At 60.5% G+C, this 230,686-nt stretch carries 186 protein-coding genes and 6 tRNA genes (1 of these 192 cut by a window edge); 62 read left to right on the forward strand and 130 right to left on the reverse strand.

Annotation, left to right across the window (positions count from 1 at the left end; translation table 11 throughout):
• The 3 genes from DWW73_RS00015 to DWW73_RS00025 form a co-directional block, all read right to left on the reverse strand.
• On the reverse strand, positions 1-1,103 hold a 1,103-nt coding region (locus DWW73_RS00015), incomplete at its 3' end, for a glycoside hydrolase family 25 protein (protein ID WP_304650773.1).
• A 263-nt stretch (positions 1,104-1,366) separates the two neighbouring features.
• Entirely contained in the window at positions 1,367-3,598 is a 2,232-nt protein-coding gene (locus DWW73_RS00020) for an N-acetylmuramoyl-L-alanine amidase family protein (RefSeq protein ID WP_147343532.1), read from the reverse strand.
• Between the two features lie 59 nt (positions 3,599-3,657).
• On the reverse strand, positions 3,658-4,914 hold the full coding sequence (locus DWW73_RS00025) for a hypothetical protein (protein WP_117778411.1): 1,257 nt from the start codon (positions 4,912-4,914) through the stop codon (positions 3,658-3,660).
• A 307-nt stretch (positions 4,915-5,221) separates the two neighbouring features.
• Here DWW73_RS00025 and DWW73_RS00030 point away from each other — a divergent pair, with 307 nt between their 5' ends.
• Positions 5,222-5,671 (forward strand): DUF4869 domain-containing protein, encoded by a 450-nt coding sequence (locus DWW73_RS00030; RefSeq protein ID WP_117778412.1) that lies wholly within the window; start codon positions 5,222-5,224, stop codon positions 5,669-5,671.
• Positions 5,672-5,775: 104 nt separating this feature from the next.
• Here the strand turns inward: DWW73_RS00030 and DWW73_RS00035 are convergent, their stop codons facing one another.
• The 7 genes from DWW73_RS00035 to DWW73_RS00065 form a co-directional block, all read right to left on the reverse strand.
• A complete protein-coding gene (locus DWW73_RS00035) occupies positions 5,776-5,964 on the reverse strand; it encodes a hypothetical protein (protein ID WP_117778413.1) in 189 nt (62 codons plus the stop codon).
• A gap of 243 nt (positions 5,965-6,207) precedes the next feature.
• The gene (locus tag DWW73_RS00040) at positions 6,208-7,221 is read right to left on the reverse strand and encodes an Abi family protein (RefSeq protein WP_117778414.1); all 1,014 of its coding nucleotides are present in this window, start codon (positions 7,219-7,221) and stop codon (positions 6,208-6,210) included.
• Positions 7,222-7,283: 62 nt separating this feature from the next.
• Positions 7,284-9,299, reverse strand: a complete 2,016-nt coding sequence (locus DWW73_RS00045) for a glycosyltransferase family 2 protein (protein ID WP_147343533.1) — start codon at positions 9,297-9,299, stop codon at positions 7,284-7,286.
• 373 nt (positions 9,300-9,672) lie between these two features.
• The gene (locus tag DWW73_RS00050; RefSeq protein WP_117778416.1) at positions 9,673-10,740 is read right to left on the reverse strand and encodes a glycosyltransferase; all 1,068 of its coding nucleotides are present in this window, start codon (positions 10,738-10,740) and stop codon (positions 9,673-9,675) included.
• Between the two features lie 12 nt (positions 10,741-10,752).
• Positions 10,753-11,871, reverse strand: a complete 1,119-nt coding sequence (locus DWW73_RS00055) for a glycosyltransferase family 2 protein (RefSeq protein WP_158563749.1) — start codon at positions 11,869-11,871, stop codon at positions 10,753-10,755.
• A 74-nt stretch (positions 11,872-11,945) separates the two neighbouring features.
• Positions 11,946-12,986, reverse strand: a complete 1,041-nt coding sequence (locus DWW73_RS00060; protein ID WP_117778418.1) for a glycosyltransferase — start codon at positions 12,984-12,986, stop codon at positions 11,946-11,948.
• A 6-nt stretch (positions 12,987-12,992) separates the two neighbouring features.
• A complete protein-coding gene (locus tag DWW73_RS00065; RefSeq protein ID WP_117778419.1) occupies positions 12,993-14,096 on the reverse strand; it encodes a glycosyltransferase in 1,104 nt (367 codons plus the stop codon).
• A 256-nt stretch (positions 14,097-14,352) separates the two neighbouring features.
• Here DWW73_RS00065 and DWW73_RS00070 point away from each other — a divergent pair, with 256 nt between their 5' ends.
• The gene (locus DWW73_RS00070; RefSeq protein WP_089571997.1) at positions 14,353-15,372 is read left to right on the forward strand and encodes a glycosyltransferase; all 1,020 of its coding nucleotides are present in this window, start codon (positions 14,353-14,355) and stop codon (positions 15,370-15,372) included.
• A 20-nt stretch (positions 15,373-15,392) separates the two neighbouring features.
• Here DWW73_RS00070 and DWW73_RS00075 read toward each other — a convergent pair whose 3' ends face one another.
• The 5 genes from DWW73_RS00075 to DWW73_RS00095 form a co-directional block, all read right to left on the reverse strand.
• Entirely contained in the window at positions 15,393-17,192 is a 1,800-nt protein-coding gene (locus tag DWW73_RS00075) for an AAA family ATPase (protein ID WP_117778420.1), read from the reverse strand.
• A 202-nt stretch (positions 17,193-17,394) separates the two neighbouring features.
• Complete coding sequence (locus DWW73_RS10090) at positions 17,395-19,209, reverse strand: hypothetical protein (RefSeq protein ID WP_158563750.1); 1,815 nt, start codon at positions 19,207-19,209, stop codon at positions 17,395-17,397.
• Between the two features lie 128 nt (positions 19,210-19,337).
• Positions 19,338-19,757: an HI0074 family nucleotidyltransferase substrate-binding subunit gene (locus DWW73_RS00085; protein WP_089572004.1), complete on the reverse strand. Its 420-nt coding sequence runs from the start codon at positions 19,755-19,757 to the stop codon at positions 19,338-19,340.
• Positions 19,744-20,031 (reverse strand): nucleotidyltransferase family protein, encoded by a 288-nt coding sequence (locus DWW73_RS00090; protein WP_117778421.1) that lies wholly within the window; start codon positions 20,029-20,031, stop codon positions 19,744-19,746. Before DWW73_RS00090 ends, DWW73_RS00085 begins: the two co-directional genes overlap by 14 nt.
• A gap of 8 nt (positions 20,032-20,039) precedes the next feature.
• Positions 20,040-20,471: an Rrf2 family transcriptional regulator gene (locus tag DWW73_RS00095; protein WP_117778422.1), complete on the reverse strand. Its 432-nt coding sequence runs from the start codon at positions 20,469-20,471 to the stop codon at positions 20,040-20,042.
• A 224-nt stretch (positions 20,472-20,695) separates the two neighbouring features.
• On the opposite strand from DWW73_RS00095, the gene sufC reads away from it, so the two are divergent.
• Genes sufC through sufU form a run of 5 tightly spaced genes read left to right on the forward strand, consistent with a single transcriptional unit; the run spans position 20,696 to position 25,941 of the window.
• Positions 20,696-21,496 (forward strand): Fe-S cluster assembly ATPase SufC, encoded by an 801-nt coding sequence (sufC, locus tag DWW73_RS00100; protein WP_006235561.1) that lies wholly within the window; start codon positions 20,696-20,698, stop codon positions 21,494-21,496.
• 12 nt (positions 21,497-21,508) lie between these two features.
• Positions 21,509-22,921, forward strand: coding sequence for a Fe-S cluster assembly protein SufB (gene sufB / locus DWW73_RS00105; RefSeq protein WP_022094821.1), 1,413 nt, complete (start codon positions 21,509-21,511; stop codon positions 22,919-22,921).
• Positions 22,921-24,192, forward strand: coding sequence for a SufD family Fe-S cluster assembly protein (locus DWW73_RS00110; RefSeq protein ID WP_117778423.1), 1,272 nt, complete (start codon positions 22,921-22,923; stop codon positions 24,190-24,192). Before sufB ends, DWW73_RS00110 begins: the two co-directional genes overlap by 1 nt.
• Entirely contained in the window at positions 24,189-25,514 is a 1,326-nt protein-coding gene (locus DWW73_RS00115; RefSeq protein WP_199413441.1) for an aminotransferase class V-fold PLP-dependent enzyme, read from the forward strand. Before DWW73_RS00110 ends, DWW73_RS00115 begins: the two co-directional genes overlap by 4 nt.
• Entirely contained in the window at positions 25,507-25,941 is a 435-nt protein-coding gene (gene sufU, locus DWW73_RS00120; RefSeq protein ID WP_117583738.1) for a Fe-S cluster assembly sulfur transfer protein SufU, read from the forward strand. Before DWW73_RS00115 ends, sufU begins: the two co-directional genes overlap by 8 nt.
• A gap of 65 nt (positions 25,942-26,006) precedes the next feature.
• On the opposite strand, the gene DWW73_RS00125 is transcribed toward sufU, so the two are convergent.
• Entirely contained in the window at positions 26,007-26,807 is an 801-nt protein-coding gene (locus tag DWW73_RS00125; RefSeq protein ID WP_117778424.1) for a transposase, read from the reverse strand.
• A 403-nt stretch (positions 26,808-27,210) separates the two neighbouring features.
• Here DWW73_RS00125 and DWW73_RS00130 point away from each other — a divergent pair, with 403 nt between their 5' ends.
• From DWW73_RS00130 to dinD, 4 genes are all read left to right on the forward strand, one after another.
• A complete protein-coding gene (locus tag DWW73_RS00130) occupies positions 27,211-27,945 on the forward strand; it encodes an iron-sulfur cluster assembly scaffold protein (protein WP_022094816.1) in 735 nt (244 codons plus the stop codon).
• 18 nt (positions 27,946-27,963) lie between these two features.
• Positions 27,964-28,968 (forward strand): GGGtGRT protein, encoded by a 1,005-nt coding sequence (locus DWW73_RS00135; RefSeq protein WP_117640944.1) that lies wholly within the window; start codon positions 27,964-27,966, stop codon positions 28,966-28,968.
• Positions 28,969-29,264: 296 nt separating this feature from the next.
• The gene (locus DWW73_RS00140) at positions 29,265-30,791 is read left to right on the forward strand and encodes an FAD-dependent oxidoreductase (RefSeq protein WP_117778425.1); all 1,527 of its coding nucleotides are present in this window, start codon (positions 29,265-29,267) and stop codon (positions 30,789-30,791) included.
• 161 nt (positions 30,792-30,952) lie between these two features.
• Complete coding sequence (dinD, locus tag DWW73_RS00145) at positions 30,953-31,813, forward strand: DNA damage-inducible protein D (protein ID WP_117778426.1); 861 nt, start codon at positions 30,953-30,955, stop codon at positions 31,811-31,813.
• A gap of 197 nt (positions 31,814-32,010) precedes the next feature.
• On the opposite strand, the gene DWW73_RS00150 is transcribed toward dinD, so the two are convergent.
• From DWW73_RS00150 to DWW73_RS00160, 3 genes are all read right to left on the reverse strand, one after another.
• Positions 32,011-32,086: transfer RNA gene (locus DWW73_RS00150), tRNA-Lys, on the reverse strand.
• Positions 32,087-32,129: 43 nt separating this feature from the next.
• Positions 32,130-32,205 (reverse strand) — tRNA-Lys (locus tag DWW73_RS00155).
• A gap of 22 nt (positions 32,206-32,227) precedes the next feature.
• A tRNA-His gene (locus DWW73_RS00160) sits at positions 32,228-32,304 on the reverse strand.
• 164 nt (positions 32,305-32,468) lie between these two features.
• Here DWW73_RS00160 and DWW73_RS00165 point away from each other — a divergent pair.
• Together DWW73_RS00165 and DWW73_RS00170 are read left to right on the forward strand one after the other, a co-directional pair.
• Complete coding sequence (locus DWW73_RS00165; protein WP_117778427.1) at positions 32,469-33,650, forward strand: pyridoxal phosphate-dependent aminotransferase; 1,182 nt, start codon at positions 32,469-32,471, stop codon at positions 33,648-33,650.
• A gap of 137 nt (positions 33,651-33,787) precedes the next feature.
• A complete protein-coding gene (locus tag DWW73_RS00170) occupies positions 33,788-34,675 on the forward strand; it encodes an ROK family protein (RefSeq protein WP_117757951.1) in 888 nt (295 codons plus the stop codon).
• Positions 34,676-34,790: 115 nt separating this feature from the next.
• On the opposite strand, the gene DWW73_RS00175 is transcribed toward DWW73_RS00170, so the two are convergent.
• The 4 genes from DWW73_RS00175 to argS all read right to left on the reverse strand — a co-directional run bounded on the left by DWW73_RS00175 (position 34,791) and on the right by argS (position 41,892).
• Positions 34,791-35,240, reverse strand: a complete 450-nt coding sequence (locus DWW73_RS00175; protein ID WP_117583742.1) for a VanZ family protein — start codon at positions 35,238-35,240, stop codon at positions 34,791-34,793.
• A gap of 7 nt (positions 35,241-35,247) precedes the next feature.
• Positions 35,248-36,648 (reverse strand): hypothetical protein, encoded by a 1,401-nt coding sequence (locus tag DWW73_RS00180; RefSeq protein ID WP_055252331.1) that lies wholly within the window; start codon positions 36,646-36,648, stop codon positions 35,248-35,250.
• Positions 36,649-36,961: 313 nt separating this feature from the next.
• On the reverse strand, positions 36,962-39,508 hold the full coding sequence (rho, locus tag DWW73_RS00185) for a transcription termination factor Rho (protein ID WP_233509073.1): 2,547 nt from the start codon (positions 39,506-39,508) through the stop codon (positions 36,962-36,964).
• Between the two features lie 530 nt (positions 39,509-40,038).
• The gene (gene argS, locus DWW73_RS00190; RefSeq protein ID WP_117757736.1) at positions 40,039-41,892 is read right to left on the reverse strand and encodes an arginine--tRNA ligase; all 1,854 of its coding nucleotides are present in this window, start codon (positions 41,890-41,892) and stop codon (positions 40,039-40,041) included.
• Positions 41,893-42,234: 342 nt separating this feature from the next.
• Between argS and DWW73_RS00195 the strand changes: the two genes are divergently transcribed.
• Positions 42,235-42,720 carry a CarD family transcriptional regulator gene (locus tag DWW73_RS00195; protein ID WP_089572030.1) on the forward strand — a complete coding sequence of 162 codons (486 nt, stop codon included), beginning with the start codon at positions 42,235-42,237 and terminating at the stop codon, positions 42,718-42,720.
• A gap of 117 nt (positions 42,721-42,837) precedes the next feature.
• The gene (locus DWW73_RS00200) at positions 42,838-43,437 is read left to right on the forward strand and encodes an HD domain-containing protein (protein ID WP_055252329.1); all 600 of its coding nucleotides are present in this window, start codon (positions 42,838-42,840) and stop codon (positions 43,435-43,437) included.
• 59 nt (positions 43,438-43,496) lie between these two features.
• Here DWW73_RS00200 and DWW73_RS00205 read toward each other — a convergent pair whose 3' ends face one another.
• Positions 43,497-44,783 (reverse strand): glutamate-5-semialdehyde dehydrogenase, encoded by a 1,287-nt coding sequence (locus DWW73_RS00205; RefSeq protein WP_117778428.1) that lies wholly within the window; start codon positions 44,781-44,783, stop codon positions 43,497-43,499.
• 112 nt (positions 44,784-44,895) lie between these two features.
• Here DWW73_RS00205 and DWW73_RS00210 point away from each other — a divergent pair, with 112 nt between their 5' ends.
• Positions 44,896-46,314 (forward strand): alpha/beta fold hydrolase, encoded by a 1,419-nt coding sequence (locus tag DWW73_RS00210; RefSeq protein WP_117778429.1) that lies wholly within the window; start codon positions 44,896-44,898, stop codon positions 46,312-46,314.
• Positions 46,315-46,415: 101 nt separating this feature from the next.
• Here the strand turns inward: DWW73_RS00210 and proB are convergent, their stop codons facing one another.
• The 5 genes from proB to DWW73_RS00235 all read right to left on the reverse strand — a co-directional run bounded on the left by proB (position 46,416) and on the right by DWW73_RS00235 (position 50,877).
• The gene (gene proB, locus DWW73_RS00215; protein WP_117778430.1) at positions 46,416-47,543 is read right to left on the reverse strand and encodes a glutamate 5-kinase; all 1,128 of its coding nucleotides are present in this window, start codon (positions 47,541-47,543) and stop codon (positions 46,416-46,418) included.
• A gap of 79 nt (positions 47,544-47,622) precedes the next feature.
• Complete coding sequence (locus DWW73_RS00220) at positions 47,623-49,128, reverse strand: nicotinate phosphoribosyltransferase (protein ID WP_117778431.1); 1,506 nt, start codon at positions 49,126-49,128, stop codon at positions 47,623-47,625.
• An 81-nt stretch (positions 49,129-49,209) separates the two neighbouring features.
• Entirely contained in the window at positions 49,210-49,650 is a 441-nt protein-coding gene (locus tag DWW73_RS00225; RefSeq protein ID WP_117778432.1) for a hypothetical protein, read from the reverse strand.
• A 64-nt stretch (positions 49,651-49,714) separates the two neighbouring features.
• Positions 49,715-49,787 (reverse strand) — tRNA-Ala (locus tag DWW73_RS00230).
• Between the two features lie 151 nt (positions 49,788-49,938).
• Positions 49,939-50,877: a radical SAM protein gene (locus DWW73_RS00235; RefSeq protein ID WP_117778433.1), complete on the reverse strand. Its 939-nt coding sequence runs from the start codon at positions 50,875-50,877 to the stop codon at positions 49,939-49,941.
• A 524-nt stretch (positions 50,878-51,401) separates the two neighbouring features.
• On the opposite strand from DWW73_RS00235, the gene DWW73_RS00240 reads away from it, so the two are divergent.
• Both DWW73_RS00240 and trpS read left to right on the forward strand, forming a co-directional pair.
• A complete protein-coding gene (locus tag DWW73_RS00240) occupies positions 51,402-52,601 on the forward strand; it encodes an MraY family glycosyltransferase (protein ID WP_117778434.1) in 1,200 nt (399 codons plus the stop codon).
• Between the two features lie 161 nt (positions 52,602-52,762).
• Entirely contained in the window at positions 52,763-53,812 is a 1,050-nt protein-coding gene (gene trpS, locus DWW73_RS00245) for a tryptophan--tRNA ligase (RefSeq protein ID WP_117757745.1), read from the forward strand.
• 385 nt (positions 53,813-54,197) lie between these two features.
• Here the strand turns inward: trpS and DWW73_RS00250 are convergent, their stop codons facing one another.
• The 5 genes from DWW73_RS00250 to pckA form a co-directional block, all read right to left on the reverse strand.
• On the reverse strand, positions 54,198-54,518 hold the full coding sequence (locus DWW73_RS00250) for an MGMT family protein (protein ID WP_089572047.1): 321 nt from the start codon (positions 54,516-54,518) through the stop codon (positions 54,198-54,200).
• 79 nt (positions 54,519-54,597) lie between these two features.
• Positions 54,598-55,452, reverse strand: a complete 855-nt coding sequence (locus tag DWW73_RS00255) for a DegV family protein (protein ID WP_117778435.1) — start codon at positions 55,450-55,452, stop codon at positions 54,598-54,600.
• A gap of 119 nt (positions 55,453-55,571) precedes the next feature.
• Positions 55,572-56,021, reverse strand: coding sequence for a MarR family winged helix-turn-helix transcriptional regulator (locus DWW73_RS00260; RefSeq protein ID WP_022093866.1), 450 nt, complete (start codon positions 56,019-56,021; stop codon positions 55,572-55,574).
• A gap of 172 nt (positions 56,022-56,193) precedes the next feature.
• Entirely contained in the window at positions 56,194-56,913 is a 720-nt protein-coding gene (locus DWW73_RS00265) for a B3/4 domain-containing protein (RefSeq protein ID WP_117641034.1), read from the reverse strand.
• Positions 56,914-57,140: 227 nt separating this feature from the next.
• Entirely contained in the window at positions 57,141-58,811 is a 1,671-nt protein-coding gene (gene pckA / locus DWW73_RS00270; RefSeq protein WP_199413443.1) for a phosphoenolpyruvate carboxykinase (ATP), read from the reverse strand.
• Between the two features lie 379 nt (positions 58,812-59,190).
• Between pckA and DWW73_RS00275 the strand changes: the two genes are divergently transcribed.
• On the forward strand, positions 59,191-60,774 hold the full coding sequence (locus tag DWW73_RS00275) for a lipopolysaccharide biosynthesis protein (RefSeq protein ID WP_369833027.1): 1,584 nt from the start codon (positions 59,191-59,193) through the stop codon (positions 60,772-60,774).
• Between the two features lie 195 nt (positions 60,775-60,969).
• Here the strand turns inward: DWW73_RS00275 and DWW73_RS00280 are convergent, their stop codons facing one another.
• Positions 60,970-61,809 (reverse strand): metallophosphoesterase, encoded by an 840-nt coding sequence (locus DWW73_RS00280; RefSeq protein WP_117778436.1) that lies wholly within the window; start codon positions 61,807-61,809, stop codon positions 60,970-60,972.
• A 253-nt stretch (positions 61,810-62,062) separates the two neighbouring features.
• On the opposite strand from DWW73_RS00280, the gene DWW73_RS00290 reads away from it, so the two are divergent.
• The 3 genes from DWW73_RS00290 (at position 62,063) to DWW73_RS00300 (ending at position 66,251) form a co-directional block, all read left to right on the forward strand.
• The gene (locus DWW73_RS00290) at positions 62,063-63,664 is read left to right on the forward strand and encodes a potassium/proton antiporter (protein ID WP_117778437.1); all 1,602 of its coding nucleotides are present in this window, start codon (positions 62,063-62,065) and stop codon (positions 63,662-63,664) included.
• 226 nt (positions 63,665-63,890) lie between these two features.
• Positions 63,891-65,015, forward strand: a complete 1,125-nt coding sequence (gene serC / locus DWW73_RS00295; RefSeq protein WP_117778438.1) for a 3-phosphoserine/phosphohydroxythreonine transaminase — start codon at positions 63,891-63,893, stop codon at positions 65,013-65,015.
• Between the two features lie 72 nt (positions 65,016-65,087).
• Positions 65,088-66,251, forward strand: coding sequence for a phosphoglycerate dehydrogenase (locus tag DWW73_RS00300; protein ID WP_117778439.1), 1,164 nt, complete (start codon positions 65,088-65,090; stop codon positions 66,249-66,251).
• A gap of 347 nt (positions 66,252-66,598) precedes the next feature.
• On the opposite strand, the gene DWW73_RS00305 is transcribed toward DWW73_RS00300, so the two are convergent.
• Positions 66,599-67,405, reverse strand: coding sequence for a hypothetical protein (locus DWW73_RS00305; protein ID WP_147334487.1), 807 nt, complete (start codon positions 67,403-67,405; stop codon positions 66,599-66,601).
• A gap of 397 nt (positions 67,406-67,802) precedes the next feature.
• Here DWW73_RS00305 and DWW73_RS00310 point away from each other — a divergent pair, with 397 nt between their 5' ends.
• Both DWW73_RS00310 and DWW73_RS00315 read left to right on the forward strand, forming a co-directional pair.
• Positions 67,803-69,023, forward strand: coding sequence for a M20 family metallopeptidase (locus tag DWW73_RS00310; protein WP_117772996.1), 1,221 nt, complete (start codon positions 67,803-67,805; stop codon positions 69,021-69,023).
• A gap of 39 nt (positions 69,024-69,062) precedes the next feature.
• On the forward strand, positions 69,063-69,752 hold the full coding sequence (locus DWW73_RS00315) for a DUF1015 family protein (RefSeq protein WP_117778441.1): 690 nt from the start codon (positions 69,063-69,065) through the stop codon (positions 69,750-69,752).
• A 129-nt stretch (positions 69,753-69,881) separates the two neighbouring features.
• On the opposite strand, the gene DWW73_RS00320 is transcribed toward DWW73_RS00315, so the two are convergent.
• The 3 genes from DWW73_RS00320 to DWW73_RS00330 form a co-directional block, all read right to left on the reverse strand.
• Positions 69,882-70,517, reverse strand: a complete 636-nt coding sequence (locus DWW73_RS00320) for a histidine phosphatase family protein (RefSeq protein WP_117778442.1) — start codon at positions 70,515-70,517, stop codon at positions 69,882-69,884.
• 17 nt (positions 70,518-70,534) lie between these two features.
• A complete protein-coding gene (locus DWW73_RS00325) occupies positions 70,535-71,077 on the reverse strand; it encodes a histidine phosphatase family protein (protein ID WP_055252053.1) in 543 nt (180 codons plus the stop codon).
• Positions 71,078-71,159: 82 nt separating this feature from the next.
• Positions 71,160-71,831 (reverse strand): nitroreductase family protein, encoded by a 672-nt coding sequence (locus tag DWW73_RS00330; RefSeq protein WP_158563751.1) that lies wholly within the window; start codon positions 71,829-71,831, stop codon positions 71,160-71,162.
• Between the two features lie 234 nt (positions 71,832-72,065).
• Between DWW73_RS00330 and DWW73_RS00335 the strand changes: the two genes are divergently transcribed.
• A complete protein-coding gene (locus DWW73_RS00335; RefSeq protein WP_117773002.1) occupies positions 72,066-72,668 on the forward strand; it encodes an HdeD family acid-resistance protein in 603 nt (200 codons plus the stop codon).
• The gene (locus tag DWW73_RS00340) at positions 72,669-73,151 is read left to right on the forward strand and encodes a DUF188 domain-containing protein (protein WP_117563982.1); all 483 of its coding nucleotides are present in this window, start codon (positions 72,669-72,671) and stop codon (positions 73,149-73,151) included. It begins immediately after the preceding gene.
• A 164-nt stretch (positions 73,152-73,315) separates the two neighbouring features.
• On the opposite strand, the gene DWW73_RS00345 is transcribed toward DWW73_RS00340, so the two are convergent.
• Entirely contained in the window at positions 73,316-74,404 is a 1,089-nt protein-coding gene (locus DWW73_RS00345) for a putative manganese transporter (RefSeq protein WP_117778444.1), read from the reverse strand.
• Between the two features lie 171 nt (positions 74,405-74,575).
• Between DWW73_RS00345 and DWW73_RS00350 the strand changes: the two genes are divergently transcribed.
• From DWW73_RS00350 to DWW73_RS00370, 5 genes are all read left to right on the forward strand, one after another.
• The gene (locus DWW73_RS00350) at positions 74,576-75,544 is read left to right on the forward strand and encodes a hypothetical protein (protein WP_055252061.1); all 969 of its coding nucleotides are present in this window, start codon (positions 74,576-74,578) and stop codon (positions 75,542-75,544) included.
• Between the two features lie 639 nt (positions 75,545-76,183).
• The gene (locus DWW73_RS00355; protein ID WP_147343535.1) at positions 76,184-77,305 is read left to right on the forward strand and encodes a hypothetical protein; all 1,122 of its coding nucleotides are present in this window, start codon (positions 76,184-76,186) and stop codon (positions 77,303-77,305) included.
• 389 nt (positions 77,306-77,694) lie between these two features.
• Positions 77,695-78,060 carry a helix-turn-helix transcriptional regulator gene (locus DWW73_RS00360; RefSeq protein WP_055252065.1) on the forward strand — a complete coding sequence of 122 codons (366 nt, stop codon included), beginning with the start codon at positions 77,695-77,697 and terminating at the stop codon, positions 78,058-78,060.
• A gap of 63 nt (positions 78,061-78,123) precedes the next feature.
• The gene (locus DWW73_RS00365) at positions 78,124-78,342 is read left to right on the forward strand and encodes a cation transporter (protein WP_055252067.1); all 219 of its coding nucleotides are present in this window, start codon (positions 78,124-78,126) and stop codon (positions 78,340-78,342) included.
• 99 nt (positions 78,343-78,441) lie between these two features.
• A complete protein-coding gene (locus tag DWW73_RS00370) occupies positions 78,442-80,394 on the forward strand; it encodes a heavy metal translocating P-type ATPase (RefSeq protein ID WP_055252068.1) in 1,953 nt (650 codons plus the stop codon).
• A 279-nt stretch (positions 80,395-80,673) separates the two neighbouring features.
• Here the strand turns inward: DWW73_RS00370 and DWW73_RS00375 are convergent, their stop codons facing one another.
• The 9 genes from DWW73_RS00375 to DWW73_RS00415 form a co-directional block, all read right to left on the reverse strand.
• Positions 80,674-81,063: a metal-dependent transcriptional regulator gene (locus DWW73_RS00375; protein ID WP_055252669.1), complete on the reverse strand. Its 390-nt coding sequence runs from the start codon at positions 81,061-81,063 to the stop codon at positions 80,674-80,676.
• 207 nt (positions 81,064-81,270) lie between these two features.
• Complete coding sequence (locus DWW73_RS00380) at positions 81,271-82,041, reverse strand: Cof-type HAD-IIB family hydrolase (protein ID WP_055252667.1); 771 nt, start codon at positions 82,039-82,041, stop codon at positions 81,271-81,273.
• Between the two features lie 6 nt (positions 82,042-82,047).
• Complete coding sequence (locus tag DWW73_RS00385) at positions 82,048-83,907, reverse strand: ABC-F family ATP-binding cassette domain-containing protein (RefSeq protein WP_117655831.1); 1,860 nt, start codon at positions 83,905-83,907, stop codon at positions 82,048-82,050.
• 203 nt (positions 83,908-84,110) lie between these two features.
• On the reverse strand, positions 84,111-84,986 hold the full coding sequence (gene pstB / locus DWW73_RS00390) for a phosphate ABC transporter ATP-binding protein PstB (protein WP_117564461.1): 876 nt from the start codon (positions 84,984-84,986) through the stop codon (positions 84,111-84,113).
• Positions 84,983-85,909, reverse strand: coding sequence for a phosphate ABC transporter permease PstA (pstA, locus tag DWW73_RS00395; RefSeq protein ID WP_117564462.1), 927 nt, complete (start codon positions 85,907-85,909; stop codon positions 84,983-84,985). Before pstA ends, pstB begins: the two co-directional genes overlap by 4 nt.
• Positions 85,902-86,810: a phosphate ABC transporter permease subunit PstC gene (gene pstC, locus DWW73_RS00400; protein WP_117629066.1), complete on the reverse strand. Its 909-nt coding sequence runs from the start codon at positions 86,808-86,810 to the stop codon at positions 85,902-85,904. The genes pstA and pstC overlap by 8 nt, the downstream gene beginning before the upstream one ends.
• Before the next feature lie 25 nt (positions 86,811-86,835).
• Positions 86,836-87,774, reverse strand: a complete 939-nt coding sequence (locus tag DWW73_RS00405) for a phosphate ABC transporter substrate-binding protein (protein ID WP_117778446.1) — start codon at positions 87,772-87,774, stop codon at positions 86,836-86,838.
• Positions 87,775-88,093: 319 nt separating this feature from the next.
• Complete coding sequence (locus DWW73_RS00410; RefSeq protein WP_117778447.1) at positions 88,094-89,530, reverse strand: M20 family metallopeptidase; 1,437 nt, start codon at positions 89,528-89,530, stop codon at positions 88,094-88,096.
• Positions 89,531-89,584: 54 nt separating this feature from the next.
• Positions 89,585-90,247, reverse strand: coding sequence for an HAD hydrolase-like protein (locus DWW73_RS00415; protein WP_117778448.1), 663 nt, complete (start codon positions 90,245-90,247; stop codon positions 89,585-89,587).
• 156 nt (positions 90,248-90,403) lie between these two features.
• Between DWW73_RS00415 and DWW73_RS00420 the strand changes: the two genes are divergently transcribed.
• A complete protein-coding gene (locus DWW73_RS00420) occupies positions 90,404-91,264 on the forward strand; it encodes a DegV family protein (RefSeq protein ID WP_117778449.1) in 861 nt (286 codons plus the stop codon).
• Between the two features lie 93 nt (positions 91,265-91,357).
• On the opposite strand, the gene DWW73_RS00425 is transcribed toward DWW73_RS00420, so the two are convergent.
• The 5 genes from DWW73_RS00425 to DWW73_RS00445 all read right to left on the reverse strand — a co-directional run bounded on the left by DWW73_RS00425 (position 91,358) and on the right by DWW73_RS00445 (position 95,431).
• Positions 91,358-91,666 carry a type II toxin-antitoxin system YafQ family toxin gene (locus tag DWW73_RS00425; RefSeq protein WP_055250871.1) on the reverse strand — a complete coding sequence of 103 codons (309 nt, stop codon included), beginning with the start codon at positions 91,664-91,666 and terminating at the stop codon, positions 91,358-91,360.
• Between the two features lie 2 nt (positions 91,667-91,668).
• Positions 91,669-91,968 (reverse strand): type II toxin-antitoxin system RelB/DinJ family antitoxin, encoded by a 300-nt coding sequence (locus tag DWW73_RS00430; protein WP_117773020.1) that lies wholly within the window; start codon positions 91,966-91,968, stop codon positions 91,669-91,671.
• Positions 91,969-92,081: 113 nt separating this feature from the next.
• The gene (locus DWW73_RS00435) at positions 92,082-92,840 is read right to left on the reverse strand and encodes a TIGR00730 family Rossman fold protein (RefSeq protein WP_117778450.1); all 759 of its coding nucleotides are present in this window, start codon (positions 92,838-92,840) and stop codon (positions 92,082-92,084) included.
• 214 nt (positions 92,841-93,054) lie between these two features.
• A complete protein-coding gene (tgt, locus tag DWW73_RS00440) occupies positions 93,055-94,194 on the reverse strand; it encodes a tRNA guanosine(34) transglycosylase Tgt (protein WP_022093813.1) in 1,140 nt (379 codons plus the stop codon).
• A 436-nt stretch (positions 94,195-94,630) separates the two neighbouring features.
• Positions 94,631-95,431 carry an SDR family NAD(P)-dependent oxidoreductase gene (locus DWW73_RS00445; protein ID WP_006235414.1) on the reverse strand — a complete coding sequence of 267 codons (801 nt, stop codon included), beginning with the start codon at positions 95,429-95,431 and terminating at the stop codon, positions 94,631-94,633.
• A 294-nt stretch (positions 95,432-95,725) separates the two neighbouring features.
• Between DWW73_RS00445 and DWW73_RS00450 the strand changes: the two genes are divergently transcribed.
• Positions 95,726-97,489 (forward strand): hypothetical protein, encoded by a 1,764-nt coding sequence (locus tag DWW73_RS00450; RefSeq protein ID WP_117778451.1) that lies wholly within the window; start codon positions 95,726-95,728, stop codon positions 97,487-97,489.
• 341 nt (positions 97,490-97,830) lie between these two features.
• Here the strand turns inward: DWW73_RS00450 and queA are convergent, their stop codons facing one another.
• The 3 genes from queA to DWW73_RS00465 form a co-directional block, all read right to left on the reverse strand.
• Positions 97,831-99,042, reverse strand: coding sequence for a tRNA preQ1(34) S-adenosylmethionine ribosyltransferase-isomerase QueA (gene queA, locus DWW73_RS00455; RefSeq protein ID WP_117778452.1), 1,212 nt, complete (start codon positions 99,040-99,042; stop codon positions 97,831-97,833).
• A gap of 70 nt (positions 99,043-99,112) precedes the next feature.
• Positions 99,113-99,688 carry an epoxyqueuosine reductase QueH gene (locus DWW73_RS00460; RefSeq protein ID WP_117778453.1) on the reverse strand — a complete coding sequence of 192 codons (576 nt, stop codon included), beginning with the start codon at positions 99,686-99,688 and terminating at the stop codon, positions 99,113-99,115.
• A gap of 67 nt (positions 99,689-99,755) precedes the next feature.
• Positions 99,756-100,325, reverse strand: a complete 570-nt coding sequence (locus DWW73_RS00465; protein ID WP_117778454.1) for a DUF3267 domain-containing protein — start codon at positions 100,323-100,325, stop codon at positions 99,756-99,758.
• A 132-nt stretch (positions 100,326-100,457) separates the two neighbouring features.
• Here DWW73_RS00465 and DWW73_RS00470 point away from each other — a divergent pair, with 132 nt between their 5' ends.
• Complete coding sequence (locus tag DWW73_RS00470) at positions 100,458-102,608, forward strand: methionine--tRNA ligase (protein WP_117778455.1); 2,151 nt, start codon at positions 100,458-100,460, stop codon at positions 102,606-102,608.
• A gap of 36 nt (positions 102,609-102,644) precedes the next feature.
• Entirely contained in the window at positions 102,645-103,748 is a 1,104-nt protein-coding gene (locus DWW73_RS00475) for an RsmB/NOP family class I SAM-dependent RNA methyltransferase (RefSeq protein WP_117757771.1), read from the forward strand.
• A 24-nt stretch (positions 103,749-103,772) separates the two neighbouring features.
• On the opposite strand, the gene DWW73_RS10095 is transcribed toward DWW73_RS00475, so the two are convergent.
• Positions 103,773-103,943 (reverse strand): hypothetical protein, encoded by a 171-nt coding sequence (locus DWW73_RS10095; protein ID WP_158563752.1) that lies wholly within the window; start codon positions 103,941-103,943, stop codon positions 103,773-103,775.
• Between the two features lie 191 nt (positions 103,944-104,134).
• Here DWW73_RS10095 and DWW73_RS00480 point away from each other — a divergent pair, with 191 nt between their 5' ends.
• Positions 104,135-105,226 (forward strand): hypothetical protein, encoded by a 1,092-nt coding sequence (locus tag DWW73_RS00480; RefSeq protein WP_117778456.1) that lies wholly within the window; start codon positions 104,135-104,137, stop codon positions 105,224-105,226.
• Positions 105,227-105,306: 80 nt separating this feature from the next.
• On the opposite strand, the gene DWW73_RS00485 is transcribed toward DWW73_RS00480, so the two are convergent.
• Positions 105,307-106,197, reverse strand: coding sequence for a DegV family protein (locus DWW73_RS00485; protein WP_117634925.1), 891 nt, complete (start codon positions 106,195-106,197; stop codon positions 105,307-105,309).
• 320 nt (positions 106,198-106,517) lie between these two features.
• Between DWW73_RS00485 and DWW73_RS00490 the strand changes: the two genes are divergently transcribed.
• The 3 genes from DWW73_RS00490 (at position 106,518) to DWW73_RS00500 (ending at position 109,535) form a co-directional block, all read left to right on the forward strand.
• Positions 106,518-108,434 carry a fructose-1,6-bisphosphatase gene (locus DWW73_RS00490; protein WP_117655838.1) on the forward strand — a complete coding sequence of 639 codons (1,917 nt, stop codon included), beginning with the start codon at positions 106,518-106,520 and terminating at the stop codon, positions 108,432-108,434.
• A 78-nt stretch (positions 108,435-108,512) separates the two neighbouring features.
• Complete coding sequence (locus tag DWW73_RS00495; protein WP_117778457.1) at positions 108,513-108,908, forward strand: GtrA family protein; 396 nt, start codon at positions 108,513-108,515, stop codon at positions 108,906-108,908.
• A 219-nt stretch (positions 108,909-109,127) separates the two neighbouring features.
• Positions 109,128-109,535 (forward strand): GtrA family protein, encoded by a 408-nt coding sequence (locus DWW73_RS00500; protein WP_022095123.1) that lies wholly within the window; start codon positions 109,128-109,130, stop codon positions 109,533-109,535.
• Between the two features lie 159 nt (positions 109,536-109,694).
• Here DWW73_RS00500 and DWW73_RS00505 read toward each other — a convergent pair whose 3' ends face one another.
• The 7 genes from DWW73_RS00505 to DWW73_RS00535 all read right to left on the reverse strand — a co-directional run bounded on the left by DWW73_RS00505 (position 109,695) and on the right by DWW73_RS00535 (position 120,107).
• Positions 109,695-110,585: a DUF4430 domain-containing protein gene (locus tag DWW73_RS00505; RefSeq protein WP_233509074.1), complete on the reverse strand. Its 891-nt coding sequence runs from the start codon at positions 110,583-110,585 to the stop codon at positions 109,695-109,697.
• 9 nt (positions 110,586-110,594) lie between these two features.
• On the reverse strand, positions 110,595-114,020 hold the full coding sequence (locus tag DWW73_RS00510) for a DUF4430 domain-containing protein (protein WP_158563753.1): 3,426 nt from the start codon (positions 114,018-114,020) through the stop codon (positions 110,595-110,597).
• Between the two features lie 431 nt (positions 114,021-114,451).
• Entirely contained in the window at positions 114,452-116,215 is a 1,764-nt protein-coding gene (locus DWW73_RS00515) for an AarF/ABC1/UbiB kinase family protein (protein WP_117778459.1), read from the reverse strand.
• 8 nt (positions 116,216-116,223) lie between these two features.
• A complete protein-coding gene (locus DWW73_RS00520) occupies positions 116,224-116,640 on the reverse strand; it encodes a hypothetical protein (protein WP_055250902.1) in 417 nt (138 codons plus the stop codon).
• Between the two features lie 99 nt (positions 116,641-116,739).
• The gene (locus DWW73_RS00525; protein ID WP_117778460.1) at positions 116,740-118,263 is read right to left on the reverse strand and encodes a C69 family dipeptidase; all 1,524 of its coding nucleotides are present in this window, start codon (positions 118,261-118,263) and stop codon (positions 116,740-116,742) included.
• 354 nt (positions 118,264-118,617) lie between these two features.
• Positions 118,618-119,472 carry a bifunctional 5,10-methylenetetrahydrofolate dehydrogenase/5,10-methenyltetrahydrofolate cyclohydrolase gene (locus DWW73_RS00530; RefSeq protein WP_117564484.1) on the reverse strand — a complete coding sequence of 285 codons (855 nt, stop codon included), beginning with the start codon at positions 119,470-119,472 and terminating at the stop codon, positions 118,618-118,620.
• Between the two features lie 2 nt (positions 119,473-119,474).
• Complete coding sequence (locus DWW73_RS00535) at positions 119,475-120,107, reverse strand: cyclodeaminase/cyclohydrolase family protein (protein WP_157757990.1); 633 nt, start codon at positions 120,105-120,107, stop codon at positions 119,475-119,477.
• 377 nt (positions 120,108-120,484) lie between these two features.
• Between DWW73_RS00535 and DWW73_RS00540 the strand changes: the two genes are divergently transcribed.
• The 4 genes from DWW73_RS00540 (at position 120,485) to DWW73_RS00555 (ending at position 124,726) form a co-directional block, all read left to right on the forward strand.
• Positions 120,485-121,087: a hypothetical protein gene (locus DWW73_RS00540; RefSeq protein WP_147343536.1), complete on the forward strand. Its 603-nt coding sequence runs from the start codon at positions 120,485-120,487 to the stop codon at positions 121,085-121,087.
• Positions 121,088-121,330: 243 nt separating this feature from the next.
• The gene (locus DWW73_RS00545; protein ID WP_117778462.1) at positions 121,331-121,924 is read left to right on the forward strand and encodes a hypothetical protein; all 594 of its coding nucleotides are present in this window, start codon (positions 121,331-121,333) and stop codon (positions 121,922-121,924) included.
• A 304-nt stretch (positions 121,925-122,228) separates the two neighbouring features.
• The gene (locus tag DWW73_RS10050; protein ID WP_147343537.1) at positions 122,229-122,783 is read left to right on the forward strand and encodes a hypothetical protein; all 555 of its coding nucleotides are present in this window, start codon (positions 122,229-122,231) and stop codon (positions 122,781-122,783) included.
• A gap of 86 nt (positions 122,784-122,869) precedes the next feature.
• A complete protein-coding gene (locus DWW73_RS00555) occupies positions 122,870-124,726 on the forward strand; it encodes a phosphatidylinositol-specific phospholipase C (RefSeq protein WP_117778464.1) in 1,857 nt (618 codons plus the stop codon).
• A gap of 94 nt (positions 124,727-124,820) precedes the next feature.
• On the opposite strand, the gene DWW73_RS00560 is transcribed toward DWW73_RS00555, so the two are convergent.
• Positions 124,821-125,090, reverse strand: a complete 270-nt coding sequence (locus DWW73_RS00560) for a hypothetical protein (RefSeq protein ID WP_117564488.1) — start codon at positions 125,088-125,090, stop codon at positions 124,821-124,823.
• 168 nt (positions 125,091-125,258) lie between these two features.
• On the opposite strand from DWW73_RS00560, the gene DWW73_RS00565 reads away from it, so the two are divergent.
• Positions 125,259-126,308, forward strand: a complete 1,050-nt coding sequence (locus DWW73_RS00565) for a YhcG family protein (RefSeq protein ID WP_117778465.1) — start codon at positions 125,259-125,261, stop codon at positions 126,306-126,308.
• A gap of 57 nt (positions 126,309-126,365) precedes the next feature.
• Here the strand turns inward: DWW73_RS00565 and DWW73_RS00570 are convergent, their stop codons facing one another.
• A complete protein-coding gene (locus DWW73_RS00570; RefSeq protein WP_117778466.1) occupies positions 126,366-127,703 on the reverse strand; it encodes a hypothetical protein in 1,338 nt (445 codons plus the stop codon).
• A gap of 218 nt (positions 127,704-127,921) precedes the next feature.
• On the opposite strand from DWW73_RS00570, the gene DWW73_RS00575 reads away from it, so the two are divergent.
• Complete coding sequence (locus DWW73_RS00575; RefSeq protein ID WP_117778467.1) at positions 127,922-129,103, forward strand: cation diffusion facilitator family transporter; 1,182 nt, start codon at positions 127,922-127,924, stop codon at positions 129,101-129,103.
• A 12-nt stretch (positions 129,104-129,115) separates the two neighbouring features.
• On the opposite strand, the gene DWW73_RS00580 is transcribed toward DWW73_RS00575, so the two are convergent.
• The 14 genes from DWW73_RS00580 to DWW73_RS00645 all read right to left on the reverse strand — a co-directional run bounded on the left by DWW73_RS00580 (position 129,116) and on the right by DWW73_RS00645 (position 153,512).
• A complete protein-coding gene (locus DWW73_RS00580) occupies positions 129,116-130,105 on the reverse strand; it encodes a hypothetical protein (protein ID WP_117778468.1) in 990 nt (329 codons plus the stop codon).
• Between the two features lie 179 nt (positions 130,106-130,284).
• A complete protein-coding gene (locus tag DWW73_RS00585) occupies positions 130,285-131,952 on the reverse strand; it encodes a formate--tetrahydrofolate ligase (RefSeq protein WP_117778469.1) in 1,668 nt (555 codons plus the stop codon).
• A gap of 144 nt (positions 131,953-132,096) precedes the next feature.
• Positions 132,097-133,164 (reverse strand): Holliday junction branch migration DNA helicase RuvB, encoded by a 1,068-nt coding sequence (gene ruvB, locus DWW73_RS00590; RefSeq protein ID WP_117776913.1) that lies wholly within the window; start codon positions 133,162-133,164, stop codon positions 132,097-132,099.
• Complete coding sequence (ruvA, locus tag DWW73_RS00595; protein WP_055310211.1) at positions 133,164-133,784, reverse strand: Holliday junction branch migration protein RuvA; 621 nt, start codon at positions 133,782-133,784, stop codon at positions 133,164-133,166. Before ruvA ends, ruvB begins: the two co-directional genes overlap by 1 nt.
• A complete protein-coding gene (gene ruvC, locus DWW73_RS00600) occupies positions 133,784-134,305 on the reverse strand; it encodes a crossover junction endodeoxyribonuclease RuvC (RefSeq protein ID WP_035137351.1) in 522 nt (173 codons plus the stop codon). The genes ruvA and ruvC overlap by 1 nt, the downstream gene beginning before the upstream one ends.
• Positions 134,306-134,442: 137 nt before the next feature.
• Complete coding sequence (locus tag DWW73_RS00605; RefSeq protein ID WP_117778470.1) at positions 134,443-136,428, reverse strand: hypothetical protein; 1,986 nt, start codon at positions 136,426-136,428, stop codon at positions 134,443-134,445.
• Positions 136,429-136,545: 117 nt separating this feature from the next.
• Positions 136,546-136,908, reverse strand: coding sequence for a desulfoferrodoxin family protein (locus DWW73_RS00610; protein WP_117629580.1), 363 nt, complete (start codon positions 136,906-136,908; stop codon positions 136,546-136,548).
• 165 nt (positions 136,909-137,073) lie between these two features.
• A complete protein-coding gene (locus DWW73_RS00615; protein ID WP_117778471.1) occupies positions 137,074-140,538 on the reverse strand; it encodes an SNF2-related protein in 3,465 nt (1,154 codons plus the stop codon).
• Positions 140,539-140,566: 28 nt separating this feature from the next.
• A complete protein-coding gene (gene dnaE / locus DWW73_RS00620) occupies positions 140,567-144,370 on the reverse strand; it encodes a DNA polymerase III subunit alpha (protein WP_117716861.1) in 3,804 nt (1,267 codons plus the stop codon).
• Between the two features lie 240 nt (positions 144,371-144,610).
• On the reverse strand, positions 144,611-145,810 hold the full coding sequence (locus DWW73_RS00625) for an MFS transporter (protein ID WP_117778472.1): 1,200 nt from the start codon (positions 145,808-145,810) through the stop codon (positions 144,611-144,613).
• An 86-nt stretch (positions 145,811-145,896) separates the two neighbouring features.
• Positions 145,897-146,055, reverse strand: coding sequence for a DUF3284 domain-containing protein (locus DWW73_RS00630; protein WP_117778473.1), 159 nt, complete (start codon positions 146,053-146,055; stop codon positions 145,897-145,899).
• A 135-nt stretch (positions 146,056-146,190) separates the two neighbouring features.
• Positions 146,191-149,817 (reverse strand): UvrD-helicase domain-containing protein, encoded by a 3,627-nt coding sequence (locus DWW73_RS00635; RefSeq protein ID WP_117778474.1) that lies wholly within the window; start codon positions 149,815-149,817, stop codon positions 146,191-146,193.
• Between the two features lie 3 nt (positions 149,818-149,820).
• The gene (locus tag DWW73_RS00640; RefSeq protein ID WP_117778475.1) at positions 149,821-152,991 is read right to left on the reverse strand and encodes a PD-(D/E)XK nuclease family protein; all 3,171 of its coding nucleotides are present in this window, start codon (positions 152,989-152,991) and stop codon (positions 149,821-149,823) included.
• 221 nt (positions 152,992-153,212) lie between these two features.
• A complete protein-coding gene (locus tag DWW73_RS00645; protein ID WP_022094855.1) occupies positions 153,213-153,512 on the reverse strand; it encodes a YerC/YecD family TrpR-related protein in 300 nt (99 codons plus the stop codon).
• A gap of 324 nt (positions 153,513-153,836) precedes the next feature.
• On the opposite strand from DWW73_RS00645, the gene DWW73_RS00650 reads away from it, so the two are divergent.
• The gene (locus tag DWW73_RS00650) at positions 153,837-154,202 is read left to right on the forward strand and encodes a phage holin family protein (RefSeq protein WP_055250947.1); all 366 of its coding nucleotides are present in this window, start codon (positions 153,837-153,839) and stop codon (positions 154,200-154,202) included.
• Positions 154,203-154,344: 142 nt separating this feature from the next.
• On the opposite strand, the gene DWW73_RS00655 is transcribed toward DWW73_RS00650, so the two are convergent.
• On the reverse strand, positions 154,345-154,773 hold the full coding sequence (locus DWW73_RS00655; RefSeq protein ID WP_117564502.1) for an Rrf2 family transcriptional regulator: 429 nt from the start codon (positions 154,771-154,773) through the stop codon (positions 154,345-154,347).
• A gap of 253 nt (positions 154,774-155,026) precedes the next feature.
• Between DWW73_RS00655 and cysK the strand changes: the two genes are divergently transcribed.
• On the forward strand, positions 155,027-155,965 hold the full coding sequence (gene cysK / locus DWW73_RS00660; protein ID WP_055250951.1) for a cysteine synthase A: 939 nt from the start codon (positions 155,027-155,029) through the stop codon (positions 155,963-155,965).
• 181 nt (positions 155,966-156,146) lie between these two features.
• Positions 156,147-157,247 carry a tRNA 2-thiouridine(34) synthase MnmA gene (mnmA, locus tag DWW73_RS00665; RefSeq protein WP_117778476.1) on the forward strand — a complete coding sequence of 367 codons (1,101 nt, stop codon included), beginning with the start codon at positions 156,147-156,149 and terminating at the stop codon, positions 157,245-157,247.
• An 8-nt stretch (positions 157,248-157,255) separates the two neighbouring features.
• Here the strand turns inward: mnmA and DWW73_RS00670 are convergent, their stop codons facing one another.
• From DWW73_RS00670 to fucO, 3 genes are all read right to left on the reverse strand, one after another.
• Positions 157,256-158,629 (reverse strand): DNA-binding protein, encoded by a 1,374-nt coding sequence (locus tag DWW73_RS00670; protein ID WP_117778477.1) that lies wholly within the window; start codon positions 158,627-158,629, stop codon positions 157,256-157,258.
• Positions 158,630-158,767: 138 nt separating this feature from the next.
• Positions 158,768-159,787: a M42 family metallopeptidase gene (locus DWW73_RS00675; RefSeq protein WP_117757905.1), complete on the reverse strand. Its 1,020-nt coding sequence runs from the start codon at positions 159,785-159,787 to the stop codon at positions 158,768-158,770.
• 274 nt (positions 159,788-160,061) lie between these two features.
• Positions 160,062-161,228, reverse strand: a complete 1,167-nt coding sequence (fucO, locus tag DWW73_RS00680; RefSeq protein WP_022094861.1) for a lactaldehyde reductase — start codon at positions 161,226-161,228, stop codon at positions 160,062-160,064.
• 415 nt (positions 161,229-161,643) lie between these two features.
• Between fucO and DWW73_RS00685 the strand changes: the two genes are divergently transcribed.
• The gene (locus DWW73_RS00685; protein ID WP_117778478.1) at positions 161,644-162,180 is read left to right on the forward strand and encodes a hypothetical protein; all 537 of its coding nucleotides are present in this window, start codon (positions 161,644-161,646) and stop codon (positions 162,178-162,180) included.
• 79 nt (positions 162,181-162,259) lie between these two features.
• Here the strand turns inward: DWW73_RS00685 and DWW73_RS00690 are convergent, their stop codons facing one another.
• The gene (locus tag DWW73_RS00690) at positions 162,260-162,979 is read right to left on the reverse strand and encodes a YoaK family protein (RefSeq protein WP_117757907.1); all 720 of its coding nucleotides are present in this window, start codon (positions 162,977-162,979) and stop codon (positions 162,260-162,262) included.
• Positions 162,980-163,232: 253 nt separating this feature from the next.
• Between DWW73_RS00690 and DWW73_RS00695 the strand changes: the two genes are divergently transcribed.
• Entirely contained in the window at positions 163,233-165,371 is a 2,139-nt protein-coding gene (locus DWW73_RS00695; protein WP_233509075.1) for a YgiQ family radical SAM protein, read from the forward strand.
• On the opposite strand, the gene DWW73_RS00700 is transcribed toward DWW73_RS00695, so the two are convergent.
• The 11 genes from DWW73_RS00700 to DWW73_RS00750 all read right to left on the reverse strand — a co-directional run bounded on the left by DWW73_RS00700 (position 165,368) and on the right by DWW73_RS00750 (position 180,211).
• Entirely contained in the window at positions 165,368-166,279 is a 912-nt protein-coding gene (locus DWW73_RS00700; protein WP_158563754.1) for a CPBP family intramembrane glutamic endopeptidase, read from the reverse strand. The two genes, DWW73_RS00695 and DWW73_RS00700, sit on opposite strands and share 4 nt — an antisense overlap.
• Before the next feature lie 50 nt (positions 166,280-166,329).
• Positions 166,330-166,551, reverse strand: coding sequence for a hypothetical protein (locus DWW73_RS00705; RefSeq protein ID WP_117778481.1), 222 nt, complete (start codon positions 166,549-166,551; stop codon positions 166,330-166,332).
• Positions 166,552-166,766: 215 nt separating this feature from the next.
• Positions 166,767-168,143, reverse strand: coding sequence for an ATP-binding cassette domain-containing protein (locus DWW73_RS00710; RefSeq protein WP_147343538.1), 1,377 nt, complete (start codon positions 168,141-168,143; stop codon positions 166,767-166,769).
• Positions 168,144-168,146: 3 nt separating this feature from the next.
• A complete protein-coding gene (locus DWW73_RS00715; RefSeq protein ID WP_117778483.1) occupies positions 168,147-169,202 on the reverse strand; it encodes an ABC transporter substrate-binding protein in 1,056 nt (351 codons plus the stop codon).
• Between the two features lie 2 nt (positions 169,203-169,204).
• A complete protein-coding gene (locus DWW73_RS00720; RefSeq protein WP_117778636.1) occupies positions 169,205-170,959 on the reverse strand; it encodes a [FeFe] hydrogenase, group A in 1,755 nt (584 codons plus the stop codon).
• 50 nt (positions 170,960-171,009) lie between these two features.
• Entirely contained in the window at positions 171,010-172,842 is a 1,833-nt protein-coding gene (locus tag DWW73_RS00725; RefSeq protein WP_117778484.1) for an NAD(P)-binding protein, read from the reverse strand.
• A 255-nt stretch (positions 172,843-173,097) separates the two neighbouring features.
• A complete protein-coding gene (locus DWW73_RS00730) occupies positions 173,098-174,480 on the reverse strand; it encodes a 6-phospho-alpha-glucosidase (protein WP_117583957.1) in 1,383 nt (460 codons plus the stop codon).
• Positions 174,481-174,483: 3 nt separating this feature from the next.
• Positions 174,484-176,100 (reverse strand): PTS transporter subunit EIIC, encoded by a 1,617-nt coding sequence (locus DWW73_RS00735; RefSeq protein WP_117778485.1) that lies wholly within the window; start codon positions 176,098-176,100, stop codon positions 174,484-174,486.
• Between the two features lie 99 nt (positions 176,101-176,199).
• Entirely contained in the window at positions 176,200-177,054 is an 855-nt protein-coding gene (locus tag DWW73_RS00740) for a PRD domain-containing protein (protein WP_117778637.1), read from the reverse strand.
• A gap of 18 nt (positions 177,055-177,072) precedes the next feature.
• Positions 177,073-177,585 (reverse strand): PTS glucose transporter subunit IIA, encoded by a 513-nt coding sequence (locus DWW73_RS00745; RefSeq protein WP_158563755.1) that lies wholly within the window; start codon positions 177,583-177,585, stop codon positions 177,073-177,075.
• 376 nt (positions 177,586-177,961) lie between these two features.
• Positions 177,962-180,211: a DEAD/DEAH box helicase gene (locus tag DWW73_RS00750; RefSeq protein WP_117778487.1), complete on the reverse strand. Its 2,250-nt coding sequence runs from the start codon at positions 180,209-180,211 to the stop codon at positions 177,962-177,964.
• Between the two features lie 550 nt (positions 180,212-180,761).
• Between DWW73_RS00750 and DWW73_RS00755 the strand changes: the two genes are divergently transcribed.
• The 4 genes from DWW73_RS00755 to DWW73_RS00770 all read left to right on the forward strand — a co-directional run bounded on the left by DWW73_RS00755 (position 180,762) and on the right by DWW73_RS00770 (position 184,385).
• Complete coding sequence (locus tag DWW73_RS00755; protein WP_117778488.1) at positions 180,762-183,104, forward strand: cation-translocating P-type ATPase; 2,343 nt, start codon at positions 180,762-180,764, stop codon at positions 183,102-183,104.
• A 152-nt stretch (positions 183,105-183,256) separates the two neighbouring features.
• On the forward strand, positions 183,257-183,478 hold the full coding sequence (locus DWW73_RS00760) for a heavy-metal-associated domain-containing protein (protein ID WP_117778489.1): 222 nt from the start codon (positions 183,257-183,259) through the stop codon (positions 183,476-183,478).
• 48 nt (positions 183,479-183,526) lie between these two features.
• Positions 183,527-183,799, forward strand: coding sequence for a metal-sensing transcriptional repressor (locus tag DWW73_RS00765; RefSeq protein WP_117778490.1), 273 nt, complete (start codon positions 183,527-183,529; stop codon positions 183,797-183,799).
• A 112-nt stretch (positions 183,800-183,911) separates the two neighbouring features.
• Positions 183,912-184,385: a hypothetical protein gene (locus DWW73_RS00770; protein WP_117778491.1), complete on the forward strand. Its 474-nt coding sequence runs from the start codon at positions 183,912-183,914 to the stop codon at positions 184,383-184,385.
• A 133-nt stretch (positions 184,386-184,518) separates the two neighbouring features.
• On the opposite strand, the gene DWW73_RS00775 is transcribed toward DWW73_RS00770, so the two are convergent.
• The 5 genes from DWW73_RS00775 to gltB all read right to left on the reverse strand — a co-directional run bounded on the left by DWW73_RS00775 (position 184,519) and on the right by gltB (position 194,843).
• Positions 184,519-185,889 carry an amidohydrolase family protein gene (locus DWW73_RS00775; RefSeq protein WP_233509078.1) on the reverse strand — a complete coding sequence of 457 codons (1,371 nt, stop codon included), beginning with the start codon at positions 185,887-185,889 and terminating at the stop codon, positions 184,519-184,521.
• 295 nt (positions 185,890-186,184) lie between these two features.
• The gene (locus DWW73_RS00780) at positions 186,185-187,261 is read right to left on the reverse strand and encodes a hypothetical protein (RefSeq protein WP_117778493.1); all 1,077 of its coding nucleotides are present in this window, start codon (positions 187,259-187,261) and stop codon (positions 186,185-186,187) included.
• A gap of 277 nt (positions 187,262-187,538) precedes the next feature.
• Positions 187,539-188,246: a hypothetical protein gene (locus DWW73_RS00785; protein WP_117778494.1), complete on the reverse strand. Its 708-nt coding sequence runs from the start codon at positions 188,244-188,246 to the stop codon at positions 187,539-187,541.
• A 424-nt stretch (positions 188,247-188,670) separates the two neighbouring features.
• Positions 188,671-190,152: a glutamate synthase subunit beta gene (locus DWW73_RS00790; protein WP_117778495.1), complete on the reverse strand. Its 1,482-nt coding sequence runs from the start codon at positions 190,150-190,152 to the stop codon at positions 188,671-188,673.
• A 5-nt stretch (positions 190,153-190,157) separates the two neighbouring features.
• The gene (gltB, locus tag DWW73_RS00795) at positions 190,158-194,843 is read right to left on the reverse strand and encodes a glutamate synthase large subunit (RefSeq protein ID WP_117778496.1); all 4,686 of its coding nucleotides are present in this window, start codon (positions 194,841-194,843) and stop codon (positions 190,158-190,160) included.
• Positions 194,844-195,285: 442 nt separating this feature from the next.
• On the opposite strand from gltB, the gene DWW73_RS00800 reads away from it, so the two are divergent.
• Positions 195,286-196,542 (forward strand): Nramp family divalent metal transporter, encoded by a 1,257-nt coding sequence (locus tag DWW73_RS00800; protein ID WP_117778497.1) that lies wholly within the window; start codon positions 195,286-195,288, stop codon positions 196,540-196,542.
• A gap of 309 nt (positions 196,543-196,851) precedes the next feature.
• Here DWW73_RS00800 and DWW73_RS00805 read toward each other — a convergent pair whose 3' ends face one another.
• The 6 genes from DWW73_RS00805 to DWW73_RS00830 all read right to left on the reverse strand — a co-directional run bounded on the left by DWW73_RS00805 (position 196,852) and on the right by DWW73_RS00830 (position 199,384).
• Positions 196,852-196,995 carry a rubredoxin-like domain-containing protein gene (locus tag DWW73_RS00805; protein ID WP_117638060.1) on the reverse strand — a complete coding sequence of 48 codons (144 nt, stop codon included), beginning with the start codon at positions 196,993-196,995 and terminating at the stop codon, positions 196,852-196,854.
• 89 nt (positions 196,996-197,084) lie between these two features.
• Positions 197,085-197,588 (reverse strand): flavin reductase family protein, encoded by a 504-nt coding sequence (locus DWW73_RS00810; protein ID WP_117778498.1) that lies wholly within the window; start codon positions 197,586-197,588, stop codon positions 197,085-197,087.
• 153 nt (positions 197,589-197,741) lie between these two features.
• Positions 197,742-198,212, reverse strand: a complete 471-nt coding sequence (gene smpB, locus DWW73_RS00815) for an SsrA-binding protein SmpB (RefSeq protein WP_006235325.1) — start codon at positions 198,210-198,212, stop codon at positions 197,742-197,744.
• Positions 198,202-199,119, reverse strand: coding sequence for a hypothetical protein (locus DWW73_RS00820; RefSeq protein ID WP_117778499.1), 918 nt, complete (start codon positions 199,117-199,119; stop codon positions 198,202-198,204). The genes smpB and DWW73_RS00820 overlap by 11 nt, the downstream gene beginning before the upstream one ends.
• A 97-nt stretch (positions 199,120-199,216) precedes the next feature.
• Positions 199,217-199,293 (reverse strand) — tRNA-Glu (locus DWW73_RS00825).
• Between the two features lie 17 nt (positions 199,294-199,310).
• Positions 199,311-199,384 (reverse strand) — tRNA-Gln (locus tag DWW73_RS00830).
• Positions 199,385-199,650: 266 nt separating this feature from the next.
• Between DWW73_RS00830 and DWW73_RS00835 the strand changes: the two genes are divergently transcribed.
• Positions 199,651-200,061, forward strand: coding sequence for a hypothetical protein (locus DWW73_RS00835; RefSeq protein WP_117778500.1), 411 nt, complete (start codon positions 199,651-199,653; stop codon positions 200,059-200,061).
• Between the two features lie 72 nt (positions 200,062-200,133).
• Here DWW73_RS00835 and DWW73_RS00840 read toward each other — a convergent pair whose 3' ends face one another.
• The 19 genes from DWW73_RS00840 to DWW73_RS00935 form a co-directional block, all read right to left on the reverse strand.
• The gene (locus tag DWW73_RS00840) at positions 200,134-200,493 is read right to left on the reverse strand and encodes an arsenate reductase family protein (protein WP_117778501.1); all 360 of its coding nucleotides are present in this window, start codon (positions 200,491-200,493) and stop codon (positions 200,134-200,136) included.
• A gap of 92 nt (positions 200,494-200,585) precedes the next feature.
• Complete coding sequence (locus DWW73_RS00845) at positions 200,586-201,638, reverse strand: MupG family TIM beta-alpha barrel fold protein (protein WP_117778502.1); 1,053 nt, start codon at positions 201,636-201,638, stop codon at positions 200,586-200,588.
• A gap of 117 nt (positions 201,639-201,755) precedes the next feature.
• Positions 201,756-203,186 (reverse strand): PTS transporter subunit EIIC, encoded by a 1,431-nt coding sequence (locus DWW73_RS00850; protein WP_117778503.1) that lies wholly within the window; start codon positions 203,184-203,186, stop codon positions 201,756-201,758.
• 57 nt (positions 203,187-203,243) lie between these two features.
• Complete coding sequence (gene murQ / locus DWW73_RS00855) at positions 203,244-204,167, reverse strand: N-acetylmuramic acid 6-phosphate etherase (protein WP_117778638.1); 924 nt, start codon at positions 204,165-204,167, stop codon at positions 203,244-203,246.
• 10 nt (positions 204,168-204,177) lie between these two features.
• The gene (locus DWW73_RS00860) at positions 204,178-205,029 is read right to left on the reverse strand and encodes a MurR/RpiR family transcriptional regulator (protein WP_117778504.1); all 852 of its coding nucleotides are present in this window, start codon (positions 205,027-205,029) and stop codon (positions 204,178-204,180) included.
• A gap of 204 nt (positions 205,030-205,233) precedes the next feature.
• Positions 205,234-205,815 (reverse strand): VanZ family protein, encoded by a 582-nt coding sequence (locus DWW73_RS00865; RefSeq protein ID WP_117778505.1) that lies wholly within the window; start codon positions 205,813-205,815, stop codon positions 205,234-205,236.
• Between the two features lie 104 nt (positions 205,816-205,919).
• Positions 205,920-206,525 (reverse strand): recombinase family protein, encoded by a 606-nt coding sequence (locus DWW73_RS00870; protein WP_117638065.1) that lies wholly within the window; start codon positions 206,523-206,525, stop codon positions 205,920-205,922.
• 177 nt (positions 206,526-206,702) lie between these two features.
• Positions 206,703-208,838 (reverse strand): ribonuclease R family protein, encoded by a 2,136-nt coding sequence (locus DWW73_RS00875; protein ID WP_117778506.1) that lies wholly within the window; start codon positions 208,836-208,838, stop codon positions 206,703-206,705.
• Between the two features lie 135 nt (positions 208,839-208,973).
• Positions 208,974-209,894 carry a permease-like cell division protein FtsX gene (ftsX, locus tag DWW73_RS00880; protein WP_117778507.1) on the reverse strand — a complete coding sequence of 307 codons (921 nt, stop codon included), beginning with the start codon at positions 209,892-209,894 and terminating at the stop codon, positions 208,974-208,976.
• Complete coding sequence (gene ftsE / locus DWW73_RS00885; protein ID WP_117759469.1) at positions 209,881-211,101, reverse strand: cell division ATP-binding protein FtsE; 1,221 nt, start codon at positions 211,099-211,101, stop codon at positions 209,881-209,883. The genes ftsX and ftsE overlap by 14 nt, the downstream gene beginning before the upstream one ends.
• A gap of 451 nt (positions 211,102-211,552) precedes the next feature.
• The gene (locus DWW73_RS00890; protein ID WP_117778508.1) at positions 211,553-212,494 is read right to left on the reverse strand and encodes a transketolase family protein; all 942 of its coding nucleotides are present in this window, start codon (positions 212,492-212,494) and stop codon (positions 211,553-211,555) included.
• A 1-nt stretch (position 212,495) separates the two neighbouring features.
• On the reverse strand, positions 212,496-213,326 hold the full coding sequence (locus DWW73_RS00895) for a transketolase (RefSeq protein WP_117778509.1): 831 nt from the start codon (positions 213,324-213,326) through the stop codon (positions 212,496-212,498).
• A gap of 207 nt (positions 213,327-213,533) precedes the next feature.
• Positions 213,534-214,424: a YitT family protein gene (locus tag DWW73_RS00900; RefSeq protein WP_117778510.1), complete on the reverse strand. Its 891-nt coding sequence runs from the start codon at positions 214,422-214,424 to the stop codon at positions 213,534-213,536.
• Between the two features lie 130 nt (positions 214,425-214,554).
• Entirely contained in the window at positions 214,555-215,703 is a 1,149-nt protein-coding gene (gene prfB, locus DWW73_RS00905; protein WP_117778511.1) for a peptide chain release factor 2, read from the reverse strand.
• Positions 215,703-218,510 carry a preprotein translocase subunit SecA gene (secA, locus tag DWW73_RS00910; protein ID WP_117778512.1) on the reverse strand — a complete coding sequence of 936 codons (2,808 nt, stop codon included), beginning with the start codon at positions 218,508-218,510 and terminating at the stop codon, positions 215,703-215,705. Before secA ends, prfB begins: the two co-directional genes overlap by 1 nt.
• Before the next feature lie 347 nt (positions 218,511-218,857).
• Positions 218,858-219,283: a 50S ribosomal protein L31 gene (gene rpmE / locus DWW73_RS00915; RefSeq protein WP_006235303.1), complete on the reverse strand. Its 426-nt coding sequence runs from the start codon at positions 219,281-219,283 to the stop codon at positions 218,858-218,860.
• A 186-nt stretch (positions 219,284-219,469) separates the two neighbouring features.
• Positions 219,470-220,972, reverse strand: coding sequence for an ABC transporter ATP-binding protein (locus DWW73_RS00920; RefSeq protein WP_117778513.1), 1,503 nt, complete (start codon positions 220,970-220,972; stop codon positions 219,470-219,472).
• 459 nt (positions 220,973-221,431) lie between these two features.
• Entirely contained in the window at positions 221,432-222,172 is a 741-nt protein-coding gene (locus DWW73_RS00930; RefSeq protein WP_158563756.1) for an ATP-binding cassette domain-containing protein, read from the reverse strand.
• 5 nt (positions 222,173-222,177) lie between these two features.
• Positions 222,178-224,400 (reverse strand): hypothetical protein, encoded by a 2,223-nt coding sequence (locus DWW73_RS00935; RefSeq protein ID WP_147343539.1) that lies wholly within the window; start codon positions 224,398-224,400, stop codon positions 222,178-222,180.
• A 135-nt stretch (positions 224,401-224,535) separates the two neighbouring features.
• Here DWW73_RS00935 and DWW73_RS10055 point away from each other — a divergent pair, with 135 nt between their 5' ends.
• The 6 genes from DWW73_RS10055 to DWW73_RS00970 all read left to right on the forward strand — a co-directional run bounded on the left by DWW73_RS10055 (position 224,536) and on the right by DWW73_RS00970 (position 229,144).
• Positions 224,536-225,048, forward strand: coding sequence for a hypothetical protein (locus DWW73_RS10055; protein ID WP_147343540.1), 513 nt, complete (start codon positions 224,536-224,538; stop codon positions 225,046-225,048).
• A 9-nt stretch (positions 225,049-225,057) separates the two neighbouring features.
• Complete coding sequence (locus DWW73_RS00950; RefSeq protein ID WP_006235292.1) at positions 225,058-225,309, forward strand: helix-turn-helix transcriptional regulator; 252 nt, start codon at positions 225,058-225,060, stop codon at positions 225,307-225,309.
• Between the two features lie 18 nt (positions 225,310-225,327).
• Complete coding sequence (locus tag DWW73_RS00955; protein ID WP_255413113.1) at positions 225,328-226,035, forward strand: site-specific integrase; 708 nt, start codon at positions 225,328-225,330, stop codon at positions 226,033-226,035.
• Positions 226,036-226,431: 396 nt separating this feature from the next.
• Positions 226,432-226,719, forward strand: a complete 288-nt coding sequence (locus DWW73_RS00960; protein ID WP_006235289.1) for an ACT domain-containing protein — start codon at positions 226,432-226,434, stop codon at positions 226,717-226,719.
• A 77-nt stretch (positions 226,720-226,796) separates the two neighbouring features.
• Positions 226,797-228,215: a citrate synthase gene (locus DWW73_RS00965; protein ID WP_117778518.1), complete on the forward strand. Its 1,419-nt coding sequence runs from the start codon at positions 226,797-226,799 to the stop codon at positions 228,213-228,215.
• An 86-nt stretch (positions 228,216-228,301) separates the two neighbouring features.
• Positions 228,302-229,144: a Cof-type HAD-IIB family hydrolase gene (locus DWW73_RS00970; RefSeq protein ID WP_117778519.1), complete on the forward strand. Its 843-nt coding sequence runs from the start codon at positions 228,302-228,304 to the stop codon at positions 229,142-229,144.
• Between the two features lie 77 nt (positions 229,145-229,221).
• Here the strand turns inward: DWW73_RS00970 and DWW73_RS00975 are convergent, their stop codons facing one another.
• Positions 229,222-230,016, reverse strand: a complete 795-nt coding sequence (locus tag DWW73_RS00975; RefSeq protein ID WP_055310360.1) for a Cof-type HAD-IIB family hydrolase — start codon at positions 230,014-230,016, stop codon at positions 229,222-229,224.
• 206 nt (positions 230,017-230,222) lie between these two features.
• A protein-coding gene (locus DWW73_RS00980; RefSeq protein WP_117778520.1) for an adenine deaminase crosses the window boundary here: on the reverse strand, positions 230,223-230,686 show its 3' portion. It continues 1,357 nt past the right edge of the window; only the last 464 of its 1,821 coding nucleotides appear in the window; the start codon falls outside the window, past its right edge — the gene reads right to left on this strand; it ends in the stop codon at positions 230,223-230,225.

Consider the following 230,686-nt stretch of genomic DNA (forward strand, 5'->3'; position numbering starts at 1 on the left):
CGGGCGTCGAAGCAGTAGGGCACGCCGCCGACGGATACGGGGCCGCGCGCCAGCGCGCCGGAGCCAGTCGCGTAGTACCAGGTCCCGCCGTCGAGGACCCACCCGGTCGCCATAGCGCCGGACGAATTAAACCAGTACAGGGAGCCGTTGCACTCGTGAAGGCCGGTAGCCATGGCACCGCCCGCGTCGGGCTCGAGCCAGTACCAGGCGCCGCCGAGGTACAACCATCCGGTATATGCCTTACCGTCAGAGTTTGCGTAATACCAGGCATTATCTTTTAACTGCCAATAATAGAGAGAAACATCTACATACGCATAATTCATATCAACGTTGCCGTTGATTCCAGGGACTTTTCCGTTGCTCTTATACTGCCAAAAACTGTAATTGCCGGTATAGTCACATTGCGAGTTATATTGAGCAATCCAATGATCCCAAGAGCTACTCTTAAATACAGAGTCAGTCAAAATGTTGTTAAACCAATTTAAATTTGCATAAATACCAGGCTCATATCCTGCGGCAGAAATCCTATTACAAAAAACCTGCGCCCTCGATGCAATTCCGGTTTGACGTCCATTTGCAATTATCGAGTTATCCTCAAGATCGTAATACACCGGCAATCTTGGATTATGCCCAGAAAGGCAATTGATCACCATTGATGCCTCATCAGCTGCCTGCTGATTATCAAAAGCATATGAATAGATATAGACGCCGTAGGGAATTCCGAGTCGCTCGCACTCAGAAATATTTCGATTAAATTGATAGTCAACTCGACCGCCCCAAGATGGAGCGCCAAATCCAACACGCAGAATAGCGAAATCGATACCAGAAGCCTTAACAGCATTCCAGTCAATACGTCCTTGATGCTCACTGACATCGATGCCCTGCGCCGTAGCCCCATCGGGAAGAATGTCCATGGACAATAAGGCTATTCCATCTTCTTCGGAAGAAGCATCCTCTGCGACCAATTGCCCATCCTCATAACGCCAGGAATTCTCAACTAGGGACCGCGCAGCTTCCGCGTTCGAGGGGAAAACAAACACAGAAATGGGCGCAAGGACCATCAGCACCAACAATGCCGAAAATAACTTAAGATGTTTGCTCATGTAAACCTCGTCATTCGTTCTTGTTTGCGTTTAGCTTACAGCATGGCTGTGAAAGATTTCCGAACATCCAACTGGACAAGATGCCATCTGGGACGACAAATAACTGCACGCAATACCACAATGTAAACAAGAACTTCCCAGCAGGGTCAAACCAAGGACTCTTAGTCCCTACTCTTAGACCCAAAGAATGCCGACATCAGTTAGCTTTCAAACCAGATGTCAAAAAGGTAGGGGGCCCAGAGAGTCCCCTACAACTCGGAATTCTAACGAATCAATATTACTTTCGATGGACTCAAAGCAGTCAAACCAGAAATACGGTTTCCATAACCGTCACTATGCCAAAACAAGTTTTCACTAGGCGTATTGCCCCAGAAAAAGCCAATGTGGCTATCGTCCGCATATGGGTTGTAAGGATTGAAGAACACAATGTCCCCCTTACGAGCCAAACCGCTACGTAACAACTCATCAATAGAGTTGAAATAAGTCACGTTTGCGCACGTATCGATAGCGTAGCCGTACCAACGATAAGCGTTAACGCAGCCGCCCCTTCCGGGACCTCCACTCCAAGGGGAATGGCTCTGCTCGGCGGCAATGGGAGCTAAATTACCGCCCGCTTTCATATATGCATGCGATACAAATCCGCCGCAGTTCATACCGGTATACCCGTCCCAACGAGGATCACCCTTTGGATACATGCATGTTTCTTGGCTAAGATGCGTATCGTAGCGTGTTCCACGGTAATAGCCGTCGTTTTCGTGGCTCATAAGCCAATTGACCAGACTGGACCTATTAACCCCCAAAACAGAGCCAGACGTATTCAACCATGCACCACTTGCATTGAAGTAATAGTCAACGCCATCGATTTTCAGCCACCCGTTAGCAAACATGGCACCCGAAGGCTGAAGCCAGTACCACGTACCGCCGTCATTAAGCCATCCAGTTTTCATCTTGAACGTGGAAGGGTCCATCCAATACCACGCACCGTTGACATATTGCCACCCAGACTTAAGGACACCATTGGAAGATGCGTAGTACCAAGTATTGTCGCTTTCGCCAGAAGCTCCATTCGACATAATCCATCCAGATGTCACATTGACGGCACCGCTTGCATCCACATAGAAAACCGCATCTCCAATATGAATCGTACCTGGCAATGAAGACAAGTCGGCTCGATCAGCGACTACGGGAGATCCATCAGATGAAGTAGGCAACGGCTCGCTCAGTGCTCCAGACGAATTCGCCCATGCCATACCGTCGCTCAAGTTGATCCAACACGAAGAAGCCATCGCACCGGAGTCAAAAGAATAATAGCGCGTGTCGCCTACCGTATATTCACCAGTGCGCATTGCGCCGGATACATCATCAAGGTAATACCAGGCGTTTCCGGACTTTATCCATCGCCCTCGTTGAATAGCTCCGTTTGATGCGGCGTAATACCAAGTACCATCAGCAAGTGCCCAGCCTGTTGCCATGGCACCTGAACTCGTAAGGATATAGGAGGATGTACCCACTTGCATAAAGCCCGTGAGCATAATATGGCTTCCTGGATCCAAGTAATACCAAGAATTCCCCAGAAGTAACCAGCCTCCATGCAGCAAGCCGTTGGAGTCAGCGTAATACCAGTTGTTGTCAATAAGCGCCCACTGGGAGGAGAGCATGGCCCCTGAACTGTTAAAGATATAAGGGGTGTCATTACATTCTTTTAGCCCGGTGGCCATAGAACCGTCTGCAGGATCAAGCCAGTACCAACGACCCCCATCCGAGAGCCAGCCCTTTACCAGGGCGCCAGAGCCTGAGAAATAGTGCCAAACGGAAGCATCAAGGTGCCATCCGATAAGCATTGCGCCAGAAGAGGAGAATCCATACGTGGCTTCCCCGATCTGCAGCATTGTATCGTGGACCATCTTGCCCTCATCATCCAGCCAATACCAGTTGCTGCCGTCTGAAAGCCAGCCTTTTACCATGGCGCCAGAACCGGAGAAATAACGCCAAGCAGAAGTGGGGCCTGTAGAATCTAGGTACCAGCCGACACGCATTGCACCCGAAGAGGAGAATCCATAAGTTGCACCCCCGACTTGAACCAATCCATCCTGAGCCATTCGACCTTCGTCGTCGAACCAGTACCAGCTACCGTTTATGTGTCTCCAAGAAGAAACAGCGATTGTTCCGTCGGACAAGCCCCAACGCCAATAACCAGCCCCTTCTTCGGGTGATATCCACCCCTGATGCCAAACAATTTGATTCGAAACCTCAGAAGGGGTCTCATTATCAACCTGAGAGTTCTGCTCGACAGCGAAGGTCGATTCGCGCTGAGCATCAACGCCTGACTCGACAGAAGCAATAGCAACGTTAGATGCGGGACCTTCGTCAGTGTTATTCGAATCAAGGGCGTATAACATCGAGGGCGAACCCAAAAGGAGTCCCAAAGAAACAAGGCCCGAAAAGACCAACACCCCGAATGAGCATTTCTTCATAGCAGCACGGTATCCAATCACGCAGCGACCCCGTCACCTCAGGGCAACGGGGCCTCAATCAAAACTAGCTCAATAATGCGTTAGCCAATTTGTTGGCAGTTCTTGCACTCTCGTAAAGCACCGCGCTTCCGGGCCTCCTGGATAGAGATCTGCGAATAGCCCTTTGCGTCCTTGCCAACGGTACGACACTTATGCGTATGGTAAACATCGCTACCGCTCTTATACCAAACTAAACCGTAGTCCGGAATCCACTTGCCGTCCTCGCCGACATAGTAGGAGCCAACCCAGGCATTCGTAGCCATGGCGCCGGAAGACTGGAGGTAGTAGTCGCCGACCCAGGCGTCGTGGGCCATAGCGCCGGAACCGCTAAAGTAGTACCAGGCGCCGCCGACCTGACGCCAGCCGGTGGCCATGGCACCGGCGCTGTCGAACCAGTACCAGACTCCGCCAATGTTGACCCAAGAGTTAGAGGCCATAGCGCCCGAACCTCCGAGCCAATACCACGTGCCGCCATTGCTGAGCCAGCCGGTTGCCATGGCGCCCGAACCACTCGCATAGTACCAAGAGCCACCTGCCAAGAACCAGCCGGTAGCCATCGCGCCGGAATCGCCGAACCAGTACCAGGAGCCGCCCAAGCTGCGCCAGCCGTTAGTAACCATGGCGCCCGAGCCATCGAGGTAGAACCACGCACCGCCGATATTAAGCCAGCCAGTGACCATCGCACCGGAAGCGTTGGCGTAGTACCACGTCCCCGAAACGTTGATCCAGCCGGTCAGCATGACACCATACTCGTCGAAATAATACCAAGTTCCACCGATATTATGCCAACCGGTCAGCAGTTCGCCACTGGAGGTCGCATAGAACCACTTTCCATAGATGGAGTCATAGGACCAGCCGCTATGCTGCATGCGGCCATCGGCGTTGGCACCAGGGGTGTTCAGGAAGTAGTTCTTGCCGTCAATCTGAACTCGGCCGTATGCCATATCATGGCTTTCGGGATAGAAGTAATACTTGTCCCCACCGATAGACTGCCAGCCCGATACCGCGGTCCCGTCAGCGCCAAAATAGTACCAGACAGCTTCGTATTCGTTATGCCACTGGTTCGTGACCATGGCGCCAGTTTCGGGATCGAAATAGCGAAGGTTGCCGTCCTCGCACCGAACGAGTCCAGTCTTCGGACGTCCGTCGGAACACCATTCCGTAATCGGTCCACCGCCTCCGCCACCGCCAGCAATATCAGCAAATGAGGGCGCCGGGGCAACCGTCATGCAGGCAGCGGCAAATGCAACAACTCCCAGCACTGTTAGTCCGCGCCATCTTTCTCGAAGGTTTTTCATACGACATCCTTTCTCCGAGATTTAAGGCTCTCTTAAGTTATTTTTAAACTATCAATTCAGTATTTCAACGGGAAATCGATAAAAGGTGTCTTTGTGACTGCAATTTAAATATAAGCCTTCACACCTTTACCGTTTCGTCAATAAGCTTCTAAGACAAACTGAGCGCATGAACGAACTGATTAATAAAATCACAAATTACAAACCTTGGTCATCAATCACATCTACCGCGGGCCGATAGCGCCCGCCTTATGTGCTGCGATACAATCAATCTCACTAAATGCCAAATCAGCAAGCCGAAGGAGCCAACGTGTTAACAATTCACTATGGTGATATGGAAAACGTTATCTACAACACGTCGGTTTACTTCGATAACGTCTATTCGCCCGAATGGTTTCAAGATGCTTTTGCGCAGAGAATTATTAAATCCATTGATAAGGGCAGCGTGGTTGGACCCGGCGCAATAAACACCAAGATCCTAGGCATTATCCCACCGGAAAGGCCATCGGGCGGAACTAAGACGCTGCTGCTCATGTACTTCATGCCTCAGAACATATACAACGCCACAACCTGTAGCGACAATTGCGCTTACTGGATTCTAAGAATCGCCGCACAGCATGATCTGACGATCAACCTCTACCATCTGATGGATTTTGGAAACGGCAAGTTCACGGCAACCATTGCAAACACGGGTGATGTCGTTCACACGATGTTCGACCTTGTCCCTATAGCCGCAAAATGTCTAAGGGAAAACTCCTGACACGCGCTTTCGATATGACAAGGGCCGCTTGAACGAGGAGTACTTGAACCCCACCGCTCTTGCAGCTCTTGAGGGCACTTTTGCGATCTCGAAATTACTTCGCGCTAAAGCGAGGAGTACTCGCTCTCGGCAGATAGGTTCGGTCCCAAACACGGATCACCGTTGAGGAAGAACTCCGGCGAGCGCTGCATGAACAGTGCCCGCTCGCGCTTCCAGCGGCGCAGTTTTTCCTCATTGGCCTCTTCCCTGCCGCGCGAGGTGAACTCGTAGTGGCACAGCTCGGCATAGAGCATTTGCCCTCCTCCAACAAAACACTGTCACTAACTTAGTCCACCAACCTCGCCATTTGTTAAGCAACAAGTGCGAGCGGTAGGTATTGATCTACAACCGTTGGGGATTGAAAAAATGCAGTAGCCGAAAACGTAATATCTTCCGATTGGCGCGTCATAAAAAATAGAGGGCGTCCCATAAAGAGAAGCCCCCTTGCAAAACGGCCGAACCGCTTTTCGAATTGAGAAATATTTTGCACCAGATGCCTAGGAATCGCAAGAAGGCACATCTTCAGCGTCACACAAATACCATGCGCCAATCATTTTCGACAAAAACGAGAAGGAGGAAGTTATGACCTCCGCACCTTTATAGTAGTTGATGTTGCGATTTGCCCTAGAAATAAACTTGGAAAGCCATTGTGCTTTGTGCTTAATAACGCCTTTAGACGACACCTCTTTGTGCAGATATAGCGTTGTGACAATCTGGCGTATTCGCTCATTGCTCATCCTTGCCTTACGCTGATAAGAGCCAATCCCATCTATTTTGCTCAATGCCTTCATAACACCGTTATTTGCCCTTCGGGCATTCTCACCCGAAGCAAGACCATTAAGAATGCAACTATTGTGAGCACACGCGTTGCGGAGATCTTTTGCCGCGCGAAGCAAATAAAACCTATCGCGAAGCTCATCATCGTCAAACCGTTTGGCGCAAAACAAAATGAATGAATTAAAGGCGCCAAAGGTAATAACTTCCAGAAAGGCCCAGACAGGCATATTAAAACCACTGTATTTTGCAAGAATGCCTGCAGAATAGGCACTCGACTCACAACGTGAAATCTCTTTTTTGACCCAGTTGGTCACATTCCCCTTGCTATCAAATGTATCCTGCTCGCTTAAATAGTCTTGAACGATTTCGTAACCGTCCTCGGCATGCTGCTCTATCCTGCCCAGCAAGTCAACTTTGCAGAAGTGCTCAATATCAAGAGCGAGCGAAATCATCTCGTTTCGAAGCAACATATCAATAATCGAAAGGTCAACAAGCATCTTGAAATCTAAGTTGACATATTCACCCTTGCGTTTTCCATCAGAAACCTTTGGAAATCCGGTGCGGTACGAGCGCAAGCGAAAGTAATTGTTGTTCTTCGTCAGATACTCGACCGCCTCTGCCTCGCTCATATAGCGGAAACGGACACCCTTGCTCTTAAGATGGGAGACTTGTTCCCAAGGAGTAAGCCAAGGCTTTTGATCGCACATATCTTGTTGACGAATAGGACTATTCATTGCGCTCTCCAGCGTATTTGATGAAATAACAGATCTAATTTTATCCTAACTGTAAATACCTATTAAACAGCCGGACGCTCATGCAAAAACATCATGGCACGCCGCCGCCCATCTCGCCTTGAGCTCGTGACAGCGATAGCCCTCGCGCTTTGCGAATGGTATCTTTGTTGCTGCAAATTAAAACACGCAATGCTATAGATAGACGGATCGTAGTGGTACAGCTCGACATAGGGCGTAAAGATGGTGCGGTAGCCCGCCTCCCACACGCGCAGGCAAAAGTCCGCGTCGTTAAAACCGACGGCGAATTCCTCGTTATAGCCTCCGACCTGCTCAAATACGTCGCGTCGGACCATCTGACAGGTGCCCGTTACGGCGCTAAAGTTGCCCGGGCGCACAGCGCGGGCAAGATAGCCCTCGCGCTTTGCCGAGAAGTCCTGGTTGGCATGGGCAAGTGCGCCACGCACGCCAACTAAAATGCCGGCATGTTGCACCAGATGATCGGCAAAGTAGAGTTTGGCGCCCACCACGCCTGCATCGGGACGCTGCAGATACCCCATCATCTCTTCGATGAAGTCCGGGCTTATGACCTCGGTATCGTTGTTGAGCAGCAGCAGGTAGTCGCCCTTGGCGTGCTCCACACCAAAGTTAATGATTTTGGAGTAATTGAACTCGCCCGGCCAGTACATAACGCGCGCGATGCCCTTGCCTTCGGATGTTGCAGCCACGCGCTCTGGCAGGGTTTCGTAATACGCAAACGTCTCCGGGGCTTCGCTGTTGTTCTCCATCAAGACAATCTCGTAGTTGGCATACGTGGCCTTCTGGGCGATCGACATTACACAGGCATCGAGCGTCTCAACGTGATCCTTGGTGGGAATCACAATGCTCACCAGCGGCGCAGGCTCCGGCAGCGCATAGCGCATGCAGTAGACAAACGGCGTCTCGGTCTCCTCGACCGTTCCGCAAATGCCCAGCGCGTTAAAGTGGCGCTGAAGCGCAAGGCGCCCGGCTTCAATAGCATACGGCTTGCTATCGGCAGAACCGTCGGCGGTCGATCCCGGATGCACGCGCCAGTGATACTGCACATGCGCAACGTGCTCAAAGCGCGCGCCGGCTGCAAGACAGCGAAGCGTCAGGTCGTAATCCTGGGCACCCGCGACGTCTTCTGGCGACATGCCAATGCAATCGATGAGCGCCTTCTCCACCATCAGAAAATGCGTCACACAGTTATGGCTATAGAGCAGGTCGACGTTGAGCTTGGTCTTAAAGACTGGCCGGCCCCACTCCCCCGTTTTCTGGAACATGTCTTCGTCGCAGAAAAGGACCCGGAGATGATCGTCCTCGGCCGCCTTATTCAGCGCGGCAACATAGTGGAACAGCGTGTCCGGCTTCAGAATGTCACCATCGTCCAAGAACGCGATGTGGTCGCCAGTCGCTTGCTGAATACTAGCGTTGGTGTTGACTACAATGCCGCCGTTGCCGGGCAGCTCAATGCGATAAACGCCCTCGTTGTGGGCGCCTGCCGCAAGGGTGGCCACCACATCCCATTCGGTCGAGGCGTCCATAAGGAGCAGTTCCCAATTGTCATAGCTCTGGACCAGCACCGAGCCCAACAGTTCGCTCAGGTAGACCCGATCGGTCTTGTAGCACGGAACTACAGTGCTCACGAGCGGCTTATACGCAAATGCCGCCGAAGCGACACGTTGGCACGCCAAACCACCTGGCTTTGCGCGATGTTGCTCAAAACAACGGCGATAGACAGCGTCGTCCGCGCGCGCATCCTTCATGCGGTTCCAGCTGCCATCGACCATACCGTTGTACAGGAGGCCATCCATGGCGCAAACACCATTCTGGATCTGCCCCGTGGGATCGATCGCAGTCGCGACAAAATCTCGTATATCCTGAGGCATCTCTACACTTAGATACGTTTTTTTGACGCAGCATCCGTTCTGCTGGAGAACGTCGACCCGCGACTCAAACACATGCACGGTGGCATCGATGGCGTTCATATACGTATCGAAGATCTGGAACTCAGGGGCGCACCTGGGGTCTCCCGTCCACGTGACCTCATAGCGCCACACCACGCCGCGTCGGCTGGCAAATAGCGAACGGCATCGATTTCGCAGCAGCCGCAGTACTCACCACGCTGTGCATCGCGGATAAGCGCGCATAATGCAGGTTTTGCCTTGTAATTAACCTTGAATTCCAGCTTTGCCATGCGGCTATCAAAGCGAATGGAGCCCCACTTTTGGCCACCGGACGCAAATGCGACATCAATCGATGGGCTATCCAAAAACGGAAGCACCAAGACGGCGAGCTCGCGCTCGTCATCGCACGGGCGAAGGCCCGGGAGCCTTCTTACTCAATAAGCGCGGCGACATCCTCGCCGACAAAATGAAGCAGCACAAACAGGCGGCCTTGGCTGCGGCAAAGCGCCAAACGCTTGACACTCATCTACACTTCTCGCTTTCCAAGGGCATTCGCGGCCATGCGTTTGCACGCGCCCAGACGTCCAAACCTCAAGACGTCGTAATCGAACATGAGCTTTTTGCACGCACGGACATTGGGAGCATTGCCGGCGAGCGCCGCACGCACCATAGCGGCAACCGAGAACGCGCATTGCGTGAGTGCAGCATCGCTGCCCACAGCAGAGTCGGCAAGCGCCACGGAAACGGCAGCAAACACCTTGCCGCAGTCCGAACCCAGCAACCTGAGCGCATCGTACAGCACCAGATCGCAAAGGAAGTACGCGAGGTCATCGGCATGCCGGACATCGAGACCGTCGCGCTGCCAGTCAGCCAGCACGGCGGAGTAAATCTTCACGTGCTCCAGCAGACGTGTCTCGTCGTCGTAGCGCATGGTGTCCATGAGCGAACCCTTGCGCGCCACGCGGTAGTCGTACAGCTTGTTCGAAATAAGCGCGGTCTTGCGCGAGCGACCGTACACGGCAAAATCGAAGACCTGGTCCTCGCCATACTTGACGGTTTCGTCGAACACAATCCCGTTGCCCAGCAAGAAGTCACGCTTGCAGGCGGTGCGCCATGCAAAGGGGCGAGACGCCTCCTTAAACAGTAAGTCGGAACTAAAGCCCTCAAACGACGCATCGCGCGGGCTCAATACATAGTTGAGCCACGGATACCCCGCCTCGAGCGGATACGGATTCGCGCCAAAGGTCAAAACGTCGCAGTCCTCGCGCTCAAAGGCATCGACGATCACGCGGCATGCATCGAGCGTAAACCGGTCGTCGGAATCCAAAAACGCAACGATAGGCGCCGTGGACGCAGCAATGCCCGCATTACGCGCGCTCGACAGGCCGCCGTTCTCCTTATCGACCAGCGTAAAGCGCGCGTCCTTTTCGCAATAGGCAGCCGCAATATCGCGCGAACCATCCGGCGAGCCATCGTTAACCAGTACGCCTTCCCAATCGGGCATGTCCTGCGCAAGCAGGGAGTCCAGGCACCAGGCCAGGCACTCCTCCACTTTATAGATGGGAACGACAACAGAAATCTTGGAAGTAGCCATAGTCAAGTGCTCCTACTGTGCGGCCGGAACGTCATCGGGGTGCGGATTGTCGCCGTAGACGTGCTGATACGTCAGCACGCGCCAGACCAGCGGCAGGCCGCCGATCTTAAAGTAGTGCTTAAACGTATTGAGCTTGCCCGGTTTCTTAAAGTCAAAGCGCGAATCGATATAGACACGGGGCGATTTGACCATCAGGCGCAAGTCGGTCTCGCCACGCGGATCGAACAGCGACAGGTCAAAGCGACCGGCATCCCAATCGGCCTTGAGCTCGGGCGAGGCTTTCTTCCAAAACTGCTCACGCAGCTCATCGACCAGGCGTTCATCATTCCAACGGTACGCATCGACCTTCATGCGCATTAAAATGCCCTGGAGCTGAGCCTTGAGCTCGGGACGCTCGTCCAAAAAACGTTGCATCTCGGCATATTCGTCGCACACGCAAAACACCTTGTTGGGCGAATTAACGGAGCTCTTCTCGTTGTCTTGGCGATAGCACAAAATGGGGTCCGCAATAAACGCGGCACGCTCGGCGCATGCCCAGACCTTAAAGTTAAAACCCGCATCCTGATACGAAGCACCCGGCGTGGGAAGGAACCGAATCTGATTGTCGTTGAGGAACTCGCGCCGATAGATAGCCGACCAAATGGAAGGTTTGCGGTAGAAAATGCCCGGGCGATCGACGGGGCGATAAGCGGCGCCCGTCATATGCTCGTCGATGATCCCAAACAGCTCACGGCGTTCGCTGGGCGTGGACCAATACAGGTAAAAGTCGCCCTTTACCACATCGGCATGTTCAGCATCGGCCTTGGCGACCAGCTTTTGGAGCGAGTCCTCAAACATAAAGTCGTCGGACTCAAGGATGCCCACGTACTCGCCGCGAGCCATCTCCAGGCCGCGGTTCATCGAGTCGCCGTAGCCGCTGTTGGCTTTATCGATCATCTTTAAACGGGGGTCGCGCTCCATGTACTCGCGGATGATATCCGGCGAGCTATCGGTGGAGCCGTCGTTGATACAGATGATCTCGATGTCCCTGAGCGTCTGCGCCACGGCAGAATCGAGGCACTCGCACAGATAGCGCTCGACATTGCAAATGGGGACGAGCAACGAAACTTTAGGGGTATCAGAGTTCTGCAAGAGAACCTCCTGTTGAATAGCGTGTAACAGGGTTATTTTAGCAGCCGAGTTGCGGCGGGCGGCAGCGCTTGGAATTAGAGAAAGCGCTCCAGGCAGGCTTTGAGACCGCGAGTCGAAAGATAGAACAGCGTGGCGTCTACCATCGAAACGCCCGAGGTCGCCGCAACGAGCTTGTGGGCAACACGGCAAACGGCGCCCTTAGCAGGCATATCCGCCCACTCCGTTCCCAAAAACGTGGTGAGGTCCATGTTGACGCGAGCCGCCACGCGATGGAAGTCATCGGCATCCAAGCGCGCCAGGTCGAACACAATGAGGTCCAAAAACCAGGTTATCAGCTCACCGGGGCACAGGTCCAAAAGACCGTAGGCCGCCCAGTCCTCCAAGACCTCCTCGAGCATCCTCATGTGGGCGTCAAGTTTTTTGGCGCGAGCCTCGACACTGTTGAACTCGTGCGTCGCCGATTCGCTCTCCATCACGTAGTGGTAAAACTTGTCCGGCATGACGACGGTCTTGCGGGCAAGCGAATAAGCCGCAAATTGGAAGACGACGTCCTCGCCCAAAGCCAAGCCGGGGGCGAAGCGAATGCCTTCGCGATTGAGCAGCTCGCGCGAAAAAGCCGCACGGCAGGCATACGGCTGCGCATTCGCATGGAACAGCAACTGGGGATCACGGGCGCCGAAGGTACCGGCTTTGGGGCTCATGAGTTGCTGGACGCGTTTGGGGGCAGCATCGGCTGGTTCACAGACGCCGCCAAAAACGGCGGCCTCGGCATCTACAGACTCCATGGCATGCAGTACGCGCTCGACCGTCTGGGCATCGATGTAATCGTCGACGTCCACAAAAAAGACGGTCTCACCCTCGGCGGCATCGATACCGGCATTTCGAGCACACGAGACGCCCGCGTTTTCCTGGTCAATCACCAGTACGCGATCGTCGGCCTGCGCGACCTGGTGCAACACGTTCAACGAATCATCAGTTGAACCGTCGTTGACGCAGACAACCTGAATCGAGCGCTCGGACTGAGCCAACAGCGAATCGAGGCATCGCTGAATGGAGCGCGCAGAGTTGTAAACGGGGACGATAATGGTAGCTTTAGGACACGAGGTCTCTCCCATGCCGACCTACCCCCTCAGCGATTCGATGAGAAAGGCGGCGACCACGCCTGGGCCTCCAACCGAGGCGTAATACTTAGCACGCCCCAAGGCACCATCCGTCGCAAAACTCGGATGCTCGTCAACCCAGCCCTCAGGATCTTTGAGGATGGCAGCAAGATTCGCGCGCTTCCACGGCTTGAGGTCGTCAAGCGAAAACTCCCCCGCGTCCAAGGCCGCCTGAAATTCCTTTGCCATCTGCACCAGGAACTCCTTATAGAACTTAGGCGCCAAGCGCACGTAGTTCCACATGTACGAATCGTACTTAATGAGCTGATTGAACTTGAGCATGCGCGCGACGTCATCACTTGCGTGGTCGCGGGCATAATCCTCTCGAATCCAGCGCTCAATCTCGGCATACTCGGTATTGACGCAAAAGACCTTAGCCGAAGAATTGACCGAGGAATTCTCGTTGTCCTGGCGATACGACAACACGGCATCATGCAGGTAAACAGCCTTGTCGGCACATGCGATCGCCTTAAAGGCGAATGACGTGTCCTGAAAGGATGCCCCCGGAGTCGGCAGGAACGTAATGCCGTTGCGCTCAAGAAAATCGCGACGGTACACGGCCGACCAAATCGACGGCTTTTGCTTAAAGAACTGCGTCGTATCGCTCGGGTGCACCGGCTTGCCGCAATCCTGAGGTCTAAACATCTCGTGCAGCGAGCGGCGCTCCTCGGGCTTAGACCAGTAGAAATCAAAGTTCGCCTTCGCGAAGTCGGCATTATTGCTATCGGCGGCCGAGACAAGCTTTTCGAGTGCGTCGGACGCCATAAAGTCATCGGACTCCAAGATGCCCACGTACTTGCCGCGCGCCATCTCCAGACCGCGGTTCATCGAGTCGCCGTAGCCGCTGTTGGCCTTGTCGATCATCTTGACGCGCCTATCGCGCTCCATATACTCGCGAATAATCGCCGGCGAGTTGTCGGTCGACCCGTCGTTAATGCAGATGATCTCAATATCCTTGAGCGTCTGCGCCAGGGCGGAATCGAGGCACTCGCGCAGGTAGCGCTGAACATTGTAAATGGGAATAAGCAGCGACAGAACAGGGCTGCCAGAGGAATTAGTAGACAAATGTGCTCCTTAGGAAATACCTGTCGTTTCATGGTATCAAAGGGTCAGCGCGCCGGCAGGCGTTTATATAATCTATGGAGCCTCTTGCGCGCAAAGCAGCCCCACGTCATGCGGCGGGCCCATGGCAGGTTCCTGCGTTTTATTCAAAGCTTGCCGACAAGGTGCGGTGAGCCTTTACAATAGAACAGTCCCAAGGACGTATTCGATAGCTTCCGCGCAGCGCTCGCCCGCCGCGCGTGAAAGGATATATTGCCCCATGCCTTCAACCCTTCCCGCTCCCATCGATAAGCTCGCCATCGTTGTCGTTACGTACAAGCGCCAGGAACTCCTGGCCAACCTGTTCGACTCCATGACCGAGCTCACGGCAACGCCCTGGCGCATCGTGATTGTCGATAACGAGAATTCGCGCGAGACCGAGGCCATGTGCACCGCATTCAACGAGCGCCTGGCCAGCCTGTGGGGCATCGACACCGAGCAGCCCGACGCGCAGGGCGGCACCGACCGTGTCATCTACGCCCCGCAGCTCGAAAACGGCGGCGGTGCGGGCGGCTTCTCCGCTGGCACTAAATGCGCCTACGATCTGGGGGCCCAGTGGTTCTGGGTGATGGACGACGACGTGCTCGTCATCCCCGAAGGCATCGAGCGTCTTGCCAAGTGGACCGACCGCTACGATGTCATCCAGGGTTCGCGCCTGGACTTTGACGGCGGCGCTTTCTTTTGGCAGTACCAGCTCATCCTTTCGCTCGGCATCCCTAACCCCATCGCCAAGTGGGACTTGGGGCCCGAGGGCTACCGCACCATGAACCAACTGTGCTTTGAGGGCGGCATGTTCTCGCGCCGCGTGGTCGACAAGATTGGCCTGCCCGACGCGCGCTTCTTTATCTACGGCGACGATGCCTGCTACGGCTACGTGGCCAGCCAGCACTTCCCCGCCGCCGTGGTTGCCGACGTGGTGCTCAAGCGCGCCCGCGCCGTCTCCAACTGGGATATCGCCGGCAAGCGCCAGCTCAACTCCACGAGCGACACCAACCGTTACTACATCATGCGCAACCGCGGTTATCTGGCACGCTACATGCAGATCTACGGCGACTACCACCCCGTGCTGTTCCGTCTGGGCAATGCCGCGACCTTCTGCAAGGAGTTCATTCGTCTGGCAGCAGTCGACAAATGCTTTAAGACCGGTATTCCGGCGCTGCGCCGTGGCATGAAGGACGCCCGCAAGATCGTTAAGGACCCAAACTGGAAGCCCATGCCGCCCCTGAAGGACGCCGAGTAGTAAAGGGCTTTCGCCCGCCGCTACAGTCGTTGGCACACCACGGACACACGCTGACCGTCAAAGCCAAAACCCCAACGCATGCGCCCGACGGCGGGGCGCGGCACGCGGATATCATCGATGCCGTCGCGCTCTATGTCGAGCAGCGCCTGAACCGCCAACAGTTCCAGGCCCAGGGCATCGACGCCAGGGTCGTACAACATGTTGACCGTAATGAGCGGTCGCTCATCGAGCATGCCGAGCGTGTCGGCCACGTCAAACACCCGACCGGTGGGAATCACCTGGATATCCCAGCGATCCGAGACGCCACTTCGCTTGGAGCTGGGATTGCAATAGCCGGGCAGTCCAAAGCAGAGCCCCTGAAGCGCCAGATGATAGGCTGTCGGCATATCTGATTGGCCCACATCGATGCCCAGATCGCCGATAGCACAGCTCAAAGCTTGCTTTACAGTGTCCTCGTCTCCTCGACACAGCCCGTCATGGAACGAGTCGATAACTCCAACGTCCTCAACGGCGCACTCAAACCATTCCAGAATTACAAGACGGAGCGCCTGACGCACTTCGTTATTAGGCAGACGCAGGGAACGAAGGCACGCGCCGTCCTCCGAATGCCCCGTCATATCCGTCGTAAGGAATCCAGACAGATACAGCGCAGTCCAGATATCTTCGGGCTTGGCGGCATCGACCTCCTCGGCATGCATATGCACTGGCGCCTCAATAAACCCATGCGGCTCAACCAAATCGAACAATGTGGACAGGCGAATGAGATTCCAGTCGCCGACGCATGCGCCCAGACGGTCGGCGTAACAATACAGATCCGCCCGAACGGGCGCGACGCAATCGCGATGTGCGTAGTCCACCACGCGCTCCGAGCTCGAGCAATAAAAACCACCAAACAGATAGCCCTCGAGCCACTCACGCGCGTCATCCAGACAGCCGTTGCGACCGATGCAATCCAACAGCACTTGGACTTCGTCGTCCGAAAAACCGAACCATCGATCACACCAACTCGACAACGCTGTCGCCGACCGATAGGAAACCCCACGTTGGGACAACGCAAGCTCGGCAGGACCGGGGCGCTCGCCCATAAGACACGTCAATCGCAACGAGTCGCCGGCGTCGGCAATGGTGTCGAACAGCATTCGGCTGAGCGACTCTAGGGAATCCACGCTACCGTCGTCCTTAGCGTCCAAACGCTTTGGACATACCGCGTCGTAGTCGTCTATCAGAAGAACAACCTGCTCATCGAAAGCTGCCTGGAGCAGCTTGATAAGCACGCCAAGCGCCGCATCGATCTCCTTATCGCTGGCCACCCCACGCGCCGCCCTCTCGATAAGACGAACCTCACGTCTTGACAGATCAGGCGCGGCAAGCAGCGGCAGTAATCGGGCGCACTCGCGCACGACAGCCCCGCGAATTGCTGCCGCAGCACCAGCACCATGCCTCGAAGCGGCAGCTGTAAAGTCGAGCATGATGACCGGATAACTCGCGTACTCATCACGATAGCGACCGCCGCCCGCCTGCCAAATCTGGGTACCAGCGAACAGGCTTCGATCCGGCAGCCGGCGATCAGGTCGTTCCAAATAGCACTTGAGCATCGATAAATTCATGCTCTTGCCAAAACCCTTGGGCCGACAGCAAAGCGCAACAGGTGCTTCACTGTCCAATATATCGGCAATAAACATAGTCTTATCGACGAGTAAACACCGATTGATTGCATCGGAAAAGTCGCGTGCATCAACCGGTAGAGCTGCGCTATCCGCATGATTGAGCAACCGTGCACCAAACGCATGAGTAAAACCACAATTCACCTGTTCAGACACCGTAAACTCTCCTTCTAACGCAGCACGATGCCCATTGTAGCGAGCGGGTAGAGCGCAACAATATCGACATGCAAACGTTTCGGGCAGCGGTAGCAACAGACCCCCGAGGGGGCATAACAAATCGTTGCACAACAAAAAAAGGGGGGCCGATGCCGCCGCACCGGACCCCGTCCCAAACTCTTATAGAAAACGATCTGGAAGATTACTCCTCCAAGCCGTCCTCCCCAGAAGCCTTCTTCTGCTGATCGAGCTTATGCTTACCACTTACGATAGACGTAGCGCCCAGTGTGGCCAAGCTTGCACTGGCAAGGCTCGCCATCACAATCAGATCGCCCGTCTTGGGCATGTTGCCGCCCGAGGACTTGGTAGTTGTAGTCGTCGTGGTCGTGGTGGTCACCGTTTTGGAGTCATTTTGCTCTTGGACCTGGTTGTCAGCACCGCTCTTGTCGTCGTCTTCGGACTGTTTCTTTTCGCCCTCGGCCTTGCTCTTGTCCTTCTCCTCAGATTCAGACTTCTTATCCTCGTCCTTCTTCTGTTCGGACTTGTCGCTCTTCTCCTCAGAGCTAGAACCCTTATCGGATTCGGTCTTCTCGGAAGCCTTGTCCTTGGAGTCGCCCTTTGCGGCTTCGATCTTTTCCGTGGAAACCTGATCAGAGTTGCCCTTGTTCTGGGTCGAGCCGTTATTGACGCCAGCCATCAGCGAAGAGCCCAGCGTAGAACCAAGCTGCTCGGAGAAAGAAGGCTTCTTGTCCGGCGAAGCAACGGGAACGTCCGGCGCCTTATTCGAGTCATCCTTGGAAGCATCGGAACCAGGGGTTGCGTCAGAGCCGGAGCCGTTGTTAGAGCCGGTGCCAACGGACGAATCGCTCGAGCCGGTGGATGAGTTAGAGGTGCCAGCGCCGGTCGAACCAGAAGCGTCGCTGTCCGTATTGCCTGCAGAGCTTGAAGACGAATCGCCCGCAGCAGAGCCGTTCGAAACGGAGCCGTTCGAGGTAGAGCCGTTGTTGGTAGTGCCACCAGCAGAGCCATCACCGTCAGTATCGGTCGAGGGCGAATCCATCCTGTCATCGTTGGCATCGTCGCTCGAGTCGTCATTCGAATCAGGCGTCGGCGAGGGCGCCGGCGTGGGCTCGGGCTGCACGGGCGTCGCAGCGGCAGCGGCCTCGTCCTCGGCGATATAAACCAAGCAGTCCTTCAGCTCGTTGCGGTAGCGGTTCTTCCAGCCCTCATGATACTGGGGCTGGCTCGAATACTTGGTCGCCACGTTATTGACCACACTGTTGGAAAGCGCCGTCACAAACTCGCGATCAGTCATACTGTTAGAAAGGTTTGCCCAACGGAAGAAGTCCCTGCAGCCACCGGTGCCGCACATGTTGGTGATGCTCCACACCATGCCCTTAACGCAATCGGCACGGCCCGAAATATCAATGCCCAGGCCGCTCTTGAGCCACGCCTCGGTCACCGCATAGTACGAGTTGTACGCATACGCATCCTGCAGAGCCGAGAACTCAACAGGGTCGGTGTTATAAGCACCTTGGAAAGCCTCCTGCGCAATACGGCCCAACTCGGTGAGCTGGCCGTTCTCGTACATGGCATTGCTCGTGTTGGAAATCTCGCTGCCGCGATCAATCGCATCCTTGAGCATGCTGTATTTTTCGGGGTTGTAGTTGTAGGCCTGCTTCATAAACGGAATGAGCGACCATCGACGGTCGAACTGGTAATAACCCAGCGCGTTATAGCCGTCGCCATACGAAAAGCCCTGGTTATAGTTGCCATGGCTCTCGTACTTGGTAAAGTACTTCATCTCGGGGGTAACGTTAACAAACGAAACGCCCTGGACCGACCTCAGCACGCCCGAGAAGGACTGCTGGGTATAGAGACCCTTATCGATATCGGTGGCACCCGAGGCAACGCCCGGCGTGGGCTCCTCGGCAGCGGCGGGTGCCGGCGCGGAAACGGCGCCAAACGAAAGCGCCAGCGTCAGGCCCGCGACAATAGCAGAATGCTTGCGCTGCATAAGATCCTCCCTGCATTGGTGTAGTTAAAGTGCAGTTTGCAAAGATAAAAGTAAGTATTGCAGCTCGCCCGTTGTTGCACAACAACCCCTCGGTAAACGGCAACAACCCTCCGCGAAATCTTAAGGAATTAAACAAACTGGTCGTCGGGCGCCATCAGAAGCTCGCCGTATCGCTCCATCAGCCCGTCCCTCAACTGACAAAAAGCGGGAATATATACGTTCAAGATGCGCTGAATCAAATCTTGAGCGAGCTTGTTGTCATAGATATGGACGTTCGTATTGCGGTCTTTGAGCATATCTAGCCAGGCCGCCTCATCAATAAAGTCGTAGAATCGGTAGGACTCCTTCAAGATGGCACGAGGAGACCCCGACGCGGCAAGCGTGGCGCCCTCATACTCGAGCAGACGCTTAAGGAGCTTCCAGCTCAGTTCAAATTGAAGATTGAACTTATTAATCAAACCACTCTGAACAAAATCATTGTTGAGATCCTGATTGGGCGCATCCTCAAGATTCGCCAAGGCGCTGACAAAGTTCTCATATTTTTTCATACAGAATCACACCATCCCTGGCAATTTCATCGAGCAATTGACGCGATAAGGACTCGTCGAGATTGACGACATCTACATCTAAAAGAGTATCAAGGCGCTCCTCGATCAAATATAACAACCGGCCGAAATCCCGGCAACCTGCTACGGCGATGTCAATATCGCTCTTAGGCAAGTTGTCACCTCGAGCGCGGGAACCAAACAGCACAACCTTCTCGGCGTCACATTCCCGAGCAAAAACTTCAATTTGCTTATACACCTTGTCGAGAGATGTCATTTGCAGCCCTACAGCTTAATGTCGAAGTTGATCTCGGGGACGGCAGCAAGGTCAGCCAACGACACGCCGTCGACGTACTTTTCGATCACGTCGTCCAGACCGCGCCAGAATTTGACGGTCGAGCAGAGATCGCTGCGGGCGCAGCTGTTGTCGATACCATCGCACGCCACCGGAGCAGTACTGCCCTCGACAGCGCGCAGGATGTCGCCAGCACGCACCTCGGATGGATCCTTGGCCATCATGTAGCCGCCGCCCTTGCCGCGCACGCTCTTAAGCAGGCCAGCCTTCATAAGTGGACGAACCAGCTGTTCCAAATACTTTTGCGAGATACGCTCGCGGTCGGCAACCTCGCGCAGGGCAATCTTGCCCTCGGCGTCGCCCAGCGCCGCGATATAGATCATCAGCCGGAGGGCATAGCGGCCCTTGGAAGAAATGAGCATACCTACCCTCCCATCGCATCTGGGACAACATAACCAGGTTTGTTTGTCCCATTTCTTAAGTAAATGGGACAAACACAACAGGCTATTTTGTCCCACATCTAGAAAAGTCGAGTGGATTAGTCGGGTTTTCCCTTGACTAACGCCGAACCCATAGTAACTTTATTCCGAGAAGATTCCTAGGGTTTAGTACACCTATGAGTACACCATATACAGAGAGGGACAGCATGAGTGCAAATCCGCTGCTTTCCATCGAAGGTCTGACTGCCTCCGTGGACGAGAAGACCATCCTCCACAACGTCAACCTCAACGTCGCCGCCGGCGAGACCCATGTGCTGATGGGCCCCAACGGCGCCGGCAAGTCCACCCTCGGCCACCTGGTCATGGGCGATCCTGTCTACACCGTCAACGACGGCCGCATCGTCTTTGACGGCCAGGACATCACCGAGCTCACCACCGACAAGCGCTCGCGCGCCGGCCTGTTCCTGAGCTTCCAGGCCCCGGTCGAGATCCCGGGCGTGCCGCTGTCGAGCTTTTTGCGCGCCAGCATCGCCGGTCGACCCGGCTTGGAGATGAAGGGCAAGGAGTTCCGCCGTCGCGTCAAGGAGCTCGCGGCCGAGCTCAACATGGATACTGCCTACCTCAACCGCGAGCTGGGCGTGGGCTTCTCGGGCGGCGAGAAGAAAAAGGTCGAGATGCTCCAGCTTCTGCTGCTGCAGCCCAAGCTCGCCATCCTGGATGAGACCGACTCGGGTTTGGACGTCGACGCGCTTTCCACCGTCAGCCACGGCATGGACGCCTACCGCAAGAGCTGCGACGGCTCCATGCTCATCATCACGCACAACACGCGCATCCTGGAGCACTTGGATGTCGACCGCGTCCACGTTATGGTCAAGGGCCACATCGTGCGCGAGGACGATGCCTCGCTGATCCCCTGGATCGACAAGAACGGCTTTGAGACCTTCGAGCGCGAGGCCGCCGAGCAGCGCGCCCAGGCCGAGGCCGCCGCTGCCGAGCAGCAGGCGTAAAGGGGCGACGCAATGACCAAGAACCGCACCGAGGTCGCGGACATCGACCGCAGCCTCTACGACTTCACCTACGGCGAGGAGGGATTCGAGCGCCTCGACGCCGGCATCACGCCCGACATCGTGCGCGAGATCAGCGCCAAGAAGGACGAGCCACAGTGGATGCTCGATCTGCGCTTAAAGTCCCTCGAGATCTTCAATCGTTTTCCCGACCCGACGTGGGGCCCCTCCATCGAGGGCCTGGACATGGACAACATCGTCACCTACGTCAAGCCCAACACCGACCAAAAGCACGACTGGGAGTCGGTGCCCGACGACATCAAGAACACCTTTGAGCGCCTGGGCATCCCCGAGGCCGAGCGCAGCTACCTGGCGGGCGTCGGCGCGCAGTACGACTCCGAGCTGGTCTACCACAACATGCAGGACACCGCGTCCAAGATGGGTATCGTCTATTCCGGCATCGAGGAGGCCCTGCACGACCCGCAGTGGGAGCCGCTCATCCACGAGAAGTTTATGACGCTCATCCCGCCCACCGACCACAAGTTTGCGGCCCTGCACGGCGCCGTATGGTCGGGCGGCTCGTTTGTCTACGTGCCCAAGGGCACCAAGTTGGACTTCCCGCTGCAGAGCTACTTCCGCCTTAACGCCAAGGGCGCCGGCCAGTTTGAGCACACGCTCATCATCGTCGAGGACGACGCCGACCTGCACTTCATCGAGGGTTGCTCCGCGCCCAAGTACAACGTTGCCAACCTCCACGCCGGCGCCGTCGAGCTCTTTGTGGGCAAGCGTGCGCACCTGCGCTACTCGACCATCGAGAACTGGTCCAAAAACATGTACAACCTCAACACCAAGCGTGCGCGCGTGGACGAGGATGGCGACATAGAGTGGATCAGTGGCTCCTTCGGCAGCCACGTGGGCTACCTCTACCCCATGAGTGTGCTCAACGGCCGCCGCGCCCGGTCGAGCTTTACCGGCATCACCTTTGCCGGCGCCGGGCAGAACCTCGATACCGGCTGTAAGGTCGTGCTCAACGCCCCCGAGACCTCGGCAACCGTCGAGACCAAGGGCATCTCCAAGAGCGGCGGCATTCAGACCTTCCGCAGCTCCATCGTGGCCACGCCCAAGGCCGAGGGTTCCAAGGCAACCGTGAGCTGCCAGTCGCTCATGCTCGACGACCAGAGCCGCTCCGACACCATCCCCGCCATGGACATCCGCGCCAAGAACGTCGACATCGGCCACGAGGCCACCATCGGCCGCATCGGCGACGACAAGGTGTTCTACCTGATGAGCCGCGGCATCTCGGAGGAAGAGGCCCGCACCATGATCGTCAACGGCTTTGCCAACCCGGTCTCCAAGGAGCTGCCGCTGGAGTACGCCGTCGAGATGAACAACCTGATCAAGCTCGAGATGGAAGGAGCGATCGGATAATGAAACAGGAAACCAACACCGCTGCCACCACGCTCGAGCAGGTCAACGCGATGCCCGCAGCAACCTGGGGCTGGCTCAAGATGAACCAGACCAAGCTCGAACTTTCGAACGAACTTGCCGCCGCTCCCACCGAGGCCGTTGAGGTCGAGGGCTTGGACGAGCAGCTTGCCGGCTCGGCCGACGCCTTCGACGCCGCCATGGACGCCATGGCCGAGCGCTTCCCCGAGCGCCGCGCCTCCGCCCCCGGCGACGCTGCCGACCGTGCCCGCATCACGCCCGAGACCGAGCTCGACGTGCCCGCCACCTCTGTCTACCAGGCCGGCGCCATCAAGCTCGAGGAGGAGCTCTCCCCTACCGAGGCCTTCGAGACCGGCATGGGCGAGGCCGCCTATGCGTATCTGACCGAGCACGCCACCAAGCGCATCGTCATCGATGTTCCCGCCTACCAGCACGCCGCCGTTACCGTGCGCGTGAGTGGCGTCGACGCAGCGGCTGCGATTGCCGCCATCGACGTCGTCGCCCGCCCGCAGGCAACGCTCGACCTCGCCCTAGCCCTGGACTCCCCCGTTGCCGGCGAGGGCGTCGTGGGCTCCGTGCTGCGTGTGTGCGCCCACGAGTACGCCACCGTCAACGTGACCTGCACGCAGACACTCGACGACAGCTGGATCGCACTCGACGACACCGGCCTGTTCCTAGACGAGGGCGCGCGCGTCAACGTGCAGCACACTGTCCTGGGTGCCGGCGCCAGCGCCACCGGCCTTGCCGGCGACCTGCTGGGCGATACCGCCAAGGTCACCATCGATACCGATTACCTGGGCGCCCGCGAGCAGGTGCGCGACTTTAACTACGAGCTGCGCCACCGCGGTCGCAAGACCGAGTGCGAGATCGACGCCAACGGCGTGCTGACCGGCACGTCCAAGAAGGTCTACCGCGGCACCATCGACCTCGTGCACGGCTGCAAGGGTGCAACCGGCACCGAGCGCGAGACGGTGCTTTTGGCCAACAAGGGCGTCGACAACAAGACCGTCCCCGTCATCCTCTGCGACGAGGACGACGTCGCCGGCAACCACGGCGCCACCATCGGTCACGTCCGCGACGAGCAGCTGTTCTACCTCGCCTGCCGCGGCCTTGACCAAAACGCCGCCGAGGACCTGTTCATCCGCGCCAAGCTGGAAGACGCCGCGCTTTCCGCCACCGACGAGCGTACCCGCGCCGCCGTCGTCCGCTTGGGCAACAACCTGATCGACAACTTTGAAGAGGAGCTCGCATGATCGACACCGAGCACGTTAAATGCGACACCTGTACCGCCCCCGAGCCCATGGAGCTCGACGCCAGCGACGAGGCCTCGCGCGGCTGGCCTACCGTAGACATCGAGACCAACCCCTACAAGGCACAGTTCCCGCTGTTCCAGCAGCATCCCGAGATCGCCTTCCTCGATAGTGCCGCCACCGCGCAGCGTCCCGCCTGCGTGCTCGACGCCGAGCGCGATTTCTACCAGCGCATGAACGCCAACCCCCTGCGCGGCCTGTACTCGCTGTCCGTCGAGGCCACCGACGCCATCGCGAAGGTCCGCCAGCAGATCGCTGACCTCATCGGCGCCTCACAGGCCAACGAGGTCGTCTTCACCCGCAACACGAGCGAGTCGCTCAACCTGGTCGCTAAGAGCTTTGCGCCCACAGTGCTCGAACCGGGCGACGAGGTCGTCATCACCATCATGGAGCACCACTCCAACCTGATTCCGTGGCAACAGGTCTGCCGCGAGACCGGCGCCAAGCTCGTCTACCTCTACCCCACCAAGACCGGCCAGCTCACCACCGAGGAGGTTCTTGCCAAGGTGGGTCCCAAGACCAAGATCCTAGCCGTGGGACAGGTCTCCAACGTGCTGGGCGTCGAGAACCCGGTCAAGAACCTCGGCAAACTCATGCACAAGTACGGCGGCTACCTGGTCGTCGACGGCGCGCAGTCGCTGCCGCACATGCCGGTCGATGTGGCCGACCTGGGCGCCGACTTCTTTGCCTTTAGTGCGCACAAGGCCATGGGCCCCATGGGCATCGGCGTGCTGTGGGGCAAGATGGACCTGCTCAACGCCATGCCGCCCATGCTTACCGGCGGCGAGATGATCGATTCGGTCACCGAGCAGAACGCTGTCTGGGCTCCCGTCCCCGAGAAGTTCGAGGCCGGCACGCAGGACGCCGCCGGCATCTTCGCCACGGGCGCCGCACTCGATTACCTAGTCAACACGGTGGGTTACGAGAACATCCAGGCCCGCGAGCAGGCACTCGTCCACCATCTGATGGGCGAACTCATGCAGCTCGACTTTGTCCAGATCATCGGCTCCATCTATTGGGACAACCACCACGGCGTCGTGAGCTTTAACGTCAAGGGCATCCACCCGCACGACGTAGCGAGCATCATGGACATGGACGGCGTCTGCATCCGCGCCGGTCACCACTGCGCGCAGCCGCTGCTCACCTGGCTGGGCGTCGAGAACCTTGCCTGCTGCCGCGCCAGCGTGGCCTTCTACAACGACAAGGCCGATATCGACAAGTTCATCGCCGGCCTGCATCACGTTTGGAGCACGTTCAATGGGTAATCTGTACACCTCCACCACGTTTATGGAGCACAACTCGCACCCCGACTATAAGTACGAGATGGACGCCCCCACGCACGAGCACGACGGCATCAACCCCAGCTGCGGAGACGAGCTCACCTTGCAGCTACGTGTCGAGAACAACGTGATCGAGGAGGCCTCCTTTACCGGCCACGGCTGCGCCATCAGCCAGGCAAGCGCCGACATCATGGCCGACCTCATCACCGGCGAGACCGTCGAGGAAGCTCGCCGCTTGGCAGAGCTCTTCCTCGCCATGATCCGCGGCGAGCAGCTCTCCGAGGAGGACTTGGAAGACCTGGACGAGGCCGCCCAGCTCCAGGACATCTCGCACATGCCCGCCCGCGTCAAATGCGCCGAGCTCGCCTGGCGCACCCTCGACGGCATGCTCACGGGACAAAATAATCAGTAGTATTTGTCCCAAATCTTAAGAATTTTGTTGGCCGAATCGCTTGACAAGAGTGGTTCGGCCATTTTCTATTCCGAGCCCTCAGCCTGAGCATTCACCCGAACATAAGCGCGCACGATACGAGAGACGGTACTCTTGCTGATTCCCGTATATCGTTCGATCTCGCGCACCGTGTAGCCGACATCGTGCAGGGCGAAAATGATTCCATCTCGCCGCGAGGGCGCTACGGTCTTGAGTTCGTTGAGCGGCACGCCCAGGCGCTTCGCCATCTTGTCGGCAAACGCACGCCGCTCCCACTCTGTCTCATCCATATCGTGAATCACCGGATCGGAACCATCGGGCATCGACAGAGAATAATCCAGAAACCCCTTGGCAGACTCAAAGAGCTCAAGCACACAAGAAGGGTCCGAAAATCCCCTCGTCGTATCGTTGTCATACGCTCTCAGATACTCGGCAAAGCTGCTCCAGGGATAACGCTCGATCAGGGCGATACCCGCCTCCTGCGGATTAGCGTGAACATAGCGAATGGCAGCCATTAGATATCGGTCGGTATCGAGCGAGCGCCGGTCAAAACGGTTCTGGAACAGATGGCCTGTGCGCCCCGTGCGTTTATTGAACCGCCGCGCGTACGTCAAAAGCAGCCGGTGCATCGCCGCGCTCATCGCGTCCTCGTAATCTGAAAGCACAAGATGCACGTGATTGCCCATAAGGCACCAGGCGATAACCGTCACGCCCGCCTCGCGGCAGCAGTCGCGCATCAGTTCCAAAAACTCCCACCGGTCTTCGTCGCCCTCAAAGATGGGCTGCTTGCCCGTACCGCGGGCACAGACATGGTAAAAACCGGTAACCGTTCTCCAAACGCGCTGCATGGCGCTCCCTTCGCCGGGATCTGCTTGCCATCCAATACAGCACGATTGAAGCGTGCCATCAAAACATTCACGCAAAACAATACACTCGCGCGGCCAAAGGCAGTAAACAGGCGGCGAACGGCACCGTTGCAACAGGTCACCCCCTGCAACGCTTACAAGAGCTGACCAAAAGCTTGCCCAAGACGGACCCCCTCTACGGAAGTTCGCGACCACAGAACATAGAGTTAAAACGCTTCAATTGAAAGTTCCGCGCTTCTCGCTACGAAAACTGAGCCGTTCGCCGAATATTCCGTGCATTTCGCGGTATTATAAGGGCTGCATGTCATGTCCCTTTCGAAGGGTCGCCCGGCAATCGCCAGCCACGACCCCCAGACGGGACGCCAACACGATAGAGAGGAGAGGCATGCAGTACTCACAGGAAGTGGAGAACATGTGCCCCGTTGCCAAGGGTGCATACCACGGCCCCGCACCCATCCCCGAGGAGGGCAAGTGGGTCCAGGCTAAGGAGATTTCCGACATCTCCGGTCTTACGCACGGTGTGGGTTGGTGCGCACCTCAGCAGGGCGCCTGCAAGCTCACGCTGAACGTCAAGGACGGCATCATCGAGGAGGCCCTCGTTGAGACCATCGGCTGCTCGGGCATGACCCACTCTGCCGCCATGGCTTCCGAGATCCTTCCCGGTAAGACCATCCTCGAGGCCCTCAACACCGACCTCGTCTGCGACGCCATCAACGTTGCTATGCGCGAGATCTTCCTGCAGATCGTTTACGGCCGCAGCCAGACCGCGTTCTCCGAGGGCGGCCTGCCCGTGGGCGCCTCCCTCGACGACCTCGGCAAGGGCCTTCGCTCTCAGGTCGGCACCATGTTCGGCACCAAGGCCAAGGGCGCTCGTTACCTCGAGCTCGCTCAGGGCTACGTCACCCGCATGGCTCTCAACGACAAGAACGAGATCATCGCATTCGAGTTCCTGAACCTCGGCAAGTTCACCGACGCCGTCAAGGCCGGCAAGACCCCCGAGGAGGCCATCGCTGGCGCTATGGGCCACTATGGTCAGTGGGACAACGCTGCCAAGTACATCGACCCGCGCACCGACGAAGAGACTCACTCCGTCGCCAGCGTGTTCCCGGTTCACGAGTAGAAAGGGAGGGAAATAACTATGACTGTTACGTTCGAAGGTTACGAGCGCCGCGCTGACAAGATCAACAAGTGCCTCGCCGACAACGGCATCGCCTCCCTCGAGGAAGCTCTGCAGATCTGCACCGACAAGGGCTTCAACCCGCGTGAGATCGTCAACAACACCCAGTCCATCGCCTTCCAGAACGCCGAGTGGGCCTACACCCTCGGTTGCGCTCTCGCTGTCAAGCGTGGCGCCAAGTCCGCTTCTGAGGCTGCCGCCATCATCGGCGAGGGCATCCAGGCCTTCACCGTCCCCGGCTCCGTCGCTGAGGACCGCAAGGTCGGTCTGGGCCACGGCAACCTGGGCGCTATGCTGCTCTCCGACGACACCGAGTGCTTCGCCTTCCTGGCTGGCCACGAGTCCTTCGCTGCCGCTGAGGGCGCCATCGGCCTGGCTCTGAACGCCAACAAGGCTCGTAAGAAGCCGCTGCGCGTCATCCTCAACGGTCTGGGCAAGGACGCCGCCCAGATCATCGCCCGCATCAACGGCTTCACCTATGTGAAGACCCAGTTCGACTACTACACGGGCGAGCTCAAGGTCGTCGAGACCATCCCCTACTCCGATGGTCCCCGTGCTGCCGTTAACTGCTACGGCTCCGACGACGTCCGCGAGGGCGTTGCCATCATGTGGCACGAGAACGTCGACATCTCGATCACCGGTAACTCCACCAACCCCACGCGCTTCCAGCACCCCGTCGCTGGCACCTACAAGAAGGAGCGCATCGAGGCTGGCAAGAAGTACTTCTCCGTCGCTTCTGGTGGCGGCACTGGCCGTACCCTGCACCCGGACAACATGGGCGCCGGCCCTGCCTCTTACGGCATGACCGACACCATGGGCCGTATGCACTCCGACGCCCAGTTCGCCGGTTCTTCCTCCGTGCCTGCGCACGTTGACATGATGGGTCTCATCGGCATGGGCAACAACCCCATGGTCGGTGCCACCGTCGCCTGCGCTGTCGCCGTCGAGGAGGCCCTCAAGGCCTAATCGCGTCCGCGCGATGCTCACATAGTTGAGCTTTGGAGCCGTTACCTTTCGGGGTAGCGGCTCTTTTTTCTTCCAGAGGGGTAGCTAATTTGGGATGAGGCTATTTTAGCTACCCCGTCGCAAGACCATCTACTACCGATATATCAGCTGCAGGGGAATATGAGTTGCAGCGAGACGGAACCGTCACGCGCCCATGACGCCCACCTGCCATATTTGCCCTTTACCGATTTGCCGAGTCTTTGCGGCCCCATTGCCGATCTCCCGTGCGACAATGCGCCGGACGAGAAAGGAATCCGATGGAATCGACTGATGTACTGGTAATTGGATCTGGCATTGCGGGCCTTTGCGCCGCCATCGAAGCGGCACGCACGGGTGCAACCGTCACTGTGGCAAGCGCCGGCAAGACTATGAGTGGATCGAGCTTCTTCCCCGGAACCTGGGGCCTGGGGCTTATCGGACCCGTTAACGAAGACGACGAACAAGACCTCATCGATACCATCCAGACCGTTGGTGGCGGCGTCGCCGACCCCGAGCTTGTCCAGACGTTTGTCCACAGCATTCCCCAAGCAATTGAATGGCTCGAGCAAGACCTAGGCGTTGAGCTCCAGCGTCCGCAAAGCGCTGAGAGCGCCCAGCAAAAGCAATTTATCCCCTGTTTTGACCACAAGACGCGCATGTGGCGCGGCCTCACCCGTAAGCCCCTTGAGGACGCTCTGACGACCCGGATCGAGTCTCTCAGCATTCGCCTGCTCCCCCGCCACGAGCTTATAGACCTTGTTGAGGATACAACCGGGAAGATTGCCGGCGCCGTACTCTACGACCGCGCAAGCGAGCATCTCGTGCCCATGGCAGCTAAGGCCACTATCATTGCTGCGGGCGGCACCGGCGGCCTATTCGAGCGCAGCCTCACTTCCGCCGACGTACTCAGCTCATCACAGGGAATCGCGCTGGCGCACGGTGCGTCCCTTTCTAATATAGAGTTCATGCAGATGATGACCGGCTTCATCGAGCCTAAGCGAAACCTTGTCTTTAACGAAAAGACCTGGCGTTACGTACATGTAGACCAGCCGGTCGATATCGCCGACGACATGCTGGACGATCTGCTTGAGCAACGCTCCGGATATGGTCCCTTCACTTCGCGCCTAGCTTCCCGCGCCATCGATCTTGCCATCGATCAAGCAGGCGCCGAAGGCCTGGCGCTCCACTACGACTTCCCCCGCGAGGACGTCCCCGAGTTTGTGCAGACCTTTGCCACCTGGCTGCAAGACGAGCACGGCATCGCACCGACCGACGAGATGCGTGTGGCGATGTATGCCCACGCTGCCAATGGCGGCATCAAAATAGACAAGACTGCGTACACGGGCGTTGAAGGCCTGTATGCCTGCGGCGAGGCGACAGGCGGCATGCACGGCGCCGATCGCATCGGAGGCCTGTCGAGCGCCAACGGCATCGTATTTGGGCGCATCGCGGGCGCATCGGCAGCCCAGGCAGCACAGAATGCACCTGAGGCAGCCCTGAAGGCGGATATCGCCCTCCCCCAGTACGGCATTGCCACAACAGATGCCGAACGCCTGACACGCAGCCTTAAGCATACGATGAGTACCTATTGCATGATCAACCGCACCGAGACGGGCCTCTACACAGCGCTGCAGGAGATTGAGAGCCTGAAGGCGGAAGCAACGACTCTGAGAATGCGAAACGCTCATGACAGCCAAGTCGCAGCCCTTGCCCGCTTGGAATCGCAGATTCAGCTAGCACAGGAAATGGTCAAAGCCATGCGCAACCGAACCGAAAGTCTCGGTTCCCATTATCGAGCAGACTAAACTGAACACCTATCTAAAGCAGAACACAACTAATCGATATCTATGGCCCCCGTGAACTCGAAGTGGCACGGGGCCCATACGTGTCCGCACGGCAGCGTATCCTTACTCCGAATACAGAGCGGGCAAAGCCCGCATAGACAATAGATCAGCGAGGGGGAGATATGGACAGTAGAGATATCGAGAAGTGGCGTGTCAAACTTGACAGCTACGCCCATGTAGAAGACGGCGTTGAGTATTGGCTCGCACGCGATTTAATGGAGCCCCTCGGATACACCCAATGGCGTAATTTTGAGACTGCGGTTAAGAGATCCATGGCATCGTGTGACACCAATAAAATGCCTGTTGCCGCCCATTTTGCTGAGGCCAGCAAAATGGTAGATGCCGGCATCGCCAAACGAGCCGTAAAAGACTACAAGCTGACACGCTACGCATGCTATTTAATCGCCCAAAACGGAGACCCAAACAAGCCCGAAATCGCGCTCGCCCAGGCATATTTTGCCGTGCAGACGCGCCGCCAAGAGCTCATAGAGCAGCGCTTCGCAGAGATTCAGCGTTTGCAGGCGCGCCACTCGCTATCCGATTCAGAGAAACAGCTCTCGGGTATTGCGTTCAAACGCGGCGTGGACTCCAAAGGATTCGCGATCATCAAGTCGAAGGGCGATGAAGCATTATTCGGCGGCAGAAGCACGGCGGAAATGAAGCAGCAGCTCGGCGTACCCAAGAGCGCGGCATTGGCGGACAGGTTAGCCGATGTCCTCATCAAAGCAAAGGACCTTACGAACTCGATGACGGCCTTCAACGCCGAGGAACACGACCTGTACGGTCTGGACCAGATCAAGCAAGAGCACGTCGAGAACAACACAAGCGTGCGTGGCAGCCTCATCGACCGCGGAATTGTCCCCGAAAATCTACCACCTGCCGAGGACACAAAGAAGCTCGAGCGTCGCGTGAAGGCAGACGAGAAGAAACTCAAGGAGGGTACAGACGGCTTTACCGATCCACAGGGTAGACTCGATTTGTAAATATTCCGGGTTACTTTGGTGGGCCGTCAGGGGGGGGTCAGCCTGCTGCGCAGGCGGCCGCTGCGGCGCTTCGCGCCTTGCGCGCTGCGCTGGCAAATGCTCGCGCATTTCCTCAGCTCCGCGCCCTTACGGGTTCGACCCCATGTACTGTTAACAAAAAAAGACGGCCAACTTTCGTTGACCGTCTAAACATGCTTTGGTGGGCCGTCAGGGGGTCGAACCCTGGACCTTGGGATTAAGAGTCCCCTGCTCTACCAACTGAGCTAACGACCCAAAGCTAAAGTCCGTGGTGGCGGACTTTAGAGGAGATATCGTGTGGTGGGCCGTCAGGGGGTCGAACCCTGGACCTTGGGATTAAGAGTCCCCTGCTCTACCAACTGAGCTAACGACCCGATATCGACACGAAGCAAGAACTGGGGTGGGTAAAGGGACTCGAACCCTCGACCTACGGGACCACAACCCGTCGCTCTAGCCAACTGAGCTACACCCACCGTGTCCTGTGCGCTTCGCGCTCGACTATTATTGCAAGGAACGCCACGCGATGCAAGCCCCAATTTTCAAGAATTTTGAAAAGAGTTTTTCGAGCCCGTTTCGAGCAAATCCCACCGGTTCCATAGGAGTAAACTTGCTCCACCCAATGCTCGAAAGGATAGGCATGAAAGAACTCTCCAACCGCACGGCGGCGTTTACCGATTCGGTCATCCGCCGCATGACGCGCATCTCCAACAAGTATGGTGCCGTCAACCTGTCGCAGGGCTTCCCCGATTTCGATCCCCCGGCGCAGCTGCTCGATAGCCTCAGCACCATTGCCACCGACCCCAAGCCGCTTTACCACCAGTACTCCATCACCTGGGGCTCCCAGGCCATGCGCGAGGCGCTTGCCGCCAAGCAGGAGCACTTTATGGGCATGCCGATCAACCCCAACGAGAACATCGTGGTCACCTGCGGCTCCACCGAGGCCATGATGGCCGCCATGATGACGGTCACGAACCCCGGCGACAAGGTCGTCATCTTCTCGCCATTCTACGAGAACTACGGCGCCGACACGATCCTTTCGGGTGCGGAGCCTATCTACGTGCCGCTCAACCCGCCCACCTTTGACTTTGACCGTGAGGTCCTGGAGGCGGCCTTCCGCGACAACGATCCCAAGGCGATCGTTCTATGCAACCCGTCCAACCCCTGCGGCAAGGTCTTTACCCGCGAGGAGCTCACCCTTATCGCCGACCTGTGCAAAAAGTATGACGCCTACTGCATCACCGACGAGGTCTACGAGCACATCGTCTACGCGCCCCACGAGCACGTGTACATGGCCACGCTGCCCGGCATGTTTGAGCGCACCATCAGCTGCAGCTCGCTATCCAAGACCTACTCCATCACCGGCTGGCGCCTGGGCTACACCATCGCTCCTGCCGAAATCACCGAGCGCATCAAAAAGGTTCACGACTTCCTCACCGTGGGCGCCGCCGCTCCCCTGCAAGAGGCCGTCGTCACCGCCCTCAACTTCGACGACAGCTATTACCAGGAGGTCCTCGACCTCTACACCGCCAAGCGCGACCTATTCTGTCAGGGACTCGACAGCATCGGACTCACGCACAACGTGCCGCAGGGCGCCTACTACGTGATGATGGATATCTCGGAGTTTGGCTATAACAGCGACCTCGACTTCTGCGAGGATTTGGCCTCCAAGGTGGGCGTGGGCGCCGTGCCCGGCTCGAGCTTCTTCCGCGAGCCCGTCAACCATCTGATTCGTTTCCACTTTGCCAAGCGAGACGAGACGCTCAACGCTGCGCTTGAGAACCTCAAGTCGCTACGTGATAAAATCGAACCGCGCGGGTAAGGACGGTCAGTAACTAAAGGCACTAAAGAAACCTCGTGAACCCGTTGGGCCACGAGGTTTCTTTTTATAGCGACCTCATTTATTTTTTTGAGCGCTATACATTAGTCACGGAGCAACTCATCCCAGAGAGGAATACTATGGCAGAGCAGCTTATCGGAGCGCTCGAGGCCGGCGGCACCAAGATGGTCTGCGCCACGGGCTATGCAGACGGTATGGTCCTGGAGTGCGAGCAGATCGCGACCACGACCCCGCAGGAGACCGTCGAGGCCGTCAACGCATGGTTTGCGAACAAGGGCATCGCCGCGCTGGGCATCGGCGCCTTTGGCCCCACCGCAGTCAACCCCGCCTCGCCCCAATACGGCAAGATCCTGGAGACGCCCAAAACGGCATGGCGCTACTTTGACCTGCTGGGCACCATCCAAAACGAGCTCAATATTCCCTGCGGCTACGACACCGACGTCAACGTCGCCTGCCTGGGCGAGGTCACCTTTGGTTGCGCCCAGGGCCTCACGGACGTGGTGTATCTGACCATCGGTACCGGCGTGGGCGCTGGCGTGCTCTCGGGCGGTAAGCTCGTGCACGGCATGATGCATCCCGAGGCCGGTCACATCCTGGTCACGCGCGACCCGCGCGACACCATTGGCGAGCACAGCGCCTGCCCCTTCCACGACAACTGCCTCGAGGGCCTCATCGCCGGCCCCGGCGTTAAAAGGCGCTGGGATGGCAAGAGCGCCGGAGACATGGCCGATGACCCGGAGGCCATGGATCTGCTCGCCGGCTATCTGGCGCAGGCGCTCATGACCTTCATCCTGTGCTATGCGCCGCAGAAGATCGTCATCGGCGGCGGCGTGGCCGACCACACCCCCATCGCGCCGCTCGCGCGCAAGAAGTGCGCCGAGATGCTCAACGGCTATATCGTCACGCCCGAGGTCAACGACATCGATACCTACATCGTCAACAACAGCCTCGAGGGCAAGCAGGGCATCATGGGCTGCCTGGCCCTAGGCGCACAGGCGCTTCAGTAACAGACGCACCCACAGGGCGTGGCGCACCCGGCAAATCCGACCTATGGAACGACGCCGCCACACCTCATATAAGCCCTCCAATAAAAAAGGCCGCCTAGGACCAAACAATGCGTCCTTAGGCGGCCTTTTTGGCGCACATCAGCGACCGTAAGAGATATCGGAGCACAACGCCCGTTGCCGCTCCACAGCAGTCGATCATCACATCAGTGATCATGCCGGCGCGTCCCGGCACAAAGAGCTGAATCGTCTCGTCGATCGAGGGAATCAGCAGCAGGAACACTGCCGTGGGCAGCAGCACGTCAAAGGTGCGTCGGCCCTCAAAATCAAAGGCGTGCGTTGCCAGGATGCCGAGCACCAAATACTCGGTAAAATGCGCGCACTTACGAACAACAAAGTTGGTCACCCATTCATATGGAAGTCCCACGCCGTGCAGGAAACCGCGGATAGCTTCCATGACCGTTAGGCTCAGTGAGCCCGACCCCGAGCCGGGAACCAGCGAATTGCCCCAGATCAAGAGCGCCATCAGGCAGGTTACGACCGCCCATTTTCGATTGATCTTAACCATGCAGAAGTTATGCCTCCGCGCGGAGCGGCGCGAAGCTGGCGGTACCGCCCTCGATAACGCTCAGATAGGCACGGCCCGTACGCTTGGCGGTAGAGGACTGCAGGCGCTCGATCTCTTCCTCGAGGATCTGATTGACGCGCTCGTGACGACGATTTTCCATAATGCCGGCGGCAATAGCCTCGGCTCGCTCGATGCCCTCGCGCGAGATACGGGCGGTATCCTCGGGGAACACAGCGCTGTGACGGCCGACATAGGCGGGTGCAGCAGGCTGAGGGGCAGCGACGGGAGCGGGAGCTGCAACAGGAGCAGGCTCGTCGATCTCGTCCAGAATCGCGGTGGCAGCGGCCCACATGTCCTCGTGGCCCGAGTAATCGGCCATGGGGACATCAACCTCGAGCGAGGCATCCGGAAGGTCACCGGTGTCGATGCGATCTTGGGCATCAATCGATGCGGTGATGGCTGCAGGCTCATCGAGGTCATCGAGATCGATGTCCGCGGCACCGAAAATGATAGGCATGCTGGCGAGGTTTGCGTTGTACGGCGCAGCCTCAGCCGCCTGCTGCTGGGCAGGAGCGCCCCAAAGCGAGCTTTCGGCGGCACGGCGGGCGGCAACGGCCTCCTCGTCCGCGGTCATGGCTTCATCAACGTACGAATTATCGGCAGAAGCGTTCACGTCCGCCGAGGTGGCGCTGCAGGCGTTATTGGCTGCCGCGTTGGCAACGAGTGCCACAAAAGCCGCCGTGCTGCCCGCAGGGGCGGCCTGGGAGCCAGACACGGCGCGTGCCGCGGCGGCGATGTCGTCGCGATTGAAGGAGCCGGTCTGCCCGCCGTTGGTGAGCTCGTCGATGGCGACTTGATAGACGTCGCGCGAGCGCGCAGGGTCGCAGCTCACCGGCGAATCGTCGTCGAGCATACTGTCGATCATGGACCAAGCCTCGGCCTCGTCCATGGCATCTGCGGCTCGAGCGATGGTAGGGACACCATCATCGGCATGACGGCGCTGGAACGCACCAGTCAGGCCGGAAAGGAATGCCGAGGTAGACTGCTCCGACTGAGCCTGAGAAGCAGAAGCGGCAGCATATGGAGTCGCATCCTGCTGCTGAGCTGGAATCGAGGCGGTCTTGAACTCGCTTTGATGCTGATTGAGATTGGCGGCACCGCCCATGGCATCGGGCTGGAACAGACGCTCTTCACGCTGCGCACGGTACTCGGAGATACCCAGCGAGGCGGCATAGATGCCCACGCCCGCCACCGCACCGACGGCAAAGGGAACAGCGCCCGCGACAACCGTCTCGTTGACCGACGAGAACGGCAGCGTCGCGGCATACATCACCACGGGGGCGGCAAGGCCGATCCCGCAGGAAAGTCCGGCAAGGACTGCTCGTTGTGTTGCATCAGAAGAAGCCATGAGCTCTCCCCATCTTCCAGCACCCAAATCGCATCATTCAGTTGGCTGCGCGAGAGAAGATGAAGCGGGGCTATGCCCCAAAGCAACGGTATATGGTTCGTTTCATCTGCGTTTTCCGTCGCGAAGCTTAAAAGCTATTATGCGAAACCGCCCTGCCGATTGCAAGCGACGATGTCGGATTGAAACGGGAAACCTGCTGCTCGTCGGTCTTACGGTCAAAAATAAGCGCGGAGCGGCGCAATGGAAAGGGGCCGAGGCTCAAAGCCCCGACCCTTTATCGCATTGATGACTATCGCAGCGCGTGGATGACAACCTAGAACGTCTGCTCGTAGTCGCTGTGTTTTTTGGCCGAACGCACCAGGAACTCCTGGTTGGTGTTGGTGCCCTTCAGACCCTTGATAAACGACGCCGCCGCACGCTCGGTATTGTTCATGCCGGCAAGAATGCGACGCAGACCAAAGACAAACGGACGCATCTGCTCGTCGACCAACAGGTCCTCGTTACGCGTACCGGAGGCAACGGGGTCGATAGCCGGGAAGATGCGGCGGTCGGCCAGGTCGCGGTCGAGCTTAAGCTCCATGTTGCCGGTGCCCTTGAACTCCTCGAAAATGACCTCGTCCATCTTGGAACCGGTGTCGATGAGGGCAGAGGCCAGGATGGTGAGCGAGCCGCCGTTCTCGATATTGCGGGCTGCACCCAGGAAGCGCTTGGGCGGATACAGTGCCGCCGAATCGACGCCGCCCGAAAGGATGCGGCCCGAGGCAGGCGCCGCCAAGTTGTAGGCGCGGGCGAGGCGCGTGATGGAGTCGAGCACCACCACGACGTCGCCACCCAGCTCTACGATGCGCTTGGCGCGCTCGATGACGAGCTCTGCCACGCGGGTGTGGTTGTCGGCAGGCATATCGAAGGTCGACGCCACAACCTCACCCTTGATGGAACGCTGCATATCGGTGACCTCTTCGGGGCGCTCGTCGACGAGCAGGCAGATGAGGTGCACCTCGGGGTTGTTAATCGAGATAGACTGGCAGATCTTCTTGAGGATCGTGGTCTTGCCGGCCTTGGGCGGGGACACGATCAGGCCGCGCTGGCCCTTGCCGATCGGTGACACGATGTCGATGGCGCGACCGGTAATAGAGTCCTTGCCGTGCTCCATGCGCAGCGGCTCGTTGGGATAGACCGGGGTGAGGTCGCCGAACTTGGGACGGTTGCGAATCTGCTCGGGGTCCAGACCGTTGACGGTCGTGATTTTGGCGAGGCCGGCGCGCTTGTCGCCGCCGCGCGAAGGACGCAGCGAGCCCTCGATGACGTCGCCCGTGCGCAGGCGCGCGGAGCGGATGAGGTAGGCGGGCACGAAGGCGTCGTCGTTGGACTTCATGTAGCCATGGGCGTGGATGATGCCGGAGCTGTCCGGGCGAATCTGCAGAATGCCCTTGATGTCGCGGAAGCCCTCGGCCTTCGCAGCGGTGACGTAGATTTCCTCGACGAGCTCGGCCTTCTTCTTGCCGGTCGTCTCGATCTCGAACTCCTTAGCCTTCTCGCGCAGCTCAGCGACCTTCATGGCCGCGAGTTCCTCGCGCGAAAGCGTGGGCTCGGTGGGAACGGCATTACGCTCCTTGTTGCGCTGTTTGCGATCGCGCTGGCGGTTGCGACGGTCGTTGTTGCGGTCGTCCTTACGCTCGTTGCGCTCGTCGTTGCGCTTGTGCTGGCGACGGTTGGGACGAGTGCCGTCTTCGCCCTCAGCGGGGGCGGCACCATCGGTTGCGGCGGTGCCAACATTGGCCGCGGCGGCGTCATTGGCCTCGGCGCCAGAATCAACCTGCGCTTCGACATCCTGCTGCTCGGACGCCTTGGCCTTAACGGACTTCTTACGACCGCGCTTGGGCTTCTCGGACGCAGGCTGTTCGACGTCCTGGGCCTTGGCGACATCAGTCGACGCATCGGCGGTCGTCTCGGCAGAATCCTCGGACGCACCCTTCTTGGCAGCCTTGGCCTTGGACGTGCGCTTAGCAGCAGTACGACGGCTGCGACCGGGACGGACGTCGGCGGGCTCGGCATCGGCGGGAGCGGCCTCGGAAGTCGTAGCATCCTGGACGGGTGCATCGGCAGCGGTTGCAGACTCGGCGGTCGCCGCAGCATCCCGAGCGGCGGCGGCTGCTGCTGCGGCCTTCTCTGCCTCGACAAAGGCCTTGGGCTTGCGACCGCGACGGTGCGGGCGCAAAGCCGGATCGACAACGGGAACTTCGTTGGCCTCGACAGGCGCAGCGGGCTCAACAGGCAATGTGCCCTCCCCTGCCGCGGAACGGACCGAAGCCTCAGTGAGCTCGGGGGCTACCTGTTCCGCAACTTGCTCGGCCTTAGCAGCCGTGCGGCGGCGTGTGCGCGGTGCCGGCTTCTCGGTCGGCAGGCCGGCGGCAGGGGTCTCGATGGCGGCAGGCGTCTCGGGCACAGACGGAGCTGCAAGCTCGGTCAGAGCCGCGGCCTCGCGCTCGGCAGCACGACGGCGGGCGCGCACCACCTGAGCCTCGCTAATCTGCGCCAACGCACGTGCCTGCGCGACCTCATCGGAAATCGGCGCCGAGGAGTCAGCTGCAACGGTGCGCTTGGCGCGCGTCGTGCGCGTGGTACGGCGCTTGGGCTTGGTGACCTCCTCGCCGTCAGCGGCAGGCTTGGCCGTGCGGCGCGCGAGCTTGGGCTTTGCCGGAGCAGCCTCCTCACCAGTTGCAGGCGCAGGCGTCGAAGCAGCCTTAGGCGTCTCGGGAGCCGAGGCTTGCGCGGGCGCCGCGACCTGGTCCGACGCAACCGGTGCAGCGGGAGCGGCTTGCGTCGTCGTTATTTCGTTTTCTTGCTGTTGATCAGACACAGTGTTTGCTCAACTTTCTTTTCAAGCCCTGTGATCACATGCTCCCTGCATAAACCTTCAGGGCGGCTAAACAGTCTAGTTCCGTTCAAAACGACGGACATCATTGATCTATATCGAGATGATTGCGTCAACTACGCAGCGTTAGTGTAACACAACCGCCGCCACCTGCAACTTAGTCATTGGGGGCGTTCTTAAACGACTAGTCAAAAGGGACACTCTTTGGTCTACCACCCACAAATCAGACTGCCTCCGCCAAAACTATGGCGGTTTACTACGACGAATCGATCAACCGCGACCACTCCGAAACATGTTGAACTAAAAACCGCAGGTAGATGCCTTGCGCTTTTTTGCGAAAAGCCGGCGTGGTTGGAAATTCCCAATTCATCGTAGTAAACCGGCATAGTTTCGTATTTCCAGCAGTTCCAAAATCGTCAATACGTCGGCATTTGCGAAAAAAGCCCGACCTCCGTGGGAGATCGGGCTTATAGGGCTCAGTTAAACCAAACCTACACGGTCAAATGACCCGCAGGTTACATCTGCTCGGGCGCGGAAACGCCAACGAGGGTGAGCACCAGGGCGAGCGTCACGCGGACGGCATCGCAAGCGGCCAGACGGGCACGCGAAAGCTCGGGGTCGACGGGACGGCCCTCGCTCGGCAGCACCTGGCAGGCAGCGTAGAAGCTGTGGAAGTCACCGGCGAGTTCCTCGGCAAAGTGGGTCAGACGGAACGGGGCGCGATCGCGAGCACAGCTGGCGATCAGGTCGGTGAGCTCGTTGAGCTTGCGCGAAAGGGCGAGCTCGGTCGGGTCGGTCAGCAGCGAGTAATCGACGTTCTCACCGATGGCCTTGGCGGCAACGGCCTTCATGCCCATCTCGTCGGCCTGCTCGGCGGTAACGTCGGCGGCACGGCGCAGGATGGAGCACACGCGGGCGTGAGCATACTGCACGTAATAGACCGGGTTGGAGTTGTCGCGCTTCTTAACGGCCTCGATGTCGAAGTCGACCATCTGGTTGGAGCTCTTGGAGATGAGCGTGTAGCGAGCGGCATCGGAGCCAACCTCGTCGACGAGCTCCTGAAGGGTCACCATGGTGCCCTTGCGCTTGGACATACGGACGGGCTTGCCGTTACGCAGCAGGTTGACGAGCTGGCCCAGTAGAACCTCGAACTTGCCGGGGTAACCCAGAGCGTCGCAGACGCAGCGGACGCGCTCGATGTAACCGTGGTGGTCGGCGCCCCAGATGTCGATGACGTGGTCGACGCGCTGGAACTTATCCCAGTGATAGGCGACGTCGGAGGCGAAGTAGGTGTACTCGCCGTCGGACTTGATCAGGACGCGGTCCTTGTCGTCGCCCAGATCGGTGGAGCGGAACCACAGGGCGCCGTCCTTGGTGTAGAGGTAGCCCATCTTGTCGAGCTTCTCAAAAGCGCGGTCGACGGCGGAGGTGCCGGCGGTCTCGCCCTCGGTGTCCTTCACATACAGCGAGCGCTCGGAGTACCAACGGTCAAAGTCGCAGTTGACGGCGTGGCAGAGGTCGCGCATGTTGTCGACCATCTTCACGTAGCCGCGCTCACGGAAGCTCTCCATACGCTCCTGCGGATCGGCGTCGACCCACTTGTCGCCGTCGGTGCGCCAGAACTCGGCGGCCTCGTCGATGATGTAGTCGCCGCCGTAAGAGTCCTTGCCCAAGGTCTCGGCAAAGTTGTCCTGATACGGATGGGTCTCGGGGTGCTCGTCGTTCTCGTCGGCAACAAAGGCGTCACGGTCGGCGATCAGCAGCTTGTGAGCCTCGTCGATATCAACGCCCTGCTTGGCGATGATGTCGGCAAGCTGCATATAGCGCGTGCTGATGGAGTTGCCGAAGGTGTTCATCTGAGAGCCGTGGTCATTGATGTAGAACTCACGCTGGATGTCGTAACCGGCGTGGTCCATAACGCGGCAGAGCGAATCGCCCAGCGCGGCCCAGCGGCCGTGGCCGATGTGCATGGGGCCGACGGGGTTGGCGGAAACGAACTCGACCTGGGTCTTCAGGCCACCACCGACGTTGGACTTAGCGAAGTCCATGCCCTTCTCGCGAGCCTCGCCAAAGATGGCATTCTTGACGGCAACGGAGAGGTAGAAGTTGATAAAGCCGGGGCCTGCGATTTCGACCTTCTCAATCGCGGGGTCCTCGGGCATATGGGCAACGATGGCCTCGGCGATCTTGCGCGGGGCGCAGTGAGCCAGCTTGGCGGACTTCAGGGCCATGGTGGAGGTCCACTCGCCATGAGAAGTGTCAGCCGGTCGCTCGATAGCGCAATCGTCAAGTTCAAATGCGGAAAGGTCGCCGGCCTCCTGGGCCGCAGCAAGCGCAGCGCGTACCAGCTCTTCAATCTTCTCGGGCATAGATCCTCCTTGTGTTAAAGCCCCCGAGCTCTTGGTCACTCGTAGGGCAAAAGCCAGAGTTTGTAGCACTCTATCACAAGCGAGGGGCACTGTCGCAGGGTAAAGCCAATCGAAATTGCATATGCACAAAATTGACTACAGCTTGTATGGAGTCACTCAAAGATGCCGGTCTGCCTGCAGATTATGCACGCGTTGAAAATGCATAAAGGTGTGAATGAGCTGTGTCTTTTATCGAATACTCTTACCTATCAGAGTTGTGTGCTTTTCCTGCATAAAGCGAGGATTTGCGCACGTCAGCGTGTTATTCTAGACATACGTAAATTCGTATAAGTTGGAGGTAGCATGTTCTCAATCGGTCAACACGTCATTCATCCGGGTCAGGGAGTCTGCACCGTCGTCGGTTTTAGGGACGACACGCCGCAGCCCATGTTGTTGCTCGAGGCCAAGCAAGGGCATGCGCAGACGATCCTTATGTACCCCGTGGCGCAGGCCGACCGTTTGCACGCTGCCATCTCTCAGCAAGATGCCGAGCATCTGCTGAGCCACTATGACGAGCTGGAGTGCGACACCTTTACCGAGCGCAACAGCTCGCTTGAAGAGACACACTTTAAGCAGCAGCTCAAGCTGGGCGCGCCCGAGACGGTCCGCGTGGCAAAGACCATGATGCACCGCATTCGCCAGGCCGAGGAAGCCGATAAAAAGCCCAGCTCTTACTATATGCGTGTACTCAAGGAAGCCAAGCGCCGCTCCATCGAGGAGTTCGCCGTGGCATTGGGCGTCACCGAGGAGGCCGCCGAAGCCCGCCTAGCCCAAGCCGCCCTCAACTAACCCATCCGCGCCAAAAACCACCACAAAGGGGACAGGCACCTTTGTGGTGGTTTTTTCGTTCTAGTCGTTCTAGTAGTATTCATTCTTAGCGATACCTGCGAGCACAAGGAGTCTTTTATGGCAGAGCCACTTTCCGCCGGAATCACCCGCGACCGTGCGTTCGAATTGCTCAACGAGCACAATAAGGACCCGTTCCACATCACCCACGGCGAAACGGTCGAGGGCACCATGCGCTACTTTGCGCGCGAGTTCGACCCCGAGAACGAGGAGTTTTGGGGCATCGTCGGTCTGCTGCACGACCTAGATTGGGAGGAGCATGAGGACGACCCCATGAACCACACCATCTATGCGGCCGAGATCCTTGAAGGCGAGGGCGCCTCTCCCGATCTCATTCGCGCCATTCAGACGCACACGTCGGACTTCAACACCTCGCTGCCCAAGCCCGAGCTGCAGATGGAAAAGATCCTGTTTGCCTGCGACGAGCTCACCGGCTTGATCGGTGCTGCCGTCATCATGCGTCCGAGTAAGAGCGTCATGGACTTTACGACCAAGTCGCTCAAGAAAAAGTTCAAGGACAAGCGCTTTGCCGCCGGCTGCTCGCGCGACGTGATTACGCAGGGTGCCGAGATGCTGGGCTGGGAGCTCCCCGAGCTCTTCGACCGTACCATCGCGGCCATGCAGTCCTTCGCCCCCGACCGCGACACCTTTCAGGCTTAATTCCAAAACCACCACAAAGGGGACAGGCACCTTTGTGGTGGTTTTTGTTTGCGCGGGCGTTAGGGGCGGACCTGGCCGGTGCCTCGGAGCTTGTATTTGTAGGTGGTGAGGGCCTCGGCGGCAAAGGGGCCGCGGGCGTGGAGCTTTTGGGTCGAGATGCCAATCTCGGCGCCCAGGCCAAACTCGCCGCCGTCGGTAAAGCGCGTGCTGGCGTTGGCGTACACGGCCGAGGCATCGACCGCGTCCAGGAAGCGCTCGCAAGCATCCGTGTCCTCGGCAACGATGGCCTCGGAGTGCATCGTGCCGTAGCGATTGATGTGTGCGATGGCCTCGTCCTCGTTTGCCACGACCTTCACGCTCATCTCGAGCGCCAGGTACTCGCGACCCCAGTCCTCCTCAGTCGCGGCAACGTAGTCATCGCCCTCGGCAAGCCCGGCATCGGCGCACGCGGCGCACGTGGCCTCGTCGCCGTGAATGAGCACGCCGTGGTCGTGCAGCACGGCAACAACCGCAGGCAAAAACACATTGGCCACAGCATGGTCGACCAGCAGCGACTCGGCGGCATTGCACACGCCCACGCGCTGCGTCTTAGCGTTGACGATAATATTGAGCGCTTTATCGAAGTCGGCGGATTCATGCACGTAGATGTGGCAGTTGCCCGTGCCTGTCTCGATCACCGGAACGAGCGACTCGCGCACGCAGCGCTGGATCAGGCCCGCACCGCCACGCGGAATGAGCACATCGACGACGCCGCGGAGCTTCATGAGCTCGCCGGTGGCCTCGCGGTCGGTAGACTCGATCATCGACACGGCCTCGCGCGGGAAGCCCTTGGCCTCGAGCGCATCGGCCAGCAGTTCGGCAATCATGGCACACGAGTGATAGGCCAGCGAGCCGCCGCGCAGAATGCAGGCGTTGCCGGTGCGGATGCAGATGCCCGCGGCGTCGGCCGTCACGTTGGGGCGCGCCTCGTACACCATGGCGACCAGGCCCAACGGCACGCTCACGCGGGTGAGGTCCACGCCGCTTGCGAGCACGCGGTGGTCGAGCACGCGGCCGACAGAATCGGGCAGCTCGGCGAGCTTCTCCAGGCCGGCGACCATACCCTCAACGCGCTCGGGCGTCAGCAGCAGACGGTCGAGGAGCCCCGCCGAGGTCCCCGCATCGCGCGCGGCGGACATATCGAGCTCGTTGGCGGCGACGATGGAGTCGATACCGTTGCGCAGCGCTGCGGCCATGGCGCGCACGGCCTCCTGGCGCTGCTCGTCGCTCGCCGTGGCAAGCGAGGCCGACGCTGCCTTAGCGGCAACGGCAAGATCGTGGACATACGTGGCTATATCGACCGACATGGGCGGCCCTTTCTCCTAGAAGTTTGCAACCATGGTAGCCGATTTGCGCATGGCCTCGCCCGCGGCGGTAGAATTGGTCAACCCGAAACACCGCAACGAACGGAAGACTCACATGGCCCTCATCACTTCGTACCACGTCCCCGGCCTGTATGTCGAGGACCACAGCATCGACGTCCCCCTCGACTGGCGCGGCCTGGAGCCGATGCTCCTGGCCGTCGGCAGCACCATGCGCCGCGGCGCTATACCGACACCCATCGCCGGCGCGCCCGAGAGCATCAAGCTCTTCTACCGCGTGGTTTGCGCACCCGACCGCATCAACGACGACCTGCCGCTCCTTCTCTTTTTGCAGGGTGGCCCCGGTGGCGAGAGCCCGCGTCCGCTGTCGCCCACAAGCGATGGCTGGATCGAAGAGGCCGTCAAGCATTTCCGCGTCGTGCTGCCCGACCAGCGCGGTACCGGGCGCAGCAGCTGTGTAGACGGGCGCACGATTGCCGCACTGGGCGAGCGCGCCGAGGCGGCCGGCTCCGATGCTGCCCGCTCGCAGGCGGACTTCCTCAAGCGCCACCTCGCCAGCTCCATCGTGCGCGATTTTGAGTACCTGCGCCTGGTGGGCTTTGGCGGCAGGCCCTGGGTCACGCTCGGGCAGAGCTACGGCGGCTTTTTGACGCTGAGCTACCTGTCGCTCTTCCCCGAGGGCGTGGCGGCAAGCTTTACCTGCGGCGGCATCCCCCACGTACCGGCGAGCGCAAGCGAGGTCTACGCGCACACCTTCCCGCGCATGGCCGCCAAGACGCAGCAGTATTACAACCGCTACCCCGCCGACGTCGAGCGCGTGGCGGCCCTGGCAGATGCCCTCGAGGAGCAAAAGCCCGTGCTACCCGACGGCTCGCCGATGACGGTCGAACGCCTACAGCTCATGGGCAGCGACTTTGGCATGAAGCCGAGCTTTGAGCGCATGCATTGGATTATCGATCATGCTTTTGTTGACGGCGACGGCACGCTGGCCTGCGGCGCCTCGGTATCTGACAGCTTTTTGATGCGCGCCTTCGAGCGCACCAACACGCGCACGAATCCGCTGTACTGGACGCTTCAGGAGTTCATCTACGCCGACGGCGACACCATGCCCATTCGCTGGGCCGCGGCAGAAGAGAAGGCCCGTCGTGCCGAGTTCGACACGCTCACGCGACCGCTCATGTTTACCGGCGAGGCCATGTTCCCGTGGATGTTTGAGCAGATGCCCGAACTTAAGCCCTTCAAGCCGGCGATGGATCTGCTTATGGAAGACACAAGCTGGGACAAGATCTACGACCCGCAGCGCCTGGCGTGCAACGAGGTGCCCCTGCAGGCCGCGGTGTACTTCGATGACATGTACGTGGACTCGGGCATGCAGCTCGATACGCTCAATCGCGTGGGCAACTCGCATGCCTGGGTGACCAACGAGTTCGAGCACGACGGCTTGCACGGCAGCGTGGTGTTCAAGCACCTCTTCGACGAAGCCCTCAACCGCGGAGACCTGCGCCAGATCTTCTAGCAAAGGAGTGTCCCAAAGTGCCGGCACATAAGGAACGTCCCCAAGTGCCGGAAAAGGAGAGGCAGCACTGCTGGCAAAACGAGCCGCAGCGCTGCCTCTCTTTATGCAAACACTATCAAGTTGTCCCTATGGATCGCGGGCTTCTCGGCCAGGTCTGCGAGCAGGCGGTTGCTGGCAATCTGGTCCTGGCGGCGGCCGGCGGCAAGCTCCAGCACGTCCGAATCGGCCTCGGCGATACCACGGGCGACAACCATGCCGCTCGGGTCGCACACGTCGAGCACATCGCCCTCGGAAAACACGCCATCGACCTCGCGAATACCCACCGCGAGCAGCGACGAACCGCGGCTGACCAGCGCCTTCGCGGCGCCGTCATCGACCGTCACCGAGCCGTGCGCCTTGTCGCCCAGTGCGATCCACAGCTTGCGCGGCGCAATGTCCAGGCGCTCCGCCGGCGGATCGAACAGCGTACCCACGCTCTCGCAGCGGGCCAGACGCACGAGCGCATCGGGCTCCTCGCCCGAGCAAATCACGCTCTGAATGCCCGCCGTCATGAGAATGCGGCTCGCGCGGATCTTGGTGATCATGCCGCCCGTGCCCACCGATGTGGAAGAATCGCCCGCCGAGGCGATGATCTTGGCGTCGATCTTATGCACGACCGGGACGAACTCGGCCGTGGGATCCTCGTGCGGATTGGCGGTGTAGAGGCCATCGATGTCCGAGAGCGTCACGCACAGATCGGCAGAAACCAGGCAGCTCACAAGCGCCGCCAGCGTGTCGTTGTCGCCAAACTTGATCTCATCGACGGTGACGGTATCGTTCTCGTTGACGACCGGCACCACACCCAGCTCCACAAGGCGCAGCAGGGCGTCGCGCGCGTGCAGGTAGGACGTGCGGCGCGCCGTGTCGTGACGCGTGAGCAGCACGAGCGAGGTGAGCAGGTCGCGCGCATGGAACTCCTCGTCGTAGGCCGACGAGATGATGCACTGACCGGCCGAGGCGCAGGCCTGCAGGCTCGGCAGGTCACCGACCGGCTTACGGTCGAAGCCCAACACGGGATAGCCACAGGCAATGGCGCCCGAGCTCACCACGACCAGGCGCCAGCCAAGCTCGCGCAGCGCTGCGGCCTGATCGGCAAGCCCGCCGATAAAGGCGCGGTTGACCTTGCCGTCGGCGCCCACCACCGTGGACGAACCGATCTTTACCACCATCGTTTTATAAGAAGTCGTCATACGTCAAACCAATCAACTGTTCAGCGAACGGCCGAGCCGGCGGCAAGGGAAGCGTGACTCGCCCCTACCGCCCAAGGAATTAGTGAGCCCAGGGAAAGGCAGAGGCCGCGGCCATGTTCTTGCGCACGAGCTCGTCGCGCACCTGAGCCAGGCCCTGCTCCATACCCACCACATAGGTCTGCGGGTACAAGAAGCGCTTGAAAGCTGCGTCCAGATGGTCGAGCGCCCAAGCACAGCGCTCGCGCGCGTCCTGGATGCTCTCACGTGGAGCCACCGCACTGCCATCGCGCACGATCGGCACCAGCAGCTCGCAATACTCAAGTTCGGACACGTCGGTCACCAGGGCGGCATCGTTCACGGCCACAAGGGTATTGCCGCGCGCGGCGCCCTCCCCTGCCAGATGGTCCTCGTCATAAATCATGTCGCAGACCGGGCCGCCAAAGCCGTCGTAATAGCGTCGTACGCGCTGCACGCCGGGGATCGTGCGCTTGTAGGGCTGCTCGGAAAGCTTCACCACCGGCGTCCACGGCTCCGCGTCGCTCGCACGACGGGCCGAAAGCTTGTACACGCCGCCCAGCGCAGGCTGATCGTAGCAGGTCGCAAGCTTGGTACCCACGCCAAAGCTGTCGATGGGCGCGCCCTGGTCGAGCAGCGACTGAATCGTGTACTCATCCAAATCGTTAGAAACCGAGATCCCCACATAGGGCAGGCCCTCGGCATCAAAACGGCCGCGCACATACTTGGAGAGCTTGGCGAGGTCGCCGGAGTCGATGCGAATGGCCGACAGGCGCTCGCCCACCGCTTCCATCTCCTTGGCAACCGTAATGGCATGCTCGCAACCCTCGCGTACGTCGTAGGTGTCGATGAGCAGCGTGCAGTTCTTGGGACTCGACTTAGCAAAAGCCCGGAATGCCTCGAGCTCGGAGTCGAAGCTCATGACCCAGCTGTGCGCATGCGTGCCAAAGACGGGAATACCGTAGCGGCGGCCGGCGAGCACATTGGACGTAGAGGAGCAGCCGGCAACGTAGCTCGCGCGCGCGACGGCCAGCCCGCCATCGGGACCCTGGGCGCGGCGCAGGCCAAACTCGGCAACGGGACGGCCGTCCGCCGCCAGCACCACGCGCGCCGTCTTGGTGGCGACAAGCGTCTGGAAGCCGACGATGTTGAGCAGCGCCGTTTCGAGCAGCTGGCACTCCAGCGCGGGACCGGTGACGCGAACCATGGGTTCGCGCGGAAAGACGAGCTCGCCCTCGGGGACGGCGTCGATGTTTACATGTGCACGAAAATCGCGCAGGTAGTCGAGGAATGCGGGCTTGAACATCGCGCCGCCGGCCGGGGCCTGGAGTGAGGCGAGGTAGTCGATATCCTCGGGCGTAAAGCGCAGGTTCTCGACCAGCTCGGGCAGCTCGGCGGTGCCGCACATGACGGCATAGGCGCTGCCAAAGGGATGGTCGCGGTAAAACGCGGTAAAACAACCCTGCTCATTGGCCTTGCCGCTCTCCCACAGGCCCTGGGCCATAGTGAGCTCGTACAGATCGGTGAGCATTGCAATGTCGGTGGGATGAGAGATATCGGTCAAAGCCATGGGGCGACCTTTCGGATGCGTTGTGCAGAGGTTGAGGGTTGGCGAGGCGGGCGTGCGGGCATGGAGCCCAGCGCGAACAGGCTAGTGCAGACCCATGCTGGTCAGGATCGTGTAGCCCATAAAGATGACAAACGCGATGAGGGCAAGGACAATGATGATTTTTTGAGCCGGCGCCATACCGGGGATCTCGTTCTCGCCCGTGGGCTCCTTGGAGGTGACCATGCGCTGGGCAAAGGTCATCTCGTCACGGCTCGGTTTGGGCTCGACGGGCTTGGGACGAGCGGCCCTTTTAGGCTGAGGTTTGGGTGCGGCGGGCGCGGGCTTCGCGGCGGCGGGCCTGGGCGCGGGGGCGACGTTCGCGGCGGCCTCCTCGGCCTTCTCGCGCTCGGCACGCAGGGCGGTCAGCTCCTCACGCTCGCGACGTGCCTCTTCCTGGGCCTCGCGGCGGGCCTTCTCGGCGCGGAGCTCTTCCAACTCGGCGCGTTCCTCGGCAGACAGTGGTTGGGACTCAAGCTCGGCCATGGTACAGCCCTTTCTTTTAAAAAAAGCCGCCGACACAATGTCAGCGGCTTATCAAATCCAAGGGTGGAGACGAAGGGAGTCGAACCCTCGGCCTCTGCCATGCGACGGCAGCGCTCTCCCAACTGAGCTACGTCCCCAAGACAAGTTGATATTTTACCTACGGCTCGCCAACTGTCAACGCCCAATACCCAGTCTTTTTGGGACGCGGCTATTTTGACAACTTTTCGAGCAGGCGATCCTCTCGATGATTTTTTAATCCCCGTCCCAGAAAAATCATCGGCGAGCGCACTACTTTGCGCTGGTGAGGACGCCGGTGGTGTCGAACGCCGGGGTGAAGCTCTCGTCTACCGCTCCGCCTTCTTGCCAAAACATCGTCGTAAAGCCCAGGTCGTCGGCATGGTCGAGCACCTGCTCGTACTCCTCGCGCGTCACGGCGCGCGCCAGGTCGCCGCCTTGTTCGCGCATGAGGGCATTGGGCGTGTACTGGTTCATGACCGAGATCGGCACGTCGCCCACCGTCTGCCACACCAGGTCCAACACGCGGCACGAATCGTCCGCATGCCCCGGCAGCACCAGATGACGCACGATTATGCCGCGCTTCATGAGCCCGTCCCCGTCTACCAGCTCTCCCCCGCGGCGCTCAATTTCGCGCGCCATCTGGGCCAGACCCGACACAGCCACGCGCGGGTAGTCCTTAATATGAGAGAGTGACTGCGCAAGCGCCGCATTGGCATACTTAAAGTCGGTAAGCCACACGTCGACCAAATCGCCGAGCGCCGCCACGGCACTCGCACGCTCATAACCGCTCGTGTTGTAGACGATTGGGATGACCAACCCGCGCGTCCGTGCCGCGGCAATCGCGGCAGGCAACAGGTGCGCATAGTGCGTCGCCGTCACCAGGTTGATGTTATTGGCGCTCTGGTCCTGCAGCTCCAGCATAATCTCGACCAAACGCTCGGGCGAAATCTCAAGACCGAAATTGCCCGTCGAGATCTCGTGGTTTTGGCAGTAGATACATTTGAGCGAACAGCCGCTAAAGAAAATCGTACCCGAGCCGGCCTCGCCCGAAATGGGCGGCTCCTCCCACATATGGAGCGCCGCGCGGGCGACCTTAAGCGTGTTGTCGGCGCCGCACACGCCACGCGCGCCCTCGTCGCGCGCCGCACCGCAACGGCGCGGACACAAATGGCAGGCGGGCGAAAAAAGTTCGGTCAACGACGTCGGCATAAAAACATGCTCCAAAACAATGATTCAGCAGCTCAAACGTAAAGGGACCAACCGCACAGACGGCTCGAGCCCAAGGCGCCGTAATCGTCCGACACGATTTTTATAATGTCAAGACTGGAATCGACAAAGTGCCGCTTTATGATGTAGGTATTCCGCCCCCCGCGGAGCAACTGGGTGAACCGTCGCGTTTATTTAGGGAGCCCACACAGTCGTACCTAGTACAGGTATCCTTCGTTGTTAAGGACGCTGGAACAGTCGATGAGGGCACCCACCTGTTTTAGGTGGGTTCATTTTCGTAACGTGGGGGGTGGTTTTCATTTGCCGAAAACCACCATTACAGCCCATATGGATCCCCGCCGGTATCCCGACAAGCTATCGACAATACCCTAATATCTGGTAAGCGCGTGATTATCGCTGCGTGCAATTCCATGCACCCCCCTTGGTCGAGTATCATGGTTCGGCTATGCCCTTTGCGCTTAGCAACCTTTGACCTTTTCCTTCGACGCTTGGCGGTTTTTAGATTCATGGCTTCATCCCCGAGCTACATACCGTATCTATGCGTGGCAGCAGCGGCCTTCATCACGACCTTCCTCACGGTGCCCCTGGTCAAGTGCTTGGCAATTAAGCTCGACGCCGTCGACTATCCTTCTAAGCGCCGCATCAACACCAAGCCCATCCCGCGTTTGGGCGGAACGGCGGTGTTTTTGGGCCTGGTCGTTGCCTGTATTGTGCAAATCCTAGGCACCTGGTACCTGGGTTGGCCGCCCGTTTTGGTGCCCCACCCCCGTCTGCACATCAGCTACCCCATACTTGCGCTTTCTTTTACCGTCATCTTTGCGACCGGCGCTATCGACGACGTCTTCCAGCTCAAGCCCAAGCAAAAGCTGGCCGGACAGGTCCTCGCCGCGCTTATCGCCTGTATCGGCGGCCTACGGATCGGCGTCATCGTCAACCCGTTTGCCCCCGGCGAGATCATGCTCGGATGGCTCGCCTACCCCATCACCGTGATCTATCTGGTGGCATTCACCAACATCATTAACCTCATCGACGGCCTCGACGGCTTGGCCACGGGCATCTGCGGCATCGCGTCGTTCACCATGTTTTCGATGGCCGTTCTCTCGGGCCGCATCGACGCCGCCGCGCTCTCCATTGCGCTCTTTGGCGCCTGTCTGGCCTTTTTGCGCTACAACTTCAACCCCGCAAGCATCTTCTTGGGCGACTCGGGGTCGCTGCTTCTGGGCTTTGCGCTGGGCTCCATCTCGCTGCTCAACGTGAGCCGCACCGCCGCGCTCACCTCGCTTATCATTCCGCTCATCGTTGCCGGCGTGCCCATCATCGACACGTTTAGCGCCATCGTGCGCCGCAAGCGCGCCCACATTAGCATCGGGCAGGCCGACAAGGGCCACATCCACCACCGCCTGATCCAAGAAGGCTACAACCAAAAACAGGCAGTGCTCCTCATCTACGCCTGGTGCATCATGCTTTCGGCCGGCGCCGCCGCGATTAACCAGGTCGAGGTGCCCATGCGCGTGCTCATCTTTACCGTGCTCGCCATTGGTTCGGCGGCCTTTGCCAAGCATCTACATCTGTTTGAGCCCGTGCTGCGCCACCATTACAACAAGCGCACACACGAGGATGAGCTCGTCACCCCCGACGACCCCGCCTTTAAGCAGGAGGAGCAGGCAGCCGAGGAACGTAAGGAAGAGCGCCACCACAAGCTCTAGGGTAAGCTGCCGAGGAAGCGCCCAGGCGCCGCCGGCCAAACGCGCAGCCATGCCGCGCCCATCGCACATGCCGCCGATCTCCCGCCCCTCGCCTACTTACGACCCGCCCCTCCAATAAACGCGTTATCATCTTGACCAATGAACATACGTTAGGAGCAATCATGCCAAACGAGAACAGCTACGAAGTCGCGCTGCAAAAGAGCAACGCCATTCGCGAGGGCCTGGCAAAAACGCCCGAGAAGTTCACCATGCTTACCGGCGACCGCCCCACCGGCCGCCTGCACCTGGGTCACTACTTCGGCACCCTCAAGGGCCGTGTGGAGCTGCAGAACATGGGTGCCAAGACCAACGTACTCATCGCCGACTACCAGGTCATCACCGACCGCGACACGACCGAGCACATCCAGGACAACGTGTACAACATGGTCATGGACTACCTTGCCTGCGGCATCGACCCCGACAAGACCATGATCTACGCGCACTCCGCCGTGCCCGCCGCCAACCAGCTCATGCTGCCGTTCCTGTCGCTGGTCTCCGAGGCCGAGCTGGCGCGCAACCCCACGGTCAAGGCCGAGATGGAGGCCTCGGGCCACGAGCTCACCGGCCTTCTGCTCACCTACCCGGTGCACCAGGCCTGCGACATCCTGTTCTGCAAGGGCAATGTGGTGCCCGTCGGCCGCGACCAGCTGCCGCACATCGAGCTCACCCGCACCATCGCCCGCCGCTTTAACAACCGCTACGGCAAAGTGTTCCCCGAGGTCGAAGCGCTGCTGTCCGAGACCCCGCTACTGCCGGGCCTGGACGGTCGCAAGATGAGCAAGAGCTACGGCAACGCCATCAACATCTCGATGACCGCCGAGGAGACGGCCAAGCGCATCAAGAAGAGCCAGACCGACTCCGAGCGCATGATCACATTCGATCCCGAGAACCGCCCCGGCGTGTCCGGTCTGCTTTCGACGGCCGCCATCTGCACTGGCCGTTCCGAGGTCGAGATTGCCGAGGAGATTGGCATGGGCGGCTCCGGCCAGCTCAAGAAGTACGTGACCGAGGCCGTCAACGAGTACTTCGCGCCGATCCGCGAGCGTCGTCAGCGCTATGAGAACGATCTGGACTATGTGAAGGACGTGCTGCACGAGGGCAACCGTCGCGCCAACGAGATTGCCGAGCAGACCCTGGCCGAGGTTCAGGACGCCATGGGCATGGTGTACTAGATCGATCTGCTGGCTAGAACTTTCGATTGCTATAGGGCGGGCGCTAGTGCGTCCGCCTTTTTTGGTGCCCGACCGGTTCGGCTCTGCCCATTGCACTCCCCCGAAAAACAGGAACAGGCCCGCTGGCAGTTAGTTGCCAGCGAGCCTGTTCCCGAAGTACACCGTTGAATCGCACAGAGGGGAGGAATGCGAATCAAACTCAACAGGGCAGGCTTTTTCATCGCCTATTGCCTGCTCCGTTGCTGAATACAATATAGTTCACCGTGGTTTACTTTGTAGCGTCAATATGTTCCCCCATAGCTTCTCCATAAGTTAGCTCAGGTAAACTAGAACCACCACAAAGGGGACAGGCACCTTTGTGGTGGTTTTAACCACGGCAGAGCCGCTAGAGCCCTGCAGGCCAGCGACAGGCGGCCAAGTCGACGTGCATGTCGTCCTTAAACGCCACACCCTCCCCTAGCAAAAGCTCACGTTGAGCATCGGGACCGCCAAAAGCAAAACCATCGCATATGCGGCCATCGGCAAACACCACGCGGTGACAGGGAATCTCGCCGGGGCGCGGATTGCCATGCAGGGCATACCCCACGTACCGCGCACTTCGTGGACGTCCAGCAAGCAGCGCCACCTGACCATACGTGGCGACCATCCCCTCGGGAATCTGCTCGACCACCTCGTACACCCGCTCAAAAAAGCCCTCAGACGCCATTGCTCGCTCCCTTCCACCCGGAATAGCATAAACCACCACAAAGGTGCCTGTCCCCTTTGTGGTGGTTTTGGCAGGTGGGCTAGTTAACGGGCTGGAAGAAGGCTACGGCTACGGCGCCGGGGCCTACATGGGTGCCGATGGTGGCGCCGATGGTGTGAACGGGCAGTTCGCCCTCGGTGTGGCCAGCCCACAGTGCCGCGCTGTCCTCGATATACTTCTTGAGCACCGCATCCGAAAGGCCCGTATAGCCGAGCGCCAGCGGCATGGAAAAGTCGATGCCGCCCGCCTTTTCGACCTTCTGGTTGAGCAGGTTACGTCCGTTCTTGGAACCGCGCGCCTTGCCCAGCTGCACGATCAGACCGTCCTCGGCAGCCACCACGGGCTTTACGTTGAGCAGCGTACCCACGGCACCGGCCGCAGCAGACAGGCGACCGCCGCGCACCAGGTACTCCAACGTCTCGAGCAGGCCGATGACGACCACGCGGTCGCGCACGGCCTCGACAGCCGCCGCAACCTGAGCCGCGCCCTGGCCCTCGTCCACCAGGCGCAGCGCATACTCGACCAGCACGCGCTCGCCCAAGGTCACGTTATTGCTGTCCACGACGAACATGTCGCCGCCCGGCGCCTCGGCAAGTGCCGTACGAGCACTCTGGTTGGTGCCCGAGAGCTTGGCTCCCACGGTAATAATCACGGTCTCATCGCCGGCCTCACGCGCTTCGGCAATCGCCTGCGAAAAGGCGTACGGGTTGACCTGACCGGTCTTGGGCAGCTCATCGCGCTCCACAAGCATCTCGTAAAAGCGCTGGTGATCGATGTCGACGCCATCCATATACACATCGGTGCCAAAGGTGACGGACAGCGGCAGAACACGCAGAGCGGGGTGCTCCGCCGGCGACATATCGCTTGCGGAATCGGTAATAATGCGGACGGACATAACGAATCCTTTCTTGCGCAGGTCTCGCGCAGGGAATTTTGACAGCAATGTCCCGGCACGGCGTACGCGCTCAAACGGGACGATGCAGTTCTTGGCTGAAAGCTAGCGCCAGCGCGGCTCTAGATCTCGCGCAGGGTGTTGAGGATCGTGCGCAGCGATGCATACATCTGCTCGCGCTGCTCCACGCCCATGGCCTTGCCGGTGGTATCGAGCACCTCGCGAATGATGCGATCGGCCTCGCTCATGCTCTCGCCGCCCAGGGCAGTCAGGCGCACCGGAGCACGATACTTGACGGCCGCATCACCCGAGTCGTCAACCTCGACGTAGCCGCCCTCCTCCAGATGTGCCAGTGTGCGCGAAACGGCGGCACGGGTAACGCCGGCCATGCGGGCGAGGTCGGCGCCAGTCAGGCCGTCCTTGCTGCGCTCAAGATAGTACAGGCACATAACGTCGGAGCCCTTGAGGCCCAGCCTTGCGCCTTCGGACGTCTTGATACGCTGAATCTCCTTGTAGAGGCCGCTGATCAGTCCGACAAAGTCCTCAAAACGTGTCTCGTCGTTCTGCTGCATGGTGACGACCGCCTTTCGCTTACATGATGCTAACGGGTAAACATCTTAGCCGCACAAGGCAACACCCGTACCCAAATATCCCATTTGTTAACCCATCAACATAAAAACCACCACAAAGGGGACAGGCACCTTTGTGGTGGTTTGGGGCATCGAGTTTGATCCGCAGACTTCGCTACAGCCCCACGCAAGGATTGTCGCGGGTCACAAGCGTTTTAACGACAACCGTCGCTCCCAGATAGCGCTCGAGCAGCTCGGCTAAGCGATCGATCGCGGCCTGGCAATCCCCCATCCGCTCGGGCTCCACGCACTCAATCGCCAGGAAAGCATCGGCCGAATCATCGGACAACGCCGTTCGAACGCCATCGCGCCAGTTCCAGCAGCGGCATACGGCGCCCGCATCATCGATGTAGGCGAGCTCGCCGGGCAGCGTCGGGTCATCTGTCTCCTCGCCAAGCGGCAGAAATGAATCGCCACCGTCGGTCACCTTCAGGCAAAGGTCTCCCTCAATCGCGTGCAAATCCTCGCCGCCTACGGGCAGCGCGTAGGACAGCGACACCGTGTTGTAGATGTCCACCGCGGGCGTAATGTGGCCCACCGGCTTTCCTTTGAGCACGCGCTTGAGCAGGTTCTCAATTGAGCAACGCGCGCCCTTCTTGGTCTTGAATAGGCGATATGCCTCGCGCCATGCCTTAACCGGCGCATTCTCGCTGATGGTATCACTCGTCAGGTGACGCTCCGCATCGATATTGGCGCGGTCGAGCAACGCGGCAATCGCATCAACGTCCTCTTGAGGAATCTGAGCCGCGGGCTTCATGCCCTTTACGACCACAACACCGACAGCCGCCTGCGGAAATAGCTCCCAAAACGAATCCTCGGCAACGAAACTCTTCATGTGCTCTCCCTTCATAGCATGCGCCCGAGCCCGGGTGCCTAAACAAAAAGCGCTCTTACGACGGCCACCTTCAAAGTCCTACGGTGCCGCCACAAGAGCGCTTACGCTGCCCCCATCCGGAGAAGGGGGCGATATGTCAGGCGTATTGTAACCCGAGTCATTCGCCCAAGCAAAACCGCCACAAAGGTGCCTGTCCCCTTTGTGGCGGATATGGACTCGCGGCGACGCTAGTGTCGGAGTCCCAGCAGGCCGCGGCCGCGATGACGGGCGTCGGCGTGCACCTGAGCGTGCGGACCGGCGGCCTTCACGGACTCGGGCAGGTGCGAGTACTTCTTCTCGAAGTTCTCCTCGAACATCACGGCCAAGTTGTGCGCCGCCTCGTCGTAGCGCGCGGTGCTCTGCCAGTACTGGCGCGGCACCAGGATGCCGTCGGGCACGCCGTGGCACGTGGTGGGAATGTCAACGTTAAAGATATCGTCATGCACGAATTCGCTGTCCTCGATGGTACCGTCGAGGGCGCGGGCCACCAGGGCGCGCGTGTAGGCAAGCTCGATGCGATGGCCCACGCCGTAGCCGCCGCCAATCCAGCCGGTGTTGACCAGGTACACACGCGTGCGGCCGTCGGCGATGCGCTCACCGAGCATCTTGGCATAGACCATGGGGTCGAGCGGCATAAACGGCTCGCCAAACAGCGAAGAGAACGTGGGCGTGGGCTCGGTGACGCCGACCTCGGTGCCGGGGATCTTGGCCGTAAAGCCCGTCACAAAGTGATACATGGCGGCGTCGGCCGTCAGGCGCGAGATGGGCGGCAGCACGCCAAAGGCGTCGCAGGTCAAAAACAGCACGACGCTCGGAGTGGTGCCCATGCCCTTGGTCCACGCGTTGGGAATGTGCTCCACAGGGTAGGCCACGCGCGTGTTGTGCGTGATCGAGATGTCGTCGTAGTTGGGCTTGCGGTTCTCGTCGAGCACCACGTTTTCGCAGATCGCGCCAAAGCGGACGGCGTTGAAGATCTCAGGCTCGTGGAACGCGTCCAGGCCCTCGCATTTGGCGTAGCAGCCACCCTCGATGTTGAAGATGCCCATGTCGGACCAACCGTGTTCGTCGTCGCCGATCAGCAGGCGCGTGGGGTTGGCCGAAAGCGTGGTCTTGCCGGTGCCGGAGAGGCCAAAGAACACGGCGGTCTCATGCGTGACGGGGTCCATACTGGCCGAGCAATGCATGGGCAGCACGTCGTCCTCGACGGGCAGCAGGTAATTCATGACGCTGAAAATGGACTTTTTGATCTCGCCGGAGTAGCCGGTGCCGGCGACCAGAATCACGCGCTCCTGGAAGTTAATGACCACGGCGGCGCTGGAGTTGAGGCCCTTGATGGCGGGATCGCACTGGTAGCCCGGCGCGGCGAGCACGCAGAAGTCCGGCTCGCCGGTGCGTGCGATTTCACGGGCAAGCGGGCGGGCGAGCATCTGCTTAATAAAGAGCGCCTGGCTGGCACGCTCGCAGGCGACAAGCAGACGACGCGTATGGTTGCGGTCGGCACCGGCCATACCGCGAGTGACGAACACGTCGCGCTCGTTGAGATAGTCGACGATGCCGGCCTTGATGGCCTCGTAGCTCTCGACAGACAGCGGGCGGTTGACGGCACCCCAGGCAATCTTGTCGTGAACATCGGGGGTGTCAACGATAAAGCGGTCATTAGGCGAGCGGCCAGTGCGCTCCCCCGTCTCGATCACCAGCGCGCCGTTGGAGGCCATACGACCTTCGTTGCGACGGATGGCGTGCTCGACGAGCTCGGCTGCCGGCAGGTCGACCAGCAGGCGGGGCTGGTTCTCGGCAGGATCTTCGACCAGCGTAATGCCAAAGTTGGACAGAACTTCTGCAGGGGTAACACCTGGCATGGGGCCTCCTTTAAAAGCGCGACACGTGGACGCGGCGCGCACTTTACTCACGTAAAGCCCGTTGTACCCGATATGCAAAAACGTTTTTGCGGCAACGGCGAAGCGCCCGCCCAACGGTCAAAAATCGCAGGCAAGCGGCCTAGTCATTGGGGACGTTTTTAAACGACTAATCGTTGGGGACACTCTTGAACAGGCAACAACCAAGGAGCGTCCCCGGATGCCGGCACTCGGGGACGTTCCTAAAGTGCCGGCACATAAGGAACGTCCCCGAGTGCCGTCTACTGAATGGCGCCGCCGAAATTATCGAACAACCTGTTCAAAAACACGACCGAACACCGTCGCGTCTATACTAGAGTGCAGCAATAGAAAGGACTCCGCTTTGAGCATCACGCCCCTCGATAGCATTCGCCGCGCCATCGCCCGCCGCAATGGCGTCGCCGACCCCGCCGTAGCGGGCAGCGGCACCGCAAGGACCCAGGGCGGACGCATCGAGAACGGCCTGTTCCCCGCCTCCCACACGGCCGAAGAGCTCGCGCGCATCCAGGAGCTGAGCCAGCGCAACGCCGGCGGCCCCGACAGCAGCCAGGCCACACGCCGTCGCCGGCGCGAACGCGATCGGGAGCCCGGCCCCGTCCGCCGCATGGTCAACGCTTGGTGGAACCGCCTGCTCGGAGCCGTCTACGGCGGCGGCTTCTCCACACAAGAAGCCGAGTACGAAGATCACGCCACCCGTCGCGACTACCTTTGGAATACCCTGGGCACCGCCGTGTGGGGCATGGCGTTTCCGTTGCTCACCATCGTGTCCACACAGCTCGTGGGCGCCGAGGAGGCTGGCAAATTCTCCATCGCCTTTGTCACCGGCACGCTCATCATGATCGCGTGCAACTACGGCGTGCGCAATTTCCAGGTCTCGGATATCGACGAAAAAACCTCTTTCGCCTCCTACCAGCTCAACCGCTGGCTCTGCGGAGCGCTCGCGCTGGCATGCGGCCTGGTATACAGCAGCGCCCGCGGCTACGATGCGCAGATGGCCACGATCGGCCTGGGCGTCTACCTGTATAAGGTGATCGACGGCGTGGCGGACGTGTACGAGGGCCGCCTGCAGCAGGCCGACAAGCTCTATTTGGCCGGCATGAGCCAAACGCTGCGTTCCGCCGGCGTCATCGCGGTCTTTAGCATGGCGCTGTTCCTTACGCGCAGTATGCCCATCGCGGCCATGGCCATGGGCATCGCCGCGATTGCCTCGCTCGTGCTGGTCACCGCGCCGCTTGCCCTGCTCGAGACCGAAAAATCGCGCCGCGTGAGCCTGCGCGAGGTCGGCCACCTGTTTATCCAGTGCGCCCCGCTCTTTGGTGCGCTGTTCCTGTTCAACCTTATCGAGAGCATGCCCAAGTTCGTGATGGAAGGCACGCTGGCATACAAATATCAGCTGTACTTTAATGCCCTGTTCTTTCCGGCGCAGGCTATTTTGCTGAGCATTGGATTTATCTATAAACCGCAGCTCCTGCGCTTGTCGAGCATTTGGGCTAATCCTCGCAAGCGTCGTCGCTTTGACCTGATTATTGTTGCCGTTATGGCGCTGATCGTGGTCATCACCGGCGTGTGCGCCGCATTTATGGCAGGTCCCGGTATTCCCCTCATGAGCTTTATGTACGGCCTCAGCTTTGAACGCTACCGTACGCTGGCGCTGCTGATGGTCGTCGCCGGCGGCGTCACCGCGGCCATCGACTTTATCTACGCCATCATCACGGTGCTGCGCCACGCTGGAGACGTCACCAAGATCTACCTGATCTGCTTCGCCGTAAGCGTGGTGCTGCCGGTGATCCTGATTAAGCTACTGGGTCTGATGGGCGCTGTGGTGAGCTACCTAGCCATCATGGCCCTACTCCTGGTGCTGCTGATTATCGAATACGCCCACATCCGCCAACGCATCGAGCGCGACCGCAACCCCTACGGCGCCTAATTCGAATCAATTTGAAGAAAAGAAACGTCGATGTTTTGGCACCGACAGCGAGCAGTCTCGAAGTGCCCCAGGTTGGCGCGAAGGAGGAGCGACGCGTACTTCTGTACGCGAGCGACGGTTTGAGCGACAAGGTGGGGTGCTTCGGGGCTGCGCAGCGTCAACGTGACCGCCGTTCGGTAGAACGGCGGAACAAGGTTATTCTCCAGGGTTGATATTCGCGTAGAACTCCGCGCCATCATCCAGGCGCAGGATCCCGACGCGGCCGAACTCGGAGCCGGTGGCGGCGGCGCAGTCGATATCGATACGATCGGGCACGCCGGCGGTATCCTCGCCACCCAGGCGCACAATCTGCCCGCGGCCCGACTCCTCATCAAGCCCCGCCAGGCCGCCAACCTCGCAATAGCGCCCAAGCGACACCGTGGGCGTGTGGCCGCTCACCACGACCGGACCCTCGCCCTCGGCAGAAAGCAGTCCCGTCGGCGCATCCCAATAGCCGTGACGAATCCACAGCAGGTCATCGGACGACTGCACCGCGAGCATCTGCTGCAGCAGCTCGCGATCGGCACCCACCGCTCCGACGCCATCGGCACAATCGACGCCATGCTCAAGTAAAAACGCGCGCGCCGCCTTCATCTCGATTCCAGCATGTACCAGCAGATACGGGCGCTCCTCGGTCTCGGCCACCGCGTAGAGCGGCAGCGCGGCCATCCATCGCACGAGCTCCTCGTATGCCTCAAATTCCATGTCGTTGAGCTGCTCGCGCGTCGTCCAGCCACCGTTGATATCCCAGGTCTCGGCATCGAGCGGATCCTGGCCAATGATGGCATCGAGCATGATCTGCTCGTGATTGCCCTTGAGAACGCGGGCGTTAGGCAGCGAGCGCACGAGCTTAATAACGCCGACCGGATCGGGCCCGCGATCGATCATGTCGCCCAGCACGTACAGCGTGTCGTCGGACGTCAACGAAATCTTGGACAGGGCCTCGTCAAGCGCACGCACGTGCCCGTGAGCATCAGATGTCACATAGATCGCCATGGTACGCCTCTCCTTGCATTGCGGCCAAAGCCCGGCGCCGCAACTAAAACTTCAAGTTGAACTTAAACGTTACCCATTGTACTCCGTTGCAATAAAGCTGGAAAGGGTTTCCGAGCAGAGGCAAAGACGGCAGCCGTCTATGACGATATCGCGCACGCCCGCAATCCAACCCCATAAACCCACCATCTTTGGGTACAAATAACCGCAGACAACTAACCGTGCCACGCCAACCACCCAGGAGCGGACACCATCCATGAACCAGATCCTTCTTTTTATCGGCCTCGTCATCATTTTGTGCCTGACCATCAAACCCGTCGGCAAAAAGCTCCCCTTCCCCACCCTGCTTATCTTTATCGCGCTCGGCATGCTGTTGGGCGTCAACGGCCCGGCGCATATCGACTTTAGCGACTACGCACTCACCGAAACCGTCTGCAGCACGGCGCTATTGTTCATCATGTTCTACGGCGGCTTTAACACCAACATAGACCGCGCCAAGCCCGTCGCCGCGCCGGCGGTGCTGCTGAGCACGCTCGGCGTCGTCATCACCGCAGGCATCACCGGCGTGTTCGCCCACTTTGTGCTGGGCTTCGACTGGATCGGCGGCCTGCTGCTGGGATCGGTCGTGGCGTCCACCGACGCGGCCAGCGTCTTTAGCGTTCTGCGCGAGCACAGCCTTTCGCTGAGGGGCGGCACCGACTCGCTGCTCGAGGTCGAATCGGGCTCCAACGACCCCGTCGCCTACATGCTCACTGCCGTGCTCGCGACCCTCGCGGCGGGCGGCAATATCGACATTCCCGTGCTGCTGACCAAGCAGATCATCCTGGGCGTGGGGTTGGGCCTTGCCATCGGCTGGACATCCAGCCGTCTGATTGAGCGCGCACACGCAACGGCCGAAGGCGCGCAGACCATCTTCTTGTTCGCCGTGGCCATCGTCGCCTACGCGCTGCCGAGCTACCTGGGCGGCAATGGCTTTTTGGCCGTATACCTTGCAGGCATTGTGCTGGGCGCAAGCGACATCACCGGTAAGGTCGAGATGGCGCACTTTTTTGACACCCTCACCGAGATGGCCGAGATGACCATCTTCTTTTTGCTGGGCCTGCTCGTCACGCCCGCGCGCCTGCCGCAGATGCTGCTGCCGGGCCTGGCGCTCATGGCGTTTATGCTCTTTGCGAGCCGCCCCATCGCCGTCGGTCTGCTGCTGGTGCCCTTTAAGACGAACCCTCGCCAGGTTGCACTCGTAAGCTGGGCGGGCTTGCGCGGCGCGGCTTCGGTCGTCTTTAGCCTCTTTGCCGTGGTAGCCGGCGTTCCCGGCGGTCACGACCTGTTTGACCTGGTGTTTGTGATTGCCGTATCGAGCATTGTGGTGCAGGGTTCGCTACTGCCGGCGGTGGCGAAGAAACTCGATATGATCGATGCGGCCGGCGACGTACGCCGCACCTTTAACGACTACCGCGACGAGGACGGCATGTCGTTTGTAAAGCTCAAGGTGGGCGCTGGACATCCGTTTGCCGGACGCTCGCTCGCCGATATTGGCAGCGCGACGGACATGCTCGTGGTCTTGGTGCTGCGCGACGGGGCGCACCCGGTACTGCCCAACGGCGATACCGTCATCGAGGAAGGCGACCTTCTGGTGATGGCAGCCCCAACGTTCGAAGAGCGTGCCGAGGTTACGCTGCGCGAGGTCACCGTGACGCCCCACGGTCGCCTGGCCGGTCAGCGCCTGCGCGATGTGCCGCAAGGCAAGCATCCGTTTATTGTAGTGATGCTCAAGCGCGACGGCCAAACGATCATTCCCGATGGCAACACCCTCATATACGCCGGCGACGAAGCCGTCATCGCCACGCTGGCGTCGTAGTGACCAGGGGTTAGCTAATTTGCGACGAAGAAATCAAGCGCCTAGAGAACTTCATGCCTTCGCTCGCAGATTTGGATTTGCCCGAGGAGTAAAGCACCCCTCCCCCATGTAACCATCCTGTAAATCATAGCGGCGCACTCGGGTTTTGCTGTGATTCGGTCGCGCCTGACGCTCCACTGTGCTAAAGTATCCCGAACGTTCAAACGACTACGAGGGGAACTAGAAGATGGCACGTGTGCACAACTTCTCAGCTGGCCCGGCCGCGCTGCCTACAAGCGTGCTCGCCGAGATCGCCAACGAGATGATGGACTACCGCGGTTGCGGCATGTCCGTGCTCGAGATGAGCCATCGATCTAGCATGTACCAGCAGATTATCAACGACGCCGAGGCAACCCTGCGCCGTCTGCTGAGCATCCCCGACAACTACCGCGTCCTGTTTTTGCAGGGCGGCGCCACGCTGCAGTTTGCGGGCATCCCCATGAACCTCATGCGCCGCGGCCGCGCCGGCTACGTCGTGACCGGCAACTTTGCCAACAAGGCGTACAAGGAGGCCGCCAAGTACGGCGAGGCCGCGCTGCTCGCGAGCTCCGAAGACACCAACTTCGACCGCATCCCCGACATGGCCGACATCAACGCGCGTATTGCCGCCGAGGCTGCGGGCGACGGGCTCGACTACGTCTACATCTGCCAGAACAACACCATCTTTGGCACCATGTACCACGAGCTGCCCAATTGCGGCGACGTGCCGCTGGTCGCCGATGTCTCGAGCTGCTTTCTGTCGCAGCCGCTCGACGTTGAGCGCTACGGGCTCATCTACGCCGGCGCGCAGAAAAACGCCGGCGCCGCGGGCGTGACCGTGGTCATCGTGCGCGACGACCTTATCGCCGAAGGCCCGGCCTATGCGCAGACGCCGCAGTACATGGACCTTAAGACCCAAGCCGCCAAGGGCTCCATGCTCAACACGCCCAACACCTTTGGCATCTACGTGTGCGGCAAGGTGTTCCACTGGGTCGAGGAGACCGGCGGACTTGCCGCCATGGCCGAGCGCAACTGGGCCAAGGCCAACCTGCTCTATGATCTACTCGAGCTCAGCGAGCTGTTCCATGGCACCGCGCAGGCCGATAGCCGCTCCATCGCCAACGTCACCTTCCGTACCGGCGATGCCGAACTCGACGCGGCCTTCGTTGCGGGCGCGGCAGAGCACCAGATCCAAAACGTCAAGGGTCATCGCCTCGTCGGCGGCATGCGCGCCAGCGTGTACAACGCCGTAACCATGGAAGACGTGCGGGCACTGGCCTCGTTCATGAAGGACTTCGAAGCGCAGCATAGTTTGAGCCCGCGATCTAACTAGCCCGCAGCACGCGGGCCGACCAGCCACCTCAGACCACCCTGTTTAGATAAAAACCTGCTAAGGAGTTTTTCCATGCGTAAGATAAAGACCATCGACGACATCACTAAAGACGGCAAAGTCGAGTTTGGCGAGGGCTACGAGTTTGTAAGCACCGCCGAGGAGGCCGACGCGATCCTGATGCGCTCGACCGACCTGCACGGCTACGAGCTGCCCGAGGGCATCCGCGCCATCGCCCGCTGCGGTGCCGGCGTCAACAACATCCCCGTCGAGGAGTACGCCAAGAAAGGCGTCGTCGTCTTTAACTCCCCCGGTGCCAACAGCAACGCCGTCAAGGAGCTTGTCCTGGGCATGCTGGTGCTTTCGAGCCGCGGAGTAGTGCAGTCGATGAACTGGGTGCGCGACAACGCCGACGACCCCGAGATCCAGGTCGACGCTGAGAAGGCCAAAAAGGCCTTTGTGGGCCGCGAGCTCAAGGGCAAGCGCATCGGCGTCATCGGCCTGGGCAACGTAGGCTCCAAGGTCGCCAACGCCTGCGTCGACCTGGGCATGGACGTCTACGGCTACGACCCGTTCATTTCCGTCGAGCACGCATGGGTGCTGAGTCGCGAGGTGCAGCGCGTGGGCACGCTCGAGGATCTGTGCCGCGGCTGCGACTACCTCACCGTGCACGTGCCCAGCAAGGCCGATACCATCGGCATGATCAGCACCGAGCAGATCGACCTGCTGGCGCCCGACGCCGTGCTCATCAACTACGCGCGCGAAACCATCATTGACGAGGACGCCGTCGACGCTGCCCTGCGCGAGGGCAAGCTCAGCTGGTTTAGCTGCGACTTTGCCACGCCCAAGACCGTCAAGATGCCCAACACGTTTATCACCACGCATTCGGGCGCCGGCACCGGCGAGGCCGAGGCCAACTGCGCCGACATGGCCATCAGCGAGCTCAAAGATTACCTGGAAAACGGCAACATCGCGCACAGCGTCAACTACCCCGCCTGCAGCATGGGCAAGGCGCGCGCCGCAAGCCGCATTGCTTGCCTGCATGCCAACGTGCCCAACATGATCGGCCAGATCACGGCCATTCTCGCCAAGGACAACGCCAACGTGCAGCGCATGATCAACGAGTCCGCTGGCGAGAACGCCTACACCATGTTCGACACCGATGAGCACCTGGACGGCAGCACGATCGAGGCACTCAAGCATATTCCGTCGATGTATCGTGTGCGCGTGATTAAATAGCGCCGGCGCCAATCCTGCCAGACAGACCACGAAGCCCATTCGGCCCCCGTTTTCACGAAACGGGGGCCGATTTTGTTGTTCCGGACGACTTTAAAATGATACCCATAACAAGTTTTTTCAGATAATCGATAGTGAGGCTCAAGTCGCTAAGCACACCCGCTTTGATAAACAGCTTTATCAGGGACTTTAGTAGGTAAAAATCGATCTCTATGTGCCGAATGTAAGTTGACTGTCCATTTTCCGAAACAACTTATTCTAGATAGCATTTTTAAGGCCCCTCCAAGGCGAAATATAAGTCTTTTTGTGACCAAAACTCTAGTCCGCGCGACCGTTTTCCACCCGCGCGGCTACATTCCTGCCCAATCGATAAAAATCTCCTCACGAAGCCGCCGTTCGAGCTCCTGCTGTCGCGGCGTCTTGTCTTTCAGCGGCACATCGAGATAGGACATGATGAGCTCCATCACCACGCGGAAGGCATCGGAGTCGGCCAGCTGACCATAGGTCATCAGAATGACGGGATATCCCATCGCTTGCAGCGCCGTCGTTCGATCGGAGTCCGAAATCTTGGATTCAATGGATCCGTGAATGGCTTTACCCTGGCATTCAACCAGACACTCTCGGCTGCCGTCCTTATTTGCCAGCAGGATATCGGCATAGCGCCTATCAAGCCCCGAAATCAGGCGGGCGCTGCGCGTCATACGAATCTCAACGTTATTGGTAAGGCTCAGCCCTTCGCCGCCGCGCAACCTCGTAAGGCCAAACAGCATCGAAGCCTGGACCTCGAGCGGCGATGCTGCCACCCCCGTAATGCATTTCGCGGCTCGTATGAACGATTTAGCGCCGCGGAGCCCCCGGACCTTATCGACGAACTCTGTAAGCTCAGAGAGCTCGATCAAGGGAGGTCGTTTCCACAAGTCCGTTGGATTCCCCGAGACATCCTTTACGTTTTCCCAGCCCGACCGTGCGTCACCCCACCGGCCCCCGTATGCCTGCTCAAGTGCCGACTTTACCTGAGGCGCAATCTTGCACACGGCAAAGGTGCCGCACATCTCATACATGCACATGATTAGACGCTCGTTTGAGACCGAGGAAGCCAGGGTCAGCAGGGTAAAGAGTGGGGACGCAACATCGAGGCCAAACTCCGTCTGCCGCACGGAATCAAACGGCCTCTCCCCGTTCCAAACATGCCTGACAATGCGATCGCCCTTACGTCCGCAGCTGCCCTGCGCCAACACGTGTAACGGGGTGCCCAGGAAATGCGTGACGAGCGGATGCTCACATAGGTGCTCCCTGCGCGGATCGTCCGCAGAATCGGGCAGGTCCGGCATTATTGCCAAGACCTGTGGAGGTATCCGGTGATACCGAAAGGCAGATATGTCGCACAGCATGTCGTCCATGAAGGGTACGTACCCGCTGCGTCGCTTGTGAACCCGCCCGGACGGCAAACGCGCTGGCTCGGCCTGCGAACGGTAAATACTGCCACGCCCACGTCGCGGATCTCTCAGGAGGCTTACAATCGGTTTGGAAAGCAAACTGATTGTGAGGTTGCATATGGTTGATGAGGATTTTGCCTGGCGGCTTGCGCAGGAGCTTGTGCGGATCGACAGCTCAGACCCGGGCGCGTATGAGGATGAAATTGAGCGCTTCATTAAGAGGCTCATTGAGCAGCAGCTGGCACAACTTGATAGTTCTGCGCTCGATGCCGTGCAGATTGAGGAGCTCGAAGTGCTGCCCGGGCGCCGCAACCTTAAAGTCACCGTGCCGGGCCAAAGCGACGAGCCGCGGCTGATCTATATCTGCCACATGGATACCGTCACCTTGGGCGATGGCTGGGACGCAGACATCGAACCGCTTGGGGCGGTTGTGCGCGACGATAAACTCTATGGCCGCGGTGCCTGCGATATGAAGGGTGGCCTGGCCTGCGCCATTGCCGCACTGGTCCATACGCTCGAGCGCGTGGCGGCGGATGGCGCGCTGCCACGCCGCGGCTTTTCGCTCATCTGCTCGGTCGACGAGGAAGACTTCATGCGCGGCTCAGAGGCCGCGATCGATGCTGGCTGGGTCAGCTCGCGCGAATGGGTGCTGGACACCGAGCCCACCGACGGACAGATCCAGGTGGCGCACAAGGGGCGTACGTGGTTCGAGATTGAAATGGCTGGCGTGACGGCGCATGCGAGCCAGCCTTGGAAGGGCGCGGATGCCGTCGCCGCCATGGCCGAGGTCGTGTGTTCGCTTCGTCGCGCGTTTGCGGCGCTGCCCGCGCACGATGAGCTGGGGCCTTCGACCATCACGTTTGGCCAAATCGAGGGCGGATATCGCCCCTACGTCGTACCCGACCGCGCCAAAGTCTGGGTCGACATGCGCCTGACCCCGCCGACCGATACGGCCGCCGCAATCAATATGGTCGAGCATGCCATCGCCGTCGCCGAAGCCGCCGTTCCCGGTTGCCATGGCAGCTACACCGTGACGGGCGACCGCCCCGCCATCGAGCGCGACCCGAACTCTCCCCTTCTAGCAGCGCTCAAGCGTGCCGCCGATGACGTAACGGACGCGGACACGACCGTCGGCTTCTTTACCGGCTACACCGATACCGCCGTTATTGCCGGCAAGACAGGCAACCGCAATTGTATGAGCTACGGCCCCGGCTCGTTGGCGCTCGCACACAAGCCCGACGAGTATGTGCCCCATGCCGATATCGTTCGCTGCCAAAACGTGCTCATCGCGCTTGCCGATAACACGCTCTGGGACGCAAGCGGCCAAGTTGGGGCATAATAAGCCGCGAACAAACCGACTCGCGCGTTAGGACCGCCCATGAAAGCACTTCCGTTTCCCTGCATCCGCCCGGCTCAGGACCGTGTGCTCGAGGCGCTGCCTGCGATGGGCGGTATCCTGAGCGGCAACGACGCCCTGCGCGGCGCCATTGCTGACGGCCTAATGCTCAAGGATCCAGGCGCGGCGTATTACGTGTACGAATGCTCGGGCGAGCCGGGTCGCGCGACGGGTGTCGTGGCGATTTGCCCGGTTAACGTACTGACGGGTAGCGACGAGGCTGCCGCCGAGAGCGTCGACGCACTCGCCGCCGCGCGCGCGATCGCCGAGCTTAAGGTGCAGCCGCGCCCCGTGTCGCTCGCCTACGAGGCGTCGCCCGTCATGGATATCATTTTGAGCGCTGCCAAAGAGGGCGCATCGCTCTACGCCGTCACCGATCCCGCGGGCGTCACACATCGCGTGTGGGAGGTCAAGCGCGAGGACGCCGTTGCCGCCATCCGTGCCATGCTCGATCAGGCGCCCGACCCGGTGTTCGCCGGTGACTCCGCCTATGTCGCCGCACTGGCTGGGGCATCGCAGATTCTGGCCGACGAGGCCCGCGCTGCCGGCGCCTACTCTGGCAAAGAGCCGTTCAACTTTGCTGTAGCCGTGCTGTTCCCCGCCGCGCAGGTCAGCGGCAACGCGCCGCAGGTTCCGACGGGTCTGCTCACTCACCAGGTCTCACGGTTCTAGCGAACTCAAACGCTAAGCTGGAAAACCCAGCATCCAAACAAACAAGGGGCGGAGATGCAGCAAACGCATGCACCTCCGCCCTTTTCGCATCAAACAATTACGCCGGTAAACCGGGCCGCAACGTCAGCGTTATCCACGCTGCGGACCTGCCGCCGCCACGAGCGGCTCTAGCCCCAGCTCGCGCGCGTAGTCTTCCTGCGTAAAGACTTCGACCAGTTCAAACGTATCGGCCGCATCGTCAAACGCAAAATGCAGCACTGAGCAGTTGCCCGGCACGCGTTCGCGCTCGTCGGCCGCCGCGCCCCGCACGTGGTCCAAAAACTCCTTGATAGCTGAGCCATGACTTACCGCGAGCACGCACGTATGGTCCGGACGCTGCATAAGATCGGTCAGCGTCGCCACCATGCGCGTGCGCACCTGGATCTGGCCCTCGCCGCCAAACTGCCGATAGAAGTCGCGCCACGGGCGCTCGGGCATAAGCATCACGCGCTCGGCCTCAAAGTCGCCAAAGAACCACTCACGCAGGCCGTCCAGGCGCTCGTACGCCAAGCCCGGCCACAAGTTGGCGACAGTCTGCTCGGTGCGATGAAGCGTAGAGGTGTAGGCATGATCGGGCTCAATGCCGCGCGCACGTAAAAACATGCCGGCGCGCGCCGCCTGGTCGCAACCCAACTGCGTAAGCGGCGAGTCACTCCACCCCTGAATGATACGCTTAAGGTTGAATATCGTCTGTCCATGACGGACCAGATACAGATCTTTATTCATAGGGGTCCTTTCGTTCGTTACCAACCCAAGAGCGAAAACGCCCCGTCGCAATAGCCAAAATGAAGCACGGCACCGTTGTCGGGTAGCTCTCCCCCGCCAGTCACATACTCAAGAAACTCCTGGCAGGCTGAGCCGTGGGAAACCGCCAGCACGCAGTCGTGCTGCGGCCGGGCCATAATACGGGACAGCGCCGCGACCATGCGCGACTGAAGCTGCACTTCCGACTCGCCGCCAAAGGCCACCGGATAATCGCCCCAGGGCTGCGGCGGCATCTCGCGATTTGATGTGCCCTCCAGCGAGCCAAAATGCCACTCACGCAGGTCATCGACCAGCTCAATGGAACGGCCCTCGCCAACGATAAGCTCGGCCGTATGCCGCGCCCGGCCCAACGGCGAGGAATACACATGATCAAAGGCCACGCCACGCGCCGCAAACGCCGTACGCGCCGTCAGCGCCTGCTCGCGCCCGCGCGCCGTAAGCGGCGAATCGTGCCAGCCCTGCAAAATGCTCTGCACATTGAGCTCAGTCTGCCCATGCCGCACCAAATACAGATCTGCCACACGCTCTCCCCTCGTACCACCACAAAGGGGACAGGCACCTTTGTGGTGGTTTACCGTCTGATCACGCCGCGGTGACGCTCAGCTACACCAGCACGTCGGCGAGCGGGCGCTTGGGTACGTGGTGCACCTGCGCATCGTCACGCCAGTAATTAATTGAGCCGTCGGGGTTGGAATCGATCGCATCGATCATCTGCGTCTCGGCCGGCACGCCAAAAGCCATGATCAGCTTGAGCTCATACTTGTCGTTATCGAGCCCCATAGCATCGATCGCGTGGGGCGTAAAGGCCTTGAACATGCAGGCTGCCACCTCGGGCGTGGCGCTGCGAGCGGCGAGCATCATCGTCTGCGCGGCAATGCCCGTGTCGACCTCGGTGATGGGCGCGGCGGGCTTACCCGGAACAGCGCGCTCGGCAAGAATCGCGATGTAGCCGGTCGGACGCTCGCCCTCGGCAGGACCCGACCAATCCTTAAGCGCGCCGGCCCATGCAAGCTCATCAAATACACGCGCGCAATCCTCGGCACCGCTCACCACATGAAAACGCAGACGCTGAGCATTGGCGCCGCAGGGAGCCAGGTGCGCCAGTTCCGCCAGCTCGAGCAAAAACTCGCGCGGCACGCGCATGGACTCGTCAAAACGGCGGCACGTACGGGCGCGGCGGACCAGCGCGTCAAACGTGTCCAGGCCAAGCTTTTCGCAACCTTGCTTTGCCATCGATTCGACACTCGACGGTGCCTCGGGAACTGCTTCGTTCATAGGGACCCCCAATACAAGCCAATTGTCCTTAGGAAAATCTAACCTAAAACGTAGGCAATAACGAACAGGGCTGCAATGTTCTACACCTGTTGAATAGAAAATCGCGACGTGGGGAACAACGGAAACAATTCGGGGCCTTTGGGTTACGTTTCGCCCTCCCCGACCCATACGTCAGCGCCCTTAGGGGATACTGGTTGTAACGATCAAGGCTTACGCCGCACGGAAAGGAGACTTATGGGCATCTTTAAGAACGATGATCAAAAATCGAGCCAGTTTGGATTTGACGAGAAAAGCATGGCGGGCAAAGCCGTCAAGGCCGTACGCTGGATCTACGCCATCACGGGCGTCTTAGCACTCATTGCTGGTATCGCGCTGCTTTTTGCACCTGCCAAGTCCCTCGTCTTTTTGACGACTGTCCTGGGTTTTTACTTTGTAATCACTGCTGCCATCAGACTATTCACTGCCATTTTTGAGCCGCTGCTGCCCACCGGCTGGCGCGTGACGAGCATCATCTCCAACCTACTCATTATCTTGGGCGGCGTCATAATCCTGCGCAACCAGGCCTTCTCGACCGCGACGCTCACCACGATGGTGGTTATCGTGGCCGGCTTTGGCTGGATTGTCGAAGGTGTCATGTCCATTCTGGAGTCCGAGCTTTCGTCCAACCGCGCCCTCGCTATCCTGAGCGGCGCACTTTCCATCATCGCCGGCATGTTCGTGTTTATCTATCCGCTGTGGTCGGCCAAGATGCTCGTCATCTTTAGCGGTGCCGCGCTGCTGGTGTTTGGCGTGACGCTCATTGTTCGCGCCATTCAGTTTGGCAAACTGGTGCGCTAGATGCCAAAGACGCTCTTTATTGATGCCGACGCCTGCCCGGTCACGCGCGAGTCGATTGACTGCGCGCGGCGGGCGGGCGTCGCCGTTGTTATCGCCGGCAACAGCACGCAAAACCTGGAACGGCACATTCGCCGCGACGACCCGCGCGATGCCGAGCACGCGCGACGCGGCTTTTGGGTCACGACGCTCGACGTGAGCGTGGGCGCCGACAGCGCCGACTTTGCCATTGTCGAACGCCTGCAGGCGGGCGACGTGGTCGTGACGCAGGACATTGGCTTGGCGAGCATGGTGCTCGGGCGCGATGCCGCCGCCATCGGTGTGCGCGGGCGCGTGTACGACAAGGCGACTATCGACATGCAGCTGTTTATTCGCCACGAGGAAAAGAAGGTACGCCGCGCCGGCGGACGCACTCGCGGTCCGGCAGCATTTACCAGCGAAGACCGCGCCCGCTTTAAACGCAACCTCACCGAGTTGCTGCACTAACCAAGGTAGATTTTTGAGACATGCCTAAAATCTACCTTTTTGTTTTGAGCGGTGTGAGCGCTCGGAATCCATGGCTCAACAAAAAACGGGCTTCAAAATGCCATGCGTCGCCGCATTGCGCAGGCGCTGAGCATGGCTATTTGAAGCCCATTTTTTAGGCCTACTTAGAGGCCAACGGCGGAGAGGATGAGGCCCCAGCCAGCGCCGATGACGCACATCATGATCAGGAACACGGCATTTTCGCGGGCGCTGCGGTTGGTGCGGAACAGCACCAGATAACCCACGCCGGCGGAAATGAGCGTGCCGGCGAGCATCGGCGCCAGTTGCAGCGCGCCTTCCAGATACAGCTGTGTAATGACCACGCTCGCCGAGCAATTGGGAATCAGCCCGACAAGCGCCGAACCCAGGACAGCGAGTGTCTCGTTGCCGCGCAGGAACTGCTCGATCGCGGACTCGCCGAACGTCTCGAGCACGGCGACCAGAATCAGCGTCACCAGAAAAATGAATACCGAGACCTGCACGGTGTGCGAGATCGCACTGCGGATGATCGACAGGACAGGCGTCCCTTCGTGGGAGTGAGAGTGACCGTGACCATCATGGTGTTCATGTTCGCCCTCATGACCGTGATCGTGGCCATGTCCGTGTTCGTGCTCGTCCTCGTCTTCATCACAACCGCAATGGTCGCGCTCGCACAGCTCGTGGATGTGGTCGGCGCTCACGCCTGCCTCGGCCACCTCGTCGATGATGTCACCGCCGCTGTGGTCGTCGTGCGCGCAGTTCACGTGGGCCGGGTTGGCCGCGGTTCCCAGCACGGTACGGCGAATCGCCGCGTGCGCGCGGGCGTTACGGCGCAGGCCGCGAATGGCAGCGTCCACGATAAAACCCGTGACCAGTGCGATCAGCGCTTTCGAAGCCAAAAGCATCGCCATAGTCTGCACGGGAACCTGCTCGGCAAGCAACAGCGGCAGCATCTCATCGGAGGTCGAAAGGAACACCGCCACCAACGTGCCCAAGGTCACGACACGGCCGGCGTACAGCGTTGCTGCCATGGCCGAAAATCCGCACTGCGGCACCATGCCCAGCAGCGAGCCAACCACGGGACCCGCAGCGCCGGCGCGCTTGATAGCGCCGTTGACGCGGTCGCCCGCAACGTGCTCAAGTGTCTCGAGAGCAAGATACGTCACCAACAAAAACGGCACCAGCGACAGCGTGTCCTTGCCGGCGTCGAGCAAAATATCAATCAGTAAATCCATGACGGATGGAACCTTTCGTGTCTTTCGGCAGCATTGTAAAAGTCCTAGCGGTCAACTAGGGTATTGTAGTTGTCCCGGGCGCGGTGCCAATAGTTGCCTATGGTAAACTATCATCTCGCCATAACTCAGTAACCTCGAGCCGCACAACGCGGCCCGTCCAAGGAGTAGCATATGAACGTATCGCAAGCACTCGAATACGAGCGCCAGCCGTTTATCCCCATGTTTATCTACGGCGACCACGGCGCCATGGAGTCCGAGCGCCAGAAGGGCGAGGAGGCCCTCAAGGTGCTCGAGACCGAGTACTTTACCGCCGAGGGCGACCCCGGCTTCGACTTTGCCACCGTGCGCGACCTGGCCGACCGCAACCGCGACCTGTGCGACCAGATTGGCGAGGCGCGTCTGCGCAACGTGACGCCCGCGACGCTCTCGCGCGGCCTGTCCGATGCCGACACCTGCGCCGCCATCGGCAAGATGCAAAAGCGCACCGCCGCGTCCGTTATGCGCGAAATCCGCGGCGACCGCGACGCGCTCGGCGTGGCCTACGCCCGCAAGCCCATCCAGGGCACCGTGCTCGGTATCGACATCGAGACCACCGGCCGTGCACCCGAGCGCGGCTATATCATCAACGTGGGCTGGGAGATCATGGAGCTCACCAGCGACGCCGTCCCGCATGACGCCGAGGCACACTACTGCGGCCTGCCCGACATCTACCGCGGCGAGGATGTGCCGTTGTCGAATATCCACCACATCACCTGGGACGACATCGACGGCAAAAAGCCGTTCCGCGAGAACAAAGAGCTGCAAAAGCAGCTGCTCAAGCTTATGAAGAAGTACCCGTACATGGCACACAATGCCGCCTTTGAGGACAGCTGGTTCAAGATCCACCTGGACGGCTACGCCGAGGCACGCCGCGCCGGCAAGATCATCGTCATCGACTCGCGCCAGATCTGCCGCAGCCTGGACGCCGACGTGCGCTCGCTCCCCCGCGAGTCCGCCCCCGCCGCGCTCGAGAACTGGGCACGCCGTCGCGGCACCCTCGCGCCCGACGCCAACGAGCAGCATCTGGGTCTGGACGACACCGACCTCATGCTCCGCACGGTACAGGCCGAGTTCAACCTCAAGAACCTGTTTGCGAAATAACCGATCCATCTGCGGGAGCGCCTGCCAGGCACAGTGCAATCCGTCTGGACGCACCGGCACGCAGTAAACTAGGGCGCAGTCTTATGGCTGCACCCTAGTTTTAATCAAAACGAGCAAATATGCATGCTTCACATAGTCGGCAGATTGGCCCACCTACTTTTTTCGAGTTGTTCGGCCAGCTGAACCACTAGTCGAGGCCCCTTGAACCGCAATCGAGCGCTATAGTCGCCCCAATTTCGCAACCAAGCCCTATAAATCTACCTGAATCAATTCGAATAAGACGTTGCGATCACACCATTCGTATAGGATAAGGCCGAATAACTCAAATTATGTTGGTGAGGCATCTGAGCGGTCGGCAAAAACGCTTAGAAGCTACGAATCCGCAACTAAAGTTCACCAAAATGGGGCAGCCGACAGAAACCTCCCCAGCCGAAGCTGCCCCCCTCAATACGACAGCTCAAAAACCCACCGTTCGCAGAAGATAAGCCGCGCCCCAATACCGTTGCCCGAAGTTTCGAGCGTATATGGCGTCCGCTATGCCATCATGCGCGTATGGGAATCGTTCTGTCACATACCACGGCACGCGCTGTATACCAAACAGTCAACTCGCTCGCAAGCCACGCGACCGATCCCATATCTATGGAAAAGATCAAGGTGTCTGCGCCGACCACGTCCAACCTGGAAGCGGCGCGAGCATGGCTCAACAGAAAGAATGTCGATTCTGAAAGCATCCATGTGCTGACGTTTTCCAATAATGCCAAAAGGCACCGCAAGGGCTGCATCTGCCACTGCACGCGCTATACGTTTGATGCAGAAAGCTACCTAGAACTCGAGCCGAACGTCTACATCGTCGATATCAAGCCGTGCGCGTTAGAAGCAGCAGCCGACCTCAACCTTTCGGAGCTCGTTGAGTATTACTTTGAAATCTGCGGCTCCTACGCGCTTGGAACGTCCGACGAAACTCAATATCGCGAGCGCCCAGCCCTAACCAGCGTTGAAGAGCTCAGAGCCTTCTTTTCAGAGGCATCGGGGTATCGTGGATCTAATAAAGCACTTAAGGCACTTTCTTATGTACGCGAAGGCTGTCGCTCCCCACTCGAAACGGCGTTTGTCATGATGCTGACAATGCCCAAGTCAATGGGTGGCTTAGCCATACGCGCTATCAAAACGGACTATCCGATCCCAGTCCCCAAAAGATACGCCGCCCTAACGCGACGGACGGTTTTCTACCTCGACGCGCTGCTCGAAAATTCGATGACCGATATCGAATACAACGGCTTTTACCACGACGAGCCCGAACAGCAATCAATTGACGAGGAACGCCGAAACACGCTGCGAAACATGGGATATGCCGTTATCACAGTTAGTCGTCATTCGTTTTTCAAGCAGTCCGCTTTTAGGCGGGTCATGGAAGCGATTCGCATTCGCGAGAAGATATGGCCCGGTCGACTCCCGGATAACTTCGCCATCCTGCAAGAAACTCTTCGTCAATTTGTCTTGCGGCGCTACTTCGAATACGGTCGCCGCGTCCTGGAGACACTCAAAGAAGAAGAGGCCGCCAAGCGCGAAATTGCAAGCCAATATCCGCAAGCTGATGACCCGAGCATCAACGATGTGCCAGAACCCGACGACATGCAACACGTCGGGGCCCTTGCTGAGGAAATCAATGGGCCTTGGGAATGCGACATGTTCGCAAAAATCGATGAAAACCGCACGGAAGACGACACGATTATTGATCTAATTGAGAATTCGCTCTTCTAAAGGCGATCTCTGCGGATGTCCACCTACATTTTTCGACTTATTCGACCACCGAGGTGCCAGATTGGCTGCAGCAATGCTCAATATAACTTTAGATAAAACTGATTCTGCAGGAACTCCCGTAGAGGAAGAACTGATTCTCGCGGTATTTAACACGATAAAGTACAAATATGAACAGTTCTAATGCTTCTCAAGGTGGCTTTCTTAGCATGCTGGCCGAACATCTCGAAATATGTTGGCGAGCATTGCGTCGATGTCTCCCAACCCGCAGAAAATCGCAGAGGCGGCAAGCAGTCATCGAAATTAACGTAAATTGTATTGACATATGAACATGCGCTCATATAATCGGAAGTAAGTTATATGAGCGCATGTTCATATGAAAGGATGTTACAATGAGCAGCCACGCTGATGAAACAAAGACTGGCATCGAGGCCACCGAGCCGATCGTCCCCACCACCTGCTCGCCCGAGGACCTTCCCGACGAGGAGCTTCTCTACGACCTTGCCGACCTGTTCAAGGTCTTCAGCGACACCACGCGCATCAAGATTCTCTATGCCCTCATGGGTCGCGAGCTCTGCGTGGCTGACATCGCCGAAGCGACCGCGACCTCGCAGTCTGCGGTGTCGCACCAGCTGCGCACGCTTAAGCAGTCGCACCTGGTCAAGTTCCGCCGCGACGGCCGCAACATTCTATACTCGCTTGCTGACGATCATGTCTATACCATGCTCAACCAGGGCATGAGCCATATCTGCGAATAGCAATCAACCACGGTATCAGCGCGGCCGGCACCCAGACCGCCAACACAGGGAAAGGAACCCACCATGAAAAAGCAGTTTAAGCTCGACGAGATCGATTGCGCCAACTGCGCGCGTGAACTTCAGGACGAGCTGGCTAAGCTCGATGGCGTCAAGTCCGTTTCGGTCAACTTTATGACCCAGAAGCTGACGCTCGAGGCCGACGACGCCAAGTTCGACGAGGTCCTGGACCGCGTCGTTGAGTTCACCGCCGACGCCGAGCCGGACTGCGAGATCATTCTCTAACCCGCGCACACGTTGACCTGTAAGGCCGCGCTTGCCGCGGCCTTTGCTCGCGAAATTATATGAGCAAGTGTTCATACACTCAAATGGGAGGTTTGAATCATGGCAGCCGCCGACCCCAAAAAGAAAAAGAAGAAGCGCAAGAAGAAAGAGTCCCTTGAGCACAAGCGCAACCGCATCCTGGTAGCACTGGGCATTTTTGCCGTTGTTTATGCCCTCGACGAGCTCGGCGCCCTCACTATCGCATTTGGGGAGCCCGGCAACATCTACGCCAGCTTCGCGCTGTTCCTCGTGCCGTTTTTGATTGCCGGCTACGACGTACTGCAAAAGGCATTCAATAACATCCGCCGCGGCAAGGCCTTCGACGAGAGCTTCCTCATGGCCGTCGCGACCATCGGCGCGTTTGCCATGGTGCTCTTCCCCGACACCGACCCGCACATGGCCGAAGGCGCCGCCGTCATGCTGTTCTACCAGGTCGGCGAGTTGTTCCAGGCATACGCCGTGGGCAAGAGCCGCAAGTCGATCAGTGCCATGATGGACATCGCGCCCGACTACGCTAACGTCGAGCAAGCCGACGGCACACTCGAACAGGTCTTTCCCGATGACATCGCCGTCGGCACCGTGATCGTGGTCAAGCCCGGCGAGCGCGTGCCTATCGACGGCGTCATCGTCGAGGGCGAAACCCAGCTCGACACCGCCGCGCTCACGGGCGAGTCAGTCCCCCGCCCCGCCAAGACCGGCGACGATATCATCAGCGGCTGCATCAACATGACGGGCCTCATCCACGTGCGCACCACCAAGCCCTTTGGCGAGTCAACCGTCGCGCGTGTTCTGGAGCTCGTGGAGAATGCCAGCGAAAAGAAGGCGCGCACCGAGAACTTCATCACGCGCTTTGCCCGCGTCTACACCCCCGCCGTCACTGGCGCTGCCGCGGTGCTCGCGCTTGGCGGCGGCCTGGTGACTGGCGCTTGGTCCGATTGGATCCTGCGCGGCCTGACCTTCCTGGTCGTCAGCTGCCCGTGCGCCCTCGTGATCAGCGTACCGTTGAGTTTCTTTGGCGGCATCGGCGGCGCGTCCAAGCTGGGCGTTCTCATCAAGGGCTCCAACTACCTCGAGACGCTCGCCGACGTGGACACCATCGTCTTCGACAAAACGGGCACCCTCACCAACGGCACGTTCTCAGTCGTCGCGGTGCACCCCGAGGCTGGCTATACCGAGCAGTCGCTGCTCGAAGTCGCAGCCCTTGCTGAGTCGTTCTTCGATCACCCCATCGCGCAGTCCGTGCGCGACGCCTACCAGGGCGAGGTCGACCCCAAGCGCGTGAGCGACTCCGCCAACGACGCGGGCCACGGCGTGACGGCAACCATCGACGGCAAGCACGTCGTCGTTGGCAACGCCAAGATGCTCGCCGCGGCCGGCGTTGAAGCACCGGACTGTGAGGTTGTCGGCACGATCCTCCACGTGCTCGTTGACGGCGTGTACGCCGGCCACATCGTGATTGCAGACACCGTTAAGGCCGATGCGGAGCAAACGATTCGCGACCTGCATGCCGCCGGTATCAACCGCACCGTCATGCTCACGGGCGACCGCGAGGAGGTTGCAGCGTCTGTGGCCAAGCAACTCGGTCTCGACGAGTTCCACGCGCAGCTCCTGCCGGGCGACAAGGTCGAGCGCGTTGAGGCGCTACTCGCGGCCGAAAGTGGCAAGGGCAAGCTCGCCTTTGTCGGCGACGGTATCAACGACGCTCCTGTGCTTACGCGCGCCGATGTGGGCATTGCCATGGGCGCCATGGGCTCCGACGCCGCGATCGAGGCCGCCGACGTGGTGCTGATGGACGACAAGCCGTCCAACATTTCCCGCGCGATCCGCGTGGCGCGCAAGACCATGTCGATTGTTTGGCAGAACATAATCTTTGCGCTGGGCATTAAGCTGCTGATCCTTGTGCTGGCAGCGCTGGGTATCGCCAATATGTGGCTTGCCGTCTTTGGCGACGTAGGCGTGGCGATCATCGCCATCCTGAACGCCATGCGCGCGATGGGTGTCAAGAACCTGTAGCGCTCGTGGTCCCTCCGGCCGGGGCCGGGCTTGGTTTTGAAAACGTCCTCGCGCATGAGGCCCGTCTTTCTTGCTCCTGCGGAGCAACGGAAAGGCGGGCCTCGCGCTGCGGAGTGTTTTCAAAACCAAGCCCGGCCCCGGCCTGCATTGACACAGCTGGCGGTTCTTGGGCATCGCTTGCTGGCGGGGTTCCTTTGCTGAAATGGACTTGGCCGAAAGGGCCGCTGGTCCCGGTCGCTGGTTCGCGCTTTGCGTGAACTCCGCGCTACTGTGGGTCAGTTAGGCTTCTGTTGTTGGACCCGCTACATCTTCCCGTCTCAGCATCGATCTTAGCTTCTCGAAGCTCTCCTCGCTCAGGCAGTGCTCCATGTGGCAGCCCTCTTGCGACGCGACCTCGGGCGTTACGCCTGCGTCCTCTAGCAGACCTACAAAAAAGCAGTGGCGCTCCCACATTTGACGGGCAACCTCAAGACCGCGTTCCGTCAGATGCACGTCGCGTTTGCCCATCTCCACGTAGCCGGTGCTCTCCAAGGCCGCCATGGCTTTAGAGACGCTTGCTTTGGTTACGCCCAAGTATTCGGCAACGTCGATCGAGCGCACGATGCCCTGACGTTCCGATAGAACGTAGATCGATTCGAGATAGTCTTCTCCGGATTCACGCAGGGCCATGGGCCGCCTTTCGCGATGGCTTCTAGTTAGCCTTTGGATACTTTTGCTTGATTTACTTTACCGCAAAAGTTGCCCATGTCTTACTACTTTGCCTAAAAGTTAGCCGTGTTTCACAAAACATGCGGGACGAAAACAAAATGGGGACGCCCCGCAAGGAGTGTCCCCAGCTGCCGGCAGAAAAGGAACGTCCCTAAGTGCCGGCCGCAGCTACAGTAGCCCAAAGTGCTTGGCGGCGCTGTAAATGCCGTCGTCGTCTACGGCGGTCGTAACGTAGGTCGCCGCGGCCTTCACGGTATCCTGCGCGTTGCCCATGGCCACACTTGTGCCCACGGCCGAGAACATCGACAGGTCGTTCTCGCCGTCGCCAAAGGCGATCGCCTCGCTCGCGTCGATGCCCAAGCGCTCCAGCGTCGCCGCCACGCCCAGGTCCTTGCCGCCGTTAGCGGGAATAATATCGCAGAACAGATCGCACCAGCGCGTAGTGAGCGAATGCGACACGGAATCGGTCACGATATGCTCGTCGGCCGGATCAACAAAGGCGCAAAACTGGTAGACCGGCGCGTCAAAGGCGTGCTCAAACGGCTCCTCATGGTAGACAATCCCCGCGTTACTGCCAGCCGTCACCACGCGCTCGGACAGGCGGTTCACAAACGAATTCTCGCCCTGCATGCACAGCGAGTCGTAGCGCCCCTGCGCCACCTGGTCCACAATCGCCGCGACGTCGTCCGAATCGATCGGGCAGCTGCGGTAAACGCCCTTGGCATCAAAACAGTGCTGACCCGAAAGCGTGATGTACGCATCCCAGCCCAGGTCGAACAGCCAGTCCGGCATCTGGTAGGTCGGACGGCCCGTGGCGATCACGCACGCGATCCCCTGCTCGCGAAAGCTGTCGAGCACCTGCTGCGCCGACGCCGGAATCCGATGGGTCTTAAAGCTCAGCAGCGTACCGTCGATATCGAAAAACGCGGCCTTGATCATCCTCGCCTACTCCTCGCCCTCGAGCTTCTCGCTCGCCTCGAGCCACGCCATCTCCAACTCGTCCATGGCGGCGTGGGCCTCGTCGATCTTTGCCTGCTGCTCGCCCAGCGCCGTGTAGTTGGTGGGATCGACCTGGGCCATTGCTGCCTCGGCCTCCTCAACGCGGGCGCGCTGCGTCTCCATTTTGCGCTCGAGCGAGCTCACCTCGCGGCGAAGCTTCTGGCGTTCGGCGTTGGAAAGGCCATTGGGCTGGCCGCTCGACTTGGGCTTTTCGGCCGCAGCCGCCGCGGCACCGGTGTCAAACGTGCCGGTCTTGGCGCTCGGTGCACCCACGGGCTCGCCCTCGGCGGTGGCGTTGCACAGGCGCAGGTACTGGTCGACGCCGCCGGGCATATGCGTCAGGTGGCCGTCGAGCAGCGCCCACTGCTGGTCGGTCACGCGCTCCATCAAAAAGCGGTCGTGCGTCACCAGAATCAGCGTGCCGGGCCAGCCGTCCAGCAAGTCCTCGACAATCGCCAGCATGTCGGTATCCAGGTCGTTGCCGGGCTCGTCCAGGATGAGCACGTTGGGCTCGTCCAGGATCGTCAGCAGCAGCGACAGGCGACGGCGCTGGCCGCCCGAAAGATCGCCGATGCGGCTCCAGAGCTGCTGCGTCGTAAAGCCCAGACGCTCGCAGAGCTTCTCGGGTGAAGTCTCCTTGCCGTCAATGACGTAGTACTTCTTATAGTGGCTGAGCACCTCGCGGATCGTGTCGCCCATGTAGGGTTCGAGCTCCTCGAGCTGCTGCGACAGCACGCCAAAGCGCACCGTCTGGCCGATCTTCACGCGGCCGCGCAGGGGCGCGATCTTGCCCTGGATCACGTCGAGCAAAGTCGACTTGCCGGCGCCGTTCTCGCCCAAAAGACCATAGCGGTCGCCCGCACCAATGAGCCAGGTCACGTCGTTGAGCACCTGCTTGGGCGCGCCATCGGTATCCGCATAGCCGGCGTCCACGTCGACCACATCGATAACCTGCTTGCCCAGGCGGCTCACGGCCAGGCGCTTGAGCTCCAGCTCGTCACGCACGGGCGGCACGTCGGCGATCAGCTCGCGAGCGGCATCCACGCGAAACTTGGGCTTGGTGGAGCGCGCCTGGGCACCGCGGCTCAGCCACGCGAGCTCCTTACGTGCCATGTTGCGACGGCGCTCCTCGGTAACCGCGGCCATGCGGTCGCGTTCCACGCGCTGCAGGATATATGCCGAATAGCCGCCCTCGAAGGGATCGACCTGGCCGTCGTGAACCTCCCACATGCTGGTGCAGACCTCGTCCAAGAACCAGCGATCGTGCGTGACCACGAGCATCGCGCCCTGACCGCGCTGCCAGCGGGCCTTTAAGTGACGCGCAAGCCAGTTGATGGTGCGCATGTCCAGATGGTTGGTGGGCTCATCGAGCATGAGCACGTCATAGTCGCCGATCAGCAGGCGCGCGAGGTCCACGCGGCGGCGCTGACCGCCCGAGAGCTCGCCTACCATGCCCTCCCAGGGCACATCGCTAATGAGGCCGGCGAGGATCTGGCGCGTACGGGGGCTCGACGCCCACTCGTACTCGGGGGCGTCACCCACAACGGCATGATGCACGGTATCGGTATCGACAAGCTGGTCCTTTTGGCCGAGTAGACCGATCGTGATGCCGCGGCGGTGCGTCACGCGTCCGTCATCGGGCTCCAGCGTGCCGGCGAGCACGCTCAGCAGCGTCGACTTGCCGTCGCCGTTTTTACCGACAATACCAATGCGGTCGCCCTCGCCCACGCCGAGCGTCACGCTATCGAAAATATGCTTGGTGGGAAACTCTAGGCTGACGGAATCGCATCCCAAAAGAATCGCCATATGCCCTGCTCCTTCGTAGAAATTCAACGTTCTCCATGATAGCGAAAACCACCACAAAGGGGACGGGCGCCTTCGTGGTGGTTTTGGGCAAGCGCACCAGCACACGACACAAAAAGGCGGGCCATCTCCCGCAAGAGATGACCCGCCTCTCCAATCAGTCCCGCGGCAACCGTGGCCGCCGCGGGCCTCAAGCATGTCCCGGACTAGGAGAACATGCCGGTGAGGTAATCATTCAGCCGCTTATCCTTGGGCCGTTGGAAAATCTCGTCGGTCTCGTCGTACTCGACCATATCGCCCATGTAGAAAAACGCCGTGCGGTTGGACACGCGCGACGCCTGCTCCATGTTGTGCGTCACGATGACGATGGCGCGGTCGGCCACGATCGACGACATGAGGTCCTCGATCGCCAGCGTCGAGATGGGGTCGAGCGCCGAGCAGGGCTCGTCAAACAGGATTACGTCGGGGTTGAGCGCCAGCGTGCGCGCAATGCACAGACGCTGCTGCTGACCGCCCGAAAGCGCGTAGGCGCTCTTGTCGAGCTTGTCTTTGACCTCGTCCCACAGCGCGGCACCGCGCAGACTTTCCTCGACCATGCGGTCGAGCTCGTCACGGTCGGTGATGCCGTGGCGCTTGGGCGCAAAGGTGATGTTGTCGCGAATGGACTTGCGGAAGGGGTTTGGCTGCTGGAACACCATGCCGATGGAGCGACGCAGCTCGTACGTGTTCTCGGTCTTGGTGTTCACGTTGCGCCCGCGGTAGTTGATCTCGCCCTCCACGCGACAGCGGCGAATCTCGCGATTCATCAGGTTGAGGCTACGCAAGAAGGTCGACTTGCCGCAGCCCGAAGGCCCGATGAGCGCCGTGATCTCACCCTTGTGGAAGTCGAGCGACGTATTGTGCAGCGCATGGTGGTCGCCATAGTACACGTTGACGTCCTTGGCGGAGAGCACGACCTCGTCGCTCACGGCCTTGCCGCTCACGCGCACGCGCCTCTCGCTCTCCCCCACGCTCGACAGAAAGTCCTGGGGGGTGTCGGACGTGGCCGCCTCGGTTGCGGGCGTTGCATTCATATCGCTCATTCGGCCGTCATCTTCCTTGCCAGTTGCTTGCCCACGATACGGGCGACTACGTTAAACAGCAGCACGCAAATCATCAGCAGTGCCGCGGTGCCCCAGACGATCTGCTGGGCCTCGGGGCTGCCCTCGCCATAGATCTTGTAGATGTGCACGGCCAGCGACTCGCCGGGACGGAACACGTTCCAGGCGCAGGTGGGGCTCGACAGGTTAAAGCTCAAGAAGTTGAGGCGGACCGGCGAGCTCATGCCCGAGGTAAAGAGCAGCGCCGCGGCCTCGCCAAACACGCGGCCGGCCGAAAGCACGATGCCGGTCACGATGGCGGGCATGGCCTCGGGAATCAGGATGTGCAGTGTGGCCTCCCAGCGAGTGAGGCCCATGGCCAGGCACGCATCGCGCTGGGCCTGCGGCACGTCCTCGAGCGCCTGCTGAATCACGCGCACCAGGATGGGGATGTTGAACATGGTGAGCGCGACGGCGCCGGAGATGATGGAGTACTTCCAGCCCAGCTGCACCGAGAACACCAGAAAGCCGAACATGCCGACGACGATGGAGGGCAGCGAAGACAACGTCTCGATGGCGGTCGAGGCGATGTCGCGAATGGGACCGTCGGGCGCGTATTCAACTAGGAAGACCGCGCCGCCCAGGCTGATGGGCACCGAGATGATCAGGGTAATCAGCAGCAGATAGAACGAGTCGAACAGCTGGTAGAGCACGCCGCCCTGCGTTCCGTTGGCGCGTGCGGGCTGCGTGAGAAAGCCCGGCTGGAACAGCGTCGAGATACCCTCGAACAGGATGTAGGCCACCATGGAGACGACGATAAGCATGACGATGGCGACAATCGCCGTCAGCACGCCCGTGGCGATACGGTCTTGCCTTTGGACACGCCCGAGTCTCGCCTCGTCGATATGGATGCGCGTGCTAGCCACGAGCCTTCGCCCCCTTGCGGCCAATGAGATGGATGATCAGGATAAAGATGAGGCTCATGCCCATCAGCAGCAGGCCGAGCGCCCACAGGATGTCGTCCTGGGCCGAGCCCTCGGCATAGACCGCCATGGACGTGGTGAGCGTGGTGGTGATGGTAGACGCCGGCGACAGCAGCGACGTCGGCATGGCCTCGATGCCGCCAATGACCATGCGCACGGCGAGCGTCTCGCCAAAGGCGCGGGTCATGCCAAGGATGACTGCGGTCATGAGCGAGGGCATGGCGGACTTGAGCACCACGTGCCAGATGGTCTGCCAGCGGGTGTAGCCCAGCGCGAGCGAACCCTGGCGGTAGCTATCGGGCACGGCGCGCAGGCCATCGACCGAAAGCGTGGTCATCGTCGGCAGAATCATGACTGCCAGCACGATAGCGCCGGGCAAGATACCCAGACCCGTGCTCACGTGGAAAACGCTCTTCATAAGGCCGACGACCACGTGAAAACCGATCAGGCCAAAGACGACCGAGGGAATACCGGTCAAAAGCTCAATGAGCGGCTGAAAAACCTTGGAGCCAAACTTAGGCTGAATCTCGACCGCAAAGATGGCAGAGCCGATGGCGATGGGCAGTGCGATGAGCGTGGAGAGCACCATGACCGCAAACGAGGTGACGATCAGGGGCAGGGCGCCAGTGTAGGGCAGGCCGTTTTCGGCCGTGTTGGCCAGGTCCCACTTGGTACCGATAAAAAACTCGACGATCGAGACGCCGTCCTTGAAAAAAGCCGAGAGGCCCTTTTGGGCGACCATAAAGATGAGCGCGGCAACGACAAGCGTCACGAGCGCTACGCACGCACCCGTGACGCCCAGGCCCACGTTCTCAAGCTCGCGCTTTGGCAGCTGTTTTGCCATTGCAAACCTTTCCGGGGGCGATTACTTATTTAGCGGAGACCTTGCCACTGGCGTCCTTGACGACCTTCATGGCAGAAACGGGAATAAAGCCCTGCTCCTCGACGAGCTTGCCCTGGACGTCGTCGGAAAGCATGAACTCCAGGAAGGCCTTGGTGGCCTCGTCGGCGTCCTTAGCACAGTACATGTGCTCGGTCGCCCAGATCTTGAAGGAGTCGTCGGTGACGTTTGTGCTCTTGGGCTCGACGCCCTCGACCATGATGGCGTTGAACTTGGAGTCATCGAAGTGCGAGAAGTCAAGGTAGGAGATGGCATTGTCGGTGCTGCCCATCTGAGTCTGGACGTCGCCGGACTTGTCGAGCTCGGCGTCGCCCTTAAAGTCGACGGCCTCGTCGCCAAAGACGGCGGCCTCGAAGGTGGCGCGGGTGCCGGAGCCGGCCTTGCGGTTGAGAACGACGATCTTGGCGTCGTCGCCGCCGACCTCCTTCCAGTTGGTGATCTGGCCGGAGAAGATGCCCTTGAGCTGCTCGAGGGTCAGGTCGTCGACTGTCACGTTCTTGGAGACGACGGGGCCCATGCCCACGACGGCGACCTCGTGATCGACGAGGTTCTTGACCTGATCGGCCTCGAGCTTGGTCTCGGCGAAGACATCGGAGTTACCGATGGTGACGGTGCCGGCGGCGACAGCGGTCAGGCCCTTGCCCGAACCGTTGCCCGAACCGGAGACGGAGACGTCGGGGTTGGCATCCATAAACTTCTCGGCAGCAGCCTCGACGAGAGCCTGGAACGAGGAGGCGCCGTCGTAGATTACCTCGCCCGAGACGGACTCGGCAGCAGCGGCGCTACCCTTGTCGGCGGCGTCGGTTGCGCCTGCGCCGCCGCAACCAACGAGACCGAGACCGACGATGCTGGCAAGACCACCAGCGAGGCCGAGGAACTGACGACGAGAATAAGCCTGATCGAGCATAATCTTCCTTTCATACAAGCGACTCGCGGGCACCCTGCCCGCTTTGCTGTTTGGAAAGATACGGTCTCGATCGGGCAGCGCCCGCGTCAGCTGCGCTTTATTACGGGCATCTGATAGACCCTTACCGCAAGCGCGGCTCGGCTTTACAAACGAATAACAAACCCGCCACCAAGCATGACCCGCCTTTTACACCAATAAAAACAAAGTTGCGGTGAAATAGTTCCTGCTTGGCCATCAAATGGCCCATTCTAGGAACTATTCCACCGCAACTTAAAAAGCCCGGACGAAAGGGGTGCTAAGTTGTTAAAACGCCGCAGCCTTAAAGCTCAAGCTCGTTCAAACGTAAGATCGCCACGATATAAATCTTGAGCGCCTGCTTGAGCTGTTCCTCGTTGGCGCACTCGTTGGGACCGTGCATCTGGCCGCCCCACTCGGGCAGCTCCAGACCGGTCTCCTCGGGGCCAAACGAGACGGCGCGGGCAAAGTTGCGCGCGTACGTGCCGCCGCCCATGGCAAAGGGCTCAGCATGCTTGCCCGTAAACTCGTTATAGGTATCAATAAGCGCCTTCACGGCCGGATCGTCGGCAGAGACCGAGAACGGCACCTTCGCACGACCCACACGGCACGTCACGCCAAAACGGCCCACGAGCGGATCGAGCTGCTCGCGGATGGTATCGGCACTCGTGCTGTCGGGGAAGCGCACGTCGATGACCTGCTCAATATGGCCATCCGCCACGCGGATGACGCCAGCGTTGCAGGTAAGCGGGCCAAACGCCGGACTCGTCGCATCGATACCCAGGCCGCGACCATAGGCGTCCGCATGCACAAAGGCCAGGAACTTGACGAACTCGTGCTCGGCAGGCGTCAGCAGGCGCTCGTCGCGTGCACCAAACGCGTCCTCGGCCTCGCGCAGATACGCCACGATCAGCCCGACGGCGTTGATCGTTCCCTCTGGCATCGAGGCATGACCGCCAATGCCGTGGGCGAAAATCTGCGCATGCCCGTTATCAAGCGCCGTGATCTCCAGGCGGTCGGCGTTCTCAACGGGCGCCGGCAGCTCATCGGCGGCAATCGCGAGCTCGCAGATGGACTGCGACGGAATGGCATTGCTCGCCTCGGAGCCGCTCCACGACACGATGCGCCCGCCGTCGATCTTGGGACTCACGAACGTCGCCCCAAACTGGCCCTTCTCGGCATTGCAGACCGGAAACTCGGCATCGGGCGTAAACAAAAAGTCGGGGTCTGCGTGGTTCTCCAGATAATGGTGAACGTCGGACATGCCCACTTCCTCATCGCAGCCCAGCAGCGCGCGGAAAGTATAGCGCGGAACAATGCCGTGCTTGAGCAGATAGGCGCCGGCGTAGAGCGACAGCACCGCCGGACCCTTGTCGTCGATAACGCCGCGGCCGAGCAGCCAGCCCTCGCGACGCTCCATCGCAAACGGGTCGGTGTTCCAGCCCGGGCCGGCGGGCACCACGTCCACGTGGCAGATGGTCGCGAGCTGCTTGTCGCCGCGGCCAGGAATATCGGCAATGCCCACATAGCCCTCGTCGTCGCTCGTCTGATAGCCGAGCTTCTGCGCGATGCCGAGCGCACAGTCGAGCGCGTCACGGACCGGGCGGCCAAACGGCGCGCCGGGCTCTGCATCGGCAGAAACTGCCACGGACGGATAGCTCACCAGCTGCTCGATATCGGCGACGACATCTTCCCAGACCTCGTCGACATACTCGGCGACGCTCTGCTCCACCTGATTCATGGACGACCTCCTTACCAATGAGCGGCGAGCGCGCTCGCCCCTCACATTACGTCATTAGATAGCGAAAAGTTTAGCAAGCTCGGCCACCGAGTGCACCACCGCATCGGCACCCGCCGCCTCGTGCTCGCCCGGCGCCGCCGCGCCCGAATAGATGCCGATGCACGGCACGCCCATTGCGTGCGCGCCCTCCACATCGTTAAAGCGATCGCCGATCATCACGGCATCGTCGGCCGTCGCGCCGAGCGCCGCCAGGGCATCGCGGACCGAATCGGCCTTGGTCTCGCGTCCCTGCGGCGGATTCATGCCAATCACCGCCTCAAACTGAGAGAGCCCGAGCTCATGCACCATGTCGATGCACTTGGCCTCCATGCGCGACGTCGCCACGGCCATACGTTTGCCTTGGGCGACCAACCCATCCAGCAGCTCGGGGACCCCATTGAACACGGGATACTCCTCCGGTCCCAGTTCATCAAAAAAGGCGCGGTACTCATCGGCCACCACAAGCGACTCCTCGCGGGAAAAGCCGTAAAAGTCGTGAAAGCTCTTCCACAGGGGCGGCCCGATCATGCGGCGCAGATCACCCATCTGCGTCTCCGAAAACCCGCGCGCAGCCAGCGTCTTGCGCGTCGAGGTCATCACTGCCCGACCCGTATCGGCCACCGTGCCGTCAAAATCGAACAGCACAACCGGCCGCTCGCAAAGTTGCAATGCCGCCATCGGCACCCTTCTTCCCCAGTTGATGATTTCCACACCACCGCTTCAAACTGTTGACTATTCAACAATTGAACCTAGCAATGTAGAGCAACTCCACTATACTTGTCGCACTTTGCTTTCAGAAGGCGGCGCTGCCGCGCCCCAACGAAAGGTGCAATTATGTCTTTTGCCATCATAACCGACTCCACGTCGGACATCTCCCCCGCCCGTGCCCAAGAGCTCGGCATTTACGTGATTCCGCTGCATGTGATTATCGAGGGCGAGGACCTGCTCGACCAGGTGCAGATTACCGCCGAGGAATACGTCGCCCGCATGGCCGGCTCCGAGCAGCTGCCGCACACCTCGCAGCCGAGCGCCGGCGAGTTCAAGGCGCTGTTTGACCGCGTACGCGCCGATGGCCACGACAGCGCGATCTTCATCTCGCTGTGCAGCGAGTGGTCCGCCTGCTATTCCAACGCATGCCTGGTCGCCGAGACCCACGAGCTCGACGCGCGCTGCATCGATTCGCGCACCGGCTCGGGCGCCGAGGGCCTGCTGGTGGAGTACGCGCTTGCCATGCGCGAGGACGGCCGCAGCTTGGACGAGACCGAGGCGCAGATCCGCGCGACGCTGCCCGAAGCCCACCTGCTGCTGATTCCCCGCACGCTCGAGAACCTGGTCAAAAACGGCCGCGCCCCCAAGCTCGCCGGCCAGCTGACGCAGATGCTCAACATTCGCCTGGCCGTTTCGCCGGAGTGGAAATCGGGCGAGATCAAGGCAATCAAAAAGGGCCGCGGCGCCAAGCGCATCGTCGCCAACACCATGGCAGATTGCCTCGCGTTTTTGGACGAGCACCCGGGCTCAAGCGTGCGCGTGCTCACGACCGGCGCCGCCGAGGAGCAGGAACTTGTCAACGAGGCACTCGCGGGCCAGGATTACGTAGACGCCGGCACCGGCCCCATCGGCTGCACCATCGCCACCCATGTAGGCGTCGACGCCATCGCCATCAGCTACTGTCCTCGTTACCAGCCCATCCACTAGGGGCACCTTTACCACTTGCGGTGGAATAGGAACTGTTTTTGGCTTATCAGCCGCAAATCAATCCCTATTCCACCGCAACTTAGAAATCGGCGATCAGCCCAGCGGACCCTGAAACAGTTCCTGATGAGTGCCCATTCTCACCAGCCTAATCACTGGGTTAGTCTTATGGGGAAGATAAAGAACGACCACATCGACCAAGCCATCGGATAGGTGGAAATCGATGTGGCCGTTGTAGTTTCCGCCCGGGTTTGAGAGCTCGTGGGCGCCATACTCCGCCGGAAGTGACCCATGAGCCACAAGCTCTGCAACCGCCGCTTTAAACTCACTTTTTAGCTGCGGATGCATGCGCATCGTTCGTTTGTAGTCCACCTTAAATTGAGCCTCGACTTTAATCTCGAACATCGCTATTCCTCATCGAGGAATGACATAAGCTCATCAGCGTTATTGAATGACAGGCTATCGTCCGGCAAAATCCCCAGCTCATGAGCATCGGCGATCACCATGGCGCGCCTCGTCACCTCGTTGGGCACCTCCGCCCTTCCTACAATCTCAAAAGGAATCTTTCGCTGATTTACCAGCTGCCGAACGGCAAGATTGAGATAGGAATTGAGGCTGAGGCCGACCGAATCCAAGAACTCAGTCGCCTGCTCCTTGAGCCCCTCTTCGATTCGAACCGTCGTAGGCTTAACTGTTGCTGTAGACATTTGCGACCTCCTCGCCCTCGTCTTTTACACCAGTATACCCAATATAAATGGCAATCTGATGTTAGATAACATCAGATTGCCATGCGTATTCATGTCGCGTGGGCACGATTGATCTACATCAGCCCGCTGAGCGCAATGTCAACGGCCTCGTTGAGGTCGTCGGTAATGTGTACCAGATCCGGATCGAGCGGGCTAATCATACCGGTGCTCATCACCGGGCCGTTGAGCCAGTCGAATAGGCCCTGCCAGTACTCGGTGCCCACCAGCACGAGCGGCATGCGCTTGACCTTGTGCGTCTGCACCAGCGTGAGAACCTCGAACATCTCGTCGAGCGTGCCAAACCCGCCGGGAAACACAATAGCGCCGGAGCTGTATTTGACGAACATAGTCTTGCGCACAAAGAAGTAACGGAAGTCCATGCCGAGGTTCACATATTTGTTGAGCCCGTGCTCGTGCGGCAATTCAATGCCTAGGCCAACTGACTTGCCGTTGACACTCGCTGCTCCCCTGTTGGCCGCTTCCATGATGCCGGGGCCACCACCGGTGATGACCGCCACGCCACGTTGCGCGATCTTGCGCCCGACGGTACGCGCCGCCCTGTAGAGCGGATCGGTCTTGGGCGTGCGGGCGCTACCGAAGATGGTCACCGCAGGACCAAGCTCGGCAAGCGCGCCAAAACCATCGACAAACTCTGCCTGGATGCGCAGCACGCGCCACGGATCAGCATGCAGCCAGTCGGTCGAGTCCTCGGGCGCCAGCAGGTTGGCGTAGGTGTTGTCCTTGGGAATCATGGGACCGCGCATGACCACGGGGCCGCGGCGGTACGTCTCGTCGTAGGCTGGCTCGCCCTCGACGTTCTCATTCTTAATCATGGGATACTCCTATCGAGAAAAAGAAAAACGGGCGGGGTCGACGCCATGCGCCAAACATCCGCCCGAACATCAACTATTCGGTATGGTACCCACGATGCATCAAGTGCTTGCAAGCTATCGGTCATCGGTCGCGCAGACAGTGTTAGCGAACGTGATGACCGGCCGGCGCTCGCACCTTGCCGTTGCCCGCGCTCTGCAAGCGCTCGCGCCGCTCTTAGTAGTCCACCGCCGCAGGACTGTTCATCCAGTCGCTCACAAACGCGCCGTAGCGGCCCTCGATAATGGCCTGACGGGCACGCTGCATAAGGTTGAGCAGGTAATAGATGTTGTGCATCGACAGCAGAATACCGCCGAGCATCTCCTTCTGCGTGACCATGTGACGGATGAGCGCGCGGCTGTAGCCGCCCGTGCACACCGGGCAGGTGCAGGTGGGATCGATGGGGCCGTCGTCGTGCGCAAAGCGCGCGTTGCGGAAGTTAAGGCGACCTTCACTGGAGAACGCCGTACCCATGCGGCCGGTGCGCGTCGGCAGCACGCAGTCGAACATGTCGATGCCCACGCCCACGCCGCGCACGAGCGTGGTAGGGTTGCCGACGCCCATGAGGTAGCGAGGCTTGTGCTTAGGCATGTACTCGGAAACCAGCGGCGCCAGTGTCTCGAACATGGTCTCGTGGTCCTCGCCCACCGAGTAGCCGCCGATGCCATAACCCGGAAAATCGCCGCACTCCTCCAGATGACGCAGCGAGCGCAGGCGCAGGTCCAGGTGCATACCGCCCTGAACGATACCAAAGAGCGCCTGGTCATCGCGGGTATGAGCCTTATAGCAGCGCTCGGCCCACATGCTCGACAGCTCAACAGCGCGCTCAACGTAGGCGCGCGTGGCGGGATAGCCCGGGCACTGGTCGAGCTGCATGCAGATGTCGGAGCCGAGCTTCATGGCGATTTCCATGTTGTCCTCGGGCGTCCAGAACACGTGGCGACCGTCGTAGTCGTTGACGATAAAGCGCACGCCCTCGTCGGTGAGCTTGACGGCGTCGTTGTGGCTGAACACCTGGAAGCCGCCCGAGTCGGTGAGGATGGGGCCGTGCCAGTTCATGAACTTGTGCAGTCCGCCCAGCTCGGCGATGGTGTCCTCGCCGGGGCGCATGGACAGGTGGTAGGTATTGGCGAGCACGATCTGCGCGCCGAGCTGTTTGACGGTCTCGGTGGGAATGCCCTTGACGTTTGCCTTGGTGCCCACGGGCATAAAGATCGGCGTCTCGATATCGCCGTGCGGGGTATGCAGCACGCCGGCACGCGCGTGCGTGGTCGGGTCCTCGGCGATCAGGTCGAATTTAAAGAGGTTTTGATCCATAAACTGGAACTCCTTGGTTGCGGTTCATACGCAGACCATTATACGAGCAACCCGCAAGAAGCACCGACTCGACAGAAACTGGTGCGAGGAGGATACGGCAGGGACACGGCAAATGAGCGTGGATTTTTGGACGCTTACCGGATGAGCGTGGATAATCTCCCACTTTTGCCCAAAGCACAGCCCAAAAACGGGAGATTATCCACTTTCATTCTGCGGGCACTCATTTAAGTACGTCCCCGATGAGTGGAGCTATTTACCAGCCACGGCAACGCCGATATTTTGGCAACGTCAGCGAGCGGGTCGCATTTGAGACAAGGTGCCGTGAAATGAAAGGGCGCTGACCTTCTGGTCGCGCCCTTGAAATTGAACGGCAGATTGTCCAAATGCGGCCCGCGCAGCGTCGGCCGGTCCGCCGTTCGGTAGAACGGCGGAACCCCTAAGGACGCTGGCCCATGCCACCCTCGAGGGTGACGGTCTCGCCGTTCATATACTTAAAGTCGGGACCGCAGAGCTGAACGACGACGCGGCCGATTTCCTTCTCGACGTCGCCGTAGTGACCCGCCGGCGGCATGTGGACGTTGGCCTTGAACGCCTCGGGATAGGCATCCTGGAAGTTCTCGAGCGCGGCGGTCCAAGCAAGCGGGCAAACGATATTGACGTTGATGCCGTCCTTGCCCCACTCGTTGGCGGCAACGCGAGTCAGACCACGGATGCCCTCCTTGGCGGCGGCATAGCTGCACTGACCATAGTTGCCAAACAGGCCGGCGCCCGAAGCAAAGTTGACCACGGAGCCCTTGGTCTCCTTCAGGTGCGGGTAGGCCTTCTGCATGTACAGGTAGGTGGCATACAGACCGGAGTAAATGGCGAGGTTGAACTGGTCCATGGTGTGATCGGCGATCGTCACGCCCGAAGCGCTGGCCTGAGCATTGTTGACGACGGCGTCGATGCGGCCGAACTCCTCAATGGCCTTGTCGATGACGTTCTGGACGACGGCCTCGTTGTCCTGACCAGCCGAGACATCGGCCTGAACAGGCAGAACCTTGACGCCGTACTCGGCCTCGAGGGATTCCTTGGCAGCCTCGAGCTTGGCAACGTTGCGGCCGGTAATGACGAGGTTTGCGCCCTCCTTGGCAAAAGCGATATCGATACCGTAGCCGATGGAGCCAGCGGAGCCGTCCTTGAGCGTGGCCTTGCCGCCGCCGGTGACGATCACGGTCTTACCAGTGAAAAGTCCCATATAAAGTCCTTTCAAATCGCGACGGGCCTGCCCGTCGACTGCGCGCATCCAACTTCACGCGCCAAAAGCTGAAATGCAACTTTAGCGGGTTCAAGTGAAAAATAAAGCCCATGGCAGGCGAACGGCGCAACGTCTTTCGGCGAAGGGAATGTCAAGTACAAACTGGATAAAGTGGCCGAGTTTTTGCTATCGACGCGAGCCATCGAACACGTTTTGAAACTTTGCTGCAGCGCGCGGGATGTCGGCGCGAGACTTTATCATAGGGTGACAAACAACGATGAGGAGCACATGCCTATGACAGACGAGCTGGACCCCCAGACTCAACAGCATATTGATGATTCCGCAGACGTCACTGCAGATGCCGACGCTGTGACCTGCGATGATATTGACCTCGACGGCCCATTCTTGGACGAAAGCGCTACGGCGGAAACCCCTGGCGCCGAAGATGCAGACGAGCAAAACGACGATGCGCCCGCTCAGGACGACCGCCCCGTACAGGATGCTGCTCCGCAAGCTGCGGGCCCTATCGAGGTTTCTTCGGAAGAAGAGCTCGACGCCGTCATGGACTCCATGATGGATGCCGTCAAAGCGATGAAAGACGCCGTGGCCGACGCTGACGTTGACGCCGAGGAAGAGGAGGCCGCCGAGGCAGCCTCGACCTTCGTACCCGGCGAGACTCCGGTTGCCGACCAGGGCAGCACCATGCCCTCGTTTCTGCAGCTCGAGCATCCCACGATTGGCACCGATGCGGTCGACCCGCACGCAGCAGGCTTTTCTGTGATCGAAGGCGGTACCGGCAATATCGCCGTGCCGCAGACTGCCGATGCGGACGCTGCCGACACCGCTCGCCCGACCGCCCCGCACTCCTCCGCCGCGAGCCGCGATCTGGGGACCGCTGTCTCGAACACTGCGAACGCCGTGGGCACCTTTATCGCCCAGGGTGCCTCGGCCATGCGCGAGATGAACGCCGCGAAAAAGGCACTTGCCGATGCCCGCGCCCACCTGGCCGAACTTGAGCAGCGCATTGCCGATCAGGCCGAGGAACTCGAGACGCGCCAGGATATCGCAGGCCGCTACGACCAGATCGTCGCCGACCAGCGCCAGGCGATTGCCACGGCCCAAAAGACTGCAGCGGCCGCCGAGATTGATCGTGATGCCCACGCCTCCAAAGCGACAGAGCTCAAGGGTCAGCTCGAACAAATGAAGACAGAGGATGACGCGACTGAGCTCCGCCTGAAGGCCGCGCTCGACGCCGTGGAGGCCCGCGAGGCGAGCTCTCGCGAGACCGGCAACCGCCTCGTTCGACGTCTTGAGGATTCCAAGCGCATCCGCGACAAGGTGAAGGCCGAGCGAGACGCCGGCATTGCGGCCGCACAACAAACCGTCGACGCCACGCGCGCCCAGCTCGAGACGCTGCGCCATGAGTATGCCGAGCTGCAACGCAATCCCTCGGCAAATCCCGCCAACTATACGGTGCGCACCAGCGAGCTCTCGATGCAGATTTCCGACACGGCAGATGCCCTGCGTAAAGCCGAAGAAGATGTCCCGCGCATCACCGCCGACCTTGAGCACTCGCTTGCCGCAGCCGAGCAGGCCGTCGAGCAGGCTCAAGCCCCTATCGCCGACGCAAAACGCGCGCACCAAGCCGTGACGACCGAAGCCGATGCCGCGCGCGACGAGCTGCAGACGGCGAAGACCGCCGCCGCGACTCGTCAGCGCGAACTGCGCGAGAAGATCGCTGCCGAGGACAAGGCGCGCCGCGACCAGGAGCAGACCATCGCCAACGCCCAAGCAGATGCCGCACATGCACAGTCGATCATCGAACAGGCGACCGAGGTGCACGACCACCCAGAGATCACCGAGTCGCTTGCAGGGTCCTTGGCCCGAGACAATGCCGAACACACCGAGACCGAGCGAGAAGTCGCCCAGCTCGAGGCCACCGAGGACGCGGTGCGCGAGCGCACCCGCGACTCACGCATCAAATTCACCGGCGCCATCGTCTGCATCGTCGCCGTAGTTCTAGTGATCATCTTGATCTGGCTGTTCGCGAGCAAGTAACCACTCCCCAACGATTACAAGGACTGTCCCCAGGTGCCGGCAAAAAAGGAATGTCCCCAAGTGCCACCTAATGAGAGTGGATAATCTCCCACTTTTGACGAAGAAACACGCCTAAAACGGGAGATTATCCACTCTCATTCTGCAGGCACTCATTTAAGTACGTCCCCAATGAGTACCTGCCGATGCTTTGGCAAAGTCAGCGAAAACGCCCCTAAGCGAGCAAGGTGACGTGAAAGAGGGGGGCATTGACCTTCTGGTCATGCCCGACGATTGAACGTCAGATTGCCGCTTAGGGGCGTTTGCAGCGTCAAGTGGTTACGCGGTTCGTAGAACCGCGTAACTTAAAGAATGAGCATCGCGTCGCCAAAGCTGAAGAAGCGGTAGCGCTCCTCGATGGCGGCGGCGTAGGCATCCATGATCTGGTCGCGGGTGGCAAGCGCGCTCACGAGCATCATGAGCGTGGAGCGCGGCACGTGGAAGTTTGTGATCAGCGCGTCGACCACGTGATAGGTCGAGCCGGGCATAAGGTAGAGCTGCGTCGTGGCGTTCTCGCGCACCACGATGTCGCCGCGGCCGAGCGTGTCGGCACCGTCCTCGCGGCCTTCAAAATAGCGCGCCGTCACAGCCGGATCGGACACCGGCGCGTCCGCGTCAAACGCACTCTCGAGCGAGCGCACCGCGGTGGTGCCGACGGCGATCACACGATGACCCTCGGCCTTCGCCTTATGCACGGCGTCGACAACCTCCTGCGACACGTGGTAGCGCTCGGTGTGCATGACGTGCTGCGTAGGGTCGTCCTCCTCCACCAAGCGGAAGGTATCGATGCCCACCTCGAGCTCGACGGCGGCAAACTTCGCGCCCTTGGCCTCGATAGCGGCCATGAGCTCGGGGGTAAAGTGCAGACCCGCCGTAGGAGCGGCAGCCGAGTGCTCCTCCTTCATGGCGTAGACGGTCTGGTACTTCTCGGGATCGCCCTCGTAATCGGTAATGTAGGGCGGCAGCGGCACGTGACCGGCAGCATGAATGGCCTCGTCGAGCGTGCGCGGCTCGCCGGCGGCATTGCAGCCGGCCGGCTCAAAGCGCACCAGACGGCCTCCGCGGCTATCGGTGACAAAGTCGATGACCTCGGCCGTCAGCACCACGGGAGCCCCCTCGGGCGCATGGGCGCCACCGGCGCGATACTCAATCTGAGCACCGGGCTTCAGGCGCTTACCCGGCTTGACCAGGCACTCCCAAACGTGGCCCAGCGGGTCAACATCCTCACGGCGCTTGAGCAGCAGCGTCTCGACCACGCCACCCGAGCCGGCTTTGCGACCGATCAGGCGGGCCGGCATCACACGCGTCTTGTTGATGACGAGCACATCGCCCGGCTCGATATAGTCGATGATGTCGCGGAAGATGCGGTGCTCAACGGTACCGCCGTGCTCCAGCGGCTTCCCCGCCTGGGAGCCTTTGCGATCCACCACCAGCAGGCGGCAGGAGTCGCGCGGCTCGGCAGGAGCCTGGGCAATCAGTTCCTCAGGAAGGTTGTAGTCAAAATCATCGGTACGCATAGACACGTCGGATACTCCTTATATAGCTAAAGTCCGCTCTACATCCTAGCAGGCTGACGTCCCAAACGAACTACTTTTTGGCGGCTTTACGCTCGTCGCGGATGCGGGCGCGGTCCATGGCCGCCTCGACGGCCGAAAAGCGGCAGCCACAGTAGTTCTGCCGATACATGCCCAGCTCGCGCGAACGACGCGTGGCCTCTGGATAATACGGGCGAAAATCGCGAATCACCGGGGTGAGCCCGCGGGCGGCGGCCAAGCGCTCAAGCACATCATTACACGTGTCGAACAGCTGATACGGCGAGACGGCGAGCGTCGTGCCCACATATTCAAACCCACGCTCCTGGGCCACACGGCATGCCTCGGCCAGGCGCAGGGCATAGCACGCGCGACAGCGACGGGGCCGATCGGCGCCCAGCGGGGCCACGCCGGCCTCCCAGCGCTCACGGTCCTCGCCTGCCTCAATGAGCTCGATGCCGCCGTCGGCACACCACCGGCGCAGCTCGTCCAGACGCCGCTGCCATTCATCGCGCGGTTGAATATTGGGGTTGGTCCAGCAAATCGTGGGCTCAAACCCCTCCTCGCGCAGCAGGCGAACCGGCTCAAGCGAGCATGGTGCACAGCACGCATGCAGCAACAACGACTTCATCGACATCCCCGTCCCAGAAAACTCACCCCGACATCATGGCAGCTAAAATAGCCCCGTCCCAAAAAGACTACTTTGCGAAAAAGCGCACGCCAAAGGACGTGTCCTCGCAGGCAGCGATGCGGCGGTCGCGCAAAATGGCCCGCACGTAATACCAGTCGCCCACACAGCCCGACAAATGCAAGCCAGCCGCCAGGTAACACAGCAGCGGATAGCCCGAGAGCGCAAAGCCCAGGGCAAACGCCACCGTCAAAACAACCGTGGGCGCCAGGCAAATGGCCATGTACCGCCGACGCAAATACACAACGCCCTCGGCGCAGGCATAGATCATCGCCGTCTCACGATTCGCGCCAAAGGTCACATGCGCGCCCGCAGGCGCCAGCAGCTTAAAAAACACCGCATGCACCAGCTCGTGCACGGCAAACGACGCTGCAGAAACCGCAGCCACACCGACCATCCAGCCCACGACGGTGATCCAGCCGCCCGCCTCAGCCGCGTCCAAGTCCGCAGGCCCGCCCAGCAGCATAAACACCGGCACCAGGCACACGGCAAACACCGCGACCACGGCCATCCCCCACACGAAGCAAGCGTGTAGAAAATCCTCGTCCTCAAACGCATGTATGTTGGAAATCTCATTCATAGCATCTTAGGATAGCGCCCCTGCCACGTACCCGCCCGCATGTGCGATAATGTCGAACGATATGCACGAATTGACCACCGCGCCGCCGAGCCTCGCGCCCGGCCGTGCTCTCACCATATGCGAAGGAGTCCCATGGCATCCAAATACTCCATGAACGATCGTCCCAGCTGGCCGCGCCGCGCCATCGTTACCGCCGGCGAGCCCTACGGCAACAAGGGCCTGCACTTTGGCCACGTCGGTGGCGTCTTTGTCCCGGCCGACTTCTTCGCCCGCTTCCTGCGCGACCGCCTGGGCCGCGAGAACGTCATCTTCACCTCGGGCACCGACTGCTACGGCTCGCCCATCATGGAGAGCTACCGCAAGCTCAAGGAGAACGAGGGCTACGACAAGTCCATCGGCGAGTATGTCGAGTCCAACCACTCCCGCCAGGCCGCGACCCTCAACAACTACAACATCAGCTGCGACATCTACGGCGGCTCGGGCCTTGAGCCGGCGGCCCAGATCCACAACGAGGTGACTGCCGAAATTATCGAGCGCCTGCACGAGCAGGGCACCATCTCCAAGCGCTCCACGCTGCAGTTCTACGATGCCAAGGCCGGCACGTTCCTCAACGGCCGCCAGGTCATCGGCCGCTGCCCCATCCAGGGCTGCAAGTCCGAGAAGGCTTATGCCGACGAGTGCGATCTGGGCCACCAGTTTGAGCCCGAGGAGCTCATCGCGCCCAAGAGCCAGCTCACCGGCGAGGTGCCCGAGCTGCGCCCGGTCGACAATCTCTACTTTGATCTGCCGGCCTACCTCGACTTTATGAAGACCTATACCGCCAAGCTCGCCCAGAACCCGCAGGTTCGCTCCGTGGTCTCCAAGACCATGGAGGAGTGGCTGCTGCCGGCTCAGCTCTACATCCAGAACAAGTTCCGCGAGGCCTTCGATGCCGTCGAGGGCCAGCTCCCCGAGCACACCGTGCTGGAGCCCGAGGGCAACAAGAGCAGCTTTACCGTCACCTTCCCCAGCTGGAAGGAGCGCGACGACGCCCACGCGGTGCTCGCCAACGGCGGCGTGCGCTTCCGCAGCGGCAAGGCGCTCGTGCCCTTCCGCATCACCGGCAACATCGACTGGGGCGTTCCGGTGCCCGAGGTTGACGGCGTAACCGACGTCACCTGCTGGTGCTGGCCCGAGAGCCTGTGGGCGCCCATCAGCTACACTCGCACCGTGCTCGCACGCGATGCCAAGGCCGCCGGCGTGACCGAGGGCGTCGCCGCCCAGGATGCCGCCCTCATGGGCGAGCCCGCCGCCGATTCCACGCAGGTCCCCGTGCCCACCTACCAGCACAGCTCGCTCGACTGGCGCGACTGGTGGTGCTCGGACGACGCGCAGATCTACCAGTTCATCGGTCAGGACAACATCTATTTCTACTGCATCGCGCAAACCGCCATGTGGGAGGCCCTGGGTTGGGACCTTACGCAGAGCACCGTCAGCGCCTGCTATCACCTGCTCTACATGGGCAAAAAGGCGAGCTCGTCCTCGCAGACCCCTCCCCCGCCGGCAGACGACCTGCTCAACCACTACACCTGCGAGCAGATGCGCGCGCACTGGCTGTCGCTCGGCCTATCCGAGAAGCCGGTGAGCTTTAGCCCCAAGGCATACGACACGCGTGTGACCGGCAAGGACAAGGACGGCAACGAGGTGCGTGCCTGCGACGACAAGCGCGTTATCGATCCGGCCCTTAAGGAGAGCGCGCTGCTGACCGGCGTCTTCAACCGCCTGGCCCGCAGCTGCTTCTACGGCGTCGCCATCAAGGAGAGCGACGAGAGCCCCTATCGCAACGGCTGCATCCCCGCCGGCGCCGCCTCCGCCACTGTGGTCGAAGCCGCCGAGCAGGCAGCTCTCGCCTTCGAGCAAGCCATGTACAAGTTCGAGACGCACCGCGCGCTCGCCGTGTGCGACGACTACCTGCGTGCCGCCAACAAGCGCTGGAGCGACGCCTCTAAGGCCGCCAACAAGCTCGAGGGCGAGCCGGCAAACGCCGCAATGACGCAGGCCCTCGTCGACGCCTTTACCGAGCTGCGCGTGGCGACCGTGCTCATGCACGGCATCGTCCCTGCCGGCTGCGAGCTCATCTGCGAGTACTTCGACGTTGACCCGGTCGCCTTCTTTAGCTGGGATAACATCTTCGCCTCCACGGATGAGTTTGTGGAGAGCCTGGGCGAGAAGCCCGGCGAGCACCGCGTGAAGCCGCTACCCCCGCGCTTCGACTTCTTCAGCAAGCACGAGAGCCAGTACTAAACACTCGACATGTAATGGAATGGGAAGGAAAGACGGATGTCCAAGCCGCGTCGTCGTAAGCAGAAAAAGCAGGTTAAGCCCGAGCTCAAGCTCAGGCAGTTTGCCGCCACCGAGCTTTCCGACCAGCTTGCCGCCCAACACTCCGCCGCCGACCTGCCGCGCTTTATGGTCGACACGGTCGCCGGCGCCTATGCACCCGCCGATGCTCAGCTCATGATCGAAGGCTTTGGCGCCGCTGCCACGCGCCCGGTCACGCTGCGCGCCAACACCCTCAAGGCGACCGCCGAGGACATCGCCGCCGCGCTCGACGCAGCCGGCATCGCCCACCGCCCCGTCGCATGGTACCCGGACGCTTTCATCCTGCCCGAGGCCCAGGTATCCGACCTGTGGGACCTCGACATCTACCGTGACGGCAAGATCTACCTGCAGAGCCTGTCGTCCATGATGCCACCTTTGGTGTTGGGCGCTCAGGCCGGCGAGGACATCCTGGACATGTGCGCGGCCCCCGGTGGCAAGACGACGCAGATCGCCGCCCTCACCCAGGGCCAGGCACACCTCACGGCCTGCGAGATGAGCATTCCCCGCGCCGAAAAGCTTGAGTCCAACCTCCACCGCCAGGGCGCCAAAAACGTGCCCGTCATGCGTATCGACGCACGCGAGCTCGACGAGTTCTTCCGCTTTGACCGCATCCTGCTCGACGCTCCCTGCACCGGCACGGGAACCGTCATCAGCGGCAACGAAAAGAGCCTGCGCGGCCTCACCGAGCAGTTGCTCGGCAAGTGCGCCCGCTCGCAGCGCGCGCTTCTGGACCGCGCCATGGGTGCCCTCAAACCGGGCGGCACGCTCGTCTATTCGACCTGTTCGATCTTGCCGCAGGAAAACGAGGATGCCCTGCAAGAGGCCCTCGACAAGCACATGGACTGCGAGCTTATCCCCCTCGACGGCACGCCGAGCAAAAGCGAAGCACGCCGCGCCCAGGATGCCGGCGAGGAGCCGCGCATCGAGTCCAACGCTCTCACCGAGGCAATCGCCGCGGGTCAGGTATCGGCCATCACCAATGGCATGCCCGGCACGCTCACCATCCCGCCCAGCCGCGACTTTGAGGGCTTCTACATCGCCCTGGTCCGAAAACGCGGCTAGCGCACGGATTCAAAACTCAACAAGCTATTCCCGTGCGCGCTTGTCCTGCTGGTCACGGTGCTGCTTAAGCGCCTCGCGTTCCTTGCGCTCGGCTCTTTTGCCCTTAATGGCCGTAACCACAAAATAGATGACCGCGGCGGCAACGATTGCGCCCACGCATAGGCCAATCGAGCCCAACATTGCTGTTAATTCCATACCGCGTCACCTCTCTTTTAAACGGGACATTTAAGATAGCACCTCAAAACCCGCCACCACAGCTCCTTCACGTTCGACGAGCGTTCGGTCTAACGGATGGCGCAGCGGGGAAAAATCAACTCGTCAAACGATTTAGCAAGTACAACGCTGCCGGCACCCTGCCGGCCGTCATCACATAGAATCGAGCCTCCATGGATACCCTCAACGATCTAAACGAGCGCGTCGACGCCTTTGTCGGCACCAGCTCCTTCGACACGCCGGCTACGGCAAACGACCAAGCCCCCATCGATGTTCCTGCCGAGGTTCACGAGGACATCGTCGCCTCGGTCGATTTTTCCGAGGTCGAGCTTGCAGACGAGTTCACCGAGCCCCAGGTAGCCGTGACCCCCAACGGACTGCTCCCCATGGAGCCGCTGCCCATCGACGGACGTCTGCGCAAGGCGGCCCTCCGCATGCCCGACGAGATCGAGGAGGCCAGCGGCTTTACGCTCTTTGGCCGCCGCATCAAATCGCTCATCTACACCACCGACGTGGCGGTCATCCGCAACTCCAATGCCGACGCCGTGTTTGCGGTCTACCCCTTTACGCCGCAGCCGGCCATTACGCAGGCGCTGCTGACCGTCGCCGAGTGCCCGGTCTTCGTAGGCGTGGGCGGTGGCACCACCACCGGCAAGCGCTCCGTTCAGATGGCAGCCGTCTCCGAGATGCAGGGCGCGGCGGGCTGTGTGGTCAACTCCCCCGCCACCGCCGAGATGGTCGAGCACATCACCAACATCGCCGACATCCCCGTCATCGCCACGGTCGTACGTTGCGACGACGATGCTCACGCAAAGGTGCGCGCGGGCGCCAAGATTCTTAACATCGCGGCCGGCAAGAACACGCCACAGGTCCTGCGCGAGCTGCGCGAGCACTATCCCAACCTGCCGCTCATCGCACCGGGCGGCAAGACGCCCGAGAGCATTCGTGAAACCATCGCCGCCGGTGCCAACGCCATCATTTGGACGCCGCCTTCGGCCCAGCAGCTGCAGACCGACATGATGCAGCGCTACCGCAAGATGAAGGAAGACGCCACGCCCGTCATCTCGCACGACGATGTACCCATTATCGACCAGGTTGCCGCCGCCGAGGTCAGTCAGGTCGAGAACATGAATCCCGACGTGCCGATTCCCGACGAAGTCATCGAGCGCGTTGCTTCGATCCACGATCATATCGAGGAGCGTCGCGCCAACCGTGGACTCAAGCCCTCGCTGCACGGCTTCTTCTTCCGCGGAAAGAAACGCTAGCAAAACATCCTGGCCCGCCCCACAAACGTGAGGCGGGCCGTTTTCGTTTGAGCAATCATGCGGCGATGTGATGGGGCAAATTAATCCACGCGCTTGTCGCCCATAAAGAAGAGCGCCACCGTACCAGGTCCGGTATGCGAGCCAATCAGAGTACCGATGTTATTAATCTCAATCTTGCCTTTAAGCTGCGGAACCTGTTCCTCAATCAGCGCCGCAACTGCCTCGGCATCCTCGCGGCACGCCGAGTGCGACATGATGCACTTACCCGAATAATCCGCACCGTCCTGCACGTGTGCCATCATGGTCTTAGCCATCTCGGAAATCGCGCGCTTCTTAGTGCGAATCTTCTCACGTGGCGACAGCTTACCTTCGCAATCGACCGTCATAAGTGGGCAAATCTTAAGCGCCGTGCCGATGATTGCGCTCGCAGCCGAAATGCGACCGCCGCGCAGGTAGCTCGACAGATCGGTCGAGAAGAACCAGTGGTGCAGGTTGAGTTTGTGCTCCTCGATCCAGGCGGCCGTCTCGTCGAGTGAAGCCCCGCTATCGCGCACGTCGGCGGCACATTCCGCCAGCAGGCCAAAGCCCGAAGACGCTGCCAGCGAATCGATGACGCGCACCTTGCCGCCCTGGGGATAGCGATCCGCGAGCATCTGCGCCGCAACGCAGGCCGATCCATACGTGCCCGAAATACCCGACGACAACGTCAGGTGCAGCACGTCTTTACCCTCGGCAACAAACGGCTCCCAAAACTCCTCGTACTCGCCCACGCTCACCTGAGACGTCTTGGGCATGGCGCCTGCGGCAATCTGGGCAAAAAACTCGTCCGGCGTAATCGACTGATACAGATCGTCCGTATAGACAACATCGTCGATCTCGTAATGAAAACACACGACAGGGATATTGCGCGACGCAAAGAACTCACGGGTTCGGTCGGCGGCGGATTCACAGGTCAGGACAAAATCACTCATATGAGGCTCCTTACTCATTGCTGCGCAAATTATCGCACAGTGAGCCTACATACGGTACATATGTCCACTATTTACCAAATCGAACCAAAAATAGCGAACATCTTTACCACCATCGTCTCCACCGGCCCCACGCATAAATATCTGAGAAAACACCTTCTGTCGTCTCCACTCAACCGCCATATCTACCTCAACTAAATCGATTTACCAAACCGTTCAGCCGACAATTCAGCCGCTGGCGCAAAATCGAAACAAAAGCGGCGCATACTGATAAACGTTTGACGCTGTTTATCAGTTTTACCAACCCCATCGGAAGGTGTTTCATGGTCGCATTCGATCGCAATCCGCAAGACTTCAAGTATCTGCGTCTGCTGTCGAAACAATTTCCCACCGAGCAATCCGCGTTTACCGAGATCATCAATCTCTCGGCCATTCTCAACCTGCCCAAGGGCACCGAACATTTTATGAGCGACGTGCATGGCGAGTACGAAGCCTTTATGCACATCCTCAACAACTGCTCGGGCGTCGTGCGCGAGCATGTCGACGAGATCTTTGGCGACACGCTCACCTTTGACGAAAAGGGCGAGCTGTGCACGCTCATCTACTATCCGCGCGAGAAGATCGACCTGGTCCGCAGCCAGCGCGAAGACTCGCCCACCTGGTACAAGACGATGCTTGATCAGCTCATCATGGTTGCCCGCTCGCTTTCGAGCCGCTATACGCGCTCCAAGGTGCGTAAGGCCATCCCACGCGATTACGCCTACATCATCGACGAGCTGCTACACACGCATCCGGACGAGAACAACTATCGCGTGCGCTATCACGAGCGCATCGTGGAGTCCATACTGGAGACCGCCAGCGCCGACGACTTTATCGAGTCGCTTGCCTCGCTCATCAAGCGCCTGGCCGTCGACCACCTGCACCTGGTGGGCGACATCTTCGACCGCGGCGGCGGCGCGGCCAAGATTATGGACCGCCTGCTCACCTACCATTCGCTCGACATCCAGTGGGGCAACCACGACCTGCTGTGGATGGGCGCTGCGGCCGGTGAGCCCGCCTGCATCGCCACGGTGCTGCGCAACAACCTACGCTACGACAATTACGAGATCCTGGAGAACGACTACGGCATCTCGCTGCGTGAGCTTGTCGCCTTTGCCGATGCCACCTACACCGACGGTGAGCCCATCACCCCGCTGATCAAGGCCATCAACGTGCTGCTCTTTAAGCTCGAGGGCCAGATTATCCAGCGCCACCCCGAGTTCGATATGACCGACCGCCTGTTACTCGACAAAATCGATCACGACACCGGCACGGTCACGCTCGCCGACGGCAGCGTGTGGCCGCTCACGACCAATGACTTCCCCACCGTCGACCCGGCGGACCCCTATTCGCTCACGCCCCAAGAGCAGCACATCATCGACAAGCTCGTGTCCGAGTTTGTCACCGCCGATCACCTGCATCGCCATATCGATTTCCTCTATTCCCACGGCTCGATGTACAAGGTCGCCAACGGCAACCTGCTGTTCCATGGCTGCGTGCCGCTCAACGAAGACGGCACCTTTAGCAGCATGAACTGCCTGGGCACCTGGCACGCTGGCCGCGATTATCTCGATTTTTGCGACCACATCGCCCGCCGCGCCTGGCGCGTGGGCGACCGCGACGCTCTCGACTGGATGTGGTACCTGTGGATTGGCTTTAACTCACCCGCCAGCGGACGCCTGGTGCGTACCTTTGAGCGCGCCTATATCGCCGACAAGAGCACCTGGGTCGAGCCGATGGACCCGTACTTTACGCTTACCAAGTCGCCCTCGGTCTGCGACGACATCATGCGCGAGTTTGGCGTCGCGCCCATGGCATGCTCACCGACCGGTCACATCATCAACGGCCACACGCCCGTTAAAACCACCAAGGGCGAGCAGCCCATCCGCGCCGAGGGCAAGCTGCTGGTCATCGATGGCGGATTCTGCCGCGCTTACCATCCCAAGACGGGCATCGCCGGCTACACGCTTATCTCGAGCTCGCGAGGGTGCCGCCTCAAGTCGCACCAGGCCTTTACCACCGTTGCCGAGGCGCTCACCCGCAACATCGATATCGAAAGCGAGACCAACCGCTTTGACGAGGCCGACCGCCGCCGCATGGTGAGCGACACCGATACCGGCGCCAAGATCCGCAGCCAGATCCAGGACCTACGCCAACTGCTCGATGCATATAGAAACGGTGCTATCGAGGAGCGCGCCTAGCTCCACCCGCGGGGATTGGCTAAACTTGCTGGGTTTGTCATCCCCACGGCGCCCCAGCGCCACCCTAAGGCAGGTACCATGCAAAAGCTCCTTGCGCAGATTATGAAGTTTGGCGTCGTCGGCGTCATTGCCACGGTCATCGACTTTGGCATTATGAATCTGCTCCACTACGGTCTGGGCCTCAACATCCTAATCGCCAACACCAGCGGCTTTATCGTCTCACTCATCTTTAATTACGTCGCCAGCATGAAGTACGTGTTTGCGCACAAGGAGGGCATGAGCCGCCGCCGCGAGTTCATTATCTTTGTCGTGCTGTCCATGATTGGTTTGGTGCTCAACGACGGTATCGTGCTGGCGCTCAACGCCGGTCTGGGGCTCGAAGCCAATATCGCCAAGATTTGCGCCACCGCGCTTGTCATGGTCTACAACTATGTGACCCGAAAGATCTTCCTGGAGGGCGACGAGACCAAATAGCTCGACACCCCTGCAGCATTACGGCGCCCACGGACGACGCGCGCTCAGCGCAGTATCGTCCGTGGGTGCCGCTCGTTTACGGGCAAATTTTCAACGTTTGCGGATTAGCACTTGATAATTTGGCGAGTTCGTATAGTTCTTGGCAAAGACCTTACGTTTCCCTTGCAAAAGCTCTAAAGTATCCTCTGCTCGATTCATCAACGCATTGGATGTGATTACGTGCGCAAGGCACTGGCACAACCTCATACTAAGCAGTTCCTCAAGTTCGCTGTCGTGGGCCTTATCTCCTTTGGCATCGACTGGGGTATGCTCATTGCGCTCGTCGAGCTGTTCCACCTCGACTTTTTGATGAGCACCACGGTCTCGTTCATCACGTCCGTCGTGGTCAACTACTGGCTCAGCATGAAGTACGTGTTCGACCATCGCGAGGGCATGAGCCGCAAGCGCGAGTTCACGATCTTCACCATCCTGTCGGTGATCGGTCTGGGGCTCAACGACCTGTACATGTTTGTGGGTGTCACGTTTTTGAGTATCGGCTACCAGGCCATGAAGGCCATCGCCACGTTCTTGGTCACCTGGTACAACTACTTTAGCCGTCGCTTCTTCCTCGAAGGCGCTCGCTCGTAGTCGATTCGACATTTGCTTGAATGTATAGCCGGTTGGAATTCTCGTTCCAGCCGGTTTTTTATTTGTCGAGGTCCCCGGCGACCCAGTCCTCTACGCATGAAAAACGGGCAGCCCGGATGTTTATCCGAACCGCCCGTCTGGCGCGCTATGTCGAGGTCTCTAGCCTGTAACGTAATACCAGACCACGTTGTCGCCGTTGGAGAGAACGTAGTTGCTGCAGGCCGTCATAGGCGTTGTGCCGTTGACGGAGTACATCCAGCCGCTCGTGCCGCCGTACTGTTTCTCGGCCAAACCACCAATCGCAGAAACATACGTGCCGTACGATGAGCCGTGTGCGTTGACAGAAAGGCCCAGCGCGCACAGGGCATCGTAAACGGTGGCGCCTTCGTTAAAGGTAAAGGTGCCGCCAGAAGACACAGGATTGCCCACGGCGCTCGATGTGACCGAAACCGTCACCGTTACGTAGTTGGGCTCCTGCGAGCCGCCCTGTCCGCCCGAGGGAGCGCTTCCGCCATTAGAGCTGGAGGCTCCATCAGACGACTGACCGCCGCCCGAAGAAGCACCGCCAGACACATTGGAAGTATCGCCGGCTCCCGTATTCTGGGCAGCGGTTTTATCTCCAGACTTCTTGCCGTCCCGACCATCGGACTTCTTGCTATCCGAGCTTTTATCCGATTCCTTGTTTGAAGACTCGGAATCGTCCTTGGACTTGGACCCATCTTTTGCGTCATTCGATGACTTGGAATCCTTGGAACTGGCCTCGCCCGAAGTCGTAGTCGAGCCAGACGCCTTGGTGTCCTTGGTGACAACGCTCTCCCCCGTCACGGTCTGAACGATCCAGTCAATGGACCAGGCGCCGCTCTCGGAAGGATGGACAAAGCCCAGCGAGACGACGATCAGAATGGTGCACGCGGCAGCCAGAACGCCGAGGAGCGCCTTGCGGCGAGGGGCGGACGCCGCCGAAGCGGCGCCCTGGTGCTTTGCATCGTCGAACTGAATGAACGAGGAATCTGGTTGCTTGGGGTCAGCGTCCTTGGATTTATTGGACACAGCCCTCACCTACCGACGTTTGGTGAACACGAACACGCCGACGATGGCGAGACCGATGACGCCGGCGGCAACGCCAACAATGGCGAGCGGGTTGGTGCCAGTCTCCTGCTCGGAAGCACTAGAGGACTTCTTAGCAGTGGTCGTGGAAGCAGCACCCGTATCGGACTTGGAATCGGACTTCTTGTCGGACTTGTTGTCCTTCTTGTCAGACTTCTTGTCAGACTTCTTCTCGTCCTTCTTATCGGACTTATCGGTGTCCTTCTTGTCGGACTTGTTGTCCTTGGTCTCGGTCTTGGTCGACACCGTCGTCTTGGTCGTCGGCTTATGACCCGGGGCGATAGCGCCGCCGGCCTGCTGGCCCTTCGTGCCAGAGCCGGAACCCGTGCCCGTGCCAGCACCGGAACCGTTGCCAGCGCCACCGTTGCCACCATTAGTGCCAGAACCACCATTGCCGCCAGGGTTAACGGCATTCTTGGTCCACTTGGCATACAGCGTCAGATCGGCCGTCACCGGCGCGATAAAGTCATACGCCTGCGTGCAAGCCTCATCGGTATACCAACCGCTGAAAGTATAGCCATCGCGCGTCGGATCGGCCGGCTTGACCAGCTTGCCATCGGCCGTAGTCTGGAAGTCGACCTTAGAACCCTCGCCAGTCTCAAACGAGACCTTAACGCCACCACTCAGCTTGAAAAGCGTGCCGGAATCGTTGATGTAGTAGAGGTTACCCTTGGCATCGCAGGCAATCGGCGAGTCACAGTAATTGTTGTGTCCCGCCGCGCTAAACGCACCGGTCGCCTGTGCGTCACCCATCTTGTAGCGATACACGCCACCGCCCGAGGTGTAGTTCACATAGTCGGAAGTCGCACCATAGTTGACAGTGAAATAAACGTACGTGTCATCCGCCTGGACACTCACGAGCGGTGCGCCCTTAATGCCACCGGCAGGAAGCACGGAGCCATCGGCAGACGAAACCAACGTCGTAGCAAAGTCATTATCAAGGTCGACAATCGCCAGCGCCGAACCGCCAGAAACCTCGCCACCGACAATCAGCTTATTGCCATACAGCGTGGGCATGCAGGCACAACCCGTAAGACCAAGATCGATGACGCGTTCTTCGGAAATGCGCGAAGAGGCCCTTGCGTTTGCGTCCGACAGTGCCAGCACGTGGAGCTTGCCGTCACGCGAGATCACATAGGCATGCTTGCCGTCTTTGGACAGTACACAGCTGGAGTTGACGATGGCACCAACCGAAACGCTGCCGAGCACATCACCCGTCGACTTGCTCAGCATCTCAACGGTACCTGCACTCGTCGGAACCAGAATATAGCCGTCGCCCACTGTAGCGCTCGTCCAGTAGTAGCCCTCATCAGCATTAACATGCTGCCAAGAAACAGCGCCGGTCAGTATATTAATACGCGTCAGATGACCGTTATTGTACGTACTCGTTCCATAGTCGACATCAACGGTGCCAACGTAGAGATAGTTGCCATCGACCGTCAACTGGGAATTTGACTGGGCAGATTTGCTCACAGAGTCAGTGACCCAAACCGTCGTCAGCGTATCGGCCGTCAGAGCCTGGACCGCACCGCCGTCGAGCGGGACGATGACCAAGCCTTTCGTATAAATCGGACGCGTGGTGTAGCCAATCGCAGTCTGAAGGTTCGACTCGGCAAGCACCTTGCCCGACTCGGCGTCGATCTTAAGCAAACGCTTGTTCACGGCAAGGTAAACGTTGCCGTTCACGACAATAGGCTCGCTCGCATTGGGATACGTGGCACCCGAGTAGGCCCTCCAATCGAACGTCCAAGAGCTTGCCAGCGTGCCCGTAGGCGTGGACACGTTCTTGACCACCGCATTGGAATTGCCGCTCCAGTCGGCTTTCCAACCGGTCGGGCGCGAAGCGCTCGGATCGACTACGACTTCATCGGGATTAGGAACGGTGTCGCCAGGGGCGTAAGCCCAGACGATTTTGTCGCCCGACTTGAGCACGTAATCGCTATCGAGCTGAGGCCCGGGAACGCCATTAACAAAGAACGACCATGCACCCGACAGCTCGGTGCCATCAAGCGGGGAGACAAGACTATGAACACCCCAATAACCAAATTGGTCGTACATCTTGGACTCAATGCCAATGGCATCGAAGTAGGCAGCGGAAGCGTCCTTGATCGACGTGCCCTCGACAAACACCTGCGTCGAAGGATCGGTCCAGCGCTGCGCCTTCTCATCCTTCTTACCGATGATCTCCATTGAAACGGAAACCTGGCCGGGCATGGTTCCATCAAAGCCATAGACCCAGGTAACCTTGTCCCCGGCCTTGAGTGTGTAATTGCCCGCGCCGACATTGGCCGCCTGACCGTTAACGAAGAACTGCCAGAATTTCCAAGTGTTTTCGTTAACTTTCTCGCTCGAAAGCGTCACGGTCTTGTTGAACGGTGAAGTCAGCGACTCGAGATACCAGCCGTACGTGCCTTTCCCCGTTTTGGCGCCAATGCCGGCCTTTTTAAAGGCCTGCTCGGAAAGATCAGCAGCGGTCGTGCCCTCTTCCACCAAAGCTGTCGTGGGCTGCGCCCATGTCTGCTGAGCGCCCGAGGCGTCCTGGCCGACAACGGTGCAGCTAACGGAAATCTGATTGGCGGGCGCGGGGTCACCGTACTTCGAGTAGCACCAGACGACGGAGTCGCCGTCCTTGAGCGTGTAGCCGCCCGCGCCGACCTCGGAGGCGCTGCCGTTGACGAACAGCTGCCAGTACGCGCCGGTCGCCGAGTCGTAGCCGAGCTTGCGGTCCTTATCGAAGGGCGACGTGATCGTGTTGAGCGCCCAGCCCCAGGTGCCGTTGGGATCATAATCGGTGGTCAGGCCGGCCTGCTTGAAGAGCTGCTCGGAGAGGTCGGCCGCGGTCGAGCCCTCCTTCAGCGTGATCCGCTGCGCGGCGGCCCAGGTCTGCTGGGCGCCCTTGGCGTCGGTGCCGACGACGGAGCACGTGGCAGAGACATCCTGGCTCTCGGCCTTGGCAGGCTGAGTCTTGGCCTCTCCAGCGGCAGAGACAACGGCGGCGTCCTGCTTCGAGGCATCGGACGTCGATGCAACCGGCGCCTCATTGCCTGCAGCGCTATCGTCCTCAGTCTTGTCGGTAGGGCCCGAAGTTGTCGCGGCGGCATCTTGCTCGGCAGTGCCCCCATTCGCCACCACGCCGCTCGCATTGAGGTCGGCAGCGGGGCTTGTCGCGGACTCACCAGAGCCGTTCTCGTCCGGCGTCGCAGCCTGAGCCACAGCCTCGGCAATGCCCTCGGCGCCCTCGGCCCACAGCTGAGCCGGCGTGGTGCCAAAGGCCATCGCGAAGGCCAGGAATGCCACCAGGCCGCGCTTGGCTACGCCGCGCGCAATTGCGCCACGGCGATGCGAGACGCGCTGGCGCTCGTCCACAAACATATCCATTTGTCTCCCATTGTCTGTACTTGGAGCGTTGCCTTGAGGCTGCCCCACGTCATCGCGCATGTTGCGCTCGAGTTCCCCCATCGGGGTCCCCCTTCCCTCCAGAGCCCTATGCACACCGGCGGCATACGCCGCAGCCGCATGCAAGATGGGAGGCGATCCGACTTAACCTTAACGACTCGGGCACGTCGTCCGATCTGCGACGCGAACATCCCGAGCCAAGAGGAATTACGGTTACTGGTACAGCCGGGGACTTGCACCCCAATTCTCCCAAACGCGCAGGTAAACCGCGCATTCGTGCGTCTCCGCACCACCATCTAGGCCATCGATTATTACCGTCAAAATGGTATCACGCAAAAGGGCCTCGCACGCAGGCGAAGCCCAAGGTAAAAGCTATTGTTTGCGATAGGAAAATGCGGTGACGGTCGCGGCCTCTAGTGCTTGCCGCCGTGACTGTTGAGCCAGATATTGCGGCCCAGCATAAGCGCCAGCACCAGTGCGCTGACGTAGCCCATAAAGCCAATGACCGGGATACCAAACACAACCGGCTCGATGCGCGCGTAGTACACCACCGACGAACCGATAAACAGGCCAGCAATCACAATTGCCATCGACATGCGGTCGATAATTCCGCCCAGCTGTCGCAGCGCCTTATCGCTGCTCATGATCTGCGTGTTCACCTTAAGCTGGCCGCGCGTGAGCATGCGCGAAGCCAGGCCAAGATACTCGGCCGCCTCGAGCGAGCCCTTCGCCGCGCGATAGCTGCTCGCGGCAAGATCGCGCCCCATGTCGCGCACGCGCGTATAGGTGCTTTTCTCGTTTTTAATGTGCGTTTGGATGATCTGGATCATGTTGACGTTGGGCATGTACTCGGTCAGCAAACCCTCGAGCGTCACCATGCCGCGCGCGAACATCGTTACCACGCTCGGCAGCTCAACGTCGTTTTTGCGCGCCAGGTTTAACAGCGAGGTCAAAAACTCGCCGATATCCAGATCCTTCAGGTCAAGGCCTGCAAAGTCTGCGACGATAAAGTCCAAATCGGACAAAAAGGCCGAATGATCGAGCTCAGCCGAGTCGCCACGCGTCACGGCGAAGCGCATGAGCGAATCCTTGAGCTTGGGCACGTCACCCTCAGCCACGGCGAAAATCATGTCCTTGACGATACCGCGATCGTGACTCGACATGCGTCCGACCATGCCCAAGTCGATAAAGTAAACGATGCCGTCCTTGAGAATAATGTTTCCCGCATGCGGGTCGGCATGGAAAAAGCCGTCGTCGAGCACCTGCGTCGAGTAGTCCTCGACAATCGCGGCACCGATCATTTCCAAGTCATAGCCCGCGGCCACCAAGCGTTCAGGATCGGCGATCGAAATGCCGTCGACGTAGTCCATAACCACCACGTGCTCGGTGCACAAGTCCAGATAGGATTTAGGGCACGTCACGCCATGAACGCTCTTATGGAACTCGTAGAAGTCGTTGAGGTTTTTGGCCTCGGCCAAAAAGTTGGTCTCCTCGCGAAACGAGGTCCACAACTCCTCGACTACGCCGTGCAGGTCAACGAATTGATCGGTGTTGACGAACTTGGAAACGATACGCACCATCGAGCGGATGATATCGATGTCCTGTGCCATAACCTGCTGCGCACCGGGGCGCTGCACCTTAACGGCCACGTCCTCGCCGGTCACCAGGCGGGCACGGTGTACCTGCGCGAGCGACGCGCTTCCGAGCGGATTGGGGTCGATCGCGTCGAACATCTGCCCCAGGCGCTGGCCGTACTCCTCTTCCAGACACCGGAGCACTACCTCATACGGCACCGGCTCTACATCGGAGCGCAGACGACGCAGCTCGTCGCAAAACCGCTGCGGCAAAATCTCGGACCGGTTGGCCAGAATCTGCCCCATCTTGACGAACATGGGGCCGAGTTCCTCGAGCAGGCGGCGCAAACGAACCGGCGTGAGGTTATCCCACACGCGGTACTTTTTGACCAGGCGAACAATCTGCCCGATGCGTTCGCGACGACCCGCCGGCGTGAGCTGGTATTCCTCGTCCGGCGCCATCGCGTCGGGCTCCTCGGGGACCATATCGACAGCGCGCGGCTTCTTGCGAGCGCCCGAGACGGCGGCGTCGACCTCATCGACAACCGCCGCCTCGTCACCCAAGGGATCTAGATTGTTGTAATCGGTGGTGGAATCTGCCATCTGCGCTGCTACTCGGCCTCTTCGGTATCCTTCGCATCGTCGGGCTCAACGGACTCGACGGGCACCGAGGTCACGTTGTCCTCGACCGAATCGACGATGTCGCGCACATGGGCCAGGAAGGCCGTGCGCTCGGGGGCGGTCATGACGCGGACGCGGGCAAGGATGAGCTCGTCAAGCACGCGCTGGGCCGCGGTCTCGCCCTGCATACCCAGACGCTCGGTCAGGTCGGAGATGGTGCCACCGGCCTGCTCGAACATGTCGGACACACTGCGGGCGATATCGGGGGCGCCTGCATCCTTGCGCACCTGCTCGCCCTTGGTATTAAGGTCGTCGAGAACCTTCTTGCTGCCCTCGACGGCAACGGCGGCGGCGCCGAAGCCCACGTTGATGGCGCCGTTAACAAGCTGATCGAGTTTCATAACCATGGTTGTCTCCAATCACAAACAACTGCATTGGCGTTCTTGTACCCAAGATTGAGTGAAAGCGACAAAGCGTTTTAGCGCTATTCGATCGACGGGAAATCCCTACCTCACGTTGTCGTTCATCGCGAAAGAGTTCTTCATGACGCAGCTCGTGGTGTAGAGCACCTTACCCAGTAGAGCATCGGTCTCTACGCGAACACGCTCGGCAAAGGCCTCATTGGCGCGTGCAAGTTCGGCAGGTACCTCGGCCTCAGGCAGAGCGGCTACGGCAGCATCGACGTCATGGATCTGCTTGTGGCCCATGCCACCGACCTTCTCCTGATAATCCTCGACCGCGCGACCGCACTCATGGAAGCGGACGTCGGCCAGCGCGCCGATCAGGCGGTTGGCCCAGTAGAAGTTTTCGGACGTCACGCGAGCCTGCGTGTCGGCATAGTACTCGGGCATGGTCTCGACGTTGGCGTACAGCGGAACCAGCGCGTTAAACGAGTTGGAGCCAAAGGCCATCCACTGCACGGCGCGGTAGGCCGGCTGCGCATAGGGGCGCAGCTGCAACACGGCGAGCTGGCTGTTGCGGTTGATGCCGATGGGGCGATAGGCGCCACGCGTAGCGGGCGTGCCCTTGCTGCCGTAGCAGTCGTACTCCGTGCCCTGGTAGTGGCTCGAAAGCACGTACTTGATGTCCTCGATGGTCACCTTGCGCTCGGGCACGCGGCTCCAGGGGATATCGTCGCTCTCGGGTGTGTAGTCGGCGTCGGGGCCGTCCCACACGTCGCTGGGGTTGAGGCAGCGCTGCATGTACCAGGCGCGCGGCGTGTTGTAAACGTGGTCGCTGTCGCTGTGCGAGCCAAAGGCCTCGCGCGGGTTAAAGACCGCGGCAGGACCGTCGCCCTCGACGCCCAGCGTCAGGTCCAGATGCCACTCGGCCATCCAGGCGCGCAGGTCGGCGGAGCACATGTGGTCGGCCTGGGCGCCCTCGGCGTCATCCAGGTCAAAGCTGTCGATACCCAGCTGGTTGGGCATGGTCACATAGGCGTCGTCAGGCACGCGCTTGGCGATCCAGTGGTGACCGCCGATGGTCTCGAGCCACCAGATCTCGTCCATGTCGCTAAAGGCGATGCCGTTGTTCTCGTAGGTGCCGTAGCGCTCGAGCAGGTTGCCCAGGATACGCACGCCGTCGCGGGAGGACTTGGCATACGGCAGCACCAGGGTCACCATGTCCTCCTCGCCCAGACCGCCGGGCTGCGCCGGAACATAGCCGTCCTCGCCCTCGTTGCCCTTGGCGGGCACGTAGTCGACGAGCGGGTCGGCGCCGCGAACGCGCTCGTTGGTGGTGAGCGTCTCGGTTGCGGACATGCCCACATTGAGCTCGTTGAAACCGGCCTCGGCCCAGATGCCGTGGCCCGGGACAACATCGGGGACGCTCGTGTAGCGCATGGGGTTATCGGGCAGCTCAACGGTCAGGTGACTCAGGACGCTCGTGTAGACGCGCGGCTGCTCGTCGGGATGCACCACGCGCATGCGCTTGGGCTCAAACACCCCGTTGGACGAGTCCTCATTGCGAGCAACCAACGTCGACCCGTCGTAGCTCGCGTTCTTACCAACCAAAATCGTTGTGCACGGCATGCGCATCCTCCTTGAGCGAAGAAATCAAACGATAACAGTGTATCGCTTCGGCGCAGAAAGGGCGAAACCGCGGCGCTGGCAACCCCTGTGGTCAAAAAATGCCAAATATGAGTACTGTCACCAATTTAGTAACAGCAATTTTGCTACGTATGGGTGTCGAAAGTCTACATTTGTTCAAAAATTAGATGATGTAATTCCTCATAGGTCCAATAAAATAAGCTCTCTATCGATAATAAATATCGTTAGAGAGCCTATTTGACCTAAAATATATGTGACTATCTTGGCAACAGTACTCATATTTGGCATTTTTTGTCCACGGGGTATAGAACTAACCCCTCAAACAGCCCAAAACGCCTATTTCGATGCGCGCTCGGCCGCTTCGATCACGTGTTTGGCGAGGATCGCCGTCGTCACAGCGCCCACGCCGCCCGGCACGGGCGTGATGGCGTTAACGACCGGCTCCGCAGCATCAGAATCGACGTCACCCACCAACTTGCCAGCGGCCTCGTCCCAATTAATGCCAACATCAATGATCGTCTGGCCCTCTCGAACCGCATCCACGTCAATCGTACGCGCGCGTCCAACGGCGGCAACCACAATGTCGGCAGCACGGCACTCGGCAGCAAGGTCGTGCGTATGCGTATGGCACGTCGTCACTGTGGCATTGCGAGCCGTAAGCATGGCGGCAACGGGACGGCCAATCACCAGCGACCGACCAACGACCGCGACCTTGGCCCCATCCAGCTCAACGCCGTAATGATCCAGCAAAGCAAGCACGGCTTCGGCTGTGCAGGGGGCAAAACCCTCGCCGCGCCCCGAAAGCGTGGTGAGCAGCGAAGCCGGCGTCATGGAGTCAACGTCCTTGGCAGGATCGAGTGCCGCGGCAACCGCGTCCTCGTCAAGGCCGGCGGGCAGCGGGCGGAACATCAGGCAGCCATGAACAGACGAATCGGTATTGATGTCCTCGATGGCCGCCAACAGCTCGTCCTGCGAAACATCGGCGGGAAGCAAAACGCGGCGAGCCTCAATGCCAACCTTTTCGCAGCGCTTGAGCGCACCGCGCTCGTAGGATAGGTCGTCCTCGCGTTCACCCACGCGCACGATAGCCAGCGTCGGCACAACGCCGCGCTCGCGCAAAGCCACGCAGCGAGCAGCAAGTTCCTCAGTCAAAGCGCGAGCAACGGGGGCACCCTTCAGCAGTTCAGCCATGGCTATCCCCTCTTCCTTGCAGCGTCGGCTGCGCGGCGCGCCAGCGCATCGGCGCGCGGCAACCACGTGTCGAGCAACTCATCACACGCCGTCTCGAGCTCCTCAGCACGAGCGCGATCCTTCATAGACGTGGTGTTCGCAAAGAGCGTCAAGCTCGCGCCCTGCATAGCGGAACGGCAGAACACGGCGCCGCACGCCACATCGGACAGCAGCTGACGCGAACCCTTGTCGGCCATGTCCTCGAGCAGCGCCAGTGCACGCCCGCAGGCATCCATAATGCGATACGGCGGCATAGCGGCCACATGCAGCGCATCCTGAATCGCGGTCGCTCGAGCCGGATCGCCACGCGGAATACCGTACGCCGCGGACACCTGCCCATATGCACGAACGTCCTCGGCAACCAACTCGACAAGCTCCTGGGCCAACTCATCAGCCTGGGCAAACGCACGCGTCAGGTCATCCGCACGATCAGCAAGCGCGGGATTGGTCGCACCGTAGCGGGCAACCATTCCGCACAGCGAGGCGCCCAGCGCGCCCACAAAGGCGCTCGCGCTGCCACCGCCGGGAACCGGCTCGCGCGCGGCCAGCGCCTCGGCAAACCCGCGGCAGGTCTTGTCCATCATCTCTTGGCTCATACACATGCACCTTCAAGTCATATACATCGGTCGGGTGGCAACCGCCGACCGACCGCATCGATCACATAATGGTGCTAAGTCTAGCCCATAAGCACATGGGCGTCAGCGCACCTGGCCATCGCGGATTTCTATGGCACACGATAGGCGGCAGCGACACAAACATGGGACACATGGCCCACGTTTCGAGACTCCCGGGCAGCGGCAACTGGGGCATACATATAGGTAAGGAGCCCCATGTTGGGGCAACGCTCATCACGGCACCGGACGACGAATGGAGGAATCACCGCACAGCAAACAAAGTCATCATGTGCACGCGCAACCGCCGCCCCAGCGATCCGCGGCACACGATGTCCCTGGCAGACAAGGAGGACGCCACCATGAAGAAAAAGACCCTATCAATCCTTTCCCTTTGCATTGCCCTCTTTGCCGCATTTGCCCTTGTCGGCTGCGGCGGGAACGCATCGGGCGGGGGCAGCAGCGCATCCAAGAGCGAGGGCAAGGAAAAGGCCCCCGTCGCCAAGAAGACCGACTTTATCTGGTTTAAGGTCGAGATGCCCGAGGGCGTCGGCGTAAGCGACTCCGCCGGCAAGAATGCCGACAGGGTCCAGCTCACCTTCCCCGAAAACGAGAACGCCTCGGCCGATCGCTTTATCCCCGTTTGGAAAAAAGCGATGACAGCCGAGGAATCCCACGCCGACCAGGCAGAAAAGAAGGGGGATACGTTCCAGTGGAAGGATGGCGGGTCCGTCGAGTATAACGGCAGGACGTGGCTCGTCGGAACATACGAGGACAACAGCGGCATCTCAACCATGCTTTTTACCGACGTTGAGCCGGGAAGCGTCTACGTCCTCATCTCGAACTTCGACCAGCACAAGAAAGAAGCCGAGACGCTCCTCAACTCCATCGAGTTCCCCGATGACATGGCAGAGGCAGTTTCCGAGGCGCGCGAAGTCGAGATTTCGAGCATCGAGCTCAAGTAACGGGACACCCGCACGCGCCTACGCGCACCTGCGCACATGCGCCCCATTAAAGCAACGGGCACCCAACCCCGGGGAGGGCCGACAGGCATCGGCCCTCCCCTCTTTTGGACCCGCGCATATTGCCACTTGTCGGCGCAAATCCGGCCCTCAGAATGGGACATATGGCCCACCCTAGCGAGCCGTCCACGCGTACAGTAAAGGCAGGTAATCCATGGGCGGTTACAGATCGAGGAGGACACGACCATGAAAAAGAAGGCCTTTGCGATTCTCACACTCTGCATCAGTCTCCTTGCCGCGGTTGCCCTGGTGGGTTGCGGCGGAAGCGGCGGCGCTACCGGCAGTGGCGGTGGCGGCGGCGCAGAAAAGCCAGCCGTGGATATGAGGACCGACTTCATTTGGTTTAAGGTCGAGGTGCCCGAGGGCGTCGAGATCACCGACGTTGCCGGCGACACCGCCGACAGGGCCCAGTTTAAGTTCACCGAGAGCGAGCACGCCAGCGATCGCTTCATCCCCGTCTTCGACTCTGACAAGAACGCTGACGAGCTGTTCGACTACGAGGCCAAATGGAAGGCCAACTTTGAGTGGACCGAGAATGATCCCGTCAAGTACAACGGCAAGACTTGGCGCAACGCTTCCTATACACACTCGGGCGGCGTGACGACCGAGTACTTCACCGAAGCAGGCGGCGGCAGCGTCTACGTGAGCATCGACAACGTCGAGGAGCACAAGGACGCCGTCGAGACCATGATGAAGTCTCTGGAGTTTGCCGACGACATCGCCAAGGCCAAGACCGAAGCCATGGGCGTCAAGCTCGACGATATCGAGATCAAGCGCTAAGCGACTGGCGAGCGCAACGGGAAACACGAGCGCGGCGCAAGCAGGCGACGGTACCCCAGCGCTTCGTACCCAGGGAGGGCCGGTAAACCGACCCTCCTTTTCTTATGCCGATAGCCGGCGAACGCGAGGGTGCCGGGCGGCAAAACCACCCCCAGCGCGGTAGCAGCACAAATAGACAAGCGCCCCAACGCGTCCGCCCGCCGATTTATGGCGCCACGCAGACAATTAAGCCAACACGTTTAGACATCCGGGCAGTATAGTGAACAAAATGAGTGCATAACCGCACCCTGCGAACGGAGGAGTTATGACCGAACACCACGCCATCAGCCGTCGAGCATTCACGTTGGGCCTAGGACTCGCAGCATTGTCGCCATTTGTAAGCCTGCCCGAAACCGCGGGATTGGGCCTTCCCGTGCGCGCGGCATTTGCAGAAGACGCTGCCACAGCGTCAGTCAGCCTCGACAATTTCGTCATTCGCCTTCGCCCCGCGGGCTATTTTCGCACCGCGAGCGTCAACCAAGACGGCAACGTTCGCGGCAACGTCTGCCACCTGTTTAACGACGGCACGTCCAGCAAGCTCATCCTTGAGAACGTAACGACCAAGAATGACGATACAAACTGGTATGCTATCCGCACCTTGCTCAATTTCGAAGAGCATAAAAGACGGGCTACAGCATTTGGTCGGTCGACGACGACTCGGACAAAGATGGAAAGGTCATCCACGTATGGGGCGGCGAGTATGACAACAAGCCCAGCCGCGCTTTTGCGTTCGAGCGTCAATCAAACGGAACCTATATCATCCGAGACCGCACGGTCGAGAAAGAAACCGAGAAAAAAGACATTAAGTACCTGGCAATAGAATCGAACGGCGAAGACCAGGACAACAATAAGATCTGCCATAAGAGTAAGAGCATTCCGTGGGAGCTCGAACTTATCGGTTACGACATGAAAAAGAACGATGCCACGGTTAGCAGCCTCGACTGGATCACGTACAGCAGCTACGTCGATGGGCCATGTTGGATGAAATACGTCGACGACAACAAGTTCCTCGACGAGCTGAGCATCCCGGGTACGCACGATTCGGGCACCTGCAGCGTGGACAACGACACTGAGCCCCAATCCTCGCAAGTAAAATGCCAGCAGGATTACATTCCCACGCAGTTGCTCGAAGGCATTCGCTATTTTGATATCCGGCTCGGAAAGGGCGACGACCCCGGTATCGACCACGGGGATTACTACCTGCTCAAAAAAGACGCGTACTTTATGCATCTTTCCGATGTCATAGGCTACTTCAAAACGTTTTTGAACGAAAACCCGACAGAAGCGCTCATCATGCTTGTATCACGAGGCAACGACGAGGCTACCGACAAAAGTGTTACGACGGCTTTCGCCAAGGTTTTGGACGACAACCCCAAACTGTTCTATACGTCGAGCCGAATCCCCACGCTACACGAGGCGCGCGGAAAGATCGTTCTGCTGCGTCGATTTAGGCTCGCCGGCAACAGTGTAAGCGGCCACACGTGGGGCCTCGACCTTACCGAATGGGATGACAAGATCAAGGCTCACTCCGACAGCGCCACTATGTGTCTCGTCCAAGACGCGCGGGGCTTTGAAGCCGCGGGGGAAACAGGCGACAAAGAGCCCTATTGCACCAAGGTATACGCCCAGGACAAGTACAAACTCACGGGAACCGACAAGCTCAGCTGGGTCGATAATGCGCTGAAGGAAACGACCGGGCGCACGCGCAACGAGGTAGATGTCGAGGACGATAACGGGGCCAAGGAGCAAGTCCTGGAGCGCTGCTGGTCTATCAACTACACCAGCTGCACGGGCTTGTCGCACGGAGGCAATCCTTTTACCTCGGCACGAGTAGTCAACGAGCATCTGTACAAGAGCCCGTACATCAATCCCAGCGGCACCGAGGATACAAAGTCAGATTACCTCAAGCACATTGGCATCATCGCATCCGACTTTGTTGATGCGGCGCTGGCCCGGAGCATCTACCAGCGCAATTACGATACGGAGCACAAGCAGACGGCTTCGTACTATCTCCCGTACTATCTCCCGACCCGCATGCGCATGACGTACGGCGACTCGCTGAGCGATGCCTCATTCCAGGATGGCAAGACCGTTGGCGAGGGTCATTTCCGCCTTGCTGACAGCAGCAACGCGCTCAACGCGACAGCTTCGGGCCATGCGTTTGCCATTGAATACGTGGATGTCGACGCCCTGGGCAACGAGACCGTTACGGGGCTGCAGGGCTCTGTGCCCATCGATATCGATCCACGCGCGCTGACGCCCCATTTTGAGGGACTCGAAGGCCTTAAGGCCGGCGAAGACGTGCGCGCCAAGATTGCGGCATCACTCGAGGGCAAGCTCGAAACCGATGCCTGCACGGCCCAGCTCGAGTTTGTGCACGACGCGGACGGCGCTCCGGGCACGGCAATGGCCGAGGGCGAAACATTTGCCGCAGGAACGTACTGGGTGCGCGTGAACGGTCTCTTGGGCGACGCGGCGCAGAACTACACGCTCGCCAGCGACGGAGCCGCAAGCTTTACCGTAGCGGCCTCGGGCAGTGCGGGCGGCACCGGCAGCGACACGGGTTCCAACGCAGGCGGCGCCGACAAGAACGGCAAGAGCAACAAGAGAGGCCAGGGCAAGGGCTCGGGCGGAAAGCTCGCCGACACGGGCGACAGCTCTGGCGTTGCCGCCGGGCTCGCTGCCGCCGCCGTGGCGACAACGGTCGCAGGTGCAGCAATGCTTGCCAGTGACCGCGACAACGCTGGGGACGACAGCGAGTAGGCAAGCCCGCCTTTTAGACACATCGACTCAATCGGGGGCGCAGGACACCGTTCTGTGCCCCCGATTTTTACCTTGGCCCGAACGCCGCCATGGGCTACATCACCATGTTCAGCGCGTTAACAAACTCCTGGGCCTTCGCACGACTGCTCAGACTAAAGACGCAAGCGGTTAACAGTCGATTGCGCAGGAAAACGTCGCGACCCTTGATCCTGTTGACCCCAGTGATGTCCTTAAGGTAAACAATCTCGGTGTGCTTGCCACCAAACGTGCCCTTCTTGAGCACCTCAATACGGTTAGGGTAGATCTTGACGTCTTTAAACCTACCCGAACCTTTATCCTGGAATAGCAGCGTGTTCTTGTCCATGCATGTCACTCCCGTGGGGTTCGCTAAAACTGCCTTTATGGTCACATTTTAGTCACCGCAAGGCTCCCATGCGAAGGTGCCAGACAGCACAGCAATTCGTGTCCGCGCGAGGCTTTAAACTAGATGCGATAAAGATGCATTCCACAAGAGGAAAGTGGGGCGACAGTGATGGGCGAACTGGTAAACCGTGGAGAATCGGCAATCGTGCCCGAAGGTTTTTACAAGCAGGTTTCCTCGATTCTCAACGCCGCTCGCGACAAGGCCTATACCGCCGTTAACTTTGCGATGGTTGAGGCGTATTGGGAGATCGGCAAGAGCATAGTTGATGAGCAGGGCGGAGAGGAGCGCGCCAAGTATGGAGAGGCGCTGCTCAAGGCCCTCGCAATCAGACTTACCAAGGATTTTGGTAAAGGTTTTGGAGCAAGAGAGCTGCGCAAAATGCGTCAGTTCTATCTTGCATTTCCAATTCGGGACTCACTGCGTCCCGAATTGAGCTGGACACATTACCGCAGGTTAATACGCATTCCTGACCCCGAAGCTCGCACCTGGTACATGAACGAATGCGCCGACTCTCGCTGGAGCACGCGCCAGCTCGAACGCCAGATCAACACCATGTTCCGCGAGCGCCTACTTGCCAGCAAAGACAAGGAGGCTGTCACCCAAGAAATCCAAAAGAGCGCCCCAGCTCGTCGCCCCGAGGATATCATCCGCGATCCATATGTACTGGAGTTTTTAGGTTTCTCGGACGATACTGCGTTTCGCGAGAGCGATCTAGAGCAGGCGCTCATCACACATCTTCAGAAGTTCCTGCTGGAGCTTGGCCGTGGCTTCGCTTTCGAGGCGCGCCAAAAGCGCATCACCTTTGATGGGCGCCATTTCTATATTGACCTTGTTTTTTACAACTATCTGATGCGCTGCTTCGTGCTCATCGACCTTAAGACCGATGACCTTACGCATCAGGACCTGGGCCAGATGCAAATGTATGTGAACTACTACACGCGTGAGCTCATGAACGAAGGCGACAATCCGCCCATAGGCATCGTGCTCTGCGCGGACAAAAGCGATTCGATCGTCGAGTACACGCTGCCCGAAGACAACGACCAAGTGTTTGCCGCCAAATACCCGCCGTATCTTCCAAGCAAGGAAGAGCTGGCGCGCGAGCTGAGTGCCGAGTACCGCGCCATCAACGAAGCGACCAATGGCGAAACGCAAGGGTAGCAGCACGTTGCGACCGAAACGCCCGCACGCCTGTGAGCCGTCCCGCGCTGCGCTTCCCTACTTCCCAAAGATCGCAGCGAGCAAGCCCTTGCGTTTGGGCTTTTCTTCTCGGTAGGAACCCTCGACGGCGGCTGCAACCTGGCGCGGTTGCTCGCCGCCTCCACGGCGCACGATCTGGTACAGAAACGGCGACTTAACGTATTTGACCTCGATGGGCGTGGCGTGCACGGTGCTCTCGCCGGACAGATGAAGGCTCAGGTTGAGCGGCGCCACGATATGCGTCTCGCGCTTGTCGCTAAACACCACCGCGGCCGCGCGGCCCGTCTGGCCGTTCACGGCGATGCGCACCTGCTCGCCGTCGCGGCTATCCGTCGCCGGACGATCGACAAAGTAGACCGGCACCATCACCAGACCGTCCTTTTGCTTGCGGGCCTTGCGCGCCCACATGCGAATGCTCTTTTTATTGAGCCCCAGTACCGCCTCGGCATCGTTGCCGGCAATGTCGAGCGCCAGCTTATCAATGACCACCTGGTCCTTGGTAGATGCATCGACGGAGACAACGCGAAAGTCGCCCTCCTGCATGGCAGGATCGAACGGCCCCACCTTGCCAAAGTCCCACGGCTCCAAAATGCCCATAAGACGAACGTCCAGGTAGTTTGCCCGCGGATACGCCCAATCGAGTACCTCGTAGTACACCAAGGTCTCCTTGCTCAGGCCCTTGCCCGGGAAGCTCGCCATCATACGCAGGTCCGCCAGCGCCATGGGGAAATAGAAGAGCATCATGTCGTTTTGGATCGCGTCTTCCACGTCGTGCCCGGCAAAGGCATCCGGGTACTGGCGCACCAGCTGCAGCGCGTTGGCACGTGCCTGCTGCGGTGAGATTTCGCAGGGAATACCCTGCTCCGGCACATACTCCGCACCCACGCCCATGGTCAGACGTTTGCTAAACGTACCGGGCTTGAGCAGGTCGGCAATGCCGATCTTGTTGCCGCAGGACGGGCACTCAAACACACGCTGCGTTGACTCGCCCTCAAAGGACGCGCCGCAGAAGGGGCAGGGAATGCTCACGTGCGTGGCTTCTTGGAACTCCTGCGCCGTGCCGCGGTCCTCCCATAGCAGATGCTCCAGAACCGACTGATTGCGCCAGTGCGAATTAAAGAAATACCAGTCCGGGTCCTCCGGGCGCTCGAGCTGCGACACATGGGTGAGCTTAAGTAGCCCATCGACAACCGTCAGCGGCGCATGGCGAATGCCCAAAGCGCTCTTGGGCTCCCCCGCATCGGCCTGCCACGGAACGACCGTGCCGCAATAGGCGCACTCAAAGCTGCGTTTAGCCTGGTGTGAGTACATAGGGCCGCCGCAGTTTTGGCATTTAATGGCAAACATCTCGTCCATGGAAACGTCCTCCTTTGCACAGGGGCTGTCGACATTAAGTATGTCGAGCAAACTGGCACATGCCCATACCCATGTGGCCCAAAATGGACCACCCAGGCAGACGGGAAGGCCTGCTCGTTAGCGCGGGCAGACCATTGCTGCATTTTCTGAGCACCGGCGCACGGTGCGCCCATGCGAGCTACACTATCCCCTTAAACATGATTGTGAGGACGACCGCTATGCTATTTGTAAATCAGCTGGTACATACGCTTGTTCCCGGCAGCGAGGGCGAGCCGGTCGATGCCTCCTGTCGCACCAACGCGGGCTTCGCCGCAAGCCTCATCTGCATTGGCCTCAACATCACCCTGTGCCTGGCCAAGGGCATCGCAGGCCTGCTCGCCGGCTCCGTCTCCCTCATCGCCGACGCTTTCAACAACCTCTCCGATGCCTCGAGCAACATCGTGAGCCTGCTCGGGTTCCGCCTTGCCAGCCGCCCTGCAGACGAAGGCCACCCCTATGGCCACGGCCGCTACGAGTACCTAGCCGGCTTGTTTGTCGCCGTCCTGGTTTGCGCCGTCGGCATCAACCTGATCCTCGAGTCGGTCACTAAGATCATCAAGCCCTCCCCCACCGCCTACACGCTGGTCTCCCTAGCCGCTCTCGTCTTGTCCATGCTCGTCAAATTCTGGATGGCCGCATTCAACCGTGCGCTGGGCAACCGTATCGATTCCGAAACACTCATCGCCACAGCACAGGACTCCAAAAACGACGTCATCACCTCGGGATCGGTCCTGGCCGCAGCGCTTATTTCGCAGACGACCGGCTTTGACCTCGACGGCTGGGCGGGCCTGGGCGTGGGCGTCTTCATCTGCATCAGTGGCATGGGCCTGGTGCGCGACGCCATCAGCCCGTTGCTGGGGCAAGCGCCCGACCCCAAGCTCGTCCAGGCAATCCGCGACAAGATCATGTCCTATCCGCAGGTCTTGGGCACACACGACCTGATGGTGCACGACTACGGCCCCGGTCGTCAGTTTGCCAGCGCCCACGTGGAGATGCCCGGCGAGGGCGACGCATTTGAGCACCACGAGATCCTGGACACCATCGAGCACGACATCAAGCGCCAGATGGGCATTGGCATCACGCTGCACTGCGACCCCATCGCGACAACCGGCGATGATCTGCGCGGCTGGGTCAAGCGCGGCGTCATGCAGATCGATCCCGCGCTCTCCATCCACGACCTGCACGAGCACGACGGGTTCGTTTCGTTTGACCTGGTGCGCCCCGACGGCTTTGACATATCCGACGAGGAGCTGCTGGAGCTCGTCACGCGCATCGTGCACGAGCGCCGGCCCAACGTCTCATGCGTCGTTACGTTTGACTCGGGCTTTAGTTCGCCCGACCGTCCAGCAGAGCAGCTGTAGCCCGCTTAACAGCTAGTTTCCCTGCGCGCCCGAGATGCCGTTTTGCAGTGCGTTCCAGGCATCCGTCGCCATGTCGCCCAAGTTCTGCGCGGTGTCGCCCAGGTTTTGTGCCGTATCGCCCAGCTCTTGCGCCTTGTCTCCCAACTCCTGTGCCTTGTTGCTCAAGTCCTCCAGCGTATTGGAGCTCGAGCTGTCGGTACCGCTTTGGCCGCCGGACGAGTTGCCCGAGCTGTTCTTGTGCGTGAGTTGAATTTCGAGGTTGCCGTTGTCGTTATAGTAGGCAGAAGTAACGACCCAGTTGGCATCGATGACGGGCGTTGAGCCATCATCAGTCAGGACCACGGCATTCGAAAGATCGGCGCCGCGCGACTTGAGAAGCTTTTTGGCGTTGGACCAGTACTGCCCCGGGATATCGCTCAGATCGACGGTGCTAGACGAGGCGGACTCGGTTTGCTCGGCAGTGGTATCGGCCGTTGAACTCCCTCGCTTGTTGAGCATGCCCGACACGATGGCAAACACAACCGACAGCGCAAAGAAGATCGCCAGCACGATGAGGATCTTCTTGATCACGCTCGACGAACGCGACGGCTTCTTCTCCTCGTCCTCGCCATATTGCGGAATCGACTTGGGGTACTCGCGATACGGCTCGCGCGACTCGTAGCGAGGCTGCGCCGTGCGAGGCATATACGTCGTCTGCTGAGGCTGCGGAATGGGATTCTGCGGCAGGTCATCATAGGGATTCGGTGTCGAAGCGGCATAAGAATCCTGCGACGCATAATCAAACGGGTCCGGAGCTGCGTTGCCATAGGGGCCTTGCGAAGATGCAGCGCAAGAATCCTGCGCCGTGTCGCCATAGCCCATAACCCGGGTGGGCTCGGCAGAAGGCTGCGTCGCGGCGGGGTCGGTATATCCGGGGTTGGGAACAACGCGGGTCGCATCGGCGCTATCGCCAGCCTGCGCGGAACCGTAGCCGCCCATCACGGTTGTCTTGTCCTGATCCATGCAACGATTCCTTTCCGTCGCGCGTGAGCATCAAGTTATCCATGCATTCTACCCGCGCAAAAGCCTATGATGGGCAGGGCCCGTCGGTATCTACAAGACATGCGCGGGCCTAAGGATAAAAAAGCCCCGCCGGGCCTTGTGGGCACGGCGGGGCGGACAAGCAGCTATGGGCAGCAGGCTTAGAACAGGCCGGTGATGTTGCCGTCGTTGTCGACGTCGATGTTCTCGGCCGCAGGGACCTTGGGCAGGCCCGGCATGGTCAGAACACTGCCAGTCAGTGCGACCACAAAGTGGGCACCGGCGGAAACCTTGAGCTCGCGCACCGTGATGCGGAAGTTCTCGGGAGCGCCCAGGGCCTTGGCGTTGTCGCTAAAGCTGTACTGCGTCTTGGCCACGCACACCGGCAGGTTGCCAAAGCCGTTCTCGCGCAGCTCGGCGAGCTGGCGCTTGGCGGCCGGCGTAAAGTCAACGCCGTCGGCGCGGTAGACCTTGGTGGCAATGGCCTCAAGAGCGTCGGCCACATCGGCGCCGTCCTCATAGGCAAACTTGAGCTCGCTCGGCTGCTCAATCAGACGCATGACCTCATCGGCCAGCTCGAGCGCGCCCTCGCCGCCCTTGGCCCAGACCTCGGAAAGCTTAACGTTGACGCCGAGCTTCTGGCACTCGGACTCGATGAGCGCAAGCTCAGCCTCGGTGTCCGTCGGGAAGCGGTTGATGGCGACCACGCAGGGCAGACCATAAACGTTCTGGATGTTGTCGACGTGACGCAGCAGGTTGGGCATGCCGGCCTTGAGCGCCTCGAGGTTCTCCTCGTTGAGGTCGGCCTTGGCGACGCCACCGTTGTACTTCAGCGCACGAGCGGTCGCGACGACCACGACGGCGCTGGGGCGAACGCCCGTCATGCGGCACTTGATGTCGAGGAACTTCTCGGCACCCAGATCGGCACCGAAGCCGGCCTCGGTAATGGCAACATCGCCAAAGCGCATGGCCATGCGGGTGGCCATGATGGAGTTGCAGCCATGGGCGATGTTGGCGAAGGGGCCGCCGTGGACAAACGCGGGCGTGCCCTCGAGCGTTTGCACCAGGTTGGGCTTGAGCGCGTCCTTAAGCAACGCGGCCATGGCACCCTGGGCCTTAAGGTCGCGGGCACGGACGGGCTCGCCGGCAAAGCTGTAGCCGACGACGATCTCGCCCAGGCGCTCCTTGAGGTCGCTGATACTCGTAGACAGGCACAGGATTGCCATGACCTCGGAGGCGACGGTGATATCGAAGCCGTCCTCGCGCGGCACGCCCTGGGCCTTACCGCCAATACCGTCGATGACGTGGCGCAGCTGACGGTCGTTCATATCGACGACGCGCTTCCAAGTGATGCGTTTAACGTCGATGCCAAGCTGGTTGCCCTGCTGGATGTGGTTATCAAGCATGGCGGCCAGCAGGTTGTTGGCAGCACCGATGGCATGGAAGTCGCCGGTAAAGTGCAGGTTGATATCCTCCATGGGGATCACCTGAGCCCAGCCGCCGCCGGCAGCACCGCCCTTAACACCAAAGACGGGGCCGAGCGAAGGCTCGCGCAGGGCCACGGCACTCTTGACGCCGCGACGACGCAGGCCATCGGCCAGACCGATGGTCGTGGTGGTCTTGCCCTCGCCCGCAGGCGTTGGGTTGATAGCGGTCACGAGGACGAGCTTGGCCTGGTGATCGGTCGGCTCGTTGAGCAGCGAATAGTCGACCTTAGCCTTGTCGAAGCCGTACGGAATAAGGTGCTTAACGTCGACGCCGGCGTTCTTGGCCACCTCGGTAATAGGCAGCGGCGTGACAGAACGTGCGATTTCGATGTCAGTAGGCATGGGCGGTCCTTTCGTTACCGAATGAGAAAAAGACCAATTCAGCATAGCACGGGCGCGCAATAGTAAAACACCCATAACCGATGAACGGCGATATGTTTACCCGATGCCCAGCGATAGCCCAACAGCCCGCCAAAACAAAGCGCCCTAAACGGTAGGTTCAATCCCCAGGTGCTCAAAGGTGCGAAGGGTTGCCTGACGGCCCTGCGGCGTACGAATCATCAACCCGCACTGCAGCAGATACGGCTCATAGACATCCTCGAGCGTGCCCGGGTCCTCGCCCACCGCGCTGGCAAGGGTCGTAAGTCCCACGGCACGACCGGAGAACGTCTTAGCGAGCGTCTCCAAAATGCGAATATCCATCCAGTCCAGACCGAGCTCATCGATCTCGAAGAACTCGAGCGCCTGGCGACAGATATCGAGCTCGATGGGGCCGTTGCCGCGCACCTGTGCGTAATCGCGCACGCGCTTGAGCAGGCGGTTGGCAAGACGTGGCGTGCCGCGCGAACGCGAGCCGATCTCGAGTGCACTGGGATGGTCGATCGTCACGCCCAGGATGGACGCCGAGCGCGTCACAATCTGCGCGAGTTCTTCGACCGTGTAGTAATCCAGGCGATATGAAATGCCAAAGCGGTCGCGCAGCGGGCCAGTCAACATACCCGAGCGGGTCGTTGCCGCCACCAGCGTAAACTTGGGGATATCCAGGCGAATCGATCGTGCGGCCGGGCCTTTACCGATCACGATATCGAGGGCAAAGTCCTCCATCGCGGGGTACAGGACCTCCTCGACCGAACGGTTGAGGCGGTGGATCTCGTCAATAAACAGCACATCACCCGGCTGCAGGTTAGTCAGGATGGCCGCCAGGTCGCCGGTACGCGCAATAGCGGGGCCGCTCGTCGTCTTGATCTGAGCGCCCAGCTCGTTGGCGATAACGGTGGCCAGCGTGGTCTTGCCCAGGCCCGGAGGACCCGAGAAAATCACGTGGTCGAGCGTCTCGCCACGGCTCTGCGCCGCTTCGATCAACACGCGCAGGCTCTGCTTGATATGCTCCTGGCCACAGTAGTCGTCCAGGCGCTGGGGGCGCAAAGTGCGGTCGACATCGAGGTCCTCGGCCGTCAGCTCCGAGCCCACCATGCGCTCGCCGTGCGCCATGGATGCCGCCGGCGAGTTGCCGGGCGTCGCCCACAGGTCCTGAGAGTCATCGGCTTCCCACATCACGCATCCATTCCGAGTCGCTTAAGCGCCGCGCCGAGCAGATCCTCGACACGCATATTCTGCCCATCATACCCGCTCAGGGCAACATCGGTCTCCTGCGGGCTAAAGCCCATGGAAAGGAGCGCCGCACGGGCGTCATCGATGGCCGAGGGAGCGGCAGCGGGCACGGGCATCGCAACCTGGCCGGGAATCACGTCGACCGGCACAAAGCCCTTGTCCTTGGCAAAGGTGCTCTTGAGCTCCAGGATCAGACGCTGAGCTGTCTTTTTGCCCACACCGGGCACCTTGGCCATGCCCTTGTCGTCCTCGGCCATCACCAGCGAATACAGCTGCCCCACGGTATAGGTGGAAAGCACGGCGAGCGCCAAGCGCGGGCCAACGCCCGAGACAGACACGAGCCGATCGAACATCGTGCGCTCATCCTTAGAGGAAAAACCGAAAAGTGTCATGGCGTCCTCGCGCACCTGCATACGCGTGTAGAGGCGGACCTCGCCGCCGGGCGTCGGCAACGTGGCCGCAGTGCTGCCCGAGATGCCGAGCTCAAAGCCAACGCCCGACACATCGACGACAGCAGAGCTCATCGTGGCCTCGACAAGCGTTCCGTGGAGCTGGGAGATCATCAGTATCCGGTTCCTCTCTGTTGATAGAACTCGCCGCCGGTAAGCGCCCGGGTGCGGCTGAGGTTAACGTGGCAGATGGCGCAGGCCAGGGCATCGGCGGCATGGTCGGGATGCGGGTCGTGATCGAGCTGCGTGAGCGTGCGCACCATGTAGGCGACCTGCCGCTTATCTGCGGCACCGGTACCCACCACAGCCTGCTTGATCTGCATAGGCGTGTACTCGCCGATCTCGAGCGCGCACTCCGAAAGCGCCACGAGCGCGGCACCGCGGGCATGTGCCGTGGGGATTGCCGAGCGGACATTAGCGCCAAAGTAGATGCTCTCGATGGCAGCGGTATCGGGTCGATAACGCTCCACGACACCCTTGAGGTCGCGGGCGATATGCGACAGGCGCACCGCGAGCGGACTACCCGCGCTGGTCTCGATACAACCGTAGGCACGGCAGCGAACCTCGCCACGCCGCTCCTCGATAATCCCCCAACCCGTATGGGCCAAACCGGGGTCGATACCCAAAATGACCAAGCCAACCTCCCCTCGTCACAAGTACAGCACAAGGCAAGGCCCCGAGCATCATTCACGAACGTCTGTTCTAGAATAACACAACGGGACCAAGATGCTTAGTTGAAGTGTCGGGGTTGGAAGCGAATCCTATCCCATAGTTAGTTCTGCGAGAAAAAAGGAAACTGACGGGGATCCACCGGCGGATGCGGCATCGGTCCGCCCTGGGGCCCACCCTGCGGGCCACCCTGGCCGCCCATCATCTTATCGATGGCGTCCTGAACCTCGCCCTCGAACTTTTTCATGCCCTCGTGCAAACGACGCTGACCGTCCTCAGAGCGCAGCTCCTCCATCTGCTCGGGCGAAATACCCAGCAGCTCACCCAAAATGCCCATCATCTCACCGCGCATACGGTCACTCGTATCGTCGTCAGCAAAACGGCGCACCTCGGCGCGCGCCAGCGAATCGACCGTCATACGCTCCTTGCCGTTAAGCCCCAGGTCGGACCACGCGAGCATGTACGGCCAGGAGCGCTCGGCAAACGAACGGGACGAAACGATCGGCGCCGTCGGCAACATGCGGCGGGCGGCCTCGCCCTGACGCACGAGCATCAGCAGCAGCGAGCAGGCCTCAGGCTTGCCAGCGGCCATCGGGATGTCGTCGAAAGATCGATTGCGGTCCACGTGCGCCTCAAGCGCGCCATCGATCTCACCCGGCTCGAGCCCGCCGAGCAGCTGTGCCGCGCGGTCGAGCATATCGACCGGACCGTCGAGCGTCGAGAGCGCCTGCGCCAGCACGCGCTCCATACAATCTTCCACCGCGTTGAGCGTCACGAGCTCTTGGGGCACCACGGCAGACGCGCGGTTGCGCACACGCGCCACAAACTCAAGCGTCGACAGGTACACATCGCCAAAGGGCGCGTAATCGCCCTGGTAGCCGCCGCAAAGCGCCGGCGCCGCCAGCGCGTACTCGGTTTTGGACAGCGGACTCAACGCCATCGCACCCAGCTCGAGCGCCGTATCCTCCAGCATGAGGCCCAGCGTGCGAGAGCGTAGGCGCTCGGCGTCGCCCGCCGACACATCGCGGTCGAGCACGCGCGCGGCATCCGGCGCATCGCGCTCAACCGTGCGAATATGCAGGCGCTCGGCAATCGCGCGAACGGCGGCGCAACGGGCGGCCTCGGCCTCCTCCTGCGCCGGCGTAAAGATGCGGTTGCGCCCCAGCACCAGGCCAATCACATTACGTGGGCCCAAAGCGTCGACGGCCAGCGCCGCCAGCAGGGACGACGGCAAGTCGCCCTCGAGTGCCACCACGGCGCGCGACGCACCGTGGGCCCGGGCGTTGTCGCGCACGGCGAGCACCAGCGCCTGCCACAGCCACTCCTCGGAACGGAACTCGGGCAGTTCGTGATCTTCCAGGGCATCGAGCATCACGCCGCGCTGAATCTCCTGAACCAGCAGACTCTCCTCAAAACACGGCGCCTGGGCCACCACGCGACCGCAGTCGTCGAGCACAAACGAACCGCCGGTATACACCGACTCGTCATAGGCACCGACCGGCGCCATGCAGGCAAACCACACGCTGCGCTTGGATGCGATCTTGCGGTAGGCGCCGCTGCGTACGGCGGCAATGGCAGCAGTCTCGCGGTCGGTCATGTCAAACGCGTTGAATTGGAAATACGCAATGAGGTCAACACCGGTCGGCAACATCTCGAGTTCGCGGTCCAAGTCAAAAATCACGGCGATGCGCACGCCGTCCACGTCAAACACCGGAGGCGCCCAACGCGCGTCGTTGCTCTCGCCACGCTGCAGGGCGATGCTCGAACGCGCCGGCACCACATGACCGTCCTTGAGCATCATGTAGTCGAGCAGCGGCTGGCCCTCAAACGAAACCGCCGCGGGCACGATGCAGATCATGTCAAGCTCCTGGATACGCTCGGCGACACCAGTCAAGCCAGCAAGCATGTCGTGCTCAAAGTCGGCAGTGCCCACCAGGCCCCCGGGCATGGCGCCCATAAAGAGCGGAGCCGGAACGCACAGCACGCGCGCCCCGCGCCCGTGGGCCAGACGAGCCTGGTCCTCGATGCGGCCGCAAATGCCCTCAATATCACCCAGGCGCATATCGATCTGTGCAAGCGCGAGCTTCATGGCTCAGCCCTTTCCGTCGTAAACCATCGTTGTCGTAGTAAAAGCGCCGGCCGCATAATGCAGTCGGCGCTCGCATGTGCATATGCTAGCTATGATACCCCGAGCGGGGGCGCGCTCCTAGAACGTCGCGGACCACAGCCCGTGCAGGTTGCAGTAGGCATAGACGGTACCGGTCTTGGAACCGCCGGCAAAAAACGTCGCGGGCTTCATGCCGGGCTCAAGGTAATGGATCTCCAGACGGCCCTCAGCCTCAAGGGCGATCCACTCAATATAGTGCTCGGGCAGGCTGGGATGTTCGACCGAGCCCACGCGTGCGCGGATCACGTGACCGTCGCGCTCGGTCTCGACAACAGGCACGTGCTTCTCGTGCGCCGCGTCCTCGGTGTTCGCGGTCAGCTCCGTGCAGCCGGCAGGGGTTGCAACGTCGTTGCCAAGAGCGGCGATGAGCTTACCGTCGGGGTCCTTAAAGAATTTCGCCATGATGTTCTCCTTTTCTGATGTGCCAATGTTCTTGATGGTTCTTATGCCCAAAGGCAGACAAACCATCCACGGCATTGCAAATGAACACATAACGGATCAGGCAAGCGGTCGGGCCAAAATGCGTCGACCGTCCTGCCCACTCCAGCAGTCCCACCCCGCGCGCGGCTAGCGACCGTCACCGCCGAGCAGTGCCAGAACATCCTCGCGCGTGAACAGCGCCGACGAGATGCCGTCGCCGCCAAGCACGCTGTTGACCAGGTCGCGCTTGGACTCCTGCATCTGCATAATGCGTTCCTCGATCGTGTCCTTGGCGATGAGCTTGTACACGGTCACGGTATGTTGCTGGCCAATACGATGCGCGCGGTCGGTCGCTTGGTCCTGCGCCGCCACGTTCCACCACGGGTCGTAGTGAATGACCACGTCGGCCGCCGTCAGGTTGAGGCCCACGCCGCCCGCCTTGAGCGAAATCAAAAAGACCGGAACCTCGCCCGCTTGGAACTGCGCGACCATCTTGGCGCGGCTCTCCTTAGACGAAGCGCCCGTGAGCTTAAGGAAGGCGATGTCCTCCTTGGCCAAGCGCTTGCCGATGATATCGAGCATGCCCGTAAACTGGCTGAACAACAGGATGCGATGCCCGCCGTCGAGTGCGCCGTGCACGAGCTCCATGCACGTATCGAGCTTGGCGCTCCCCGCCTTGTAATCCTCGTAGTGTAGACGCGGGTCGCAGCAGATCTGGCGCAGCTTGGTGAGCTCGGCGAGCACTTTGAGCTTGTCTTTTTTAAACTCGGATGCCTCGCGGTGCTGCACCTGCTGGGCGATGCGGTCCTGGTTGGCCAGGTAGAGCTTGCGCTGCTCGCCGGTGAGCTGTGCCATGACGGTGTCCTCGATCTTTTCGGGTAGATCGGCCACCACGTCTTCCTTTACGCGGCGTAGCACAAACGGCGACACGAGCGCCTGCAGGCGAGCGGCACTGTCACCCTCGGCGTGCTCGACCGGGCTCTCAAAGCGCTTGGCAAACGACTCGCGCGTCCCCAAAAGGCCCGGCATCAAAAAGTCGAAGATGCTCCAGAGCTCGGACAGGCGGTTTTCGATGGGCGTGCCCGTCAGGGCAAAGCGCACGCCGGCAGGCAGGCGCTTGGCGGCGCGCGCCACCTGCGTGAGCGGATTTTTAATGTAGTGGGCCTCATCGAGCACCACGCGGGTAAAATCCTGCTCGACGTACTCGTCGATATCGCGGCGCATAAGGTCATACGACGTCACGACCACGTTATGCTCGGCCACGCCGGCAATCTGTACGCGGCGTTGAGCCTTGGCGCCCACAATGGCGCACACATCGAGCGACGGGGCAAAGCGCTCCAGCTCGGCAGTCCAGTTGTACACGAGTGAGGCCGGGCATACCACGAGCGTGGGCTTGGTGTCCCCCGCCTCCACGCGCGCCAGAATATGCGCAATCATCTGGAGCGTTTTGCCCAGGCCCATGTCGTCGGCCAAGATGCCGCCAAGGCCCAGGTGTTCGAGCGAGCCGAGCCACTGGTATCCGTCGACCTGGTAGCCGCGCATCGTTGCCTTGAGCGATGCCGGCACCGTAAAGTCCATCTTGCCGAGCGTGTCCAGGCGCTCGACGGTACGGCGGAACGCAGCGTCGCGATCGGCCTCGAGCGCCGGCGTGCGTGCGAGCATGCTGTCGACGAACAGGGTGCTCGACGCGGGAAGCGACACGCCGTCGAGCAGGTCGACGGCATCGACACCCAGGTCCTCGGCAAGGCCAAACGCGGCGCGCGCCCCCTCGTCCAGGCGAATGATGTCGCCGGACGTAAGGCGCGCAAACGTTTGATGGCGCTTGTACGAATCGAGATAGACGGCAAGGTCCGCGGCCGAAAGCCCGCTCGCGCCCAGCTCGACATCGAGCAGATTGCTCTTAACGGTCGCACGAACCGAGAGCTTGGGCGCGGGGCGGACCGAGATCTGGCGCAGACGGTCGCTGAGCATGACCTCACCCAGTTCGGACAGGGCGGACAGGCCCTCGGTCAGCAGGCAGAACAAGCGGGCGTCATCGCGCTCCTCAAACGCCAGACCGCCCTCGTAGAAATCGAAGTACAGGGCCGCCGTATCCATAACGCGAAACTCCGCCACCTCGTCGCGGGGCGGCACACCGGGGCGCTGCTCTTCGAAGGGGCTGCCCGGAGCGCCCAGGCTAAAGAGATCCGCCGACCAATCGCCGTAGGTAACCGTAATTTTGCAGGTCACGAGCCCATCGTCGACACCGATCGCCATAGCAAAGCTCGGCTCGGGTGCCACGGTATCGAGCGCGGCGGGCGCGGTGAGGTCGGTGTAGTCGCGCAAAATGGGCAGCGCCATACGGCAGAACTCACCCACCTGCTCGGCGGCAATATGGGCGGGCGTGCGGCACGGCAGCAAGCGCGACAAAAAAGGTGCGGCATGCTGAGCAAATGCAGCGTCGGTACGGCGCGCGCGGCGCGTGTCAACCAAGTAGGCGGCATCGCCCGACGCAAAGCAGTACATATCGGCGGGCAGGCGCAGGTCATAGCTACCACCAGCCGCCGGCGCGATTTTGGCGGCAAGCAGCGGTGGGCGCTTAGCGGATGCCTCGTCCTCCCCTTGCGGAGACAGCTCAACCGCCACGTCGTAGGTGCGATGCGTCGTCATCCCCCGCGACCAGGCGGGCTCAAAGGAGATGGTCTGGCCGCGCAGCAGGTCCAGCACATATACGATGCTATGCTCGGACAGCGGCAACTGACGCTCGGCAACAAAACCGCTGCGGGCAAAGTCGTACGACGCCGAACGCGAGCTTGTGATGTCATCGAGATAGGCAACTGTCGTCACAACAAGGTTGAGCAGCTTTGCCGATGTTTCGTCAAAGGCCTCAGGTGAATGGACAAACGTGAGCTTCTTGCCATAGGAGAACGTGCCGCCGCGCACGTAGGCATCGGCCATGCCGTCGATGTCCTTGACCACGTAGGAGACCGATCCACAGCGAATGCGGAACTCGAGCGCCCAGCTAAAGCGGTCAGCGAACAGCGGATTGTAGTACGGCACCAACGAGGGCTCCAATGCCGCTTTGGGGGCGTCGGGATCAACGGCACCGGCAAGCTTGCGGCGCATGCTCGCCAGCTCATCCATGCGCGCGTCCGAAAGATCGGAGAGCGCCGCCACAAGGCTCGGGCTCGTGGGGACGGGCGCCGGGAAGGGAAAGTTGGGGTTGACGGCCGGCGCGGCGGACATGGCGCGCGCGGGCTGTTTCGGCTGCGCCGTAAACGTGCGAACCGGCGTGCGCAAACCTTCGACGGGCTCGGCGCCGCTGGCATCCAAATACGCCAGCGCCGTGGCAATAGCGTGCTTACACATACCGGGATAGCGGTATGCGGCGGGGCAGTCGCAGTCGTAGTCGATAACCTCGTGCTCGTCCATGTCGAGCGCCACGTGCGTCTTGTACAGGTAACCGCGCGAGCCGCGCACCGTGCCCTCGACCGTCACGTTTTTGGAGAAGCGCGAGCCGCTGTCCTCGATCGACAGCACGGCACCGTTGAGCATGAGCGAACGCCCCTTCATAAAGGTGCCGCTCAACGCCGCCTCTTTGCGAAGCGCCTGCACAAACGTCCCCTGCGCCATCACTTCCTCCAATCTCACCCGGGGTAGCTTAGATCACCGTCACGCGGCCCTGGTTACCCACAATGGCCTTGGCCTCGGCCAGCAGCGGAATCGAACGCGCGTTGACCTTGGCAGGTACCTCGGCACGCAGCACGCGCCCGTCCACCTGCTCGATAAAGATCTCCACGCGGTCGCCGCCCGGGTTAGCGGTGAGCACCGTGGCCAGGCGCGCCATATTGCCCTGGCTAAAGCGGCTGTTGGGCACCATGACCTCAAACACCTTGGGCTTGTTGTTCTCCTCGTTAAGCTCGAGCGGCACGATCTCCTGCGCGATGATCTGGTCGCCGCGGTCCGAGCGCTCGAGCTTGCCCTTAATGCGCACAAAGGCATCGGACAGCTGCGCGCCGGTCTCGGGATCGACCTCGCCGTACAGGTACCCCTCGGCCTCCTTGTAGGTCTTGGGGAACACGACGACGGTGGCCTCGCCTTCCATGTCCTCGAGCTGCACGATGCCCATGGGGTCACCGTTTTTGGTCACGCGCTTGGACACGCTCGAGACCATGCCGGCCCACCACAGCGCCTTGCCCTCGGGAATTTCCTGGTTGATGGTGCCGCCCGTAGGATTCTGAACTTCGTAGCCGGTGTCGATCTGCGAGAACGAGAAGTCACGCGCCTTGGCTAGTGCATACTCAAACGGGCGCAGCGGGTGGTCCGAGACATAGATGCCCAGAACCTCCTTCTCCTGACTCAACTTGAGGTGGCGGTCCCATTCCTGGCCATCCGGATCGGGCACGCTCACCTCAAAGCCCGAGCCCTCAACGTCGCCAAACATATCGAAGAACGACGTCTGGCCGCTCGCGCGATCCTTCTGGCGCTTTACCGCGGCATCGATGATGTTCTCGGGGTTGTTCTTGTCCACAAAGTGCATCATCTGGCGACGCGGATACCCCGTGGAGTCGAAGGCGCCTGCCTTGATGAGCGATTCGATCACGCGGCGGTTGGCCTGGCTCGAGTCCACGCGCTCGACAAAGTCGTGCAGCGTCTTAAACGGGCCGCCCGCCTCGCGCTCGGCGATAATCGCCTGCGCCACGCCGGTGCCCACGCCGCGGATGCCGGCCAGACCAAAGCGCACGCCCTCCTTGGTAGCCGTGAACTCGGTACCGGACTCATTGACATCTGGCGAAAGCACGGGGATGCCGTCGTGACGGCACGCCGAGACGTAATGAACGATCTTGTCGGTCTTGCCCGTGTAGGACGTCAGAACGGCCGCCATGTACTCGTGCGGATAGTGCGCCTTGAGCCACGCCGTCTGCATAACCAGGATGGCGTAGCCGGCGGAGTGCGACTTGTTAAAGGCGTAAGATGCGAACTCGAGAACATCGTCCCAAATCTTCTGGGCGACCTCGCGCGTGTAGTTGTTCTTGATAGCGCCGTTCATCCAGTGGTCGTAGGTGGTCTCGTCCGAGCCATCCTCCCAGTGCAGCACCGTCGACGTGAGCAGCTTGATCTTTTTCTTAGCCACGGGTTTACGGATACGCGAGTCCGATTCGCCCTTGGAGAAGCCGCACATCTCGACGGAGATGAGCATAACCTGTTCCTGGTAGACCATGGTGCCGTAGGTTTCGCCCAGGATGTCGTCCAGGCGGTCGTCGTAGGAGACGGCCGGCTCCTTGCCGTTCATACGGTTGATGTAGGACGAAACCATGCCGGCGCCCAGCGGGCCCGGGCGGTACAGGGCGATCAATGCCACGACGTGCTTGTACTCGGTGGGCTTCATGTTCTTGATCGTGGCCGTCATGCCGGCGGACTCGACCTGGAAGACGCCGGCGGTGTGGCCGGAACCCATGAGCTTAAAGATCTCGGGGTCGTCAAAAGGAATCTCTTCCTCTTTGATGTCGATGCCGAAGTTCTTTTTGATGTTTGCCTTGGCCTTGGAGATAACAGTCAGCGTGCGCAGGCCCAAGAAGTCCATCTTGAGCAGGCCCATGTCGGCAACGGTATGGCCCTCGTACTGGGTAATCTCGACGCCGCCCTTGGTGTCGAGCTTGGTGGGCACGTGCTCGTTGACGGGGTCGCGGCAGATCAGAACGGCGCACGCGTGCACGCCCTCGCCACGGGTGAGGCCCTCGATTGAGAGCGCCGTGTCGATGATGCGGCGGGCGTCGTCGTCCTTTTTATATGCCTCGGCAAAATCGGGGTTAAACAGGTCCTCTTTGCCGGGTTGCTTTTCGAGCACCTGCTTGAGCTTGACCTTGGGGTCGCTCGAGACCATCTTGGACAGACGCTGGCCCATGTAGACCGGGTAGTCCAGGACGCGAGCGGCGTCGTTGATGGCCTGCTTGGCCTTAATGGTCGAGTAGGTGATGACGTGGGTGACCTTCTCGGGGCCGTAGAGCTGGCGAACGTGCTCCACGACCTCGAGGCGCCGCTCATCGTCGAAGTCCATATCGATATCGGGCATCTCGGTACGCTGTGGGGACAGGAACCTCTCGAACATCAGGCCGTTCTCGAGCGGGTCGAACGCGGTGATATTCATGGCGTAGGCGACAATAGCGCCGGCGGCAGAACCACGGCCGGGGCCGACGCCGATGCCGTTGTCCTTCGCCCATTGCACGTACTCGGCAACGATGAGGAAGTAGGCGGCAAAGCCCTTGTCGCAAATGACCTTATATTCGTACTCAAAGCGCTCTTTGATGTTGACGCCACCGATCTCGCGCGTGGCCCAGTCGTCACCGTAGTGCTGGCGCAGGCCTTTCTCGCACTCGCGGCGGAACTGACTCTCGTGCGTCTCGCCGGGGTCAAGCAACGGGAAGCGCGGCAGGATGATGGAGTCCCAGTCCAGCTCAACGTAGCACTTGTCGGCGATCTCGAGCGTGTTGTCGCAGGCCTCGGGGCAATACGGGAACATCGCCCGCATCTCCTCCTCGGTCTTCATGTAAAACTCCGAGCCGGTCATGCGCATGCGGTTGGGGTCGTCGACCTTGGCGTTCATACCAATGCACATGATGACGTCCTGCACGGGCGCGTCCTCGCGGCGCAGGTAATGGAAGTCGTTGGTGGCGATAACCTTGACGCCCACCTGCTTGGCGATGTCGATGAGCGTGCGGTCCATCTGCTCGTCGGTCAGGCCGTTGTCGGTGGTAATGCCGTGTTCCTGGATCTCGATATAAAAGTCGCCAGGTTCGAAGGTATCACGGAAGGTCTCGGCCCACTTGATGGCGCCCTCCATGTCACCGCGGTCGATGTATTTGGGAATGATGCCCGCGATGCAGGCGCTGGTGCAGATCATGCCCTTGGCGTGGCGGCGCAGGTTGTCGAGCGTCACGCGGGGCTTGTAGTAAAAGCCCTGCACGGCTGCCTCGGAGACCGTCTGCATCAGGTTGACGTAGCCCTCCTGGTCCTTGGCCAGAAGGATCATGTGGTAGAGCTCGGGCTTATGGTCGCGAGCAAGGGTCTCGTCCGGCGTAAAGTAGACCTCGCAGCCAAAGATGGGCTTGATGACCAGAGGCGGCTTGAGCTCGTCGATGTTGCCCTTCTCGTCCCACATGGCCATGTCCTTCACATACTGGGCATGCTCGCGCGGGTTTTCCTCGGGATCGGGCTCCACCAGCTCGTCGCGGCGATCCTTTTCCAAAAAGGCCTTGTCGTGACTCCAGGTTTTGTACTCAGGCGTGTTGTGGTTGACGGCGTCGCAGGCCAGCGCCAGGTCGGGCACGCCATACATGTAGCCGTGGTCGGTAATGGCGACGGCGGGCATGCCCAGCTCTACGGCGCGATTGACCATATCCTGGATACGGGTTGCGCCGTCGAGCATGGAGAAAACGGTGTGGTTGTGCAGATGGACGAATGCCATGTGATGAGCTCCGATGCGGGTTCGTGTTCTGACTGAACGATTTTACCGCACGGCGCGGATAGCACCCGAACCTAGCCAAACCAACACGGGTAGTCAATTTGGGACCTTCAAAAAGGGGAATGAGGGCATCCATATATATCGAGTATTACAGGAACCCCGGCGATGCGCGGAATGATTTGTGACGAATAGTCATGTCCATCAAGAAGGCTCGACGCTTCGGATAGCTCGTCAATCGATATATCAATTCTTGGAGACCTGTATTCCAACCATTTTTAATGAAACAACGGCGGTAATTGCTATCGCGATTGCACCAATAATACCGAGCGCTATCTGAATGGGATATAACCCCAACACATGTCCAAATATGGAGAAAAACATTGCGGAAAAGAGGGCCCTTACCAGAGACGCGACGGAAAGGATCGTCGCGCGGAGATCGTCCGCAATCGCGTCTTGAATTAAGTTTTCCGAAGTGATGTACACCACTTCCGGGAGAAAACAAAGCACCATGCTAAGGCCAAACAAACACAGAGGATTTGAAGCGAGCCACGGAAGAATCAAGAAAAGGCCAGCTTCGATTAGCATCGAGCCGAGCATGGTATTTCTTTTCCCGAAACGCGATGAGAAGAAATCTGCTGCAATGTAGGCCGTCGCATTTACTGCATAGGATGCACCGAAAAAGATTCCTATTATGGAGACGGGAGCATCAAATGCGTCGAATACCAACTGATTCAAGTTGTAATAACTCCCATAGAATCCGTCGAGCATGCTTGTGCCGATTAGAAGAAGCAATACCGCAAAAGCGGATTCTCCAATGCACCAGGTTTCGCGTCTGAAGATCTTGGCTACGTCAAACCTTTCCTCCCCAGAGTTTTTGGAATGGGTCGTTTCCATCCTCTCAATGGGATACAGAAGGAAAAGCTGCAGAAGATAGAAAACGGAAACGCACACGTAGAGGGCACTCCAAGATATTTGGGCAATGAATGATCCAAGTACGATTGCCACTCCCGTAGCGATTGATTGTGCGGCAAGCAGCCGAGCATTGATGGTGAGGAAGCGCTCTCCTTGACCGGCATTCCGGGCAATTTCATATAAAAGTGCTTGTTCTGATCCCGATTGAAGGGAGTAGGCGAGTGCCTCAACAAGGGAAAGTACGACAAGAAAGGGGCCTGAGAGCAACAGCATGCCAGCCGTATGGAAGAAAAGCAGCAGCACGCCCACTTGAATCGAAAACTTCTTTCCAAAGAAATCGCCTATCAGCCCTGTTGGCAGCTCGAGGACGACCGTTGCAATGTTAAACAGAGCTTGATAAAGCGCGATTTCCGTGACAGACATTCCTTTCTCCGCAAGGAAAAGTAGAAACACTCCCCGATTTAAAACAAATCCCGCGAGAACGAAAAAGGCGGAATAGATGTGCAGCTGCGTAGCGGCATTCTTATTCATTTGGCACTTCCAACAACATTTTTTGTCGGGCTGTTCGCTACTGACTCGAAACCCGAAGCGTTCACGGTTTCCGATGAAGAGTCGCCTTACCTTTTGCGGTATGGGCGCTTCTCGTACTTATAGCCGTTGAGCTTGTTGCGGCTGGGACGCTTGCCCGTGGCGTTCTCGATATCCTGCATGATGGACCCCGCCAGAGCGTCAAAAAGCTCCTCCGGCGTCACCTTAAGCGTTTTGGCGAGCTGCATGATGGCTCCTTATTCGTTTGAACCGTTCGAGCCATTGTACCGCCCCAGGCTCTCCCATGCGTTGCGGTGAAATGCGGACTGTTTGGCGGCTTTTTTGGCCAAAACAGTCCGTATTCCACCGCAAGTTATTGAGGGCTAGAGGCTGTAGGTGACCACCTGAGGCTCGCACGGGTTGGCGAGGTCGACTTGCTCCACGCGGACGAACTTGACGGTCACGGCCTCAAAGCCCGCCTTGTGCAAAACATCAGCGTAGACGCGCGCCTGCAGGGCGTGCTTCTCCTGCAGCTGTTCCGGCGTCTCGTCCGGCGTGCCGCCCGTCTTGTAGTCGATGACCAGCGCGCATGACGAATCCGCCGGGTTCGTCGCCAAAGCATCGATGGCGCCCTCGGCATATGCACCGTAGCGGGCAATGTCCTTGTCCTCACAGCCCAGCGAAAAGAACGGCACCTCGGCACGGACACACGGCCAGGCAAGCAGCTCGGCACGAACAGCCGACTTGAGCCAACGGTCCAGGGCAACGTCGAAGCGTTCGCGCTGCCCCGGCGTCAGGCACCACAGGCGCGCCAGCGCATCGGCACGCTCAGCGGGCAGCGCATCGGCACCCATCTCGATGAGCCACTGGCAGGCAGCGTGGAACGCCGAGCCCAGCGCCATGGGATTGCCGGCGGGCTCAACGGCGGCCACTTCTGCATCCGTCATCTCGGAACCATCCGACTCCGCATCATCGCCAGCCTCGTCCATGGGCACGCGCGCCTCGGCGACACGGTCCTCGGCCTCGGCATGCAGCGCCGCGGCAATCGACGAATAGCTGTACGAATCGCGCGCCGGATACGAGCAGGTGCCCATGCGCACGCCCACCGTCTGGGGATACACGAGCTCAAACGAATCGGGCTCGGGGTCGGCGGGGCCGGGCGCGACCGGGCGATCGGCGGCAGCATCGGCACCCTCCGCCTCCGCATCACCGCGAACGAGCCTACCCTCGGCATCCAGTGAAGCGTTGGCCTCAAACGCCTGCTCGCCAAACGTAAAGTCCGCCAGCGAGATAAGCTCGTAGTCGCCCGGCTTGGAGTTGTCGAACACCAAACGGTCGCTATCGAGCTGCGGCATGTCCAGACTGTCGGTCGGCAAAATACGGCGCAGCACGTCATAGGTCAGATCGGTCTCGACGTCGAAGGTCGGCGCGCACAGCTTGCCACGGCTCACGCCGGCATCCATCGCCAAGATCACCAGCTCGCGCGCACGCGTCATGGCAACATAGAGCAAGCGGGCCCGCTCCTCGAGCGAAAGCTGCAGGTCATCGTTGCGCAGGCGAGCAAATGCCTCGGCGGGAGAACCCGTCGCACAGACGTCCTCCATGAGCTCCGGCGGCAGCCACAGCGACGTGCCCTTGCCCTTAAACGCATGCTCAAACTGCTTTTTAACGTCGTCGCCCTTCACAAAGGTTCCGTCGGCGAGCTTAACGCCATCGAAGCGTGCCGGCAGTGCCACGACCTGCGCTCCGCCCTCGACGCGACCCATCTGTGCCGCACCCGAGGACTTGCGCACGCCAAAGCACTCGGCGACCGCCACGACCGGATATTCCAGGCCCTTGGAGGCGTGCACCGTCATGATGCGTACCGCGCCGTCACCCTCCTCGTTGAGCGCGCCCGGTGCCTCCTTGCCCGCCAGGAAGCGGTCAAAGGCCAGCGCAATGGAGCGCGGCGAGTTACCGAACTCGGCCTCCGTCTCGGCCACGGCGTCGAGCGCCTTGAGCACGTTGGCGGCGATGGCCTTGCCCTCGGGTCCACGCTGTGCCAGACGCACAAACCAACCGGAGGCGTTGACCACGTCGCGCGCGATGGCAGCGAACGAATCGCGGCCCACGCGACGAAGCGCATACCGCAGCACCTCGCGGGCGCGCGTCACGAGCGGCAAGTCTTGCAAACCCGGCACGTCGAAATCGCTCATGATGCCCGCGTCGATATTCCGGCGCGAGGTCTCCCCCGTCTCGCTATCGAGCTTGGTCGCCAGCGCCAGGAACTCCTGGGCGCCGAGCGCAAACATCGGCGAGGCGAGCAGCGGCATAAGGCCCTGCGCCGTATCGGCCGGGTTGGCGAGCGCGCAGACTAGGGCGCGCACCGTCTGCACCTCGGCTGCTTGGGCAAAGACAGATCCACCCGCGATCACGCAGTCGAGCCCCTGATCGCGGAAAGCCTGGGCATAAACGTCGGCGTTTGTCATGCGGCCCAGCAGCAGCACCATGCCGCCCTGGGGCTGACCGGCATTGGCAAGTGCACGGAAGCGCTCGGCGATCGCGCGGGCCTTGGCCTGTGTGCGCTCCTGCGTACTGCCGCCGGCAACAAAGAGCGCCTGACGACGCGAGGCGTCCGCTACCAGCGTGTCCTTGCGGCCGTCGCTCGCCTCAAGATCCAAAAAGCCCTGCATCAGGCCGCCGTCATCGCCGTCAAAGACGCGCGCCACATAGCGCAGCACCTCGTCGTGGCTGCGGAAGTTGCGTACAAGCTTGACGAGCTCGCCGGCGGGGGCATCGGACGTGGCGACCGTCTCGGGCGCCGTCGTCGAACCCACCTTGCGCTCCTGGCGACGGAACACCTCGACCTCTGCCCCACGAAAGCGATAGATCGACTGCTGCGCATCGCCTACGGTGCACAGTGCGCGCTCCCCCGCGCCCGTCAGGTAACGGATCAAATCGACCTGCATCTGGTCGGTATCCTGGAACTCATCGATCATGACCATCTTAAAGCGACCCTCATAGGCCGCTCGAATAGCCGGGTAGTCGCGCAGCGCCTCGTACGCCATACGCAGTAGGTCGTTGTTATCGAGCGCGGACTGGCCGGCCTTCAGCGCGCGATACTCAGCCTCCACGGAACGGGCCAGGCCCACCAGCGCATCGAGCGCGGGACCACCGCAGGCCAGCACGATATTGATAAACGCATCGGCAGCCTCGGCCTTGAGCAGCTCCACCTGCTCCTTAGGAAACGCCTTGCTCGCCCGAGGCATGCTGCACGACATCATGAGTCGCGCTGCATCCTCCATGGTTTTGCCGCTCGCCTCAAACGCGTCGATGGCATCGAGTGCCACCTGCGCTTTCTCGGTCGCGGCCTTGCTCGCACCCAACGCCGCGCGATAGGCGTCGGCAAGCGCAGAGGTGTCGGCCTGGCCGCGCGCCACGCACACATCGTCCATGCCGCCCGGCAGCTGGCTCGATAGCTCCAGCAGGTCGCGCACCAGACCTTTGATGGTGGTACCGGCGCCAAACGGCCCGCCCTCGCCCGCCATGGGATACCAAGCGTAGAGGGCCTTAAGCGAGGCGGCGAGCTCAGGCGCGGCATCGGGCGCCGTCGCGCGCCCCAGCACATGCTCGACAGCCTGATCCATAAGCTCATCGGTATCGGTAAGCACCGTGAACTCGGGATCGATGCCCAGCTCCAACGCATGCGCGCGCAGGATGCGCGAACACATACCGTGAATGGTCGAGATCCAAGCGTCGTCGACGGTCAGGGCCTCCTCGTCCATACCCTCTTCGATAAGCGCGCGACGCACGCGGTCGCGAATCTCGGCCGCGGCATCTTTGGTAAAGGTAATGGCGAGCACCTGGTCCAGATGCTCGACAAACGGACCGGATTCGGGCGAGAGCGCGTAGACGATGCGGCGCGTGAGGGTAAAGGTCTTGCCCGAACCGGCACCCGCCGAGACAAACAGCGGACGGTCGAGCGTTTTGACGATCTGCAGCTGTTGCGGCATCAAAGTCGAAAGATCCATGGTCTACACGTCCCTCCTTACAAACGTTCCTTCGTGGTTATACGAGCAGCGCGCATGCGCGGCCTGAGCCGACGTCGGGTCGACGGCGGCAACGTCGCCTGCCTCGAGTTCGTGCAGGCGCTCGGCGATGCCGGCCTCCACGCGATCGAGCAGGGCGTCGAAGTCCATGCTGCCACCCTCGCCGGGAAAGCCCTTCTTAAGCCCCGGGATGCGGCCGTCACCACGCTCCTCCTCGAGCAGCTCGGCACTCGCGGCGCCGCGCAGCGCCGGTTTGCCGCCCTTGGTCGAAAAATAGAGCGCCGCACGGGCATCCAGATCCAGCGCCCGGCGCATGGCCTGCGCATAGATAAGCGTCTGGGTATGGGGCGGCAGCCACCGCGGGTCGTCGATGGCGGCCTCGCCCGATTCCTCGTCGCGCGCCGTGGGGTCGGCGAGTTTAAACTCCTCAACGCCCGTGCGATGCTTGTAGTCGATTACCACGGCGCGATTCTCGGCATCCACATCCACGCGGTCGATGCGCCCGCCGAGCGGCCAGCCGGCATACTCGACCTGGAGCTCGTTGAACGCAAACTCCAGGTAGCGCGGCGCGAAGGGCGCGAGCGCCTCGGACTCGTAGGCAAGAACGCCCTCCAGCTGCGGCAAAATCTCGGCCACCTGGCGCTCCTCCACCGGGGAGAGCGGCACGAGCGGGCCCTCGGTACCGCGCTTGCCCGCATGCTCGGCCAAGGTCTCGTCAAAGACCTCGCGCAGCAGCTCCTTCGCGCGTGGCAGATTCATGGGTGTCACGCGCTCCATGCCCTCCTGGGGCAGACGGGCATGCAAGTGTTCCAGCACGTCGTGGACAAAGTTGCCCTTCTCCATATTGCCAAAGCCAGCGTCGATCGACTGGGGCTTCACGCGGTACGAGACGAACCAGCATAGCGGGCAGGTCGAATAGGCCTCGATCTGCGAGGCAGACGTCAGGCGCGGCACCAGCGGCGCATCCTCGCCCTCGCCATCGCGACGACGCAGGACCAGATACGGAATGGCTTCATCGCTCAGATGCTGAGGAGCTTCGCAGGTCACGCGCTCGCGCCTAAGACCTTCGCCTGCCGCGGGATCGAAGTCCCTTACGATATCGCCCTCACCCACACACTTCGCCTTGTCGGCGCCAACGGCCTTAGCGTCGTCAGCGGCCTTGTCGGCGTCAGCGGCCTTGTCGGCGTCAGCGGCCTTAGCATCGTTAGTGGCCTCGGCATGCGCCCGCAACTCGGTCCACACGGCAGCCGGGTAGCACTCGCGCGCCTGGCGATCGTGCGTCACGCGGGCAAGCGCAACCGGACCACGCGACGCTTGTATCGCGCGGCCAAAGCGTGCGCGCAGCAAGGCCGCAGGCTCAAGCGTCACACCGCTGCGATCTAACTCTGCCGTCAGCGTTGCCAGCGGGCCCTCCTCATGTGAGAGCGGATAACTGTCCAGGTCGACGTCGGCAAACAGCACGGCATCGTAGCTGCCGGGGCGCAGGGCCGCCGCATCGGCAAGCGAAGCAAAGCGAACCTGGGCGCGTGACGCACGGTCAACCTCGTAGGTCTCGTAATCGTAGGCGGCGCTACGCTTGTCCACCTTGGTGCGAATGTCATCGAGCACGGGCACGGTCGCGGCCTGCGACACGTCGAGCGCACGGGCGCCATTCATAAGGATGTCGATGACGTGGCGCAGCAGGGCCACCTCCGCCTGGCGACGGGCCTGACCGTCGAGACCGCCAAGTGCGCGATCGGGCAGTGCCTCGGCAACGGCAAGCATGGCCTTGAGCGCCGTCACGGGTTTGTCGCGCCACAGCGCCTGGAACACGTCCGAGATCACGCACGGCACGTTCTTAAACCAGTTCTCGTCGCTCGCCGCTTTACGCGCGCCCCTCACCTGGCCCTGCACGCTCTGCAGCAGGCTCTTGACGCCCGCAGTGGTCTTGCTGCGCGACAGTCGCATATTCTTGTCGAACGTGCGCGCGCTGGCGGCGTCGGCACCCGAAAGCGGGCTGTAAATCCAGTCGGTAAGCTCCGGAGCGGGCCACCACTCAGTCTTAGAAGCTGCCCCTTCGTCGGCGGCCTTCATACGCTCGATCAGGTTGGCGAGCGCCGTGAACTGCCTGCCCGCAATGGATTGGGAAAACGCCGTGAACTCGGCCGTCTCGGCAGCAACGTGGCGCGCCGCCAAACGAGCGGCAAGCTCGCCGAACAGCTGGGGTGCCCGGGCAGAAACAACGAGCACGCGTACGGGGTCGGCGGGTGTTGCAGCAACTTTATCGTCCTTGGACTCCTTGTGCGCTTTCACCAACTTATCGATGACGTCCGCATAAGCATGGGCACGGGCATGGGGGCCGGCGACCTCAATAAAGGCAGGCTGAGCAGCGGACTTGGAGGCAGTCTGGGGCGCGGCGGCGCCCTCCCCCAGCGGCGCGATCTCAAACAGCACACCGCGGACATCAAATGCCGCGGCAAGCTCCTCGCGCATCGCCGCTTGCTCGCGGGCAAGCAGCACGACAACCTCTCCCCCGTTGTTTGCCACGGCGGACAGCAGCTCGAGCAGGCTATACGTAAATGACGTGACGCCGCGCACGCAAACGGCGCGGGCGCACCCCGGCAGGTTGTCGGCCAAAGCGCCGGCCATAATGTCAGCCGCCTCGCAGGGCTCGACCATATCTCGACGGTCCAAACCGCGCGCATAGGCGCACAAAAGTTCAAACACGCGAGCCTCGGCGTCGCTTTTGGGCTTGGGCTTGCAAACGTTGTCGCAGCAACGCTCGGTGCCTGTCCCTGCCACACCCGGCAGCACATCGCGAGCCATACGCGCGAGCATACGCACCGTGCCCTGGCTGCGCGAAAGCGGCTGCAGGTCGGCGTCGTCGAGGCGCGCTACCATGTCCGAAAACAGCATCTGGCGCTGCAGGTTGTCGACGAAACCGCGCCCGTCGCCCAAAAGCTCCCAAAGCGAGCGAAGCCACGATGTAGGCGTCTTGTAGTCAATACCCAGCGAAACGCCGGCTTCCGCCGCATCATGACGGCACAGGTCGAGCTCGGCAAACGTTGGCGCCAGCAGCACGGCACGCCCGTGGCGGGCAATAAGGTCGGCAAGCAGCGCCGCCTCGGCATCGCTCAAATCCGCGCCGGCGTTGGTGGTATAGATTCGAACAGGCATGGTCCTCCACTCAAACCGTTCGCAATATTCAATGTTTCCATCCTACCCGCCCGCGCGGACAGATTTGCCCCACGCCAACAGATTTGACCCCTTGGAGACAGAGGAAAATGGATCACCGAGGAGGTCAGTCTAACCCAGTGATCCGTTTTCCTCCGTCCCCAAAGGATCAAAAAACCGCCCCCGAAGGGACGGTTCTGCGCAATTCGTTTGTTGCCGCTGGCCTACTCGCCATCCTCCAGCTTGATGAGGATCTTGCGATAGCCGCCGTACTCGCCGTTGAGTGCCTTGGACACGCGGCTCACCGTAGTGGACGAAGCGCCGGTGCGGGCCTGAACCTCAACATAAGGCTCGCCCTCATCCAGATAACGCGCAACCTGCAGACGTTGCGAAAGATCGCAGATCTCGCGCGGCGTGCAGATATCGGTCAAAAACGCCTGGATATCCTTCTCGTCATCCAAAAGACTAAATGCGTGGACCAGCTGCTTGACATCAGGCTTGTCAAACATGTTCTCGATATTCATCGATCACCGCCAAACCCGCCATAAGGCATCGAAGTTGATACTGACATCGGGCATCGTTCGCCCGTTCTATGCAATAGGGCAACGCCTGTGGCTTTTGCCCGTAGCAGTGTAGCACACCACCAAACTAAAGCGACAAGACTCTCTGCCAGCGGCGCGTTTTTCAGGACGAACGCCGTTTTGAAACCGAATGCGCACGTAAGCTCCACGAATATCTGAGACAATGGGCGGCCGAACAAGGCGGCACACCCGAGCGGCCGTCCAAGCCGCCGCAGCAAACCGCTTCACGCGACACCGACGCACCCTGCGCAAGAAAGGATTCACACCATGCGCTTTATGCTTAACTGGCTCTTTACCTCGATCGCCATCGCGATTGCCACGTTCCTCGTCCCCGGCATCCAGCCCTTCGGTTTTGCCGAGGCCTGGGTCTGTTTCGCCTTCGTGGGACTGTTCCTGAACATCGTCGATTCGCTCGTCAAGCCGTTTCTGACGGTTATCTCGCTGCCGCTCACGATCATTACGCTGGGTATTTTTCAGCTCGTAGTCAACAGCTTTATGCTCGAGCTGGCCAGCTATCTGTCGGTCAATCTGCTGGGCGCGGGTATCTCCATCGCCAGCTTTGGATCGGCCTTTATGGGCAGCATCCTGGTGTCCATCATGCGCAGCATCCTCGACAGCATCGCCGAGGGCTAAAACGGCCATTCCGGCCGCGCCCGTCTCAACAGCCCAAAACGAAGGCCGCCCATCACAAAAATGGGCGGCCTTCTTATTTGCCAAGTCTCAAAGGGCGAGAGAATCTGCCATTTCCACCCCGTCCCCAAATGGCAGGTGTGGGTTAGATGACGTAATCGTAGCCTTCGTTGGGAGCGACAAGTTGATCGAGCGTCACACCGTCGAGGTAGTCGTTGATAAGCTTGTCCAGGTTCTTCCACACGTCGAGCGTGGGGCACTCGTCAGAGCGCGAACAACCCTTGCAGTCGCCATCCAGGCAGGCGACCGGCGCCAGGCTGCCCTCGGTCAGGCGCAAGATCTCGCCCACCGTGTACTGCTCGGGCGGGCGCGTGAGCACATAGCCGCCGCCCTTGCCGCGCATGCCCGAGAGCATGTTGGCGCGCACGAGCGTAGCCAGAATATTCTCGAGGTACTTCTCCGAAATACCCTGACGCGCCGCAATCTCTTTAAGCGGGATACGGCCTGTCGCCTGGTGCTCGGCCAGGTCGACCATAACGCGCAGGGCATATCTGCCCTTTGTGGAAACCAACATATATATAGCTGCCTTTCGGTCTTTTAATTCGTAGAAATTCTAGCCGAAAAATTGGTTTTGAAAATACCTATTCCCGTCAAGATGGTTAATCGACTCGTAATAATCTTCTATTTCCTATTGCGTTACTAGGCTTTACTGTCTACTATGCTTGCCAACAGCAAAACGAACAACCTATAAGGTTTGTGGGTTTCGCTGCCACACACACCGTAAAACCACACGGTATCCAGTCATTTGAACACTTTGGAGGTTCACCATGAGCAATGTTTACACGTCCATCGATCAGCTTATCGGCCACACCCCGCTTCTGGAGCTCACCCACTTCGAGGCCGACGAGGACCTCAAGGCCCGTGTGCTCGTCAAATTGGAATACTTCAACCCCGCCGGGTCCGTCAAAGACCGCGTCGCCAAGAACATGATTGACGAGGCCGAGAAGGCCGGCAAGCTCGTGCGCGGTGGCGACTACACCATCATCGAGCCCACGAGCGGCAACACCGGCGTCGGCATCGCCTCGGTGGCGGCGGCCCGCGGCTACAAGGTGATCATCACTATGCCCGAGACCATGTCCGTCGAGCGCCGCAAGCTCATGCAGGCATACGGCGCACAGCTCGTGCTCACCGACGGCTCCAAGGGCATGAAGGGCGCTATCGCCAAGGCGGAGGAGCTGCAGAAGGAAACTCCCAACAGCATCATCGCCGGCCAGTTTGTGAACCCCGCGAACCCGGCCATTCACAAGGCCACGACCGGCCCCGAGATCTGGGACGACACCGACGGCAAGGTCGACATCTTCGTCGCCGGCGTCGGCACCGGCGGCACCGTGACCGGCGTGGGCGAGTTCCTCAAGGAGCAGAACCCCGAGATTCAGGTCGTCGCCGTCGAGCCCGCCACCTCCCCGGTGCTCTCCAAGGGCCAGGCCGGCCCGCACAAGATCCAGGGCATCGGCGCCGGCTTTGTGCCCGACGTCCTTGACACCCAGGTCTACGACGAGATCATCCCCGTCGAGAACGACGACGCCTTTGCCACCGGCCGCGCCGTGGGCCACAAGGAAGGCGTGCTCGTGGGCATTTCGTCCGGTGCCGCCGTGTGGGCCGCGCTGCAGCTGGCCAAGCGCCCCGAGAACGAAGGCAAGACCATCGTGGCCCTACTTGCCGACACCGGCGAGCGCTACCTGTCCACGGCGCTCTTCCAGGACTAGAGCTTCTCGTTCTTAGAACGAGTCCAAGGCACGCCGGTCTCCCCTCTCTTCTGGCAGCCTGAGCTCATCCCAACAGGATGCCCCACGAGACGTCCGAACTTGCTACAATGTCTGCGGCGCGGAACCAGCCTCCCGCGCCGCTTTTCTTTTTTGGCCACATGCCACCAAGGAGAACCTCCTCATGCACAACAAGCGCGTGCTCGTCGCCATGAGCGGCGGCGTCGATTCCAGCGTGACCGCGTATCTGCTCAAAAGCCAGGGCTACGAATGTGTCGGCGCCACCATGCGCCTCACCTGCCCCGCACCCGACCCCGCCACGGGCATGAGTAAGGTCGACCGCGACATCGCCGACGCAGAGGCCGTCGCCGAGCGCATAGGCATTCCCCACCATGTGCTCGACTTGCAGCAAACCTTCGACCGTAACGTAATCGAGCGCTTTGTGAACGCCTACCAGGAGGGGCTGACGCCCAATCCGTGCATTATCTGCAACCGCCACATTAAGTTTGGCGCGTTGCTGGATGCGGCGCTGGATATGGGCTGCGACTACATCGCCACGGGCCATTACGCCAAAACAAGCCAAGCGGCAGACGGCACCCGGCAGCTGCACCGCGGCGAAGATCCCAAAAAGGACCAAAGCTACTTTTTGTATTCGCTTACGCAGGAGCGCCTGGCGCACACGATCTTTCCGCTGGCGGGCCTAGACAAAGAGCGCGACGTGCGCCGCATAGCCGCCGAGCAGGGCTTTACCAACGCCCAGAAGGCCGAGAGCGAGGATATCTGCTTTATTCCAGACGGTGACTACGCGGGCTATATCGAGCGCCGCTGCGGACATCCCGCTGCACTGGGCGATATCGTATGGCGCGACGGCAGCGTGGTCGGGCGCCACAACGGCGCGCTGCGCTACACCATCGGCCAGCGCAAAGGCTTGGGCGTCGCGATGGCGCATCCCGTGTATGTGACGGGTGTCGACGCCGTCAACAACACCGTACATCTGGGCGAGGCAGAGGACCTGACGGCCACGGCGCTCACGGCCAACGACTGGATTTGGAGCGCCCCTGCCGACCACATGGAGGCCGAGCTGGATGCCGGCGGCATTCGCGTGGGCACCAAGTACCGCTACCGTCAAAAGGACCAGGCGGCGACCCTTACACGTGGCGCCGACGGACAAATGCTGCTGGCTTTTGACGAGCCACAGCGAGCCATCGCCCCCGGCCAGGCCGTCGTCGTCTACCGCGGCGACGTCGTCCTGGGCGGCGGCACCGTGACCGGCGCACTTAAGTAGCCGCGGGTTTATCGCTGCACGTGTCGAAGTACCTCAACAGCGGCACCAACCTCGATTATGCGACGCTCGAGGCCGCGGCGGATGGCCTCGAGTCGACCCTCCGCCGTGGCCCATTCGCTCTGCGAAAGAATCTCGATCGCCTCATCAACAAATCCGTTGAGCCGCGATGAATCGAACCAATCGAGCGAATCCGCAAGCGCCAGCTGGACGGAAGGGTCGGGCCCAAACGGCTTAGCGGAAAACCCAAACTCCCCAGTTGCGAGCACGGCAGTTGGTACGTTGTACCACAGACAGTTGCCGCTATCGAACAGCGGAGCAGGTTTTATCTCCAGGGTGTCGACATTACGGATGATGCCGAAGTTTCGCCAATGGCGGTCGCTGTTGGCCAAAAGGGCATCGCAAACGATCATCTGCGACATAGACCTTCTCACAGCGGCCTCGTCTGCTCCATGCTTACCAAGAAAGCGGCAGTACCGGTCGTACGTCGAGCTTCCTCGCTGGCCACCAAGGGCGTTCTTAACGTAAAAAGCCGGAACATATTCCTCGCGGCCGTCAAGAAAGTCGTCGCACAGACACACAGGGCCATCGAACATCCGCTCAACCGTATAAGGAACAAACTCGCCCTTGGGAAGCAAACGACGATGTAGAGCCGTTGCAACCGCCTCGTTAATGGGACGCTGATCGTCCATCCCGCACCCTTTAGCCAAAACGCGAATGCCGTTTCGGATCATCCACGATTTAGGGAGCTCGCCCTCGGACGTGTTATCCGGATTTTTAAGACCGATGCCCTCCAGCCAACCCGAACGCCCCTCGGGCGTCGATCGCTCAAAATCATTCTCGAAGTAATTGAGGTTTCGCCATTCGAGCCCGTCGCATTCTGCCGGCCGCAGCCAATAGCAATCCGAAAGCGATAGGCCCAGGCACTGAACCGGCGCCTCAACGCCGTTGACAATTCCCAGCTCGCGGTAGCGCGAGATAAGCCCGGGGCGAACATCGGGCACCGACCGATGCCCCCACCACGCGTTGAGCTCCCGCTTATTCACCGCAGGAGAAGAGCTCGAGCATGTGCCAAACGGCATTCGTTGCGCATCGAGGACCTCGGCGATTTCGAAGGGAAACTCACGCGTCGGATCAAATGAGACATGCGCGACCTCATGGTCGGCCGACATCAGCGTAAACTTGCGTCCCACATCGGCCGCAGGACGGCGTCCTCGCTTGCGGACCTTTTGATAGGCGAGCGCAGAATTGTACTCGACCAACTTCCGGCCGCCCACAATATCGCACACAAGCGTTCCCGATGCGGCAAGTTGAGATATGCGGGCTTTCGTAACGCCCAACAGGCGGGCAGCATCACCCATAGACAAGTACTCAGACGTGTCCATACACCGCATCACCTCGTTAAGTAATTTACACGTTTAGTTAATAGATTACAGACATCATAATACTAAACAACCCAAAGTGAAAAAAGGCCCGAGAAATCGGGCCTTAGCGATTGGTCAGCCGAGTCGCAAGCTGCTCCCCTAGCGCTGAACGTAGGCGCGAACCAGCTCGTAGGTATTGCGCACGCCGTCGATGTGGCTGCGCTCGTAGTTGTGGCTCGCGTACACGCCGGGGCCGATCAGACCATGGCGAATGTCGTAGCCGGCCGAGAGCGTGGCCTCGACGTCGGAACCGTAATGCGGGTACACATCGATGGCGTAATCGAGCTTAAGCTCGCGCGCGATATTGGACAGCGTGGTCACCAGATCGTAGTTGTAGGGGCCACCCGAATCCTTGGCGCAAATCGAAACCATGCGCTCGGTGCAGCCCAGGTCGTCGCCCACGCAGCCCATGTCCACGCTGATCATCTCGCGCGTGTCGGCCGGCACAAAGGCACCGCCGTGACCGACCTCCTCGTACACGGTAAAGAGCAGCGACACCTTGCGCGAGAGCGTCACCTCGCCAGCGGCGACGGCACGCGCCAAGCCCAGCAGAATCGACGCCGACAGCTTGTCGTCAAGGAAGCGACTCTTAATGTAGCCGCTCTCCGTCACCATGGTGCGCGGATCCATAGCGATGATGTCGCCAGTCTGAATACCCAGCTCGAGCACATCGTCCTTGCTGTCAACGTTCTCGTCGAGCAGGATCTCCATGTTCTTCTCGATGGCCTTGACCGGCTCATCGGCCACATGCGCCGAAGGCTCGGTATTGAGGACCACGCCTGTGTAGACCTTGCCGCCACGCGTGTAGACGGTGCAGTTCTCGCCATCGGCCGTGGACCACTGGTGCCCACCGAGCGTCGTCGGACGCAGGCGGCCATTGTCCTTAATGGATCGCACCATGGCGCCAAGCGTGTCGACATGGCTCGCCAACACGAGCGGCTCACCCTCGCCGCCGAGCTCAACCAGCACATTGCCCTTATTGGAGCGCTCGGGCTCAAAGCCCATATCGCGCAGGGTTTCCATCAGATAATCAGTCGCCGCACGAGTAAAGCCCGTAGGCGAGGCAATAGAAGTCAGCGCCTTAAGCTGGTCAGTAATAAAACCAAGCGTAGAATCCATTTGGGACACCATCCACAACTCCAAAGTCAACATCCCGTAATCAGTAAAAGCCCCAACAACGATACCATCACGCACAAATATTTACCCAGCGAGATGACCCATCGAGCTCTTCCGAACAGCGCCCGCCACGACAACGAGCCGGCGGGCCCCGCCCGTTAGCCCCAGAATCTTTCCGCAGGACAGAAGGAGGCCCCGCCGCACGTAGTGCGCAGCGGGGCCTCCGACATGTCCGAGGACGATTCTGGGGCTAACGGGCGGGGCCCGCCGAACCAGGTTAGGCAGCCGGGCAGATCTTCTTGAAGAGCTCGATGACGTCGTCGAGCGTCGCCTCGCGCGGGTTGCCCGGGAAGCAGGCGTCAGCCATGGCGTCCTTGGCCAGGACCTCGATCTCGTCGGCCTTCATGGCCTCGCAGACATGCGGGATGTTCACGTCGGCGGAGAGCTGCTTGACGGCGGCGATAGCGGCGTCGGCAGCCTCGTCGGTGCTCATGCCCGTGGTGTCAACACCCATGGCAACGGCAACCTTGGCCAGGCGCTCAGCGCAAACCGGCTTGTTGAACTCCATGGCAATCGGCAGCAGCATGGCGCAAGCGACGCCGTGCGGGGTGTCGTAGTGAGCAGACAGGGTGTGAGCCATGGCATGGTCGATGCCCAGGCCAACGTTGGAGAAGCCCATGCCGGCGACATACTGGCCAAGGGCCATGCCCTCGCGGCCGGAGCCGGGCTGGCCGGACTTGGCCTCGGCGACGGAGTCACGCAGGTTCTCGCTGATCAGCTTAATAGCCTCAAAGTGGAACATGTCGGAGAGCTCCCAAGCGCCCTTGGTGGTGTAGCCCTCGATGGCGTGGGTCAGAGCGTCCATGCCGGTAGAGGCGGTCAGGCCGGCGGGCATGGAAGCCATCATATCGGGGTCGACGACGGCGACCTCGGGGGCGTCGTTGGTGTCGACGCACACGAACTTGCGGACCTTCTCGGGGTCGGTGATGACGTAGTTGATGGTCACCTCGGCGGCGGTACCGGCGGTCGTCGGCACAGCGATGGTGAACACGGCGTGGTTCTTAGTGGGAGCAACACCCTCGAGGCTGCGGACATCGGCGAACTCGGGGTTGTTGATGATGATGCCGATGGCCTTGGCGGTATCCATGGAGGAGCCGCCACCGATGGTCACGATAGCGTCAGCCTCGGCGGCCTTGAAAGCCTCGACGCCGTCCTTGACGTTCTGGATAGTGGGGTTGGGCTTGATCTCGGAGTAGAGGCTCCAAGCAATACCGGCGGCGTCGAGCTCGTCGGTCACCTTAGCGGTAACGCCAAACTTGACCAGATCGGGGTCGGAGCAGACGAAGATCTTCTTGTAGCCGCGACGCTGGAGCTCGCCGGGGATCTCCTTGATGGCGCCGGAACCATGATAAGAAATGGTGTTGAGAACGAAACGATTAGCCATTGATAGCCTCCCATCGTGTGCGGGGCACCCATTACGCCCCGCGCTGCAAGTTCCATCCTAACGCTTTTGAAACAAAAAACGCGTGAGAACGTCAAAAGTGTTAAAGCGTTTCAACATAATAACGGAGCCCCAGTCCTTCCCTCCCGACAGCAGCGAAGGCTAGATTATAGGAGCAATCGCCCAAAGAATACGACCAACTCAGTCTATAAATTGTTTCTGTTTTAGCAATATATGTTTGACAATACGTTTATAAAAGGATACTTTATAGTAAATAAAATGCATGCAGCAAATAGCGTCATTCATTTTGTTAGAAATTGCCCATGCGGTTATTGCAGCTGCATGTACCGCAACGTACAGCGCAATTCTCCGCACGAAGTAGAAGACGGTTCCAATTCGATCGAGGCGATGACGCGTGATGGCTACTGGTCCTAAATCGAGCAAGACGGCTACAAACGAATATCGAATCTCAATTGAAGGTAACCCTTATCCGCATGCTCTGGCTCTCGTCAACCCAGCGGGAGACAACCTCAACATCAAAAGACATGGGTTCACGGGTCCACTAGGACAGCTATCGAGTCTTAAATATACCGTTTATGACGATGCGAATGAAAAACTCTTCACTGTCGTCGACGGTGGCTTTAGCAACATGCCCAGGGTTGCGCTCATCATCGAACACAAGGAAGTTGCGGTGTTCGATTATGGTCTAAACAGACTTGAGATGAAGTGCGTAACGAACATACCGAATTACGCAATAAAAGGTAACTTCCTATTTGGAGATTACGATATATTCAGCCAACAGGAAGTGAAGCTATCTTCAGTTATCGTCCTTCAATGTGATAAACAATCGTGCTTTAGCATACAGGTTTTGGATAAAGCCGAATTAGCCGCCGCAATTGGAATACCTACAGCCATTGCCCTTCTTAGGGCTCGGATTGAAGAGCATCTCGAATAAATCGCAAAAAGCAGTTCGTAACAACATTCAGGAGCTAGATAGTTTTTCTGGCTCCTGAATGTTGTTACGAACATGCACCTTAGCGCTTAAGACTCGTGGTCTGCCAGTCAGCTACGATGCGGGCCCATTTCCTGTGCAAGTCGCGTTCGCGATCGATAAACATGATGGCAAACGCGATAAACAGCAGCATGCTCGCCACCGCAATGGCGTGCAGCCCCATGCGCTCGATGCACCAGTTGCCCAGCACGGCGCCAAACACAAAGGTGAAGATCACGCCAAAGTACAGCAGGCCGTTTTCCAAAAAGCCGCGCTTGTGGGTGATGATGTAATCGTCCACGTTTTGCAGTGCGTTGCGCAAGTTGCCGATGCACATGGTCGTAGCGATGCCGTGACCGTGGATCTTGCGGAAGCTCTCGACCTGCATGCCGCAGGCAAACGAGGTGAGGCAGTTGGCGAGCAGGTTGAAATTGCCGCCCGGGATAAAGCTCACGCCCAGCAAGATGACGGCTTCAAAGAACACCGTCACTTGGCGCCAGTGAATCACGCTGCCAAACCGTTCGTGTACCAGGTCGGCAAGCATAATGCCCACGGCAAACGACACCACAGGGAAGAAGTAGCGCCCCGCAAGTGCCCAATTGCCCTCCGAGATGCTCACGCCCACAAGCAGGATGTTGCCCGTCTGCGCGTTTGCGAAAACATGGTCGCGCCCAATGTACGAATACACATCCATAAAGCCGCCGGCGAGCGCCAGGATAATGCCCAGTTCGATGGACTCCGATATCTGTTTGGCACGCTGCATCGTCGTGCATCCTCCTTGTTGACGACCCTCTCGTGCGTTGGCGGAAACATAGCCGCCGTTCATACTGTAACCCATTGACAACATGGCGTGCGCGCGAGACGGCTCCTTCGACACGGGGATACACAGTCTGGAAACAAACGGCACCCGCATCGACGCGCCGATCCGCCAGCTCATGTACTCCACCAGTCTTTTTAGCCCCGTCCCAAAAAGACTGGTTACAATTACGTGCAGCATACTAACAACGGGAGGAATCGTGGCAAAAAAGCCCCAGGACGCTCAGCACAACCAGCACGGCAAGCATGCCCAGCGCGGCCAGCAGCAAAAGCGTGGCGGCAAGGCCCAGGGTGGCCACGCCACTCATGCCCAGGCAGCGCCCTCACGCCCCTGGCGTCCGGGCCGCGACAAGTTCCTCCCCGTCAGCCGCGCCGACATGGATGCGCGCGGCTGGGACCAGTGCGACTTTGTCTACATTTGCGGCGACGCCTACGTGGACCACCCTAGCTTTGGTATGGCCATCGTCAGCCGCGTACTCGACGCGCACGGCTACAAAGTGGGCATCATCTGCCAGCCCGACTGGACCGACCCCGCCAGCATCACGGTGCTCGGCGAGCCGCGCCTGGGCTTTCTCGTCAGTGCCGGCAACATGGACTCCATGGTCAACCACTATTCGGTGACCAAGCACCGCCGCCACACCGACGCCTATACCCCCGGTGGCGAGGAGGGGCACCGCCCCAATCGTGCCGTCACGGTCTACGGCAACCTCATCCGCCAGACGTTCAAGGACGCCCCCATCATCATCGGCGGCATCGAGGCGAGTCTGCGCCGCCTGGCCCACTACGACTACTGGCAGGATAAGCTCAAGCGCTCGGTGCTGCTCGATTCGGGCGCCGACATCCTCATCTACGGCATGGGCGAGCACGCGATCGTCGAGATCGCCGATGCGCTCGACGCGGGCCTGCCCATCGATCAGATCACCTATATCAACGGCACCGTCTACCGCACCAGCTCGCTCGACGAGGTCTACGACTACGACCTGCTGCCCAGCTGGGACGACCTTGCCGCCGATAAGCTCAACTACGCGCGCAGCTTTAACGTGCAGCAGCAGAACATGGACCCCATCACCGGGCATCGCCTGGTAGAACCCTACCCCAACAGCGTCTATGTGGTGCAGAACCCGCCGTCCGCGACGCTTACCACCGACGAGATGGACGAGGTGGCCGAACTCCCCTACGCACGCGATTGGCATCCCGATTACGACGCAGCGGGCGGCGTGCCGGCTTTTGCCGAGATCAAGTTTTCAATCAGCTCCAACCGCGGGTGCTTTGGTGAGTGCTCGTTTTGCGCGCTGACCTTCCACCAGGGCCGCGTGCTGCAGATGCGCAGCCACGACTCGATCATGCGCGAGGCCGAGCTGCTCACACACGACCCCGAGTTTAAGGGCTACATCAACGATGTGGGCGGACCGACGGCCAACTTTAGCCGCCCGGCCTGCGACAAGCAGCTCAAACATGGCGTGTGCAAGAACAAGCGCTGCCTATGGCCGAGCGTGTGTAAGAACATGGTGGTCGACGAGAGCGGCTACACGCAGCTGCTGCGCGACCTGCGCCAGCTGCCGGGCGTCAAGAAGGTCTTCGTCCGCAGCGGCATCCGTTTTGACTACACCATGGCTGATGCCTCGGACGAGTTTTTGCGCGAGCTGCTGGAGCACCATGTCTCGGGCCAGCTACGCGTGGCGCCCGAGCATGTGAGCGACGCGGTGCTCTCCGTGATGGGCAAGCCGAGCCGCGCCGTCTACGACGCGTTCTGTCGCAAATTTGAGCGCTTGAACCGTGAATACGGACTCAAGCAGTACGTGGTTCCGTACCTGATCTCGAGCCACCCCGGCTCGACGATGAAGGAAGCGGTGGAGCTTGCCGAGGCTGTGCGCGACATGGGCTACATGCCCGAGCAGGTGCAGGACTTCTACCCCACCCCGTCCACCATGTCGACCTGCATGTACTACACCGGCGTGGACCCGCGCACCATGGAGCCGATCTATGTAGCGCGCGACCCGCACGAGAAGGCCATGCAGCGCGCGCTCATCCAGTATCGCAAGCCCGAGAACTACAAGCTCGTGCGCGAGGCGCTGGAAAAAGCCGGGCGTCGTGACCTGATCGGCTACACCAAGCATTGCCTGATCCGTCCCGTACCGCCGCGCCCGGGCGAGACGTCTGCTGGCGGTGGGCATGGCACCGGCAAGAAGGGCGGCAAGCCGCACGGTGACGCCGGCGCTGGCAAGGGGCCTAAGGGCAGCAAGGGTCACGGCGGCATGTCGCGCGCGCAGAACACCGCAGGCCGCAACCGCGCAGCTCAGGGGCGTCAGGGTGCCAACGGAGGCGGTCGCCGCAACTAGCGAAGTGGTGCACTCGCTGCGTCCATCCCACACGCTTGGCGCAGCGAGCGCATTGCCTCCACCAGGATCACGCCGGCGATCGCGACCGTGATTATCACGTCGAGCGGCGTGTTCACAAACCACAGCAGGCCCATGAGGTACGACCCGGCGTTAAAGGCAAAGTGCAGCAGAATCGTGTAGCGGAGCTTTCCGGTGGTCACGAGCACCCAGCCAAAGACCAGACCGGCGGCGCCGGCGTAGCAGCCCTGCACCCAGTTCATATGCATAAAGCCAAAGACCGCCGCCTGCAGCACAATTGCCGCGGCGATACCCCACGTGCTCGGGGCCGCCCAAGGCACCATGGCGCCGTCCTGCGCACCCGCACGACGCCGGCGCTTCCAGAGCGGACGGCACTGCGGGTTAAATGCTCGGAGCGAAAACTCAAAAATGATGCCGCGCACCAGCAACTCCTCGCAAAACGGAGCGCCGAGCACCGTGGTCAGGACGGCCAGGTAGCTCGTGTCGCCCATGCCTGTTTCCTCGACAAGTTCACTGTAGTCGGCCGCGACCTCGGGCAACAGCGACAGCACGGCGTCGGTCACGTAGCCAACGACCACCTGCAGGGCAAGGCCGATCACGATAACGCAGGCGATGCGCCTCCATGCTTTGCCTGCTCCCCCGCCAAGCGGGCGCTCGCCCTGCCAGCGCGTCATAAACGAGCGCGGCCACAGATAACGCCACCACAGCAGCGCCATCAAAAACGACGCCATCTGCGCGGCAGCCTGAAGCAATTGAATATCGAGGTCGTCAATCGAAAAGCCCATGAAAACCGATGCGACGCCCAGAGCGGAGAACAAAACCACGCTCAGAGCGATATCGGCAGCGACGACGCCAAAACAGGCAAGCGCCCAAACCAGCGCATTGAGCATGCCAACCTCCTCCCGACGGGTAGTCATATAAGAACGTCCCCAACGACTAGTCATTGGGGACGTTCTTCAACGACCAGCCGTTGGGGACAGTCTTTGCCAAAGGCCCCGTTGGGCGAGATGTCGAACGGGAAGGTGCCGCAGCGATTGAACGCGGCGATAAACATGCGGATGGCGTTGGACGGCGTGGTGCCCACGAGCTGGGTTGCCGCCGCGAAGGCTGCCTTCTCCTCGGGCAAGACCTTCGCGACAACCGGGGTCATGTGTTCTGCCATGGCGCTTCCTTTTTGAAACGACGGTGGTGCGGATAGATGCGGGCCACGCGGCTGGGCGACGGGCTGTGAAGGCAACCCGATTGGCCCGCATCCGGAGTTTGTTTCTGCGGCGTTGGTATTACTTGGTATTTCTAAGTATTACCCCACAGATAGAATACCACACCCGACCCCATGGGGACGGAGGAAAACGGATCATTTTGTTGCTGAGTTAGTATTTAGAGCGTGATGATGTCCGAGATATTGAGGACCTGAGCGTCGACGGCATCGTGCGTAGCAAGCAACAGCATGCGACCGTCGAGCAAGTCGAGCACGACCTCGGCGCATGCGTCGCGCGCAGCGGTATCTAGACCGGTAAAGGGCTCGTCCAGAATCACCGCGTCGCCTGGGCACAGCAGGGCTCGGGCGATCTCGACGCGACGACGTTGCCCACCCGAGAGCTCGGCCACGCGAGCATGCAAATCGACCCCCGGCACCAACAGGCGCAGCAGGGCCGCGGCACCCGAGGCGTCCACGCGCGCGTCGGCGCACACCAGCACGTTTTCCAAAGCCGAAACGTCCTCAACCAAGCGCACGTCCTGAAACACCATGGAGCACGGCGCGCACTCCCCCGCAGCCAGCGCAAGCAACGTCGACTTGCCCACACCCGAGGCGCCCATCACGCAGGCGCGCCCACCGGCGGGCACACGGAGTGTCAGTCCATCGAGCGCCGGAGCCCAGGGCACCCGCTCGCCCACGGCGAGCGCAAGCTCCGCCGCAGCGCCGCCCCCGGCAGCCCTCGCACGCCCGCGAGCGCCGCGCCCATGCGCACGCACGGCCACGCGCCACGCCACGGGTCCCGAAACCCGCAGCAGCCACACCAGCACGCGCTCACACGCCCACGAGGCGGCAACGACCAGCACGGTCCACGCCAGCAGATCAGCCGTCTCGATCAAAAGCTTCGCCTGATAGATGCGCTCACCCACGGTGCCCACCGCCATGCCGATGAGCTCGGCTGCCACGCCGGCCTTCCAGCTCATGCCAATCACGGCACGCGCACACGAAAGCACAAACGGCAGGACTTCGCGCCAGGTATGGGCGCAAAACAGTCGCCAGCCGCGCACGCCATGCAGACGGAACATCTGCTCCAGCGGTTTATTCACCTGTGCCAAGCCCTCGGCCAGCGAAAAATACACGCCCGGCAGCGCCATCAAAAAGACTGCCGCGATGCTCACGCGCGCCGACCCCAGCCAGATTAGCAACAGGACCACCACGCAGGCGACCGGTGTCGCCTTTACAAACGACAGCGCCGGAGCCACCAGGTGCGCAAACGCCCGCGAACGTGACGAAATCCCGGCAAGCACACCAACACACACCGCGGCAAGCGCCAGCCCGCCCAGTATCCGCGCGCCCGAGCCCGCCAAAATCGCCCAGGTACCGCCATCGCACACCAGGCGCAGAAGCGCCAAGGCAACAGCACCCGGCCCCGGCAAGATCAGCGGCTGCGCCACCAGCGACGCCGCAAAGATCCACACGGCAAGCCAAAAGGCGGCGACGGCACCCACTGCCGCCACCGCCTTCGCACGCTCAGTCATGTGTCGAGCAAACGCACGCACGGGCTACTCCATGTAGTAAAAATCGTCAGCCGGGAGCTTACCGCCCACGGCACTCGCGTCCGCATCGGCCAGCACCTGCAGGTACCCACCGAGCGCCGCCTTCATATCTTTCCCCGTCTGGCACACGAGCATGCACCCGGGAATCGCCTTTTCGGCAATCGAGGCGTTATCGACGATACCCGCATCGACCACCGCCTGAGCCCAGTCCGCCGGTGCCGCGTTTACGGCCTCAACGCTCGCCGCATGGCAGCTTAAGAACTCCGCCACAGCCTCGGGATGCTCCTCGGCAAAGGCACGGCGCACCACGGTCACGCCCGTCAGCAAACGGGAGCCCGTGTCACCCGCGAGCTCGTCCCACACATCGGTCAGGCTCACCGGTGCCGACAGCTTGCCCTCGCTCTTGGCGATGGCAGCGGTCTTGAATGGCTCCGGTAGCACGCCCACGGCGGACGGGTCGGCAAGCAGGGCCGACAGCACCTCGGCGGGTTCGCTCTTAAACTCAAGCGCCACCTGGCCAGTCAGACCTGCGCGCTCCAGCAGATAGTTCATGACGTACTCCGGCGTGGTGCCCTTGCCCGTCATATAGACGGTGCGACCCGCCAGGTCGGCAAACGAGGTCACGCCCGCGTCGCCCGTCACCACGCTCAGCACGCCGAGCGTATTGATGTCGATGACCTGCACCGCGCCCTCGGTCTTGTTGTAGAGCACGCTCGCCACGTTGGCGGGCACCAGGGCAATATCGACATCGCCCTGAATGACCTTGGGCACGATCTCGTCGGCAGCGGCGCTGATCGCAAAGTCGAACTCGTTATCCGTCTCGCCACGCGCCGCCTGGTCCATAAACTGCACCAGACCGATCGACGTCGGCCCCTTGAGCGAGGCGACGTGCACCTCGACCGACTCGGCGGCAGCGCCGCTCGGCGCAGACCCGGCAGAGCCCGCAGAGGAGCCCGCCCCCGCAGCCCCGCCGCTGCAGCCAGCCAACGCAAGCGACAGCACGCCCGCGGCAAGCGCCGAGGCAAACCCTCGGCGCGAAAGCTCAAATTCAAACGCGCGCATCGTTAGCACATCCCTTCGTTAGGCATCGTCCAGGCGTGGTGGTCAGCGTGCAACAGCTCCTCGGCCAGCGGCGAGAGCGGCGCACCCAAAAACTCGCGGTAGCACGCCCGAACATCGGGGTTCTCGTGCGAGAAGCGAATGTCGGCCGCCGCATCGAGGCCCCAGAGCACCTGGCCGCGCTCTTCCGCCAGCTCGCAGCCGTCATGGATGGGCTGACCACCGCCACCGACGCAACCGCCCGGACACGCCATGACCTCGACGAAGTCGTAGCTCACACGGCCGTCGCGAATCGCGTCAAGCAGACGTGCCGCGTTGCCCAATCCGTGTGCCACGGCGACACGCACTTTGGTGCCATCGATATCGGCAACGGCCTCCTTCCAGCCATCGAGCCCGCGCACGTCGGTAAAGAAATCTGCATTGGGGTTCTTACCCGTCACCAGGTAATACGCCGAGCGCACGGCGGCCTCCATCACGCCGCCCGTGGCGCCAAAAATCACGCCCGCGCCCGTGCCAAAGCCCAGCGGCGTATCGAGCGGCTCCTCGACCAGTGTGTCGACGCTCACGTGGCTCGCGCGGATCATGCGTACCATCTCGCGCACCGTCAGTGCAACGTCCACGTCGGGCGCACCGTCCTCGCCCACCATGCTCGGCAGCGCGCACTCGGCCTTTTTGGCCGTGCACGGCATCACGGACACCACAAACAGGCGCTCGGGCTCCACGCCCAGCACCTTGGCGTAGTAGGTCTTGGCGATGGCGCCGAACATCTGCTGCGGCGACTTTGACGTGGACAGGCTGTCGACAAACTCGGGGTAACGTGCCTTCACAAAGCGCACCCAGCCCGGGCAGCAGCTCGTGAACATGGGCCAGCCGCGGCTATCGCCCTCGCCCTTGGCGGCGGCGCCCAGGCGCTCGATCAGCTCGGAGCCCTCCTCCATAATGGTGAGGTCGGCCGAGAAATCGGTGTCGAACACGTACTCAAAGCCCACGCGGCGCAGCGCGCAGGCCAGGCGCTCAACGGTGGCATCCTCGCGCGGAATACCGAGCTCCTCACCCCAGGCGGTGCGCACGGCCGGCGCTATCTGCACCAGCACGATCTTATCGGGATCGGCGAGAGCATCAAACACGGTCTCGGTGTCGTCGCGCTCGCGCAGCGCGCCCGTCGGGCAATGCGTGATGCACTGGCCGCATGCGACACAATCAGTCTTGCCGATGGGCGCGCGCCCGCGGGTACCCACGGCGGTGTGCGTGGCTCGGCTGGTCAGGTCCCAAATCCCTAGGCCTTGCACGTTCTCGCACACCTTGATGCAGCGCATGCATTTAATGCACTTGTCGTTTTCGCGGATGATGGGGAAATCGAAGTCCCAGCCCTCGCCCGCCAAATGCCTTTGATACGGCAGATAGAAAATGCCCAGGTCGTTGGCGATGGTCTGCAGGTTGCAGTTACCGCTGCGCACGCAGCTCGTACAGCGCGAGTCGTGCTGGGACAGCAGCAGCTGCACGTTGGTGCGACGCGCCTCGCGGGCCTTGGGGCTGTTGGTGTGGACCACCATGCCGTCGAGTACGTAGTTGTTGCAGGCGGCAACCAGCTGGTCGCAGCCCTCAACCTCGACCACGCACACACGGCAGCCGCCGATCTCGTTCAGATCGCGCAGATAGCACAGGGTGGGAATCTGGATGCCGACGGACTTGGCCGCATCCAGGATCGTGGTGTGCTCGGGCACCACGACCTCGCAGTTATCGATCGTGAGCTTGACCATGTTGAGTGCTCCGCTTTCGGTGTTGTCGCTGACAGTGGTTTTGTTGGGCTCTACCATTCCAGGTTCCTCCCTCCGCGGAACGCGCCAAAGCCAAAGTGGTCGCAACGCAGGCAGCGGCTTGCCTCCTGGCGTGCCTCTTCCTCGGTAAGGCCCTGCTCGACCAGATTCCAATCGCGGATGCGCTCGCCGGCCTCGCGCTCGCCCAGCTCGCAGCGGCCGCACTCGTGCTTGCCCTTAAACTGCACGGTCGGCAGCTCAACGTCGAGCTTGATCTTGTGGTCGAAGCCCAGGTAGCGGTCGATATTTGCCGAAGCAACGCGGCCGGCGTTGATGGCCCGGATGACGGTGGCGGGACCGGTCTGGCAGTCGCCGCCGCTAAAGAGGCCGTCGAAGTTGGGCACGGCGCCATCCGAATCGGTGACGACGCGACCCCACTTGCAGACGATGCCCATGTCCTCAAACGGCTTGGAATCGATGTCCTGGCCAATGGCCACGAACACGCGCTCGCAGGGAATGACGCGCTCGGGCGTCGCGGCGGCACGCGGGGCCGGACGACCGCGACGGGGCTCGCCGATAATCTGCGGCTGCACGCGCAGGCCGCTCACGCGACCGTCCTCGCCCGTCTCGATGGCGAGCGGCGCCGTCAGCTCCAGAACCTCGCAGCCCTCGGCCTGGGCACCGGCAATCTCGGCGTCCTGAGCCGTCATATCGCAGATGCGGCGGCGGTAGACAATGCTCACCTTTTCGGCACCGCAGCGCACGGCAGAGCGCGCCACGTCCATGGCCACGTTGCCGCCGCCGATGACGCACACGCGCTGGCCGCTCAGGTCGGGCAGCTCGTCGTCACCGATGGCGCGCAGCATCTTGACGGCCGACTCCACGCCGAGCGCCTCTTCGCCCGGAAGGCCGAGCTTCTTATCGCTGTGGGCGCCAATGGCGAGGTAGACGGCATCGAACTCGTCGCGCAGGCGGGCAAGCTCCTCGCCGTTGACGGAGTGGTCGAGTTCCACGTCGATGCCGGCGCTCAAGATCCAGTCGATCTCGGCCTGCAGGCGCTCGCGCGGCAGACGGTAGCTGGGAATGCCGTAGCGCAGCATGCCGCCCAGGTGGTGGCGCTGCTCAAAGATGGTCACCTTATGGCCCATCACGGCCAGGTAGTAGGCACAGGAAAGGCCGGCCGGGCCGCCGCCGATCACGGCGACGCGCTTGCCGGTGTTGTCCACTACATGGGGCTTGTGGTCGTTGAGGTCACTGTGCTCGACGGCAAAACGCTTGAGGGCGAGGATGTTCATGGGGTCGTCGACCATGCCACGGCGGCAGTGCATCTCGCAGGGATGCTCGCACACCAGGCCGCAGACGAGCGGCAGCGGATTGTTCTTGCGGATGACCTTGACGGCGTCGGCATAGCGGCCGGCCTCGACCAGCGAAATGTACCCGGGAATGTCGACGTGCGCCGGGCAGCCCGAAACGCACGGGACGCGGGCCTCGCGGTCAAAGCCGCAGGAGTGCTCGCGGATGTGATGCTCAAAATCGTCGCGGAAGCCGCGAATGGCCGTGAGTGCCATGGCGCCAGCTTCGTAGCCGATGGCGCAGTCGCTCGAAAGGTAGATGGTGCGGGCCGTGCGCTCAATCAAGTTGAGCGTGGACTCGTCGGCGCGCCCTTCGAGCACATCGGCGAGCAGGTCGCTCAGCGCGCTCAGGCCCACACGGCAGGGTGTGCACTTGCCGCAGCTCTGGGTGGAGCACAGGTTAACGAGCGCTGCCGTAAACTCAACGGGACACGGGGCGAGCGAACTCACCGCCAGACGGCGTCCGAGCGCATCGTGCAGGTCGTCCATGACGGCCTGAGCGTGGCTGCGTTCCATTACGTGCAGTCGAGCCATAAGATCCCCTCTCACATGGCAGCCCGGAGGCGAGACCGAGCGAAGTTGCTACACGCACAACACTGACCTATAAAATTGTTTGGCAGCGACACGGTTCGGCAGGCGGTATGAAACGTCGTCCTTAGCGGTGAAAACGAGCATTTCCGCAGATAAATGCCATATTTGATAAAACGCGTTACCAATGACAATGCCCCGTCCACGCAATCACGTGGACGGGGCATTGCTCTAGGTATGCGGTCAGCGACCCTGTTGCTTTTACTTAAGCTCGGGCCAGTAACCCTTGTTGGCCTCGATCATGTCGTCGAGAACCTCCTTGGCGACCTTCATCGAAGGCACGGTCTTGTTGAGCGTAAAGGCCTTGAGTGCCTTCTCGTACGAACCCTCGATCGTAGCCTCGACCACGAGCTTCTCGGAGTTCAGCTGCTGCATCATGAGGCCCTGCTGGAACAGAGGAATGTTGTCGCGGCTGATGACCTCGGGGCCGTTCTTGCCAATGTAGGCAGGCAGCTCGACCATGGCGTCGTAAGGCATGTTAGGGATAGCGCCCTTGTTCTCGCAAATGACCAGGAAGCGCTGCTTGGTATCGTTCTTCAGAGCGATGGCCAGGTCGGCAATCCAGTCGCCGTGGCTGCCCGCATAGAACGTGCTCTCGTCGATCTCGCCCGTCTTCTCGTAATGGTCGATGCCGTCGAAGAGGTTCTTCTCGCGCGTTTCCTCAACCTCGTTAGCACGGGTGCGCTCGGGGTTGGAATGCTCGACGAACTCCTTCTGCTGCAGGTAGTAGTTCAGATACGTGTTGGGCAGGTACTCCGGGAAGCACTCCATGATCTCGTACTCGCCCTTCCAGACGTAGTACCAGCTGCCCTTGGTGTGGCGGTTCTGCTCGGGGTGCTCGTCGGTGGCCTCCTCAGGCTTCTTGGACATCAGCGAGCTCATGCCCTTGAGGTAGGAATCGGGCAGCAGAATCTCATGCTCCTTGATGTACTCGCGCAGCTGCGGGAGCACCTCCTCGCCCTTGTGGCGGATCGAGGTGAACCAACCAAAGTGGTTGAGACCAAAGTAATCGTACTCGACATCCTTCTTGTCGATATCGAGCGCGGCGCAAACCACGTCGATAATCGCGATCGGCATGTCGCAGATGTTGATGATGCGAGCGTTGGGACGCAGGACGCGGCAGCCCTCGGAGACGATGGCGGCAGGGTTGGAGTAGTTAAGAATCCAGTAGTCCTTCTTGGCATACTTCTCAACGTCATCGATCAGCTCGACCATGGGGAAGATGGTGCGCATGCCGTAGGCAAGGCCGCCGCAACCGCAGGTCTCCTGACCCACGCAGCCGTGGCGCAGCGGAATCTTCTCGTCCTGCTCGCGCATGGCGTAGCCGCCCACGCGCATCTGGGCAAACACGAAGCTCGCGTCGGTAAAGGCGGTCTCCTTATCGGTGGTCACCGTGAGCTTGATGTCCAGGCCGAGGTCCTCGTGCAAAATCCAGTCCACGAGCACGCCGATCTTGCGCTGGCGCTCCTCGTTGATGTCGTACAGACGAATCTCGTCAACATCGAGCTCGTCCTTGCGCAGGGCGATGGACTTGACGATGCCGGGGGTAAAGGTGGATCCGCCACCACACAGAGTAATGATCATTGTTTACTGCTCCTTCTCAATTGCGTTTTCGACCTTGTCACGCATCTCGGCAACTTTCATGCCAAAGATGATCTGGATATTGTTGCCATTGCGGTTGATGCCGCTGTTGGGCACGTGGTTGATAAGGTCCTCATTGATGAGGTCCGGGTTCTTAACGTTCACGCGGAGACGCGTAAAGCAGTTCTCGAGCTCCTCGATGTTGTCCTTGCCACCAAGACCTGCGACCAGGTCGGCAATACCTGCATCGACGCCCTCTGCGGGGGCCGCGGCAACAGCGCCCTGCTTCACCGCGACAGACGCGGCGGCCTCGCCCTCGGCAACGGACTCAGCAAGCTCGGACTCCTCCTCGCGACCAGGCGTGTGGAGGTTGAGCTTCTTAATAAGGAAGGTGAAGAGGAAGAAGTACAGAGCGGCGTTGACGACTCCAAGCACCAGCATAACCGGCCAGTTGGTCTTATCGACACCGAGGACCAGGTTGGAGACCACGATGTTGATGATGCCGCCTGCAGTCGAAGCGGGCACGGAGAGGACCTTGAGCAGGACCAGGAAGATGCCGGACAGAACCGAGTGAACGACAAAGAGCACAGGAGCGGCAAAGACAAAGAGGAAGTCCATGGGCTCGGTCACGCAGGAGAGCACAGCGGTGATGATCAGCGGGATGATAACGGCCTTGGTCTTATCCTTGTTCTGCTTGTAGGCGGTGAAGATAAAGGCGAGACCGATACCGATGTAGGGCCACAGGTTGTTGAAGGTGTAGCTGTTGAAGTAGGTGCTATCGGAGAAGGGCTGGCCCGTCATTGCCATCTCGGCGACACGGATGGGATAGGCGCCGGCGATAACCTGATCACCCAGCGTAAGGGTGCCGCCCACATCGGAGAACTGGAACGGGGTGTAGATGAGGTGGTGCAGACCGGTGGGAACGAGCAGCTTGTTGAGCATGCCGTAGATGAACAGACCGATGTTGCCCGACTCCTTAATGATGCCGGCAACGGAGGAGATGGCACCCTGAACCGGAGGCCAAACGATGCAGAAGCCAGCGCCCATGATCCAGGAGATGATGATCATGATCAGGAACGGGAAGCGAACGCCCGAGAACATCGAAAGAGCAATGGGGAACTGCTTGTTCGAGTACTTGTTGAACACGGCACCGGTGATGCAGCCCAGGATAATGCCGCCGAACACGCCGGTATCGAGCACCTGGATGCCCATAACGGTGGCCTGGCCGGTTCCGGTAAGGCCGAGCATGCCGCTCGCTTCGGCAAGAGAGCCGGTGGCGTTGAGCACGATGTTATTGGCCTGCAGGAACAGGAAGAACGACATCAGGGCGATCAGCGAAGCATGGCCCTTGTTCTTCTTTGCCATGGCGCCGGCGATGCCCACGCAGAACAGAATCGAGAGGTTGTTGATGATAAACATCAGCGACTGATAGACAACAGCGCCCACAAGCTGGAACGGACCGGAGCCCAGCACAGGAATCACGGCGCAGATGGTCTTGTTGGTCAGAATAATGCCCACGATGAGCAGGATGCCGGCAACCGAGAGATACATCATCGGCTGAACGATCGACTTCGCGAACACCTCCAACGGCGCTTTGAAATTGAACTTCTTTTTTGCGGTCATAGCGGTACTCCCCTTCCTTTTCCGCAAATTGAGATAGGTGTGCCCTAGACAAGACCGTGAGCCTTGCCTTATATCAATCGATGTGTGGGCACGTTATGCCTAGAGACCAGGTTCTCCAAGCAGGTTAACAATGTGATATGCGAGATAACTCTTCTCGGCATCGGTAACGACAACGTTATAGGTAGACGCCAACTGGTCGGCAATTGACTCCGCGCACGAGAACGCCCTCGGATACGCCGTTTCATCGATACGGAACAGCGCGTCGCCATTGACCTGCCCCGCCGCGGGATCGAGCGCTCGCTGCGCAAAAAACTGCAGATGGCGAACGAAACGCTCGTACGGCAACGAGGTGACGTCAAGGGTCGTGGCATAGTGCTCGGAAACAATCGCGAGCACGTCGCGAACAAGCTGGACCGAAACAATCAGACGGTCAGAGCGCTGCGGCATGGTGGCGTTGACGATATGCAGCGTAATAAAACCCTGCTCTTCTTCGCTCATCTGGATGCCCATATACTCCTTGATAATCTGCAGCGCACGGCCCGCAAGCGCGTACTCCTTGCGATAGAACTGCTGGATCTCGAGCAGCAACGGATTCTCACAGGGAACGCCCTTGCGCTCGCGCTCGAGGGCGAGGCTGATATGGTCTGCGAGAGCAATGAGAATCTTGTCGTTGATATCAACATTGAGCTCTCGACGGAGCATCTGAACAATGTCCTCGGCAATCACGAGGTTGACGGTGGGGATGGACTCCAAAAGATGTGCCAAGCGGTCAATCGTGCGCGAATCCTGAGAAGTGCCCTCCTGCAGCGCATAGGTCTTTTCGACCGATGCCTCATCGATAGCGTCGCCGGCATGGCGGCCAAAGCAGAGGCCTCGGCCGATGACGATGAGCTCGGAGCCATCGTCCGAAGTGACCATTGCGACGTTATTGTTGAAAACTCGCTTGATAACCACGGTACCCACCACAAGAATTTACTCGGAAAGCCAGACGACAGGCTCTTTAACAGCAACAGGGCCGGAAGCATGCTCACGAAGAGTCGAGTTCTCCGAGCGCTCGCACACGATAACGAAGACCGTGGGATCGAAGCCGGCGGCGCGGACCGCGTCAAAATCGACCTCGACGAGGGGCTGGCCCGCGTCGACATGGTCACCCTGGGCAACAAGCGCATGGAAGCCCTTGCCCTCAAGTTTAACAGTGTCGATTCCGATATGCAGCATCACCTGAGCAGAGCTGTCGTCGGACATGATGCCCAGCGCGTGCTCAGTCGGAAACAGCGCCGCGACGGTGCCGGAAACAGGAGCGCACACCGTTCCCTCTTGAGGAACCACGGCAACGCCATCGCCCACGGCACGGCTGCTAAAAGCGGGATCATTGGTTTTTTCTAGGTGAACAAGCTCGCCGGAAACAGGAGCGAGGATTTCGAACTCGGAGGTTGCAGTCTTCTGCTCATCCGAACCGCCCATCAGGCGAGAAAAGAAACCCATGGTGGCATGTCCCTTCATAAATATAGCCCAACCAAAATCAAGCGAATGCGTCCATAGAGACACACCCGTTCAAAGACTTTGGTTAGGCCCACGTCCGAGGGACTCGGTAACCTTCCGCATTTCTTTTTACGGGAGCTATTGTAGACAAGCCCAAAGCCAGAACAATCATTATGACCGGTGAACGGTATTTATTCTCCGATAAACGGTATTTAGGCAGCACTTGGGGACGTTCCTTTTCTGCCGGCACCCAGGGACACTCCTCGCTCTGGTGCAAAGGGGTGGTGCAAAGTAACCTGACCCCCTTGCACCAAAAAGGGCCCCGAGCGTAGTTGCTCGGGGCCCTTGGCTCACCTCGCTCTAGCGGGCGACGCGTATGCTACTTGCGCTTGCCGCCGCCGTCGCCGGGGCGACGGGAGCTGCCGCCGCGCTTGCCGCCGCGGCTGTTACCATAGCTGCCACGGTTATCGCGACCGCCGGCGCGGCCGCCACGGGAGCCGGCCTGGTTACCGCCGCGGCCGCCACGGTAGCCGCCGCGACGATCCTCGCGGGTATCGTCGTAGTTGCGCCAGTCATCGCGACGATCGCGGCTGGCACGCGGATCGCGACGATCGCGCGACTCGTTAGAACGGCCAGCGCCGCTGCGGCTGCCGTTACCGCGAGCACCCTCGCGGCGCTCGCCACCACGGCCGCCGCGCTCTTCAAAGCGCTTGCCGCCACGGGATTCAACGCCGTGGGCGCTACGCTCACCGCGGCCTTCGCCGCCGCGACGCTCGTCACGGCCGCCGCGCTCGCCATCGCGACCGGAACGACGACGATCGCCCGAGCCGCGCTTGCCGCCGCGTGAACCACGGCCCTCGTCCTCGCGCTCAACACGACGACGACCGCCACGGTCCTCGTCCTCGCGGCGACGGCGATGCGCCTCGCCCTGGAACTGCTTGGCACGGCGCTCGGCACGGTTGCCGTGCGGGGCCTGCTCGGCGGCAGTAGCACCGCCGCGCTCCTCGGCAGCCATCTCGCGGGCCACGCTCTCCACGGCCTCGTCCACGCGAGCCTGAACGCCCTCGCGCACGCGGGTCTTACCGCCGCGCTTGGGACGGCTCGGACGCTCGCTGTCGCCACGACGCTCGTCGCGGCCGCGGTTGGAACGACCGGCCACATCGCCGTAGTCATCGCCGTTGCGCTTGCCGTCGCGACGTGCCTGCTCAAGCTTCTTCTTGCTCTTGGACTTGCCGCGCTTGGTCTTCTTCTTCAACTTAAAGGCAGCAGGGTCGCGCTCGGGATCGACGGCAGGCGGGTTGGGACCAACGTGCAGGTCACCGGCCTCGTAAATGTCGGCGGTCTTGTCCATGAGCTTCTCGATCTCGTAGAACTCGTCCACATCCTGCTCGGTCACAAACGTAATGGCCCAGCCCAGCTCGCCGGCGCGGCCCGTGCGACCAATGCGGTGGATGTAGTCGGTCGGCTCGGCCGGCACATCAAAGTTCACGACGTAGCGCACGTCGCTGATGTCGATGCCGCGGGCGAGCACGTCGGTCGCCACCAGTACGTCGACGGTGCCGTCGCGGAAGGCCGAAAGCGCGCGCTCGCGCTGCGCCTGGCTGCGGTTGCCGTGAATCGCGGCGGCCTTGATGCCCTTACGCTCCAGACGACGGCAGCAGCTGTCGGCGCGGTGCTTGGTGCGCATAAAGACAATAGTGCGCTCCGGGCCTTCCTTTTTGAGGAACTCGGGCAGCAGGTTGTTCTTGGCCTCGATGGACACCGGGAACACAAACTGGTCGACAGTGTCGGCGGTCGACGTAGCGGGCGCGATCTCCACGCGTGCCGGGTCGCTCACCAGGTCGGTGATCTCGCCCACAGCCTCCTCGTCGAGCGTGGCCGAGAACAGCAGCGTCTGGCGCTCGGCCGGCGTCTCGCGCACAATACGGCGAACGGCGGGCAAAAAGCCCATGTCGAGCATGCGGTCGGCCTCGTCGAGCACCAGCACCTTGACCTCGTTCAGGTGGCAGGCGCCCTGCTCGATCAGGTCGACCAGACGGCCCGGCGTGGCGACCAGGATGTCGCAGCCATACTTGAGCGCCGCGGTCTGCGGCTTGTAGCTCACGCCGCCCACGACGGTCACGGCGACATGGCCGGTGACGTCGGCGATTTTGCTCGCAACCTCGTCGATCTGCTGGGCAAGCTCGCGCGTGGGGGTAATGACGAGCATCACAGGGCCGCGGCCGTTGCCCTCGGGCTTCTTGGCACCGCGACGGCGGTTGCGGCTGCCGCGCTCGCGCACGGGTTTGGGAGGAGCGATGTGTTCCAGATTGTTCATGGTCGGCAGCAAGAAGGCGGCCGTCTTGCCGGTGCCGGTCTGAGCGGCGGCAAGCAGGTCGCGACCCTCGAGCACCACGGGAATCGAACCGGCCTGCACGGGCGTGGGCGCCGTGTAACCCAGGTTCTCGATGGCACGAAGCATCTCGTCGGAAAGGCCCAGCTCGTCAAAGGCGGGCAGGCTCTCGGTAGCGGACTCAACGGCCTCGGCGGCATTGGCCTCGTCGGCCGCGTCGAAGGCAGCCTGAGTCATGGCCTCGCGGGTCTCGTCCAGAATCTCGGCGTCGGTGACGTCGGATACAGAATTACGCATATGTTGTTATTCCTTATCTGCACGCGCAATGGACACGGCATGCGGCCGCGCGGGCGTGCTTGGTAGTGCGCTAATACATACAAAACAGGTGCGCACAGAGAGGACGTTGCTCAGCACGCTGGCGATCGCTTTGGCGGCCCTATCACGCGCCGTCCAGACGCAGCAGCTCTAAGCGATGGAGCAGATTCGCCGCCGGTTAGTATACCCGCACTCCGTATGCCCCCACGTAAACCACAGATGACGAGGCGGGTCTGGGCCGATTGTCTCAATCTGTAACAGTTACGAGACAAAACCGGGTCTACACGTTACAGATCGAGACAAACTCAAACCTCACAAAACAAAATCTCGATCTGTAACAGTTAGAGGTCATTTTTCCCGCTAGATGTTACAGATCGAGATGTTTGGCAGAGACGGCCAACGATTGAGCAGCCACCCTCATCTGTATCGAAATGTCATACATTTCTTTCTGTGCTGGACACCCCCAGGGGGTATGGGTGTATAGTATCGGCAGGTTAACAATTCCAACACCGAACCACGGAAAGGAGAAGCCATGGCTCAAGATAAGTTCGACGTGGGCGGCATGACATGCGCCGCCTGCCAGGCGCACGTGGACCGCGCCGTAAGCAAACTCGACGGCGTCCAAAGCGTCGCGGTCAACCTACTCGCTAGTTCCATGATGGTCGACTATGACCCCGCGCAGGTCTCCCCCGAGGATATCTGCACCGCCGTCGACCGCGCGGGCTACTCGGCCTCGCCCGTCGATGCGGGCACCGGCGCCGCTGGCTCAAACGGCAGCGTGCAAGCCAGGTCCGGCGCCGCCCATATGGAGTCGCCGACCAAAAAGCTGGAGGCCGCCGCCTCTGCCATGCGCACCCGCCTCATCGTCTCGATTGCCTTCCTCATTCCGCTGTTCTACATAGGCATGGGGCACATGCTCGGTTGGCCGCTGCCCGGCATTTTCACCGACCATACCCACAGCATGACGCTCGCCCTCACCGAGCTCGTCCTGCTCATCCCCATCGTCTACGTCAACGACGCGTACTTTATCAACGGATTTAAATCGCTCGCGCACGGCGCGCCCACCATGGACGCGCTCATCGCCGTAGGCGCCACCGCGTCGATCGCCTGGTCGCTCTATGCCATGTTTATCATGGCCGACCAGCTGGCCACAGGTCAGGTGCACGAGGCCATGATGACGAGCATGGACAATCTCTATTTTGAGAGCGCCGGCACGATCCTGTCGCTCGTCACCGTGGGCAAATACCTCGAGACGCGCAGCAAGTCCAAAACTGGCGGCGCCATCGAGGCGTTGATCGACCTAGCGCCCAAGACCGCGACCGTCGTGGCAGAGGACGGCAGCGAGACCACCGTCGACGTCGACAGCATCCTTCCCGGCCAGGTTCTGCGCGTGCGCCCCGGCGAGTCCATCCCCGTCGACGGCGTGGTGCTCGAGGGCGCCTCCGCCGTAGACGAGAGCGCGCTCACCGGCGAGTCCATCCCCGTGGAGAAAACCGTCGGCGATACCGTCAACGCCGCCACCGTCAACCGCACCGGCTCGTTTACCTTCCGCGCCACACGCGTGGGCGCCGACACGTCGCTTGCCAAGATCATCCAGCTCGTCGAGGACGCCAATGCCACCAAGGCGCCCATCGCCCGCCTGGCCGATAAGGTCGCCGGTGTGTTTGTGCCCGTGGTGTTTGTGATCTCGGCCGTGACCTTTGCGGTGTGGATGGCACTGACCGGCAGCATCAACGAGGCGCTTACCTCCGCCGTCGCCGTGCTAGTGATCAGTTGTCCGTGCGCGCTGGGCCTGGCCACCCCCGTCGCCATTATGGTGGGCACCGGCAAGGGCGCCGAAATGGGCATCCTGTTCAAGAGCGCCGAGGCGCTGGAGAATCTGCGCAGCGTGGGCACCGTGGTGCTCGACAAGACGGGCACCGTCACCCGCGGCAAGCCGGCCGTGACCGACATTGTGGTTGCCGCGCGCGCCGACGGCTCGCCCGCCATGAGCGAAAAGGCGCTGCTCAAGCTGGCCGCCGCGCTGGAGCGCTCGAGCGAGCACCCGCTGGCAGAGGCGATTATGGCCGAGTGCGAGGCGCGCGGAATCGTCGCACGCATGGTCGAGGACTTTGCCGCCGTGCCTGGACGAGGCGTTACGGCGCGCGAGGGGCAGAATGTCATCGCAGCCGGCAACGTGCGCTTCATGGGCGAGTTGGGCGCTGCCGTGCCTACGGACCTTGCCGAGCAATTTGCCACCGAGGGCAAAACGCCGCTGTTCTTTGCCAAGAACGGTGAGCTTGTCGGCACCATTGCCGTGGCCGACGAGACCAAGGAGACGAGTGCTGCTGCCATTGCCGCGCTGCGCTCGCTTGGCGTCGACGTGCGCATGCTCACCGGCGACAACCGCGTGACGGCCGAGGCCATCGCCCGCCGCGTGGGGCTGAGCAGCGAGCAGGTCATCGCCGACGTCCTCCCCGCCGACAAGGAACGCCACGTGCGCGAACTGCAGGATGCGGGCGGCAAGGTCGCCATGGTGGGCGACGGCATCAACGACTCCCCCGCCCTGGCGCGCGCCGACGTTGGTCTTGCCATCGGCACCGGCGCCGACATCGCCAAGGAGGGCGCCGACGTGGTACTCATGCGCAGCGACCTCATGGACGTCGCCCGCGCCATCGAGCTGTCGCGCGCCACGATCCGCAACATCAAGCAGGACCTGTTCTGGGCACTGTTCTACAACGGCATCGGCATTCCGCTGGCGGCGGGCGTGTTCTTCTCGCTCACCGGATGGCAGCTCTCGCCGATGTTTGGCGCCGCAGCCATGAGCCTGTCGAGCGCGTGTGTTGTTTCCAACGCTTTGCGCCTACGAACCTTTAAGCCCAAGACGGCACGCTGAGGCACCCGACCTTGCCCCTCAAACCGTCGCTCGCGTACCCAAGTACGCTTCGCTCCTCTTTCGGGGCAATCTCGGGCACCTCAGCGCACCTTTAAGATGACTCTGTTCACGACTAAACTGTCAGAAAACCTCAATCGATAAGGAGTACAACCATGAACTACACGATCAAAACCTCGGGCCTTATGTGCGGCCACTGCGACGCTACTGTCGAGACGGCACTGCTCAACGTTGCCGGCGTGACCGACGCCGATGCCGATCACGAGACTCAGACCGTACAGGTGGAGTGCGCCGACACCGTGACCGCCGAGCAGCTTGCTGCCGCCGTCGAGGGCGCCGGCGAGAAGTTCCACGCCCTGTCCGTAACCGCCGCGTAGCAGCTACCAGAGACATTCGACCCCATCGACCAGAAACGAGGACCCGCCATGATGGCAGACCATAAATCGGTGACCCGCATGCTCAAGACGGCACGCGGTCAGATCGACGGCATCCTGCGGATGGTCGAGGAGGACCGCTACTGCGTCGATATTTCCACGCAGCTCATGGCAACGCAGGCGCTCCTCGCGCGCATTAACGCCGACGTGCTCAAGGCCCACATTGAGGGCTGCGTCGCCTCGGCCATCGAATCGGGCGACGAGGAGCTCAAAGCCGCCAAGCTCGCCGAGATCGAATGCGTCGTCGACAAACTCGCCAAGTAATTGGTGCAATGGGGACAGGTACGTTTGCACCACATTGGTGCAGATGAACTTGTCCCCCTTGCTCTAAATCGGGTATAAAGGCGTGCAGCATATCGAATGAAAGGCAGTATGCATGAATGACTTTATGAAGGGTCGCAACGGCGCCGATGAGCTCACCATCGTGATGGGCTTTGCCGGAATCGTCATCGCGATGATCGGATCGATGGCCCGTATCCAGTGGCTCAGCTGGATCGCCATCGCCGTGATCGTGTTGGGCGTGCTGCGCGGCCTGTCCAAAAACATCGACGCGCGCCGCAAGGAGAACGATGCCTTTGTGACGGCGACCGCAAACGTCCCCGGCCTAGGCAAGTTCGTCGCCAGCTTGGGCGGCGGCGCCGCAGCTGCCAACGCCTCGCGCGCGGCCGGCACCAGCAAGGAAGACTTTGAGCGCGCCAAGCGAACGGCCAAGAAGATGTGGAAGGGCCGCAAGACCACGGCGTACCTCAAGTGCCCCAACTGCGGCCAGATGCTCTCCGTCCCCAAGGGCAAGGGCAAGATCCGCGTCACCTGCCCCAAGTGCCACGCCAAGATGGAAACCCGCTCCTAACGCCCGCACGCGGGACAAATTAATCAGGTTTGTTTGTCCCAAATCTTAAGTATTTGTTCGATAAAAAAGCCGAGGCCTCGTGTTGAGACCTCGGCTTTTTACATGCGGCAACGGAGCTACACCTTTGTCACACCTATGCCACACCGTCGCGGGCGAGCTCCTCGGCCAGCGCCTCGGCCGGCATGGCCATAATCGCGTCGAGCTCGGCGTCCACCTCGGGAATACGCTTTACCTTGAGCTTGCGTACCAGATCACCGCGACACATCACATGTATCGGCTCACGCAGAGCGCACAGGTCATCGAGCGGATTCTTGCGCGTCACCAGGATATCGGCGGCCTTGCCGCACTCGATCGCACCGGTCTCGCCGCCCAGCCCCAGGAGCTCGGCATTGACCTGCGTAGCCGTATGCAGCGCAAAGGCGTTGCTCACGCCGACATACTTGGCAAAATAGGCCACCTCACGCCACATGTCGTACTGCGTCACGAACGGGCAGCTTGAGTCCGTGCCCAAGCCCACCTTAACGCCGGCATCCAGCGCCGCACGAGCACTCTCAATAATGCCCGAGCACACGATGTCGCCGTTCTTCTTTTGCGTATCGGTCGAATGGGTCTTTTCCGGATCGAGCAACACAAACGGCAGCGCCGGGCTGATAGTGCAGGTAACGCTGGGCGCACGTACCTCGAGCTGCGTGCCCGCGGCGCCACGGTACAGCTCCAGGATCTCGGGCGTCATCGGGGCACCGTGCTCGATCGTGTCGACCCCGGCCTCAAGCGCGGCCTTCACGCCCTCGGTGCTCTCGACATGAGCCATAACCGGCAGGCCCACCTCGTGCGCCGCCTTGCACGCCGCCGCGGCAACCTCCACCGGCATACGCACCACGCCCGGCTCGCCCACCTCGGTCGCATCGAACACACCGCCCGTTACGAACAGCTTAATGACGTCGGCGCCGCGCGCATACAGGTCTCGCACCTGCTCGGCTGCCTCGACGGGGCTGTTGGCCACCTGGGCGAACAAGCCCGCGCCATGGCCGCCCGGCACCGTGACGCCCGTTCCCGGCGCTACCAGGCGCGGACCCTGATACTTGCCGGCGTCGATAGCGTCGCGCACGGCAATGTCGGCAAACAGCGGGTCGCCCGCGCCGCGCACTGTGGTCACGCCGCTTGCCAGCTGCTGCTGGGCACTGCCCTTGAGGATGCGGCGGACGATGGCACGGCCCACGGGATTATCGAGTTTCTTCATCAGCGCTCCCGCATCGCCGGCCGAGACAGGCTTGCCCGAGCCGCACAGGTGCACGTGCATATTGATGAGACCGGGCATGAGATACGCACCACCCAGGTCGATAACCTCGGCACCTGCAGGCGCCTGTGCCACAGCACTCGGCCCCATCCAAGTGATGACGCCGCGCTCAACAGTCACGGCCATATCGGGTTGCGGCTCCATATGTTCCGAACCATCCAGAATGGTCGCATTGATAAACAACGTGGAACGATCGGCAGATGCCATATCGAGCTCCTCCCTCACGATTAATTTGAACATTTGTCCATTATCACCTAATGCAGCGAACTAAAGTCAAACATATCGGTTAATGGAAGGAAGAGGGGATGTGGGAGACGGAATACGCTGCAGCCCCACCCCAACGACACCAGGGAAATGTCTCGATCTATAACAGGTACAGGGTTATTGGGCCCCCTGATGTTACAGATCGAGACATTCGGTCGACGTTTCACCGGCTTGTCTCGATCTGTAACAATTACGAGCTCAAACAACCTCTAAACGTTACAGATCGAGACAAAACCTCTCAGCGCCCATACCACTGGCATCTCCACTCCTCAGCCAATTCAACCTGCCGAGGAATACCCGCCAGCCTCATTTTCTCGACTAGCTTCCCCGGGCCTTTGAGTTCATTAAACGTAAACCGAAGCACCTTATGCCCGAGCATTGTCAGATGAGATTCCCGCTGACGCTCTGCCACGAATGGGTCAACCGACTCCCGACCCTCGCCGCTCTGCAAGGTGTACTTCCCCTTTCCGTCGAGCTCGCCGATGACACACGTCCCGTCCTCGAGCCGCCAAAAATAGTCGACGCGAAACACCTGGCTCGGATCGAGCGGGTCGCGAAACTCCACCTGCAGCTCCGGAACCGGAAAGCCGTACGCAATAAAGAATGCTCGGAACCGAGACTCGCCGCCGTTTTCAGACAGCCCGTCCGCATACGACGCAATCACCTGTGCCCTGCGATACCCTCGCCTGCCCTCGCAATCGGCGCGGAGGCGCTCGCACAAATCCCCACGTGATACGCCTTTCGCCCGCAGTGCAGAATCGGCAATCGCCAACCCGTAGGAGAACGGCGCACGCAGTAGACAATCCTCCACCGTGCGCCAAAACGACGTCACCCGCACGCCATCAACATGCTCGAGTGCGCCCGCCATCTGCGGACGCAACAACCTGCACCCGCCGCTCAACGTCACCGAGCAACCTGTCTTAACAAGATATCGTGGCCCAAGCAGATCATTCGGCACCTCCAGACCCCACAAAAGTGCCGCGTCATAGCCCCAAAACGCCCAATCGGGATGAAACTCCGCAAGCCCTTTGATGGCCCGCAGCGCTCGCTCCGTCGGCGTCAGCGCATCCCAATCATGTTGAAAGCAGAACAAATACGGCTCGGGTTCCGCGATATCGTCGGTTCCAACATGACGCCGCAGCCACATGAGCTCGGCATTGTCATGCGTTGCGAGCAGCGCACCTTGCTCGGTCGCCTCCGTGAGTCGCGCGAGCATCCTATTCCGCGCCAACGTGTTGCGAGTCGTATGTTTGTGTTTGAGAACGGTATTAGGCACTTCCATCACCACCACATCGGACAAATGGACCATCGTCACCGTTGCCTCCGTTGATAAATGTCTTGATCTGTAACAGGAAGACCGATTTTTGGACTGTAGATGTTACAGATTGAGACATCCCCCCCAGCCAGGTGCCAAACGTCTCGATCTGTACCAGTAAGACGTTCTCCAGGCCCCTAAACGTTACAGATTTAGACAAACCAGCGGCGCCCAAGCATTCGTCTCGATCTGTAACAGATAGACTGGTTTTTGTCCCCAAACGTTACAGATCGAGACAAAAGGGCAGAAGGCAAGGCAGGCGACAACTACCCATCCCCTACTCCCACTCCTGCTCGTAGATATTGAGCGACTTTACGTACCGCCCCTGGGCGCCCATGATGTCGCGGACCAGACGCAAGAAGAAGCTGATGCACGAGGTGTCAAAGCCGTCCTGCAGGTCCTCCGGATGCACCGCACCCGGCCCATCGACCGCCGTATCGCTCAGCCGCGCGATGTCATACAGGTAGAGCTGTCCCGCCGTAAGCCAGACATCGTCGACGCAGGCGAGGCGCACCGCAATCGCGCCGTCACTCCAGTGCTCCTTCTGCACGATATGCGGATCGTAGACATCAAAGCGATGATCGGTGCGCGTGTCCTTCAGCACGACCATGCCGGACGCAGGATCCTTGTCCAAAATGCCAAAGCGCGAGAAATACTGCGTGTCGCGTACCCGCTCGAGCCGCTTGAGCGAGGCAGGCGAAAGCGATGCCGGCGGCTCGTCAACATATAGCTCGAGCAGCGTTTTGCCATGGCGATAGAGGCGCTCGAAGAGCAGCCAATCGGTAAACGCCATGTTGTAGGCCATGATTTCGTTTTGAGAAGGCTCGGTGCAATAGCTGAGCCACGGGTCGACAATGATCTCGAACTGTTCGCGCGCCGGCTCCAAAAACTGGAACTTCCGCAGCATCCAAAAATGGGCCATGTCGGCAATATCGTTGCCGACGGCTTCAGCCAGCTCTGCTCGGTCAAAAGCGTGGTCAGTCATGGCATCCTCCTCAAACTGATGGACCTCAATTTGAGCTTACGAGGAGGGTGGGCAGCCACGACCAGCGCGGACAAAATAGGCCTCCGACTGCAAACCAGATGCTGACCAAACACTTGACGAAAAGCTTGACCGAAAATGCGCACCGCAACAAAACCGCAGGCAAACATAGACGGCCAACCCGCCCTTTTGAGCCAGATGCCTGCAGCCACCACAGAAACAACAGGTGACCACAGCCCAAGAAGTCGACAAATGAACATCCTTACGTCGACAAACGCGCAAACTGCTCGCAAATCCGCAAGGAGTGTCCCCGAATGCCGGCACAAAAGGAACGTCCCTAACTGTCGGCACTTAGGGACGTTCCTTTTGTGCCGGCAGTTAGGGACAGCCCTTGCCGATTCGATTGTTGAATATCTCCGTGACTACTTTACAGTTCCAGTGCCTCGGCGACTTCGGCTGCGCAGGCCAGGGCATCGGCCATGGCACTCACCACGAGCGAGCTGCCGTTGCGGGCATCACCCGCCACATACACCGGCGCGGCATCCGCGGCGACGCCCTCCGTGCGAGCCGCGAGATGCGAGCCCTCGGCAGCCATCACCGGCAGCGGACGACCAGCGGTGGCAACAGGCACGCTCACCGCATCGAACACACCGTACTCCGGACCCGTAAAGCCGCAGGCGATGAGCACCAGCTGCGCTGGCACCTCGTGCTCAGAGCCCGCGATGCGCTCGGGCTTTCCCGCCGACCAGTCCAGATCGACCACGCGCAGACCCGCAGCCGCACCCTTCTTGTCCAGCAGCACCTCGAGTGTATCCACGGCCCAGGCACGCATCTCGCCACCCATCGCAGCGATAGCCTCCTGCTGGCCGTAATCGGTCTTCTTCACGTTGGGCCACTGCGGCCAGGGGTTGCCTGCCGCGCGCTTATCGGGCGCAGCCGGCAAGAACTCAAACTGGCGCACGCTGCGCGCGCCCTGACGCACCGCGGTACCCACGCAGTCGTTGCCGGTATCGCCACCGCCAATGACCACGACGTCCAGGCCGCGTGCGTCAATAGCAGGCTCACCGCCATCGAGCACCGAGACGGTCGAAGCCGTCAGGTAGTCCACGGCATACACCACGCCCGGGGCATCCACATTCGTAGCCGAAAGACCGCGGGGCGCACGAGCACCAGCAGCCACCACAACGGCGTCAAAGCCATTGAGCTTGGCTGCCACCGCAGGGTCCGTCACATCGGCGCTCAGCTCAAAGACGATACCCAGCTCGCGCATGAGCGCCACGCGACGCTCGACCACGGACTTCTCGAGCTTCATGTTGGGAATGCCGTACATGAGCAGGCCGCCCGGGCGGTCGTCACGCTCAAACACCGTCACGCGGGCACCGCGACGCGCGAGCTCCCACGCAGCCACCAGGCCAGCCGGGCCAGAACCAACCACGGCGACCGAGGGCGCGTCCTCCCCCGCCGGCTCAAAGCGACGCGGACCGCCATTTGCCCATTCGTGGTCGCTGATCGCACGTTCGTTGTCATGGATCGTCGTGGGCTGGCCATCGACCGAACCCAGGTTGCACGCGGCCTCGCACAGCGCCGGGCACACACGACTCGTGAACTCGGGCATGGGCGAGGTGAGCGACAGACGCTCGGCAGCCTCGTCCCAGCGGCCGCGGTACACCAGCTCATTCCACTCGGGAATCAGGTTGTGCAGCGGGCAGCCACTCGGGCGTGCCTTGCCAAAGCTCGCGCCCATCTGGCAAAACGCCACGCCGCACATCATGCAGCGGCTCGCCTGGGCGCGACGTGCGTCGTCGTCGAGTTCCACGTACAGCGGATCAAAATCATGGCTGCGCTCCTCCACGGGACGCAGCTCGTGGGTCACGCGATCGATATCAAGAAAAGCACCGGGCTTACCCATGGCACTTACGCCTCCTTCTTGGTCGAAGCAACAGAGCTGGCAGCCACGGACGCAGCGCCCGTGACATCGAAGCGAGCGACATCCGCGGCGCTCGCGCGGCCGGTCACGATGTCAAACGCCAGCTCCTCGGCCTGCGCATGCGTCTTGCCCACGGCCTCGCCCGCGGCGACAATCGCCAGCACGCGTTCGTACTCGGTCGGAATGACCTTCACAAAGTGCTTGCTCATCGTCTCAAAGCTGTAGAGCAGCTTAATGCCGCGCGGGCTCTGCGTCGCATCCACGTGCTCCTGGATGAGTGCGCGAATCTGCGCCAGCTCGCCGGCCGTCGGGGCCTTGAGCTCAACGCTCTCGTGGTTCACACGGGCATCGAGCGTGCCGTACTGGTCAAAGACATAGGCCACGCCACCTGTCATGCCGGCGGCGAAGTTCTGCCCGACCTCGCCCAGGATGAGCGCCAGACCGCCCGTCATGTACTCGCAGCCATGGTTGCCGCAGCCCTCGACCACCACGGTGGCACCGGAGTTGCGTACGCCAAAGCGCTGGCCGGCCAGGCCGTTAATGAAGCCGCGGCCGCTCGTGGCACCAAAGAACGCAACGTTGCCCACGATGATGTTCTCGTCGAACTTGTAGGTCGCATGCGGGTTGGGGCGCACCGACACCTCGCCGCCCGAAAGGCCCTTGCCAAAGTAATCGTTGGCGTCGCCGCACACGTTGAGCGTAATGCCACGCGGCAGGAAGGCACCAAAGCTCTGACCAGCCGAACCATCGCAATCGATGGTGATGGAGCCGGCGGGCAAGCCCTCGGGATGCGCCTTGGTCACCGCGTTGCCCAGGATGGTGCCCACGCAACGGTTGACGTTGGCGATATCGGCGCGGAAGCGAATCGGGCGCAGGTGCGCGCGGGCGTCGGCCGTGTAGGGCACAAACAGCGTGGAATCGAGCGTCTTGTCGAGCTCGCTGTCCGCGGCCATCTGGGGCAGGAAGTGACGGCCGTCGGCACCCGGGATGTGGGCACCGAACTCGCAGGTCGCGCTTGCCAGCACGGGCGTCAGATCGAGCAGGTTAGCCTTGCGGTTGCCCGGGACCTCGATCTGGCGCAAGCACTCGGGATGGCCGACCATCTCGTCGACGGTGCGGAAGCCCAGGCTCGCCATGACCTCGCGCAGTTGCTCGGCAACAAAGAGCATAAAGTGCTCGACGTGCTCGGGCTTGCCGCGGAAGCCGCGACGCAAGCGGCAGTTTTGCGTGGCGATGCCGGCGGGGCAGGTATCCTGCTGGCAGTCGCGCTGCATGAGGCAGCCCATCGAGATGAGCGGCATGGTCGCAAAGCCAAACTCCTCGGCGCCCAGCAGGCAGGCAACGGCGACATCGGTACCGTCCATGAGCTTGCCGTCGGCCTCGAGCACCACGCGCGAGCGCAGGCCGTTTTGCAGCAGCGTCTGTTGAGCCTCGGCAAGGCCAAGCTCCAGCGGCAGACCGGCGTGCCAGATCGAATCGCGAGCAGCGGCACCCGAGCCGCCATTGTGACCGCTGATCAAGATCTTGTCGGCAGCGCCCTTGGCCACACCGGTGGCGATGGTGCCGACGCCGGCCTCGCTGACCAGCTTGACCGACACGCGCGCGCCAGGATTGGCGTTCTTAAGGTCAAAGATGAGCTCGGCCAGGTCTTCGATGGAGTAGATGTCGTGATGCGGTGGAGGCGAGATCAGGCCGATGCCGGGCGTGGACTGACGGACCTCGGCAATCCAGGGGTAGACCTTCTTGCCGGGCAGGTGGCCACCCTCGCCGGGCTTGGCGCCCTGGGCCATCTTGATCTGAATCTCGAAGGCGCTGCACAGGTAGCGGCTCGTCACGCCAAAGCGCGCACTTGCCACCTGCTTGATCGCGGAGTTCTTGGAATCACCGTTAGCCAGCGGGGTCTCGCGACGCGGGTCCTCGCCGCCCTCGCCCGAGTTGGAGCGTCCGTGCAGGCGGTTCATAGCGATAGCCATGCACTCGTGCGCCTCTTTGCTGATGGAGCCGTACGACATGGCGCCGGTGTTAAAGCGGCGGACGATGTTGAGCGCGGGCTCGACCTCGTCGAGCGAAACCGGCGTGCGGCCGCTGGCATCAAAGTCGAGCAAGTCGCGCAGGCGCACGGCACGGCCGGTACGGTGCAGACGGGCGCTGTACTCCTTAAAGGTGTCGTAGCTGTCCTCACGGCAGGCGGTCTGCAGCAAGTAGACAGTCTGAGGGTCGATCAGGTGATCCTCGCCGCCGATCGGGCGCCACTTGGTCAGACCCAACGTGGGCAGCTGATCGGGAGCCGGGCTCTTAAGGATAGCGAGCGCGGCGTCGTAGCGCTCGTTTTGCTCGCGCTCGACGTCCTCGACACCCATACCGCCCACACGGCTCACCGTGCCGGCGAAATACGCGTTGACGAACTCCGGCGTAAAGCCCACGGCCTCGAAGATCTGCGCCGAATGGTAGCTCTGCACCGTGGAGATGCCCATCTTGGACATGATGGAGACGATGCCGGCGGTCGCAGCCTTGTTGTAGTTGGCGATGCCCTGCTCGGCCGTCACTTCCAGGTCGCCGCGTGCCGCCAGATCGCGGATGCACGCATGTGCGTTGTACGGATAGATGCCGCTCGCGGAGTAGCCCACCAGTGCCGCAAAGTCGTGCGGGGACACGGCGTCGCCGCACTCCACCACGATGTCGGCAAAGGTACGCACACCGGCGCGGATCAGGTGATTGTGCACGCAGCCCACGGCGAGCAGCGACGGCACGGGCGCCTCGCCCGCAGCGGCACGATCGCTCAACACCACGATGTTCACGCCGTCGCGGACCGCAGCTTCAACGTCCTCTGCAAGCTGCTTGAGCGCAGCCTGCAGCGCGCCCTCGCCGGCATCGCGGCGGTACACGGCACGGAAGCGGCGGGTCTTAAAGCCCACGCGGTCGATGGCGCAAATGCGGTCGAACTCCTCCTCGCTCAGCAGTGGGCGCTCCAAGCGCACCAGTTGACAGGCCGTGCGGGAATCCTCGAGCAGGTTGCCGTGGTTGCCCAGGTAGAGCGTGGTCGAAGTCACCATGTGCTCGCGCAGGGCATCGATCGGAGGATTCGTGACCTGGGCGAACAGCTGATAGAAGTAATCAAAGAACGAACGCGTCTTCTTGGACAAGCAGGCCAGAGGGGCGTCGATGCCCATCGAGGCGAGCGGGGCCTTGCCCTGCCGGGCCATGGGGCGCACGACCTCGTCGACGTCATCCCAGTGATAGCCGAGCTTGGCCATGCGCACGGCGGCAGGCACCTCGGCGTCCTCGGCGGGCGCGGGCGCGGCGGGCTTGTCGAGCGCGTCGACCGTCAGCGTCTCCTCGGCGATCCAATCACGGTAGGGCTTTTCCTTGGCATAGCGGGCGCGCAGCTCGTCGTTGTAGATCACGCGGCCGCGGGCAAAATCGACCTCGAGCATCTGGCCCGGCCCCAGACAGCCGCTCGTCAGGATGTTCTCGGGGCTCACCTCGATGGTGCCCACCTCGCTTGCCAGCATAAAGCGACCGTCGCGCGTCACATAGTAGCGGGCGGGACGCAGGCCGTTACGGTCGAGGGCGGCACCCAGGGTGCGACCGTCGGTAAAGGCGATGGCGGCAGGGCCGTCCCAGGGCTCCATGAGCATGGACTGGTAGGCGTCGTAGGCGCGGCGTTCTTCGCTCAGATTGTCGTTGTGGTCCCACGGCTCGGGCAGCAGCATGGACGCGGCACGCGTGAGCGGGCGACCGTTCATGACCAAGAACTCGAGCACATTGTCCAGAATCGCGGAGTCGGAGCCCTCGCGGTTGATGATGGGCATCACACGCTCAAGATCGTGCTGCAGCACGGGGCTGTACAGATTGGGCTCGCGGGCGCGAATCCAGTTGACGTTGCCCTTGAGGGTGTTGATCTCGCCGTTGTGGATGATAAAGCGGTTGGGGTGCGCACGCTCCCAACTGGGCGTGGTGTTGGTGGAGTAGCGCGAGTGGACGAGCGCCACGGCCGTTTTGACGGCGGCGTCGTTGAGATCGATGAAGAAGCGGCGCATCTGCGTGGCGACGAGCATGCCCTTGTACACGATGGTGCGCGAGCTCATAGAGCACACGTAGAAGATCTTGTCGCGCAGGGCAAACTCGGCGTCGGCCTTCTTTTCGATGGTGCGGCGGCACACGTACAGACGGCGCTCGAAGGCGTCGCCCGCCGGCGTGTCGTCCGGACGGCCCAGGAAGGCCTGCAGGATAGTAGGCATGCAGGCGCGAGCCGTCTCGCCCAGGTCGTGCGGATCGACCGGCACCTCGCGCCAAAAGAGCAGCGGCACGCCGGCCTCGGCGCAGCCCTCCTCAAACACGCGGCGGGCATCCTCTACGCCCTTGTCGTCCTGCGGGAAGAACAGCATGGCCACGCCATAGTCGCCCTCTGCCGGCAGAATCTGGCCGCACTTTTGAGCCTCTTTACGGAAAAAGTGATGCGGAACCTGGAACAGGATGCCAGCGCCGTCGCCGGTGTTCTTCTCGAGTCCCGTGCCACCGCGGTGCTCCAAGTTGACCAGAATGGACAGCGCATCGTCCAGAATCTGGTGATGGCGCTCACCGTTGATATCGGCAAGCGCGCCGATGCCACATGCATCATGGTCGAATTCGGGGCGATAAAGGCCCTGCTGCTGAGCGGAATCTGCCTGCATCGCGATCCTCCCCTAGATATTAGACAGTCAGTTGAATAGGCATACTAGGAGCATCGCCGGCCCGTTGTGTTTCCCACCCGTTTCGAAACAATCGCGTAACGCACGCCCTACGAGTGGACACCGCCGACCTCAAGGGCGACAACATAGGCCCCAAGTTCGGCCTGTTAGCTCACCACTTCAAACATCTCAATCTGTAACAGGAGGAACCGATTTTGGCGCCTAGATGTTACAGATTGAGATTTTCTGCGGGACGGTTTTGGTTTGTCTCGATCTGTAACACGAAGGGTCGGTTTTGGCGGCAAACTGTTACAGATCGAGACATTTCGGCAGCCCCCTTTCACCATCCCATTCAAATACAACAATTTTGTTAGTCTTGGTTAACTTTTAAGCTTAAAACGGGTATCCTTTGCGGCGTCAAGCAAACGGCACACAGGAGCGCACCATGCTCAACCATCTCAAACAACACTTTGGCTCCCGACGCACCGGTGGTCACGGAGGCCTAGACATTGCGCGGCATATCGGCCCCGGGCTGCTCGTGACCGTCGGCTTTATCGACCCGGGCAACTGGGCCTCCAATATGGCCGCGGGCTCGCAGTTTGGCTACGCGCTGCTGTGGATCGTCACGCTGTCCACGATTATGCTCATCGTGCTGCAGCACAACGCGGCGCACCTGGGTATCGCCACGGGCGCCTGCCTTGCCGAGGCCACGACACGTTACCTCCCCCGCTTCGTCGGGCGTACGGTGCTCGCCAGTGCCCATCTCGCGACCATCGCCACCGCCATGGCCGAAGTCCTGGGCGGCGCGATTGCCCTTCAAATGCTCTTTGGGCTGCCCGTGCGCGCGGGCTGCGTCATCGTGGCGGCAGTATCGATGGCGATGCTCATGACGAGCTCCTACAAGCGCGCCGAACGCTGGATCATCGCCTTCGTGGGTGTGGTGGGACTCTCGTTTTTAGCAGAGCTCGCGCTGGTCAAAGTCGACTGGCCGCAAGCAACCGCAAGCTGGATCATCCCCAGCATGCCTGCCGACTCGGCAACGATTATCGTGAGTGTCCTGGGTGCGGTCGTTATGCCACACAACCTTTTTCTGCACTCCGAGGTCATCCAATCCATGCACTTCGAAGGCCAAGGCGAGCAAGTTATCGAAGAACGTCTGCACTACGAGCTCTTCGACACGCTCTTTTCGATGGGCGTGGGCTGGGCAATCAACTCGGCCATGGTCATCCTGGCCGCAACGACCTTCTTTGCGCACGGCATTGTCGTAGACGACCTCGCCGTCGCAGCGGCCACGCTCTCCCCCATCTTGGGCCCGGCGAGCTCGGCCATCTTTGCGGTAGCGCTGCTGTTCGCGGGATTATCGAGCAGCGTGACAGCGGGCATGGCGGCGGGAACCATCACTGCGGGCATGTTCGACGAGGAATACGACATCCACGACCGACATTCCTCGGTCGGGGTGGCGGCCTGTTTTGCCGGCGCAGTGGCGGCGTGCCTGGTCGTTCCGAATCCTTTTGAGGGTCTCATTTGGAGTCAGGCACTGCTGTCGCTTCAGCTGCCGATTACGGTCTTTGTGCTCATACGACTCACCAGTTCGCCCCGCGTCATGGGCAAATACGCCAACTCGCGCCCGCTCAACGCGCTGCTCGTAGGGATCGGTGCCATCGTGACGATTCTCGATGTCGTGTTGTTGACAGGGATGTAATGGGGCGGGGCACCTACCCAGGCAAACGTCTCGATCTGTAACATCTAGACCCGCTTTTGATGTCTAGATGTTACAGATCGAGATCTTCTGCCGGACGGTTTTGGTTTGTCTCGATATGTAACAAGTGGGCCCAATTTCCACCGTTAGATGTTACAGATTGAGACAAAAGGTCGGCCGGACTCACAACAGACAGGATCGGCCAACAGCAACCGTGATCCCTTGGGGGCGGAGGAAAAGGGTCCCGGCCGGGATATCCGACCGGGACCCTTGGACAGAGCTATGTGTTGCCGTGAGCCGCGTGCCGACGAGCTACTCCTCGACGAGCTCAAACTGATCGGGACCGACGCCGCAGACCGGGCACACGTAGTCCTCGGGCAGCTCGGGCGTGTCGACCTCAACCTCGTAGCCACAAACGATGCACACGAACTTATACGTCTTCTTCTCCTCAGCCATGATGTTCTCCTCTCGAACGCGACTGGTGATGTACTTCATCTATTAGTATAGATTCTCAATAATATAATGCAAGTATTTTTAAAACATTTCTAGCCTTGATACGAGGACGCCTTCGGAGGCGTCTTGCCCTTCAGGACCTTATGGTAGTAATCGTAGGTGAGCGGCGTCTCGTCGCTCAGGCGCTCGGCATCCTCGACCTCGCCGATAAACAGTAGATGCGTGCCCACATCCACAGTGTCGATCAAACGGCAGCTAAACAGGGCCGTCGCGTGCTCGGGCACATAGGGCATGCCCAGAGCCGTCTCGCGGGTCTCGTATTTGGCAAACTTGTCATAATCGCTGCTGGTGCGAAATCCAAAGTTGCCAATGTAGAGCATATCCGCCGTCTGGTCGATCACGGTCAGCGCAAAGGCCTTGGCAGTCTCGATCACGCCAGCGGTCACATTTTCCTTGTTTACGGCAACCGAGATGCGAGGTGGTGCTGCCGTCACCTGCACCGCCGTGTTGATAACGCAGCCGGCACGCAGCCCGTCGGCCGCGGCACTCACCACATAGAGCCCACTCGGCATGGTAAAGAACGCAGTTTTGTCCATAACAAGTACTCCCCTAACCCGGGATTGAACCTTAAGGCTGTATGTACCCATAAAAAGCGGCGCCCATAACGGACACCGTCTTTTGGAAATGTATAGCAAAACAGCAAGGAAGACGGGGCGGGCGCGGTAGGGCACCTTCCCGTGAACTCGCTCCTAGCGGTTGCGTTCTTTAAGGGCGCGATCGATTTCGCGTTGAACATCGCGTTTGGCCATGTCCTCGCGCTTGTCGTAGAGCTTTTTGCCTCGGCCCAGGCCCAACAGCAGCTTTACGCGGCCGTCGGTATTAAAGTAGAGCTCCAACGGTACCAGCGCATAACCACGGTTGCGAAGTTTGCCGTCGAGAAAATCAATCTCCTTGCGGTGTAGCAGCAGACGACGACGGCGATCAGGATCGCGATTCCACACGCCGCCATGGCTATAAGGGTGAATATGCAGGCCAACGAGCCAGCACTCGCCGCCACGAATCAGCGCGAAGGTATCGGTGATCTGGCAGGCGCGCTCGCGAATCGACTTGACCTCGGTGCCACTCAGCTCAATGCCGCACTCAAACGTCTCGTCGATAAAGTACTCGTGATGTGCCGAGCGATTCTTGGAAATGAGCTTGCGCTCGCGCTTACTGGGCATCGCCGGCCTCCTTGGCGCCATCGGCGTTTGAGCCCGCGGCGTCGCGCTTTGCCTTGCGCTCAGCATTGAGCTCGGCATCGCTCTCGCGCACCAGTTTGATAATCGCCGCGCAGGCCTCCTCGCCCACCAAATCGCGAGCACGCACCGTCAGGCGCGTCGCCTCCTGCTTGTCGCCGTCGCTTGCAGCATCGGTCGCACACATGATCAGGCAAATGGCAATCTCAGCCGAAGGCGAGGTCGGCACGCCTTGCAGGCTCAGCTCGCCCATCACGTGCTCATCGCTCTCCTCGGCGGCATCGGGGTAGGCAGTATGAATCTTGTTGAGCAGACGCGTCGTATGCGCATCGCCAGGCGCCAGACGCAACGCCAGGCGCGCACAACCCACGGCGGCCGAGACATTCTCGGTCTCGGGCTCCAAGAAGTACTGGCCCAGGTTGGCATAGGCGCGGGCGGCGCACTTGCCATCGCTTGCACGCTCCAGCACCGAGTACGAGAGCGATGCCCATTCCTGCTTGTCCTCGAGCGCGCGGAACAGCTCGGCCAAGTCCAAGCGGTAGTTGCAGTTCATGGGATCCCAACGCACGGCCTGCATCAGGGCATTCCGAGCACTCACATAATCCTGCTGGCGAATGTAGGCAAACGCCATGTCGGAGTACAGGCGGTCAAAGGGAACCTCGACCTGCACCAGCTCGCGCGGATCCTTCTCCACGCGGCGATAGGCCAGGCGCTCAAACTTGCTGTCGAAGCTAAAGTACTGGCGCTTCTCCTCCGTCTTGCACTCAGCGTCGATATACTCCTCGGCGAGCTCCACCAGACGCTCAAGCAGCGGCGTCGCCGTAGCCAGGTCGCCCTGCGCCAGATAGTTCTCGGCATACGTGATGTCTTCCAAGCTGATAGGCAGGTCCATGACAACTCCTCGGTCCGGGCGGCAGACTCAACGCGCGCCTTAAATATCGGTCAATACACAAAACCCGGGTCTCTTACGAGGCCCGGGCGTTCAATTTTGGTAGCCCGTACCAGATTCGAACTGGTGATCTCCGCCTTGAGAGGGCGGCGTCCTAAACCGCTAGACGAACGGGCCATATGTACCAAATGCAATGGCTGGGATGGAGGGAGTCGAACCCCCATTGACGGAACCAGAATCCGCTGTCCTGCCATTAGACGACATCCCAATGACTGCATCGCTGCGCTCGGCTGTGCCTTTGCGCAAGAAAGAAATATACGGGAAGTCCGGCCGTGACGCAAGCCCCAATTTTGACTTTTTTGAAATTCAGTCAAATACGGCCAACACGTGAAGGACCTGTGAAGTCGACCGCTGCACACGAAGGGCAAAACGCCGCGAGCGGTAGCCGTCAACCGTTGGCAGATTCTACCGCGAAAACGATAGCACCAGGCAACACAATCGAAGTATCAATGATCACGTAGATATCGAGGCGCCATGGACGAAGAGCTTGATTACCTATGGGAGACCCTGGGCCTCGAGATCACTGCTGACCTTTGGCCCGAACGGGACAAAATCCATCCCACTCTGCGCCCCGCCATCACGGTGATGCAGGCAAACTACCGCCGTGCATCCTTTTTGATCATGCGGATGTCATGGCACGCGGGACTCCCCGACCTTAAGCGAATCCAGGCAAGCCTCGTCGAGCTGTCCGGTATGCCGACTGTCATATCCGAGGCGCACCTGGAGCAGCGACAGCGCGAGCGACTGCAACAGCAGCGGGTTCCCTTTATCTGCCCCGGCGTTCAGGCATATCTGCCCTTTATGGACGAGGAGTACTGGAGCGGCAAGCCCAACAAGCACGTAAAGGTCTACGATCCGCACGAATGGGCACAGCTCGATGATTGAGCCGAGCGAGCCCGCCGATGGAAAACACGTCCCACCCTGAGCACTCAAAACGGGTCGCACTTTCCGCAGCCGCTACAGCAACGCCTCGACCCAAGCCGATTCCCTAAAGCCGGGAATCGCAAAGTCGTCGCCCACCAACAGCGGACGCTTAACCAGCATGCCGTCGGTCGCCAGCAGCTCGTAGCACTCCCGATCCGTCATGCCCGCATCTAGACGCGCCTTCAGGCCCAGCTCTCGATATTTCATGCCCGACGAATTAAAGAAGCGCCGTACCGGCAGTCCCGAACGAGCAATCCAGGTCGCAAGCTCATCAGCCGTGGGATTGTCCAAAACGATATCGCGGTCGATATACTCTACCCCGTGTTCGTCCAGCCATGCCTTGGCCTTCTTACAGGTCGAGCACTTGGGATATTCAATAAACAGTACGGTCATGGGAATCCTCCGAATATAGATCGGCCAACGCAGGCTCACGCCACACGAGGCGCCTTCGCATGATGGGCCAATTGTAGCCCACGGGTCACACGCTAAACGAACCGTACCCCGAATCCGCGTTTGATGAACGGCAGCAGCTCCATTGCCTCGGGCGTGATATGACCCGCAACGTTCATGCGCTCCTCACCGGGAAGATCGACCCGCGCAATCTCAAGCTCGCCTTCGTAGCGCCCATAGCTGCTATTGCTCACAGCGATCGACCCCGCCTTTCGAAACAGGCCGGCACCGGCATCCATCGGCACGGAATCCGGCTTAAGCGTCGTACGCGACTCCTGAGACCTAAAGATGAGGGTGCTCGAATCGGGTCGGTCGTGATGAATCTGCCCACGCACATAGGCATAACCGGGCTCAAGCTCGCATTGCAGGTCCACGTATCCGGCGGAAACATGAGCAAACTGCGTCCAGCCCGCATCGGAAAGATCGGGGTCGCCGACCAACACAATGTCGCAATCGGCGCCATGTGCAAGCTCAAGCATATTGAGAGCAACCTTTGACGCGCGACCGCGCTGCGCCTCGACCGTCGGCAGTCCCTCGAATACTGGCCCGCGAACGTTAGCATCACCCGGCACAAAAGCCATGATTTCGAATCCAAGCGCCGCAAGACGAAGATTCACCCGAGCAATGTCCTCCAGAGCTAAACCGGTATAAGGCTTGGGGTAAAAATTGTGGCAGGCGGCAAAATGAGTCACATCGGCACCGGCCTCACGCCACGATGCGATTTCATCAGAACTCACCGTCGATGCATTGACCACAATGCGAAATACACCGGACAGCTCCGCGACCCGCCGGGCGCTAAAGCCATAGTCCAAACGAAGGTATTCCAACCCCAGATCGCGCAGGTCCTCGATGCACTCAAGCCCGAGCAAATCGCACGTGCGCGGCCCCACATCGGCAATGAGCGCAATGCCACGGGCGGAAAGCAGCGACAGCACATGACGGACCTTATCGGTATACGCCGCTCCCCCATCCTCGGGAATATGCAGCGAGGTAAACGCATAGCGCGCACCCGCCGCGGCACCGTGCTCAATCGTCCGCTCAATATCCTGCAGAGGACTGGAAAGATAAATCGAAATACCCGTTTTCACGTTTCAACGCTCCTTTAAAAAAGGCCGGCGGAGCAGTTAGCCCCACCGGCACAACCATAGCATCAAGAAATCTGCCGCGCGCCGCGAGCCCTGAGCAACACGGCTCGCGATATCAAACTATTCGCCAAAGAACTCGTTGATCTTCTGCTCGTCGACGCCAAAGAACCACGTCAGGACAAAGCCGGCGGCATAGGCAAGCAGCATAGCGGCAACGTAGCCGAGCTGCTGGCCAGGAACGACGATCAGCAGGCCAAACAGACCGGAAACGCCCTGAGAAACCGTGCCGATGTGAAGCAGCGCCGCGAGCGCGCCGCCAAATCCGGCACCCAGGCAGGCCGTCACAAACGGGCGAACGAGCGGCAGCGTAACGGCATACATCAGAGGCTCGCCCACACCCAGAATGCCAACGGGAATGGACTCTGCGACATACTTCTTGAGCTTGGCGTTCTTGGTCTTAAAGTACAGCGCCAGACCGGCACCGACCTGGCCGCCGCCAGCCATCATAAGGATGGGGAGCAGGTAATTGATGCCCTTGGTAGCGCCGTCGGGATCGTTGAGCATAGCGTGGATCGGCGTGAGCGCCTGATGCAGGCCGACGGAAACCAGCGGCAAGAAGCCTGCCGACAGGATATAGCCGCCCAGGACGCCCAGCTTCTCGAAGATAAAGGTCAAAACGCTAAAGATGGCAGTCGTCAGCCATGCGCCAACCGGCTGGATGACGAGCATCAGAGCAAAGGCGCCGATGATGAGCACCAGCAGCGGGGACAAGAATGTATCGAGTGCGTTGGGCATAACCTTGCGAATCTGACGCTCCATCCAGGCAAAAAATGCGCCAGCGATAAGAGCCGCGATCATGCCGCCCGCTGCGGGGTTGTACTGCGCATTGGTGAGCGGCAGCAGAATGGCAGTGGCTGGATCGGCCGCGCCAGGCGCAAGCAGGGGCATGGCACTGTTAGCGATACACATCATGCCGGCGATGCCGCCCAGCGCAGCGGAGCCGCCAAACTCACGTGCCGCGTTATAGCCCACCAAGATGGGCAGATAGGCAAACAGGGCCCAGCCCATGGAACGAATGCCCTGGTACCACCACTCGCCTGCAAGCGCGCCTGCCGTCGAGACGTTAATGACGTTGCAGATACCGTTGATGAGGCCAGCCGCAATGATGCCGGGAAGCAGGGCAACGAAGACATTGGAAATCTTCTTGAGGAAGGCCTGAACCGGCTTGGACTCGTACTTTGCCTTCTGCGCGGCCTTGTTTGTGGCCGCAGCGTCAACCACGCTCTCGTCGGCAACGCCTTTCGCAAGGCCGGTGAGCTTGGAGAACTCCTCGAGCACCTTATTCACCTTGCCCGGACCCAGCACGATCTGCATCGTGTCGTCCTCGACCAGGCCCATCACGCCGTCGAGTGCCTTAATGCCCTCCGCGTCGACGCTGCCCGTGTCTTTGACGGTCACGCGCAGGCGCGTCATGCACGCCGCGTTTGCCAGCACGTTGTCTTTACCGCCCAAAAGGTCCAGCAGCTTTTGAGCCAGCTCTTTGTTCGTCATAACTCCTCCTTGTATTGGGTATCTCGTCTGGATGTCATATCAGCTCACGCCGCGCACCTATTGGGCATCGGCATTGCTCTTCTCATGGCCACTCACCGCAGCACGGACATGGCCTCGCGCTCGCTCAAGAGCTACCGCAGCCTGCTCGGCATCGCAGTCCAGCAGTACCGAGACAATAGCGGTTTTTACGTGGCCGCCGGCATCTGCAAGCGCCTGAATAGCGCACTCGCGCGTGCAGCCGGTCGCCTCCATCACGATGTTCTGGCCGCGCACCACCAACTTCTCGTTCGTCTGCTGCACATCGACCATCAGGTTTTGGTATACCTTGCCGATCTTGACCATGGCACCGGTCGAAATCATGTTGAGAATGAGCTTTTGAACCGTTCCCGCCTTGAGCCTCGTTGAGCCGGTCAGTACCTCGGGACCGGGCACGGGTTCAATGGCAAGATCTGCGCTCTTCCCGATCTTCGACCCTTGGTTGCAGGCAATTGCAATGGTCTTGCACCCAGTTGCCTTGGCGTACACAAGGCCGCCCACCACATAGGGAGTACGACCGCTTGCCGCCAGGCCAACGACAAGATCCTTGTCCGAGAGTCCACGCCCCCGCAGGTCGCTCGCGCCAAGCTCCTCGCTGTCTTCGGCACCTTCGACAGCCTTGATAAACGCCGTCTCGCCTCCGGCAATGAGCCCGACAATCAGATCGGGTGACACGCCAAACGTGGGCGGACACTCCGAAGCGTCGAGTACACCCAGACGACCGCTGGTGCCTGCACCCATGTAAAAGACGCGCCCGCCGCGCTCGAGTGCCTCAGCAGCCCAGTCGATTGCTGTGGCAACCTGGGGCAACACCTTCGTGACCGACTGGACGGCACGAAGATCCTCATCGTTCATCGTCGTGACGATCTGCAGCGATGTCATCGTATCGAGGTTCATTGACCTTTGATTACGCTGTTCGGTCGTGAATTTTGTTAAATCGAGCATTTCATTCACCTCATCTTTCCTGTTTCTCGATGTAGTTTTGCTTAATGACATGCGTCGCTCGTTCGTAGTCGCTGGCAACGTAAGCAGCGTACAGGGCATCGACAACCATAAGCTGGGCCATACGCGAAGCCATGGCACCGCTGCGGACCAAGGGCTCACTCGCAGCGACGCCGAGCACGGCATCGGCCATGGTGGCAAGCTTGGATGATCCATCTACTTTGGTCACGGCCACAACGGGACAGTTGTGACGTTGGGCCTCGGCGGCGCAGTCCAGCACCTCTTGCGTCAAGCCCGAGTAGCTAAAGGCGATCGCCATATCGCCCTCATGCATGTTCTTGGCACACAAGAGCTGATCATGCCAGTCGTCGTACAGATGGCACTCTTTGTCGACACGCATGAGCTTTTGCGCCAGATCGTGCGCGACCAAACGAGAGGCACCGATACCGAACAGATTGACCGCGCGTGCCCGCTTAAGATAGGCCGCACATCGCTCCAAGACGGTGTAATCGAGCGTTCGCGCCGTCGCTTCGATCGTGCGCACGTTGCTTTTCATCACCTTCCCCACGATACGTTCGACGCTGTCATCCATGGAGATGTCCTCGAGGGCAACGTCTTTCTTGTCACCCAAGAGCGCCAGCTCGGCAATCAGTTCGCGCTGGAACTCCTTGTAGCCCGCAAAACCCAAGCGCTTGCAAAAGCGCAAAATGCTCGAGGGCGAGGAGAACGTGGCATCGGCAAGACCGCGGACGGAAAGCCCGACCACCTCGTGCGGATGAGCGCTTACATATGCGATGACATTGCGTTCCGCCGGGCTCGCGCTGAGCTCACGCTCGCGAAGCCGCAAAAGCAATCCGTTTGCCATCTCAAACACCTCCGTTGAGAAGAATTAAAGACCAACGAACGATTCGTACCGGATACAAACAGCTTTTACGGTACATTGTGCCGCATCGTGGCGCACAAAGGGCGAGCGTTCTACCGCTCGCCCCTCAAATCCGACCGCTCGGAAATACGCGCGACACAAAATAATTCAACAAGGTCGCATTATCAGAAACGGGTTTGTTACCGGCTAGCGCCTCGCATGGGCGCCGATCGGCCGAGTCGCATAGTGCACCAACGCCGCTGCCAGCAATACCAGCAGCATCGCGGTGACATAGCCCGCAGCATCGAATCCTAAGTCGATAACGTCGAAATGCCTGCCGGGAACAAAGATCTTATGCACCTGATCGCCAACGGAGCAGACGGCACAAAAGAGCAACACGGGCACGCAACGGGAGCATACGCTCCACGGACGCCTGGAAAAGCAAACCACGACCACCGAGGCGAACAATCCGACGAAGAAAAACTCTACGGTATGGGCAACGCGACGGACGTTCGTGCCCACCCACATGCGAATGGAAGCAAGTCGGCCAGACCGTACATTCGAGGCAGCCGAATCGGTGCCCCCGGTCATTCCGCTCTCCATCTGAGCTTCACCCGTGGCATCGGCAGCCTGTACGCCCGTAGCTTGACCCTCCACCACACGCGCGGTGGACTCGCTCAGCAACGACGTCTCCACCGCATTTTGCTCCGTCAGCACCCAGATGCCCGTCAGCGTTGCAGCGAACAGAACGATCGCGGTCCATCCGATTATTTGTTTTACGCGCGCCAAGGGCCTACCTCCTTTTTTGAATATCAGCGAGTGTAGCCCCAAATGACATCGCCATCGTATCAAAATTTGAATCGCAACAGGAAGCGACAAAGCGACGCAAACCCCTACCCCGCCTCGCGCATCCAGCGATCAAACGTCCCCACGCACACGCCCAGGCACTTTGCTGCCTGGCTGCGGGTAATATCGCCCGCCTCATAGCTATCCCGTACCAGATCAAACTGAGGAGGGCACGGCTTGCGAGGTCGACCGAAACGGACCCCTCGCGCCCGCGCCGCTGCAATTCCCTCCGCTTGGCGCCGATGGATATTCTCGCGCTCCACCTGCGCCACGTAGCTCAGCAGTTGCAGCACAATATCGGCAATCAGGGCATTAGTCACATCCGGCGTGCCGCTTGCCCTGGCGCGCGTGTCAAGCAATGGCATGTCCAACACCACAATGGCAACCCCGAGCTCCTTGGTAATGCGACGCCATTCCTCAAGAATCTCGGAGTAATTACGACCAAGTCGGTCGATAGAAAGCACCACCAGCACGTCCCCGTCTCCCAGGACGTGCAGCAGCTCGCGATAGCGCGGTCGATCGAAGTCCTTGCCGCTCGCATGGTCGGCATAAATATTCGCCGAGCCCACGCCATAGGCGCCCAGCGCATCCAGCTGCCGATTAAGATTCTGATCGCGCGAACTCACCCGCGCATAACCATACACCGTCGCCATCTCATCCCCGCTTTCTTGTAAACCTGCCAAAAAGGGACAGGTTTATTTTGGTAGGTTTTACCTCTCAAATAGCAGGTAAGCGGGCGGCCGAGCAGACGGCAAGGTAGCCATGATCCAAATGCGGAGGGCGGCCCCGAAAGACCGCCCTCCGCTCTCCCGCCATGAATCGAGATTTGGCTAATGGATAAGCTTAAAGTCCAAGTGCCCGCGCGTGGTATTGACGCGCGAGACCTCGATGATCACGCGCTGCCCCAGCTCGTAACGAGTGCCCGTGTCGGCACCTGTGAGCGTGAGCGCGTCCTCGTCGAACTCGAACCACTCGTTGCCCAGGCTCTTGATCGAAACCAAGCCTTCGACCTGCGTCAGGTCCAAGCGCACAAAGAGGCCCATGCTGCTAACCCACGAGACGGTTCCGGCATAGCGCTCGCCCAGACGGTCCTCATAGTACTGGGCAATCTTGATCTTTTGCGTCGCATGGCTAGCGGCATCTGCCGCGCGCTCGGCATCGCTGCATGCGCGGCAGATCTGCGGCAGAATGCGCGGCAGCGACTCGCGCCCCTTGCCGATCAGCCGCGGCGTACGGACCAGGGCGTCCTTGCCGCCGAGCTGCTCATAGGCCAACTGCAGTTTGAGCACGCGGTGCACCACCAGATCGGGGTAGCGACGGATGGGACTCGTAAAGTGACAGTAGCACGGCGCGGCGAGCGCAAAGTGGCCCTCGTTGCGCGGCTTGTACAGTGCGCGCTGCATGCTGCGCAGAAGCAGCGTGTTGACGAGCGGTGCGTTGGCCGTACCGGCGGCAGCATCAACTGCAGCCTGTAGCTCATCGGGACTCCCCAGGGCGATACCGGCAGCACGGCGATCGTCGATGATGCCTAGCTGCGCCAGCGCAACGGCGGCACCGTGCAGGCTATCGGGGCTCGGATCCTCATGCACGCGATAGCAGGCCTCGATATCACGGTCTGCCAGCCACTCTGCAACGCACTCGTTGGCGAGTAGCATGGCTTCCTCGATAAGCGACGTGGCACACGAACGCTCGCGCGCCACAATCTGCACGGGCACTCCGTCCTCATCCAATAGAGCGCGAATCTCGGCCGTGTCAAAATCGACTGAGCCGCGGGCACGACGAATACGACGGCGAAGTTCGGCGAGTTCGTTGGCGGCGACAAGGAAATCGCCGAGGTCGACGTTATAGCCGCGAGCAGTTTCCTCGCACGCAAGACCGCGCTCAAGCGCCTCCTCGCGCGAGGCCTCAGCAGCCGCAACATCCTCAGCGGCGCCTTCCAGCACCGAATACTCAACAGCGTCGGCACGCACCAGCAGCGCCTCGGCGCCGTCATAGTCCATACGCACACGCGAGCGAATCACGCTGGGGTACGGATCGTAATGCCGCACGCGACCCTGCGCATCGAGCTCAATGTCAACGGTAAACGCAAGACGGTCCTCGTCAGGGCGAAGCGAGCATAGGTCACAGGACAGGCGTTCGGGCAGCATGGGAAGCACGCGATCGGCCAGATACACCGATGTCGTACGATGGCGAGCCTCAAGATCGATATGCCCGTCCCAAGCCACATAGTGAGAAACGTCAGCGATATGCACACCCAGCTTGTAGCCACCCTCGGGCGTGCGCTCAAGCGAAATGGCATCGTCAAAGTCGCGCGCGTCGACCGGGTCGATCGTGATGACAAAGCGGTCGCGCAGATCGCGGCGGAGCGGGTCCTTAAGCGCCGCGGACACATCGAGCGAAAGTCCCTCGGCCTCGTCCAGCGCGGCCTCGGGATAGCTATCGGTATAGCCGTAACGCGTCATCACGTATTGAACGCCCAAATCGGGCGCGTCATCTCCGCCAATGCGGCGTTCGATCGTCACGGTGCCCGATTCCAGGCGCGTCGGGTAGGTCAAAATGCGCGCGACAACGGCATCACCCGGGTGGACGCCCAGACGATCCGCCGAGGTATCCTCGGGCAGAATGAAGAAGTCGGCCTTCAGGCGCGAATCGAGCGGCTCGATCACACCGAGCGGACCAGCGGTCTGGTACGTACCCACCACGCTTATGGCTGCGCGCTCAACCACGCCTTCGATCACGGCGCGCCGCTCACCGTGCGGGCTGTTCTTAATGCTCACGGCAACGGTATCGCCATCCATGATCTCGCGCTTACCGCGGCCCATGACCTTGTAGTCGCCGTTTTCGGTTACAACGTAGGCGCTATGCTCATGGAGCTGCACGCGCCCGGTCAGGCTCGGACGGCGTTCGCTGCGCACCGGCCCGCGCTTATTGCGAGCTCCACGCTTATGCTTGTTATTGCGCCCCATGGCGCCTCCTTGCTATCGATGACGAACTCCAAAGAGTCTACCCAAATGATCCGTTTTCCTGCCGTCCCCTAGAGATCAAAAAACGGGCCGCCCCATAAGAGACGACCCGTTGGAAGGGATGAATTCCAGACATGCCTACACGCGCAGGTAGCGGCGCATGGCTATGGCAGAACCAAAGAGACCGATAATCACACCGACCAGAATCAGCGCAGCATAGGTCACCAGGTAGTACTGCATCGGCAGGGCAAACGACATCCAGCCGATGCTCTCCTGCAAACGCGGAATCATCAGATTGCGCAGCAGCTCCAGAACGCCGATGGAAAGCAGCGAGCCCAAAATGGCCTGCAGTACGCCCTCGGTGATAAACGGGCCGCGAATGAAGCCGTTGCTGGCGCCGACCAGACGCATAATCGCAATCTCACGACGACGCGCCGTGATGGACAGGCGAATCGTGTTGTTGATGAAGATGAATGCGATAAAGGTCAGAAGGCCAACGAGTACCACGGCGGCGATGCGGATGTAGTTGGTCACCTGGAACAGGCGGCTCACTTCCTCCTGGCCGTACAGCACGCTCGCGTTGACGTCGCCGTCATCCGCGATCTTCTGGAAGTCGGCGTTCTTCTTGAGCTTCTCTGCCGTGCTTTCGACCTTGGACGGATCGTCCATCTCAATTGCAAACGAAGCCGGCAGCGGGTTCTGGCCATCGAGCGCGCTCATGGTGGCGTCGGCGTTGCCCGACATCTTGCTCGTATACTCGGCCAGCGCGTCGTCCTTGTCCTTATAGGTCACGGACTTGACGTTATTCCACGTCTTAAGCTCGGCCTCAAAAGCCTGGACATCGGCCTGATCGGCGTCATCGCTAATGAACGCGTTGATGACAACCTGATCCTCGACGGTGCCGATCACGGAGTTCAGCATCGCGGAGCCCATGATGAACAGGCCGATGATAAACAGCGAAAGGAAGATCGTGATGACGGCGCCGAGCGAGGTAGTCCAGTTACGGAAGAAGTGACTGATTGCCTCTTTGAAGGAGTAGCCCACGTTAGTTGGTGCCATAGTTGCCGTAACCTCCCCTCTCCTGGTCGCGGATAACGTGGCCGCCCTCGAGGGCGATCACGCGACGGTGCATGCTATCGACCATCTCGCGGTCGTGCGTGGCGACGATCACGGTGGTGCCGGTGCGGTTAATACGCTCGAGCAGCTTCATGATGCCCAGCGAGATCGCCGGGTCGAGGTTACCCGTGGGCTCGTCGCAGATCAGCAGCGGCGGACGGTTGACCATAGCGCGGGCGACGGCGACGCGCTGCTGCTCGCCACCGGAAAGCTGGTCGGGCAGCGAGTCCATCTGATCGGCCAGACCGACCAGACGCAGCACCTCCGGCACCTGGCTGCGAATGACGCCCTTGGGCTTGCCGATGCACTGCAGGGCAAACGCCACGTTTTCGTAGGCGGTCTTTTGCGGCAGAAGCTTAAAGTCCTGGAACACGGCGCCAATCTGGCGGCGCAGGAACGGAACCTTGCGGTTCTTGATCTTCATGAGGTCCTGACCGGCAACCAAGATGCGGCCGCTCGTCGGCTTGACGTCGCGGTTGAGCGTCGACAGCAGCGTGGTCTTACCCGAGCCGGAATGACCGACCAGGAAGACGAACTCGCCCGGATAGATCTCAATGTTGATGTCGTCAAGTGCAGGCTTGTTGGGCTGTGCCGGATAGATCTTGGTGACATGCTCCATAAGGATGACGGGCTCGACACCGGCCTGCTTGGCCATCTTCTTGCGGCTGGCCTGCGGATCGATGGGCGCAAACACCGACGTAAAATCGGGGTTGTTGAGCGCGTTATCGAGGCTTGCGACCTCGGCTGCCTGATCGCTCTCGACCACCGGGGCAGCAGGCTGCGTGGGATCGGGAATAGCGGCAAAGAGACCGGACTGCGCAGGCTGAGGAACCGGCGTCGCAGGGGCCATGGGGTCGGGAATGCCGGCCATGGTAGGCTGCGGCGTGGCGGCGCCAGCCTGAGGCTGCTCCACGCGAGCAGTCACGGCCTGAACGGGCTCAAAACCCGCCGTGCCGGAAAGCGCGACATCGCTGGTGGGATTGTAGGCAAAGGGATCGGATGCCGGCTGTGCCTGATCTGCCGGCTGAGTGGGGGCCTGAGCAACAGGCTGGCCCTCTGAATCCGGAGTGGCGAAACGACTGCCCTGGACGCCTGTCTGCGTCTTGGGGGCATCATCGCCCGCACCGGAGGTACGGAAGTGGTTACCCACTGGTGCTCCTTATCGTCGTGCGTTTAAACTACATGAGCGCTTTACATTTTAGCAGCATTAGCTTTGCTGCACATAAGAAGCATGGCGGGCTTTGGGATCCCACCGGCCGGGCGCAGGGTTTCCTCCCAAATCGTCCTCGCGCATGGCCGGCATTTGTCCTGCTCCTGCGGAGCTGCGGACGAACGCCGGCCTGCGCTGCGGAAAGATTTGGGAGGAAACCCTGCGCCCGGCCTGCGGCTACTATGGGGCCGACGCACCAACTTGAGATGCTGCGCATACAAAGTTGGAAGGGTCTGAATTGCACTTTGTTGGGATGGGCCCGTTTCCCCATGGGAACTTTACTTGGCAGGGCTCTAATTTAAATTCAACAAAAACAGGGGCGCCCTCTTTGGGGATGCCCCTGTTCTGGCTTGGATGTGGTTGTTGAGACGATACTTTGCCTCGTCTTGCCTTATGCCAGGAACTCCTTGGTGGTCGCCACGATGTTGGCGGCGTCCAGGCCGTACTTGTGCAGGAGCTCGGCACCCGGGCCGGACTCGCCGAAGGTGTCGTTGACACCGATCTTCTTGAGCGGCGTCGGGCACTGCTCACACAGGACGTCGGCAACGGCGCTGCCCAGGCCACCGATCACAGAGTGCTCCTCGACGGTCACGACGTGGCCGGTCTTGGTGGCGCTCTTGACGATCAGATCGGCATCGATGGGCTTGATGGTGTGCATGTTGATGACCTCGGCGTCGATGCCCTCGGCAGCGAGCTGCTCGGCGGCCTCGAGAGCCTCGCCGACCATCAGGCCGCAGGCGATGATGGTCACATCGGCGCCCTCGCGCATGATAATGCCCTTACCCAACTCGAACTTATAGGTCTCGGGGTCGTTGATAACCGGCGAGGCCAAACGGGCAAAGCGCATGTACACCGGACCGTCGCACTCGTAGGCGGCGCGCGTCACGGCACGGGCCTCGACGTCGTCGGCAGGAACGATCACAGTCATGCCGGGGATGACGCGCATCAGGGCGATATCCTCGCAGCACTGGTGCGTGGCACCATCCTCGCCCACCGAGATACCGGCGTGCGTGGCACCGATCTTAACGTTGAGGTGCGGGTAGCCGATGGAGTTACGAACCTGCTCAAAGGCGCGACCGGCAGCGAACATGGCAAAGGTACTCGCGAAGGCAACACGACCGGTGGTCGCGATACCGGCGGCGACGCCCATCAGGTTGCTCTCGGCAATGCCCACATCGAAGAAGCGGTCGGGGCAGGCCGCCTTGAACTTACCGGTCTGCGTGGCGGCGGCCAGGTCGGCGTCGAGGACCACAAAGTCATCGTGCTCGTTGGCGAGCTCGACGAGGGCCTCGCCGTAGCTTACACGCGTGGCAATTTTCTTGACGTCTGCCATCCTAGAGCTCCTCTCCGGCGGCCGTGAGCTCTGCCATGGCCTGCTCAAACTGTTCATCATTGGGGGCCTTGCCGTGCCAACCAACCTGGTTCTCCATAAAGGACACGCCCTTGCCTTTCAGGGTCTCGGCGATAATGGCGGTCGGCTGGCCCTTGGTAGCGCGAGCCTCGGCAAAGGCGGCGCGGATCTGATCGAAATCGTTGCCGTCGGCAAGCTCCACCACGTGGAACTTAAAGGCGCGGAACTTGTCGGCGAGCGGCATGGGGTCGTTGACCTCCTCGACGGGACCGTCGATCTGCAGGCCGTTGTGGTCGACGATCACACAGAGGTTGTCGAGCTGCTGGTTGCCGGCAAACATGGCGGCCTCCCAGACCTGGCCCTCCTCGCTCTCGCCGTCGCCCAGCAGGGCGTACGTGCGATAAGTATCGCCCCAGTGCTTGGCGGCAACGGCCATGCCCACGGCGGCGGAGATGCCCTGGCCGAGCGAACCGGTGGACATGTCAACGCCCGGAGTGTCGTTCATGTTGGGATGACCCTGCAGGTGGCTGCCGATGTGGCGCAGCGTCTCAAGATCCTCCTTGGGGAAGAACCCACGCTCGGCGAGCACAGCGTACAGACCAGGTGCACAGTGGCCCTTGGAAAGCACAAAGCGATCGCGGTCGGCCTTGCGGGGATGGGCCGGGTCGACGTTCATTCCCTCAAAGTACAGATAGGTCATGATGTCGGCAGCGCCGAGCGAACCGCCCGGATGGCCGGACTTGGCAGCGTGCACGCCGGTGACGATGCCCTTCCTTACCTCGTTGGCAACCTTTTTGAGCTCTTCGTCGCTCATTGTGCCTTCCTTTCATCCTCATTAGACAAAATGCGCACGGCACCGAAGGTAATCCCAACACAGCCGCAATGCACGTACGTCATTCATTATGCTGGAAACTGATGGCTTTACCAGAGTTTTTATCATTATTTGAACAATTTAGCAGGCAGAACCGCTGATGAAACGGTTTATCAATGTGAACGTCTTTTGGATGGGACGCGGTCGGCCCTACGCGCTAATGTCCTTGAATCCCTCGCCGAAAGCTTCCGTAACGTCGGCGACCGTCACAATGGCGTGAGGATCGCGCTCGCGCACGATCGTCTTGAGGGTATTGAGCTCTCGACGGTTCACGATGACCATGATCACCGGCTTCTCGGCACCCGAATACATGCCAGTCGCCTTAAACTTGGTACAACCACGACCCAGGCCATACATGATATCGGCAGCGATATCAGGGAACTTGTCCGAGATGATGAGTACCATACGGCGTTTGTTGCCACCATCGACCACGGCATCGATCACGTAGCCGCTAATGACCATCGAAAGGCCTGCATATAGTGCATTTTCGACTGAAAAGACCGGAGCCGACAGCGCGCATACGGCAACATCGATCGCCATGACGGTCGAGCCCACGGGCAGCGAGGTATTACGCGAGATGATTTGGCCAATCGTGTCCGAGCCGCCGGTGTTGGCGCCGGCGCGCAGCACCATGCCATAGCCGATGCCCGTGATAATGCCGCCCCACATAGCGGGCAGCATCAGATCGGCATGTGCCAGCGGCGCCACAAACGGAGCGAACAGGTCGGTGAAAAAACCCAGCAGCACAAAACCGGTCGCCGTCTGCACCACGTAGAACATGCCACCCTCGCGCATAACAACCAGCAGCAGCAAGGCATTCATCACGATGGTCTGGATACCGACGGGAAGCGATATGCCATGCGAGGCGCCGACCGCCTGAATAATGGTGGCAAGGCCTGTGACGCCGCCGGCGGCAAGGCCGTTGGGGATCAAAAACAAGTCTGTCGCGATAGCTGCCAGGGCGCAGCCAAACATAATCTTGGGCAAGTCATGAAAGAAGTTCATCGAAAGAATGCGCTTGATGTCCAGACGATATGCCATACTGCCTCCCTCAAAAAAGCGCACCCAAACGAGTGCGCTTTGAACTTCTTGCTGTATTCGATTCTACCGATTCACCGGGCAAATACCACCCCTGCGAAGTGTTTGCATCGACCCGGAGCCAATCATGTGCCTAGGCAGACGATGCTTCCGCATCGGCGTTGCCGGTTGCCCAACGATGGTAGCCGATCACAAACGGATCCAGATCGCCATCGTCGAGAACGGCCTCGACGTTGCTGGTCTCCACGCCCGTGCGCAGGTCCTTGACCATCTGATACGGGTAGAGCACGTAGCTGCGAATCTGGTTGCCAAAACCGATCGTGGTCTTGGGCCCGCGAATCTCATCCAGGGCCTCGGCGCGCTTCTCGAGCTCGATCTCGTACAGACGGGCCTTGAGAATCTGCATGCACGCGGCCTTGTTTTGAATCTGGCTGCGCTCGTTTTGGCAAGTGACAACGATGCCGCTGGGAAAATGCGTAACGCGTACGGCGGAGTCGGTGGTGTTGACGCCCTGACCGCCCGGGCCGCTCGCGTGATACACGTCCACACGGATATCGTCGGGACTGATCTCGATGTCGATATCGTCAGGCAGCACGGGAATGACCTCGACGCCGGCAAACGTGGTCTGGCGGCGCTTCTTGTCGTCGGTGGGGCTAATGCGCACCAGACGGTGGACGCCGGCCTCGGCGCGCAGCATGCCAAACGCGTCCTTGCCCTCGACGGTAAAGGTCGCACGGTCGATGCCGATGACCTCAGCCGCGGGACAGTCGTTAATGGTGACCTTCCAGCCGCGACGCTGGCAGTACTTCATGTACATCTTAAAGAGCATGAAGGTCCAGTCCTGCGCCTCCAGGCCACCCTGTCCGGGCTTGATGGTCACAATCGCGTCGCCGTGATCGAACTCACCGGTAAACCAGCTCGAAAGCTCGAGCTCGTCGATAGCGCGGGCCAGGCGTTCTGCCGTAGCGGCAGCCTCCTCGCGCAATGCGGCGGCATCGGGGTCGTCGCCCATCTCCTCGGCAAGCTCCAGCGCCGCGCGGGCGTCAGATAGCTCGCCGCGCGCGGTATCCACGGCAGCGATATCTTCCTTGGCGCGAGCGATCTCCTCCATGGTTGCGCGAGCGGCGTCGGCGTCATCCCAAAAGCCGGGGGCCACGCTTTTTGCCTCGAGCTCGGTCACGCGCGTGCGCTTCTCGTCCAAATGAAGATACAACTCGACCTCGCCGAGCCGGTCCGCAAACGCGTCCAGCTCGGCGGGCGTTACCTCTAAAGCCTCGGCCATTAACGATTCCTGCCGTGGCAGTACTTGAACTTCTTGCCGCTGCCGCAGGGGCAAAGGTCGTTGCGGCCCACGTTGACATAAGGGTCATCGCTCTCGGACTTGCGGTAGGTGGTCACCTTGCCGCCGTTGTTGACAGCAGCCGGGCCTCCCTGGACGGCCGTACGAGCCTGAACCTGTGCCTGCTTGCGCAGCACCGAGCTGCCGTTGTCGCCATCGACGTCGGCGGGGCCGGAGAAGCGCGCACCCTCGAGCGCGGGGTCCTCCTTGTGCTCCACGGCCTGCGGGGCGGCCTTGATCTCGATGCGCAGAACGGTGCGCAGGTAATCCTCGTACATGGTGTCAACGAGCATCTGGAAGGCACCATAAGCCTCAGTCTTGTACTCGACCAGCGGGTCGCGCTGGCCAAAGCCGCGCAGTCCGATACCGGTCTTGAGGTAGTCCATCTCCTGCAGGTAGTTCATCCAGCGGGTATCGATGACGCGCAGCATGACCTGAGTGTTGAGCTCGCGCATGAGGTCCTCACCCAGGCGCTCGGCCTTCATGTTGTAGCACTTCTCAACGTATGCCAGGACATCGGCAGCCAGGGCCTCGAAGTCCTCGTCGGGGAACTTGGGCGTATCGATATGCCCGGTGAGCTCCACGACCCACTTGCGCAGGCCCTCGAGATCGCGCTCGCCATCGTGGCTGTCCTTGGTGCAGAACTCCTGCACGCAGCGGTACACGGTGTCGTGCATGACCTCGGTGATGTGGTCGGTCAGGTCCTTGCCGTCCAGAATCTTGTTGCGCTCGGCGTAGATGACCTGGCGCTGCTTGTTCATGACGTCGTCGTACTCAAGAACGCTCTTGCGCATGGAGAAGTTGATGCTCTCGACCTTGTGCTGGGCGCTCTCAACGGCCTTGGAGATGATCTTGTGCTGGATGGGCATGTCGTCGCCCATGTCGGCGGTAACCATCATCTTGGAGACGCGGTCCATCTTGTCGCCGCCGAACAGGCGCATGAGGTCGTCCTCGAGCGACAAGTAGAACTGAGTCTCGCCCGGATCGCCCTGACGACCGGAGCGGCCGCGCAGCTGGTTGTCGATACGACGGGACTCATGGCGCTCGGTGCCGATGACGGTCAGGCCGCCGGCGGCAAGCACGCGCTCGCGCTCGGCCTTGCAGGTCTCCTTGGCCTCGGCGTTAAACTGCTCGAGCTGCTCGGGCGTCACGTCCTCCATGGTCAGGCCCTCGTACTCAAGGCGCTCGCGCACCAGCTCGTCGGGGTTGCCACCCAGCAGAATGTCGGTACCACGACCGGCCATGTTAGTAGCGATGGTCACGGCGCCGTAGCGTCCGGCCTGGGCAACGATATGAGCCTCGCGCTCGTGATGCTTAGCGTTGAGGACCTCGTGCGCGATGCCGCGCTTGGTAAGGGCGGCCGACAGCTTCTCGGAGCTTTCGATGGAGACGGTGCCCACCAGGACCGGCTGGCCCTTGGCGTGACGTCGCTCGACGTCGTCGGCAACGGCGTTGTACTTGGCCTGGATGGTGCGGTACACCAGATCCTCGTGGTCAACACGCTGAACGGGCTTGTTGGAGGGGATGACCTCGACGGGCAGCTTGTAGATCTCGCGGAACTCGGCGTCCTCGGTGAGTGCCGTACCGGTCATGCCGGAGAGCTTGTCATACAGGCGGAAGTAGTTCTGCAGGGTGATGGTGGCAAGGGTCTGGTTCTCCTCGCGCACGAGCACGCCCTCTTTGGCCTCGATGGCCTGATGCAGGCCCTCGGAGTAGCGGCGGCCTTCCATGATGCGACCGGTGAACTCGTCGACGATCTTGACCTCGCCGTTAGTGACCACGTACTGCTTGTCGCGATGGAACATGTACTGAGCCTTCAGCGCCTGCTGCAGGTGGTTGACCAGCTGGCCCGAAAGGTCGGCATAGATGTCCTCGATGCCCAGGCGGCGCTCGATCTTCTTAAGGCCGCGCTCGGTGGCGGCGATGGTGTGCTTGGCCTCGTCCATGACGTAGTCGCCCGTGGGCTCGACGTCCTCGGTGGCGGTGAGCATGTCGTGCGACACGTCCTCACCGCGCTCCAGGCCGCGCACGGCACGCGCGAAGTCCTTGTAGGTGCTGGCGGACTTGGTGCCGGCGCCCGAGATGATGAGCGGCGTTCTGGCCTCGTCGATCAAGATGGAGTCGACCTCGTCGACGATGGCGTAATGGTGGCCGCGCTGTACGCGCTGCTCGGGGCGGGTGACCATGTTGTCGCGCAGGTAGTCGAAACCGAACTCGGAGTTGGTGCCGTAGGTGACGTCTGCCTGGTAGGCCGGGCGCTTGAGTTCGAGCGGCATGTTGTTCTGGAGCAGACCGACGGTCATTCCCAGGTACTTGTAGATGCGGCCCATCCACTCGGAGTCGCGCTTTGCCAGGTAATCGTTGACAGTAACGACATGCACGCCCTTGCCAGCGATAGCGTTGAGGTAGCCGGCCAAGGTGGAGACCAGGGTCTTGCCCTCGCCGGTCTTCATCTCGGCAATGTGGCCCTCGTGAAGCGCCATGGCGCCGATAAGCTGTACATCAAAGTGACGCATGCCCGTGATGCGCTTTGAAGCCTCGCGCACGGTGGCAAAAGCCTCGGGGAGCATATCGTCGAGCGACTCGCCGTTGGCGTATCGCTCGCGGAACTTATCGGTCTGGGCGCGGAGCTCCTCCTCGGTCATCTTCTCAAACTGGGGCTCAAGACCGTTGATCTCGTCGACGATCTTGTAGTAGCGCTTCAGGTCCTTATCGGATCCAAAGGACAGCAGCTTTGACATGAATCCCATGTGGTTTTCCTTTTTTGGCCATCGCCCGTGCCATGCAGCCTTGGGCGAGTTAAACACAGATAAATGTACTTTAGCCAAACAAGGCGCGGCCTATACGGTCGACCTCGACCGCCACGTAATAACTACGACCCGACCGACCTGCCAAAAAGGGACTGGTTTATTTTGGCAGGTTTTATCTGGGAAAACGCCGTCACTCTGCCATTTGGTGCAAACCAACCCGTCCCCTTCGCACCAATCTGGTGCAATGGGAACGGGTTAGCCTGCACCAATAAAAAGAAAAGGGCCGCGCACCCAAACGGATGCGCGGCCCTTATGCCATGAATGCGAGCGATTCCGCGGCGAGCTATTTACTCAGCAGCCTCGGTGGTCTCGGCCTCGGCAGCGGCCTCCTCGACGGGAGCCTCTGCAGGAGCCTCGGCGGCCTGCTTGGCAGCCTCCTCGGCGAACTTAGCGGCACGCTTAGCCTTCTCGGCAGCCTTAGCCTCAGCGGCGGCCTTGCGAGCGGCCTCGGCCTCAGCAGCCTTGGCGGCCTTGGCAGCCTTGGCCTCCTCGGCCTTCTTGAGCTGGGCGGCAGCGGCGCCACCGAACTTGTCGGCGAAGCGCTGGACGCGTCCACCGGTGTCGACGAACTTCTGCTGGCCGGTGTAGAACGGGTGGCACTCGTTGCAAAGCTCGACCTTCATCTCGGACACGGTAGCGTGCGTCTTGAAGGTGTTGCCGCAGGAGCACGTCACCGTGCACTCGACATACTGGGGATGGATACCCTGCTTCATGGTAGGACTCCTTATTAGTCAGGCGCTGGTTACCGATCAGCGCATAAGGCGTCTTGGTTTCCGACCAAGACAACAAACTCGGCTATGGTACCACGGCGCCGCGTGTCCCACAAAAGGTTCACGGTCTTTTCGGCACAACACGAGCTGGACCTTAAATATCAACTTCATCCGAACACTCCCCCACATTCATCTCTCGTATGTATCGAGGTATTCCTGCTTGAGCGTCTGCGAGGACGACTTGATCTTTTCCACGAGCGTGCCGGCCTCGATGAAGTAGAACGAGTTGGTGAGGTCTGCCAGGTCGTCGAGCAGATGGCTTGAAATGAGCACGCTGCGTCCCCGCGCCACTTCGCTGCGCATCGCGTCGCAGGAGGTTTTCCGTTTTCCCGGATCGAGGCCGTTCAGCGGTTCATCGAGGATGAGGTACGGGCAATCGGTCGCTATCGCCATGGCAAGCTTTACCTGCTGCTTCATTCCTGTCGAGAGTTTACGGGTCGGCTTGTCGAGATATGGGGAGATTCCGAGGGAGTCGCAGAGCGAGTCGATGTCGGCGGCCGATTTCCACGCCTCCCTAACGAAAGCAAGGTGCTCGAGGGCCGATAGCGTGGGATAGAGATCCGTGCCGCCTGAAGAGCTCAGGTAGACGAGTTCTGCAAATTCGGCTGATCGACGTTGGCTGATTCCGTCTGCCGCCAGGCTTCCCGAGTGGATGCGGGTGGGAAATTGGCCCGACAGCGCTTCAAGAAGGGTGGTTTTCCCCGAGCCGTTGGGAGCAACGAGGCCCGCCGCCGTTCCCGGGCTCAGGAAAAGCGATCCGATTGAAAGTATCGTCGTGCTCCCGTATCCCACGCTCGCGTCTAGAAGCTCGAGCCCATGGTGCTTTTTAGCGGGTCCAGCCTGTTTGGGCGAACGTGCCGCAACGGCGCCGACCGCAAAAAGGACCGCGACGTATATCAGGGCCACGGCAAGCATCGATGCGCTGCCTGAACCGGAGCCAATGAATTCTGTCGGGAAGCATCCTACGTATCCCGTTGCCTCGATAGGCGAGAACACGGCCAGCGGCAGGAGCCCGAGCACGGCATTATGCTCCAGCGCCGAATCGGACAGCAACGGGAATGCCGGGGCCGCGACAAGCAGCGCTGAGGTAAGGGGGCCTGCGAGGACGCGCCTCGTTGCGGTCGATAGGACGGCGGAGCAAACGGATATCAAGGTTCCGCCCGCAAGCAGCGCGAGAAGCAGGGTCGTGAAGACGTTTCCCGCGGTCGTGGTGGCAAGCGCGCCGTCATGGAAGAAGGCGATCGGGTACCCAATTTGCCCGAAGCCGTTTAGGACCAAGGCGTAAATGCCCCCGGGTGCGAGGCCGGCGAGGAGCATCGCGGTCCCCGCGACGATTATCGAAAACACGATCTGGATAAGGCGCCGGAATTTGGGCGCGGGCGCCTTTGCCGCCAGGGTCCCGGGCCTTGTGGCGCCGAGCACGAGTATCGACGAGAGAAGGAAGGGGATGAAGGGAAGGAAAGACGGCGCCGTGGCAATGGCGTAAGGCAGGAAGGAAAGGAATGGCAGGTCGTTTGCGGAGGCCGGGATATCCGTGATGCCGGAGCTGCTCAGGGCACGGCAATATGCGAGCGCTGCGTCATTGGTCTCTCGGTCTCCCACGATGGACCCGGATTGGAAGCCTTCGCCCATGAGCGCGTAGTAGCTCTCGGCAGAATCGAGAAAGGCAGCGTCGGTTTGAGCGGCAAGGGCGGCGTTCGCGTATCTTGCAAGCTCCGCGTCAGCTTACTGCTCTGGCGATAGGTCTGTGCCGCTGGCCTGGGGCGCGCGCGTATTGAATGCGTCGACAAAGCCCTGCATGCCCTGCTTCATAAAGAAGGGCCCGTAGATGGGTGAATTGAACGCAATGGGGACGGAAAAGGCTGCAGCGAGAACGAGCGTACAAATCCATGCGGCCTTGTCTCTTAGGATCAGTTTGAGAAGAAGTCGACAGTACATTCAGAAGCACCTACGTTCCTCAAAGAATCGTTAGATTAAAAGTAACAGACCGGATGAAGATACGTGCGACGGGGGCGAGGCGAATGGCTGAGCGGTATCGATACGCGGGTTCAACGGCATCATATTGACCACATAGATTATTAACTTGCATTTCTACCCGCCCTTTTCGTAGAGTCGCCGATACGTGCTTAGCGCACCCTCGGCGCGTCCGGCAGGCTTTGCGAAATGGGATCCAGGAGACTTCGGCGCAGCATCATCTTGCGGAATGCTTCTAATGAGCCTCCCATCCTTCAAAAACAGAATCTCATCGCACAACCTATCGACCGAATCCAAGATGTGGGATGACATGATGATGCACGTACCAGAATCGGCCAGCTTCCTGAGAATCTCGGAATGCAAGTCCACCCTGCTGGGGTCGAGCGCGTTCATGGGCTCATCTAATAGAAGGTACCGCGCGCCCGTCGCATACGCAATCGCCAGGGTAAGCTGCTGCTTCATGCCCTGGCTCAGAGTGCGGATCCACATCTTCGCGAACTCGCCTATCTGCGTTTGTTCCACTATCTCTTCGATATCGCAAGCATGCGGCCACATATCGCAAACCATCTTGAGGTGATCTTCCGCACGCAATCCGGGATACAGCAGCGTCCCCTCACCAGGTGCATAGAAGATCATAGAACGGACCTCTCTCGCACCCGTACCCTGCACCTCATCCAGAACGATGCTCCCGTCCACGCGAGGACCCGGCAAACCTGCCATCGCACGCAGCAACGTCGTCTTTCCATGCCCGTTCGGAGCGACGAGACCGTAGACCGTACCCGGGGCAAACTCAGCGTTCACCGAATCTACGAGCACCTTCTTTCCATAAGAGATCGTCAGCGTTTGAAGGTCAATCATCGAGATCATCCCCTTTCGATCTTTGGAACACTCAGGCGCACCATCAACGGAGATACGGTGCCCAAGACCACCAGCAGAGCGCCCGATGCGCCGACGACCTCTCCAAAAGGCATCGCGTTCGTCCCTCGCCCAAGGAACCCAATCGTCCCCACCTGGGAAGCGGGATCAAACGAGGCGAATGGAGCCAGCAGCGCGACGCCCATGCCCACGCTTTCAACATGAGCGCTCAACGAACCCAACACCAAGAGAACCGCGCAAACCATTCCGGTGACAACGGGGTTGCGGCTAATCGCTGCTGTCAACGCAGCGACGACGGAAATCACGCCGTATGCCATGACCAGCAACGGAATACTGCACAACACCGCCTCCCCCACCATGGACGTTGTCGAAGCTCCCGCCCGAATGAGAGCGACGGGATACTCCGATCCACCCGCACCGTTCTTAATCACGGACACAACGACAGCGGGAACCATCGACACCAAAAGCAGCACCAAGCCAAGCAGGAGAGCCAGCGCAACAGCCGTCAGAAAACGCACATGCGCTGTTGCGGGGATCTGGAGAACCAGAAGGGAACGACACTGCAGGTGGGTGCACGCGAGCGATGTGACAACCACGGGCAACAGCAAAAATAAGGATGGAAGCGCTGCCTGGAGATACGAAAGGAGGATTAATGGGGGCATCTTCGTACTTAACTCGTAAACCTTGGGGTCCGGCAAGCTCGCGATCGACTCAAGCAGAAGGGCGCGCGCCTCCGCACGAGAAGGAGTCTCCGGCTCGATTCCGATCGATTGCAGGAGAGTCGCATCTGCCGCGCCCAGCTCACCTCGAGCGCGCTCGTACGTCGCAAGGCTTCGAAACCCCTCCGCAGGCATAGGCGCGTACACGAAACCCGAAAGAGCATCCCGCATGTCTTCCAGGGCCGCTTTGCCCTCGACGTCCATATTCGCAGCGTTCTGCTCTAAATACCGATCTATTGAACGGAGCTCCCCATCCCTATACCGAACAGCGGAAACGTTATCAGCGTCAGGAAACATCTCGACCAGAGCCGGGGCCAGCATCGTCGTCGACATTGCAATCGCGCATACGGCGAGGGTAGGAGAACGCAGGAGCAGTTTCCCCATCGTTCTTACGTATGCAACGGCGGAGGCACAAGCGCTCGAACGAGTTGCCGTTCTCGATGCAGTGAAGGAACCTCTCTCAAGACAAATCGGGGATATCGGGCACGCGCAGCCGCTCTTTCCAGCAACGCAAAGCAGGCTAATTGCCAGCACCTCGATCCCGATTGCGCATACGAGGGCAATCGCGCCACGCTCGAAGCAAAGTCCAGGCAGATTCACTATCTGCGTTGTCGGGTACGGGCTATAGGCGCCGACGGTCAACTCAGTGTTCGCATACGTAAGGGGATTCAACAGGGCGAACTCACGTAAAGCGATGGATCTTCCGTAATACCCGGGAACCATCGTCACCCCCATCAGGGCACATACGAACACGATTCCAAGCGTAGGGTTATTGGCAATCTTCACGGCAAGGTGAACGACAAGCGAGATGAACGCTGCCACCAAGAATTGCAAGATGGCCGTCTGCGCGAACACCAGCCAAGCCGGTTTGATAACCGGAGTCGCATATTGAATGTAGCCTATCGGATAGAACGGCGAGCCCGGGCCATTCTTCACAAGCGCGGCGATTATCCCTGGAAGATTGATGGCGAGGACGGCAAGCATTGCAAAAACACTCGCCCATACGCTCGATGCAACAAGTCTACCCAGCTCACCCATCGGTGCCTGGATGATGAGTTTTTCACGTTTGTTAAGACGCGCGGCAAGGAACGAGACGGCAACGGCCGTTGCGGCCCATAGCAAGTACTCCTTCGATCCGTCATAATAGGTGTACTCTCCATCCGATATCTGCAGAAACGGAAGTAGGGGAGAGAGCGGTGCCAAGATAAGACGTCCCGCGGCAAGAGGGTACAGAAGCGCGGGCATGCTTGATGAAGAGGTATAGACACCGTCCTCCCCCGCATTCACAAGCGCATCCGCATAGGATGCTGACAATTCCTGCTCAACACGGGTTATTCCCGACTCGAGGTATTCGACCCGTCCGTCGATGCCAGCCGCGCTCCTGAAGACGGGCAGAGCACAAAGAACCATCAACGCAACAACGACAACACAGAGCGACCTGGAGGAGAGAAGCGACCTAAAGATCGCCTTCGAGATTTTGAGCATATTCATCGCCAACCTTAACCTCATCCAGTCGGAACAGAGGGGCCGAACAAAATGCTCGGCCCTTATTACTTGCCGGCAAAGTCAATTTAACATAAACTGTTAAAAAGTAACCTGAGTTTTTTAAATTCTTCGGAGGTTATTATGAGTTCCGACAATCGCACTCCCCGGCTTCATTCCTTCCGCATCGCATGTGCGATAGCCTCTGCGACCCTTTGCGCCACCGCCATCGCACAAGTGGCGTTCTCCTTAAAGCCAGCAATCGAAGTGCTCGACAACCCTGTAATTGCAGACTCCCCCGCGTATCCAGCCCTTGCGATCTCGACATTGGTCCCTGCCGTCATCGGTATCGCTACGACCATCCTCAGCGCCGTTCTCGTGTGGACGATCAAGAGCGGAGACCCCTTCAAGAAAGGGTCTGCGACATGCTTGAAGGTGCTCGGCATTCTCTTCGTTGTTCAAGCTGCCACCAGCCTCTACGCCGGCTCACTCAAAACCTCCGTTTCGATGTTTGGCGGCGAGGGGGCCGTCGGCGCCCAAGAGATCGCTTCATCATTCGATTGGACCTCTCCGGTTCTCGGCATCGTCCTGTTCATGCTTTCCCAGCTCTTCTTGTACGCCCGAGAGCTGTACCTCGACTCCGACGAGATTGCGTAAGGAAACGCCATGCCCGTAATTGTTCGCCTCGACAAGATCATGGCCGAGCGAAAGATTTCCTCGAACGAACTTGCCGAAAGGATTGGAACCACGCCCGTGAACCTGTCCCGTATTAAAAAAGGGCATATTCGCGGCATTCGCTTCAACACCCTCGAGCAGCTATGCCTCGCCCTTCGTTGCCAACCCGGAGACCTTCTCGAAGTCATGAGCGAAGAGGATGCCCGAAAGGAGTTCGGACTCGATTGGTCCGCCGAGGATTAGAGGGCGGTCGTACTCGCCCTGCACACGGGGATGCGAATCGGCGAGGTCTGCGGCCTTCGGTGGTGCGATGTGGATTTCGAGACGGGCCTGATCTCGATCAGACACTCGGTGGCGTACGCGAAGGGAATGGGTTCGTTCATCAAGGACACCAAGACCCATGACGCCAGGGGTATCCCCATCGACCCGGTCGGCCTACTCCCCATCCTGAAGGAGACCCACGAGATCGACTGCGGAAAGCTGCGCTTGCGCGGCCTTACCGGGGCGGTCGAGATCGGGGACTGCTACATCCTGTCGGAGCCGGGCGCGACCTTCGCGACGACAAGCTATATCCGCAGGGCGTTCAAGACGTTCTCGGAGACCAACGGCCTCATGGGCACCAACGACGAGCTGATCACGTTCCACGGCCTTCGCCACACGTTCGCAACGCAGTGGATCCGCCAAGGCGGCGATATCAAGGCGCTCCAATCGATCCTCGGCCACAAGGACGCCATGGCGACGCTCAACGTCTACGCCGACATCGAGCCCATCTCCAAAATCCATAACATGCTGCGCGCCACGCCGTGCCTTTGGCGCGGGCACCTCGGGCCGAGGGTCGATCCGGGTCCCATGTTCCAACAGAGGATCCAGGAGTCCATCGAGACGCTCCAGGCGTTCGGCTACGGCATCACCGAGCCGGACGACCGAAATATCGCCATACGCGACGTGAAGACGAACAGTTGGCTCTAGCTCACCGAGTACGCGGCAGTGCTGGGCCCATCCCAACTGAGGTCACGGTGGTCCGATAGGGGCGCCGCCCGCGGCATGCGCCGCGGAGCGGTATCCCCTACCGAAGGGCGGGGATGCCCTCCGCTTCCAGTTCGGAATCAGCCGTCGGAGGCGTTCGGCTGACTGCGGGAACGGCCTGTCCGCTCAATGTGTTCGGCTGAGATCGGAAATCAACCCAACACGAGCCGGACACGCGCCAGACGGCTCTTCCCCGTGCGGCCTTCCCCCTTACGCTCATGTTGCAGGCATGTAACGCCGCAGCGAGCGCGCCTTTTTTGCGCCAGACAGGTACAATGATGAACACTGTACCGTAGCGGAGCGCCCCGCGCGCGCCGCGACCACGCGAAAGGGTTTCCCATGGCCGAGATCTCGTCCTCCCGTATCGTCATCACCGTCCTTGGCAAGAACCGCCCCGGCATCGTCGCCGGCGTCACCCGTGTCCTGGGCGAGGCCAACGTCGACATCCGCGACATTACGCAGTCCATTATCGAGGACATCTTCACCATGACCATGCTGGCCGACACCGCTGAGTCCAAGCTCGATTTCGCCGAGCTGCAGAAGGCCCTGGCCGAGGCCGGCGAGCTTTCGGGCGTCAACGTGTCCATCCAGCGCGAGGACGTCTTTAACTTTATGTACCGCCTGTAGCGAACAAGCCGCTCGGGGCAGCTTGACGTCATATCGTCCAAGCGCGCCGCCCCAAAGCGGACCGGAGAGGAGCGCACATGGCCTACGACGCCAAGAAAATCTACTACCGCTTCGACGATCACCTGAGCCGCCTGGTTCTGGATTACGAGGCGAGCCGCCAGATTTCGTCTGAGAGCGAAAACCTCTACCACGGCCTGCCGACCGACCCTTATGACGAGGGCCTGTTTGTCGAGCACAATGTCAAGCGCGGCCTGCGCAATGCCGACGGCTCGGGCGTGGTCGCGGGTCTCACTCGTATCTCGGATGTGCACGGCTACAACAAGGTCGACGGAAAGGTCGTGCCCGATCAGGGCAAGCTCACGCTTCGCGGCTACAGCATCGAGGATCTGGTCAACAATGCCCAGGCCGAGAATCGCTATGGCTACGAGGAAGTCGCCTATCTGCTTATCACGGGTTCGCTGCCCAACAAGGAAGAGCTCGACGGCTTTTGCGAGCGCCTGGGCGCCTTTAGACATCTGAGCGACGAGTACGTTAAAGAGTTCCCTATGACCACGGTATCGTCGAGCATCATGAACGTGCTCCAGCGCGCCGTACTGCTGCTCTACGCCTTCGATGCCGAACCAGACGTGATCACGCCCGAGCACGAAATCGACGTCGCCATTTCCATGCTCGCACGTCTCCCGCGCATCGCCGCCTTCGCACACATGGCCTCGGTCGCCAAGCTTCGCGGCTCCGAGGTTCACGTGCCGCACCCTACGCCCGGTCTCTCCACCGCCGAGACCATCCTACAGGTCCTGCGCGGCGGCATGGCGTTCACCCGCGATGAGGCGATGCTGCTCGACGTTATGCTCATGCTGCATGCCGAGCACGGCGGCGGCAACAACTCCACCTTCGCTTGCCGCGTGCTGTCGTCTTCGGCCACCGACCCGTATTCCGCCTACGCCGCGGCTATCGGCTCGCTCAAGGGCCCGCGCCACGGTGGTGCCAATGCCAAGGTCGTGTCTATGCACGAGGACATCCGCGCACATGTCTCCAACTGGGAGGACGAGGACGAAGTCGCGGCCTACCTGGGCAAGATCCTCGACAAGCAGGCCTTCGACGGCACGGGCCTCATCTACGGCATGGGCCACGCCGTCTATACGCTCAGCGACCCGCGCGCCGAGGTCTGCCGTCGTTACGCGCGCTCGCTGGCAGCCAAGAAGGACTTGGGCGAAGAGTTCGCGCTCATCGAGCGCATCGAGCGCCTGGCACCCCAGGTCATGCGCGACCACGGCATGACCAAGCCCATCTGCGCGAACATCGACCTGTACACGGGCTTTATCTACAAGATGCTCGGCGTGCCCGAGACGCTTTTTACGCCGCTATTCGCCGTCGCCCGCATGGCCGGCTGGTCGGCGCACCGCATGGAAGAGCTCTTCTGCGCGCACCGTATTATTCGCCCGGCCTATCGTCCGGTGATCGAGCCGCTGGAGTACAAGCCGCTCGCCGACCGCTAGGACGCGAACCGTTATAGAACTCGAGCGTGGCCAGGGACCCAAGCCCTCGGCCACGCTTTTTATGCCAGTAGAAAGGGCTGCATCAAATGATTGTGTTTTCCGATATGGATGGGACGCTGCTGACGAGCGATAAGCAAATGAGCGATGCCACCTGGGCGATGCTCGACGAGCTCGCACGTCGTGGCATCGAGTTTGTTCCCTGCACGGGACGTCCACTGTCGGGCATCTTTGAGCCCATTCCCGCCCATCCCGCCGCGCATTACGCGGTCTGTGCCAACGGCGCCAGTGTCTGGCAGCTCGACGAGGATACGCCCGCCGACGCCTCGCGCGCCACGTGCATCTTGAGCCGTCCGCTCGACCGTGGCATTGCCCACCGCATCCATCGCATTGCCGCCGGCCACGATGTGACCTTCGATATCTTCGCGGATGGGCAGTGCTTCCTCCCCAGCTCGCTATACGGGCGTCTGGATGAGTTCTGTGGCGGCGACCCCCACATCGCGGCTTCGCTCAAGCGCACACGAACGCCGATCGACATGAATATCGACAGCAAGATCGACGAGGTCGAGACGCTCGAACGCATCGCTATGTACTGGCACGACCCCGCCGATCGCGACGCCATCGCGGCGGCGCTCGACACGCTCGGAGGCATTGAGGTCACGCGTTCGTACGCCATGAATATCGAGGTCATGGGCGAGGGCGCCACCAAGGGAACGGCACTCACGTGGCTATGCGAGCACTTGGGCGAGCGTCTCGCCGACGCCTGGGCGTTCGGCGACAACATCAACGACATCCCCATGCTGCAGGCAGCGGGCCATGGCATGGCCATGATCAACGCCGAGCCCGAGGACCGCGAGGCCGCCGACGCCATCACCGAATACGACAACGACCACGACGGCGTCGCCCGCACCATCATGGACGCCCTCGCCTAGCAACAGCAACCCGGCAGGGTAGCTAATTTGGGGACACTCTTCGCGGGGCGCCGCAAGGACTGTCCCCATCTGCCGAATTAGGCGAGACTCTCCAGCACGCGACGGAGCTCCTGCTGGACGGCGTGGTCGCGGTTGCACCCCACCACGCGATCGGCCACCGCCTTAAGCGCGGGGCGCGCGTTTTCCATCGCGCAGCCCGTGCCGACAAAGCGAATGATCTCGTAGTCGTTCATCGAGTCGCCAAACGCCATGACCTCGTCGCGACCAATGCCGTAATGCTCCGCGAGCTGCGCGATACCCGAGGCCTTCGACACACCGGGCTGCATGGCATCGATCCACGCGTTGCCCGAAGGCGCAAAAGTAAAGAGCTGACCAAGTTCGCGCTGTAGCACGTACGCACTGTCCATAACCGCACTGTCGTCGCAAAAGATACTCGCTTTGATGATATTTACGCTGGGATCGGGCAGCTCCCAAATACGCTCGGCATTGGGAAGGTCCTTATCGACCTCACGCACGAACTTGCACTCGTCATCGAGCAGGAAGGACTTGGTTCGGTCAAAGAGCGCAAGATGCAGATTGGGAAACGTCCTGACGGCTTGGGCGAGCCTTCGAATCGCCAGGTGGGAATACACCTCACGGTCTACCATCTTACCGTCGGCGTAGACTTGGGCGCCGTTAGCGGCGACAAAGTCCATCTTGTCGCGAACGGGCGCAAAGAACTCGCACAGGCGATCGTAGCGACGACCTGACGATGCGGCGAAATGCACGCCATGCTCGTGTAGCGCCAGAATCAGTTCGTAGGTCTCGGGAGGCACCTGGCCGTTTTCGTCAAGCAGTGTGCCGTCCATATCGGATGCAATCAGTTTAAACATAGAAAAGCTCCCTTCGGGCTTGTTGGAATCGAACGTGTATCCGATTCCAACGTACCCAAAGGGAGCTCAAATAAGACTCCGCGGGCGTAAACGTTACATAGACCTGGCAAATTGCTCACGCGTGCCAGAGAGCCCACGACCGCGGCGGCAGGCGACACACGGAAGAGTGTCCCCGACGACTAGTCGTTTAAGAACGTCCCCGATGACTAGTCGGCGTAGGTGAAGGTGGTGACGTCGAACATGCCCTCGGGGCGGATGCGGAGCGTCGGGATCACCGGCAGGGGCAGGAAGATGATGCCCATGATGGGGTCGAGCGGCGGCTCGATGCCCATGGCGCGCGCCTTGACCATAAAGTCGTCGTGCTGCGCGGCGACATCCTCGGCCGTGCCCTCGCTCATCAGGCCACCGAGCGCCAGCGGGATGCGCGCTACGACCTCGCCATCGCGTACCAGCACGTGGCCGCCCTGGCCAACAGCCTCGACGGCAGCCATCATGTCGGCCGCGTTGTCACCCACCACGCACACGTTGTGCGAATCGTGGCCAATCGTCGAGGCGATGGCACCGCCCGTGATGGTAAAGCCGCGCACCCAGCCGCGACCAATGTGCTTGCCAACGAGACCCAGGCCCGCAGGACCATCACCGTCGGCGCCCTCGGCCTGCAGTGACACGC

This window comes from Collinsella sp. AF16-8 (assembly GCF_003462695.1).
Lineage (GTDB): Bacteria > Actinomycetota > Coriobacteriia > Coriobacteriales > Coriobacteriaceae > Collinsella.

Coding starts and splice junctions, on each gene's coding strand:
- DWW73_RS00490 (WP_117655838.1), top strand. CDS start 106,518: ATGGTCGCATTCGATCGCAATCCGCAAGACTTCAAGTATCTGCGTCTG.
- pstB (WP_117564461.1), bottom strand. CDS start 84,986: ATGAGCGATATGAATGCAACGCCCGCAACCGAGGCGGCCACGTCCGAC.
- secA (WP_117778512.1), bottom strand. CDS start 218,510: ATGGGATTCATGTCAAAGCTGCTGTCCTTTGGATCCGATAAGGACCTG.
- DWW73_RS00750 (WP_117778487.1), bottom strand. CDS start 180,211: ATGCGTAATTCTGTATCCGACGTCACCGACGCCGAGATTCTGGACGAG.
- DWW73_RS00420 (WP_117778449.1), top strand. CDS start 90,404: ATGTCTTTTGCCATCATAACCGACTCCACGTCGGACATCTCCCCCGCC.
- DWW73_RS10095 (WP_158563752.1), bottom strand. CDS start 103,943: ATGGAATTAACAGCAATGTTGGGCTCGATTGGCCTATGCGTGGGCGCA.
- DWW73_RS00585 (WP_117778469.1), bottom strand. CDS start 131,952: ATGCCTACTGACATCGAAATCGCACGTTCTGTCACGCCGCTGCCTATT.
- trpS (WP_117757745.1), top strand. CDS start 52,763: ATGCCAAACGAGAACAGCTACGAAGTCGCGCTGCAAAAGAGCAACGCC.
- DWW73_RS00135 (WP_117640944.1), top strand. CDS start 27,964: ATGACTGTTACGTTCGAAGGTTACGAGCGCCGCGCTGACAAGATCAAC.
- DWW73_RS00195 (WP_089572030.1), top strand. CDS start 42,235: ATGTTCTCAATCGGTCAACACGTCATTCATCCGGGTCAGGGAGTCTGC.
- DWW73_RS00975 (WP_055310360.1), bottom strand. CDS start 230,016: ATGTTTAAACTGATTGCATCCGATATGGACGGCACACTGCTTGACGAA.
- DWW73_RS00130 (WP_022094816.1), top strand. CDS start 27,211: ATGCAGTACTCACAGGAAGTGGAGAACATGTGCCCCGTTGCCAAGGGT.
- DWW73_RS00470 (WP_117778455.1), top strand. CDS start 100,458: ATGGCATCCAAATACTCCATGAACGATCGTCCCAGCTGGCCGCGCCGC.
- DWW73_RS00580 (WP_117778468.1), bottom strand. CDS start 130,105: ATGGATCAGGACAAGACAACCGTGATGGGCGGCTACGGTTCCGCGCAG.
- DWW73_RS00900 (WP_117778510.1), bottom strand. CDS start 214,424: ATGGCATATCGTCTGGACATCAAGCGCATTCTTTCGATGAACTTCTTT.
- DWW73_RS00530 (WP_117564484.1), bottom strand. CDS start 119,472: ATGGCTGAACTGCTGAAGGGTGCCCCCGTTGCTCGCGCTTTGACTGAG.
- DWW73_RS00165 (WP_117778427.1), top strand. CDS start 32,469: ATGAAAGAACTCTCCAACCGCACGGCGGCGTTTACCGATTCGGTCATC.
- DWW73_RS00645 (WP_022094855.1), bottom strand. CDS start 153,512: ATGAATATCGAGAACATGTTTGACAAGCCTGATGTCAAGCAGCTGGTC.
- sufU (WP_117583738.1), top strand. CDS start 25,507: ATGGGTAATCTGTACACCTCCACCACGTTTATGGAGCACAACTCGCAC.
- DWW73_RS00340 (WP_117563982.1), top strand. CDS start 72,669: ATGCCAAAGACGCTCTTTATTGATGCCGACGCCTGCCCGGTCACGCGC.
- DWW73_RS00685 (WP_117778478.1), top strand. CDS start 161,644: ATGGCTACTGGTCCTAAATCGAGCAAGACGGCTACAAACGAATATCGA.
- DWW73_RS00545 (WP_117778462.1), top strand. CDS start 121,331: ATGAAAAAGAAGGCCTTTGCGATTCTCACACTCTGCATCAGTCTCCTT.
- DWW73_RS00115 (WP_199413441.1), top strand. CDS start 24,189: ATGATCGACACCGAGCACGTTAAATGCGACACCTGTACCGCCCCCGAG.
- DWW73_RS00240 (WP_117778434.1), top strand. CDS start 51,402: ATGGCTTCATCCCCGAGCTACATACCGTATCTATGCGTGGCAGCAGCG.
- DWW73_RS00805 (WP_117638060.1), bottom strand. CDS start 196,995: ATGGCTGAGGAGAAGAAGACGTATAAGTTCGTGTGCATCGTTTGTGGC.
- sufC (WP_006235561.1), top strand. CDS start 20,696: ATGAGTGCAAATCCGCTGCTTTCCATCGAAGGTCTGACTGCCTCCGTG.
- DWW73_RS00725 (WP_117778484.1), bottom strand. CDS start 172,842: ATGGCTCGACTGCACGTAATGGAACGCAGCCACGCTCAGGCCGTCATG.
- DWW73_RS00335 (WP_117773002.1), top strand. CDS start 72,066: ATGGGCATCTTTAAGAACGATGATCAAAAATCGAGCCAGTTTGGATTT.
- DWW73_RS00385 (WP_117655831.1), bottom strand. CDS start 83,907: ATGGCGATTCTTTTGGGATGCGATTCCGTCAGCCTAGAGTTTCCCACC.
- DWW73_RS00560 (WP_117564488.1), bottom strand. CDS start 125,090: ATGGACAAGAACACGCTGCTATTCCAGGATAAAGGTTCGGGTAGGTTT.
- DWW73_RS00535 (WP_157757990.1), bottom strand. CDS start 120,107: ATGAGCCAAGAGATGATGGACAAGACCTGCCGCGGGTTTGCCGAGGCG.
- DWW73_RS00555 (WP_117778464.1), top strand. CDS start 122,870: ATGAAAAAGAACGATGCCACGGTTAGCAGCCTCGACTGGATCACGTAC.
- DWW73_RS00445 (WP_006235414.1), bottom strand. CDS start 95,431: ATGGGACTTTTCACTGGTAAGACCGTGATCGTCACCGGCGGCGGCAAG.
- DWW73_RS00375 (WP_055252669.1), bottom strand. CDS start 81,063: ATGGCCCTGCGTGAATCCGGAGAAGACTATCTCGAATCGATCTACGTT.
- DWW73_RS00720 (WP_117778636.1), bottom strand. CDS start 170,959: ATGGTCAAGCTCACGATCGATAACTGCGAGGTCGTGGTGCCCGAGCAC.
- DWW73_RS00930 (WP_158563756.1), bottom strand. CDS start 222,172: ATGATTGACCTTCAAACGCTGACGATCTCTTATGGAAAGAAGGTGCTC.
- DWW73_RS00235 (WP_117778433.1), bottom strand. CDS start 50,877: ATGCCGACGTCGTTGACCGAACTTTTTTCGCCCGCCTGCCATTTGTGT.
- dinD (WP_117778426.1), top strand. CDS start 30,953: ATGGACAGTAGAGATATCGAGAAGTGGCGTGTCAAACTTGACAGCTAC.
- DWW73_RS00675 (WP_117757905.1), bottom strand. CDS start 159,787: ATGGATTCTACGCTTGGTTTTATTACTGACCAGCTTAAGGCGCTGACT.
- DWW73_RS00870 (WP_117638065.1), bottom strand. CDS start 206,525: ATGGCGACGGTGTATGGTTATGCGCGGGTGAGTTCGCGCGATCAGAAT.
- DWW73_RS00025 (WP_117778411.1), bottom strand. CDS start 4,914: ATGAAAAACCTTCGAGAAAGATGGCGCGGACTAACAGTGCTGGGAGTT.
- DWW73_RS00360 (WP_055252065.1), top strand. CDS start 77,695: ATGAGCAGCCACGCTGATGAAACAAAGACTGGCATCGAGGCCACCGAG.
- DWW73_RS00520 (WP_055250902.1), bottom strand. CDS start 116,640: ATGGTTATGAAACTCGATCAGCTTGTTAACGGCGCCATCAACGTGGGC.
- DWW73_RS00735 (WP_117778485.1), bottom strand. CDS start 176,100: ATGACCGCAAAAAAGAAGTTCAATTTCAAAGCGCCGTTGGAGGTGTTC.
- DWW73_RS00575 (WP_117778467.1), top strand. CDS start 127,922: ATGCTATTTGTAAATCAGCTGGTACATACGCTTGTTCCCGGCAGCGAG.
- queA (WP_117778452.1), bottom strand. CDS start 99,042: ATGCGTACCGATGATTTTGACTACAACCTTCCTGAGGAACTGATTGCC.
- DWW73_RS00610 (WP_117629580.1), bottom strand. CDS start 136,908: ATGGCGAAATTCTTTAAGGACCCCGACGGTAAGCTCATCGCCGCTCTT.
- DWW73_RS00365 (WP_055252067.1), top strand. CDS start 78,124: ATGAAAAAGCAGTTTAAGCTCGACGAGATCGATTGCGCCAACTGCGCG.
- DWW73_RS00705 (WP_117778481.1), bottom strand. CDS start 166,551: ATGGCAGAACACATGACCCCGGTTGTCGCGAAGGTCTTGCCCGAGGAG.
- DWW73_RS00765 (WP_117778490.1), top strand. CDS start 183,527: ATGATGGCAGACCATAAATCGGTGACCCGCATGCTCAAGACGGCACGC.
- DWW73_RS00875 (WP_117778506.1), bottom strand. CDS start 208,838: ATGGGGCGCAATAACAAGCATAAGCGTGGAGCTCGCAATAAGCGCGGG.
- DWW73_RS00820 (WP_117778499.1), bottom strand. CDS start 199,119: ATGGACCTGCCTATCAGCTTGGAAGACATCACGTATGCCGAGAACTAT.
- DWW73_RS00565 (WP_117778465.1), top strand. CDS start 125,259: ATGGGCGAACTGGTAAACCGTGGAGAATCGGCAATCGTGCCCGAAGGT.
- DWW73_RS00220 (WP_117778431.1), bottom strand. CDS start 49,128: ATGGCTTTGACCGATATCTCTCATCCCACCGACATTGCAATGCTCACC.
- fucO (WP_022094861.1), bottom strand. CDS start 161,228: ATGGCTAATCGTTTCGTTCTCAACACCATTTCTTATCATGGTTCCGGC.
- DWW73_RS00310 (WP_117772996.1), top strand. CDS start 67,803: ATGGTTGATGAGGATTTTGCCTGGCGGCTTGCGCAGGAGCTTGTGCGG.
- DWW73_RS00770 (WP_117778491.1), top strand. CDS start 183,912: ATGAATGACTTTATGAAGGGTCGCAACGGCGCCGATGAGCTCACCATC.
- gltB (WP_117778496.1), bottom strand. CDS start 194,843: ATGCAGGCAGATTCCGCTCAGCAGCAGGGCCTTTATCGCCCCGAATTC.
- DWW73_RS00670 (WP_117778477.1), bottom strand. CDS start 158,629: ATGGACACGTCTGAGTACTTGTCTATGGGTGATGCTGCCCGCCTGTTG.
- DWW73_RS00095 (WP_117778422.1), bottom strand. CDS start 20,471: ATGCTCATTTCTTCCAAGGGCCGCTATGCCCTCCGGCTGATGATCTAT.
- DWW73_RS00840 (WP_117778501.1), bottom strand. CDS start 200,493: ATGACCGTACTGTTTATTGAATATCCCAAGTGCTCGACCTGTAAGAAG.
- DWW73_RS00435 (WP_117778450.1), bottom strand. CDS start 92,840: ATGATTAAGAATGAGAACGTCGAGGGCGAGCCAGCCTACGACGAGACG.
- DWW73_RS00040 (WP_117778414.1), bottom strand. CDS start 7,221: ATGAATAGTCCTATTCGTCAACAAGATATGTGCGATCAAAAGCCTTGG.
- DWW73_RS00860 (WP_117778504.1), bottom strand. CDS start 205,029: ATGGCAAACGGATTGCTTTTGCGGCTTCGCGAGCGTGAGCTCAGCGCG.
- DWW73_RS00525 (WP_117778460.1), bottom strand. CDS start 118,263: ATGCCGTGCACAACGATTTTGGTTGGTAAGAACGCGAGCTACGACGGG.
- DWW73_RS00125 (WP_117778424.1), bottom strand. CDS start 26,807: ATGCAGCGCGTTTGGAGAACGGTTACCGGTTTTTACCATGTCTGTGCC.
- ruvB (WP_117776913.1), bottom strand. CDS start 133,164: ATGTGGGAAGCCGATGACTCTCAGGACCTGTGGGCGACGCCCGGCAAC.
- DWW73_RS00210 (WP_117778429.1), top strand. CDS start 44,896: ATGGCCCTCATCACTTCGTACCACGTCCCCGGCCTGTATGTCGAGGAC.
- DWW73_RS00430 (WP_117773020.1), bottom strand. CDS start 91,968: ATGTCTACAGCAACAGTTAAGCCTACGACGGTTCGAATCGAAGAGGGG.
- DWW73_RS00415 (WP_117778448.1), bottom strand. CDS start 90,247: ATGGCGGCATTGCAACTTTGCGAGCGGCCGGTTGTGCTGTTCGATTTT.
- DWW73_RS00300 (WP_117778439.1), top strand. CDS start 65,088: ATGCGTAAGATAAAGACCATCGACGACATCACTAAAGACGGCAAAGTC.
- DWW73_RS10050 (WP_147343537.1), top strand. CDS start 122,229: ATGACCGAACACCACGCCATCAGCCGTCGAGCATTCACGTTGGGCCTA.
- DWW73_RS00260 (WP_022093866.1), bottom strand. CDS start 56,021: ATGCAGCAGAACGACGAGACACGTTTTGAGGACTTTGTCGGACTGATC.
- DWW73_RS00265 (WP_117641034.1), bottom strand. CDS start 56,913: ATGAAGAGTTTCGTTGCCGAGGATTCGTTTTGGGAGCTATTTCCGCAG.
- DWW73_RS00425 (WP_055250871.1), bottom strand. CDS start 91,666: ATGTTCGAGATTAAAGTCGAGGCTCAATTTAAGGTGGACTACAAACGA.
- DWW73_RS00965 (WP_117778518.1), top strand. CDS start 226,797: ATGGCCTACGACGCCAAGAAAATCTACTACCGCTTCGACGATCACCTG.
- DWW73_RS00090 (WP_117778421.1), bottom strand. CDS start 20,031: ATGACATCTCTCGACAAGGTGTATAAGCAAATTGAAGTTTTTGCTCGG.
- ruvA (WP_055310211.1), bottom strand. CDS start 133,784: ATGATCTCCCAGCTCCACGGAACGCTTGTCGAGGCCACGATGAGCTCT.
- DWW73_RS00785 (WP_117778494.1), bottom strand. CDS start 188,246: ATGACTGACCACGCTTTTGACCGAGCAGAGCTGGCTGAAGCCGTCGGC.
- tgt (WP_022093813.1), bottom strand. CDS start 94,194: ATGGATCAAAACCTCTTTAAATTCGACCTGATCGCCGAGGACCCGACC.
- DWW73_RS00345 (WP_117778444.1), bottom strand. CDS start 74,404: ATGGATTTACTGATTGATATTTTGCTCGACGCCGGCAAGGACACGCTG.
- DWW73_RS00745 (WP_158563755.1), bottom strand. CDS start 177,585: ATGGGTTTCTTTTCTCGCCTGATGGGCGGTTCGGATGAGCAGAAGACT.
- DWW73_RS00330 (WP_158563751.1), bottom strand. CDS start 71,831: ATGAACGAAGCAGTTCCCGAGGCACCGTCGAGTGTCGAATCGATGGCA.
- DWW73_RS00605 (WP_117778470.1), bottom strand. CDS start 136,428: ATGAAGCTCGCGCTTGCACAGATCGATATGCGCCTGGGTGATATTGAG.
- DWW73_RS00690 (WP_117757907.1), bottom strand. CDS start 162,979: ATGCAGCGTGCCAAACAGATATCGGAGTCCATCGAACTGGGCATTATC.
- DWW73_RS10055 (WP_147343540.1), top strand. CDS start 224,536: ATGAGTTCCGACAATCGCACTCCCCGGCTTCATTCCTTCCGCATCGCA.
- DWW73_RS00355 (WP_147343535.1), top strand. CDS start 76,184: ATGGAAAAGATCAAGGTGTCTGCGCCGACCACGTCCAACCTGGAAGCG.
- DWW73_RS00570 (WP_117778466.1), bottom strand. CDS start 127,703: ATGGACGAGATGTTTGCCATTAAATGCCAAAACTGCGGCGGCCCTATG.
- DWW73_RS00495 (WP_117778457.1), top strand. CDS start 108,513: ATGCAAAAGCTCCTTGCGCAGATTATGAAGTTTGGCGTCGTCGGCGTC.
- DWW73_RS00540 (WP_147343536.1), top strand. CDS start 120,485: ATGAAGAAAAAGACCCTATCAATCCTTTCCCTTTGCATTGCCCTCTTT.
- DWW73_RS00085 (WP_089572004.1), bottom strand. CDS start 19,757: ATGAAAAAATATGAGAACTTTGTCAGCGCCTTGGCGAATCTTGAGGAT.
- DWW73_RS00350 (WP_055252061.1), top strand. CDS start 74,576: ATGAACGTATCGCAAGCACTCGAATACGAGCGCCAGCCGTTTATCCCC.
- DWW73_RS00110 (WP_117778423.1), top strand. CDS start 22,921: ATGAAACAGGAAACCAACACCGCTGCCACCACGCTCGAGCAGGTCAAC.
- DWW73_RS00255 (WP_117778435.1), bottom strand. CDS start 55,452: ATGTCCGTCCGCATTATTACCGATTCCGCAAGCGATATGTCGCCGGCG.
- pckA (WP_199413443.1), bottom strand. CDS start 58,811: ATGCCAGGTGTTACCCCTGCAGAAGTTCTGTCCAACTTTGGCATTACG.
- DWW73_RS00715 (WP_117778483.1), bottom strand. CDS start 169,202: ATGCGCGCGTTTGAATTTGAGCTTTCGCGCCGAGGGTTTGCCTCGGCG.
- DWW73_RS00960 (WP_006235289.1), top strand. CDS start 226,432: ATGGCCGAGATCTCGTCCTCCCGTATCGTCATCACCGTCCTTGGCAAG.
- DWW73_RS00050 (WP_117778416.1), bottom strand. CDS start 10,740: ATGGCTACTTCCAAGATTTCTGTTGTCGTTCCCATCTATAAAGTGGAG.
- DWW73_RS00410 (WP_117778447.1), bottom strand. CDS start 89,530: ATGAATCAGGTGGAGCAGAGCGTCGCCGAGTATGTCGACGAGGTCTGG.
- DWW73_RS00920 (WP_117778513.1), bottom strand. CDS start 220,972: ATGGGCGAAGGCTTCCAATCCGGGTCCATCGTGGGAGACCGAGAGACC.
- DWW73_RS00060 (WP_117778418.1), bottom strand. CDS start 12,986: ATGGGAGAGACCTCGTGTCCTAAAGCTACCATTATCGTCCCCGTTTAC.
- proB (WP_117778430.1), bottom strand. CDS start 47,543: ATGACGACTTCTTATAAAACGATGGTGGTAAAGATCGGTTCGTCCACG.
- DWW73_RS00650 (WP_055250947.1), top strand. CDS start 153,837: ATGCGCTTTATGCTTAACTGGCTCTTTACCTCGATCGCCATCGCGATT.
- DWW73_RS00800 (WP_117778497.1), top strand. CDS start 195,286: ATGCTCAACCATCTCAAACAACACTTTGGCTCCCGACGCACCGGTGGT.
- DWW73_RS00850 (WP_117778503.1), bottom strand. CDS start 203,186: ATGACGAACAAAGAGCTGGCTCAAAAGCTGCTGGACCTTTTGGGCGGT.
- DWW73_RS00950 (WP_006235292.1), top strand. CDS start 225,058: ATGCCCGTAATTGTTCGCCTCGACAAGATCATGGCCGAGCGAAAGATT.
- DWW73_RS00700 (WP_158563754.1), bottom strand. CDS start 166,279: ATGCTCAATGCGCTGGTTTGGGCGCTTGCCTGTTTTGGCGTCGTCGCT.
- DWW73_RS00140 (WP_117778425.1), top strand. CDS start 29,265: ATGGAATCGACTGATGTACTGGTAATTGGATCTGGCATTGCGGGCCTT.
- DWW73_RS00250 (WP_089572047.1), bottom strand. CDS start 54,518: ATGGCGTCTGAGGGCTTTTTTGAGCGGGTGTACGAGGTGGTCGAGCAG.
- DWW73_RS00625 (WP_117778472.1), bottom strand. CDS start 145,810: ATGAATAAGAATGCCGCTACGCAGCTGCACATCTATTCCGCCTTTTTC.
- smpB (WP_006235325.1), bottom strand. CDS start 198,212: ATGCCCAGTAAGCGCGAGCGCAAGCTCATTTCCAAGAATCGCTCGGCA.
- prfB (WP_117778511.1), bottom strand. CDS start 215,703: ATGGCCGAGGCTTTAGAGGTAACGCCCGCCGAGCTGGACGCGTTTGCG.
- DWW73_RS00760 (WP_117778489.1), top strand. CDS start 183,257: ATGAACTACACGATCAAAACCTCGGGCCTTATGTGCGGCCACTGCGAC.
- pstC (WP_117629066.1), bottom strand. CDS start 86,810: ATGGCAAAACAGCTGCCAAAGCGCGAGCTTGAGAACGTGGGCCTGGGC.
- DWW73_RS10090 (WP_158563750.1), bottom strand. CDS start 19,209: ATGCAGCGCAAGCATTCTGCTATTGTCGCGGGCCTGACGCTGGCGCTT.
- DWW73_RS00225 (WP_117778432.1), bottom strand. CDS start 49,650: ATGGCCGAGCTTGAGTCCCAACCACTGTCTGCCGAGGAACGCGCCGAG.
- DWW73_RS00205 (WP_117778428.1), bottom strand. CDS start 44,783: ATGTCGGTCGATATAGCCACGTATGTCCACGATCTTGCCGTTGCCGCT.
- DWW73_RS00775 (WP_233509078.1), bottom strand. CDS start 185,889: ATGGCATCTGCCGATCGTTCCACGTTGTTTATCAATGCGACCATTCTG.
- mnmA (WP_117778476.1), top strand. CDS start 156,147: ATGCACAACAAGCGCGTGCTCGTCGCCATGAGCGGCGGCGTCGATTCC.
- DWW73_RS00380 (WP_055252667.1), bottom strand. CDS start 82,041: ATGATCAAGGCCGCGTTTTTCGATATCGACGGTACGCTGCTGAGCTTT.
- DWW73_RS00630 (WP_117778473.1), bottom strand. CDS start 146,055: ATGCAGCTCGCCAAAACGCTTAAGGTGACGCCGGAGGAGCTTTTTGAC.
- DWW73_RS00640 (WP_117778475.1), bottom strand. CDS start 152,991: ATGCCTGTTCGAATCTATACCACCAACGCCGGCGCGGATTTGAGCGAT.
- DWW73_RS00655 (WP_117564502.1), bottom strand. CDS start 154,773: ATGTTGGTTTCCACAAAGGGCAGATATGCCCTGCGCGTTATGGTCGAC.
- DWW73_RS00935 (WP_147343539.1), bottom strand. CDS start 224,400: ATGAATATGCTCAAAATCTCGAAGGCGATCTTTAGGTCGCTTCTCTCC.
- DWW73_RS00450 (WP_117778451.1), top strand. CDS start 95,726: ATGACAGACGAGCTGGACCCCCAGACTCAACAGCATATTGATGATTCC.
- DWW73_RS00175 (WP_117583742.1), bottom strand. CDS start 35,240: ATGGTTAAGATCAATCGAAAATGGGCGGTCGTAACCTGCCTGATGGCG.
- serC (WP_117778438.1), top strand. CDS start 63,891: ATGGCACGTGTGCACAACTTCTCAGCTGGCCCGGCCGCGCTGCCTACA.
- DWW73_RS00070 (WP_089571997.1), top strand. CDS start 14,353: ATGCCTTCAACCCTTCCCGCTCCCATCGATAAGCTCGCCATCGTTGTC.
- DWW73_RS00035 (WP_117778413.1), bottom strand. CDS start 5,964: ATGCTCTATGCCGAGCTGTGCCACTACGAGTTCACCTCGCGCGGCAGG.
- DWW73_RS00480 (WP_117778456.1), top strand. CDS start 104,135: ATGGATACCCTCAACGATCTAAACGAGCGCGTCGACGCCTTTGTCGGC.
- DWW73_RS00180 (WP_055252331.1), bottom strand. CDS start 36,648: ATGGCTTCTTCTGATGCAACACAACGAGCAGTCCTTGCCGGACTTTCC.
- DWW73_RS00280 (WP_117778436.1), bottom strand. CDS start 61,809: ATGGCGATCTATGTGACATCTGATGCTCACGGGCACGTGCGTGCGCTT.
- DWW73_RS00790 (WP_117778495.1), bottom strand. CDS start 190,152: ATGGGTAAGCCCGGTGCTTTTCTTGATATCGATCGCGTGACCCACGAG.
- DWW73_RS00485 (WP_117634925.1), bottom strand. CDS start 106,197: ATGAGTGATTTTGTCCTGACCTGTGAATCCGCCGCCGACCGAACCCGT.
- DWW73_RS00170 (WP_117757951.1), top strand. CDS start 33,788: ATGGCAGAGCAGCTTATCGGAGCGCTCGAGGCCGGCGGCACCAAGATG.
- DWW73_RS00405 (WP_117778446.1), bottom strand. CDS start 87,774: ATGCTCGATCAGGCTTATTCTCGTCGTCAGTTCCTCGGCCTCGCTGGT.
- dnaE (WP_117716861.1), bottom strand. CDS start 144,370: ATGGCATTCGTCCATCTGCACAACCACACCGTTTTCTCCATGCTCGAC.
- DWW73_RS00890 (WP_117778508.1), bottom strand. CDS start 212,494: ATGGCAGACGTCAAGAAAATTGCCACGCGTGTAAGCTACGGCGAGGCC.
- argS (WP_117757736.1), bottom strand. CDS start 41,892: ATGCCCGAGAAGATTGAAGAGCTGGTACGCGCTGCGCTTGCTGCGGCC.
- DWW73_RS00970 (WP_117778519.1), top strand. CDS start 228,302: ATGATTGTGTTTTCCGATATGGATGGGACGCTGCTGACGAGCGATAAG.
- DWW73_RS00755 (WP_117778488.1), top strand. CDS start 180,762: ATGGCTCAAGATAAGTTCGACGTGGGCGGCATGACATGCGCCGCCTGC.
- DWW73_RS00370 (WP_055252068.1), top strand. CDS start 78,442: ATGGCAGCCGCCGACCCCAAAAAGAAAAAGAAGAAGCGCAAGAAGAAA.
- DWW73_RS00895 (WP_117778509.1), bottom strand. CDS start 213,326: ATGAGCGACGAAGAGCTCAAAAAGGTTGCCAACGAGGTAAGGAAGGGC.
- DWW73_RS00290 (WP_117778437.1), top strand. CDS start 62,063: ATGAACCAGATCCTTCTTTTTATCGGCCTCGTCATCATTTTGTGCCTG.
- DWW73_RS00200 (WP_055252329.1), top strand. CDS start 42,838: ATGGCAGAGCCACTTTCCGCCGGAATCACCCGCGACCGTGCGTTCGAA.
- sufB (WP_022094821.1), top strand. CDS start 21,509: ATGACCAAGAACCGCACCGAGGTCGCGGACATCGACCGCAGCCTCTAC.
- DWW73_RS00810 (WP_117778498.1), bottom strand. CDS start 197,588: ATGGACAAAACTGCGTTCTTTACCATGCCGAGTGGGCTCTATGTGGTG.
- DWW73_RS00460 (WP_117778453.1), bottom strand. CDS start 99,688: ATGAAGTCGTTGTTGCTGCATGCGTGCTGTGCACCATGCTCGCTTGAG.
- DWW73_RS00475 (WP_117757771.1), top strand. CDS start 102,645: ATGTCCAAGCCGCGTCGTCGTAAGCAGAAAAAGCAGGTTAAGCCCGAG.
- murQ (WP_117778638.1), bottom strand. CDS start 204,167: ATGCTCGATTTAACAAAATTCACGACCGAACAGCGTAATCAAAGGTCA.
- DWW73_RS00835 (WP_117778500.1), top strand. CDS start 199,651: ATGGACGAAGAGCTTGATTACCTATGGGAGACCCTGGGCCTCGAGATC.
- ftsX (WP_117778507.1), bottom strand. CDS start 209,894: ATGGCACCAACTAACGTGGGCTACTCCTTCAAAGAGGCAATCAGTCAC.
- DWW73_RS00315 (WP_117778441.1), top strand. CDS start 69,063: ATGAAAGCACTTCCGTTTCCCTGCATCCGCCCGGCTCAGGACCGTGTG.
- DWW73_RS00730 (WP_117583957.1), bottom strand. CDS start 174,480: ATGATCATTACTCTGTGTGGTGGCGGATCCACCTTTACCCCCGGCATC.
- DWW73_RS00320 (WP_117778442.1), bottom strand. CDS start 70,517: ATGAATAAAGATCTGTATCTGGTCCGTCATGGACAGACGATATTCAAC.
- DWW73_RS00465 (WP_117778454.1), bottom strand. CDS start 100,325: ATGAATGAGATTTCCAACATACATGCGTTTGAGGACGAGGATTTTCTA.
- cysK (WP_055250951.1), top strand. CDS start 155,027: ATGAGCAATGTTTACACGTCCATCGATCAGCTTATCGGCCACACCCCG.
- DWW73_RS00510 (WP_158563753.1), bottom strand. CDS start 114,020: ATGGATATGTTTGTGGACGAGCGCCAGCGCGTCTCGCATCGCCGTGGC.
- DWW73_RS00615 (WP_117778471.1), bottom strand. CDS start 140,538: ATGGCGCAGGGGACGTTTGTGCAGGCGCTTCGCAAAGAGGCGGCGTTG.
- rpmE (WP_006235303.1), bottom strand. CDS start 219,283: ATGAAGCAGGGTATCCATCCCCAGTATGTCGAGTGCACGGTGACGTGC.
- DWW73_RS00635 (WP_117778474.1), bottom strand. CDS start 149,817: ATGGATCTTTCGACTTTGATGCCGCAACAGCTGCAGATCGTCAAAACG.
- DWW73_RS00515 (WP_117778459.1), bottom strand. CDS start 116,215: ATGGCAGATTCCACCACCGATTACAACAATCTAGATCCCTTGGGTGAC.